Consider the following 230,686-nt stretch of genomic DNA (forward strand, 5'->3'; position numbering starts at 1 on the left):
GCACAGGCTTGGGCTTGGCGCTGGGGCAAGGTCAGGGTCGGCGTGGGCCGATTCCAGGCACTTTCCGGCTCCACATATTCCTGGGTTTGGGGGTCGTAGGCATAAATTCGCCCTGTTTCAATTTCATAAACCCAAGCATGGAGTCGCAAGCTGCCCTGGTTCAGCTTGGCTCGCACACAGGGATAGGTGCGCAGGTTGTCAATTTGGGTGAGCACGTTTTCGGCCACCGCAATTTCCAGCAAATCTTCACCACTACAGGGGCTGTAGTTTTGCAAAACCACCTGGCGCGTTGCTTCCGCATGTTCCAGCCAGCGGCTGACCAAGGGCATTTTGTCTTCCAGCTCTTTGATCTTCAGCAGGCCTTTCATGGCCCCGCAGTGGGAATGGCCGCAAACCACAATTTCACTCACCCCCAAGGCTTCGATCGCATACTCGATCGTCGCTCCTTCACCGCCATTAGCCGCGCCATAGGGGGGAATGATGTTACCGGCATTGCGGATCACGAAAATTTCGCCAGGATCCGATTGGGTAATCAGTTCCGGGTCAACGCGGGAGTCAGAACAAGAGATGAAGAGAACGCGCGGTTTTTGCCCATGGGCCAGCTCTTCAAACAGCTTTTGATGGGACGCGAAGTAATCTTGCTGAAACTGCCGCAAGCCTTTGATCAATTTGTGCATGGCGTTCTGTGCATGGCCTGGTTACCCGTGGCCTGGTCGTTGCCCGTCTGGCTGGTGAGTTGGTGAATATCTTACGGCCTTAGGGGCGCTGGTCGTCGGTGGTGGCGGGTGCTTCGCGCCGGTTGGTGCTGCGGGCCCGATCGGGCGACTCCGCCGGACGATTGGCGGGCGCAGCGCTACTGCTGGACGGTTTGCGATCGGCCGGTGAGGCCTTGGGCGTGGGGGAAGGGCGATCGCTTGGAGTTGCCACGCTCCGGTTGTCGGAATCGGTCAAGCGCTGGGCCCCGGCCCGGTTTTCTTCGGCGGGTCGCGGTGTGACGGTTAACCCCGCCGCGCCCGATCGCGACAGTTGCAAGAAAGAATCGAGGGCCGCACGCCAAACCAAATAGCCCCGATCGCTCAGGTGCAGGCCGTCAGTAGTGAGATCTGGGTGCAGATTGCCCTGTGGATCGGTGAACATCGGAAACAAATCCAAGAAGCCCACCCGTTCATCCCGGGCCACCTGGTTCAACCGGCGGTTAATGCGCTTGATTCGATCGAGTGTGGCCTGGCGCAAACGGGCCCGACCTTCCCAAGTGGAGCTAGCCCCGCGATGGGGAAACAGGCTTTGCAACACAATCCGCGAATTGGGGTGGGCTCGGCGCAATTCTTGGGTGATGGCCCGGTGATTTTCCACGATCGTGTCATCACTGACCCCTTGCATCAGGTCATTAATCCCGATCGCCACAAAAATCACCTCCGGTTGCAGACGTGCCAACCCATCCAAGCGCTGCAACAACAACCGGGTCGTATCCCCAGAGATGCCCTGATTTAGCCAAGTGGTTCCCGCCGGCAACAGACGGGACGGAAAGGCCAGAGTTAAGGAATCGCCCACCAACACCGCCAACCGGGCGGGCCGTCGCAGGGCCATCGCATTGGCTTCCTGCCGCCGCCGAGCCACCCATCCTTCATAACTGGTGGCCGCGACGGGCGATCGCTTCGGAGTGGTCACCGTGGCTGCCACGGCCCTAGTGGGCGATCGCTCCAAAGACTCTTGGGTTTGCTGAATCTGGTCAATCGCTTGGGCAATGGCCTTGGCCGCCGCACGGTCTAGGCCCGTGACGACCACCAAAAAGGCCACTGCTAATAATCCATTGCCCCATAGAGACCATTTGACCCACCAAGGAGCGCGGGGCTTAGACGGTGAGAAACCACTTGATCGGCGTGACCAGCCAATCGAGCGGCCAAAAATTCCTGTTCGTCGAGCACGCGATCGAGAAAACACGATTTGCCCTGAAACGTTGTGGTGACCCTGCCTCGGTGCAAGCCAACCGGCCCTAACTGGCTCCGTTGACCTTGCATCCATCGCCAAAAGACCAATTCACTAAGAACTCTAGCGAACTTTGGCCGCAAAAAAAACATCCCTAAACACAAAAGAGGGCGATCGCCCCCTCCTGTGTCATTGAACACCTGTGGTAATCAGTCGCATCCGAACTCGGCTAACAGCTAAGGTCGTCGAAACGATAGAAAAGCATCGTTACCCGACCTCGCCCCAGTACCGAGGCTTTTCCCTAGGATGCGGTTTGATCCGAAACACCCATTGCCGCCGTACCCGTGGGGCCGATCGAGGTGTTGTCCTTCACAAAGCCACTGTAGGCTTCCATCCCGTGCTCGCCGATATCGAGGCCAATGGCTTCTTCCTCGGGCGAAACCCGAATGCCACCAAAGGCATTCAGGGCATACCAGAAGATGGTGGACAGCAACACCGTCACCCCACCAGCAATGGCAACACCCAGGAATTGCACACCCAACTGGGTCAAACCACCACCATAGAACAGGCCCAAACCAGCCGCATCCGCACCCGTTGCATCCTTACCAATGCTGAACAGGCCGACCGCCAGCGTGCCCCAAACACCGCAAACCAAGTGCACCGAAGTAGCACCCACTGGGTCATCGACCTTCAGCACCGAGTCAAAGAAGCCCACCGACAGCACCACCAGAATCCCGGCAATGCCACCAATCAACACAGAACCGGTGTAGTCAACCACGTTGCAACCCGCCGTGATGCCCACCAAGCCAGCCAGGATGCCGTTGATCACCATCGACAGATCCGGCTTGCCCGACAGCCACCAGGATGTGAACGTGGCGGTTACGCCACCCGCTGCGGCGGCCAAGTTGGTGGTCACAGCGATGTAAGGCACTGCTGCATTCACCGCCAGGGTCGAAGCCCCGTTAAACCCAAACCAGCAAACCCACAGAATCAAGCAGCCCAACGTGGCAATGCTCATGTTGTGGCCAGGGATGGCGCGGGGTTGGCCGTTGTCATACTTACCCATCCGGGGCCCCAGAATCGAAGCACCCATCAGCGCTGCCCAACCACCGACGGAGTGTACCGCCGTTGAACCAGCGAAGTCGCGGAAGCCCATGTTGAACAACCAACCGCCCGTGCCGCTCCAAATCCAACGGCCTGTGATGGCGTAGGACACCCCAACCAGCAGCAAGCTAAAGATCAAGAAGTCCACGAACTTCACCCGCTCAGCCACCGCACCGGACACGATCGTGGCGGCGGTGCCCGCAAAGGCAACTTGGAAGAGGAAGTGCAGCGAGACCGGCAGCCCCGTTGCTTCAATGCCGTAAGTTTCGGGCGTTCCTGACAGGAAGAAGCCCGTCGTGCCAATTACGTTATTGCCTTGGGCAAACATGAAGCCATAGCCCAAAGCCCAGAATGCCAAGGTGGCCAGAGCAAATACAATCAGGTTCTTGGTCAGAACGTTAACGGCGTTCTTCTGACGACAGAAGCCCGTTTCCAACATGCAGAAGCCCGCGTTCATGAAGATCACGAGGATGGCTCCCACTAGAACCCAGGTCATGTTCAGCAGGCCCTGAACGTCTTCGGGCTTGATGGGTTCAGCGGCATGGGCAGCCAGGTTCCAGGTGGCCACAATCACGGCGGCCAAAGGAATGCAGGCTAACCAACCGAGGGAGGTGCGGCGACCGAATACGTCGTGAAAGAACGATCGCCCGGCACTCAGGATCTGGTCAATGGATCGATCGGTGCCCTCGTTAAGGGAGCGCGAATGCCCCTTACGGCGACCCGAGAACTTGAGCCTAGCCATAGACTAACGGTTCCTATAGGGGTTGATGTTGATATGGATGGTTCAGAGACAGGGCGGTTGCTGACTGGTTAAAACTAAGACCATCACTCCTTCACTAACAATTGCTGCGATTCGCTCACGAATGCGGCAATCAGGAAGCTTCCTGCTCCATCGCGGCGAAGTTGGCTTCATTTGCTCCACAGGCTGACACGATCGGACTGGCCGCCTTTTGTAGATGCATCGCCTTTGGGAGTGGTTTGCCCCAGGGTTTGACAGGGACTCAATGAGAGCTAGACTGCAATCCAAGACAGTCTCTTGACGCAGCAATTGTTGATCGACGTGGACTTGCTTTAAACACAGGCAATTGCATCAATTTTGTCGAGTATCGTTCTGTATCTAGCGATACTGATCGTTCTGGGCTGTGGGTAGATTCACCGGGACAAAAAGCTGAAGATGGGTGATGCGATCGGGCAGGACTGGCCATATCGTTGGCGGCCGTTGGGGGTGCAAGCCCCGTCCTGTCAGGAGCGACCCTGAGCCGAGGTGTAAAATCAGCATGGTTACGATCGCAGCCCAAACAAAATCCCGATCGCCTAGTCATTTCGCCATGTTGCTGGTTGGCCCTGTCCTTGATTGGCCAAGTGGCTGGGGCTGAAGTCCAAGGGTGTGAATGAGTTTTGAATGGCTCTGTGAAATTGCTAGAACTGCTGAATTGCTGAGCTGGTGTTGAAATCTCTGCCCCAGTCCTACGGGGGATTTTGAGGACGATTGAAATGTGGATTGTTCATATCCCCCAGACAGCAGCATTGAAGTCCGTGATGAGGCTCCCCCATGGAAGTTAGCGAATTGCTCGAACGCTACGCAGCCGGAGAGCGAGATTTTGACCGCGTTGATTTGTCATCGGCGGATCTCAGTGGGGCCCTGTTGCCCGGTATTTCGCTCCAGGGGGCGGATTTATCAGGGGCCAAGTTGTCCGGCTCCAACTTGGAAGAAGGAAACCTGCGGGAAGCGCGTTTACTGAGCGTGGAGGCGAATCATGTGCAATGGCGTGGGATTAATCTCCGCGAGGTGAAATTGCGGGATGCGTCGTTGCGGGGAGCCAATTTGGTGAATGCGAACTGCATTGGGGCGGACTTGAGCGGCGTGGATTTGGGCGATCAGGCGAATTTGTCCGGTTGCTCGATGCGGGCCACCAAGTTGGTCGGGGCGAATTTGCGGGAAGCGGTGTTGATCGAGTCCAATCTCAGTGAAGCGGATTTGCATCAGGCCAACTTGGAAGGGGCCAACATGCGAGAGGCCACGTTGCACCACGCCAAGCTCACGGAAGCCAATTTGACCAAGGCGAACCTCACGCGGGCCAATTTGACCAAGGCCAATTTTTCAGATTCGGTGTTGGTGGGGGCGATGTTGCTGGAGGTTTATGCCAGTAGCACGGTGTTTTTGGCGGCGGACTTGTCCAGTTGCGACCTGCGGCGAGCCAAGGCGATCGGGGCGGATTTCACGGCGGCCAAACTGCTGAAGGGAAATTTGCGGGAAACCAATCTCAGTTGGTCAACGTTGCGCCAAGCGGATTTGAGCGATGCCAATTTGTTTCAGGCTCGCTTGCAATGGACGAATTTCAGCAGTGCTGTGCTGCGGGGGGCGGTGTTGATTGATGCGGATTTGTCCCAGGCCAACACCCGGGCGGTGGTTTGGACGGGGGCGATCGGCCCGGATGGCCAAGCCCATTACTAACAAGCTGTGGATTACCCCATTCAGCCGATCGATCAGGGGAATTGGCCCGCCAGTGCTGGGCTGCGCCGGTTGTTTAGCCTCCCGTCCCTGAACTCCAGAGCCTAAAGGCCCGGGGTCTTTTGCTCATTTGCTCAGTGGGTGCTGCGTTTAACGATAGGGAGCCAACAGGGGGGCGAGCCGATCGAGCGTGGCGGTGGGCACTTTGTCGAGGGGGGTGAGCAGCGCACCGGCCAGGGCCTGATGGGCGATCGACTCGGGCGGTTGGGCCCCCAAGCGGCGGACTGTTTCTCGGATGATCGATCGGGCGTTGTCGGCATTGCGATGCAAGTTCCCAATCACCATCTCGGTGGTCACACTGTCGTGATCGGGGTGCCAACAGTCATAGTCGGTGACCAGGGCGATCGTGCAGTAGGCGATTTCCGCTTCTCGGGCCAGCTTGGCTTCCGGTAAGTTGGTCATGCCAATGACGGTGGCTCCCCAACTTTGATAGAGCTGGGATTCGGCCCGCGTGGAGAAAGCTGGCCCTTCCATGCAGAGATAGGTTCCGCCGCGATGCAACGTCACCTCCGACAGGGCCAGGGAGTCGATCGCCTCAGCCACCAAGCCCGACAAGGCTGCACAAATGGGATCACCAAAGGCAATATGGGCCACTAAGCCATCGCCAAAAAAGGTGGAAACCCGGTTACGGGTGCGATCGATGAACTGATCTGGCAACACAATATCCAGAGGCTTAGCCGCCATTTGCAACGATCCCACCGCCGACACGGACAGGAGATAGCGCACGCCCAAGGTTTTGAGGGCCCAGATGTTGGCACGGTAGGGCACTTCCGTGGGCAGCAGGTGATGGTGGCGGCCATGGCGGGCCAGAAAGGCCACGGGCACACCGTCCAAGGTTCCGGTGATGATTGCGTCGGAGGTGGGGCCGAAGGGGGTTTCAATCCGCTGTTCTTGGGGATTTTGCAGCGCCTCCATTCGATAGAGACCGCTGCCGCCCAGAATGCCAATGGTGATTGTGTCGCCCGTTGAGTCCGTCATTGTTGAGAGGTGCTCCATAAACCAGTAGGGTCGATCGCCCGAATTGGGCTGGTCATTTCAGCCTAAGCCGCCTGTCGCTGACTCATGCTCAAGATTCCGTAGTAATAGTCCTTTAGTTGGCGGGTAGCGGCGGCCCAGCCCCAGCGTTCGGCCTCGGCTCGGGCAGCCGATCGCAGGTTGGCCCGCTGACTCGGATCGGCGAACAGGCGTTGGGTGGCGGTGATTGCGCCCTGGTCATCGGTGGGGTCAAACAGGAAGCCGTTTACGCCGTCGGTGACGATATCGGGGATGCCGCCCGCGTTGGCCGCCACCACGGGACAGCCGGCCGCCATTGCTTCCAACAGCACCAGACCGAGGGTTTCCGTGCGCGAGGGGAAGATGAACGCATCGGCGCTGGCATAGGCGGCGGCTAGCTCCAGACCGCGCAGGTAGCCGACGAAATGGGTGGTGGTTCCCGCGAAAAATTCCTCTAGCTCGGCGCGGTAGGGGCCGTCACCGACGAGGGCGAGCCTTGCGCCGGGAATCGATTCGAGCACGGGCCGGATGCGATCGACCTCCTTTTCGGCGGACAGGCGACCGATGTAGATCAGCAGGGGCGCGTCCGGGTGGCCTTGGCTGAGGAAGTCGCGCATTTCGGTGGTGGCGCGATCGGGCGTGAAGCTGTCTGTATCTACGCCGCGCTGCCAAAGGGCGGTGCGCTCAATGCCATGGTCGCTCAGTTGCTGCACCATGGCGGTGGAGGTACAAAGGTTAATTTCTGCGAGATTGTGGGCGGTTTTTAGCAATTCCCAGAGCAAGCCTTCTAGCATTCCCAATCCGTAATGTTGTAGGTATTGGGGCAGGTGCGTGTGATAGGAAGCAACGAGGGGTAATTGACGAGTTTTGGCGTAATAGATGCCGCCTAAACCGACGACAGCCGGGTTAACCACATGAATTAAATCGGGGTGAAAATGATCCAATTCGCGACCAATTGCCGGGCGTGGTAGGGCAATTTTTAGCTCAGGATATTGCGGCAGTGGAAACCCCGAAACCCCAAAAACTTTTGAGCCGTTGTAGTCCTTTAACCCCAAATCGGGCGTGACAATCAGCACCTCATCGCCCATTTTTTGCAGGTGATCGATCGTGTGGCGCAGACGGGTCACGATCCCATCGATTTTGGGCAAAAAGGTTTCGGTAAACAGCGCAATTCGCATAGGTTCCGTGCGGGGCAACAGGGACAAAAGGAGCAAGAGGGCAGCGGCGCAAGACGGGCGATCGCCCGATGTAGATTAAGGCTCGGTTAATGCCAAGCCTAGACTAGGCGATGGTTTCAGCCTATTCCCGCCGATATTTGCCTCAGGATACCGCTTGGGGGGGATCGATCGGCCCCGGCGGCATTATTCGCGCCCCGCCAAGCGCGCCAACCGATGGCTATACCAAGTAGCCCCGATGATCAGCAGCCCGATCGCCCCCAGGGTCAAACTCAGGGGCAAAAACTGACCCCGACTAATGGCATCGGTGCCGGAACTGCCCAATTGCACAAATAAAAATACGCCGGGGCCCGTGCCCGCCACGGTGGCAATTAAATAATCCCGAAAGCGCACGGAGGTTAAACCCGCCGTGTAGTTGGCTAAACCGTAGGGCAAAATCGGCAACAGACGCACGGCAAACATATAGGCAAAGCCGTGGCGACGAATTTCTTGATCCATTTCTTGCCAGCGATCGGCGAGGCGGCGCTCAAAGGCAGGTCGAGCCAGCCAACGACTGAGATAAAAGGAGGCGATCGCGGCCAAAATGGCGGCTAAACTCGTCCAAATCGTGCCCCAAATTGAGCCGAATAATGCGCCACCCAAAAGGTTTAAAGCCGTTGAGGGTAACATCAGCATGGTGACAGCAAGATAGACCACCATATAAACCAATGGCGCGAGCCAACCCGTACCCCCAATTTGCGTGCGCAGCCGTTCCACGTCAATCATCCCCAAGCTGTAAAACATTGCCCCGATCGCCCCGAGGCAAAAGAACAGTAGCAGCACAATCCAACGTTTTTTAGGGGGCTTCATGGGGTGCTTGGGGGGAGCGGCTGGGTGATCTAGGAATTGGGGAGTTCGGCGCGATCGCGATCGGTCACCCGCCAACTGAGTTTGGTATTCAGCCAAAAGTTCCAGAAGGTGACTAAGCCGATCGCGATTAGGTTCGCTAAATAACGATATTGACCCGCAAAAATCACATTAAAAAAGAGATTCAAAATCAAGACATTCAGAATCAGCCCCATTAAGCAAATTAAATTGAATTTCAGGAACCGTTCGAGGCGGCGACGAAAGCCGGTTTGGCGTTGGGATAAGTCCCGAAATGTCCAGCGATCGTTCCACCAAAAATTATTCAAAATTGCCACTTCCGCTGCGATGATTTTGCTGCGGGTGAGACCCCAAGCCAAGGTACTGGGATCGCTAAGGGCGTAGAGCACCGCCATATCTACGATTACTCCACTCAAGCCGACAATACCAAACCGGATGAAGCGCTGCACCGGGAAGCGATCGAGCCGCAGCCGCAGCAAATGGGCGAAATAGTCGATCGCGTGATACCAAGTGACTTTGGTTTCGCCCGATTGCCGTTCGCGAAATTCGTAGGGGAGGGTTTTGACGCGCCCAAAATCACCTTTTGCTAATACTTCAATCAGGATTTTATAGCCCAAGGGATTGAGGATTTTTTGGGCGATCGCGCTACGTTTCAACACAAAATAACCGCTCAAGGGATCGGACAAACGCCCCACCACGTCGGGCAACAGAGTCAACCCCAAAATCTGCGCGCCCCGAGAGGTGAGCCGCCGCCACAGGCTCCAATCACTGATGCCGCCGCCGGGATCATTGCGACTGGCGGCCACCAAATCAGCCCCGGCCAAAATTTGCGCCACCATCTCCGGCAACAGTTGCTCATCGTGCTGGCCGTCGCCATCAATTACGCCCAAAATTTCGCCCTTGGCCACCTGCCAACCGCGAATTACAGCGGTGGCTAATCCCCGTTCATAGTGACGACAAAGCACCCGCAATTGGGGAAATTCGGTGGTTAATTCCTGGGCAATTTTCCAGGTGCGATCGGTACTGTTGTCATCCACCACAATAATTTCATAATCATGGGGCAGCACGGGATCTAAAACCGCCACGAGCGATCGCACCAAGGCTTCAATATTTTCGGCTTCTTCGTAGGTGGGAATTACTAAGGAAAACCGCAGCGATCGCGCCATCACCGTCAGCTTGCCACCCCGGGGCGAGAGGTCAGCAAACTGGGCGATCGCCTGATCTAAATTTAGGGGTTGCTGAAGATGATCCGCATGGCGAATTTCGATCTGAAACTCCGCCGTGGTTGGTTCCCCCCAGGTGGATTGATGTAACAGCAAATCCGGTAGCGGATCGATGCACAATTCACCCGTGGGAACTGCTTCCATGGATCGCAAAGTGGGTCGCACAGTCGGCGTAAACCCCATCATTAGGACTCAGCAACCTTGGCGACGAGCCGAGGCTGAAAATCGAGAGTTTTGACCAAGAATGCCAACTTATCGCTAGCTTCTTCCACGATTTTGGTGGTGGGTTTTCCAGCTCCATGACCCGCTTTCGTTTCAATCCGAATCAGGGTCGGTGCATCACCACCTTGGGTCGCTTGCAGGGCCGCCGTGAACTTGAAACTATGGGCTGGTACCACGCGATCGTCCCGATCGGCTGTGGTGATGAGGGTGGCGGGATAGGCTGTGCCCGATCGCAAATTATGTAGCGGTGAATAGGCATAGAGAGCCTGAAATTCCGCTTCGTCTTCCGGCGATCCATAGTCAGAACACCAGGCCCAACCGATCGTAAATTGGGGGAAGCGCAGCATATCCATCACCCCCACTGCTGGCAGGGCTGCCCCAAATAAATCCGGTCGCTGAATCAGGCAAGCGCCCACCAACAAACCGCCATTACTGCCACCGGAAATCGCTAGCCGTTGGGGCTTGGTGTATTGATTCGCAATCAACCACTCAGCGGCAGCAATAAAGTCATCAAAGACATTTTGCTTTTGCAGTTTTGTGCCCGCTTCATGCCAAGCTTCGCCATATTCGCCACCGCCCCGCAGATTAGCCACGGCGTAGATACCACCCATTTCCATCCACACCAAATTGGAAACGGAAAACACAGGAGTGAGGGACACATTGAACCCGCCATAACCATACAGAATCGTGGGGTGATCGCCGGTTAATTCCAGCCCTTTCTTATGGCTAATAAATAGCGGGATTTGTGTGCCATCTTTGCTGCGATAAAAAACTTGGCGCGTTTCGTAATCGTCCGGGTTAAATGCAACCGTTGGCTTGCGGAAAAGCTGACTGGTTTGGCTAGCAAAGTCGTAGCGATAAATGCGCGTGGGGGTGGTGTAGCTGGTGAAGCTATAGAAGGCTTCCCGATCGCCCCGTTTGCCTTGAAATCCCCCGATCGAACCGAGGCCCGGCAACTCGATCTCAAACTGGAATTGCCCTTGCAAATTAAAAAACTGCACCGCCGATCGCGCGTCCTGCAAATATTCCACCACAAACCCATCATTCAGGGTGGACACCGCATCTAGCTTGTGGGTTGCTTCGGGAATCACTTCTTGGATCGTCGATTGCCAATCGGTGCTGGTCGCGTCGAGGTCGATCGCCACCACCCGACCCATGGGCGCTTGCCAGTTGGTTTCAAACCAACCGATCGCCCCGTCATTATCAATAAAGCCAAAGCCGCCGACCCAATCGCCCACCAGTTCCCGCACGGGCGAATCCGGTTGCCGCAGATCTTTTACAAACAACAAATTTTTGGATTCAGTTCCCTTCCAAACGGAAATCAACAGATAGGAACCGTCATCGCTGACCGTGCCGCCAAAGCCCCATTCTGGCTGATCAGGTCGCTCATAGATTAGTCGATCGGCAGCTTGCTCAGTGCCCAGTTCGTGATAATAAAGCTTCTGGAAATAGTTGATTTCTTGGAACTGGTTTTCGGCGTTGGGTTCATCGTAGCGACTATAGAAAAAGCCGCGATTATCCGGTGTCCAAGAGGCTCCCGAAAACTTCACCCAATCTAGGCGATCGGGCAGATCTTCCCCGGTTGCCACCGATCGCACGCGCCAGGTTTGCCAATCGGAACCTGCCGCGGACAAGCCATAGGCCATCAGCGAGCCATCTTGGGTGAAAGCAATCCCCGACAGAGCCACCGTGCCATCATCCGACAGCCGATTTGGGTCGAGCAAAACGCGCGGTTCCCCATCGAGGCGATCGAGCGTATAGAGCACGCTTTGATTTTGCAGACCGTCGTTTTTGTAATAAAAATAGCGATCGCCCCGCTTCCAGGGCACGCTCAATTTTTCATAGTCCCAAAGTTGCAGCATCCGGTCATAAATGGGCGATCGCGCCGGAATTTGCGCCAAATAATCAAAGGTCAATTGATTTTGGGCGGCAATCCAATCGGCCGTTTCGGTCGCGTTGGCATCTTCTAACCAGCGGTAGGGATCTGGCACGGAAACGCCGTGGTAGATGTCCACTTGGTCAACGGTGCGGCTGGTGGGATAGGCAAAACGATCGGCCATGGGATGCTGCAAAAAATTCATGTCCGGGGTCTATTGTACGGGCGCGGGCCCGACTGTAGCGCTATTCTGAGGAAGCTTTGGGGCCCCCTTGCCAAACATCAACCGATTTTTTGCCCCTTTTAGACGCTGCATCCACGTTGATCGCCCCTATGAAAATCGCCACTTGGAACGTTAATTCTGTTCGATCACGCCTCGATCATGTCACCGGTTGGTTGCAGGAAAATCCCGTGGATTTTCTGTGTTTACAAGAAACTAAGGTGATTGATAGCGACTTTCCCCGATCGGCTTTTACGGATTTGGGCTATCACCTGGAAATTTCGGGACAAAAGAGCTACAACGGCGTGGCGATCGCCAGTCGGCAACCGGTGGATCACTGCGCGATCGGGTTTGGCGCAGTTTTGGATGCGGAATTGGTCGGCGATTTAGACGATCAAAAACGGGTGATTATGGTTCGATCGGGCGACTTGGTTTTAGTCGATCTCTACGTGCCCAATGGTTCCGAAATTGGCAGTGAAAAATATGTCTACAAACTGCGTTGGCTCGCGTTGCTAAAAACCTACCTAGCAGAATTGTTAAGCCAGTATCCTCAGGTTTGTGTTTGCGGTGATTTTAATATTGCCTATGAAGATCGCGATATTCATAATCCCAAGAATCGCGAAACCCACATCATGGCCTCCGATGATGAGCGGGCAGCCCTGAAAACTAGCGTTTTAGACTTGGGATTTCAGGATGCTTTTCGGTTGTTTTATGATGAAGGCGATCGCTTCAGTTGGTGGGACTATCGATCGGGTGGTTTCCAACGCAATCGCGGCTGGCGCATTGACCATCTTTATTTATCACCAGCCTTGATTCCCGCTGCCCGCAGTTGCGAGATTGATATTGAGCCGCGCAAACTCGAAAAGCCCAGCGACCATACCCCCGTGGTGTTGGATTTAGCGATCGATTAGACCTCTTGCGCGAATCGGCTAACAGCCCTCATCCCCCAACCCCTTCTCCCAAGGTGGGCGAAGGGGAGCCAGAAATCAGGAATAACGGCGATTTCGTTGTTGATTTTCAAGTCCCTCTCCCGACTTGGGAGAGGGATTTAGGGTGAGGGTTTTGATTGATGCAAGAGGTCTCTTAACCGATCCTTGGGTCGATCGCGCTGTGCGGTCATGCTAACCGATCGTCCAACCGTCCCCCATTGCCCAGAGAACCGCCAAGCCCGGACTCAACCGGCCGTCAGCGTTGCGCGTTAGTATTTTGGAAGTATGACTGCTGTTTGCGCAGCAGCGCCCTGAATTTTCTGAATCTGCCGATGACTCCCAAGATCGAGGCCGTTCAAGCGCCCTACTACGGCGATACCGCGTACCGGACTCCCCCGCCAGACCTTCCCTCCCTGTTGCTCAAGGAGCGGATCGTTTACTTGGGAATGCCCCTCGTACCTGCCGTCACCGAGCTGATTATTGCCGAGCTGTTGTATTTGCAATACGACGATCCCGAAAAGCCAATTCGGATCTATATCAACTCCTTCGGTAATCTCGGGTTCGAGACGGATGCCTTTGCCATCTGCGACACGATGCGCTACATCAAGCCGCCGGTTCATACGATTTGCCTGGGCTTGGCGGCGGGCACATCGGCCATGTTGTTGGCAGCAGGCACGAAGGGCTGTCGGGCCAGTTTGCCCAACTCCAAGATTGTGCTGCAACAACCCCAAGGCGGCGCACGCGGTCAGGCCACGGACATTCAAATCCAGGCGGAAGAGGTGCTGCGCAACAAGCGGGTGATGCTGGATATTTTGTCGGAATGCACCGGGCAAACCACTGACAAGCTCACCAAAGACATGAATCGCCGGTTCTATATGACTCCGGCCGAAGCGAAGGAATACGGGATCATTGACACGATCCTAGAATCATCGGAGGGGCTGCCTAAGCCGGTGGTGAATTCGGTGGGGTTGGGCTAGGTTGCCCGATCGCCCTGATGACGCTCCCAATCCATCCAACCACCCACTAGTCAGCCATTTGAAGAAGGAGTCTCGATCCTATGCCGATTGGCATTCCCCAAGTTCCCTATCGTCTGCCGGGTAGCCAATACACCCAGTGGATCAGCATCTATAACCGCCTGTACCAGGAGCGGATCATCTTCTTGGGCAAAGAGGTGGACGACGAAATCGCCAACGAAATTGTGGCGGTGATGCTCTACCTCGACTCGGAAGACAACAGCAAGGACATCGTGCTGTACATCAACTCGCCGGGTGGTTCGGTAACGGCGGGGATGGCGATTTATGACACGATGCAACACATCAAGTCCGACGTGGTGACGGTCTGTGTGGGCTTGGCGGCCTCGATGGGGGCCTTCCTGCTGGCGGCCGGGGCCAAGGGCAAGCGGTTGGCCCTGCCCCACGCCCGGATCATGATTCACCAGCCGAGTATGGGCGGGTTCCGCGGCCAAGCCACGGATATCGACATTGAGGCCAAGGAAATCCTGAAAACCCGCAGCCAGTTGGATGAAATCCTGGCGCTGCGGACGGGCCAAAGCCTGGAGAAGGTGAAGAAGGATACGGAGCGGGATTATTGGCTGTCGGCGGAGGAGTCGAAGGAGTACGGCCTGATCGATCGGGTGATTGAATCCCGCGATTAGGATTGGTCGTTGCTTCAATTGCAATACTTCAGTTGCGATAGATAACGGGCCGAAGACAAGGGGCTTCAGCCCCTTGCTCTATTCCTTGCCCTGACTCCATCACGTCAGGCTGAACCACGGGGCGATCGATTCTGAAAGGGGTCGATCGCCCTTAATCTTTGGGGGGTAGCATGGCGTGACAAGCAAGGGCGATCGGTTATTTTGAAAAGGGTTTGGGGCAATCTTGAGGATTTCGGGTGAGGAACTGAGGTGGCTATGGCCTTGACGGTGCGGGACTGCTATCGACTGCTGGAACTGCCGCCGGGTGCTCCGGTGGCAGACATCAAGCGGGCTTATCGGCGGCTGGCCCGGCGCTACCATCCCGATTCGGGCCATCGATCGGCCTCGGCAGAAACCTTTGCGGCTTTGGCCCAGGCCTACCGGGCCCTGATGGAGCGATCGGGGCGGCCCAGTGCGACGGTTCCTTGGTCTGGGTCGTCGGCTGCGGTTGCTGCACCGTCCCCGCCGCCGCCCGCTGCCCGATCGCCCCAGTCACCACCCCCACCGGCCGCGGCCGCGCCGCCGCCTCAGGAACCCGCCCCAGCGCCGAACTCAGCAACTCGCCCAGCAACGAATCAAGCGCCTGGCCCCGCGCCGAATCCAGCGACTAACCCAGGGCCCAGCCCAGCAGCGGCGCAGTCTAATCGCTACCAATCAACCGCGCGATCGACCGCGCGATCGACCGCGAAACCTCAGGTGCAGGTGAATCCCTCCCTGTCGCCCTTTGAGCAAGAGTTGAAGGAAAATGCGTTCCGTCGGCTCCAGGAGCTGTTCCAGGGGGGCCGATTCCCCAGCGCGATCGCCCTGGCGGAGGGGTTGGCCCAACGGCTCGATCGGGATGAAGAGGTGAAACAGTGGTTGGCGATCGCCTATCACCGTTGGGGCCGGGAACTCATTAATCGAGGCCAGGGCAGCCGCGCCGAAACCTATCTGAAAAAAGCCCTCAACACCGACCCCCGCAATCGTCAGTTGTGGCTATTGGTCGATCACGAGTTGCAGCGGCTGAGTTTGCGATCGGGCTGAGGGGCCAAAAAATCTTAATCAGGCTTCATCGTTGGGCGATCGGCCAGCTTTTATCATGGGTCAATCATAAAAGACCTGTTTTTTAGAGCCTTATGATTGCCGCAGTTCCCAACCCCACCGCCTCCGCGCCCACCGTTAGCGATCGCCACCGCCTGCAAACCAGCCAACTGAACGTGCCGCCGCGCCTGCTGTTGGGGCCCGGCCCCTCGAATGCTCACCCCCGAGTGCTCCAGGCGATCGGGATGCGGCAAGTGGGCCACCTCGACCCGTGCTTCATTGAGCTGATGAACGAGGTGCAAGAACTGCTGCGCTACGCTTGGCAAACGGATAACAGCCTGACGATTCCGGTCAGTGGCACGGGCAGCGCCGCCATGGAAGCCACCCTGGCCAACTTGGTTGAGCCGGGCAATGTGGTGTTGGTGGGGGTAAATGGCTATTTTGGCCATCGGATGAGCGACATGGCCAACCGCTACGGTGCGGAAGTGCGGCAAATTCACCGACCCTGGGGCGAGGCATTCTCGTTACCGGAGTTGCGCACTGCCTTGGAAGCCCACCGGCCGGCAATCCTTGGCTTAGTCCATGCGGAAACCTCCACCGGGGCCCGCCAACCCCTCGAAGGTGTGAGCGATCTCTGCCGGGAATTTGACTGCCTGCTGTTGGTGGATACGGTCACCAGCTTGGGCGGTGTGCCGCTATTTTTGGATGCTTGGGGTGTGGATGCGGCCTACAGCGGTAGCCAAAAGTGTCTGAGCTGCCCGCCGGGGATTTCGCCCTTTACCCTGGGCGATCGGGCCTTGGCCAAGCTGCGGGCCCGCAAAACCCCTGTGGCTAACTGGTATTTGGATATGGCGCTGGTGGGCAAATATTGGGGGAGCGATCGCACCTACCACCACACCGCCCCGATCAACATGAACTACGCCATCCGGGAAGCCCTGCGCCTGGTGGCCGAAGAGGGACTCGAAGCTCGCTGGCAACGCCATGCGGACAATGCGCGGTTGTTGTGGGATGGGCTGGCAACCATGGGCCTGAAATGCCAGGTAGCCGAAGAGATTCGCTTGCCGTCGCTCACCACCGTTTGCGTACCCGAGGGGGTGGATGCCAAGGCCGTGGCTCGCCGCCTGCTAGAGGACTACAACATCGAAATCGGTGGCGGCCTGGGTGAGTTGGCCGGCAAGGTTTGGCGAGTGGGGCTGATGGGCTTTAACAGTCGGCCCGAAACGGTGCTGACCCTGCTGAAGGCCCTAGAGCAAGTGCTGAATCGCTAGTTCCGCTTCAGCCCCCGTGGAAGCGGGCCAACATGAACCGCGCCACGGTGAAATAGGTCAAAACCCCCAACATGTCTACTGCTGTGGTGATGAAGGGCGCTGACATCAGGGCCGGGTCAAAACCCACGCTCTGGAACAAAAAGGGCAAGACCGATCCCGCCGTGGCCGCCAAGGTGGAAATGGCCATCAGGCTCACGCCCACGGAGATGGCGACGGCGGGCGGATATTGAAACAGCATGGCCCCCACGCAAACCATTGTTCCGAGCATCATCCCCAGCAGGGCCCCGGCTACGGCTTCCCGGCGAATGACCCGCAGGGGCCCCGATCGAATCTGGTCAATGTTCAGTCCCCGAATCACCACGGTGGAAGACTGGGCCCCCACGTTCCCGCCCGTCCCAATCAACAGCGGGATGAAGGAAGCCAAGGACACCACCTGTTTCAGGATGTCGTCCTGGCCGCGAATGATGGCCCCGGTGACCGCATTGGTGACCAACAACACCAACAACCAAACCACCCGCCGCTGGGCCACGGTTACCAGGTTGGTTTGGAAATAGTCATCATCACCGGCTTGCACACCGCCCAAGGCATAGATGTCTTTGGTGGCTTCTTCTTCCAAAATGTCGATCACGTCGTCCACGGTGACGATGCCCACCAAACGCTTTTCCCGATCGACCACGGGCACGGCCAAAAAGTCGTAGCGCTGGATAATGCGGGCCACTTCCTCTTGGTCTTCATCGGTTGTGACGCTGACCACATCCCGGGTCACCAGCTCGCTCACCAACTGTTGTGGATGGGAGGTGACGATATCCCGCAGGGAAACAATGCCCGTCAGGCAGCGGGTGTTATCGGTTACATAAAGGTAATAGATGGTTTCTGTGGTGTCCGCGAGGCGGCGAATCCGAGCCAGGGCATCATCAACGGTCATTTCCTCTTTCAGGGAAATGTATTTGGGGGTCATGATCCGGCCGGCGGTGCTGGCTTCATAACCCAACAGCAGGGCGGTGGCTTCCCGTTCCGCATGGCTCAGTTGGTCTACGATCCGCCGCGCCAGTTTGGCGGGCAACTCATCAAAGAGCTTGGCCCGATCGTCCGGCGACATTTTATCGACAATATCCAAGACTTCTTGGCGCTTGAAGTCTTCAATCAACAGTTGTTGAACGTTGGATTCTAGGTGTTCATAAACTTCCGCCGCATCGTCCTTGGGCAAGAGCCGAAAGGCTAGGGCCTGCATGGTTTCGGGTAACCCCTCGATCGCCTCGGCAATGTCAGGGGCCTTGACGGGAACCAACAGCGCCTTGGCACCGGTCAGGTTGTTTTGATCCAAGAGGACTCGCAATTGTTCACGCACGAGGTCGCGGAGTTCCCGCCGAGAAATCCCCTGAGCCGAATTCATGTCTAGCTCTTGCTCAGTGGCCATGCTCGATCCTCCTCATCGGTCGTCTTGCTTGGAATTAAGTTGCGTTACGGCATGGTGGGGCGATAACGATGATCGACGGCCCGGGCTGGGCCTGCCAAACTAGCCATTAGTTTAAGGGGTTTGGCAACGGAAGTTGCTGAAAGTCCCGTTTTGCAGATGATCGGTGAATTGGGGCGTGGCCCTCCGGATCTCGGGCATTGGTCAAGATCACCGCCTGCTGAATGGGCTGGCGGTTGTTGGACTGAGTTTGGCCTTGAGCTGGCCTTAGGTGGGTTGCCAAATTAGGTAGGTTGCCAAATTTGGATGGTGTGATCGCCACTGCCGCTGGCCAAGGTCAACCCATCGGGGGCGATCGCCACCGCATTGACCCACCAATCATGGCCCTTCATCACCTGTAATAGTTCCTGGTCGGCCAGGTTCCAGCAATAGACCTTGCGATCTTCCCCGCCCGCAATCAGCAGGCCCGTATGGGGCGCAACGGCCAGGGCAAAGACGGCTTCGGTGCTGTCGCGGAAAATGTGCTGGGGCTTGTCGTTGCTGGGTTGACCGGCTTGCAGGGGCCAGAGCTTGATGGTTTTGTCTTCGCCAGCGCTGATTAGCCATTGGCCGTCGGAGGTGGCTTGCAGGGCGCAAATGCGACCCAGGTGTTGTTGCAGGCTGTGGAGCCGATCGCCCGATCGGGCATCCCAAAAGCCAATTAGCCCATCGCTGCACCCGCCAATGAGCACCTGGCCATCGTGGCTCCAGGCCAGGGCGGGAATCGGTCGGCTGTGGGCACGCCAACTGTGGAGTAGTTCGCCACTGCGCCAGTTCCACAACACCAAGCGCCCATCGTCGCCACTGCTGGCCAGGGTTTGACCATCGGGTGAGAGGGCGATCGCGCTGACCCAATCCTGGTGATGTTTGAGGCAATGGCGTGCAGGGCCGCCGGTGATCGGCCAAACCCGCACGGTGCGATCGCTGCTGGCAGAAATTAGGCTGTCCCCATCGGGGCTAAAGAGCAGGGCCGTGATCCGCCCATCATGGCCATCCCAGGCGGCTTGCAAGCTGGCCGTGGCCCACTGCCAAAGGCGAATTTGGCGATCGCCCCCGGCGCTGGCCAGCCACTGCCCATTGGGACTAAAGGCCAGGGCACAGATCCGATCTCTGTGGGCCGCGATCGTGACGGTGGGTCGCCACTTGTAGTGCCCGAGATCCCGGGTGACCGGGGGGCTGGGTGCGGCCGCGGGGGCTGCGTCGCCTTCCGTCAGGGCGGTGATCACGGCTTCGGCGCTGGGGTAACGCTCGCTGACGCGATCGCTCAGCAGTCGATCGAGCACTTGCCCCAGGCGCGGATCAACCGATCGCCCCTGTTCCTGCAAGCGATCGCTCCATACCCACCGACCCGCCAAAGGATCAAACAACTCCTCCGGTGCATGGCCCGTGAGCGCAAACAAACTCGTCGCCGCCAAGCTGTAAAGATCGCTGGCCGGGTAGGCATGGCCACTCCGCAATTGTTCCAAGGGCGCATAGCCCTCCGTGCCCACCCGGGTTCCCCCCCGGGTCACCGTTTCGCCCGTCAGTTGCTTGGCCACGCCAAAGTCAATCAAGACCGGCTTTTCGCCCGCCTCCGGCAGCACAATGTTGTCTGGCTTAATGTCCCGGTGAATCACATTGCGTCCATGGACAAACTGCAACACCGGCAGCAAGTCCAACAGGAGCGATCGCACCGCCGCCTCGCTCCAGGGGCCCACGCGGGCCACCCGCTGGGCCAACGTGTCCCCCGCAATAAACTGCTGCACCAAGTAGAGCCGGCCCCCTTCCGCAAAATAGGCGTAGAGGGCGGGAATTTGGGGATGTTCGCCCAATTCCGCTAACCGTTGGGCCTCTTCGGCAAAGAGCTGCTCGTATTTGTCGTAGCTGCTGTCTTGGGCGATCGTGCCGGTGAGGGAGTCCGTCGCCAACAGACCGCGACTAATGGAACCCCCGGCGATCGAGTGAATTGGGTTGCCGCCTTGGGGCGAAAACTGTTTGATGATGCAAGGTTGCTGGAGTCGATCGAGGTCAATGGCCAAATAACTGCGGCCAAACCCTCCTTGCCCCACCGGCCGCACCGGTTGATAGCGATTGCGCAACTGTGCCACCAAGGCTGCCCCGCAGGATTGGCAAAATTGGGCATCATCCCGATTCATCGGTTGATGACAGTGCGGATTTAAGCAGCAAACCATACCGCACAGGGCAGCAATCACCCTTTGATTGAGTTGCTTCCATGTTAAGCCAAGGATCCAAGCCTAAACAGCCTAAATGGGGACAATTGGCGCAGTTGCGGCCCACGGCCACCGCCACTCCCTAGGCCAAAGGCAACCGAATCACCACTTCCAGACCCCCACTGGGGCGATCGAGCAAATCCAACTGCCCCCCATGGCGAGAAGTGATGATGTGATGGGTCGCCGTGAGGCCCGTTTCCTTGACCCGGTGGCGATCGAGCTGGAAATTTTCCAAAATTTGCTGGCGCTGAATGGCCGTCAAACCGGGGCCATTATCCGCGATCGACACCACCGCCCAGGAATGAGCCGCCGCATCCTGTTCCACCCAAGTGTTGATTTCGATGTAGGGCTGTTCCGCCGCGCTCAGGGTCACCGCCTTGAGTTGGGCCCGCGTTCCCCGCTCCAACAGCACATCCACCGCATTCACCAACACCGCCATCAATGCTCGATCGATCTGACTGCCATAGCAACAAACCGGCGGCAACGAACCGTAATTGCGCACAAACTCAATCTGTACCGACAACCGACTTTGCAGCAGCAGCACAATGCTATTCAGCCGTTGGTGCAAATCCGTTGGATGCGGATACACATCATCGAGATGGCAAAAATTTTGCAAACTGCTGACAATCGCCTTCAGCCGTTCCGCCCCATTGCGCAAACTACTAAGCAACAGCGGCAAATCATCCCGCAAAAAGTCAAAATCCACCGACTCTTCCAAGTTGGTAATCGTCCAGGGGATTGGTTGCTTAGACTGTTCTGCCCAATCTCGGTAGGCATCCACCAACTGCACCAACTGTTCCCCGTAAGATCCCAAATGGCTCAGGTTGCCCCAAATGAACCCCACCGGATCCAAAATTTGGTGTGCCACCCCATCCACCAACCGCCCCAGGCTGGCCAGCTTGTCGTTTTGAATCGCCTGAAGCTGCATTCGCTCATAGCGAGCCTGGGTTTCAATGCCGCGAATTTGCCAATCCGCCACAATCAAAGCGCGCGTGTCCAGCAGCCGAGGGCCTTCGGCACATTGCACCACGATCGGATCCGTCAACAGCCCGATCGTGCGGCTCACGGCCCGTTTCATGGCCTGGACGATCGGTAACTCCACCGGCAAAGTTAGGCAATCTCGCTCCAAATAGCCCCACAGGGCCTGTAGCGGCTGCTCCAAAATGGCTGCCCCCGAAGGCCGAATGGCAAATTCCAATAATTGCTGGCGGGTAATCACCCCCTCCAGCCGGCCGCGATCGATCACAATCGCCCCAGGAACCCGGGGATAACGGGCCAGCCAGCTCGCCAGCGCGAATCCCGAAACCGCCACATCCACCAGGCAGTCATAGCTTGGTAAATCCGCCAGGGTTGCCTCCAGCCCCAAGGACGAACTGGCCGGCTCATGCAACACCGGGGGGCATAGGCTCTTGTCACTCATCAGCAAAAACGGGTCTCAAGCTCCGTCCTGTGGGGCCGGCTGTTGTGGGGCCTGCGTTAATGGTTGTTCGGGCTAAGCCAGGATTCCCGTTGATGGTTGATGAACCCCACTGGGGGCGTTTCAACCGGGAATACCAGGTTTCAGCTTATCCCGAACTTTAGTTTCCAAACAGTCCCAGGCCGGTACAGTCCTCGTCTGGTGCTGTCCCAGTCCCGTCCCGTCCCAGCCCGGCACAACTCCAGCCCGGCCGAGCCTAAACGACCGTCAACTTAGCATTGGGGTGGCAACCACAGGGATCGTCGCTATCGACCCATTTCAAACCCAACTGCGCCATCGCCTGCATCACCGGTTCCACCTCCTGACCCTTGGCCGTCAAAGCATATTCCACGTGGGGCGGCACCTCGGGATAAACCCGCCGCACAATTAAGCCGTGGCGTTCCAGACCCCGCAGCCGTTGAGTGAGCGTTTTGCTGCTAATGCCGGGTAACAGCATCATCAGCTCACTGGGCCGCCGTGGTTGATCGCGCAGCAGCCGCAAAATCAAGATCGACCATTTATGACCGATCGCCTCCAAAACGACCTGGATTGGGCAAGCACTATCGGTGCAGGTTTGCTCAGCCGTCATCAACCCCTGTTGTTTACCCATGGTTGTGCCTCCTAAAACACACTGGGAATGATTGATTTCCCCCTCCCAGTTCCACCCTTTGTGGATCCTCAAACATGAGGAATTGAGAAATGAATGAGAGTTTTGAGATCGCCGGTCTAGACGTTGACTGGGTGCTGTGACTGCCCATTGATGGGCAGTGCCAGATGCGCAGGGCGATCGCCCCTTGGGCCTGTTCCAAGCCAGCCCTATAACCGGTCATTCCCACCGGTTGCAGCGCGCGGGCCTGAGCCAGCGGGGCAACTAGTGAGTCAGCGGCGTACTAGCCGTAACACCGCCCATGACCTGGCCGTAGACACATCATCGTTAACGCACGATCGTTCAAGGCACGATAGCCCATGCTTAATCCATCGTCGGCAGTGGTTGCTATTACCACCATGACGATTGGATAAGATAACCATCTACTCATCATACGCACTGAATTACGTCATCCCAAGCCAAAAATTGCGATAACACAGCTCCTGTGCATGGTTTTGGGAATTGGGGGCTGATGGTGTCCACAGTGAAGGCTGACCAGAAGCAGCAACCCAAGAACTGACTGACTGGATTGAAATCACCGCCGAGTTAAGGGATTTCAGCGGTTAAAAATTGATAGAAATCCAATCGACAGTCATGGAAACTTAAAGTCTCTGAACTAAAAGTCAGGAAACTTCAAACTTTCTCAGGGAGTTCTCAAGGACTCAAAGACGTTTCGGATATTTTTATTTTCCTTTAGATTGCCCTCAATCGTCAAATCAGATTGAATTCTTTACTTTCGGATTCCAAGAATCAACTTGGAAATGACCTTGCCTAAATCATGTCCTTTGAGGAACGATTGAAGTATCTCCTCCTATAAAGGTCAAGTTCAGCAAATTCCAAAATAGTCGGCAAATGATCGGACTATTTTGTCAATGGGTTCACAAACTCTCTTAACACGATCATTCGATCGAGTCATCCGGTGGATCCCTGTGGCGGCTCCTCAGATTTTGATCGATTCCCTCATTTCATTCAAGATTACGAACTGTTAAGGTCTGAGATCCCCATTATTGTTGCATGGGCTTGACCAAGATTGACTTCAAAAGATTGATTTCAACGGAGTGCCATCGTTTCGCATCATCTGACCGTTTCTGACCATGAATGTCGGGTTTTGATCGTTAACTTGCCTTAAACCGTGAATTTCGATAAGCGGTGATGCGGATTTTTTGCTGCAATGCTGCTGAAGGATGAGAGTCATTGGGCTGGCTCTGCGAGCGGTCAGAGGGCAAATTAACCGAATTTTAGCGAGGGTTGGATGGCAACCATCGCCTCTGGTCGTTGTTGGCTAAAGAGGGAATCAATCAAGGGATTCCTGACAATAATTGCCGATTGCAGATGCCGTTCTTGAAGGTTGTTCAAGAAGGTTGTTCAAGGTTGTTCTGAGGTCTTTGGTTATGACACATGCCACGTCAGTGCCTCATGCCCGCCCTGCGGCCGATCGCGATCAGGCGTTAGTGCTTTGGTTCGATCAAGTGGGCATTGCCGATTTGCCCTTGGTTGGCGGTAAGAATGCCTCTTTGGGGGAAATGATTCGTCAGTTGACCGCGAAGGGCGTGCGCGTTCCGAACGGATTTGCCACCACGGCGTTTGCCTACCGGTCGTTTATTCAAGAATCGGGGTTAGAAGCCAAGCTGCGGGACATTTTTGCCACCTTGGATGTGGATAATGGCGAAAGTTTGCGGCGGTGTGGTCAAAAGGCTCGGAATTTGATTTTGCACGCGGAATTTCCGATGAATTTGCAAGAGGAAATCACCCGGGCTTACCAGGCGCTCTGTTCGCAATACGGGGCGGATGTGGATGTGGCGGTGCGATCGAGCGCCACGGCGGAAGATTTGCCCGATGCCAGCTTTGCGGGGCAACAGGAAACCTATCTGAACGTCCATGGCATGGCGGCGGTGTTGGAAGCCTGTAAGCGCTGTTTTGCGTCGATTTTCACCGATCGCGCCATTTCCTACCGCCAAATTAAGGGCTTTGACCACTTTGAAGTGGCCCTGTCCGTGGGGGTGCAAAAGATGGTGCGCTCCGACATGGACAGTTCGGGCGTGATTTTCACCCTGGACACGGAAACCGGCTTCCGGGATGTGGTGCTGGTGACGGCGGCCTATGGTTTGGGCGAAAACGTGGTGCAAGGGGCGGTGAACCCCGATGAATACGTGGTCTTTAAGCCCACCTTGGCCCAGGGCAAGCGGCCCATTCTGAGTAAGCGGCTGGGCACGAAAGAGATCAAGATGATCTATGCGCCGGGCAGCACTAAACCCACCAAGAATGTGCCAGTGGCCGTGGCCGATCGCAACCGCTATGCGATCGGGGACGATGACATTGTGCAACTGGCCCGCTGGGCGGTGATCATTGAGGATCACTATTCCGAAGTGCGTGGCGTGCCGACTCCGATGGACATCGAGTGGGCCAAAGATGGGCAAACGGGCGATTTGTTTATTGTGCAAGCCCGCCCGGAAACGGTGCAGTCCCAACGCAGCGGGAATGTGCTGCAAAACTACGTGATTACGCTGCCGCCCGAACAACGGCCACCGGTGGTGATTACCGGTCGCAGCGTCGGTGAAAAGGTGGGCCGCGGTCGAGCAAGGGTAATTTTGGACGTGCATCGCATTGACGAGTTCGAGGCGGGTGAAGTGCTGGTGACCAACCGCACGGATCCGGACTGGGAACCGATCATGAAGAAGGCCAGCGCGATCGTCACCAACCAAGGCGGGCGCACCTGTCACGCGGCGATCATTGCCCGCGAAATGGGCATCCCGGCGATCGTGGGGGCCGGCAACGCCACCAGTGCCGTGGAAACGGGCCAAATGCTCACGGTGTCCTGTTGTGAAGGAGACGAAGGCAAGGTCTATGCCGGAGAAGTGCCCTTTGAGATTAAGGAAACTCGCCTGGATAATTTGCCCCGACCCAAGACCCAGATCTTGATGAATGTGGGCAACCCGGAAGAGGCGTTCAGTCTGGCCTCGTTGCCCTGTGATGGGGTGGGTTTGGCCCGGTTGGAGTTCATTATTGCCAACCACATCCAAGTACACCCGATGGCTCTGATCCAGTACGACAAGCTGGAGGATAAGTCGGTGCGTAAGCAGGTGGGCGAGTTGACGCACCTGTATAAGACCAATCGTCCGCAATACTATGTGGAGAAGCTGGCCCAAGGGGTGGGCACGATCGCGGCGGCCTTCTATCCCAAGCCGGTGATTGTGCGGATGTCGGATTTCAAGACCAATGAATATGCCAACCTGCTGGGTGGGCGGCAATTCGAGCCGATCGAAGAAAACCCGATGATTGGCTGGCGCGGCGCATCTCGCTACTACGATCCGAAATTCCGGGCCGCCTTCGCGTTGGAATGCCAGGCCCTGAAGCGGGTGCGGGACGACATGGGCTTAACCAATGTGATTCCGATGATTCCGTTCTGCCGCACACCGGAAGAGGGAATGCGGGTGTTGGAGGTGATGGCGGAAAACGGCCTGAAACGGGGCGAAAACGGCTTGCAGGTCTATGTGATGTGCGAGCTGCCGAGCAACGTGATCGCGGGCGATGCCTTCAGCGAGGTGTTTGATGGGTTCTCGATCGGCTCCAATGACCTGACGCAACTCACGTTGGGTCTCGATCGCGATTCCGCCTTGGTGGCGCACCTGTTCGATGAACGCTGCCCGGCGGTGAAACGGATGGTTAGCATGGCGATTAAGACCGCCAAGGCCAACGGCCGCAAAATTGGGATTTGTGGTCAAGCGCCCAGTGATTACCCCGAATTTGCCCAATTCCTGGTGCAGGAGGGGATTGACTCCATCAGCTTGAACCCGGATTCGGTCTTGAAGACGCTGCTGGCGATCGCGGACATTGAAACGGAGACCGTGCCATAGCCCCTGAGCGCTTACGGGGTCAGGAGTCGATCGCGCATGGCCGCTGGTTTGCCGGCGGCCACAACCTGCCCGTTTTCCAGCAAAAAGGCCCCATCGCAATAGTCCAGTTCTTCGAGGCGATGGGTCACCCAAAGGGCCGTGATTCCCCGATCGTCCACTAACTGACGCACGCAGCGCACCAAGTCCAATTGACTGTCGGGGTCGAGCAGGGCGGTGGGTTCATCGAGCAACAAGACTTCGCAACGGGTGGCGATCGCTCCGGCAATGGCCACCCGTTGCTTTTGGCCGCCACTGAGGGCGTAGATCGGGCGGCGCTCCAAGTCCAAAATATTGAGTTCAGCCAGGGCGCTGCGGATTCGATCGCGCGTTTCGATCGCCGACAAATTCTCTTCAGCTAACCCAAAGGCCACATCTGCCCCCACCGTAGGCATCACCAATTGGCGATCGGGATTTTGGAACACAAAGCCCACGGGCCGCCGCAACAACACCTGGCCGCTGCTCGGTTGGTTTAACCCCGCCAAGAGCTGCATCAGGGTTGATTTGCCGCTGCCATTGGTTCCCAGCAGCATCCAAAATTCCCCGGCGGGCACGCTCAGGGAACAGTTTTTCAGGACGGGTTTATCAGTTGCCCACTGGAACGAGACCTGCCGCACTGCGATCGCTGGTTCCGTCACCCGATCGTTTGGGAACAATCCCCGCTCATCCGGTTTGGGCTGGCCTTGCATGGGGGCGATCGTCCTTAACAGTGCGCGATAGAGATGTTGAACCGTCCGCAAGACCGATCCAATCACAGGGCAACCTCAACCCAACGAACCAGCATGATGGTGATCAAATCCGTTGAGGAGCAAGGGGCTTAAGTCCCTTGTCTGGTTGAGTGGTGATTGGATCGATCACGGCAGATTTAGTTGGTTGCGCCCGTGGCGGCGGCCAAGAAACCGGCCGTCCGGCCACCCGCTTGGGCTGCGCCAGACTTATCGCTGATTTGCACAGCCACCACTTCGCTGGTCAGGATAGAAATTTTCTTGCCCACCATTTTTTCACAGGTCAAATCAAGCCATTGGGCCTGACCCGATTGCACAAAACCCAAAATTTCCGCATAGAGCGCTTCCGCATCTTCCGCATTCTTGCGCTGCACCGAAAACGTGGCGGGCGAACTCTTGAGAGCAACTTCGATCGTGAACATAGCACTGGAAACCAGAAACAGCTTGGGAGTTGGCCGATTCAGCCTTCATCGAGTGGGGCGCAGCCGGGATCATCTTAGCGCGGTGGCCAAGGCGCGATCGCCCAGAAAACCGATCACACCCCCACCGCGATCGCACCGTGAGGGGGCAAGGGGCTGAAGCCCCTTGTCTGCACCTGACCGGCCCCTTGATTTACCTGTTGCTTTAACGGGCGGATTTGCGCTTCACCCAGCCTTTTTCCACCAGCAGTTCCGCGATTTGCACCGCATTCAGGGCCGCACCCTTGCGAATTTGGTCGCCACAGAGCCACAGGTCGATCGCATTGGGGTTGGAAATATCTTGGCGAATCCGACCCACCAACACGTCGTCTTTGCCGCTGGCATCGATCGGCATCGGGAAATAGTTGCGCTCCCAATCTTCCAGCAGCGTCACACCGGCCGCCGATTTCAGGATCTCGCGGGCGCGATCGACCGGGAACGGCTCCGCAAATTCCAAATTCAGCGCCTCCGAGTGGGCCCGCAACACCGGCACGCGCACGCAAGTGGCCGTCACCCGTAGGGCTTCGGTGCCAAAGATTTTGCGGGTTTCGTTCACCATTTTCATTTCTTCTTCGCAGTAGCCATTGGCTCCCAGGGGCGAATTGTGTGGGAACAGGTTAAAGGCCAAGGGATAGGGCAAAATTTCCGCCACCGGCTCCCCCCCATCCAAAATCGCCCGTGATTGCACCTTTACCTCTTCCATGGCCCGAGCGCCCGCGCCGCTGGCCGATTGGTAGGTGGCGGCCACAATCCGCTGGATCGGTTGCACCAAATGCAAGGGCCAAGTGGCCACCGCCATCAGGATCGTAGTGCAGTTGGGGTTGGCGATGATCCCTTCGTGGTCGGCCGCTGCGTCGGGGTTCACTTCGGGCACCACCAGGGGCACATCGGGCCGCATCCGAAAGGCGCTGGAATTATCGATCGTCACGGCTCCAGCAGCCACGATCGTGTCAATCCAAGCCTTGGAGGTGCTGCCGCCGGCCGAGGCCAGGACAATATCCACGTCCTTGAACGCCTCGGCGGTGGTGGCTTCTACGGTCAGGGTTTCGCCGCCAAAGGTACAGGTCTGGCCGGCCGATCGCGCCGAAGCCAGCAACTTCAGTTCTGCGATCGGGAACTGCCGTTCTTCCAGCAATTGCAGCAGCTCCGTACCCACAGCGCCCGTAGCGCCCAAAATGGCGACGCGATATCCAGCCAAGGTCTTCTCTCCCCAGGAACGCCAAAAACTAGCCAACTCGATCGCCCATGCAGAGGGGCGCATTTCAGCTAGGATAGTCTATTGCGGTTCATCTGGCGTAGCTTGCCCGTCAACGTCGCACCTCGCTTCAGCACGATGCCGCAGCACTATGCCAGCGCCGCACGTCGCTCGGTTATAGGTCTGGCTATGGCCAGCTTGTGTTGCAAGTTTCGTTGAGTCCGTTTCGTTTTGTCAGTTGTTGGATCATCCATGAAAGTCACCCAGGAAAAACTGTCCGCCAGTCAGGTTAGCCTCACGATCGAAGTGCCCGCTGAACTGTCGGCCAAGGTCTACGAAGACACCCTCAGTAAGTACGCCAAAGCCGTCAAACTTCCTGGGTTCCGCAAGGGCAAAGTGCCCCGCGCCGTGTTGATTCAGCAAATTGGCCCCGCCGCCCTCAAGGCCGCCAGTCTGGATGAGTTGGTGGAAGCGGGCGTGAAAGCCGCCATCAAGCAAGAAAAAATCGAACCCGCCGGCCAGGCCCAAATCACCTCCTCCGAAGAGGAATTGTTCTCGAAGTTTGAGCCGGGCCAAACCCTGACCTTTGCGGTCAAGCTGGATGTGGTTCCCGACATTGACCTGCCCCCCTACAGCGGCTTGACCGTTCAGGCCGAGCGCGTTGATCCCGATCCCAGCCGGGTCGATCGGATCCTGGAACAGCAACGGGAATCCTCCGCCGACTTGATTCCCGTGGAAGGTCGCCCGGCCCAGTTGGGCGATGCTGTGGTGATTGACTACAAAGGAACCCTTACCCCCGAAGAAGGCAAAACCGATCCGGAAGATCTCTCCGGTCTGGAAGCGACGGATTTCCAAGTGGATTTGGATCAGAAGAAATTCATCCCCGGCTTTGTGGATGGGATCGTGGGCATGAATGCCGGTGAGAGCAAGTCAATCACCGTGCGCTTCCCGGCGGATTACGGCCGCGAAGACCTGCAAGATCGCGAAGTCACCTTTGAGATCACCCTGCATGACATCAAAGAGCGCGAACTGCCCGAGCTGACCGACGAATTCATCAAGTCGATCAGCAAATACGAAACCCTGGCGGATCTGCGGGCTGAGTTTGAGTCCCAGTACCAACAGGAAGCCGACGAGCAAACCGAGCAGAACAAGGAAGCAGCCCTGATTGCCGCCTTGATTGACAATGTGGATGTGGATTTGCCCGAAAGCCTGGTGCAGCAAGAGGTGCGCGGGATTGTGAACCAGTCCATGTATCAACTGCAAAGCCAGGGCATTGATGTGCGCAAGTTCATGAACGATGAACTGATGGCCAACATGCAGCAAACGGCGCGCCCAGATGCCATTCGGCAAGTGAAGACGGATTTGGTGCTGCGGGCTGTGGGTCGCAAAGAGTCGATCGAGGTCAGCGATGAGGAAGTGCAAACCCGCGCGAAGGAGCTGAAGGCGGCCCTTTCTGGCCAAAAGGTCGATCGCGCTCGGTTGGAATCCGTGGTTTACGAAGACCTGTACCGGGGCAAGGTGCTGACTTGGTTGAAGGAAAACAACAGCTTTGAGCTGCTGGAACCCGGTTCCCTGAGCCAGGCGGAAGAGTCAGAAGCAACCGAAGCGGAGGAAACCCCCGCCGCTGAAGCCACGGTCGATGTGACCGCTGAGAGCGCCGCCGACACTGACACCGACGACACCGACGCAGCCGGTAAAAAGGGCGCGGCCAAGAAGGGCAAGGGCAAGAAGGCCGACTAACCCAAGGCCGGCTAGCGGTTGGTCTCGCTGTGGTGTCTCATGCAGGTAGCTAATGCAGGTGGCTGATATGGGCCATAGGCAAAACTAGTGAGCCAACAACAAGGCTGATCGCCCGATCGGGATCGGAGCAATCCCTAGGTTCTCCGACCCGATCGCGCCCTAACTGAGCCACCGCCAGCGATCGCCCCAGCGCAACCCCGAAACAGCCCGGATCCCCGGTGGTTTCGCTGTGATTTCCCTTGATCCGCCGCGATCTCGTACCCGATCTCGTAAAGTTTCTGAGCGATCGGTCAAATCGTCAGAGCTGGAGTTTTGCTTGTGGTAATCTGGATTTGCCTCGTATCAAGCATGGCGTGCCAAATCCCTCAAGGACTTGTCTAGGCAGGGGAACGGCGGTTCAGGAACTAACCTTGGCTTTGGGAAATTTTCCATGTTTTGGCCGAGGAAAGATGTCAAGATTGGTCTGAGTCAAAAGACTGATTTAGTAACGGTTTAGAGGATAGGTCAGCATGGCGGCAGCAACGGCAGTTACCGACGCAAACTTCGAGGCAGAAGTGCTCCAAAGCACAGTCCCAGTATTGGTAGATTTCTGGGCACCCTGGTGCGGGCCTTGTCGGATGGTAGCGCCGGTGGTTGATGAAATCGCCCAAGAATTTGACAAAAAAGTGAAGGTTGTGAAGCTGAACACCGATGAAAATCCTGGCATTGCAAGCCAGTACGGTATCCGCAGCATTCCTACCCTCATGATTTTCAAGGGTGGCGATCGCGTGGATATGGTTGTGGGCGCAGTGCCGAAGACCACGTTGGCCGGCACACTTGCCAAGTACGTTGATTAGAGCAAAGCCAAGGGGCGAGTTCTGGCTCAGGTCAGCAGACGTTTTTAAAGTCCCTGAAACTGAACTGAAATTCATCGGTTTGAAGAGCCTGGCCTTGCCAGGTTCTTTTGTTTTGGGCTGCTTTGTTCTGTTTTGCCTCGTTTTGCCCTGTTTTCGATTTCTTGGAGGCTGTTTGGGGCGATTGTGACTCCTGGGCGCGGAAGCAACGTTAACGGCAATTTAAGGGGGGATCGCTGGGGATCGTAAAGTGAGATATTGAAGAAAAGTACAGATTGCGCTGGCCCAAGCAAGCCAGGGAGGGACTGTGGCCTTTTCGTCATTATCCGTAGACCGTCGAAACAGTGGAGAACGGTTACGCCATCAGATGGTGGATTTGCTCGATCGCCTGGAAACCCTTCCCAACAGCGGCCTGGTGCAATTAGCCCTTGAAACTGTTTTGGAATTGGCCGACAGCCACGCCGATCGCCTGGATTGGAAAATTCTGAACGGTGCGCTGATCGACATGCAACGGGCGATCGAGGTGTTCTATCCCTATCGCCATGTGCGGAAGGTGGCCATCTTTGGCTCGGCCCGCACACCCGAACAAGAGCCGGAATATGAGGCGGCCTTGACTTTTGCCCGTTGCATCACGGCTCGGGGCTTCATGGCCATCACGGGAGCCGGCCCAGGCATTATGCAGGCGGCCAACGAGGGGGCCGGCCGGGAAAAATCCTTTGGCCTCAATATCCAATTGCCCTTTGAGCAAACCTCTAATCCCCACATTGACGGGGATCCCAAGCTGGTGAACTTCAAGTATTTCTTTACGCGCAAACTGTTCTTCTTGCGCGAAAGCGATGCGGTGGCGCTGTTTCCCGGGGGCTTTGGCACACAGGATGAGGCGTTTGAGTGCCTCACGCTGTCGCAAACGGGTAAGTTTGGCCCGGCTCCCATTGTGCTGCTCGATCGCCCCGGTGGAGACTATTGGCAAACCTGGGAAGCCTACCACCGTGACCACCTGCTGCACCGTGGCCTGATCAGCCCCGAAGATTTGAATTTGTATTTCATGACCGATCGCCCGGCCGCCGCCTGTGACTATATCGCCGACTTCTATCGGATTTATCATTCCAGTCGCTATGTGGGCGATCGGCTGGTGTTGCGATTGCGAACGGAACTGTCGGATGAATGGTTGGCAAAACTGAACGAAACCTTCAGTGACATTTTGGTCAGTGGGGCGATCGAAAAGTCCGCCGCTCTGCCCGCAGAACGCAACAGCCCTACGGTGGGGTTGCCGCGCTTGGTGATGACGTTTAACCAACGGGATTTGGGTCGGTTGCACCAGTTAATTCACCAAATCAATCAATTTCAGCCTGCCACGACGCTGTTTCCGCATCCGGAGGTGAAATAGTTGCCGACGGGTGCTCCCGGCTGTGAATTCGCCCTTGGCTTGAGCAAGGCCAACCCTCAATGCCAAGATGACGATCGCCCTTTGGATTGTGGTGGTGGTTCATGAAAATTGCTGGTGTTGCGACCCGAACCATTCGGTTTGATCCCGATCGCCCGGAAGCGGTGGCGGTGATTGACCAACGGCAATTGCCCCATCAACTGGTTTGGCAACCGCTGCCGGATTTGGAAACGGCGGCTTGGGCCATTGAGGAGATGGTGGTGCGCGGTGCGCCGCTGATTGGAGCCACGGCGGCGGTGGGGATGGCCCTGGCGGGCATGGCGGTGCGATCGACTGCGGACTTTCAGGGGGCGATCGCGGAGGCGGCCCAACGGCTACTGAAAACGCGGCCCACGGCCGTCAATCTCCATTGGGCGATCGCTCAGCAGTTGGCAGCAGTGGCCGATTGTCAGTCTGGGGCGGCCGCGTTCGATCGGCTGCGGCTGCGGGCCGCCGAAATCATCGAGGCCGATGTGCAGCAATGCGCCCAAATTGGTCACCACGGCCAACGCCTGATTGCAGACATCTATGCCCGCACCGGCCGCCCTGTGAATGTGCTGACGCACTGCAATGCGGGCTGGCTGGCCTGCGTGGACTGGGGAACCGCCACCGCTCCCATCTATCAAGCCTTTGATCAGGGAATTCCGCTCCATGTGTGGGTGGATGAAACTCGCCCACGCAACCAGGGTGCAAAGCTGACCGCTTGGGAGTTGGGCCAACATGGCGTGCCCCATACCCTGATTGCGGACAACACGGGCGGCCACCTGATGCAGCATGGTTTGGTGGATTTGGTGATTGTGGGGAGCGATCGCACCACACGCTGTGGCGATGTGGCCAACAAAATCGGCACTTACCTGAAGGCCTTGGCCGCCAAAGATAATGATCTGCCATTCTATGTGGCGCTGCCGTCTTCCACGATCGACTGGACATTGCGGGACGGGGTGCGGGAAATTCCGATCGAACAGCGGAGCGATCGGGAAGTGAAATATATGGATGGCCGCACGGAATCGGGAGCGATCGCCTCTGTGCTGATTTGCCCAGAAGCCTCTCCGGCTGCGAACTATGGGTTTGATGTGACCCCGGCCCGGCTGGTCACGGGGTTGATTACCGAGCGCGGCCTTTGCGCGGCCTCCGAAGCGGGCTTGCTGGGTCTGTTTCCCGAACAGGGGGCCCAAAACCATGGATGAGGGCGTAATTAAATTTGCCTGCGATTGGCAGCAGGCTCCCCCGATCGCCCTTGATCCGATGGCGTTGCAGGCACTGATCACCTGGCGTGATCGACTGTTTCAGTGTGGGGCGATCGGGGTGTATCCCAACGGCATTGGCTACGGCAACCTCAGCATTCGTCTGGGGATTGATCGATTTTTGATCTCCGGTACGCAGACGGGCCACCTCACCCGCACCGGCCCCGAGCATTACACCCTGGTCGATCGCTGGGAGATCGATCGCAACTGGCTTCACTGCTGGGGGCCGATCTGCGCCTCTTCGGAATCCCTGACCCATGCGGCCATTTACCAACTGGATCCAAACATTCGGGCGATTATTCACGGTCACTGTCCCGCCCTTTGGAATCAAGAGCGCGATCGCCTGCCCACCACTCGGGCAACGGTTCCCTACGGCACACCGGCCATGGCGCGGGAAATGGCGCGGCTGTTTACCGCAAGCCCCTTACCGGAATGCCGCATTTTGGTAATGGCGGGTCATGAGGATGGGGTGTTGTCCTTTGGTCAGGATCTGGAAACGGCGGCCCAACCGTTGCTCGATCGCCTCGCGGCCCTGGGGGCGATCTGAACAAAGCCGATCGGGCTGCGGCCCCAGCTCTCGATCCGGGTTAATCAACGGCGTTAATCAACAGCGTTAATCAACAGCGTTAATCAACAGCTCTATCGCAGGTAGGGGACTGGATCCACCGGGTCGCCATTTTCCCGCACTTCAAAATGCAAGTGGGGCCCCGTGGACAGCCCCGTGGAACCAACGGCGGCGATCGCCTCGCCCTTCTGCACCGTTTGCCCAACCCGCACATATAGTTCGCTGTTGTGACCATAGAGGGTGGATAGGCCATCGCCCCGATCGATCACCACCGTGTTGCCATAGCCCCCAAACGAGCCGGCCACCACCACGGTTCCGCCATGGGCCGATCGCACCGTGGTTCCATGGGCTGCCCCAAAATCAATCCCATTGTGCTGTCGGCCGTAGCCCAAAATGGGATGCACCCGCCAGCCAAACCCACTGGTGATCAGTGCGTCCACGGGCGTGGCCAAAATGCCGCCCGGTAACTTCAAAATTTTGGGTTCACCGGCATTCAGACTCCCAAACTGGCCCGGCACTCGAAAGGCGGCCATGCGATTTAAACGGGCGATCGCCTCGGCCTGTTGCTGTTCGGTAATGCGCTGCTGAATCAAGCGCGTGAGGTTGGCCGAGTCCCGATCGAGCTGGGCCTGTTCCGTTTGCAAACGGGCTTGGTCGGCCCGCAAGGCGGCCGCCCGGGCCTGCTCCGCTTGGGTGCGGCGGCGCAATTCCAACTCCTCCAGGCTCAGATCTTGGCTGAGGCTGGCTAATTCCCGGCGGCGTTCTTGCCACTGACTGCGCTGCAAACTGAGCTGATCCGCCGCCCGATCGAGTTCCTTCAGTTGTCGGCGATCGGCTCCATAGACCGCTTGCAGCCGGTGTTGATGATCAAAAAACTGCTCGATCGACTTGCTTTGCAACAGCGCTGCCAATCCCCACTGAGGCGATTGTTGTTGCAAAAACCGCAGCCGCGCCACGATCGCCAACCGCTTGCGCTGGTAGTTCTGTTCCGCAAGGGCTAAATCGCGCTCCAAAATCGCCAACTGATCCACCGCCCCGTCCAAACGGCTTTGGGTGCGATCCGACTTCGCCTCGGTGCGATCGAGCGACTGCTCCAGGGTTTTCATCTGTTCCTGGGTCGCCTGTTGCTGTTGCTGGACGGTTTGCCGCTGTTCCTTGACGGTTTGCCGTTGCTGCTCCAATTGCTGTTGCTGTTGGCGCAACTCCGGCAACGACTGCGATCGGGCTAGGTCAATTGACCCCAACAGCCAACCCAATCCCAACAGGCATCCCAACAACCAACTCAACCCGATCGCCACCCACCGAGGGCGCGATCGAGTGAACCATTGGATTATCCATCCCATTAACCGTTGGGTGGGCGATCGAAATGGATTGCCCAACAACGGCGCTGCATGAGTTGATCGGGGGGCGCGCTCAGGGGCGATCGCCATAACGGAGCCATCCTCGCCAAACCGAATGGAAAATTCGATTCAACGCCTGTTGCTCATGCTCCGTCAAGTCACTGTCCACCAGCGCCTCATGGAGCCGCTCGCATTGATCCTCTGTAATGACCCCTGAAGTCATCGCATCTGCGTAAATTTCCATCAGGGTTGCATCCGATAAATTCACAGCATTAGCCATGGTCTTTATGACTTTTTTTAAGAAAATTAACCATCCCAAATGCCCCATACACAACGATGGCTCAACCCCAAACTCGACATCTGCACAACCCAAAACCCATGGATTTCATCATGAACAAACCCATGATCTGGACTAGGAGTCACAGTGCTGCATCTGAGGCTGATCCTCAAGGGGCGATCGGTGCGGGAGCGCGGGGATCAAATCATAACCATTCGCTCAAGGATCTGAGGAACAGCCTTTGAAACCAGGCTCCTGATGCAACCGAGGCAAACGGTCATTAACCGTACCACCCGCCCTGATTACTGCAAAATTCAGCGAAGTTCAGGACTGATCTCGGGGATCAAGGAACTGTGGGCTTTTGAGGATACTCTAAATATCGCGATTAAAATGACCGATCCCACAGCGCGATCGGGAAATCTTAATAACTATTGAAAAAGCAGTTTTGGAGGTCAAAAAAATTACCCAGCTTCATCACCAGAAAATTAGTGCTCAACCAAGGTTTACTGAGTCCCTTTCACTGGTTAAAAAAAATACGCAACTGACAACGCTAGGCTCAGGAGAACGTAAACAACTGTGTTAATTCATACCTGGTCTTCCGTAAGCAAAATGGGAGCAAACCATCGTGGCGGCCACTTGGCTTGCTCCCATCTGCCGTGATTTTCAGTGGTGCGCTCGCTCTGGGGTCGCTAACCGTCCCCGAGCGATGGAACTGCTCAGCGTCGTCCGCTACCTAACTCGATCGTTGCGCCAACCAGGCGGCCACCGCTTGGACAATTCGTGCCGCCGCCTGACCGTCCCCAAAGGGATTAGCCGCGTGGGCCATGGCCTCGTAGGCAGCCCGATCGCTCAGTAAAAGGCTCGCTTCTCGCACAATGTCCGCCGTGGCCGTGCCGATCAGTTTGGCCGTGCCCGCCGCGATCGCCTCGGGCCGTTCCGTCGTGTCGCGCAACACCAGCACCGGCTTGCCCAAACTCGGGGCTTCCTCTTGCAACCCGCCGGAGTCCGTGAGGATCAGGGTCGATCGCTGCATGGCCCCAATCAGCGCCGAATAGTCCAGCGGTTCGGTCAAAAACACGCGATCGCGGGGCCCCAGCTTGCCGATCAGCGGTTCGCGCACGGTCGGGTTGCGGTGCAGCGGTAACACCAACGACAAATCCGGGAAGCGATCGAGCAGCCCCAGGAACCCATCGGCAATCTCAGTCAACGGATCACCCCAATTTTCCCGGCGATGCACCGTCGCCAAAATTACCGGCCCCGCCGACCAATCGAGCGATCGCTCGGCCGTCGCGGTTCCAGCCAACGGGGCGATCGGGCAAGGCGGATTTTTCGCCGCCACCGCCAACAGCGCATCAATCACCGTGTTGCCCGTTTGGTGAATTTCGCCCATCACCCCCGACTTTTGCAAATTCGCCACCGCCAAATCCGTCGGCGCAAAGTGCAACTGCGTCACCTGGGAAATCAGCCGCCGATTCGCCTCCTCAGGAAACGGACTGTAGAGATTGTCCGTCCGCAAACCCGCCTCCACATGCCCCACGGGAATTTGCTGATAAAACGCCGCCAGGGCCGCCGCAAAGGCCGTCGTCGTGTCGCCCTGCACCAACACCAAGTGGGGCTGAATTTCCGCGAACAGCTCCCCCAACCCGGTCAAGCTGCGACAGGTAATATCCGTCAGGGTCTGGCCGGGCTGCATAATCGCCAAGTCGCGATCGCCCTGCAACTCAAACAGCCGCATCACCTGCTCGACCATTTCCTTGTGTTGGCCCGTCAGCAGAATTTGGGTCTCGAAGCGATCGTCCTGCAAAAACGCCCGCGCCACCGGAGCCATCTTGATCGCTTCCGGTCGAGTCCCGATCGTCACACAAATCCGCATCCGGTCAGCCACAGCGCCAATCCATCCTGTGAATCAATTGGTTGAATCAATTTTGGGGTGCAAGCCCGCCCTACAGATTACCGGCTCATAAGTCGTAGAGTGTCTTTAGCCAGTCCACAAAGGCATGAACTTGGGGATGATCAAAATTAAAAACAGCCCGCTCTCCAGTTTTGAGCCATGCACCGGGTTTATGATGCCAAGCCAACCATGTGTAGATGTGTGCTTTATCTAGGTGCTTATCGTCGAATGTTGCACCTAATGGTTTTGCCTGACTAACAGAGTTTTGTAGATGAGTCCATAAATCTTCGCGATCATTAGGAATGAGCTGAGATAGCAAAGTTTCCAGCATTCCAGGCGATCGGTTGTCTGGCATCATCCAGATACCAAATTTTTGATCATCGCTAACTGAGCAAATAAATCCATTTTCAGGAATTTGGTTAGGGAATGAAATAGAACGCAATTGCTCAACAGATTGGCAAGTTTGACAAATTTCTTGCCACTGATCTGAAGCACTACTATCAGCATCAATTACAATTCCCAAAGCAGGCACATTAGGATCAGCTAGCTGGTTAAATATTTTGTCTGGCGTTATATTTTTAATTCCTTGAAGATCTTGAATATCAATTTGTGGCTGTGATGATCCTGATCGTTTTCTAGTGATTTTCCAGTGCGGTAAGTAAATATTGAGAATTTCCTTGATAATTGTTTTATCGCTACTGCCTTCAACGAACAGAACTCGCGATCGATGACTCGTTGAACTCATCTTTATCGAACCTCAACCTTATCTTCAGCAGCGATGACAATTTTATCTGTGTCGTAGCTGGTGCTATGATCGCGCTTCGCATCAATTCGATGAATCATGATTTCATCATCGTAAATTTCTTCAGCTTCGATCAGTTCTCCCAGAGCTTCCCAGCAATCGCGGCTATGGGTTGTTGCAAAAACTTGGATATCTAGCTTTTTGGCACTTTTCCAGATAAATTTCCAGAGATCAACCATGACACTGTAGTGAAAGCCAGTGTCAATTTCATCAATTAATAGAACTTGCCCTTTTGCATTAACCATCGTTAACGCAATGCCAAGTAGTCGCCAAATTCCGTCTCCCATACTTCCCATAGGATTTCTGTTGTTTTCATCACGAAACTGAATTAGAAATCCTTGCCTAGAACTCAGATTAACTCTTTCAAATTTACCGTGATCAGGTGCGATTCTTCTGATTCTTGGCTCAATAATCTGAATTGCCTCTATAACCAGATCTTCTTCTGGTGTTAGAACAATTTCATCAAAAAGTTTTGCAACTTTTTCAGAATTCAAATCAGTTGATACTAAAAATTCAAGATCCTGATCATATGGAGAAGAATCTTGAGAATAGAGAGATCGATCAAAAGGAATTTTGAAGTCTGGAGATATATCAACTGAATATGACAGCGAACCGAAGTTTTGATCTTGTTTTTCTAGAAGAAGTTTTGGCCAAGTTTCTTTGCGAATGTCGGAAAGACTATGAAGTTTTAAGCCTCCCTTTTGACTTGTATCAATTTGAATAGAAATGCTTTCTTTCGTTCCTTCTTGGTGTAAACCCAAAATTCTTACAACTTCTCCATTATTCACATTTCGATTATTGAATAGATGAGTGATCTCTGCAATGTATTCTCTAGAATTTACATATTCTCCAGAGTTACCAAGAGGAGAAACTTCGCCACGATTGATGTGTAAGTTAACGATGGACTGGGCGGGATGCTCCTGGGTCATGAGCAAGTAAATGGCTTCTAGGATTGAGGTTTTGCCGCTGTTGTTTTTGCCGGTGAGCAGGTTGATGCGGCCCAGTTTCGGGATGGTGAAGTGGGAAAACTGGCGGAAGTTTTCGATTTCGAGACTTTGGAGCATGGTGGGGATCTCCGGAGGGACAGAGAAGGGGCGATCGCCCTGGTGGGCCAAGGTGGATTAGTTCAAAACTAACGCGAAAAACCCTGATCCAGTGCTGGCAGGATCGGGGTTCTCGCGTGATGGTCGAGCGCCCTCAGCGCGATCGGGAGGGGCGAAAGGCTGAACCTATTGCAACAAACTCCGCAACATCCAAGCGTTCTTTTCGTGAATTTGCAAGCGCTGGGTCAACAGATCGGCCGTGGGTTCATCGTTCGCCGCATCGGCCAGGGGGAACACCGCCCGTGCCGTGCGCACGACGGCCTCTTGGCCTTCCACCAACTGGGCAATCATCACCTCGGCGCTGGGAACGCCCTCAGCCTCGGGAATGGAGGTTAGCTTGGCATATTCGCTGTAGCTGCCGGGAGCCGGGAAGCCGAGCGATCGAATCCGTTCCGCAATCAAATCCACCGCGAGAGCCAGTTCGGTGTACTGCGCCTCGAACATCAGGTGCAGCGTGTTGAACATGGGGCCCGTGACATTCCAGTGGAAGTTGTGGGTTTTCAGATAAAGGGTGTAGGTGTCGGCCAGGACGCGGGAGAGGCCGGCGGCGATGTTGGCGCGATCGGCTTCGGGAATGCCGATATTAATGATGGGAGCAGAAACAGCCATGGTGAATTACCCAACTTGATGAAACGACTTTAAGACAGGGGCTGGGGAAACGGAGGGGCGCGATCGGGTTGTCTTTATCATAGTCATATTGATTTCGAGTTGCAATACGTCAAATTATCCTGACTGCAGGGGGTGGGTACAGCCTGCTGATCCCTTGACCTGTGGCAAATGGAGATCAGTAAAATCACTTAGTATGGGTTCGTTTTTGAGGGGAACAATGCGGCAAGTTTTTTGGGTGGGAGCGCTGCTGTGGGTGATGGCTCCGGAAGCGATCGCGGCGACCAATCCGGTGCTGCAAATTGGGATTGTGCAGCGGTTTGGGGAACAGCCGGGAACCTTGGAGTTGAAGGCGCAGCCGGGCGATCGCCTAACAGTAAAGGTGGATTCGCTCGATCGCACCCAAACCTTGACGGGCGATCGCTTGGTGTTGCAGCCGATCGCCCAACCCTTGCCGGAACCCGTTGTGGATGAGCGGGTGGTGCTGGGTACTTACCGCAGCTTTGAAACGGCGGAGGCGGCCGCGAACCAATGGCGATCGCGCGGGATTCAGGTGGAGTTGGCCCAACCGTCGGAGCGCTGGCAGGTGTGGGCCAAGCGGGAAATTTATCACCAGCCCCTGTTGCGGCGGTTGTTGCTGGATAGTGTTCGCGCCAACCCGCCCGCCACAACCGGTGGCCAGCCCAGTTTGTTTAGTCAGCGGCGCGATCGCAACCTGTTGGTGAGCGGGGTGATCGGGGGGCAATCCTTTGCCAGTGAGCGTTTAGAGATTTCGGCGGGCAAAGGGGCGATCGAGGTGGGGCGCGATCGATTTGCCGGTTCCCTGAAGCTCCAGCGCAACGCCTATGGCAGCTACACAATCGTTAATGCCGTACCCACGGAAACCTATCTGCGCGGCGTGGTTCCCTACGAAATTGGGGCCGGCGCACCGGAATCCGCCCTGCAAGCCCAGGCGATTTTGGCGCGCACCTATGCCCTGCGGAATTTGCGGCGGTTTGCGATCGATGGCTACCAACTCTGTGCTGATACCCATTGCCAGGTCTATCGCGGCCTGAAAGCGGCCACGGCCCGGGTCGATCGGGCGATCGCCGCCACCAATGGTCAGGTGCTCACCTATCAAAACGAGCTGATCGACGCGCTCTACTTTTCTACCTCCGGCGGCGTAACAGCCCACTTCACGGATGTGTGGGACGGGCCCGATCGCCCCTACCTGCGGCCCGTAGTCGATGCCCATCAACCGATTTGGGACTTGGCGGCGCGGCCCCTGTCCGATGAGCGCAACCTGCGGCAATTCCTAGCGATCGCCCAGGGCTGGAACGAGCTGGGCTGGCGCGACTTCCGCTGGCGACGCAGCAGCACCCTGCCGGAAATTGCCCAAGGCTTGCAGCGCTATTGTCGGGCCCAAAACAGTGATTGCGCCAACCTGAAAACCGTCCAAAGCCTGACCGTCACAGAGCGATCGCCCGGCGGCCGAGTACGCAAGCTGACCGTCGCAACCGATCGCGGCTCCCTGGTGCTCGAAAAAGACGCGGTTCGCAGCGCCTTCATGGCTCCGCGCAGCACGTTGTTTTACCTGGAGCCGATCGGGGGTGGCACGCAACCGTTGCGGGGCTATGCCTTTGTGGGTGGCGGCTGGGGTCACGGTGCGGGCCTGAGCCAAGCGGGATCGCAAAAGCTGGCTCAGCTCGGGTGGAATGCCAGCCGAATTTTGCAGTTCTATTACCCCGGCACGCAGTTACAACCCATGAGCGATCGGCTAATTCTCTGGCGCGATCCGCAACCGCAATAGCGATCGTTCCCATCCCAGCCAGGGGGTCTCAACCCCTTGTTAACCCTCGATTTTGGGTATGAAGGGATCGTTAAGCGATCACCCCAGACCAAATTTCTAGAGTTAAAAATAATGACAGCAGGCCGTTTGTAGGACGCACCTGCTCCTAACTGCGGTCACAAAATCGCCTCAATTAAGGTTAGTCAACCGAGTTGCTCAGAAGCAGATTGAAAAACTGAACTGAGCACCTCTGAGGTGATTCCTTTCCATCAGCCGATCAAGGCGATCGTTGAGCGTGATGTTCAGTATTTTGTGGCGAGGAACGATAGCTAGAATCGCTGTAAGAAACCAGAAAAAGCAGCGAAGAAGATAGGGGCTATTTGGCACGATTGGCTAGGGGCGATCGGCTCCATCATGCTCATGCTTGAAATCCTTAAGAGGTGATCTATGTTCAAGTCAGTGTTGGGTAAGTTTGGGGGGAGCCGATCGCCTTGGGTACTGGGTTCCGTTGTGCTGGCTGGGGCGATCGCGGCTAGTGGTCTGCCGGATCTCGCTGTTGCCAAGACTCGCGATATTGGCCGCGCGATTGCTTCTGGCCAAGCCAAGCAAGCCAAGGCCTTGGAGCAAGAAATTCTGGCAGCCCACAACAAATATCGAAAGGAAGTTGGCGTGCCCGACCTCACTTGGTCGCCCACATTGGCGGCCCATGCCCAAGCCTGGGCTAACCAGTTAGCCAGCACTGGCCAATTCGATCACTCAACCGATCCCCACGGGGAAGGCGAGAACCTCGCCAAGGGCACGGTGGGAGCCGATAGCGCTGCGAAATTGGTTGATCTTTGGGGTAGCGAAAAGCAATATTTTCAGCCCGGAATTTTCCCGGATGTCAGTACCACGGGCAACTGGGCCGATGTGGGGCACTATACCCAAGTGGTTTGGCGGAACACGACGCAAGTGGGCTGTGGTGTCGCGATCGGGGGCGGTAGTGCAGTTTTGGTTTGTCGCTATAGTCCGCCGGGTAATTATGAGGAAGAACCCGTTTATTAGTGGGAGTGAGGCTTAGTTGATACGGGCTTGAAATCCTGTATTTGGGAGTGCTTAGGTTGCGATCGGTTGATGGTGTGTTAGGGCGATCGACAACCATAATAGTCACGATCAACACCTTGGAAAATCGGTGGCGGCTGGTGAATGAAATGATGAGTCATAATGAAGCATCATCAAAACGTCATCAGCCGCCATGAATTCAGCGATCAAAACCGAAATTTGTGAGTGTGAAGCGCGACTGCGTGCCGCGATGAGCACGTCTAATCTGTCTGAATTGGACGCGCTCATTGCTGATGATTTGCTCTTTTCTGGCCCAACTGGGGAGCTAGCGACTAAGGCGATGGATTTGGAGTTACATCGCACAGGAGGCACTCAGTTTCATGAGTTGGTGTCTAAGGCGCTAGAAATCCGAGTTTTGAGCGAAAATGTTGCGCTTGCATCGGCGCATATTTTCTTGAGTGGATCGTATTTAGGAAATGCTTTTGCGGGAGATTTCCGCTATATGCGGGTGTGGCGCAGGGGCGAAACAGGCTGGCAAGTGGCTGGGGGCAGTGTGACTCCTTATAATTTCTCTTAGGTAGGGTTTAAGGAACGCCATGTCAGTTATGGTGGCTAAAGCGTATACCGGGCTTCGAAATGATGTCTACTAATCGGTTCAGCCAACCAACAGCGGACAGAATGAGCTTTGTAGTTTGATCATCTGTTGCGTAATTTCAATCCTAGCAATCTAATAGACTGCTTTGTATAAAATCGATGTCTAGTATTTATGACAATATCGAGCAACCGATCCTACCTGAGTTGCAGCATTATCTGAAGCAAGCCTACCGTGCTGATTTTTGTGTGGGTTATTTCAACTTGCGGGGATGGCAACAAATTGATTCTGATATTGAGCAATTTGAGGGAGGGGAAGGGAAAACTTGTCGATTGCTGGTGGGGATGTACCGTTTGCCGAAAGAAGAGCTACGGCGAGCATTAGCGATCGGAGTAGAGCCAGAGCGAATTGACCAAGGGCAGACAATTCGACTACAAACCTTTATGGCGCAAGAGTTTCGGCAGCAGTTGACCTACGGTGCGCCCAGTGCGGCTGATGAGGAGGGTTTACAGCGATTACGGCGACAGTTATTAACTGGAAAACTACAGGTCAAGCTATTTTTACGAAATGCTCTCCATGCCAAACTGTATTTAATTTATCGCCACGATCGCGCCACGCCCATTATCAGCTACGTGGGCAGTAGCAACCTGACTTTATCGGGGCTGAGATCTCAGGGTGAGCTAAATGTGGAAGTGGTTGATCGCGATGATACGAGTAAGTTGGAGCGGTGGTTTGTTGATCGTTGGGATGATCGCTTTTGTGTCGATATTACGAAGCAGTTAGCGGAAATTATCGACGAAAGTTGGGCGGGACGATCGCTCAAACCCTATTTTGTCTATCTAAAAATGGCCTATCACCTGTCCCAAGAGGCGCGGGATGGGTTGAGTCAATACCGCGCTCCGGCCAGTTTTGGACTGCTGCCATTTCAAGAAGCGGCAGTCCAAATTGCGGCACACCATGTCAGCAAACGAAATGGGGTGATTATTGGCGATGTGGTCGGGTTGGGCAAAACCTTAGTAGGAACCGCGATCGCCCATCTTTGTGAAGAAGATTATGGTACGAGTACGCTGATTATCTGCCCGAAGAATCTAGAAAGAATGTGGCAGGGTTATATTGATCGTTATGGCTTGAGGGGCAAGGTAGTTCCAATTAGCCGTGCGATTCAAGAACTGCCCAATATTCCGGCGCGGTTTCGGTTGGTTTTGATTGATGAAAGCCACAACCTGCGAAATAAGGATGGCAGGCGGTATCAAGCCATTAAAGACTATATCGAACAGAGTGGTAGTCGCTGTATTTTGCTGACAGCAACGCCCTATAACAAAACCTATCTAGACTTGTCAGCGCAGTTACAGTTATTCCTACGACCCGATGCGGATTTAGGAATTAAGCCGGAAGCCTATATTCGCAGTATTGGCGGTGAGATGCAGTTTCGCCGCAAACATAGTGCTAGTCCAGTACGATCGCTGTTGGCCTTTGAGCAGAGTCCAGAACCCGAAGATTGGCAACAGTTGATGAGTCGCTACATGGTGCGGCGGACGCGCAGTTTCATCAAAAATACCTATGCCAAACAGGATGGCGAACGATTCTATCTGGAATTTGCCGATGGGCGGCGATCGTATTTACCAATCCGTCGTCCTCGGACAGTGCGATTTACGATCGACCAACCGCAGCGTGATCCCTACGCAAGGTTGTATAGCGATCGCGTGGTGGATGTGATTAATGACCTAAGTTTGCCTCGGTATGGGCTGGGTATTTATCAAGACCCTAAACCCAAACAACGAGCCACGGACGAAGAACAAAAACTATTGGCGAATCTTTCCCATGCGGGTCAGCGATTAATGGGATTCTGTCGCACGAATTTGTTTAAGCGATTGGAGAGTAGTGGGGCTGCTTTTATTCAGTCGTTAGAGCGGCATATTTTGCGAAATTATGTGTATCTCCATGCAATTAATCACGATCTTCCCCTACCCATTGGTGCTCAGGATGCTGCACTACTGGATGAAGTGGGTGATGATGAAGATTTGCCCTTGAGTCAGGACTGGGAAACCGCTGAGGATCTGTCTGACACTTTGGATGAAGAAGATATTGATCCACAGCAGAACTTTACTCAACGAGCCGCAGAGATTTATCGTTTATATCGAGAGCAATATTCCCGTCGATTTAAGTGGATTCGTGCTGATCTGTTTCGTCCCCAGTTGCGGCAAAACCTGCAGCAAGATGCCACCGCTTTGATCGGAATTTTGCAACTGGCGGGGAATTGGAACCCAGCGTTGGATGGCAAGCTAAAGGCGCTGGTGGCGTTATTACAGCAACAACATCCGACTGAAAAAGTGCTGATTTTCACGCAGTTTGCGGATACGGCACGATATTTGGCAAGGGCGCTCGCAGATTTGGGCATTCAGCAAGTGGGCTTGGCAACGGGACAATCGGCTGACCCGACGGCTCTGGCTTGGCGATTTAGTCCGATTAGTAATCAAAAAGAGATTCCAGAAACTGAGCAATTGCGGGTATTGGTAGCAACAGATGTGTTGAGTGAGGGGCAAAACCTACAAGATTGCGCCATCATTCTGAATTACGATTTGCCTTGGGCAATTATTCGGCTGATTCAGAGGGCGGGGCGGGTCGATCGGATTGGGCAACAGGCGGAAGAAATTCTTTGCTATTCGTTTTTGCCTGCGGAGGGCGTGGAGCGGCTGATTAACCTGCGGGGACGGCTGCGCGATCGCCTCAATCAAAACCAAGAAGTTGTGGGCACGGATGAGGCGTTTTTTGAGGATGAAAAAGCGCAGGAGATGCTGCTCAATCTCTACAATGAGCGATCGGGCGTGTTGGATGAAGTTGATGAAGGGGAGGTGGATTTAACCTCGGAGGCGTTGCAGATTTGGCAAAGTGCGATCGAGGCAAACCCGGCGCTCAAGGGCATGATTGAAAAACTGCCCGACGTGGCCTATGCCACCCGTGAGCATGAACCAACGGAAGCCGACCCAGAGGGCGTTTTGCTTTACCTCCGCACCGATAGCGGTACTGATGCGCTGGCGTGGGTGGACAAAGACGGCAACAGCGTCACGCAGTCGCAAATGCGAATTTTACGGATGGCTCGGTGCAGCATTGATACGCCGTCTTTGCCTCGTCATCCTCAGCACCATGATTTAGTAACACGCGGATCGGAGCTGATTGCTGAGCAGACCAAGACTGTGGCGGGAACGCTGGGCAATAAGCGCAGCGCGGCATCTCGGACTTACGATCGCCTGATGGCCTATACCCAGCATGTCCGCGAAACAGCACCCATCCTGGCAACGGGGACAGAATGGGAAAGTCTGGAACGAGCGATCGAGGAAATTAACCAATATCCCTTGAAGCAAAATGCGATCGCGCGTCTGAATCGAGAACTCAAGGCGGGAATTAGTGATGAGCAGTTGGCAAAACTGGTGATATTCCTGCGAGAGCATGACGCGCTCTGTGTGATCAACCTAGATGAACGTCGAGACGGGGCACGGATTATCTGCTCGATGGGATTATTTAGGGGTTAGCTGAGAGTAAGACCGGTAAGCTGAAGAGCATCAAATTGTTGGATATTCTCAAGGAGATTCACCAATGTTTCCAACTCAAAATCTCAACCTTCTCTACGACCAAGATATTTTGCTGTGGGCAGAAGATACGGTTGCCAAACTGAGGGCGAGGGACTTCGATCACCTCGATCTTGAACATTTGATTGAAGAGGTAGAAGCATTGGGAATTTCGCAAAAAAAGGAGCTGATTAGCCGCCTGATTGTTTTATTAGAACATCTGTTGAAGCGGTTATATGTCAACTTGCCCCATGACTATAACGGATGGGAGCGAACAATTCGGACGCAGCGAGGAGAGCTAGAAGTTTTGCTGGATGCTGTTCCTAGCCTCAGTGGTCGATGGGAACTCAGCTTTGATAAGGCTTGGCAAATTGCCCTGAAAAATACGCGGAAGGAATATCCAAAAACTTCTTTCCCAGCAGAATGGCCCTACGATCGCTCGATCGAGCCAATGTTAAATCATGATATGTGGCTAGAAGCACCCGAAGAATCTGAAGAATCCGAATAAAACAAAGATGCCCTCTAATCTTTTCTGGGTTAGACTTGGTGGTTAAGGAAACCCCTTTAGATTACGCAGATTTACCCGAAAATTGTCCCTACAGCCCCGAGCAATTGTTTGATCCTGACTTTCCAGTTGATTTAAACCCGATCTGAGTTACAAGGCCATGCCGCTCCATCGCCAACGCGCTCAAAAGTATCTCCAAACGTTTGATTTTGAGTCTCTGTTCATTGAAGAACTGGGCTGGGATACGGTCGATCGCGTCATGCTTCCCTTTGAGGTGGATGGCGAATATTTTGAGGTGGTTTCCCTTGCCCAAAAGCGCGGCTTTACGGTCTTTAAGTGCATTACGCCAGAAATTCCGGCGCGTCCAATTCGGGTCAAGCTCGATCGACAATTAACGGACTATAGTAAATCCCACCTGTTGGTGTTTGGGGATGAGAGCAAAACGCAGCAGGAATGGTTGTGGCTGAAGCCAGAAATTAAGCAAGGCAAAAGTAAAAAGGGAAAAGGTAAAAGTGCAGAGACGGTGACATCGACAAGGGCAGTGCGATCGCATTCCTATAAGGTGAGCCAAAACCCGGAAACCTTGCTGCAAAAGCTAGAGGCGCTGATTGTCGATTTCAAGGAAGAAGGCAATCTGACCCATGTGGATGTTGCCCAAAAGGTGAAGCAGGGGTTTGATGTTGAGCGGGTGACGAAGCAATTCTTTCAGGATTTTGAGGGGTTGCACCAGACGTTTTGTTTAGCGATCGAGGGAATCGATTCGGAGGGCGATCGCCGTTGGTATGCGTCGGTTTTGCTGAATCGGTTAATGTTCATCTATTTCTTGCAGCGGCGCTACTTCCTAGATAATCAAGATGCGCTGTATTTGCAACATAAACTGCAACTTTGCCAGCGGGAAGGGAGAAATTTTTATGAGTTTCTCAAGGAGTTGTTTTTTGTTGGGTTTGCGGAGCCAGAATATCTACGTGATCCAGAGATTCAGAAACGGTTAGGCAAGATTTGTTATCTGAATGGGGGCTTGTTTTTACGCCATACCATTGAGCAGAAATATGCTCAAATTCAGATTGATGATCGTGCCTTTTCGCAGGTTTTCGATCTGTTTTCTCGCTATTCTTGGCATTTGGACGATCGCCCTGAAAAAGACCCGCTGGAAATTAACCCGGATGTGTTGGGCTATATTTTCGAGAAATACATTAACCAAAAAGAATTTGGGGCGTACTACACCCGGCCGGAAATCACCGAGTATCTTTGCGATCGCACGATCAACAAATTGGTGCTCGATCGCCTTGCCCCAACAGAAAGCCCTCATCCCCTAGCCCCTTCTCCCAAAACGGGAGAAGGGGGACAAGAATCGATTGCCGTCGGCGCTCCGGCTCCCCTCTCCCACCCTGGGAGAGGGGTTGGGGGAGAGGGCCTTTCATCGCTCCTTGAAACATTAGATGCTACCCAATGCGATCGCCTACTAAATGAAATTTTGCCAACTCTGACGCTGCTCGATCCGGCCTGTGGATCGGGGGCCTTTTTGGTGGCGGCGATGAAAACGTTGATTGGGATTTATCAACGGGTCGTTACAAGGGCTAAGTCGTTGTTAGAAGACCCTCATCCCCTGGCCCCTTCTCCCAAGGGGGGAGAAGGGGGACAAGAGGTTCGTGCCGTCGGCGCTCCGGCTCCCCTCTCCCGTCCTGGGAGAGGGGCTGGGGGTGAGGGTCTCATGGCGGAAACTAACCCTCATCCCCTAGCCCCTTCTCCCAAGGAGGGAGAAGGGGGACAAGAGGCGGAAATGTACTGGGAAATTTCCTCAGTATTGAGACAACGGATGAGGGAAGTTGCTCGCCAATTTCGTAAAGAACCTACAGCCAGTGAAGCCATCTTATGGCAGGCATTACGCGGACGTAAATTAGATGGACGTAAGTTTAAACGTCAGCAACCAATAGGCGCTTTTATTGTTGATTTTTTCTGTGCTCAAGAGCGCTTAGTGGTAGAAGTTGACGGTGGTGTGCATCAAAATCAGCAAGAAGCGGATCAACAGCGTCAACAGTTACTTGAGTCCTTGGGATTACGATTTGTTCGTGTTAACAGCAACTCTGTAGAACGAGATTTGCCCACAGTTCTATCACAGATTCGCGCTGAATTCTTACCCCCCTTTCCCTCCCTGGGAGAGGGGCTGGGGGTGAGGGCAAGCATTACTCAATGGTTGCAGGAAGCTGCCAAGCATCCATCCCTTGACTACTACATCAAAAAACGGATCATTACGGACAATCTCTATGGTGTGGACATCATGGAGGAGGCGACGGAAATTGCGAAGTTGCGGCTATTTTTGGCGTTGGTTTCTTCGGCAAAAACGGTTAATGATTTGGAACCGTTGCCGAATATTGATTTCAATATTATGGCGGGCAATTCGCTGATTGGTTTGATTCGAGTCGATGGGGAAGGGTTTGATCGCTTAAGTCAAAAGGAAAAAGGTAAAGGGCAAAGGGGCAGCGGGTTTGACTCGACGCAAATTAATTTGTTGGGGCCAACGGCGGTGCAGGGCAATTTGCTGCAAGGGTTGGCGGCTTCGGAATATCAGCGAATTTTGGAGGACAAAAATCGCACCATTGCGCTCTACAAAAAACACGCTTTCCAGCAGGCGGACTCGGAATTGCCCCAGGAAACTCGCCTGTTGCAGTTGCGTGACCACATCGACAAGCTCAACCGGGAATCTCAAGCAAAGCTGAATCAATTGTTGTTGGATGAGTTTAGCCAGCGGTTGGGGATTAAGTATGAGCAAGCGCAATTGGTGGGCAAACCCCAAAAGCGGCTATTGACCATTGCGGATATCGATGCGCTGGAGCCGTTTCACTGGGGCTACCATTTTGATCGGGTGTTTGCGCGGGGTGGGTTTGATGCGATTATTGCCAATCCGCCGTGGGAAGTTTTCAAACCCAATGCTAAGGAATTTTTCGCTAATCACAGTGACCTTGTAGCTAAAAAGAAAATGGATATCAAGGCATTTGAAAAGGAGCAGAAGAGGCTTTTACAAGATCCAGATATTGCCCAGGCTTGGAATGAGTATCAGAGCCAATTCCCCCACGTTAGTGCCTATTTTCGATCATCGGAAGATTACATCAACCAAATCTCGATCGTGAATGGGAAAAAAGCTGGAACTGATATAAACCTTTACAAACTATTTTTAGAACGCTGTCATCATTTATTACGGGATGGTGGTGAGTGTGGCATTGTCATTCCTAGTGGTATCTATACCGATTTGGGAACAAAGCAACTCCGAGAAATGCTTTTTTCGCAAACAGAAGTAACAGGACTATTTTGCTTCGAGAACCGCAAGGCAATTTTTGAGGGCGTGGATAGTCGCTTTAAGTTTGTAATCTTGAGCTTCGGGAAAGGTGGAAAAACACAAGCTTTTCCCGTGCGGTTCATGCGTCACGATGTCGCTGAATTAACCAATTTTCCTGCACCTAATGATATCCGTTTAGATATCTCTCTCATCCGAAAGTTATCGCCAGATTATTTGTCAATCACGGAGTTCAAAAATGAGATTGACATTCAAATTGCCAAGAAAATGATGCAATTTCCTCTTATATATGATTCTGAACTTGGTTGGAATTTAGAGCTTTATGGCGAAGAATTACACATGAATCGTGGAGCTAAATTCTTTCAAACTCAGAAAACTGAATATCCTTTGTATGAAGGTGGAATGATTTTACATTTCTCTCATTGCTATGATGAGCCTAGATATTGGATTGAAGAATCTGATTTGAGAAGTGATTTTCTTGAGAAACGTCGAAAAAGAACTGGATTAAATGAGATTCCAAAAGATCTTAAAAATGATTATGAAGCATATAGAATTGCGATAAGAAAAATTGCTAGAAATACTGACTCTAGAACATTAATATCGTGTTTAATCCCTAAAAATTGTCTAGCAGGGAACTCTTTGTCTGTTCATTTCCCATTTGAAAACAATTCCCATAATTACAATAGGTTAAGATTTACAAGTGAAGAATTACTTGTATTAGTTTCGTTCTTGAGTAGTTTTCCTGCAGATTATATACTTCGATCTCGAATGACGGCAAATCTTAATACTTTTTATCTTTATCAAATCCCAGTCCCACGACTCCAAAAAGGAGACACATGGTTTGATGTCATAGTAACCTGTGCCGCCAAACTCATCTGCACCACCCCCGAATTTGACGACTTAGCCAAAGAAGTTGGCTTAGGCTCCCACAAAAACGGCATCACAAACGAAATAGAACGGGGTAAACTTCGCGCCGAACTCGATGGCATCATTGCCCACCTGTATGACTTAACCGAAGCAGAATTTACCCATATTCTCAGCACCTTCCCGATCGTCCCCGAGCCAGTCAAAGAAGCCGCCCTTAATGCTTACCGGGAGTTAAGTAAAAAGTAAAAAGGCAAAAGTAAAAAGTGAAGAGGAGAGAAACGAGAGGGAAACTATGCTTGATGATGTTTAGTTATTAAGACAAAGCGTCTACTATTACTTTCACCTTTTACTTTTTACCTTTTGCTATGAAAGATATTCGGGAGAGGGCATTTGAGTTTGCGGTGCGGATTGTGAAAGTCTGTCAGTTTCTGGATGAAAAGCCAGGAGTAAGTAGGACACTGAGCAAGCAACTGCTTCGCTCTGGAACTTCTATTGGTGCTAATTTGGAAGAAGCGCAGGCAGGACAGAGTAAGGCGGATTTCATTAGCAAAAACTCGATCGCTCTCAAAGAAGCTCGCGAAACCCACTACTGGCTGAAATTACTCAGCGCCACAGACATTCTTCCTGAAAATCGCATCATGACTCTTCAATCTGAAGCAGCAGAAATTATGAAAATCATCGGAGCAATTATTACTTCAAGTAAAAAGTAAAAAGTAAAAGGGCAAAAGTAAGCGATGACACAAGAGCAAATTCATTTTGTGCTCTTTTCCCTTTCGCCTTTTCCCCTTTCGCCTTTTGCCTTTTGCCTTTTGCCCTTTTTAAAGCAGGTCGATCGCCCATGGGTCGTGGTCTTATTCGTCGAGCACACAGCTACATTCAACGCGGCAATCGGCGGCGGCTGCGATTGTTGTTGGGCAAACATCCCGAGCTTTACCAGTCCAACGAAGCCAGGTTGCTGGACTACGCCATTTGGCACAACCGATCGATGGTGACTTGGCTGCTCGATCGGGGCGCGCCCGTGGATGGCCCGCCCGGTAACTTTGGCTGTACTCCCCTGCTAAACGTCGTTGTTGAAGGGGACTTGCCGATGATCGATTTGCTGTTGCGACGGGGAGCCGACCCCAACGCCGTCACGGATGATTCAGAAACGCCCCTTGGGTTTGCCGTGGCTTGGCGACAGGCCGGCGCGATCGGCCGCTTGTTGGCCGCCGGAGCCGACCCCAACCGAATCGGTGACTATGGCCCCGACTTCACCCATCTCGATCAGGCATTGCTGATGGATTGGCCCGAGGGGGCGGAACGCTTGCGGGCGGCTGGAGCAAAGCGGTTTTCGGAGTTGGCGGCCAGCGTGGAATCCTAGTGGCGCGGCTGCCTTAACGTGATAGGCCAAGTCAACTGACTGTTGTCGCCACCAAACCGTTAGGCAGCAAGGGGCTTAAGCCCCTTGTTACGACGACTGCCTTTGCCGCTTTGACCCAATACATTAAGCCTGTCGCGCGACTAGGGCGAAGCGACCCACACGGCTTTGATGGCTGCGGTGGGGTGATAACGTTGTGTGCTGTAAAAACTGTCGCTTTGGCCTTGGGTGGTGGGATAGTTGCCATCGAAGTCATTGGGCTGACCTTGGGTGCGAAAAATCAGACCCACCGGCTGGCTGGCAAATTTGACATATTCCCGCGCTTCATCGTCCCAATTGAAACTGAGGGTGGCTTTGCCATAGACCGCTTCGGCTTGGGCGATCGAGCTGCCGGGGCCAATTCCTTCAGCGGTTTTGTAGGCGGCGTTCTCCGTCATCAGCATGGAAATCGGGTCGCGATCTCGTGGTGCTCCGCCTGCTGCTTCGTAAATGACATAAAACAGCGTTTGAGATCCCGACTTGGCCGCAATGCCGCCAAAGTCCACCAGCAGATTCGGCACATTTTCCCAGCGCACATTGGGCCCCATCAGCCGCTTGGCTTCGGCAAGGGTCATGCCCAGCCGCACCCGCCCCAGGCGACCATTGGCAATTTCGCGATTGGCATCCACCGCTGCCACCCGATCTACGGTGGGTGACTGGCCTGCTCCCGGAGCCGATGGGGTCTCGCTGTTTAAGGCCACAGGCTGGGTCGCTGGGGCTGCCGGAGCTTCGGTGGTGACTGCTGCGTCGCTGCGGTTCCCATTGCCACAGCCGATCAGCAAGCAGGCCAAGCACCCCCAGCCCACCACCCCAGAACGAGCCAGGAGGGACGCGAAGATCCGAGGGCGACGGGAAGCGCGGGGCAGGGCGGGGAAGGGCATCATGATTAAAAGTTGGCGGTTTATTCAGTCGATTTATTCGATCGATAAATTGTGATTTCAGGGTCGATTTTGTCGAAGTTGGAATAAATTTTCATGTCATCCAACAGTCGATAGGTCACCGTGGGGCGATCGAACCAATACCACTTGGGCTTGGTTTGGTATTGCAGCGCCAGTTCGTAGCCCAACTTTCCCGATTGTAACTGCTCAAAAAATTGGTGACCTGGAGAATTTTGCAAAAAGCGGCGTTGGTCATAGCCACTGCTGACAATAATCCATTGGGGTTTGAGGGCGCTCACCTGGCCCAAGTCCGGTTCTTCGAGCAATTTGGCCTGAAATCCTGTGGTACGGGGCAAATATTTCTCAATGCCCACTTCCAGAATTAATTGATTGGCGGGAATTTGTGATCGCATCCATTCTTCAACAAAATAGCGCGAATCATGGGTCATTAAACTGTTGACTGTCCAGCTATAACCCAGGCTATAACTCAAGGCGAGGGTGGTGATGAAAGCACCGGGAAAAAACCAAGGTTTCAGGCGATCGCTCAACTGGGCCATGGCAGAACCCGCGAAGAAGGCAAAGAGGGGCATTAAGGGCATTAAATAGCGCACATCGTTATACAAAATAGGCGCGATATAAAACAGGTAATAGGAAATACCGGGAACCCAAAGATAGAGCGGCAACCATTGCCGATCGGTGGGATGAAGAGAGGTGCGGTTTGGTTGGGAATGGCCTCGGAGCGATCGAACCAATCGCCAGCCATAGAGCGCTATTCCGACCCAAGCCAGCCACCAAAGGGGCCAGCCAAAGGAAAATTGCAAATGACCAAAACTTTGCCCCAGCATTTCCCACTGCCCTTGCAAACTTTCTTCGTAGCGAGGTCGAATGCTGGCTCCTCCGTACAGAATTAAGTTGAATCGATCGATAAACCCTTGGAAGTTAAAGAGGGCATTTTGCAGAATTAAAAATGCTCCAACCCCTGCACCAAGGCCATAGCCCACCCGTCGATCGCGCACCGCTTGCCAAAGGGTGAATTGAGGATTGCTCAGCCGTTGTTTTTGCCAATAGTGCCAAATCACAAAGAACGGCGTGAGGATGCAAAATCCATAGAACTGATCTTTGGTACAAACGGCGATCGCGGCTAAAACTGCGCCGATGATGTAGTCGCGAAAGCGGTGATGGTTCAGAATTTCCACATAGACAATTAAAAAGGCGATCGACCAAAACAAAACGGGAATATCTAAGTTGGCGATTTTGGCGTAGTAGACATAAAGGGGCGTGAGGGCCATGGATAAGGCCGCTAGCCAGCCCGTTTTGCGATCAAAAATCATTTCTCCCAACCGCACCATCAAGACCATGGTTCCCATGCCCATGATCACGCAAAGCAGCCGATTGAGATAGAACAAAAGGCTATAGGTTTTCAGGTCTTCAAAGGAAACCCAGCCCAGTTGTTTCAGAACCAACAGGGGCGAATAGAGCAGGGTCAGTAAGTAATAGTGAAAGGGTGGATATTTATAGTGCCAACCGTTAGCAAATTTTTGATCGATCGCCTCTAAAACCCGTTCTGGCGTTAGCTCATCGGCGGCCCAACCTTTCCAGTCTGGCAATCCCCAGTTAATGCCATAGAGGGCGATCGCGCCACTTAACAAAATCAAACCCAAGAGGGGGAAGGAGATTGTCCAGCGGGGAGCTTGGCGAGGACTTTGGAACCCGGTTTGAAATCCCTTTTGCAAACTGGTCAGAATTTTTTGGCTAATTGTTTGGTTAATCATCTTGATGGAAGTTGATCTGCAATGGAATAAAGGGCGTGAATCAAATTAATGAATGAAATCCATCAGTAAGCCGTGATCAGACAGGCTGAATGCATGGGATTAAAGGGACGATCTTAAGCAATTGCCATTCAGAACAACCAACGATTGATCGGTGAATTGCTGACAACGATCGAGCAGCGTTTGCATCACGGGCACTTCGCCCCGCCGTAATTGTTCGATCGCTTGGCGATGGGCGATCGCTAGGGGTTCTTGGGGGCTGGCGCGGAACCAACGAACCCAGCCCATTTTTTGGAGCTGATTGGGGTCAAAATCTGCCCGATCGAGCAACCAAAAATCCACTGAATAGCGGTTCAAAATCTCCCGTAGGCGATCGGGGTTCGGGGTATATTGCCCCACAATTAAATCCGTTGCCCGCTGCAATAGCTCCGTGGCATAACGACGATGGTAGCGCATGGTGAACCCGGGGCCGACCACAATGGAGCGTTGGGCAAAACTGGGCAAGTTATCCGTTTCACGGGTGGTGGAAGCAATCCGAATGGTAACCGGTTGGTTCTGAAAAAATTCATAGAGTTGGGGATGGTTGCCAATTTCGTATTGCGTGGCGGGAAAACCAGGAAAGGTGAAGGGATAAATCAGCAAAAAACCGGTGATGAGCAACACTAAGCCTTTGGCTTTTGAATTGCTCAATTTTGCATTGGGCGGGCGTGATTTTGCCCATTGCCAAGCCTTTTGCACTAGCCAGCTCAGGGCGATCGCACCCAAAATGGCTACAATAATGCGCAGGGAATGTTCTGAGTAGCGGTTGGGCAAATGCAACCGAAAGAGCAAGAGATGGGCAACGGTAAACCAAGCCCCGGAGACGATTAATAATTGCGGCACAAAGACCAAGCTCGATCGCGTGGCCTGGGCCAGGGGAAACCGATCGCGCTGCCACCACAAAATCGGAAAGAGTAAGGTCAAAATAATTTGCGGGAAGGCGAAGTCAATTTCCCACCAATCGATCGGAATCAGTCCCGTGCGTCGATGCTTGAACCAATAGGCCCAAGCCGGTTCCACCTGAAAAAATTGGGCCCAAAAGGTTTTGGCTTCAGCGGCAGTTAGCACTGGGCCATATTGACTTGATTTGCCGAGGAAGGGCAATAGAACTAAGCCTGAAAATATCAACAAACTGAGTTCTAATCGGCGCTGATTCCATAGGGTTTTCAGTAGTGATCGCACCTGGAACGGTGATCGCTGAGCAATTAGCCAAGTTTGCCAAATTAAATCTAGACCAATCAGGGAAGATCCCAATAAAACGCCATGGGGATAGAAGCCGGCCAAAAGCCCAATAGCGCTGAAGAGTTGCCAGGGCGATCGCCCTAACCAACCCTTTAGAAACAGAAATAAAAGGGGATAAATAAAGGCAACGGGCACACCGGAAACGAGATCGTCAGCAATCCATAAATTTTGATTTAAAAATACGCAGGCGCTGAAGGCCGCCAAGGGCACGGGCAACAGTTGCCAAACCACTTGAAAACACAGAAATGTGGTCAGGGTTCCTAGGCCGATCGGCAGCAATTTATTGAAAACCATCGGATCTAAGCCGAGGATGCTGCCCAACCGATAGAGGCCTTGATATCCCCAGGGAGCCACGGATTGGAAATAGTCCGCCATCAGGTCATTGGGGAAGCGATCGGGATGGAGCCACCGTTGCATCCAAAACACATGTTGGCGAGCATCGTCTTGCACCACGTAGGGGCCGCTGAAGGCCTGAAAGAGGGCGGGCAGGGCACAACCGATCGCCACGGCCAAACTGAGCGCCAAGGCCCAGCGGCCCGCGCGATCGCCCCTAGGGCTGGTTGGGTCTAGGGCGCGGAGCCAGCCATTAAGCATTTCGCCTCCAACAGTGCCAAATCGCCCGCTTGCCACTGGGCGCAACGGTCGATCGCGCTAGGTAAAACCGGTTGTTCGCCCCGATCGAGCTGGGCTAATGGGGCTGCACCAATGTTGAATTGGCGAAACCGACGACTATCCAAAAAGTCTCGCTGAAAGCTCGATCGCTCCACTAACCAAAAATCCACGCCCGTTTCCGCCAAAAACCGGCGAATGGGGGCCCAACTGGGGGCAAATTGGGCGCTCACGAGTCGATCGAGCCGCCGCACCAGTTCTTGATAAAACCCCAGATGATAGGGCAGCAGATAGCCTTGGCCACCCACGTAGATTGATCGCCCCGCAAAGGCGGGCAAATTATCCCCCTCGCGGGCCAAGGAAGCGACCAAGGTATCACGCGGTTGTTGTTGCAAAAAAGCGTAAAGCCCCGGAGCATTGCCTGGCACGTAGTTGGTGACCGGAAAGGCGTAATTTTGAGCCGTCAGAGCCACTGGATAGGCCACAAACCACAGCACCAACAGGCCCGCCCCCAGCCCGGCCCCGATCGCCCGGGATCCACCCCGCCGCAGCCATTGCACCGCCCGCTCCAGCACCGCCGCGATCGCCAAACCCGCCACCAGCGCCGCCACCAGCCGCACCGAATGCTCCCCATACCGATTGGGCAGGTGCAATTTAAAGAGCAACCCATGGGCCGCCCCAAACCCGATCGCGGAGGACAGCAACAGATCGCCCAACAGGGGCAAGGCTTCTTGGGCCGATCGCACCAGGGGGAAGCGATCACGCTGCCACCACAGCAGGGGCCACAACAGGCCAAACCAAACGCCCAAAGGCAACACCAGCACCGAATGGAAGGCCATGATCCGACACCATTCGGTGGGCAAAAAGCCACTGCGTTGGCCACAGGCCCAATAGTTCCAAGGATCCCGCGTGAAAAAGGCAGACCAACCCTTATCAGCCAAGGTGGGCATCGATCGCGCCACGTCCACGGACAGCACCGGCCCAAAGGGAGAATCGCGCAGCAGGTAGGGAACCATGGTCACCACCAGCGCCCCCAAACCCGCCAAGGCCACCCGCACCTCCGGGCGTTCCCAGGCCGCCCGCCAGCGCCAAGCAACCGATCGCCCCGATCGCAGCAATTGCAGTCCTAACGCGCCGCCCAGCACCAGGGCCACTTGCGGATAAAACAAAGCCAGCAGTCCGATCGCCCCTACCGTCACCCCCAACCACCGACGGGCGATCGCCCACAACCCCCACAGCAACAGGGGCCCCGCAAAGGCCGCTGGTGTGCCGGAAACCAAATCATCCCGCAGCCACAGGGCCTGCACCGCCAGCAGCCCACTCAACCCCGCCGCCAATGGAATCGGCCAGAGGGTCACCGCCAAGCCATAGGCTCCCACCGCCGCCAGCAGACTTAACCCCAAGGGCACAAATTTGTTAAACAGCAAAGGATCTAGCCCCAGCTTGGCCACCAAGCCATAGAGCCATTGGTAACCCGCCGGGGCCACGGACTGGAAATAGTCGGCAATCAGATCTTGGGGAAAGGCTTCTGGATCCCAAAAGCGTCGCATCCAAAACACATGCTGTCGGGCATCATCTTGGATCACATAGGGGCCCGCCAGGGCCTGTTGCAGGGCCAACCCGCCATAGGCCAGGGCCACGGCTCCGCAGAGGCCGCCCCAAAACCAGAGCCGTCGATCGCGCCCATGGGCGATCGGCTGAAAAAGAACGCTCCAAACTTGTGCCCAAAATGCCTGAATGGCCTGAGGGGGGTGATGGCCCGGTTCCTGTTGCACGCGCTGTCCTGCCCTGAAAAACCGTTGCCAAACCGCCGGGGAACCGCTAGCTAGGGGACATTTCCCGATCGGCGGCCCGCAGTTTGCAACAAAGGCACTTTAGCGCAGGACGATCGCCCCGACAGCCCTAACGCAGGCCGCTAGCGCAGGAAGCTATAAATTTGCTGGCTTTCCACATCTTGGCAAATGGTGGATGGTCGATGCCCGCTTGACAGCTTGTAGGTCAGGCGATCGAGCTTCACCTGTAGCCCGGCCATGGGGTCGCCCCCTTCACTGACCAAAAATTCCAGCCGCTGCACCGCTTGCCAGTCTGCCAACTGATCCAGGAGTTGGGCGATCGCCTCCAGGTAAGGATGGCCCGGTTCGCGATACCAACCGGCCATGGCCAAATTGGATTGGTCAAAGCCCAAATGCACAATCAGCGCCGGATTGCCAAACAGGGCCACCGCCACCGGCCGCGCCTCTTCCCGCAATCGCAAATCCCGATCGCTCACCAATTGTCGCAACTGGGCTAACCGTTCGTAGGCTTCGCTAGTGGTGGGGTGATCCGTCCAATGGAGGGCGATCGTCACCAGATAGGTTTGCAGCAGCAGATGCCCCAGCTTGGCCGCCTTGGTGGTCAGATAGCGCGTGTTGAAGGAGTTGGCCTCAATCAACAAGGGCACGCGATCGACCACTTCCAACCCATAGCCACGAACACCGGCAATTTTGCGCGGGTTATTGGTAATCAGCCGCACTTGGTTAATGCCCAAATCGTTCAAAATTTGTGCGCCCACACCGTAATCGCGCAAATCCGCTGGAAAACCGAGCTTTTCGTTGGCTTCCACCGTGTCAAAGCCCAAATCTTGCAAGGAATAGGCCTTGAGCTTATTAATCAGGCCAATGCCGCGACCTTCCTGGCGCAGGTAAACCACCACCCCTTCATCGGCCTGCTCAATCATTTTCAGGGCCGCGATCAGTTGCGCTCGACAGTCACAGCGCAAGGATCCCAGCGCATCCCCTGTCAGACATTCCGAATGCACCCGCACCAACACCGGGCGATCGTGGAAGGTGGCCGGGTCGCCCTTGACGATCGCCACATGGTCGGAACCGTCAATTTCGTTGCGATAGCCATAGATCTCAAACAGGCCAAACTCCGTGGGCAGTTTGGTGACCGTTTCCCGGATCACAAACCGCTCATGTTGCAGCCGATAGCTAATTAAGTCCGCGATTGTGGCGATTTTCAGGTCGTAGTGCTGGGCATAGTCAATCAGTTGCGGTAACCGGGCCATGGAACCATCGGGATTTTGAATTTCGCAAATCACGCCCGCTGGATAAAGCCCCGCCAGGCGAGCCAAGTCCACGGCCGCCTCCGTGTGCCCTGCCCGCTTCAGCACCCCCCCTTCACGCGATCGCAGGGGGAAAATGTGCCCCGGTCGCCGCAGATCTTCCGGCCGGGTTCGTGGGTCGATCGCCACTTGGATTGTTTTGGCGCGGTCTTCCGCTGAAATGCCCGTGCTCACCCCCAAGGCCGGCGAGGCATCAATGCTGACGGTGAAGGCCGTTTGGTTGCTGTCCGTGTTGTTGGTCACCATCAAGGGCAACTCCAATGCATCGAGCCGATCGCCCGTCATGGCCAAACAAATTAGCCCCCGCGCTTCCGTGGCCATGAAGTTCACCGCGTCCGCCGTCACCTTTTCAGCGGCGTAGATGATGTCCCCTTCGTTTTCGCGGTTTTCGTCATCCACAATCACCACAGGCCGCCCGGCCTTCAGGTCTGCCAGGATGGCGGGAATCGTGTCAAACACAAACGCGGGAACAGACTGGGGGACAGTGTGGTGGGTCATTGCGGCAGCAACCAAAGGCGAACAGCGCGTCTGTCGGCTAGAGGCTAGGACGGACGCTAATAAACAGTTACAGTTCTTAACTTATGGTCTCCATTGTATCTCCTGTAGCAGTTTCACCCGGCGGTGAATTGCGGCTTTTCTGATCCTGTGCGATCGCCCTGTATCCCCTAGGGGTGAGACCCCCTGCAACCGAACGCAGGAACACCGGCAAACGGTACTAGAATGCATGGCAACAAGCCGCGCGCACCCGCCGGCTGGCCCGCACCCAGCAGCACCGCGCCCGTCCACAGACACAGGCACCCACACAAGCAAAGGGAATCAGAAGCCGGATTATGAGTAATACAGACAAGATTCCAGTTGGCATCGTTGGCGCATCGGGCTACGGCGGCGTGCAACTGGTCAGAATTCTGTTAGATCATCCCCATGTGGAACTGACCTATTTGGGCGGCGAAAGCAGTGCCGGCCAAAGCTATGGGCAAGTTTATCCTCACCTGGCCCACCGCATTTCCCTGAAGGTGGAGTCGATCGACCTGGATGAGATTGCCCGGCGCTGTCGGGTGGTGTTTTTGGGGCTGCCCAACGGGATTGCCTGTGACTTGGCCCCTCAACTGGTCGATCGGGGCTGCAAGGTGCTGGATCTGTCGGCGGATTACCGGTTCCGGGATCTGAACACCTATGAAGACTGGTATGGCAAGAGTCGCAGCGATCAGGAAGTGGCGGCCATGGCGGTCTATGGGCTGCCGGAACTGAATCGCGAGGCGATCGCGGAGGCGAACCTGATTGGTTGTCCCGGCTGCTATCCCACGGCCAGCCTGTTGGCCCTGCTGCCCCTGCTGAAACAGGGGATTATCATTCCGGAAACGGCGATCATTGATGCCAAGTCCGGCACGTCCGGCGGCGGCCGCCAGGCCAAAACCAACATGCTGTTGGCAGAAGCGGGCGGTTCCTTTTCTGCCTATGGGGTCGGTCGCCATCGCCACACGCCGGAAATTGAACAAATTTGCACGGATTTGGCGGGCCATGAAGTGCGGATTCAATTCACGCCCCACCTGATACCGATGCCGCGCGGCATTTTGTCCACCGTCTATGCCACCCTCCGCGATCCGGGCCTGGTGCGCGAAGACCTGCTGACCATCTACAACGCCTTCTATCGCAACAGTCCTTGGGTGAAGGTGTTGCCCAGTGGGGTCTATCCCCAAACCAAGTGGGCCCTAGGAACCAACCTTTGCTATTTGGGTGTGGAGGTGGATCCACGCACCGATCGGGTGATTGTGTTGTCGGCGATCGATAACCTGATGAAGGGCCAATCGGGTCAGGCGGTGCAGTGCATGAACCTGATGTTGGGCTTGGATGAAACGATCGGGTTGCCCCAGTTGGCGTTCTATCCCTAGGCTTGCTCCCGAAGCTTGCTCCCGAAATGGTCGATCAATCTTGGTTTTCCCAACCCCTTTCCCATGGCCGGAAAGGGGGCGGAAACCGCTGAGGATCAGGATCCAGGTGACAGCCAAAATCTGGTTAGGTTCGGGAATTGCACCAATCAGCGCGATCGCACCCGATCTCCAGCCAGCGCTAGACTTCGTTAGGCTAAATCCATCCCGATCGACCGCAGCAAAATAAGGTGATAGCGCATGGCCGCGACAGATTTTAAGGATTACTATGCGGTGCTGGGTCTGACCAAAACCGCCAGTGCCGAGGAAATCAAGAAAACCTATCGACGGTTGGCGCGCAAATACCACCCGGACTTGAACCCAGGCGACAAACAGGCGGAGGCGCGGTTCAAGGAAGTGAACGAGGCCTATGAAGTCCTGTCCGATGCGGACAAGCGCCAAAAGTACGATCGCTTTGGTCAATATTGGCAACAGGCCGATCGCGCCGGTCAAGCCTGGGGAGGAACCGGGGCCGGGGGAGCCGGGTTTGATGATTTTGAGTTTGGCCGCTACGGCAGCTTTGATGAATTTATTAATGAGCTGCTGGGACGGTTTGGCGGGCCAGGGGCCGCCGGGACGCGATCGAGCAGCTACAACTATCGCAGCGGCACAGGCAGCAACTACAGCGGCAATTACAACAGCAGCAATTTTGGGGGTGGCTTCTCCGGCTTTGGGGATGTGGGCGGCTTTGGCCCCCAATCGGCCGCGGGCGATCGGGAAGCCACTTTGGCCCTGTCCTTTGGGGAAGCGTTTAATGGCACGCAAAAGCGCCTGAGCCTGGGAGCCGAAACCATCACCGTGCGCATTCCTCCCGGGGCCAAACCGGGCAGCAAAATTCGCCTCAAGGGCAAGGGGCAATACGACCCCTACAGCCGTCAACGGGGAGATCTGTACCTGAAGGTCAGCCTCAATAGCCACAACTTTTTTCAATTTGAGGGCGACACCTTGGTTTGCGAAATCCCGATCGCCCCAGATGAGGCGGTGTTGGGAACCAAGGCTGATGTGCCCACCCCCGATGGGTTGGTGACCATGAATGTGCCAGCGGGCATCAAGTCGGGTCAAACCCTGCGGTTGCGGGGCAAGGGTTGGGTTGAACCCAGCGGCAAGCGAGGGGATTTGTTGGTGCGGGTGGCGGTGACTTTGCCCAGTTCACCCACGGCGGCCGAGCGGGCCGCCTATGAACAGGTGCGGGCGGCGCGATCGACCGATCCCCGATCGCACCTGCGCTCTGTTCAGCTTTAAGCGTTTTTAGGCATTTTTAAGCGTTGCCAAACCGGTCGATTAACCCTAGCAGGGAACCATCGATCGAACCGTGGTGGCAAAGTTCGCCAAAATCCGCAGGCCCGCCGCCGCTGACTTTTCCGGGTGAAACTGCACCGCCATCACATTGGGCCGACCGGAACCGAGCGCTTCGCAGTGAATGGCGGCCGTCACCGTTTGGCTGCCGTGGGTGGTCGTGGCGGCGATCGCCCCTGGATCCGCCGGATCCACATAGTAGGAATGGACAAAATAGGCCCAGGGCAACGGCTCCAGCCCTTGCCACAGAAGGGATGTGGGTTGGGTGAGGGTCAATTGATTCCAACCCATGTGGGGGATGGTGATTCCTGGTTCTGGCTGAAAAGCCCGCACGGAGCCGGGCACGATGCCCAGACCCGGTTCCCGGCCCTCGCTGCTGGTTTCAAACAGCATTTGCAAACCCAAACAAATGCCCAAGAAGGGCTTTCCTTGGGCGATCGCCTGGCGAATGGGCGCTTCCAATCCCCGATCGCGCAGTTGCTGCACCGCCGGATCAAAAGACCCGACTCCCGGCAGGACGATCGCATCGGCGCGATCGATCACCGTTGCCGAGTCAGTCACGATCGGCTCAACTCCCGCCTGGGTTAGCCCCTTGCAGGCGGAATGCAAGTTGCCCATATCGTAATCGACCACGGCAATCGTTGTCATAGGACACCAAACCCCTGCAATTGCTGCAATTGTATTGACTGAAACTGTGATTTGGATGACGGGCGATCGAAAGCGATCTCAATCATCACAAATCATTCAAAAGATCGAAACCACTGAAATTATAGGTTTGAAATGGCGCAATCTCCCTGGCTGATCACCTCCTTTCAAACTTGGTTACCCCATCAGAAATCCAACGCCTCCGATGATTTGCTGGCTTTGCTGATCGAACAACGGCAACTGCCCCCGCAGGTGATTTGCTTGCGGCAATTACCCGTTGATTTTGATCTGGCTCCTGAGCGGGTGATTGGGGCGATCGAGCAACATCGTCCTCGGAAAATCCTGTTGTGTGGCGTGGCTGAGGGGCGATCACACCTCTCCCTCGAAGCTCAAGCTAGCCAAGGGGGCAGTCGGTTAGCAACGGGTTTTCATTTGCCGCAACTGTTGGCGGGCACTGAGTGTTCTGAAATTAGCTTTGATGCGGGAAATTTTGTTTGTAATGCGCTCTATTACCGAGTCTTGCAATGGCTGTTGCTCCACCGCCAATTAGCCAAGGCTCTGTTTATCCATGTGCCAGTTGTGACCCTTGAAAACCAAGGAAAAATCGCAGCGGATTTCCGTCAAATTTTGCACAACCTAGAGCACGATCGCCAAGTTTGATCCCTTGCGAGTTTATTCAGTCTTATCCTTCACCAATCGCCCATCTTCCATATACAGCAGTCGATCGGCAATATCCAAAATTCGGTTATCGTGAGTGACCAACAAAATGGTGCAATCTCGCTCCTTGGCCAAGCGTTGCAAAATTTCCACCACATCCCGCCCCGACTTGCGATCGAGCGCAGCCGTTGGCTCATCGGCCAACACAATTTTGGGAGAACTCACCAGGGCCCGGGCGATCGCCACCCGCTGTTTTTGTCCCCCCGAAAGCTGCTCGGGATAATAGTCCAATCGCTCGCCTAAGCCCACCGCCGTCAACATTTCATCCACCAGCTGATCGCACTCCGCATCGGTGTAATGGTCATGTAATTCCAAGGACAAGCGGACATTTTGGCGAGCTGTTAGAAAGCTCAAAAGATTGTGGGCCTGGAAAATATAGCCAATGTTGCAGCGAGTTTTTAAGAGCTGTTCTTTGCTGGCTCCACACATTTCTTGGCCCAAAATTTTCAAGCTTCCTTCATGGGCCGATCGCAACCCTCCCAACAAGGTCAATAGGGTGGTTTTTCCAGAGCCAGATGGCCCCGTCAGCAGCACAATTTCACCCGCTTGAATGATCAGGTTAATGTCATGAAGCACCTGTTTTTTGAGATCACCATTGCCAAAATAGTGATTCAAATTCTGAATCGTAATGGCACCGGTTTGGCTAGATGGTTGCCCAAGGACTTGATTCGTAACCTGATCCATGACCTGATCCATAACCTAACCCTCTGCTAGATTGATCTCTCCAAACGTGGGCAAAAATCCTTAGAAAATATCCGCTGGATCCGCTTGATAAAGCTTTTGCATGGCAATCACGCTGGAGGCGCTACACATGGCAATGGTCAACACAAAAACGGTGATGGCGCGATCGAGCCGCATGAAAATTGGCAGGAGGGTGGCGGAATAGGTGATTTGATATAAACCCATTGCCAAAACCATGCTGGGCAAAAAGCCAATCACTGCCAAAATCAAGGCTTCAGTGATCAAAACGCGCACCAGGAAGGCGTTGCTGTAGCCCATGGCTTTCATGGTGGCAAATTCCGATAGGTGATCGGACACATCGGAATAGAGAATCTGATAAACAATCACGATGCCCACAATGAAGCCCATGATGGCCCCAAGACCAAAAATGAAACCAATGCCGGTTCCTTCAGCCCAATATTGTTTTTCAACGTTGGCAAATTCTTCAACGGTCAAAACTCGCACATCTTTGGGCAAAAAGGCAGACAGTTTCTGTTGCATCACCACCGGATCGCTACCCGGTTGCAGTTGAATTAACCCCACTTCAATGTTGCTGGCGGAGCGATCGGGAAACAAATGCAAAAAGGTGGAATCACTGACGATCGTGTTGCCATCTGCCGCAAAAGAGGCCCCCAGGGTGAAAGTACCGCTGACGTTCAAGAGCCGATCACTCAACTCCACTTCTAAACCATGGGGCGATCGGGCTAACCAATCGGCTACCGTGCCATATTCTGGTCGTCCCGCTTGGTCAAACAAAACTGTTTTCAGCAGGGTGATTTGATTGAGTTGCTGTTCCACTTCCGGCAGCTTGAAACTGGGCTTTCCCGGTTCCACACCCCAAACCAAAATGGCGCGACTTTCACGGGTTTCTGGATTGCGCCATTGGCCGGTGTTGATGTAAATAGAACTCACCTCTTTCACCTCGGGCAGTGCGCGAGCTTGATAGAGCCGTTCGCGTTGGAAACTCTTAACAGAAAAAAGCGTCCGAAACTGAGGATTAATCAGGATTAAATCCGCATCAAGGTTGAGGTGGGGTTTGATGGCTGCGTCGTATAGACCACTTTGGAACCCCAACTGCATGAACATCAAAATATCTGCAAAAGCAATGCCAGCGGTGGCCACAATTAGGCGGCTTTTCTGGCGCACCAATAATAGCCAAGAAAGGGGAGTTTTTTTGGGCATGGGGTCGGTTGCAACGCTAGCGAGCGTGCTGGCAAAAGAATTGATTCAATAACAATCAAATGACTGCTAATCAAGTGACTATTAATCAAATGACTATTAATCAAGTAACCGCCAATTAGCGAGTTAGCGAGCGTTGCCCGTGTCGGTTTCGATGCTCACTTCCACTTGCAAATTGGTGAGCGATCGCACGCGGGCCGTGCTGGCCGGATCGAGCAAAATGCGCACTTCCACCACCCGCCGATCGAGGTTTTCGCCCGGCTGATTGCTAAACACGTTTTGTTGCAACACTTGCAGTCCCACTTGGGTCACCGTGCCGCGCAAGCTGCCCTGAACAGCTTGGCCCACAATAGTTGCCGGTTGGCCAACGCGCACCAGCCCCACATCGGTTTGGTAAACCTCCGCCACGGCCACCATTCGATCGGTCTGGGCCAGGTCAAGCAGGCCGCTATCACCAATCTTTTCGCCTGCCCGGGCATGGATCTTCAAAATTTGCCCATCGCTGGGGGCCCGCAAATAAGCCCGTTCCAGGGCCGCCGCCGCCCGATCGCGCGCGGCCCGGGCCGCCGCCACTTCCGCCAAGGCCGTGCGCACATCCACCGTCCGCACTTCCGCCACGCTGCTGAGGGTGGACTTGGCCTCTTGCCATTGTTGTTGGCCCGCCCGCTCAACCCGACTCAGCACCGCCGTGGCCTCTTGCACTTCCTGGCGACCGGTGCGATCGAGCCGGTTCAGTTCCGCCCGGGCTTCCTGAAGCTGCCGAAACAAAGTTTCCACCGACAGCCGCTTGGAATCGTACCGGGAGGCAGATTCCGCCCCTTCCTGATAAAGCGCCTCATAGCGCCGATATTCTGATTGGGCATTGGCTAACTCCGCTTCCAGGCGACGGACGGCGGCCGACTGTTGGGCTAACTGCCCTTGCCACTGGGCCCGCAACCGGCTGAGCTGGGCCCGTTGAGCGTCGGTGTTCCCTTGCCATTCTGCTTGCACTCGGTTCACGGCGGCCCGCTGGCTGTTGATGTCACCGGTTTTGGCCCCGGCCCTCACTTGGGCTAGGCGCGCTTCGGCCACCTGCACTTGGCGGTTCGCTTCGTTATATTCGGCGGCCAACACGGTTTCCGAAGCCAACAAGGCCACCACTTGCCCCGCCCGCACCTGATCGCCTTCCCGCACGCGCAACTCACTGACCCGATCGCCATCCAGCGCCAAGGGAGCCGCCAACCGCACCACCTCCGACTCCGGCTCCAGTCGCCCCAGGGCCGTCACGCCCGATCGCACCACCGGGCCCGGGGTTGAGCTTTGGGCCTGTTGCTCTGCCGTTGCCCGGTTCCACTGCGACAGCCCGATCGCCCCCAGGGCAATGCTTGCCGCCGCCGCGCTAGCCGCCAGAGCCAGCGTGTTGAAATTCCTGAACTTTACAATCACGATTGGTTTGCTCCCAGTAGCCCGCTAGCATCTTGGACATCAAAACTGCCTGTTCCGCCAAGTCCAACTGCTCACCCAAAAGCATTCGGCGGTACAGCAAGCCACTCACCCAAGCCAAAAAACACTCCAAAACCGGACGATCGTGAATTCCCAAAAAGTCTGCCAGCGCCTGAACATAGCGATCGTGGGCCCCCTGAATCAAGGGATGTTTGCGCACCACTTCCCCCTGATGGCGGCAAAACTCCGCAATTAACAGATCCTGCTGGCGAAAATATTCCTCGTTGTCAATCACGCAATTCATCACCACCACAATTCGTTCGGTCAGGGTCAGCGGATGGCTCAACTGACTGAGCACTTGTTCTCCCGTATCCTCCAAGCTCAGGTAGTCCATGAGTTGGATGAAAAGGTCTTCTTTGCTCTCGAAATAGTGGTAAAGGGTTCCAGTGGAAACACCGAGTCCCTTGGCAATTTCCCGAATCGTGAGTGCGTGGTAGCCCCGTTCGGCAAACAAAGCAAAGCAACGACTCAGGAGTTCTTGGCGATAGCTCTCGTGATCAACAATTTTGGGCATTGGCTCAATACGCAAGTGTTTTTAATCGGTTTTTGTGCGGCCACACTACCTCACCTGCGCAGAATTGGCACTGAAATTGGCCTTGAAATCGACATTGTGTAATGCATGATCAGGGGTCGATCGATGCCTAATGAATGTCGTATTCATGCCGAATCGATGCCTGAGCAATGCTGAATCAAGGAGTTCATCAGTGAAATCACTAGCAACTTATTGAGGAAGACTCTCGATTAGTTCCCTAGAGCAATTCTCTTGGGGGTTGTTTTCAGAAACGGTGATCAAGAACGGTGATCAAGAATGGTTGGTCATTGTTTTCAGGCTTGGATGACTGAATTTTGTAACCGAAATGGTGGCAACTTGGGACGAATCCTCAGCCGAAAGATTCAAGACCAAAAGATTTGCATTTAATTTGCTAATTTGCATCTTCAGGACTCAAACCCTCTGCATGGGGTCTCAGGCTGCCGGTTGATGAGTTGAGGGTTGGGGTTCTGAACTCGGATTTATTTTAAATCGAACGTTCGTTATTTTTCTAGTCCCCAACTCAAATTTTTGTCAAAATTTCCGGATAGTAGATTTTCGGTTGATTTTCTGGGGCAGCGCCCCGATCGCCCTAACCCTTGCATTGCCGACCCGACACATTTCCCAGGGCGCTGGGTGGGAATGGATAGACTGGAGACGGAGATTGCAATCTATCCATTGCTACTCCTTGCAGCCATTGAGAATCAGTCGTCATGACCATCTGGGTAAACGAACAAATGGATCCCGCAGGCATTTCCCACGCTTGCATTGCTTCTACCAGCGAAGAACAGGCCCAGGCCTGCTATGAGTCTTTCCAAGAAAATCTGACCGATGAACAGCGCCAGGAGGGTTGGGTGGTGACTATGCGCACCGTGGATTCTTGGGATGATGTGCCCGTGGCGGCCCTGAAGCTGAGTGTTTAAGCCGGTTCAGTCGATCGCCCCTTGATTCGCCTTAGTGCTGTCTGAAGTGCTGTCTGAGCCTATGCAGCAGCCCAGATCAAATCCAGATCAAATCCGGATCAAATTTTGAACCGGTGGTTTTGAATCTGTGGTTCACGGATTCGAGGCCGACCCTAGGGGGCGATCGAGATACAATCAGGCCGTTCGGGGCTATTTCTGTGCCATTGCACCCTGTGCCATCACAGATCGGCTTTTGCAGCGCGCTCCTACCGAACCACACCCACCCTCTTTTTCTGACAAGCTCTGTCGTTTGTTTTTAGGTATCAGCAACAGCGAGGCAAGCCATGGATCGCCAAGACATTCGGGAACGGTTAGGCAACATTGATCAAATCCGCGACATCTTGGTCGGCTCCCAGCTTCGCGACTATGAAAATCGCTTTGCGCAAATGGAGTCGGAACTCAATCTGTTGCATCAGGATTTGCAGGATCGGATTGAGGAGGTGAAGGTTTCCCTCTCAACCCAATTGCAAGCGTCCCTGGAGGCGCTGGATAAGCGGTTGAAGGGGTTCACCACCAAGATGCAGGAGGAAACCACGGACTTGCAGCAACAGAACGATCGCCTGGGTCGGCGGGTTCAGGCCATCTTTGAGGAGTTGGATCGAGCCTTTGAGGAAAAAACCACGGCGATTGATGGCCGTTTGAACGAAAGCCGCGACAAGCTGCAAGAGGACATCCGCACCCTGCGTACTCAAATTTTTGAGGAGCTGGATACGCGGTTCTCGTCCTTGCGCGATAACAAAGTGGAGCGCGAGACTTTGGCGGAGTTGATGTTTGAGCTGGGAATGCGCCTGAAGGGTCAGGATGTGGTTCCGGCGTTGCAAGCGGCGATCGATCCGCCAAGTGCCCTGTCGGTGGAGTTGGTGTCGCCGGAGGGTTAATCAGAGGGTTAGTCAACGGTTAACCGGACTGGGGCGCAACAATCATGCGGGCCGGTTCGCCAATCCTGGCCGATCGGGCATTGGGCCAACGGTGGGTTTTTCTCAGGAAGATTTCCTAGACTGGATGGAACCCGTTGTCACTGTTGGATTGAGTTGGTTGGAGTGCTGGCCCTATGCCCGATCGCAATCATTCCGAGTCGGAGCCGGTGGAGGATTGGCTAGATCTGCTGAGTCAGTTGGGCCGATCGTCTCAGTCGCCCACGGAGCGGCCACCCAGTTCGATCGCCCCGCAACCCCAAGGTTCGGTGGCGAGCCGTCTCGCAGTTCCTGATGAAACACTGCAAGGCCGAGCGGGATCCGACTTAACAGGATCTCGCTCGACCTTGGTAGAAGCCGATTTGGCCGCCGACTTAACAGCCGATTTGGCAGAAAGCCTGGCAGGAAACCTGGCAGAAAACTCAGCAGATCGTGATGAGTTACCGATCAATCCATTTGGGGCCGATCCGGATTTGTTGACCCCGCCTTCGCCCGCAACGGGGCGATCGGGGCAAGATACAACCACCAAAGCAGGGAACGGGGCCAACGGCAACGGCGCACCCTCCGAAGGCAACGGTAGCTCAGGGGAAGATGCCTGGGAGCAGTTGCAATCGCTGCTGATTGGTGACAACTTTGTCCGCGTGGAAGATCGGGTGGAAGCCCTGCGCGGCAAAATGCAACGGGTTCAGCAGCAGGTGGATGCGATTGAGTCCCTGCTGCAAAATGCCGATCAACTGGTGGCGCACCTATCGCCCCTGATTGCGCGGTTGATTGAACGGCGGGTGCTGGATGCCCGCGAAGAAATTTGCCAAGCCCTGTTGCCCACGATCGATCGCCTGATTTACGAGCGATCGCTTCAGGATCGACAAGCCATGGCCGAGGCGATCGCCCCCGTGCTGGATGCGGCGATCGTCCAGCGAATGCAAGATGCTCCCGCTGATTTGGCCCTGGCGATCGCCCATGCCATTGCGCCCGAAACCGCCTCCGCCATGCGGGAGCAGTACCAGCTTGATGCGGACTCGATGATTCAAGCCCTTGGGCCCATGATGGGGGCTTCAATCAAAGAGCAAATTGCCCTAGAACGGGATGCCATGGTGGATGCGCTCTATCCCGTCATTGGCAACACGATCGCCAAGTACATGAAAGACGCGATCGACTCCATCAACGAAAAGGTGCATAACACCCTGAGTATGGAAGGGGTGGGCCGCAAGATGCGAGCCAAAATGCAAGGGGTCTCCGAAGCGGAGCTGATTTTGCGGGAAGCCATGCCCTATCGGGTACAGGCTGCTTTTTTGATCCACAAGGCCTCGGGTCTGGTGATGAGCGAATGTCAATCCGCTGACCAAGATCCCCTCGAAGGGGACATGCTGGCGGGAATGCTCACGGCCATTCGCAGCTTCGTGAATGATTGCATGGTGCAAGATGGCAACGTGTCCGAATTGCACGAAATTCAGTACAACGATTCGCAAATTGCCATGGAGGTGGCCGGTTACTGCTATTTGGCGGTGATTGTGAAAGGTCAACCGTCCAAGGGCTTCTACCGTCAGTTGCGATCGACCCTGGAGCGGTTGGTGGAACGGTACGATCGCCCCCTGCAATCCTTTGATGGCGACTCCCGCACCCTGCCGGCCCCCGTTCACACGGCCGTGACCGGCTTGGTGCGACCCATCCAACGGCGTTCGTACCTGAACCTAAATCGGCGGGGTGGGTTTCCTTGGGCCCTGACGGGGCTAATTTTGGTGCTGAGCGCGGCGATCGCGGCCCCTTGGATTTGGTGGAACTATCAAAACCAGCGCAACCGAGGCCTGTTGGCGGCCGTGCAAGGGGCCCTGAATACCTCTCCCCAATTGGCGGTGTATAATCTATCCGTTGATTTACAAGGCGATCAGTTGCGATTGCGGGGCAAGGTTCCCTATCCTTGGCTGCGATTCCAGGCGGAACGCACAGCCACCGACACCTATCGGGCGATCGACCCAAAACGGTTTCAGCAAGCCACACCCCCCAAAAATCAAATCATTGCCGTGCAGTTGCCCACGGATCCCATTCTGGCTGCTGCCGAGGTGCAGCGGATTGCCAAAACCTTGAACCGGGATGGCAACGTGGTCAACGCTAGCTACAGCATCGATGCGCAATCTGGCGGAACGGTCACCGTCACCGGCTCCGCCCGCAGCCGAGCCGAAGCCAGCGCGATCGCGGCGGCCTTTGAGCGGGTTCCCGGCACTAACCGTGTCGTCAATTCGTTGCAAATTGTGATTCCGAGTCTGACCGTTCGGTTGTACTTTGAGTTAGGAGCCGATCGATTCGTTGATGTCGATATTGCCGGCAAAATCGATCCCATTCGCCAATTCCTGCAAAGTTATCCGGATCTGAACCTGCGCGTGGTGGGCCACAGCGCCCCCACCGAACCGAATGCGTCGGCCCTGGCCTTGCAGCGAGCGCAATTGGTGCGATCGGCCCTCATTAGCCGAGGCATTTCGGCCCAGCGGCTAGTGCCCAGTGCCCAGGTTGGGCCCCCGCCGGATGTGACCCAAGGCGATGGGGAATGGATGAGTCGTTGCGTGCGCTTTGAAGCAATCCCAGCGCCTTAAATTCCTGATCCATTCCCCATCGATCGTGAAGCCAATCGATTCACGACTCGATTCACGATGTTCCTCCCTGGCTTGCCCATGAATGAGCCATCGCTTCGGTTTGCTGGATTTGCCTGCTATGTTCGACCAGCTTGATTTGCATCATTAACCCGCTGGAACCAGGCTCCTGAGCAATTCCCTTGCTTTGAATCATGTCCTGAATTGCCCATCCGCGATCGCCAGGGGGCCCGAAAATCGGGAGTTTTGCCGTTGAATTTCGGCCAGTTTCCATCCTGTCTTCTACAATCGGCCCAGTCGCCGGTGCGTTTGCCAACCCCCTAAAGCCATGCAAACCCTTTCAAAAAAAATTTGTTTGGTCGGTGATTATGCAGTTGGCAAAACCAGCCTGATTCGTCGATTTGTGGATCGGCAATTTAGCGATCGCTACTTGTCCACCATTGGGGTAAAAATCTCTCGGAAGATTGTGCCCGTGCCGCTGCCAGATCCGTCTCTCGATCGGGCCTCTGAGCGGCCGGAGCCGATGGAATTGCAGTTGCTGATTTGGGATGTGGAGGGCCAAACCAAGTTTCAGCGGATTGCCCCCAGCTATCTTCAAGGATCCTCTGGGGCGATCGTCGTGGCCGATGCCACCCGCCCCGACACGGTTAGTCATCTGCGCGACCATGCCAATTTAGTGCGATCGGTCTCGCCCACCAGTGTCGTGATTTTGGCCATCAACAAAGTCGATTTGATGGACGAGTCCCATAAGCACCATCTACAGCTTCAGGTGGAAACCCTTCTGGCCGGCGTGACCTACTCGCTCTATTGGACTTCCGCCAAAAGTGGCAGCAATGTGGATGAGATCTTTAGTGAATTAGCCCTGTCCATGGTGCAGCCAGCCATCAGCCGGGGCCGATAGCTGACTGGGCGTTGGTTTTGGCTTAGGTTTTGGCTCAGGTTTGGCTCACTCAGTGCGAATGATGCAAGTTGAGCAAGAACGCAGCAAGAACTCAGCACGAATTCAACGCCAAATTAAATGCCAATTAAGTGCAAACTAAGCGCGGGTCAACACTGCCGGGGCCGTTTGGATGGGCACCACATCTAGGCGATCCTGACTGGCGCAATATTCCAAATCCTCCAGCAAACCCAGCCGCAGCAAGCGTTGGCCGTGGCTTGCCTGGTGAAACAGTTGCAGCAGTCGATCGCGCCATTGGTCATAGAGCGCCAACGCCGCCACGGCCTCATCGTTGCCGAACCAATCTGAGTCCTGACCTAGTTTTTCCAACAGGGCAGAAATAATCGCACCAGCGCAGACCGTATCTTCCAGGGAAAAGCTGCCTTCCCAGCCGGAAGCGGTCATCCAGAGGGTGGCGGGTTGTTGGGCCAACACAAAGTCCACGATCGCCCGTCGATTCACCAGGGCCGCCGCCAAAACAACCGGGGCGTTTTGGATGGTTTGCAGGGCCCGAGTGCCGTTGGTGGTGCTCATGAACAGGCGTTTGCCCGCCACCCGATCGGGGGTACAGTCTAGGGGAGAGTTGCCCAAATCACAGCCTTCCACGGTTTTGCCGCCCCGCTCGCCAATCCGAATGCGACGATCGGCCGGCCAAGCCTCGCTGGTGGTCATCAATTCTTCAAGGGTGCAAAAGGCCTGAACCGATTCCGCTCCGGCGGCCAGCGCTGTGGCGATCGTGGTCGTGGCCCGCAACACATCAATGGCGATCGCACAGTCCGGCGCTGGGGTCGTCGGCGACTCGCTCCCCGAAAATTGGGGGGTTAACTCCGGGGTATGAAATACAGAAATCTTCACAGAACAGATTTCTTTACAGAACGCAACGACACCCTTTAGTGCATCACGATGGGGGCGATCGCGCAAGCATGGTCAGCCCCAAGATGTTCTGGAAATTGTGGATCGGTGCTGAGCCTAAAAGACCGGAATTTCGTTTGGTTTTGGGAGGATTGTCCCCATCAGCCGACGAAGATCCTAAGGAGGGGACGATTAACGGGAATTAACCATAAACAACTAGGGTTAATTCGGGCTGGCCGGAATGTTGCTTCAGAACGTCATCGAAGATGATTCAACCAGACCATTCAACCAGACCATTCAACCCGTGACCAGAAGATGGCCATGGGGCGCTAAATTCAGCTAAATTCAACCGATGGTTGACGGCGGCCCGTTGTGGCCAGCCACTGAGCGAAGTCATGGGGCCAGGCATTTAGAGTCACCATTAAGACCCGTAACTGAGCGTAGGAGAATGGGGCGATCGCCCCGTCCCGAACCGCCGAAACCCAACCGCAATTCGTCAAGACTCTGGGTGTTTCATCTGCCATCTAGGACAGAATCTTGCTAGGCTCAAAGAACCATGCCAACTAACTCTCCGGCAATGCAAACTGAAACCTTTACAGAGCTTTTTCCATTGTTCAATGCGGCCAGTCAAGAAACGCTCGATTGGCTGTTGGCGGCCGCAGTCGAGCATGATTACCCCGCAGGACGCGCCGTTTTAATGGAAGACTCTTGGGGAAATGCGGTCTATTTCATTGCCTCCGGATGGGTGAAAGTCCGTCGGCTCTCGGGGGACAAAGACATGACCTTGGCCATTTTGGGTCAGGGTGACTTTTTTGGAGAAATGGCCATCTTGGACGAATCGCCTCGATCGACCGATGTGTTGGCCCTGAGCGAAGTGGAACTATTTAGCATCTCCGCTCAACGATTTGTCCAAACCCTGTTTAAAGATTCCCAGCTACACCACCGACTGCTGCAACTCATGGTGCGCCGGGTTCGGAATGCCAACACCCGCTTGCAGTTGCGCCGAAAACCGAGCGCCGTCAAATTAGCAAACACCTTGGCTTCTTTGGCCGATGACTACGGACAACCGGCCGATCGGGGACGCGACATTCTGAATATCCCGATCAAGGATTTGGCAGAAGTCAGTGACATTACCCTCGAAGAAACCGCCAAAATTATGGCGAAACTGCAAGAAAAAGGTTGGGTGAAGATCGATCCGCACGAAAAAATTATGCACTTGCCCTTTTTGCCACAGTTACGACAACTGGCAAGCCAAGGTTAGTGAGAGGCTATGGAGCGGCATGGTCAGATGGCATGGTCAGTTTGTTGCTGACCATTTCCTCTGTTGTGATTGCATTCTGTTGATGACGTTTTCTCTTTCTCCGACCCATGACCCAAGCAATTGCTACCCCGCCCGATCGTCGAGCAGCCCAGTTGCCACGGTTAACTTATCAAGTGGCCATGCCCGAGCCACAAACCCACCTTTTTGAAATTGAACTGGTGTTGAAGGGTTGGCAAAGCACCACCTTAGATCTCAAGTTTCCCGTTTGGACTCCCGGTTCCTATCTGATTCGGGAGTATGAACGGCATCTGCAAGACTTCAGTGCTTGGGGGGCAAACCAACAGCAACTGCTGTGGCGAAAGCTGGCCAAAAATCACTGGCAAGTGGCGATCGGGCAGTTAGAAACGGTCACCATTCGCTATCGGCTGTTTGCTAACGAATTGACCGTGCGCACGAACCATCTCGATCGCACCCATGCCTACTTCAACGGGGCAGCCACGTTCCTCTATCCCGTTGGGGGGTTAGAAATTCCGTTGCAAGTGACCATTGCCCTGCCCCGATCAGACTGGCAAGTGGCCACTGCTCTGCCCTTGGTCAACGATCAAGGAACCCACAAAACCTTTCAAGCGGCCGATTTCGATCAACTGGTTGATAGTCCCTTTGAAATTGGAACCCATCAACTGCATCGCTTTGAAGTGCTGGGCAAATCCCATGAATTAGCAATTTGGGGTAATGGCAACCTGGAACCCCAATCGATCCTTGAGGACTTTGAAAAAATCATCAAAGTTGAAGCTAACCTATTTGGCGGCCTGCCCTACGATCGCTACCTATTTATTTTGCATCTCACCGGTCAGGGCTATGGCGGCCTAGAGCATAAAAACTCCTGCTCGCTGATTTATAACCGCTATGGATTCCAGCAAACGGAAAAACGCCATCAGTTCATGCAACTGGTGGCCCATGAGTTTTTCCATCTTTGGAACGTGAAGCGGATCCGGCCCAAAGAGCTAGAAACCTTTGATTATGATGCAGAAAACTACACGCCGTCCCTGTGGTTTTGCGAAGGAACCACCAGCTACTATGATTTGCAAATTCCCTGCCGTGCGGGTATTTATAGCCGAGCAGATTTCCTAACACAATTGAGCAAGGAAATTACTCGCTATCTGAATACACCGGGACGGTTAATTCAGCCTTTGGCCGAATCGAGCTTTGATGCTTGGATTAAGCTTTATCGGGCTGAAGCCCACAGTGGCAATAACCAAATCTCCTATTACCTGAAGGGAGAAATGGTTTCCTTGCTATTGGATTTAAAAATTCGGGCTAAGTTTGACAATGCTCGATCGCTCGATGATGTTTTGCAACGCCTGTGGCAAGCATTTGGCCAACCAGAAGTGGGCTTTACCGCTCAACAATTAGAGTCCATTATTGCTGAAGTGGCTGAAGAAAACCTGAGTGATTTCTTCCAGCGCTATTTGCACACCACTGAAGAATTGCCACTCCAAACCTATCTGCAACCCTTTGGCTTAGAGCTAAGGGGAATTGTCGATCGCGCAGTTCCCCACTTGGGCTTGCGTCTGGCTACCGAGCAGGGCCGCGAAATGGTGAAATTCACCGAAGCTCAATCACCCGCCTATCATGCGGGCATCGATCCTGGTGATGAAATCCTGGCTCTGGATGGCATTCGGTTAGCAGCGGGACAATTGCCCGATCGCCTCCGAGACTATCAACCGGGCGATCGACTCACCATCACCTATTTCCATCAAGATCAACTCCAATCCACCACCGTAGAACTGGCTGATCCCAAGCCCAGTCGCTACGAAGTTGCCCTTCTCAAAGACATCAGCCCGCTGCAAGAACAACTCCTCACCGGTTGGTTAGGAGCTGCCTAGGGAATGCGGTTCGTTATGCAAAAAGCGGGAGCCACTTCAGATCTTGAAGCTGGACTCCCGCTGGCGAGACGGATCTTAGTGATGGATCTTAGCGATTGAAAGGAATGCCGAAGAGGCACGAAACTGGCAAGCAAGTCACGGAGCCTGATCCTTGGGCTAATTCCCACCGGAACTAACCCCTACAGATTCGAGAATCGATCCAAGAACCTGGGGATGGAACCGTAACTATTCAGCCGCGCCTTCGTCGCCCACAACCACAGGAGTGATGTTGACGATTTTGCCGCCCAACCGCAGAATCCGTTGCATTTCTTGGTTCATGCGGCTATAGGGAACGTTAATGAAGATACTGCCGCTATTGCGCACAGAATAGGACTGGCGATCGGTTTGGTCATTTTGAGCCAAACCCGTCACTTCATAACGGAACACACGGGCCCCAGCAGTGGTGTTGGCCGACGAACCCGCAAGCGCTTGACCGAGCATAAACTCTCCCTCAAACTGTTAAAAAACTTCGCAGTTAAATGTCGCAGTTTAACTGTGGAATACTGTCTCTTTCAAGACGATAGAAAACGAGGTACAACGCATGAATGAATCATGATCATTGCACCTCGTCAATCGCAACCACTACAAGCAAACAGGAGCAAGCAAACAAGTCCCAGCCATTCATGGTTTGGCCCTGTTGCGGCGTGTCACCGCTGTGCTGCATCAGCCCAGTCAGCAGCCGTTGCCATCCGACAATCCAAGCCGATCGAGCTGGGTACAGGGCAGGGTGACCAAGCAACACAACCTTCCAATGGGGCTGAGTCATCATTCCATTTATTTCAAGCCAAGACCCTAAACAGGGGTAACGCTGGCGATTTTGCCGCCTTGACGTTGGATCTTTTGCATTTGATCCGACAACCGCGAGTAGGGAACCGTGAAGGTGCGGCTGCTACGACGCACGGCCGGATAGCCAGCGCCCAACAGGCCCGTTGCTTCCACGCGATACAGGCGATCGCTTTGGCTTTGGCCAAAAGAGGTGGGGGTGAGGCTGCCTTGGCCCAGGTCTTGCGAATTACGGAAGGCCCAGCCAATGTTGCTGCCCGAGGGACCCACAACGGCCGAAGCAGAATTGCGTCCCAACTCCGTGGCTAGACGCGGGCTGATTCCTTCAATCTGTGCCCGATCGCTATTGGCATAGCCCCGGTACAGGTGGAACATACGCGTAAAGCCCACGGTCTTCTGACCCGTTTGGGTCGCGAAACCGCGGTAGTAGGGAACAATATTTTCGCCAAAAGCGTTTTGATATTCTGCGGAATCGATGTAGGAATCGATGTCAGCATCAAAGCCTTCGTTTTGGTAGCGATCGAGGTGTTCAATCACTTCCGACTCATCGTAGGGCGCGCGACCCAACAGATGCTTCAGATTCAACTCGATCGTCCGAGTTTGGAAGTTGTTATACAAAAACTTCTCTTTGTATAGATCGGACTTCGCCACGGAGCGGACAAATTCCTGAACCGTGATCGAACGATTACGCAGCAGCGATTCAGAGCTAATCAAGCGCTGGGACTGCATCACATAATCGTTGCCCAGTACCTGACGGTAAACCGCCCGGATCACCAGTTCAACATCATCTGCCGAAGCATAGGCCCGCAGCTCAACGGGTGCAGCATCTGCATAGGCTGCCGTCCCCAGGCGCGAAGCAGCAACAGTAACGGCCATGAACAAATCTCCCAAAAATCACAGCAAGCACGGCTTACAAAAAAGCTCCCGGAAGAGGAGCCAACCAATTGAACCAGGTTACCGTTGCTGGGCAAACCAGCCACAACCGGCTCGGACACTCTTCCGGGATTGCATCAACTAGCTCAGGGCTTGGATAGCGTAGTCGATGTAGGTGTTTGCTTCGTTAGCAGCTTGACCGCTCAGACCGTGGTTAGCCTTGATGCTCTTGAGAGCTTCAACGTACCAGCTGGGGGACAGTTCGAAGGTGCTGTTGATTTCAGCCAAACCAGCGATGAGGTAGTCATCCATGGGGCCGGTGCCACCAGCAACCAAGCAGTAGGTGATCATGCGCAGGTAGTAGCCCACGTCACGAGCGCACTTGTCCTTGCCGGTTTGGGTCGAGGCGTAGTTAGCGCCGTTCATTTGGGTCGTGTAGGGGAACTTGCCGTACACAGCTTGCACAGCAGCGCTCACCAGGCTGTCAGCCTTGGTGGTCAGGGCGCGAGCAGCTTCCATGCTGGCTTGAGCGCGCTCGAAGCGACCGCGAGCCGATTGCAGTTCAGCGTTGCTCAGGAAACGACCTTGCGAATCAGCAGCTGCGATAGCTTCGGTGATCGGAGTCTTCATAGTCCCGTGTTAGGTGTCTCTAAAGTTAGCGTTGTTGACATCTTCCCTACCGCAAGCGGACAGGGATTCCCAAACTTCACAGTTTGGGTTTCTGCTTCACACCACCTGCCTCCACCTCGAAGGATGTTTGGTCTTACAGTTGTTCCGCAGACTGAAACCGCTAGCCTAGCGGCCATTCATCGACTAAAACGCCCTGAAGGGCGGGGCTTTAAACCCTGTTTTCCGATAAATCGAGACGAGATTGAAGTCAAAAGAAGATTGAAATCCTAAGTGACTTCACGGCAGCTTCGATTAGGCAACTGCACCAGCAGCGCGATCGAAGTAGCCAGCCACTTCAGCAATCAACGAAGAGCAATCGCCGGGGGTGATACCAGCAGGATCGTTAGCGATCGCGATCGCAGCATCCTTCATCTTGGCAACGCCAGCAGAAACCGAAGCGCCGGGCACGCCCAGAGCAACGTAGGTTTCGCGCAGACCGTTCAGGCAACGATCATCCAGAACGCTAGCATCGCCAGCCAAGGTTGCGTAGGTCACATAACGCAGGATGATTTCCATGTCGCGCAAGCAAGCAGCCATGCGACGGTTGGTGTAAGCGTTACCACCGGGAGCGATCAGTTGGGGTTGCTCAGCGAACAGAGCGCGAGCAGCGTTGGCGACGATAGTCGAAGCGTTGCTGGTCAAGCGGTTAACAACGTCGAGACGCTTGTTGCCGCTAGCAACGAGGGCGCTCAGAGCATCCAGTTGCTCGTTGCTCAGATAAGCACCACGAGCGTCGGCTTGAGAAACAACCTTCGCAAATGCGTCGAACATGGAATCGATCTCCTAAGGAATAGGTGTTTGTCGAGGTTGGTTGTGGTTTTGCGCTGTAGACAACTCAGTTCGCTGCCTTCACCTGCTAGCGCAGTGCGAGAAGGTTTTTCAGCTCCGTCTTAGTTCAGCAACGCTTTGCTTAAATTGGGGATCTCAATAGGTAGCCATGGCAAATCTGCCGGTTAAATTAACCGCAGTCATGGCTCAAAATCTGAGAGACTTTTCAAGTTTTATGAGAACCGAAAAAAATCCCTAGCAGTAGCGCGTTGACTAACGTTTGCTTGTTAAACACCTCTCGGCTATTTCTTTATACAACGCAGAAAGGGGTTTGGTCATTACAAGTTGTTAAGTTTCTTCAGGGATGTTCGGCATGAGCAACGAAGGATTAAAGAAACTCCCATGTTGCTAAAGGCTGAGGGCGATGGAGGTAGATTTCTGGGCTGTTGGGAACTCAAGGTTTTGTGGTGTGGGGATTTACTGAGTTTTGTGCTTTTTTGCAAAGGTTAGGTATAAAAACTTAGTCCGAAGAATCAGGAACTGAAATCGCCCCGATCAAAAACGGTAATTGTCTAGAATTTCGTCAGAAATCCTTAATGTTTCCTTTAGAAAAGGTCAAAACCTTTAACAAAAATCGATGTTGGCTGCTGGCTGTGAGATCCCTGAATAAAGGCTAGCAAATCGGTCAATGGGCGAGGTCAGTCCGCGAAAATGCCCGATGGATCTCGGTTTTGGCGGTTGGCATCCTCTGGCGATCGGATTCGCAAACTTTGCATGGCTCCTATGCGAGATTTGCTGAGTTGGTAACCCTTATTGGTAAATCCCTGTTGGTAAATCCCTGTTGGTAACCCCCCTGTTGATCAACCTCCTTGTGGGCGAGATGGCAAGGATGGGATGGCAAATGGGTTTGCGGAATCCCTGGCGAACCGAGAAAAGTTTATTGGTCGGAGCCGGCTGTGGGCTGCTGCCAGCGTTTGAGCTGAAGTAGGTATTGCCCCAAAAACGGTAGCCCTCCGATCGCGGGGAGCAGGTAGCGGGAGGTACACAACAGCCCAAGGGCGGCCCCGATCGGGGCGGCAAAGTAGGGTTGGTAAAACAAAATGAGGGCTGCGTCCCGAGTGCCCACGCCCGCGAAGGTTAAGGGCAACAGGCCGGCCAGAATGGCCAGCGGCGAGAGGGCTAAGTTAGCCAGGAAGGGCGCAAAGGCACGCAGGGCCAAGATGAAAAACCAGATTTGCAAAAGATGCAGAAACCAAATCACGATCGAGGTGAGGGTGACGATCGCGAGTTGGCGGCGATCGCTCCAAAAGTAGTCGTGCATCAGTTGCCAGGAGTCGCTGAGCCGATCGAGCTTGCGGCGCATCTTGCCGGGGGCGATTCGCTGACTGGCGGCAAAGACCGATCGCGCAAAGGCGGGCCAGCTCAACAGTGCCACCCCGGAAACTAACCCCCCGATCGTGGCCAACGTCATGATCCAAAACAGTGGATCCTTGCTGGGATAGAGCAGCAGGCCAAACCCGCACCACACCAGCAACGACAACATATCGCAAGCCTTTTCAAACACCACCAACGAAAAGGCCAGGGAACCATCCAAATGTCCCCGATCGCGCATGAAATAGGACTTGGCCAGGTCGCCCATTTTGGACGGCAACACCATATTCAGCACACTGGCCGCCAAAATCAGCCGATTGGCTTCTCCAAAGCTCAAGGTTGCAGCGGAAACCGCCGCCGACTCGATCGCCGGGGATGCTGCCCGGTCTGAATCCTCCGAGCTTGCTGGGTTGGGCAACGGAATCCCGCGCGGCATAGCCCCCTGGGGCCTGACCCGGGGCATTAACTGCTGCAACCGCCAGGCCGTCAGCAAGGTTAAGGGCACAACCATGCCCAAGCTGATGGCCATCCATACCGGATCGCATTGCTGAAACACTTGCACCAACCCGGCAAAGTCGATGCGGGTGTAAATCACAATCAAAATCAGCAAGCTAACGGCAATTGAAACCCAACGCTTCATAGAAAATCTCAGGCGGGAAGAATGATGGGGATAGGTTGGCGGCTTTAGGAAAACAGGCGATCGACCTTCAGGGGTTCACCGGGCTGGAGATGCTGAACCTGATTCGTCAAATCCCAGCTTTTTTGGAGCTGACCCGCTTGGTAAGTGCGGCTCATCACCACATAAATCGAAGTTTGATCAGTACCGATCTCCACTTCTTGCACGGGTTGCCAATCAGGAGCCAGCAACTCATCTTGCACCCGCCAGCCTTGCCCCACCCATTCCAAACGACGAATAAAACGATAGGGGGTCGATCGCTTGCCCACGATCAAAATCTGCTGCAAAATGCGCCGAATCAGGTTCGGAAAAAATCGCCCCACACTCAACATCACCAACCGCAAAATCATTAACTTGCTAGGGGTCATGAGGGTTTGTTTTGCCCAGCCCAGTTGCCCACAAATGCCAATGCGATCGGGTTCCACTTGCAGATCATATTGATCCACCAGATGACCCACAGCATTTTTCAGTTTTTTGCCCTGTTGCACTTGTAGTGAAAATTGCGTATCGGATGCCAAGAGATGTTGATTTCGGAAAATTTTGAAAGTGCCCCCTTTGTTGAGGGCTAACAGTAAGGTCAGCCAGTGACCTTCATGGTTTTGGCGACGATCGATCAAAATTCTGGCTTCTGGCAGCCAAACTCGTAGGGGCTTGGGATCTGGAATGGACGGGCGATCGGGCACAAAATCCCGCCAAGCTAACAAATAATTCCAAGTGTGATGACCCACAATATGGTCATCCGCATAACAGGCTCCCAATCCCCGTGCGAGTCCTTGCAAAACTTGGTCATTAATCGCCAGGGCCGACGGCATCCACCGCCCCACCAATTCAAAGCCATGGGGAAAGAAATTATAGGTATTTCGGCTTGTATATTCCCCTCCAAAAGAGCCATCGGGATGCACAAACCACTGCACCAACTCCACCGCTTGGGCTAAGGCGGGCTGCAATCTTGGATCCGCCTTGTCGCCCTGCAAAGTCAGCAACCGCGCCAAACAGGAAATGGTGAGGGTGTGGTAGCCCGGATCGCACCCTTCATATTCTTGAAACCAGCCTTCGGTGCTCTGCCAAGACAAAACCTGATTGAGGCGATCGACCTTGGCCCGTTGCCATCGATCGGTCTGGAGCCGTTGCCCCAGCAACTCCAAACACAGCACAATCAAGGCCTGGTGATTGGTGAGCCGGCCGCTTTCTTGGTGATGGGCCAACCAATCGGCCCGCCGACTCAAAAATTGCCAAATTTGCGGATCATCCAGCCCAATTAGCTCACAGGCATCAATGCAGGCCAGCAAAGAAAAGGCCGCCGCCCCTCCGGCCCGCTCAAAGGGAAAATAATCATCACAGGAGCCATCGGGATGAGAGCTTTGGGCCCCGTAGCGAATGCCGGCCTCAACCCAGCGCCGGAGGTTAGGCTGCTGATAAAAAGGATTGTTCGGCAAAGGCAGGGCCCAAACCAACGCCAGGGGCAGCACAAATTCCTGGCTCATGCCGCTGGGAAAGTCCACGATTTTGTATTGCCAGTAGTTGCGATCGAAGCAACCGTAGGTGGGGCTATGGGGGTTGCGATCGCACAGGGTCAAAATTTTGGGAATTTGGGCGATCGCCGCCTGGGCAAACTGATCCCGATCGGGCTGTGATGGGAAAGATGAAGGCTGATGAGGCATGGAGCTAGAAAACTCATCGATCGCCATAGGGAAGTGCAGTTGTGGTTGAGCGGATGTGTGAATTGAGGCGTGGGGCATGGGTCACCAACGATCGCGAGTTCGATCGCAGCAACAACCAAGATACGATCGCCCCGGGCCCCCGCCGTCATCACCACCCATCCCAGCCCCTGTCACCGTATCCCGCCGGCCACTCGCTAGGATAGAAACATCATGCAGGTTAATTTTGCGCCAGTTAACTTCGCACCAGTCGATTTCTCAGCAACTGCCTTGAACCCCTTGAGTGCCTTGCCCTCTCAACTCAGCCGACTCATGCGGAGGTAGCGATCGTGCTCAACCCCACAAAGTCGATCGTGGACGAACTCACCCGAGAACTAGCAGACGGTTACCGCCAAACCTACGGCGGTATGAAACCGGACTATGCGGAAATTCTCGGGTGGGTTGCCAACATGGCCCTAGAAAACATCGCCAACAGTGACGCGCTCTACCACAACGTTGAGCACACCATGTACGTCACCCTGGTGGGCCAAGAAATTTTGAAAGGCAAGCATATTCGCCAAGGCGGCGTGACCTGCGAAGATTGGCTGCTCTTTCACGTCTCGCTGCTGTGTCACGACATTGGCTATGTACGCGGCGTTTGTCACCGCGATCGCCCCCAGCAGCGGATCTACGCTACCGGCATTGACGACGAAACCATCGCCCTCCCCACCGGAGCCACCGATGCTAGCATGGCTCCCTACCACGTCGATCGGGGCAAACGTTTCATCAAAGACCGCTTCAAAAAGCACCGCCTCATCGACACCCAGGCCGTACAAGACAACATTGAACTCACCCGCTTCCCCGTTCCTCAAGACAACGACCACGCCGACACCGTAGGCTATCCCGGCCTGGTGCGAGCCGCCGACTTGATCGGCCAACTCTCCGACCCGCGCTACTTACAAAAAATTCCTGCCCTCTATTACGAATTCGAGGAAATTGGCACCAATCAACAATTGGGCTACCACAGCCCTGATGACTTGCGCGCCAAATATCCCAGCTTCTATTGGAATGTGGTTTACCGGTACATTGAGCCAGCCCTCGGCCTGTTGGAGCTAACCCAAACCGGCAAGCAAATTGCCGCCAACCTCTATGCCAACGTCTTCCGGGTCGAACACCAGCAATACACGCCCTTTTTTGCCCCCGAAGCCCACTCCTTAAGCTCAGCCACTTCCGCTAATTCCACTTCCGCTTCAGCATCCCCTTCAGTAAGCTCAGGGACTTCAGCCAACTCGGGAACCTCAAGCAGTGGAGCCATCTCCACCAAAAACAACGTGCAAAAACAAGGAAGCCACGCCGATTAGGCATGGCTCCCAAGCAAAGAGTTCTTAGGCAAAGAGTTTCTAGGCGAAGAGTTCTCAACCAAAAAGTTCTCAACCAAAGAACCTAGGGGGCATGATGTGAGGGCTGCCTTGTCATAGGGATTCGGTTTCCCCTGCCCAGCGCTGGCCCTGCATGTCCCCCTTGTCCCTTGTTTATGGCCTAGGCATCGCTGTCCACACGGGCATAGAAGCGACCGACAATCTTCATGTCGCTCGGCTTCTTGGAACCCATGTCGGTATCCGAGGGTTGGTAGCTAACGAAAGTGCCGGCAATTTCGTTGGTGTCAGCGTCCACCTTCGACACTTGCAGCGAGATGTTGCCCGTGCCGATGTCGTATTTCTTGACGTTTTCTTTCACCAGTTCGTCGCTGTCAGCATCAGCGGGCAGCGCCACGGCATTGTCATAGCCGCTGGCCAAACCACGACCCTTCGGATCCAAGAAGGTGGAACCACGATAGGAGGGAACGCGGAATTGGCCCTTCAGGTCGGTGGAAGAGGTGATGGCCGCTTGACCGGCTTGGCTGGTGGCCACCAGTTGCTTGATCGTGAACAGGAAGGGCACTTCTTCGCCACCGGGCAGCAGCACGGTTGAAGGTTGGAAGTCAAAGCCATCTTCTTCGGTGAAGGTCAGCGAGCCATCGCTGTTCACGGCCAGGGAGCCTTGAATTTGGTCGAGGGAGCTGGTTTTGCGGGTCAGCAAACGGCCTTCCACAAATTCCGCTTCTCTGCGCTTGTTAAGGCCTTCTTCTTTTACGTAGTAATTAAGGGGCTGTAAGCACAGGGCTTGAATGCTGTAATTTTTACCTGCTTCAAGGGCGATCGAACCGCGCGTGACGGTATCGACATCAGGGCAGTTATTCGCCAGACCGGTGTTCCGAATTTCTTCGTAGGTCAGGGGGCGATCGCTGGCCATTGAGGCATCGCCGCAGGCCGCCGTTAGCACACTCAGGCACAGGGCCAGAAGCGCGGCGATCAAAGCTTTGTATCGCATGGTGAACCTCAATCTCTAAAGTCTTGCTAAGGTCTCAAGGAATATTAGAAGAAGACTGGGACAAGTCTCGTGGCAGCGATCGGCGAGGGGTTACGACCGTAAGGGGCAAGCAGGCTACCCGATCGGGCAGTTACTAAACCCAAGCCCGCTGTCCAAGGTTTTCTAGATGGCCCGCGTGAAATCACCCGAAGAATCCGCTTGAGCAAGCGATCTACAGCGCAACACCACGCCACTAGGCATCCGAATTTTGGGGTTAATTGAGAAAACAATCAATCTCAATCAATCCCAACGATCGCTGGATATACCAAGCCAAGCGTCCCAATAGAGCATTCTACACGCCTCAGCGACCGCCCAATCGATTTCGCTGATTTGATCGATCGCTTTCGATCATCACCCAAGGACACCGTCCCCAAGCTGATTTCTGAGCCAAGCCCCCAAGCGCAGCGGGGCCAGATTTAAACATCCGGCCCCGCTGCTGATTTTGGGTTTGGTTTTGTGCTTGACCCGGTGGTTCCCTCAGTGGCCCCTGTTGTGGAGCAGGGGGCCGGTGGGTGGGGTCTGGATCAGGACTGGGCAATTAACTGGGTGATCAACTGGGCAATCAGGCGATCGACTGAATCGATTGCTCGATTGCTCGATTGCTTGATCAATCGAGCAATCGCCTGGCCCCGTGATGCTTGCCTAGCTCATGGTGGCTGGGCTGCGATCATAGCTATCGCTAACCAACTTGCCTTGAATGTGGGTCAGGCGGTTGGCCGCATCGGCGGTCAGACCCATGGTGACGCTAGCGCGGCCTAGCAGGGATTGATGACGGTGCTTAACGGAATGGTGACGTTGGGTCATCAGGGCACGAGCGCGGTCGAGACTAGACATGGGAGCAACCTCCGAGGAAAAACTGATTGAGGGTTATAGCGACAACAACCGTTGATTAACTCCCGGACTGTTGGAGGGCGATGCAGGCATTGCGCCGGGTGGGCGGCAATCCCTGGCCCGATCGGGCCTTGGTTACTGGCTCTACTGGGCCAGAAATCAAGGTCGGTTTCAGGCCGTTGTCCTATTCCTGAGAGTAGCGCAGATGAAAAATTTCTGCCAATTTCTGTATCAAGAGTTACGGAATACAAATCTTTAGAATTAGTCCCAAGGGGGTTGCACGCGATCGCGCGGGGTCTGAATAGGGGCCCAGTTGCATGACCAATCCATTGCCCCTTGCAAGAGCAGGCGCGAACTGAGATACAGTTAAGAGCAATTTGCGAGCGCAACAAATCGCAATACACCGAAACCATCGCAATCCCACACCCTGCCCAGTGACTGGGAAGGAGACTCGGATCATTACCCCCCGACTCCTAACCCCTCCTAAGCTGTTTTGGCGGGAAATCTGCGGCAGTGACTGCAACGACGCGATCGCACCCTGGGTCGGATAAGGATCGATCGCAACCAGCAATTTGAGGCGAGGAGAAACCTGTGGAAGTCGTCAAAGAGTACGTCCAGCGCTGGTATGAGAGCGATCTCGATCCAGATGAATATATTTGCCACCAGAAGCAGGGCAACTGGGTCGAAATTGAGGAGGCGACAACGGGGGAACGCTTCGAGGTGCTGACCTTTTGTACGAATGACGTACTGGGGTTAACGATGAACCCGGCCGTGCGCCAGGCTGCCATCGACTCAATTTTGCAATACGGCACCTCGAATAGTTCCTGCTCGGTGTTAAGTGGTCGGATTGATCTGCACCGCCAACTGGAAGATGAAATTTCCAGCTTCAAGCATTTGCCTCACACGCAACTGTTCATGAATGCCTGGATGGCCATGCAGGCCGTGATTGATGGGTTCTGCCATTTGGCCATTCAGGTGCCGGGCTTTACCCACGATCGCGAAACCCTGATCATGTCGGACGTGTTGAACCACGGCTGCATCATCTCGGCCTTGGCCCACGCTCGGACGCGATCGGGCAAAACCTTTAGCTATAGCCCCCATGTGCGGGTGAAGGCTTACCGCCACTGCGATGCGCAAGATTTGGCTCGCAAACTGGAACGCCATGCGCGGCCAGGCGATCGCATTTTTGTGGTGTCGGATGCGGTGTTTTCGATGGATGGGGATGTGGCTCCTCTGCCGGAAATGATCGAGGTGCTCAGTCGCTATCCCGGCTCCGTGCTGTTGATGGACGAAGCCCACGCCAGCGGCGCTCTGGGGCCCACGGGCCGCGGCATCTATGAGCATTTTGGGATTTTGCCCAGCGATGCGATCGCCAAAGGTGTTGTGCCCCTGATCATGACCACCTTCTCGAAGTTTGCGGCTTCGGCCGGTGCGGCCATCAGCACCCATGTGGCGGAATTCAAGCCGCTGATGAATGTGTCGCCCACCTCGATCGGAACCATTTCCCTGCCGCCGCCAATGACCGCCGCCGCCCTGGAGAGTATTCGCCAAGTGCGCCAACATCCAGAGCTGGTGAAGCGCCTGCAAGACAACACTCGCTACTTGCGATCGCGGTTGACGGCCGCCAACTTTGAAGTGATGGGCGAAACCAATGTGTTGCCCGTGTTGCTGCCACCGGACATGAACCCGAAATATTTTGCCCGCCAACTGATGGCTGAGCATGGCATTTGGGTTTCTCCGATTTGGTTCATTGCCAAGCCTCGGGTGCGGATCACGGCCAACGCGCTCCATACCCAAGACGAGATGGATCGGTTGGTGGATGCCATGGTGCAGGTGCGCGAGTCCATGTATGCCGCCAGCAAGTCAGCCTAGGTTGACCTCGGTTGATCTCAGTTGACCCAGGCGGGCCAAGAGCTGCCTAGGATAGATAGCAACTGCTGGGACTGCTGGCCAAGATTTTTGACCGAGATTGCTGGTCAAAATTCCTTGCGCCAATCAATCCAAGTCCCTCCTTCACATGCCCTAGGTGGCCGCCTTGGCCGCTGCTGATTCCTCATCAATTTGGATAATTCTATGACCACCCATTTCATTGAGTTTGAGATTGACTTGAACGAGTCGCCGATGGCGCTGCCCCAGGCGATCGAAACGGAATTGCATAAACGGGGTGAGCCGTTGCGGTGGGCAGTGACCCAGGTGGAGGATGATTTGGCCAATGTGGAGGCGATTGTGACCACGGGCCTGGTGACCAGCGAACCGATCGAGTCGAACGTTTAATGGCGCACCGCAGGCCTTAAACTCCAGGCCTTAAACTTCAGACCGGAAGCGCTTGTTTGGCTCCCGGCTTCATTCCGCAAATATCCGGATCAAACCCGGCCGATGCGCGAGACCGGGGGCCAAGCCGTTGTTGTTCCATGTCCTACGTCTGATGCAAGCTGTGCCCGATGCAATCTGCGATCGTTGACCGAACTCGCCCGTTTACGGCGGTCTTGCTGATTCCCACCGGCATTGGTGCAACGATCGGGGGTTACGCAGGCGATGGGCTACCGGTGGCGCGGGCCATGGCCTCGGCGGTGGATTGTTTAATCACCCATCCCAATGTGTTGAACGGGGCCATGCTCTATTGGCCGTTGCCCAACACCCTGTATGTGGAAGGCTATGCGCTCGATCGCCTCGCGGCTGGTGACTGGGGGCTGCGGCCGGTGCGCCAAAACCGGATCGCTCTGATTTTGGATCGGGCCATTGAGCCGGAATTGCAGCGACGACAACTGCAAGCGGCCGACGCGGCCCGAGCCACCTTGGGCATTGATGTGATGGCGGCAATTGTGACCGATCGCCCCCTGGGAGTGGCTCTCAAAATTTCCGCTTCCGGGGCCTCTTGGGGAACCATTGCCCAACCCGCCAGCCTGCTGAGGGCAGCGGAACGGGCGATCGAAGCCGGAGCCGAGGCGATCGCCGTGGTGGCCCGTTTTCCCGACGAAGACACCCCCCTAACCACCGCCTATCGTCAAGGCCGGGGCGTGGATCCGATCGCCGGAGCCGAAGCGGTGATCAGCCATTTGGTGGTGCGAGAATTTGCCGTGCCCTGTGCCCATGCGCCGGCCTTGGTCAGCGGCCCCCCAGTGGCAGACTTGGCCCCGCGATCGGCCGCTGAAGAATTGGGCCATACTTTCCTGCCCTGCGTGCTGGCTGGCCTGTGGCGATCACCCCAATTCCTGCGCGATTGGGCCCAATGGCAACCCCTAGACATCACCCGCAACTCGATCGATGTGGTGATTACGCCCACGAGTGCCTGTGGCGGCGCGGCCGTTTTGCATTGGGCCGCCGCCGGGGCCGATATCCTCGCGGTGGACGACAACGCCACGACGATGCAAGTCCCCCCCGAAGCGCTGAATTTGCGAGCCACACGGGTGCGATCATACTTAGAGGCGATCGGTTGGCTCACGGCCCGCCGGGCTGGCCTCTGGCCCGATGCCTTGCGATCGGATCCAATCATGCCGTTATTGCCAACGGTTGATTCGCCTGGGGATTAAGCACCACCCATCGCCACCCATCGCCACCCATCGCTGTTGATTCGCCCTTCAGAGCCATTTTTCATGCACCCCTGCCCTCGCTCCATCCCCGCTCCGCCCCGTCAAGCCCTGTGAATGATTTTGAGGATTTGGATCTAGAACCCCTAGAGCGATCGCAGCTTTTGATGACGATCGCCCTCACTGCCCTGGCCTTTTGGGGAGGGGCGCAACTGTGGCTCTGGTTGGGCCAAGTGCAGCGCTGGCCTGTGATTTGGTCTTGGACTGGGGTGGCGATCGGGCTGGGGCTGGGCCTCGCCATCACCGGCCTCAGCGGCGCGATCGCCCTAGTTTGGCCCGGATATCGTCGCAGCGCCCAAGCCTATCTCAACTGGTTGATGCCTTCCCTTTTGCCTTGGGATGCACTTTGGGTGGGCCTGTTGCCCGGAGCCAGCGAAGAACTGTTCTTTCGGGGGGTGATGTTTCCCGGCTTGGGCGCTGACTGGCTGGCCCTGTTGGGATCTAGCCTTTGCTTTGGTTGGCTGCATTTGGCAGGACGCAAGCACTGGCCCTACGCCGCTTGGGCCGGCATCACCGGGGCCATTCTCTGCGGCAGTGCTTGGTGGACGAGCAATTTGCTGGTTCCCACCATTGCCCACATCACCACCAATGCATTGGCTGTGTTGATCTGGCACTATCAACGAGCCAAGGCCTAGGGGCGAAACCGTCCAGTACCCGCCCAGTGCGATAGACTAGGGGCTGCCAGCATCCGCCCGCCATTGCGGTTTGCGGCGGCTTTGTTCACTCTCCCAGCTTTTTGCCGATGGGTTCTCCGTCCTCGATCGCCGTCCGTGAACTGCCGTTGTTCCCCCTTAACGACCTTGTGTTGTTTCCAGGACAACCTCTGCCGCTGCACATTTTTGAATATCGCTATCGGATCATGATGAACACCATCCTGGAAACCGATCGACGGTTTGGGGTGTTGATGTCCGATGAGCAAAGCGGCGAAATTGCCACCATTGGTTGTTGTGCGGAAGTCCTGCGCTATCAACGGTTACCCGATGGCCGGCTGAAGATGTTGACCCTCGGCCAACAGCGCTTTCGGCTGTTGGAATATGTGCGCGAAAAGCCCTACCGCGTTGGCTTGGTGGAATGGATCCAAGATGATCCACCCAGCGATGATCTGTATGGGTTAGCCGGGGAAGTGGAAACCCTGCTGAAGGACGTGGTGCGGTTGTCGGCCAAATTGTCCGATCGGGAAATTGAGCTACCGGACGAAATTCCCACCCTGCCCACGGAACTGTCCTACTGGGTTGCGGCCAAGCTCTATGGCGTGGCGGCGGAACAACAGGCCCTGTTGGAAATGCAAGATACGGCGGTGCGCCTGCAACGGGAAGCCGAAATTCTGAGTTCAACGCGCAACCACCTGGCGGCTCGCACGGCCCTGAAAGACGCACTCCCTTGAGGTTTTTTAGGGGTTTCTGGTTTTCAGCTTCTGGTTTTCATCCTGGGCGATCGCCCCATGATAACCATGGCCATGAGCCGATCGAGGGTGGTTGTTGGGCTAGTGCTATTGGGCCGATCGCAGCGCCGCCAAATCGCCACCACAGATGGCGGGCAAATTGCGGGTGATTTTGGCAATCTCCCAATCCCACCAGCGAATTTCTAGCAACGCGGCGATCGTCTCCTCATCAAACCGCTTCCGAATGGGTTGGGCCGGATTGCCACCCACGATCGTGTAAGGATCAACCGATCGGGTCACCACTGCCCCTGTCGCCACGATCGCCCCATCCCCAATTTGCACCCCCGGCATAATCGTCACCCCATAGCCCAACCATACGTCATTGCCGATCACCGTGTCGCCCTTGTGGGGCCAGTCGTCGGGCATGGCGGTTTCCCAACCGTTGCCAAACACGGGAAAGGGATAGTTCGTGAACCAATCGGTGCGGTGGTTGCCACCATTCATGATGAATTTGCACTCGGCGGCGATCGAACAAAATTTGCCGATCCGCAGTTTGTCGCCAATGAAGTCAAAGTGGTAGAGCACATTGGCTTCAAAGCGTTCCGGCCCAGCGGGGTCATCGTAGTAGGTGTAGTCGCCCACGATGATCTGAGGATTTTTAATTAAAGGCTTCAAATAAACCAAGCGCCCCTGACCTGGCATGGGATAGGGCTGGTCTGGATCGGGGCCACAGGAGCCAGGATTAGAGGATTCAGGGCTAAAAGGCTCAGAACTCACAGATTCAGGACGAGAAGATTCAGGACAAGAGGACATAGACCATTGCTGATAGTCGCCGGTTTCGTCGAACTCGCTTCAAGCAAGTTCTAGAGCAGGTCGATCGGGCGGCCCGTATTGGCCGATCGCGCCGCCGCATCTGCCACCCGCAGGGTGTATAAACTCTCTTCCGGGCGCACATACAGCGGCGTGCCATTCAGCAGGTAGGCCAACACCGCGTGGGTGTCGCGGGCAAACAACCCCCGCCGACCGCCCACCTCCAGCGGTGTCACCTGATCGCCTTGGATTAGTTGCCCCTGATCGCCCTCATAAATCAACGTGCCCTGACTGCCGCGCACTTCCAACAGCCGCTGGGAACCGTGAAATCGATCGCCCTTGCCATAGGTGACCGTGGCGATCGGGCCGCTGCTAAAGATCAGCCTTGCTTCGCACCAACAGGCGTGATAATCCTCCACCTCCGCTGGCCAGTAGCGAGCCACAGCTCCCACCTGGCGGACGTTTTCAAACACATCCACCAGACGATGGAGCCGAGATAGGGCCCCCACCAGCGGGAATCCAAACAGCGATCGGTTATAAGTCCATTTGCCTGGGGTGGGAATTTGCGGCGCGATGGTGCTGTAGCGAGCGGAGATCACCTCGCCCACTTTGGGCAGCCAAGTTCGCAGGGATTGATGCACGCCCCCCAACAGCTCAATGTGCTCCACATGCAACAGCCGATCGCGCGATCGGGCCAATTCCACCAATTCCGCCGCTTCGTTGGGATCCAGCGCCAGGGGATATTCCGTCACCACATGGCGATCGGCCTCTAGGGCTGCCCGCACGATCGCCCCCCGCTCGGCGTTGGTGTTGCAAACCATCACCAAGTCCACATCCGAGTGGCTGACCAGCTCCCGCCAAGAGTCCAGGGCAATCGCCCCGTAAGTTGCCGCAAAATCCGCCACCTTCTCCGGTGTGCGACCCGCCACCGCCACCAGCTTGGCCGCCAACCAATCTCCCTGTGCATCCGGCAACAGGGCCTCTGCCCGCAACTTTGCCACAAAGCCCGTGCCCACCAGGCCGACGCGCACCGGATTACCCAATAGCATGACTACAGATCACCAACATAGCCCCCCGATCTTAGCCTTTTGCCCCGGTCTCCTAGCGCTGATTTCGGGTGGCGGAAGGGCCGGAAAACCGACAATTCGGGGTGTTTTTATAAAAATTTCTTATTTTAAAACAAAGCTTTAGCTAGGGTTATAAATCGAAGCAGTCTCAGAACAATAAGCCTGGAAAGCCTTGAAAATATTGGTTTCAAGACTTTAGACTAAGCCAAGAACCCACAAAAACTCTGCCGATTCTCGCAAAAATATCCAATAAGTATAAGTAATTAGAATCGAATCTGGAAAAACGATTAAGAATAACGTTCTCGGATCTCTGTGCTCATCCGTAGTAGCAATAAAAATTTCTCGTAACATCAGAAGGCGAGGTTGGCTACGCCGGAAGTGAACCATGTCTTAACCCCATGGCTTCAGTTGTCGGTGGCCTCAAACGTAACTAAGGGTTCAGTGGGCATCCCGCCGATCGCGTTGACTGAGACTCCCGATCGCGACTGTTGTGTCAGCAGTCAAAATCCCATGGTCGCAAGTTGGCAACCCCGTGCAAGCTGCGCCATTGACCCGGTTAATCCGTTGCGTTAGCCCCATACCGCCCCTGTTTTTACGCGAGAGAGAGAGTCACAACCATGGCGACCTTCAAGGTAACGCTCATTACTCCCGACGGCGAAAAGGTCATCAACTGCGCCGACGATCAGTTCATTCTCGATGCGGCTGAAGAGGCAAACCTCGATCTGCCCTACTCCTGCCGTGCGGGCGCTTGTTCGACCTGTGCTGGTAAGGTAACTGCCGGTTCGGTGGATCAATCGGATCAGTCTTTCTTGGATGACGATCAAATCGAAGCGGGCTATGTGCTGACCTGTGCTGCTTACCCCACTTCAGACTGCACGATCGAAACCCACAAGGAAGAAGAGCTGTACTAAGCCTTTCTTCGGGTAGCAATGCCCAACTCATACGAAACGGGGCCGACGATGGTTGGCCCCGTTTTGTTTTCACTTCTGAGTTTTCACTTCTGAGTTTTCGCTTCTGAGTTTTTAGCCTTTGGCTTTTGGGGCCCGACTGGGCCCCATCCTTGGGCTGGGTTGGCTGATTTGCCTAGGCGAGCTGATTGGATTGGCAAGCTGATGGGCGAGCCTATTAGCCTATTGTTGTTGCAGTAGCCGTTGCACCCATTCCAGTTGGGTGGTGTCGCGCACAATTAACAAAATGCCCAAGCCCAACAGCAGCACCAAACCCGTTTGCATGACGTTTTCTTGAAATTCCTGGGGCAAGGGCCGACCGCCGCGCAGGGCCTCGATCGCCAGGAAAAAGAGCTGCCCACCATCCAAGGCCGGCAGGGGCAAGATGTTGATGACGGCGAGGTTAATGCTGATCAGCGCCATGAAGGGAAAGAGGTTCCCGGCATCGGATTGGGCGATGTTGGCTCCCCATTCAATGATTTTGACGGGGCCAGACACTTGGGGTGCAGTTTCTCGGAAGTTGGCCGCCAGGGTCAAGAAGCCGCCAGCGGTTTGGGTCACCATGTTTTGGAACCGATCGGCTGCCAGGGTCAACACTTCGATCGGGTTGTGGGCGGGGCGATAAACCGGTCGGCCGTTGGGGGCCAGTTGCACGCCGATGCGCCCTTGCCCCGCTTCATCCAGCTCGGGGGTGACCCGGAGGGTGAGGCGATCGGCTCCCCGTTGCACTTCCAAGATCAAGGGGCGATCGGGACTCGCCTTGATCTGCTCCATCAACACCTTCACGCTTGCTTGTTCGGCGCTGAGGGTTTGCCCATCGATCGCCTGCACAATGTCTCCCGCCTTCAGTCCGGCTCGCCCGGCCGGATTGTCAGGAGCCAGCACTTGGGGCACAATCACCCCTGCTTCATAGCGGAAGCCATCGGGCACGCCCATGAAGCCATATTGAGCCGCCAAAACTCCATAGGCGAAAATCAAATTAGCCACCACGCCGGCCGCAATCACAATGGCTCGATCAGCGATCGGGCGATTGCGCATCAAGTTGGGGTCATCGGCAGGAATGGAGCTGTCTTCGTCGTCATCCGGGAAGCCCACAAAGCCCCCGAGGGGAATGGCACGAATGGCGTATTCCGTTTGCGGCCCCTGATATTTCCAGAGGACGGGCCCAAACCCCAAGGAAAACTTGTTGGCGTAAATGCCCTGTAACCGAGCCGCTGCGAAGTGTCCTAATTCGTGAACGAACACCAGCAACGCCAATACACCGATCGCCACCAATACCGACATAGGCTTGCTGCTCAATAGAAATGCAAAAAATGCAAATGCGTGAAAGCTAACGCAATGGATGAGGGCTAATACCTGCGAAGAATGCGCAGTGATGCCATACAAAACCCAGCGCAGAAAATCCAGTAAAGATTCAGTTTAGGCGATTTGGCGGTCTTCCGATTGCCCAACTCAGGTAACCAACCGAGGGACGGCAGAAGACGCGATCGGGGCTAATCAGTAGTTATTCAGCGGTAATTCAGCAGCAATTCGACGGTAATTCAGCAGGGTCAAGCGATCGCCCAGGGATCGATCGAGCTTGGCAATTCCGGGGGCGACGGGGACTCAGGGGGGTGTTAGAATTTTTTTGAGAACCATTCTCAAACTAATCTCCGACATCTCCGTGAGCCACCACCATTGTGCGGCGCTGTTGAGGCGCGGTGGTGGCTGGCGGTTTTGTTGGCCTTCCTTAGGTTGGAACCCATCGCCTCCATGCTGCAAGTTCGATCGCTGTGTGTTCGCTATCGCGGACTCTCGGTTCTGGACGATGTTTCGCTTGACCTCGCGCCCGGTGAATTGGTGGGGCTGATTGGCCCCAACGGCGCGGGCAAAAGCACCCTGATCAAGGCCCTGTTGGGCCTCGTGCCGATCGAATCGGGCATGATTACCTTTCGGGGTGTGCCCTTGCGGCGACTGCGCCATCGTGTGGCCTACGTGCCCCAACGGTCACAAATCGACTGGGACTATCCGATCACGGTGCAACGGGTGGTGATGATGGCCTTTGCCAAGGCGGCGGGTTGGTGGCGATCGCCCGGCCCAGCAGCCCGGGCCGCAGCTCGATCGGCCATGGAGCAAGTGAATATTTGGGACTTGCGCGATCGCCCGATCGGCTCCCTTTCCGGCGGGCAACAGCAACGGGTTTTTTTGGCTCGGGCCCTGGCCCAAAAGGCAGAATTTTTTCTGTTGGATGAACCTTTTACCGGTGTGGACAAGCAAACGGAACTGGTGTTGTTGAATCTGTTTGCTGAACTCCGCGCCCAAGGCCATTTGGTGTTAGTTTGCTCTCACGAGTGGGGCAGCTCTCTGGAACGATACGATCGGCTGCTGTTGCTGAATCGATCGCTCCTGGCGAACGATCGGCCCCAGGCCGTGATGACCCTGGATAATATCCGGCGAGCCTATGGCGAAAATATGCAAACTGCCGATCGCCACAGTCCCTTTGAATCGGTTTTAGCCTGTTAGCAAATCCCGTGAGACTATCCTGATTGGAGGTCTAAATTTGATTCACCCGAATGCTGAGGGCTAATTTTGGACTGGTTGCTTGATCCTTTGCAGTATGAGTTTGTGCGCAATGCGATCGCGATCGGGATGATCGTGGGCGTAATTTGTCCCGTGGTGGGCAGTTATCTCATTGTGCTGCGGATGTCTCTGCTGGGTGATGTGATTGCCCATGCGGTGATGCCCGGTTTGGCGATCGCCAACGCGCTGCGCATTGATTTATCGATCGGGGCGTTCATTTCCGGCATGTGCAGCACCTTCGTCATTGCCTGGATTCGACAGCAATCGCGGGTGCGGGTTGATGCGGCCATGACCCTAACCTTCTCCACCTTTTTTGGCTTAGGAATCGCCCTGATTTCACTGCTCAAAACGCAGCTCGATTTGGAAGGATTTCTCTTTGGCGATATTTTGAATGTCACCCAAGGAGACTTGCTCCATGGGGTAATTGTGGCGGTGATTTTATTAGTTTTAATTAAGCTGCACTATAAAGAATTACTGTTTTATACCTTTGACCCCTTGGGGGCCGAAGCGGCCGGATTACCCACCACTTGGATTCACTACAGCCTGATGGCCGGAGTGACCCTAGCGATCGTGACGAGCTTGAAGGTGGTGGGGGTGATTATGGCGATCGCAATGTTGGTGGGCCCGGCCATCACGGCCTATTTGTTGGTCAAAGAGTTGCACATGATGATGTTGGTGGGTGCTGGCTTAGGGGTGTTGGCCGCGATCGGGGGCATGTACAGCAGTTTCTATTGGGATTTGCCCTCGGGCGCGGCGATCGCCCTGGTGATTTTTGGGTTGTTTTTGATGGCCCTGTTGTTTAGCCCGAGCCAGGGAATTTTGACCCGTCCCCGCCCCAAGGCGACCCGTCCGCGATCGGGTAAGGTTGCGGAATCGGCAGCTCCCAAACCGACCGCAGACCTGGACTAACAGCCAATCTGAGCCAGCGATCTCAGTGAATTTCGGTGAACTGTTGATTAACCTCAACTAGCGAATGGTTTGTGCGGGTGGCCCTTGGTTGGGAGAGGTGGGGAATTGGGGCGTTGCGGAAGGGGTGGGGGTGTTGCGTCTGGGGGCCCAAGCACCACATTCAGTTAGGAGGGCGCTGGGTTGGTCGCTGTAGGCACTCATGCAGTCGATCGTGATCCTCGATCGATTGGCGGAGTTGTAGCGGCTGGCTGGAACGCCGGTGCTGGTGGCGGCGGAGCCACTGCCACGATTGGGGTTGCTGCTGGGGCCGCTGGCGGAATTGGGTTGACTGGGCGGCGGCCCGCCGGAGTTGCCGCTGCCGGGCGAGGGCGTAATCGGTTCTTCAAGGTTGGGAGCCTGGGCGTTGGGGTTGCGGCAACGGGCCAGGGCATAGGGATCATTTCCCGCGCGGCGCATACAGTCCAACAGGCCGGGACTTTGGGCCTGGGCGGTAGGCGTGCCCAAGGTCACAAGGGCCAACAGCCCGATCGCCCCTACACCCCTGGTGATCACGGTGGTGATCGCGAGTTGCCACTGAGAAACCATCGGTCGATCGAACACCATTGGCTCAAACCTCCAGGTAGTCGCACAGCCGATCCAGGGTTAAGGATGTTTCCAAAAGGTCGGCCATTCGATCGTACAACTGTTGCCGATGTTGTTGCCAGGATTGGGGGTTGGGGCGATGGGTGGTGATGCCGGCCAAGCGGGTCAGGGTTTGGCGCACCGCCGCCGACTCAAACAGACCATGGACATAGGTTCCCCAAACGCAGCCTTGGGCCGATCGGGCCCCTTCCGGTTCCGGTGGTTGCTCGATCGGCTCCAGGGTCAACAATGGATCGCAAGGGGCGATCGGGCGGGTTTGGCCCATGTGAATTTCATAGGCTTGCCAGCGATCGAGTTGCGGAATGTCGTGCTGTGAGGTTGCACCGGCCTGGCTGGGCCAATGGGCCGTCACTTGGCGCACGGTTTTTTGTGGAAAATAATCCGTTTCCACCGGCAGCAGCCCCAACCCCGCCATCTCGCCCGCGGCCCCCGCAATGCCGGTGCGATCGACCAGCGATCGGCCCAACATTTGATAGCCCCCACAAATGCCCACCACCGGCACACCCTGGGCGGCGGCCCGTTGAATGGCCGCTGCCAGGCCCGTTTCCTGGAGCCAAGCCAAATCCCGCAGGGTGTTTTTGCTGCCCGGCAATACGATCGCCCGGGCGGTGGCCAACTCGGCCGGGCGCGTCACCCAGCGCACCGCCACCCCTTGATCGATCGACCAAGGTTGGCTGTCTTGGGAATTGGACAAAAACGGAAACCGAACCCAGGCAATCACAGGGTGATCGCATTCCATGGGGGCCTCTTCGGCCGATCGACAGAGGCTATCTTCGCTTTCCGGTTGCAACTCCGCCGCGTAGGGCAAGGTTCCCAAGTAGGGCAGGTGGGGCAAATGCTGCTGAAAATAGCGATCGGCATCGGCAAATAGCCGCAAATCGCCCCGAAACTTATTCACCACTAAGCCCAATCCCAAGGCCTGAGCCGATCGGGGCATCAGTTGGTAGGTTCCCACCGCTTGGGCGAAAATGCCGCCTCGTTCAATGTCGCCCACCAACAGCCAGCGCCCTTGGAGATGCTCGATCGGGCGCAAATTCACCAAATCCCGGTGCATCAAGTTCAATTCCACCGGGCTGCCCGCCCCTTCCAGAACCAACACATCACAGCGATCGCGCCAGTCCGCCAGGGTTTGCGCCACCACCTCCCACAGGCGATCGATATGTTGGTAATAGTCCGCCGCCGCAATATGTTCCCCGGCCTGACCCAACAGCACCAACTGCGATCGGCTATTGCCCGAAGGCTTCAACAAAATGGGATTCATCTCCGCCACGGGCCGCAACCCGCAAGCCTCCGCCTGGGCCGCCTGGGCCCGCCCAATTTCGCCTCCTTCCAGGGTCACGAAGGAATTATTGGACATGTTTTGGGCCTTGAACGGTGCAACCCGCAGACCTTGCCGCCGCAACCAAGCGCAGAGGGCCGTGGTTACCCAACTTTTGCCCGCGTTGGAGGAGGTTCCTAAAACTGCGATCGACTTCATGGGTTCTGATTCGGGTCGAAATGCTGAGGGAAAAGGTCAAAACCCTTGCCCCTCAGCACTCTAGCGCTGGATTGGCGATTAAACAAAATCCTTCGCCTTGGTGGAAAGGGCAGATCCCAAATTGCCCGCCAACACCACCTCGTAGTTGTAGCTGCTGTTGGCCGACAACGCGCCACCGCCTACCCGTTGGGTCATGGAGGTTTTGTCGGGCCGGCGAGGGGCATAGGTGGAATCGGCCTGAACAATCACAGTCCCACCCGAGAACCGCAACCCCTTGACCGTTAAGGAATTGGTCCGATCGTCCGCAACACTGACCGTGCGCCGATCGTTGCGAGCCGTCAGGTAGGTGGCGTTTTGGATGTTGCCCGTGGCCAGGTCAACCTTGGCCAGAATGCTGACCCGGCTGCCACCGCCACCGCCGGGACTGCCATCCGTGTAGCCGCGCAGCCAACCACTGCCCGTGAATCGGCTGTAGCCATTGCCCGGCTGAGTGCCCGTGGAGGTAAAGACGGCGTAGAGGTTGGAACCATCCCAAGCCAAGCCCGTGCCCGTGCCGTCATCATTGGTGGTTTCGTAGTCCGTGCGTACCCATCGTCTGACCCCGTTATTAAAGCTCACCAGGATCGGATCCTTGTTGGCGGAGGTCACTTGGCGATAGCCGATGTAGACGGTGGTGGTGCCGATCGTGACTTTGGGGCCGTTTTTCGCGGCGATTGCGGCTTCCGAGTCGTTGATTCCGAAGGTAACGGCGTTTTTCACCGAAGATTGCACACCGTTGCGAGGCACATTGACTGATCGGGGCAGATCTGGGGCGATTGCGGCGGCCTCCTCCTGAGGCGCTCCGGTCAGGGGATCCAGCGGGCGATCGGGGGCATCGGTTCCCGATCGGCGATCAAGACGACCAAAATGATCCAAATCCTGATTGAAATCGCCACCCGTTCCACCGCGCCTCAGGTTGCGATTTTGTCCCCAGGAATTCAACCAAAAATCATCACTGATCTGACCCAAATTAACCTGATCATTCACTCCAGCATCAACCGAAGAATGTTCAGGCCAATCAACTCCAGAAAGAAGCTGCTTTGTACTGAGAAATTCGGAAACGTGATCAATGTTTTTAATCTCAGAGTTTTTGATCTCAGAATCTTGGGTCTCGATCGCGTGATGGGTGCTGAAACCGCCTCCGGAATTGTGAGCATGGGTGGGCGGAAAGTAGGATGCAACCCAACTGGAACCCATCGTCCAACGTGGCTCAATGCCTTGGCCCAGAACAGCCGTTGCCGAATTGGCCAAGCTTCCTCCCTCAAAATCAGTAGATGCCATCAAGAACTCCAGACGATCGTGAGCGGGCCCTGGCATCCTAGGCCTCAAATGAAATCTTTGGCCCGCGTGGACAGGGCAGATCCCAAATTGGCTGAGAGTACCACTTCGTAGTTGTAGCCCGTGCTGGCGGGCAGCGCACCATTGCCAACACTTTGGGTCATGGCTGTTTTGTCGGGACGGCGCGGCGCATAGGCCGAATCCGCTTGCACCAGCACATTGCCGCCCGTGAAACTGAGACCCCGCACAAACAGGGAGTTGGTGGTGTCGTCACCGAGGGGGGCGGTTCCCTTGTCATTGCGAGCCGTCAGGTAAGTGGCGTTTTGGATGTTGCCCGTGGTGGGGTCAACCTTGGCCAAAATTCCCACTTTGCCGCCGCCGCCGCCGCTGGGGCTGCCGTCTGTGTAGCCCGTGAGCCAGCCACTGCCCGTGAAGCGACTGAGGTTATTCCCCGGTTGGTTGCCGGTGGAGGTGAAGACGGCATAGAGATTGGAGCCATCCCAAGCCAAGCCCGTGCCTGTTCCATCATCAACCGTGGTTTCGTAGTCGGTGCGTACCCAATTGCGCACGCCGTTGGTGAAGCTGACCAAGATCGGATCTTGATTGAGGGCCGACACCTGTTGATAGCCGATGTAGATGTTGGTGTTGCCGAGGGTGATTTTGGGGCCATTTTTAGCGGCGATCGCGGCTTCCGAATCACTGGGGCTGAAGGCAACGGCGCTGGCCACGGAGGATTGCACCGGGCCACTGGTGGGTGTTGTGGTCGCGCTGGAGCCGCTGGCGGCGCTGTCGATGATGCTGATAGTGGTGGCGTTGATGCTGCCCAGTTGTCCGCCCGTGGGATTGCTGAGGTTGAGTTGGAAAGTTTCCGTTGGCTCGGCCAGGCTGTCGTTCAGGATCGGGATCGTGAGGCTGGCGACGCTCTGGCCGGCGGCGAAGGTGAGCTGGCCGTTGATGGCGCTGTAGTCGAGGCCGGCCAGGGCGGTTCCGTTGCTGGTGGCGTAGGTCACCGACAGGGGTTGGGACAGGTCGCCAGTCCGTCGTACGGGGATGGCGAGGGAGCCGCCGGTTTCGTTGATGCTGTAGCTGTTGCCATCCAGGGAAACGGTGGGGCCGGTGGGGGTCGTGCTGCTGCCGCCGCCGCTGCCGTCGCGGATGATGAGGGTGGCGGTGGCTCGATCGAGCTGGGCCCCCACGGGATTCGACAACAGCAGGGCCACGGTTTCATCGGTTTCCGTGAGGCGATCGTCTGTTAGGGGAATTGAGATGGTTTTGCGGGTTTCGCCGGGAGCAAAGGCGATCGCGCTGTTCACGGGGGTGAAGTCTTGGTTGGGGGTGGCCGTGCCGCTACCGGTGCTGAAGGTGGCCTGGGCGGCGGTTTGCAGGTTGCCGGAACGCTCAATGGTAATCACGGCGCTGCGATCTTGCTCGTTGCCCACAAAGCCGCTGCCCAGGAAGCGCAGGATCGCGGTGTTGGCGTTCAGACTTTCTTGGGAAATCACGTTGCTGGCGCTAAAGCTATTGGGGTTGATGCCCTTGAGAACGGCCAGATAGCGGCCCGTCGCCCGATCGCGGACGATCGTGTCGCCGCTGTTAACGCCGATGCCGGCCGTGAAGTCCAAATCTTCAAACCGTTGACCGCTGGGCACGACCAGCCGATCGGCTCCTTCCTGCAAAAAATCCAAAATCACATCGGCCGAGGCGATCGAGCTGCCACCCGCCACCGCACTGATCAAAAACAGATCGGCCCCAGCGCCACCGGCCAGGGTGTCGGCTCCCAAATCCCCCGACAGCAGATCATCACCCAGGTCGCCCAGCAGTTGATCATCACCCGCACCGCCCCAGAGGGTATCGGCTTCCTTGCCGCCGCGCAGTCGATCGTTGCCCTCATTGCCAAAGATCAAATCGCGGCCACGGTTGCCAGCCAATTGGTCATCGCCCGCTAGCCCCTGGATTTGATCATCACCACTCCAACCCAACAGCAAGTCGCGACCAGCGCCCCCCGTGAGCGAATCGGCGGACTCGCTGCCAAAGTTGAAGCGGTTGAACCCGCCGCCCGGTTCGCGCCGTTCCCGAAATCCCGATCGCGCAAAATGTTCCAGACCCGAAGTGAGTTGACCCCGCCCGATCGCCCCTTGCACATCGGGATTTTGGGCTAAATAGTTTGCTTCGTTGTAAAGCGGCAACACCGCTTGCAAAATTTCATAATCGCCGCTGGGGCTGCGGCCTTCGCTGAAACCATGCTGTGAAAAATGCGCAAAGCCCGATCGCAGCAAATTACCGCTCACCGCAAGGTTCACATCGGGATTTCGGGCTAAATAATCCGCTTCACGATAGGCAAAACTCGCCACCTCAAAACCGGTGAAATCCATAGATCGGCTCCGTCTAGCAAAACTGATTCGCAGGGAAGGGTAGGAGCTGTCATCGCATTCACTGAATCCCTGATGCCGGTGCGATCGACCGTGGGCCCTGACCGCTGAAACCGGTTTTTCACTAAGGCTCCAGTTCCTGGCCTCCTGCCCTCGGATCAGGACAGGATCAGGATTGCGAGGATTTGATGACAGACCCTAACGTTTCTTTTCAAAAGTTTTCCTGAGAAACCGGAATTGCGCTCCGAAGCCAAACTAGGTGAGCCTTTTGGAAATCAAAAGAACTGCAAAAATGATTCCAAAGAGAATTTATCAAGAATGTCTAGAAAACTAAGATGGCTACTTGCAAATTTCATCATTAATTTCATCGATCAATAACGAAAATGGGTTGAGATTCTATCGCTTTTTCGAGATGTTTTTGAAGCATCGTTGACCCATTTCTGATCAATCAATTTTCTGATCAATCAATTTTTGACCAACCTTAATGGAGCAGGGGCACGCCGATCGACATGCCCGATCGCTCTAGATTCAAATGCGAAATTGACGATGGGCAACCACTCGGCCCACTTCAACGCTGCTCAAAGACCATGATCACTGATGGTGAGGGTAGCAGTTGCCAAATCCAGCTCAGCTCCAACGGGATTGGACAGCAGCAGCATCACGGTTTCGTTGGGTTCCGTGCGCCGATCGTCTGTTAATGGGATGGTGATTGTTTTGCGGGTTTCGTCGGCCCCAAAGGCGATCGAGCCGGTGATGGGAGTGAAGTCTTGGTTAGGGGTGGCCGTGCCGCCGCTGGTGCTGAAGCTCACGCTCACGTCCGTTGTCGTGTTCACCGATCGCTCTAGGGTAATGGTCGCCTTGCCGTCCAGCTCAACGCCCAGAAAATTACCCTTGCTGAACCGAATCACGGCCGGAGTTGGAGGCAAGCTGTCTTGGGACACCACATTGCTAGCGTTGAAGCTGCTGGGGCTGATTCCTTTCAGGATCACCCAGTTTCGGCCCGTCGCCCGATCGCGCACGATCGTATCGCCGCTGTTGTTTCCTGTTCCGGCGATGAAGTCCAAATCTTCAAACCGTTGACCGCTGGGCAGCACCAACTGATCTGCCTCGCTGGTTCGGAAATCCAAAATCAAATCCGCTTGGTCGATCGCGCCCCCATCCGTCGCCATCCCAATCAAAAAGCGATCGGCCCCCAAGCCGCCAGTCATCGTATCCAGACCCAATTCGCCCGCGAGCCAATCGTCTCCCAAATCCCCCAGTAACTGATCGTTGCCGCTGCCGCCCCACAGGCTATCTGCCCCTTGTCCCCCTTGGATCCAATCATGGCCATCATCGCCCCATAGCTGATCGCGGCCTTGGTTGCCCAGCAGGCGATCGTCCCCATCCAAGCCGTGTAATTCGTCATCACCACCCCAGCCTTGAATCCAGTCCCGGCCAATGCCCCCAAGAACCAAATCGGCGTTTTCGGTGGTTAGCTCCACACGATAAAAACCATCATTGGCGCTGCGGCGTTCCCGGGTTCCTGGGGCGATCGGGGGGATTAATTCACCGTTGGATGGGGAGACAGGCGTGGTGGCCAGAATTGCAGAATTGGCGACTAAATTGTTCGCTGTCGCATTGAGCAAGAAATCTGCTGTTGAAGCCGCTGCTGAAACCGTTTCGGAAACAGGGTTTTCGCTTCTAGAAACCGGGTTGACGGGGAAATTGTTGGATGCCAAGTGCCAGAAGCTGAATTTTGGGAAACTTGGGTTCGAGGAGCGGCTGATTTCAAACGTTTGCGCCCCAGAATTTGATTCTCGACAAGCAAAATTTGCCACACCAAACTCGTTAAAGTTCATGGGAAAACTCCGTCAGTCGTGGCTGATTTTTAGGGAATATAATTTTTTCTTCAGAAATTTAGAATTAAAACCGGATCTAAAAGATAGTTTTGTTTTGTAAAGAAAAAGTGCTAAATCGCACTCATAAAAACGCTTTTCAATTAAAGAAGCATATGTTTTGATGAGAATGGATTATGAAAAATAAAATACCTAATCAGAAAAAGTTCCGTGAATTCAATTCAATTCGATCAGTAACTTAGGTGGCTTTTGAGACCTTGAAGTCAGATCAGATTGTTGGCTTCAATTGGAAAAAATTGAAGTAATGGGCACTTTGGCGAAATACTCCCACCTAGCATTAACCTCGGGCAAAGTCAGGAGTCAAATTTTTTACCCACGGTGCGTCAAATCGGTTGCTTTGACCTACGGAAGGGGTATTGACAGCCGGATAGACAAACGCCAAGGAGCGATCAGCCTTTGGGGCGATCGAACCGATCGAGCTGGCAATGAATTGGCTCCTGAAAGCGGGGCACGAGGGTCAGGGCCAAGATTCGATCCTGGATGCGCTGTAGCCCTAGTTGCTCGATCGCCCTTTGCCCGATCGCCCCCGGTAGCCCCATCAGCCCCATCTTGAGCAAGATTTGCGCCACCAAGGGCCATTGCTTCAAGACCCCGCGATGACACTGCAACACTTGCCAGGCAAAGCGGGCGGCGGTTTTGGCGCGGCGCGGCTGGGCGGGGCCGTCCAACGCCTTAAAGAGCAGATATTTGTAGCGGTTGCCCCAAATGATTGCCCGATGGGGAGTGAGCTGGTTGGGCGATCGGGCGATCGCCGTTTGCAAAATTTGCCGACTGACGCGCTCCTGTCGCCACACGTTTTCCGATGAGGAGGTGGGCCGTTGGCGATAGAACACGTGGCATTCGGGCACTTGGGCCGCTGGAAACTGCCAAGCCAATCGCAGCCACAAATCCCAATCTTCTGAGGGAACCAAGTCTGGCTGAAAACCGCCCACTTGGTTCAAGGCCGATCGACTCACCAGCACATTAGACCCGCTGGAAACAAAATCCGTGACCAACAGGGGCCCATAGATCCAACCGCTGAAGGGGCTGGTGACCGGCTGCCCGATCGCCCGGCCCGAATCATCGGTGAGTTGGGTCCAACTGTAAACCCAACCGGCGGCGGGGTTAGCCGTCAGGGCCGCCAGTTGGGCCCGCAGCTTGTCGGGATGCCAGCGATCGTCCGCATCAATGAACCCAATCCAGTTCCCCCGCGCCCGATCGATCCCACGATTCCGGGCGATCGCCTGTCCCCCATTGGCAAAGGCATAAACCCGAATTCGGCCATCGGCGGCCGCCATCGACTCAGCCAAGGCCCGGGAGCGATCGTGGCTGCCGTCGTCAATAATCAACAGTTCCCAATCGGGTTCCGTTTGGGCCAAAATCGAGGCCACCGTATCCGCCAGGGTGTCTGCCCCATTGAACACCGGCAGCACGATCGACACCCGCGGCCGGTGGTTGTCCTCGGTGCTGTTGTCCTCGGTGCTGCTGGTTTCTGTGCTGCTGGTTTCGGGTTCGGTGGCTTCCGTGGCCATGATCTAGGTGCTACCTAAGCACTGCGAAGGGCCACGATCGGATCCAGCTTGGCCGCCTGTTGGGCTGGAATTACGCCAAAAAAGAGACCAATCCCGCCCGAGACACCCACAGCCACCCCGATCGCGGTGCTGGAGGGGGCCGCTTCCAAGTCCGTGGCCGCGCTCACCAAGGCCAAGCCGCCCACGCCAACGGCCGTGCCGATCGCCCCGCCCAAACTGGCCAAAATCGTCGCTTCAATCACAAACTGCATCAAAATATCCCGTTGGGAAGCCCCGATCGCCTTGCGCAGCCCAATTTCTTGGGTGCGTTCCGCCACCGACACCAGCATGATGTTTGTGATGCCAATGCCGCCCACCAGCAGGGAAATACTGGCGATCGCCACCAACATCACCTGCAACGTGCCGGTGATCGCCCCCAGGGTGTTTTGCAAATCCTGCTGGTTACGAACGGTGAAATCATCCTCGCCCACAATTTTGTGTCGTCGGCGCAGCAGGTTTTCAATCTGGAATTGGGCGGCCCGCATCACCGTTTCATCCCGCGCCGACAGGGAAATATAACTAACACTGGTTCCATAGGGCGATCGACGACCCACCAACCGGTTCGCCATGGTGCGTAGCGGCAAAAACACGGTCATGTCCATATCCATGCCGAAGCTGGATCCTTTGGGCTGCATCACCCCAATCACCTCTGCCCGCAGGTTGCGAACGCGCACAGACTGCCCGATCGGGTCTTGGCCGTTGAACAATTGCCGCGCCACCTCAGACCCCAACACCACCACCCGTTGCACCCGTTGACCATCGAGCTTGGAAATGAACCGGCCCCGATCGACCTGGAAATCTCGCACTTCGGTATAGTCCGGCGTGGTGCCAATGACGGTGACGCTGGCGTTGCGGCCCCGGTAGCTCACCACCTCGTTCCCGGTCAGCTCCGGAGCCACAGCCACCACGGTGGGCACTTCTGTAGAAATGGCCTCCGCATCTTCCAGCACCAGGGTTTGTGGGGGCCAAAGGGGCCGGCGATCGGCCTCCGGGCTGCCGGGGCGAATAAACAATGTATTGGGGCCCAAGGATTGCACCTCGGCGGTCACAAACCGTTGGGCCCCCTCGCCCACCCCGATCGTGGCAATCACCGAAGCATTACCAATCACAATCCCCAGCATGGTGAGGCTGCTGCGCAATTTGTTGGCGGCCAAGGTGGCGATCGCCATTTTGAGGCTTTCCCAGAGGTTCATCGGTAAGGGCGATCGTCCGGGCGATCAACGAGGGGACTGGAATTTGCTTTGGACTTTGCTTTCAGAGTTAATCCTAGCGAACTCCCAAAACCCTGCGGCGATCGCTGAGCCTAGTAGCGCGGCTGTTTTAGCTCGATCGGTCAGGTCAAATGACTGTTGCCGCTACCCGATCGGTAGGCAGCGAAGGTATTAATCTCCTGATCATCACGACTGACTCCGCAACGTTGACCCACGTCCTACGAGTTGCGGTCAAAGTTCCGTAAATGAGGGCATATTCCGCAGTGACAGGATAACGTCCGTAGTGTCGGAGTTAGTCCGCTAGACTCTGGGCTAGGAAATGAAGTATTTCAACTTAAATGATGGAAAGATTTCAGGACACAGGAGAGACAGTTCAATCATTTCAAGATCAGGTTCTTGTGCGCTGTCCTCATTGTGGTTCATGTGCTGTTGTGCGTTGCACCACTCCTGAAAATTTTCGGTTTTCTCCTCGCAGGTTTTCCTGCAAAGCCTGTGGCTCCTACAAGGATTGGGCTGAAAGCACAATTTCAAGAACTTGGAAAAATGAGCCACCAGTAGATGACTATTTTCATTACCCTTTATGGTTGCAAGCGCCTTGTTGTGGCCAAACACTTTGGGCTTACAATTTCGAACATTTAGATTTTATTGAAGTATTTGTCAGCGCAAGATTGCGAGAAAGCCAACGTGACGAAAATGGTCTTTGGTCGAATCGCAGCTTATTTTCACGCTTGCCGAGATGGATTCAATCAGCTAAAAACCGAGAAGCTATTTTAAAAGTTATCAACAAAATTCGTCAATCAAATGAGGGCGTTTTTCAGTAGTACCTCCTAATAAGATGATTGTTCTCAAGTTATTGACGAAGCGGCATGATCTAGGAATTCTAGTGCGGCGGGCTGTCGAAAACTGATTTATAAGAAACGTGACGAGGATTAAAGTCGCTGACCAGAAACGTTGGGTTTCGCAAAGTCAATGAATAAAAAATATGGCAAACTAAAGCTATCTTTGAGGAAAATTCATGAAAGCAATTGTATGTGTAAAGTATGGATCTCCTGATGCTATGCAGCTTAAAGAAGTAGAGAAACCAACTCCTAAAGCAAACGAGGTGCTAATTAAAATCTATGCAACAACAGTAACGTCAGCAGACATTCGCATCCGAAAGGCTGACCCATTCCCCGTAAGATTTTTCTATGGTTTCGCAAGACCTAAAAACAACACCATACTCGGGTCAGAACTGGCCGGAGAAATTGAAGCTGTTGGTGAAAATGTAAAACAATTCAAAGCAGGTGACCAAGTATTTGCTGGTGCAGGAACCAGTCTTGGTGCAAATGCTGAGTATATTTGTCTGCCTGAAGCAGGAGCGGTGGCGATCAAGCCTACCAATATGACCTATGAGGAAGCTGCTGCTATTCCTTTTGGGGCAACAACTGCATTGATCTTCCTGAGAGATAAGGGAAAGATTCAGAGCGGGCAGGAAGTTTTGATCTATGGCGCTTCTGGAGCAGTAGGGATGGCTGCCGTACAGCTTGCCAAATTCTTTGGCGCACAAGTGACCGGAGTGTGTAGTACAGCGAAGTTAGAATTGGTGAAATCTCTCGGATCTGACAGCGTTATTGACTATACGAAAGAGGATTTCACTCAAAACGGTAAAACCTACGATATTATTTTTGACACAAGCGGCAAAAGTTCATTTTCAGGCTGTCTCAGCTCGCTAAAAAATAATGGCATCTATCTTAGAGCTGTTCATATCAATCTATTGCCGGTACTCCGAGGGCTGTGGACTTCAATTACCAGCAGCAAGAAAGTCATAGGTGGGGTAGCGATCGAGCGTAAAGCAGATCTGATTTTTTTGAAAGAGTTAATTGAAATGGGCAGGATGAAATCAGTCATCGACAGGCGTTATTCACTGGAACAGACTGCCGAAGCGCACAGGTATGTTGAACAGGGATTGAAGAAAGGGAATGTTGTCATTACTGTGGTGCAAAGCAGCAAAATCTAGCAACTCGCTGTACCAGAATTTTCAATAGGGTCTATTAACTTCTAAAACTTGTCTGCGCTTGGTAAATGTAACCGCTAGACTACAAAGGGTTCTAGTAGCGCGACATCCTTGAAATATTGGGTCAAAATTGCGGAGCCAGTCGTGGTAACAAGGGGCTTAAGCCCCTTGCTGCTTAACGATCAGGTGACAGTAACAGCCATATCATTTAACCCAGTGAATTAAGGCAGCCGTGCTACTAGGTATTCTTGAGGAAGAATATAATTTTGGCTTGGGTGTTTTCCTGAAAAGCTGTAATCCTAGCGATCGCACCCGATCGACTGTGCTCGACTCACCGCGCTGACTGCCCGCCCTGTCTATCCCATGACCTTCTTTAATCTGCGCCCCGACTGGCAATTGCGCGATCGCGAAGCAACGGATCCAGCCCTGTTTCTCAATCGCCGCCGATTTTTGCAATCCCTCGCCGGGTTCAGCATTGCCGGTGGTGTTCTGTCGCTGACGGGTTGCCAAAATACACCGACTGGCGAGCTGGAAGCGGCCCCACCCCCCGGCCCCACCACTATGCGATCGCCCTTCGTTGGGGTGCAGCGCAATTCCCAATTTGCCGATCCGCAGCGAGCCGTCACGCCCCAAGACTTGGCCGGCCGCTACAACAACTTCTATGAATTTGGCGGCACAAAGGACATTGCCCAGCGGGCCCAACGGTTGCCCACCAATCCCTGGACCGTGGAAGTGTCTGGATTGGTCAAGCAGCCTAAAACTTGGGCGATCGAGGATTTAATCAAAGCCTTTGAGATTGAAGAACGCATCTATCGGTTTCGCTGCGTCGAAGCTTGGGCGATGGTTGTGCCTTGGCTCGGGTTTCCGATGCGCAAACTGATCGAAGCCGTCGATCCTTTGCCCGATGCCAAATTTGTCCGCTTCACCTCCTATTACAACAAAGACATCGCGATCGGGCCGGCCTGGGCCTATCGCGACCTCCCTTGGCCCTACACCGAAGGCCTCACGCTGGCGGAAATGGCTAACGACCTCGCCTTTTTTGCGGTGGGTAACTATGGGCAAATTTTGCCGAAGCAGCATGGCGCACCGATTCGGGCTGTCCTGCCTTGGAAATATGGCTTTAAAGGGGCTAAGTCGATCGTCAAAATTGAGTTTTTGCCCCGGCAGCCCCTGACCTTTTGGAACACTCTGGCTCCTGATGAATACGGTTTTGAGGCCAATGTGGATCCCCTGGTTCCCCATCCCCGCTGGTCGCAGGCCACGGAGCGGTTATTGGGATCGGGCCCGCCGCTCGCCTGGAAAACGGTTCCCACCCGTCCCTACAACGGCTATGGACAATGGGTTTCTGGTCTTTATGCGTAGGTTAATTATTGCAATGATCATCAAGCTGTAACGATCGCCTCGACCGCTGAATTCTCCACAAGCCACAATGGCCAAAGTTCAGGATTTACCGGCCAGCAGAGGAGGCGATCCAATGCCGATCGACTTTCAAAGAGCTTTGGTGATGCGGTTTTGGCAGTTGGCCCGCTGCCGACCCGTTGCGGGGTATGCCATGTATTTGGATGTGTTGGAGGGGCGATCGGTCTTGGCCATTGATTGCCGGGCCCAGAGTGCGGCCCACAAGCTTTGGGAACAGCGGGCCCAACTGAATCAAGCGGCCTGTCAGCTTGGCATTGAGCGCTTGGTGTTGCGGGTGCGGGGTGAAATTTGGCGATCGCCCTGGCAAGCCACGGCTACGGATTCCTAATCAATTGCCCTGATTAATTGCCCTTGATCCCATGGTGAATTTCTGACAATTGGTGAACCGTGCCGCATGAATCGCTGATTGCTGAAGAATTAGCTCAAAATTTCGATTTTGCCAGCTAATTCCGTCGGCTGAAAGGTCTCATAGAGCAACAGCAATTGACGCACTATCCGCCCGATCGGGAGGGCCAGCGGACTATAAACCACGCCCCCATGATCTTTTTGCGATCCGGCAAACTTCACCAGCGTCACTTCCGCTGTCACGAAAACCAATTGGTGGCGATAGGCAAACAAAAGCTGGGTAGCATCGCTCTGGTTCTGGAGCTTCACCTCTGTGGGCCGGGTGGCCCGCACCCCATAGCCGCGCAGGGCTGCGCTGACGGCGGGATCAAGGCTGTCGTCTAGGTAAAATCCCAAGCGTGGTTGGCTCACGGGTTGCGGGGGTGTCAAGAGCATCTCAGGATTGGATATAGCCTGAAGCGCGATCGATTGCAATTTCCTGAAACTTTCCGCACCCTTTCGCAGCCGCTCCGGAGCGATCGCCACAACGCTCAGGGATGAGGTGGGCTACCGGCTCGATCGGCGCTCAATCAATTGACCGAAAAACGCTCAGTTAAGGACGCACTCAGCCCTAATCTCCGCGTAGCTCACTGAGGCGCTCCTGAAGGACGGAGACTTGGCTTCGCTGAAATCCGGCAACGAAGGCCAGGTCTTCGTGAATGGCCAAGTCCATTTCACTGCGGTGGTCAAAGTAATAGGCCATGGCTGCATAGAGGGCCGCCAGGGGCAGTTGATAGCGCCCAGCGATTTCCTCGATCGATTGGCCAAGTCGTAGATGCATCAGGGCCACATCGGTCACGGTAATCCGGGTTCCGGCCAGCCGCGGACGACCGCCCCGAATCCCCGGTGTGGTTTCAATATGGCGTGACAAGCTTTTACTCATCGAACTGGGCTGTGCAAGAGTACCCATTTTGACGTGTATTTTCTGACATGTATGTTTTGACATGTACTGGCGGCGCATCGAGGTTGAACTTGGCTCAAATTTTGAGAGGCTGTTCCGATGCGGCCCCGTCGCGATTGTCACACTTTGGTCAGCTTTTGGGCCGCCAATGACATGGCCAGGAGTATGGCCAAAATCCGGGTGATTGGATTGCTGGTTCAAGCTTTGATTTTAAGAGAGCGCGGGGATCTTTGCCGGTCAGGGTCAAGCCCTTAATTCGGAGGGCAAACTAGCGAGACTAGCGGGGCAAATCACTGCCGTTCAGTGGCTCCGTAGGAGACTGTGCCAGTTGATTCAAGGCATCAGCTAAATCTTGGGTCAGGGTGGGGGCGGCCACCTTGGCCGGGCGATCGAGATATTGTGCCAACGGGAGCGATCGCCCAATCATCACCCGCACACCACAGCGCCAACCCACCTCCGGCGAACCATATTCCACATGAATCGGCACGATATGCACACCCGAATGGCTGCGTTCCGCCTGGATTGCCATCCGCGCCAAACCGGGCTTGAGGGGGTGCAGGTGGCCATCGCGGAAAATGTCGCCTTCCGGGAAAATCACCAGGGCCTTGCCCGTTTCCAGCACTTTGATGCCATGGCGAACGCTGGCAATGCTGGGGTTGGTGGTGTCTACGGGAAATCCACCCATGCGCTGAATAAACCAGCCTTGGAGGCCTCGGGAAGCTTCGTTGGCCGAAACCATGAAGTGCAAATCGGCGGGGCAGATGGGCCGGCCAATGGCGCAGGGAACCACCAAGGCATCCCAGCGCGATCGATGGGTGGGGGCAAATAAGAGCGATCGGGCGTTTTGGGGCAAATTTTCCAAGCCCTCGATCGTCACGGAACCAAAATAGGTTGGCAACACAACCCGTCGGGCCAGGGGATAGAGCACCCGCGCGAGCCAAGGCAACACACAGGAGCGAATCGACCCAGAATCAACCACATGATCCATGGCTTGATGAGTCGTGGCTTGATGGGTCGAGGTTGGGTGAGTTGAGGTTGGGTGAGTCGGGGTTTGGCAATCCTGGGTTGGGTGAGTCGGGGCTTGAGTTGTGGCTTGATGGGTTGGCCCCGGCGCTGCTGGGGGTGCGGACTGCTGTCCGCCGGGAGAATCTGCCCGATCGCCGTTGTTGGAGGAAAGATTGCGTTCCGTATTCAGCGGGTCGTCTAGCTGCATTACCGTCCCCCGCGCCGTCCCTGGCACCGAATCACTCACCATCGACATGGTGACGGTGCTGCTGGCCGGTCTGGATGGCCCTTGGACAGTCGGGGCGTTCGGCACAACCTCAGTAGAAGCAGAGTTTAGACGCATCATGGGCAGCTAGAGTTCCCCGACCGGTTGGATATTCTTCATGGTTTCTGAGGCTAACAATACCAGGTTGATTCTGCTGGCCAGTTCATGCACCGTCTGGACAAGAGCCGGGGCGGGGATCGGTGGCTGGGGGCCGGCGCTCTCGCCACCACAAGCCTTGGGCGAACTGGGGCAGACCCGCAGTGAGCGCAACTTTGTTGACCAGGTACGTTGATGGGTGGATTGCTTTTTGTAACAAATCCTTAATAATCATTCTATGGGATCTCACCCCTATGGAATTTCACCCCGATCGCGATTACCAGCTCATGGCCGCCAGGTTTCTACTCAATTTCTGCAAAATCTCTGCGAAATGCCTGCGAAATCTTGGCTCAATCCCGCGCTCCTGTTGGTTCAATCTTTCTGATGGTTCAATCTTTCTGAATTGAGTTTTTTGCGCGGGTCTGGACTGGTCTTGAGTTGATTCCCAAGCTGATCCCCAAGTTGATTCCCAGCCAAGCTTGCGCAAACCCTGAGCCTGTTGGGCTTTTTCTGAGCGCTGTCTGAATCTTTTGCTAAATCCTTTGCCAAAACCCTATGTACGAAGCTACTGCCCGATCGAACGATCGCCCTGTCATGACTCCCAAGGGCGATCGACCCCAGCCCGCCCTTTTCAAAACCTTTTGGGCCGATGCCCTATCCGTTTTTTGGGGCGACTGGCTGAAACTGCGGGTGCGGGTTGGGCAGGTGGCCGCTTCGGGGCTGGTGTCCCCGCTGATTTATATCCTGGCTTTCGGGTTGGGGTTGGGAACCTCCCTTGATGCCGTGGCCAAGCCTTCCGCAGGCGATAGCTATTTGGAATTTATCTTGCCGGGGATGGTGGCCCTGTCTTCCATGGCCATTAGCTTTGGGGGCACAACATTTTCAATTTGCGGCGATCGCCTGTTTACCAAGACCTTTGAGGAAATGCTGCTTGTGCCGGTGCATCCCTTGGCCATGCACCTGGGACGGATGATGGCGGGCATTGTGCGCGGCCTGCTGACGGCTGGCTCGGTGATTTTGGTGGCGGTGTTGTTTACGGGCAAGGTTTGGAGCTTTTTAAATCCGCTCTTTTTGCTGTTGCTGGTGCTCAACTGTGCTGTGTTTGCGGGCTTGGGGGTGATTGTGGGCCTTTCGGTGCAGTCCCTGGAAATGGTGGGGCTGTACAACAATTTTCTGATTGTGCCCATGTCCTTTTTGGGGGCCACGTTTTTTGACCCGGCCAAGTTGCCGCCGCTGCTGAAACCGATTGTCTATTGCCTGCCCTTGACCTACACCAGCATTGGCCTGCGATCGGCTGCTTACCTTCCCCTGAGCGAGTTTCCTTGGTACAGCATCCCAATTTTGCTGGCGGTGGCCACAGTGTTGGCGTTTTTGGGGGCCCAGCGGTTTTCTCAGCAGCAAGATTAGCGACTGTCCGCATGGTTAATGGGTTGCGATCGCTGGGAATCGGTTGCCATGGTTTCGCAGCAGTCGATCGCGCTTGGGTTTCGATCGATCTTGATTGGTAGCACCTCAGTGGCGATCGGTCGTAATTGGCTGAGCCGTTATGGGTTCGCCGGAACCGCCAGAAGCCATACCCGGTCAACGGGGATCAAGATCGCAACATCAGGCGATCGCGATCGCAGACTCTAGCGGGTTTGCGGCCGAAACTTAAGGCTAGAGCGCTTCATAGTCTCTAACCCTGTACTCTCGCAACTCTTGACCCAGTGCTTGGGTTGGGTGCGCCCGGTGCTTCCATTCCTCAACACAGGACAGCTCAGAAACTGGACAACGTGATCCTGAGCCTGAGCCAGGGCCCCGAAACAGAGAGTCAGAAAACCGCTGGATGGTGATTCAGCCCCGCCTCGATCGCAGTGTGAACCCTGTTAATTGCCGCCGAAACCAAGGCGCGATCGAGACCGGTCAGAGTCAGGCACTTGTTGCCAATCCAATCCAGCCGTTGACGACGGTGGCTAGGAGGTAAAAAGCTATGCAACGTCAGGGATTAGAAGGTCTGGTTCGGTTTTTGCAAGAAGATTTGCAGTTGAGTGCCGCAGATTTGGCGCTGGCCCTCAAGCACCCCGACAGTGGCAATAATCTGCCAACGATTTTGTGGCAATACGGAGCAATTACCACGCAACAGCTCGATCGGGTGTTCGATTGGCTGGAACGGTGGATGTCGCCCGAAGGCATTTAACGGCTGGCGGTGCGCGGTTGAGAACAGGTGGTTGGACAAATTTGGCCCAGCTCGGAGCCGTGCAAAGTAGCTCCGAGCGAAGCCAAAGCCGATGCAAAGCCGATGCAAAGCAAATTCAGGGCCCAAGGCTCAAAAGCGCGTTGGGCGATCGCGCCAAGGCGGTTCGGTTCTGACGACCCCCCAGTTGCTCATTTGCTTGTTAGATTGTGCTTGTTCATCGGAGACCATGCGCACCGTCCACCCGCGAGGTTTGAATCGTGGCCCCAGAACTGAACCCCATGTCTAACTTTTGGAAAAGCGAGCCAATCACCGATCGCGAACCGAGCGAATCGTTGATGCGATACATCCAATCCCTCAATCCGGAAACGATCGCCCATCTGTCGCGGCCGGCTTCCCCGGAAACGATTCGGATGATGGAGCACAACATCGTGGGTTTGCTGGGCGTGTTGCCCAGCGAGCAGTTTGATGTGTCCATCACCACCAACCGCGAACATTTGGGGCGGCTGTTGGCTTCGGCCATGATGAGTGGCTACTTTTTGCGGAATGCTGAGCAACGGATGAGTTTTGAAAAGTCCTTGCAAAACTGGTCGGGTGATTTGGCTGGTGACGCGCCGACGGCGGATTAGGCCCGATTCGGTTCAGTAGCCGGTTGTTTTATGAACCTTGGGTGATTTTGCGTTCCTCAATTGCTGAAATCTCAGAACCGCTGCCGGTTTCGGCGGCGGTTTTGCAGCGATCGCTCCTGAATTGGTACGATCGCCACGGCCGCGACTTGCCTTGGCGAAAACCCCCGGATGTGTTGGATCCTTACCGGGTTTGGGTTTCGGAAATTGCCCTCCAACAAACCCAAGTCAAAACCGTTTTGCCCTACTACCAACGGTGGTTCGATCGATTCCCCACGATCGCGGATTTGGCGCAGGCCGATTTGCAAGCGGTGCTGAAAGCCTGGGAAGGCCTGGGCTACTACAGCCGGGCCCGCAATCTGCACCGGGCTGCCCAGTTGGTGATGGAACGGCATGGGGGACAATTTCCCCGCACCCTGGCTGAGGCGATCGCCCTGCCCGGCATTGGCCGCACCACGGCCGGCGGCATCCTGAGTTCTGCCTTTAATTTGCCCTTGCCCATTTTGGACGGCAACGTGAAGCGGGTTTTGGCGCGGTTGATTGCCCTGCCCGTTGCGCCAGCCAAAGCGCTCGATCGCCTCTGGGCTGCCTCCGAAGCGGTGGTCTCGCTCGATCGCCCCCGAGACCTCAACCAAGCCCTCATGGATTTGGGGGCCACGGTTTGCACCGCCCGGAAGCCGGCCTGTTTGGTTTGTCCTTGGATGGCATACTGTCAGGCGTACCAAACCAACCAGCAGCAGCAAATTCCCGTGAGCGAACCGAAAGCACCGATTCCCCACAAAGTGATTGGCGTGGCCGTGATCCGCAATCCCCAGGGGCAAATCTTGATCGATCGCCGGCCCGCCGAAGGGCTATTGGGCGGCCTATGGGAATTTCCGGGCGGCAAAGTGGAACCCAATGAGTCGATCGCCGACTGCATCCGCCGGGAAATTCAAGAAGAATTAGGCATTGAAATTGCCGTCGGTGAAGAACTGATTGTGGTGGATCATGCCTACACCCACTTCAAAGTGTCGCTGCATGTGCATCTTTGCGAGCATCTCCAAGGGGAACCCCAGGCGATCGAGTGTGATGAAGTGCGTTGGGTCACCCTTGCTGAAATTGACCAATTTCCCTTCCCCAAGGCCAACACCACCATCATCGAAGCCCTGAAACAGCGCTTTCCTGATGCCTAGAGAAGATTGCTCCAAAAAAATCAGGCTCTAAAAATAAGGGCACACGATCGTGCGCCCTGCTTGATCTGAATTTATGAAAACCAGTTCACGAGATCTCTTGCATCAATCAGCCCCCCTTGGGAGAAGGGGTTGGGGGATGAGGGCTGTTAGCTGATTCGCGCAAGAGGTCTATTGAGTAGCTCTAGATTGAGTAACTTTCAGGGATTTTCATTGCCCGGGCCAACTCAGCCGCCACCAAAGGCCGCGAGAATTCCGGCGGCGGCAACTCGCCCCGACGCAGCATTTCGCGCACCTTCGTGCCCGACAGGTGAATCCGCTCGTCCGGTTCGCTGGGGCTGGTCTTGGTGGTGGCCATGCTTTGGGTGCGCTTGCAGTAGAACGCGTGTTCGAACTTCAGCGGCATGATTCCCAACTCACCCGGCGCAAACTCATCGAAAATGTACTGCGCATCGTAGGTTCCGTAATAGTCACCCACGCCCGCATGGTCACGACCCACGATGAAATGCGTGCAGCCATAGTTCTTGCGAATGAGGGCATGGAAAATGGCTTCCCGGGGGCCCGCATAGCGCATGGCGCAAGGGTTGATGGCCAAAATCACCCGGCCACGGGGGAAATAGTGCTCCAGCATGATTTCATAGCAACGCATCCGCACATCGGCGGCAATGTCATCGCTTTTGGTCACTCCCACCAGGGGATGCAGGAACAGGCCATCGGTGATTTCCAGGGCGCACTTGATGATGTATTCGTGGGCGCGGTGGATTGGGTTGCGGGTTTGGAAGGCTACGATCGACTTCCAACCCTTGTCGCGGAAAGCATGGCGCGAATCGATCGGGTCAATTTGATAGAGCGGGAAGCGAGAATCCGGCTCGCGCTCCAGCAACCACACGGGCCCAGCTAAATAAGTCGCCCCTTGGCCATAAACCACCGCCACACCGGGGTGTTTCTCTTCATTGGTGCGATAGACGTTGAGGGCTTCCCGGGTCTTGTCGTAGTGATATTTCTCCGTCAGCTCCAGCACGCCAATGAAGCGACCGGTGGGATCGTCTAGGCGCACCAATTGCCCTTCGCTGAGGGTGTTGGCCTGCTCATCGGTCACGGGCAGGGTCACAGGAATTGCCCAGGGCAGCCCGTTGGCCAAGCGCATGTCGTCAACCACGGTCTTGTAGTCCGCTTGGCCCATGAAGCCATCGATCGGGCTGAACGCACCAATGGCGATCGCGATCAGGTCACAGACGGCGCGATCGTCCAGGGAAATGCGCGGCAGGTGGTCGGCCTTGCTCAAGAATTCGGCCTTTTGCTCAGGGCTGGCAATGCGGTTAATCAGCGTGCCGCCGTGAGGGGCGATCGCGTCGGCTATACGGGTCATGGAACTCGGGGTGAGGTTGCTTCAAGACAATAATCAGTAAAAATTCAACACTAAAATGGTCGCCTTGTGGCCGGCTAGGGGATAGCCAGGGTTTTTCATCTCCAACCACGTTTTAGTTAAAAAATGCTCTTTAGTTAAAAAATGCCCTGGTTTGTAGATATAGCCCAATCACGAGGGGAATGACCACATAGGCATAGGATCGAAGATTTGCAATGGCAATGGATCGGCCAAGATGAACTGAAGGGTTGGGCAGCCACTTCGCTAGACAAGCTCCCTCGATCGCCCAACTCATTGCCCAGCCAATCATAAAATAGGCAAAGGCACAGAAAAGCTCAATCCAAAAGGGAAACTTGGCATTGATAATGCCAATAATGACCAATGCCAATACTAAATTAAAAGGCCAAAACAACAACCACAGCCATCGCCAGCCAACAGACCAGGGTGTTAGCTGCCGCAAAGCATCATAGGTTGTCAGTCCCATTAAACCTAAGCAGCCAATGAGTACGAAAGTAATTCTTCGGTTCCAGTCATCACCGTAGCTTAAAAACGGTATGCCAACCAACCCAAATGAAAAAACAAGACCTGTGATTGATGAAACCAAATTAGCGCCAGTTACTGCAATCCAAACTCGCTTAGAGGAATAAGTTTCGCGCTTAAGGATTGTGATTGCTTCAATAGCAATGATGGCCACCAAGCCCCACCCAAAGCTGATGAATGATGCGAAAAGAGGCAAGTTAAACAGGGGGACAGCCATGGGTGGCCAGCTATTGGCCCAAGCCGCTTGGGGCAGGGCGATCGTCACTAACAGGGCGATCGTGCCTGTAACCCAGATCATTAGGCGGGGATAGATTGTGGAAAACGGAAACCAACGAGACCAACAAGGGCGATTTGATTTTTGGGGTGTTGCCCTACGATGATGGGTAGGTGGATGATCCATGGGTTGGCGCATTGGGTTGGGACTGAATTTTCATTTGAGGTGGTGATTGTGCAGGGAGATATTAATCAAAATACTAATCAGGAAGTTAATCAGGAAGTTCATCAGGACACCAATCAGGAATCTGGTCAGGGAATTCATCAAGAAGCCATGAGTGAATTTCCGGAATTTTTACCTGAAGCAGTGGCAAATTTAACGGAACCAGAGTCGATCGACTTTGTGCGTCAAATTCAGCGCCAAACGATCCAAACTTCCTGGCCCTATCCCCATAGTGTATTGCCGATCGAAACCAGTTTTGTCACGGGTCAACCGCCGGAATTGCGCGATCGATTGACCGATGCGCCACCTATTTTGTTAGTTCATGGCTTTGACAGTTCACTGCTGGAATATCGTCGATTGTTCCCACGCCTAGTTCAGCAATCTGCCACTTGGGCCGTGGACTTGTTGGGGTTTGGGTTCACCGATCGCCCTGAGAAGTTGGAATTTACCGCTGAAGCAATTCGCACCCATTTATATTGCTTTTGGCAGCAAATCATTGGGCGGCCGATGGTGTTGGTGGGGGCTTCCATGGGAGGTGCAGCCGTGATGGATTTTGCCCTCACCTATCCGGATGCGGTGCAAAAAGTGGTGTTGCTGGATAGTGCTGGATTTGTGGGCAAACCGATCGCCAGCCGGTTTTTGATTCCGCCCTTGGGACAATGGGCCACGCAATTTTTGGCGAATAAAAAGGTGCGATCGGGCATTGGGCGCAAGGCCTACGCCGACCCCGATCGTTGTGCCACCGAAGAGGCCTATCGTTGCGGTGCGTTGCATTTGGGAATGCCCCGATGGAGTGAGGCGCTCATTTCCTTCACTCGCAACGGTGGTTACACCATTACGGGTGATCGCATTGCCCAATTGCCCCAAGAAACCCTGATTTTGTGGGGCGATCGCGATCAAATTTTGCCCAAAGCCACTGCCCAAAAATTCCAAGCAGCGCTGCCCAAAAGTCAATTTATTTGGGTGGAAAATTGCGGCCATGTGCCCCATTTGGAACAGCCCGATCGCACAGCCCAAGCAATTCAAAATTTCTTGAAAAAATAGGGTCTGTGAATCACTTCAATAATGGGATCAATCAGGGATCAGTTTCGGCTTTTCAGATGGTTCCCCATCGCAATTCTCAGTAGTCCGTAGTGTGGGCACTGCGCACCGAGTCGTTGCTTCATGGCATCTGCGATATGGCGTGCCAATCATTTGAGATAAAGGCCGTATCCTCGCGATTCAGATTGACGGGCCCAAAAAAGGGCGATCGCCCTCAGACGATCGCCCCATGCGAGATGAATTGAACCCAGCTTCCTAGCGGATATATTCCTTTAAGATGCTGTTGCGGTTCGGGTGGCGCAACTTCCGCAGGGCCTTCGCTTCAATTTGGCGAATTCGCTCGCGGGTCACGTTGAAAATTTGCCCAATTTCTTCCAGGGTTTTCATCCGACCGTCATCCAAGCCGTAGCGCAACCGCAGCACATCACGCTCGCGGGCGCTGAGCGTATCGAGCACGCTTTCTAGATCTTCCCGCAGCAGGTTTTTGGAAACGCGATCTTCCGGCGTTTCGCCGTCAGATTCAATGAAATCGCCCAGGCGCGAATCTTCTTCCTTGCCGATCGGGGTTTCCAGCGAAATCGGCAACTGAGCCGACTTGGCAATGAACCGCAACTTCTCGATCGTCATTTCCATCCGCGTTGCAATCTCTTCTTCCGTGGGTTTGCGACCCATTTCTTGAGACAGCAACTTGGTGGTTTTCTTAATCCGCGAAATGGTTTCGTACAAATGCACCGGTAGGCGAATTGTCCGAGATTGGTCAGCGATCGCCCGGGTGATTGCCTGCCGAATCCACCAAGTGGCATAGGTGGAGAATTTGTAGCCCTTTTCGTGGTCAAACTTTTCGGCGGCACGAATCAGACCCAAGCTACCTTCTTGGATCAAATCCTGGAACGACAGGCCGCGGTTCATGTATTTCTTGGCGATCGAAACCACCAAGCGCAGGTTCGACTGCACCATTTTGTCCTTGGCGCGCCGACCCACATACAGCCGCTTCCGGAATTCCGGCAAGCCCATATTCAACGCTTCGGCCCACTCCCGATCGTTCGGTGCGCGATCGAGTTGATCCAGCAGCTTTTCATGAACCCGTTCGATTTCTAGCAGGTCAGCAATTTTACGGGCCAGTTCAATTTCTTCGTCAGCTCGCAGCAAGCGGATCCGACCAATTTCTTGAAGATATAGCCGAATTGAATCTTCGGTGTAGTGCTTTTTCTTAGCAGCCGTACGGCGACGAGATGCGGCCGCTTTGCCAGGCTGCTCTTCGTCTTCCTCGTCGAGTTCGGCAGACGGGTCATCATACTCATCAATATCGACCTCATCTTCGTCCTCTGTGGTGAGTAGCTCTAGTTCGACCTCTACATCATCCACAGCATCAGTCAATACATTCATTTCTTCGAGTACGGTTTTGGCCTGGGTCATGCCGAGTCCTCTCGCTCCTTTCAACGAAGTAGGGTAGATATGCAGTGATCGGTGGGAAGTTGGAAACTGCGACGGCTGCGGAAACAGGCACTGAAGGGCTGGCAACGCCGCAGTCTGGGCTGGATTTTTTGCCGAGATCCAGATTAGCCCCAGATTTTTGAAATGTCCCAATAAACTGTAGCCTGTCTTACGAAATTTTGCCGGGACGATCGAAAATTTGCTGGCAATTAACTCCAAAAATCACAACAAACAGGCAAGAAACGGGCACGAAACAACCGATTTGACGCTGATTTGCCGCCCATGACCGATCTGGTGTCGGCTGAAGTGGGCAATTTGGCTAGGGTTTAAGTTATGAGTTATTGATATTTCCCTGGATAAGCGGCAAATGTTGTCAGCAGAGGAACGGTCTTTTTTCCTCGCGATCGCCCCGGTCATTGTCGCTGAAATACTTCCAGCGATTTTGTCTCCCTAGACAGGCTCGATTGGGGCTGATTTACAGACCTCCAAGGTGATGCTTCCACGTTCTCATGTGCCTTCCTCTGTTGTAACACGCTCTTTTCTAAATCACAGGGCTATTGATTTCATTTGGTTTTCATTTTTCGAGTTTTCATGTTTGGGATTTGAATTGGCTCATCCTTCAGGGCGTGAAGAACAGTTCTGTGGATTGGGTGATTGGCCAGTCGATCGCGCATTCATCAACCCAGGATTGACCAAGTATTCAACGATTATTTATTCATTGGGCATTTGATCGATCGCCCGATCGATCTCGTGAGCCGTTGGTTTTGGGGAAGCCGGGTTGAGAGTGTCTTGCTCGATCGAATCCCACAGCCGATCGACCGTCACAAACCGCCACCCCCGATCGCGCAGGGCCGGAATCAGTTGCGCCACGGTTTTGACCACATCCCGCCCGCCACAGGGCCCATCGTGCAACACAATCAGCGAACCGTTTTGCACCTGATCCAAAACCCGCCGCTGCACCACCGCCGGCCCAGGATGTGTCCAATCTTCCGGCACAACGCTCCACATGACCGGTCGATATCCCCAACTGCGCCACTGAGCCAAGGCCCCGGGCAAAAATAGCCCGTTGGGTGGCCGCACATCTCGCACATGGTGTTGCACCCAAGCCGGATCAAGCTGACAGGCCTGGGCGATCGCCCGTTGGGTGCGTTTTAAATCCCGTTGTAGTTCGTCTGCGCTGAGGCGGGGAAACGATCGGTGATGGTAGCCATGGAGGCCCAGCCAGTGGCCCGCATCCCAAACTTGTTTGGCAACGGCAGGGGCCCGATCGACCCAACAGCCCAACCAAAAAAAGCTAGCGGTCACCTGTTCTTGATCCAACAGGCGCAACAGGTCTGGCGTATATTCCGGGTGGGGCCCGTCGTCAAAGCTGAGAGCAATTTCCCGGCGATCGGGATTGCCGGCCCACAGACCCAAGGGAAAGCTGGCCACCAAGACTGGATAGAGGCGTGGATAGAGCCAAGCAAATTGCATTGCTAAATGGGCCAGCTAAATTAGCAAACTAGGTTGGCTAGCTCAATTGGCGATCGCGCCGGACGGGGGCGAGGGGTTGTGCCGCCTGAACGTTACGGGTTCGTAGGATTGGTGTTTGGAGGATTAGCGTTCGTAGGATTGGCATTGGGCAGCGCCTCGGCCGGTTGCAAAAGCCGCAGCGTGTTGAGGGCCCGTTCGTAGCCCTCGCGATCGCCCCGCCGGGCAAATAACCGGGCCGCCTGTTGCAAGTTATCCACGGCCTCTTGCAAATTGCCTACGGCCGCTTGGGCGATCGCCCGATTGTGAAAGGCTTCCGCATCGTCCGCCGCGATCGCCAGGGCGCGATCGTAGTCCTCAATGGCCCGGAAATAGGCCTGCTGTTGCACCAGCAAGTTAGCCCGATTGAAATAGGCGTTGGCGTATTGGGGATCCAGCTCGATCGCCCGGTTGTAGTCCGCCATGGCCGCCAAGGAATTGTCTAGGGCCGCGTAGGCCGTCGCTCGATCGTTATAGGCCTCTACCAAAGCCGGATTCAGCCGCAGGGATTCTGAAAAAGCCTCGATCGCCTGCTGAAGCTTGCCCGCCGCCGCCAAGGTGGTTCCCCTGGCATAGGCCGCTTGGGCCTGTTGGCTGCGGGCTGCATTGGGCTGGGCTGGTTTGGGTTGTGCCGGGCCCGGTGGCGCATTGCGGGCCGGTTGGGGCGATCGGGAGCGGGTCGGGTTGGTCGGTTGGGGACGGCGCGGCTGGGATGGCCCTTGGGCCTGAGCGGCCGGCGCGATCGGCCATCCAAGCAGCCCGATCGCCCCCAAAAGTACCCAAAATCGTCGCCCCTGTCCGTTGAATGGCTTCCAGCCGAACTGAGACCGCTCAAACCCAGACCGCTCAAACCCAGACCGAGCAAACCCAAACCGGTCAGACTGGGACTGATCGAACCCAGACCGCTCAACCCTAGGCCGATCTTTCCGATCGCCCGGAAATTGCCCGAGAACCGGTGGAGTCAATCGTTGTGGATCCTTAAGCCTCATCCGTCGGTTGAGAGTTAGAAGAAGGGTTAGACGAATCTCCCGGCGAAGCATCAAACAACGCATCCAGACGGCTGCGGGCATCTTCAACCGTGATTGACTTCATCACCAACAGGGGTTCACGAATCGGCTGCCCCCGATCGTCCAACATTTCCGGGTGCAACGAGATGGGCGGTTGGGCCGGAGCCGCCGCCCGCGCTGAATGATCCACTCGATCGGCCGTGCGGCCCGCCTCAGTTCCCAGTGTGAAGAGATTGCGGACTAAATTCCCGATCGCCAAGAATGCCAACACTGCAAAGGCCAGGATATACAACACCTGTAGCACGGCCGTCGTCTCCCTAACGGATGATCTCTAAATAAATAGTCTCTAACATGATCTGAGAAGGCGATTACCCCGCCGAACCCGAAGGATTCTGTTCAGCCCGGAACCGCATTGCCACATGCCAGCATTCCTGAACTAGGTTGTGCCAAGGCATGAGGGTTGACGTTTCAACACCCACCTGGGCCCCCATAGCCTCAAAGAGCAACTGAGTGCTGCTCACTTCCTGTTGGGCCTGCTTGACCCTTGCCAGCAAGCTTTCCTGTTGCTCATCGCTCAGAAACGACAAGCGCTCCGATTCCAGCAAGGTGCGCGATCGCCCAAACCAATATTGAAAATCTTCAAGCAGCGGCTGCAAGACGGTCTTCAGCAGATTGGGATCGGGAGGGGTAGGAGCCGACATAGGCAAAGTAGAAACTAACCAATCTACATACAAGCTTAACGCTATTCATCTTTCGTAACATTTTTTTGGAAGATTTCGCATCGTCTCTTTCAGCGATTTCCCTTTCATCTCTTTCAGCACCAAGGGCCAAGCCATGGTCAGGATGGGGCCAGTCGTCATGTCTTGGGATCACACAAAAACGGTTACTCTTCCATGCCCTAACCACCCCAGACAAGGGGCTTAAGCCCCTTGCCCCCACGACTCGTCACGGTGGAATCAGGGTTTCGGGCAATTGGACAACCAATCCTAAAGCCCCAAATCAAACAGGCGAGCAATCCGCTTGCGCACCCACTGCACCGGGTTGCTGTCATCTTCATCGGCCGCAATCAAACCCAAGGCCCGAAGCTGGGCCTGTCGATCGCGCAATTCCTCTTGGCGCACGGACAGTTCCCGCACAATCACCTCCGCGATCGGGGGATGCTTTCGCAACAACTCCGTGAACCCCCGCTGATTAATGGCAAACAGCAAGGTTTCCTCAGTGGCGCTCACCGTTGCCGTGCGCGGAATGCCCAGCATCAGTGCCAACTCCCCAAAAAAGCTCCCCGCCTCCAAATCCGTCAGGTGCTTATCCAACTCCGCCACAAACACCTTCACCGATCCCGACAGCACAATGTAAAAACTATTGCCCGGATCCCCTTCCCGAAACAGCAGCTCATCTGGCTTGAGGCGCTGACGATAACCGCACTCAATCACCCGCCGCAGATCCAAATCATTCAAATGCGAAAAGTAGTGAACCCGTTTCAGGGCTTCCGTCAGCAGGCTCGATCGCGTTTCGCTGGAAATTTGGCGTTGGGCCAAGGGCGCAGGGGATAGAGCAGCCGTTGGATCACTGCCGCGCCCGAGGGGATAGAGCACTTCCGGGTTCCGAAGCCACAAATCCCGTTGAGGGAAGGGAATTTCAATGCCCTGTTGATGAAATCGATACTCGATCGCGCAGTTGAGGGCATGGCGAGCATCAAACTCCCGTTCATAGCCCCGAATCCAAACCCGCAGATCAAAGTCCAGCCCATGATCGCCCAATCCCAGCAAAATCACGGTGGGAGCCGGATCATCCAGCACCATGGACTCGGAATAGGCCACATCCAACAGCAATTCCGTCACCACCAACGGGTCACTGCTGTAGGCCGCGCTGACTTTGATATGCAGCCTTGCGGCCAGGTCGTTGTAGTGCCAATTAATGACCCGTTTTTCCACTAAATCGCTGTTGGGAACGATCACATGGGCCCCATCCAGGGTGCGAATCACGGCCGATCGCAGGGCCACCTCCACCACATGACCCGCCAGCCCATCGAATTCAATGAAATCCCCCACCCTCAGCTTGCGCTCCAACAACAGGTTCAAGCCGCCCACAAAGTTTTTGGTGATGTTTTGCAGGCCCAAACCCACGCCCACCCCCAAAGCGCCGGCCGGCACAGCGAGGGAATTGAGATTAAATCCGGCACTTTGTAAGAGCGCAACGAAAATCAAAACGCCGATGCCGTAGCTAACAATGCCGGCGATCGGGCCGCGATTGCCCTCATCAATGCGGAGTTTGGCAAGCAGGCGGTTTTGCAGAAATCCCTTGATGATTTGCGCACCGCCATAAACCAGGGCGCTGTAGAGCACCAGTTGCAGTAAAAACCCGAGCGAAATAACCGTTTCGCCCAATTGAAACAGGGGCGTTTGCAGCAAATCCAGAAGGCCTTGCTGAAGGGGTTTGAACCAGTTCATGTTAGGGAGAGGTGAGCAACCTAGAGGCTGAAATCAAGCCAGACTAGCCGTTATTTGACCGCACTACTGTAGTTGAGTTGCTCGGGTGGGGAATTGATGCTGAAGCAAAAATAGTGTGATTTGTCAGCCGGGAACCGGTGATTTTTAAGCTTGAGGGGCAGTGGTGTTCGATTCTGAGGCTGTGGCCTGGGCCCGATCGCCCAGGGATTGCAGCCATTGACCCAGGGCCGGAGACTTGGATGTGAATTGCACCAGAACGTGATCCGGGCGATCGGGACTGGGGAGCACTTTGACGTAAACTTCGCGGTTTTCCGGGCCTGGGGGCAAGGTATCTGGGGCCGAGGCTTCCGCCAGGTTCAGCTTGAGATTCGTTAGGGGCTTGGTTAAGGCCTGGGGGTTCGGGGCCGGGGCATTGCTGGCCGGGTTGATTGCCCCTTGAATTTTCAGCCAACCGCCTTTGGTAGACAGTTCCACCAAGGCAACGGCCCAAGCCTGACTGCTGACATGTTTGCCATCCAGGGGCTGAGCGGTGAATTGGAGGGGGGCGATCGGGTAGTAGGTTTCCTGGGCCCGTTCCAGGGTGAGGTGATAGGGCGCACCCACGCCGCCCACGTCATAGATGGTGATTGGTTCAGGAACGCCCTTGGGCTGCACCTGTTGGGTGTCGGCGATTTTGACGTAATCGGAGCCGCCAGCTTCTTCAAGGGCCGATTCAGTAATCAGAATTTGGCCCCCGATCGTGTAGGACTCAATGCGATAGGTCAGGTTGACTTGGGCCCCCACCACGCCATATTTGGCTCGCTTGTAGGAACCAATGTTGCCGACCACCACTTCGCCCGTGTTGATGCCAATGCCCATTTCCAAGGGTTGGTAGCCCATTTCGCGCATTTTGGCGTTCACACCGCCCATGGCTTGCTGCATGGCGATCGCACAGGCGATCGCCCGTTTGCCATCGTCCGATCGGATGGTGGGGGCCCCAAACAGCACCAAAATCCCATCCCCCATGAACTCATCGATCGTGCCCTGAAAGTCCGTGATTGCATCGGCCATGGCTTCCAGGTAAAGGTTAATGATTTCGATCACCCTTTCCGGGGGCAACCGTTCGGCGGTGGCCGTGAACCCTCGCAAATCGGAGGTCAAGATGGTGATTTTGCGCCGCTCCCCGCCCATTTTCAGGCCCTCGGGATCTTCCAGCAGATTGGCGACGACTTCATTATTCAGGTATCGGCCAAAGGTGTTGCGGATCTGGCCGGCGGTGCGGGCCAGGTAAAGGGCCACCATGGTCGCTCCCACCAACCAAGACAACAGGGGCGGCACAAAGGGAACCCACAGGCCTTGGATCATGGCTCCTTGGCAAATTCCCCACAACAGCAACACCAGACCGCCGGAACCTCCAATGCCCCAAATGGCGATCCAGCGGCGCGAGTCTGGCAGTCGCAATAACCAGGCCAGGGTGGAACCAATGGCAGCCCAGCCCACAATCCACAACCACTCGATCGGCTCCTGCCAGGTGGTGAGGAGGGGGCGATTGTCGAGGGCGGCGGCAATCACTTCACTGGTGAAGTGGGCATGGATTTCAACCCCGGCCATTCTTTGGGGCAGTTCTAGGGGTTTGCCGCTGTAGGGCGTGAGGAATAGATCGCGGCCGCTTTCGCTGATGTTGCCAATGAGTACCACCCGATCGCGGGCCCAGTTGGTGGGGAGTTTGCCATCCACCAAATCCCGCAAGGAAACGGTTTCAAAGGAGCCACTCCCGCCGCGATAGTTCAGCAGCAGTTGATTGCCCGCATCGTTGGCCCGAATATAGCCGCCGTCATGGCTCCGAAACCGCCGAAAAATGGCGTTTTTGAGCTGAAAGGCTCCGGGTTCGGCGGCCACGGTTTCGGGCGCAATGTTTTCTGGATCCAGATAGAGCAGGGCCAAGTAAAGACCCAAACCGTAGATTTTGTTGTTTTCGGTGTCTTGGGTATCAATCAACACCCGCCGCACTTTGCCATCCGCATCCACCACAAAATCATTAGTGCCCACTTGCCCTTTGGCGGCCAGGGCGGGTGGCGCGGCAACCCGATCGGCGGCGGTTTCCCCCCGCACCTTGGCAATGCCCACCAGGTAATCCGTGTTGTTAAACAGGCGCACCAGGTTGGCGTGACCCGGTTCCTGGGGCAAGTCGCGGTAAATATCCAGCCCGATCGCCCGGGGGCCCATGGCCTTTAACCGTTCGATCGCCTGGGCATAGACCCCATCGGGCAGGGTTGTGGTGCCAAACCGTTGCAAGTCGGCATCGGTGATCCCCACAATTGCCACGCGCTGATCGGGAGCCTCGGCCGGCCGGGCCTGGAGCATTTGGTCATAGGCCAACCATTCCAGCCCTTGCAAGAGGCCAACCTCCCGCATTCCCAAAACAAAGCCGGTGGCCGTGGGAACCGCCAGCAGCACGCCCCGCCACTGCCAAACCCACCGTTTGAGCATTTTGGCCCAGGATTTCATGACTACCGATTAACCATAGAACCGGATGGGGGAAGCGGCATGGGCAACCTAATTCAGGCTAATTCAGGAGTCGAGCGCTGGCGAGGCTTTGCAGTCCCACCGATTCCAACAGGCTTTGCCATTGATCCGGTTGGGTGGTTTGGAGGGCAATGGCCGTGGCCAACGTGTCGTACCACAGGCGCGCTTCTGCCAGAACTTGGGCCCGTTGGAAGGGATCGCGGACTGCGCTGAGGCGGCGGTTAACGCTGTCCGGCAGGGCCACGAGTTTCACTTCCCCGATCGCGGCCACATCGCTGGCTCGATCGCTGGGGTCGCAAATAATCGAAAAAGCCCAGTTGTAGGTTTTGCCCGTTTGCAGCGCCTTGCCAGGGCTGAGGAGGGAAATTTTTAAGATCCCTGCCTGACCTGTGAGCGGCACGGCTTGGCGATCGATCAAATTGCCGTCTTGATCGGCCACCACCAACTCTGCGGTTTTGACCACCGTGGAGGGCACGTAAACAAAGACTGTTGGGTTGGCGCTGGTGGCTTGGCCTGACTGGTTTTGGGGCAACAACAGGGTCAAGTTGGGCCCCGTGGCCGCAATACATTCACCGCCTCGAGTGCCACCGCCAGTGGTGCGGTTGGGGCCGCCGCGATCTTCCGTTTGGGGAAACCGCAGCCCGGAGCGAGGTGCCCCAAAGCGAGTGCCACCCCCGATCGTGCGGTTGGGGCCGCCTCGGTTTTCGGTGTTGGGGAAAGCGGGCCCTGCGATCGAGGCGGCCTGGGCAGGGGCCAGGGAGAGGGCAATGCCACCGCATAGCAGCATGGCAACTGCGCTTCGGGTTGCCAATGGGTTCCGAGTGGGCGTTTTATTCTGAGGGTCGCTCATGACTGGTTCTCCAGCGTGTGTTGCACTGGCTTGCACCTGCATTGCCTGACGGGTTGATTACACCCTGCGATAGGAGTTTTGGACGAGAGAATGAGTGCCACAGGTTCCAAGGGCGAGGTTGGCAACGGTGAGATCGACGGGGAGCCAGCGCCCTGAAATGGGCTGACTGCCCTGGATCTCGCCGCTTCTGGGCAATGGAAATGGAATCTTAGTAATGGCTGGTAATGGCTGATTCCAATCTTAGCTGGCTGTTTTCAGTTTGCCCCTAGCCACCAATCTGGGACATGGTACGGGCGTAGCGTCCGGTGGTTCCTGATTCGCGATTTTTGAAGTTGATCTCTGGTTTGGCTTGGATCAGGTGGCTGACTTGGGCCCGCAAGTCCTGGAGGTCAACGCCCGATCGCAGTTGGCTTTTGAGGTCAATTTGCCCCGACTCATTCAGCAAACAGGGGCGCAACCAGCCATCGGCCGAAAGGCGCATTCGATTGCAGCGATCACAGAAGCATTCAGACATTTGGCTAATGAAACCGATCGTGCCCTTGGCCCCCGGAATTTGGAACACATCGGCGGGGCCATTACCGGTGACCCAACCCGTGGTCAGGCCCCAGCGCGATCGAATCCGTTGGCGCAACTGCTCTGAATCAATCCAACCCCGATCAGCAAACAGATCCTGATTCCCGATCGGCATGAACTCAATGAACCGCACATGCCACTGGCGATCGAGCGTCAGGGCGGCCAAGGCTTCCACCTCTTGGTCATTGATGCCCGGGATCACCACCACATTCAGCTTCAGCGGATCGAAGCCCACCCGGTGAGCCGCTTGGATTCCATCCCAAACCTGTTGCCAGCGCGATCGCCCCCGATTCCCAATAATGACATCGAAGGTTTCTGGAATCAGGGAATCCAAGCTGATATTAATCCGTCGTAATCCTGCGTCGTAGAGCGGTTGGGCCAAATCCTTCAGCAAAAAGGCATTGGTGGTGAGGGACAGGTCTAGGGTTTCTGGAAACTGCGCGATCGCCTGGGTAATTTCCACCACCCCCGGCCGCAACAGGGGTTCTCCCCCCGTGAGTCGAAAGCGCCGAAACCCCGCCGGCATCAGCACTTCCCGCAACAACAGCAGCAACTCCCCATCGGTCAGCAAATCCTGTTGCAACGCAAACTGCAAATCTGTTCCCTCGGGCATACAGTACTGGCAGCGGAAGTTGCAGCGGTCAATCAAACTGATGCGCAGATAATCAATCGTTTCAGCGGCCATAAGTGCCCAACCCAGTTCCTGACGAACTTGTTCGTGGCGATGTGGCCAATCATTATTCAGGATCTCGACCAAAATCCGTGCTTTTTCTTGACGGGTTCGTTCATACCTAATGGGTTATCCTTAACCGGTTTACTTGGTTCATTCATCCGCCCCATGGGTTATCATCGGGGCATTCAACGGCCATCTAGGTTGGTACACTTCTTTTGGCTCGTTAGCCCCTCAGGGCTGGCTGTGCCCGCGCTGTCCGCCGTGGACTGAGCCGCCGCCGATCGCCCGCCCGCTTCATTCGGTTTGGTCGATCGCGCTTGGTGTCTTCGTTGCCAGCCAACGATTCGCCAGCTCAGGGCCTTCCATTCAGCCGCCGCAATTTATAAATTTTTTAGTCCAATCCTGAGTCCAATCCTGAGTCCAATCTTTCGGACTTTGCGGATTTTTCGGATCAACCAGTTTTCATAACCTAGCGTCGGGCCGCAGCATCCTGCTTTGGCAGTCACGGTAACTGACTGGCCTAGCCCGATCGCCCCTATTGATTTCTTCATCAAAATGGCCGCTGGCAGCGAGGCTGTCCGATATGCTATTCCGTCTACCTTCTCGCTGACGACCCGTGACTACCGAAACCCTATCGCCCACCGTCGCTGCGCCTGACTCCCGAGTCAATCGCCAGTTCATCGCCATTTTGGACTTTGGCTCCCAATATTCCGAACTGATTGCCCGTCGGATTCGCGAAACCCAGGTTTATTCCGAAGTTCTGTCCTATCGCACCTCCGCAGAGCAACTGCGGCAACTTAGCCCCAAGGGCATCATTCTGTCTGGCGGCCCCAGTTCCGTCTATGCCGATGGTGCGCCCCTGTGTGACCCGGAACTCTGGAACCTGGGCGTTCCTGTGCTGGGCGTTTGCTACGGAATGCAGTTGATGGTGCAGCAGTTGGGCGGCCTCGTGGAAGCAGCCGATCGGGGCGAATATGGCAAAGCGGCCCTGTTTGTGGATGATCCCACCGACTTGCTCACCAATGTGGAAGACGGTTCCACCATGTGGATGAGCCACGGCGATTCTTGCACCCAGTTGCCCAGCGGGTTTGAGGTTTTGGCCCACACGGACAACACCCCCTGCGCCGCGATCGCCGATCACCAACGCAAACTCTACGGCGTGCAATTCCACCCGGAAGTGGTGCATTCCGTCGGAGGGGCGGCCCTAATTCGCAACTTTGTTTATCACATCTGCCATTGCCAACCCACCTGGACCACGGAAGCCTTTGTGGAAGAGTCCGTGCGCGAAGTGCGGGCCCGCGTGGGCGATAAGCGAGTGCTGTTGGCCCTGTCGGGCGGGGTTGACTCTTCCACCTTGGCCTTTTTGCTGCACAAGGCGATCGGGGACAACCTCACCTGCATGTTCATTGACCAGGGCTTCATGCGCAAAGGCGAGCCAGAGCGCCTGTTGAAGCTGTTCCAAGAGGAATTTCACATTCCCGTGGAATATGTCAACGCCCGTCGCCGCTTCATCAATGCCGTGGATGGAGTTTCCGATCCTGAGCAGAAGCGCAAAATCATTGGCCATGAATTCATTGCCGTCTTTGAAGAAGAATCCACCCGCTTGGGCCCCTTCGATTACCTGGCGCAGGGAACCCTGTACCCCGACGTGATTGAGTCGGCGGACACCAACATGGATCCCAAAACCGGCGAGCGCGTTGCCGTGAAAATCAAGAGCCACCACAACGTGGGCGGACTGCCAGACAACTTGCGCTTCAAGCTGGTGGAACCGCTGCGGAAGCTGTTCAAAGATGAAGTGCGCAAGGTGGGCCGGGCCCTCGGCTTGCCCGAAGAGATCGTGAAGCGGCAGCCCTTCCCCGGGCCGGGCTTGGCCATTCGGATCTTGGGCGAAATCACCGATGAGCGGCTGGATATTCTGCGGGATGCGGATTTGATTGTGCGGCAAGAAATTAACCGCGCTGGCCTTTACAACGACGTTTGGCAGGCGTTTGCGGTGTTGTTGCCCGTGCGTAGTGTGGGGGTAATGGGCGATAAGCGCACCTATGCCTACCCGATCGTGCTGCGGATGGTGACCAGCGAAGACGGCATGACCGCCGATTGGGCCAGGGTTCCCTACGATTTGCTGGAGACCATTTCCAACCGGATTGTGAATGAGGTGGAAGGGGTCAACCGGGTGGTCTATGATGTGACCTCCAAGCCGCCGGGAACGATCGAGTGGGAATAGGGCTGATTAGGGGTTAGCTCGATCGACCTTGATTAATCTTGATTGGTCTCGATTAACCTCGATTCACGGAGCTTGATCGAGATCCCTTGAGGTCGATCGAACCAGGTGCTCTCCAAAGCAAACCCTTCAGCTTAACGAAATTTCCCCAATTAAACCGATCGCTCCCCAATTTCCCCGCTCAATTCGTTGATGCGGGGACGGTTATCCTGTGGAAAACTAAACATTTTCTGTGGAAAACTCGGCCGCTCTTGTGGAAAACTCAGGATTTTTAACCAATTATTAAATCTTCTTTAAACTTCCTTATGGGTGAGTGAGTCCATGCTGTAGGTCAACTGATCACTCTGATAACCGTTGGGTTCCACATGGATGGTCATGCGCACGGGATGGTAGTGATCGCAAAGGGCTGACTCCACCGCTTCCGTGATGTCGTGGGCCCGGCGCACGTCCTCCGCCTCCACCACCAAATGCATTTCCATAAAGACTTGCCGCCCCAATACGCCCCGTGAGGCGATGTCGTGGCAATTGACCACACCCGGCACGCTCATCACCAGACTGTGAATTTCTTCGGGGGGAACAGCCATGGCATCAATCAACCAAGGCAGGTTCGATCGCAACACGTCCCAGCCACTCTTGAACACCAACAGGGCCACGGGGAACGCCAGGGCCACATCCAGCCAGCGCTGTCCCCACCAAACGCCCAATAACCCCCCAATCACGGTCATCGTGATCCATACGTCACCCATGGTGTGGCGAGCGTCGGCTAGCAGAATGTTGCTGTGGAGCTTTTGGCCCCAATGGCGTTCGTAGAGGGCCACCAAAATATTGATCCCCAACACCAGCACAGTCAGCCCGATCGCCGGGCCGGAGACGTTCACGGCCTCGCCCTGGCCGGTTAATCGCTCGATCGCCCCCTGCGTAATTTCAAAGCAAGCCACTCCCAAAAACGCAGCGATCCCCAAGGCTCCCAGGGCTTCGTATTTCTGGTGACCGTAGGGATGTTCCCGATCGGGGCGAGGATCGGCGAGCTGGCTGGTAACCAACCCCAGCACGTTGCTGGCGCTGTCTGTCACGCTGTGCAGGGCATCGGCCAACAGGCTCAGGGAACCGGTGGCCCAACCCACGAGGGCTTTGATCACCAACACCAAAAGATTCAGCAGCAGCGTCAGCCACAGGATATACCGAATCTTTCGCTGACGTTTATCGGGGCTAAGGAAACTGGCAGAGGCAGACATGGTGTTAGGCGGTGGTCAAGCCAAGGGACCGCAAGGGAGGTTGAAAAAGGATCGATGCTTTTGGGCATCACTTTTGCGTATTGCTTCTGGGCACTACTTCTGGGCATTGCTTCTGGGCATCAAGACTCATCAGAGTGACTGGATACATCGAGGGCGGGGCGATCGGGAGCAGATTCAACATCCAACTTTTTCGCCCGTTGTTCTTGGAATTGTTGCCAAATGCCAGCAGACCAAAACGACACCAGGGCGATCGCAAACCAGTTCACGCGATCGTTAGAAGCGCCTAGGGCCACCGCTGGCCAAACGTAGGGAGCAACGAATTGCAACAGGGCGATCGTGCCAAACAAACCCCAGCCCAATTGGCCATAGCGTTGCCAAATCCAGATGCCTGCCAGGGCCGCTAGGATGGGCATCCAACCATAAAGGAACTGCAAACCAGCATCGAGCGTTTCCATGAGCCTTGTCAGTGATTGGAAAGATGGGGTGTTTGGCAACTTGTTTGGTTGGCAACTTGTTAGTTAGTGACTAGTCTATTGTCAGCTAGTTCATCGGTAACTCATTCACAAGCGCAAACTCAGAATAAATCACCATCAATTCAGCACCAGTTCAGTGTGAATTAACTGATGTGAATTAACTGATTTGCCAACCAATTATCTTTCTGGTGAATGAACTTGTCTGATTAACTAGAAAATCAACCAGATAACCAAAAGCCAACCAGAAAATTAGCCCGAAAACTGGTAGGCAAACTGTGTTTTAGTAATAGCCTTCGGGTCATACCAATCGGTGAGGGCTTGGAGTCCATCAAACAGTTTTTTGGCCCGGAGAGCGCTGCGGGCGGAGAAGTTTTCCGCGTCTTCTCCGTAAGCAAAAGAAAACTCAACCACTGAAGGCTGCTTTTGGCGATCGGGATCTACATACCAGGCGGTGAGGGCCACTTCTGCGTCCTGTTTGCCAAAGTCAATGATTGCCCCGCGTTGCACAAACTCTTTGGCAACAAACTGATTCACAACGGTCAAGGGTTTGCTGGCCGATAGCTCCAGGGAATCAACTCCTGGGAAGTTGGTGGCCAAGTCCCCGATCGTTGTCCAATTTGCTGATTCCACAACGGCACTCGTGGAATGGGAAAACTGACTGCGGAAGGGGGGAACAATGTCCTCTTCAAATTTGGTTTCGCCTTTGAGCGTGGGGGTGGAAACATCTGCACCCCAGGCAATGTAGCGATCGGGCGATCGATACTTCAGCATCACCTTCGTGCGGGCGGGTTTGCCAGCCTTCAGTTCCACCCGACGGCGCACGATGTAGCCGGTGTCGAGCAGGTCATGTTCTGGTGTGTCCAAAAACACCACTTCCCGCTTCACCAATTCGCTGAGTTCGCCTGTCACCTTCAGGCCCAAACCTTCTGCAAGGTTGCGCACAACTAACCAAAATCGATCGACTCCAGCCGCTCGATCGGTAAATTGATTAGCCTGCAAAATTACTTTGTATTCACGAGATGCAACACAAGACATGGGCAAGCCTTCTAGAAAGTAGCGTTCTGGGGAGGGGAAGCATTGGGGCGATCGGGGCCATCAGGGAAATTACCTATGGATCGATCGCCCATCAGAATCGGTGCTGATCAATACCTGAGATGGCTGAAAATACCTCGGTGATCACTCAGACTACCGTTCCTTATCCTTCATAACCCAAATTCTTTGAAAAGAAAAACTCAAGTTCATGAACTGTCACTCAGAATTGCTCCATCCTGGCTGCATAACTGCTAATCATTGCCGTTTGCTGGTAACCATGATTGCGATTCATTCGTGACAGCAACATTGCAAGCATGAACCAGCGATCATCGACTCATGACTAGCGCCTTGATCGCCAGCCATTTGCTAGTGATTAACTTGCCAATGATTTGCCAATGATTTATTCATTATTTGCTATTGGCCAACCCGCTTGTTGGCTATTCATTGCTAATTGCTAAAAATAGACATGGCCTCGGCCTCATCCGTTTCGCTTTGAGATTGGGGTTTACGACCTAAGAGCCAATAGGTGGTCATCATGCCGCGTCCTTTGACTTCCAGTTCACCGCGCGGCTCTAAGAGGAATTCTTGGCGCAAAATTTCGTAAACCGCTTCGGTAACCTGAATTTTGCCGGGTTCCCCCTGGGTTTCCATGCGGCTGGCCACGTTCACCGTGTCGCCCCACAGGTCGTAGGCAAATTTCTTGATGCCAATCACCCCGGCCACCACGGAGCCGGTGTTGATCCCAATCCGAATTTGGAAAGGCTTGCCACTGGGGGTGGTGAATTTGGAGATGGCCGCTTGCATGTCCAAGGCCAGTTGGGCCACGGCTTGCACATGGTCGGGCTTGGGGACGGGCAAGCCGCCCACGGCCATGTATTCGTCCCCGACGGTTTTGATTTTTTCGAGGTCGTGGTTTTCGGCCAGTTGGTCAAAGGTGGAGAAGATTTGATTGAGGAGGTTCACTAGCTCGATCGGGCGCATTTGGGCAGAAACGGGCGTGAAACCAACCAAATCGGCAAACAGAATAGTTGCTTCGGCATATTGTTCCGCCAAGGATCCTTCGCCCTGTTTGAGGCGCTCGGCAATCGCCTTGGGCAAAATGTTCAACAACAGGCGATCGGACTTTTCTTGCTCCATCACCAGGGCTTCTTCCGCCTGTTTGCGCTCGGTGATGTTTTGGATCGTGCCTTCGTAATACAGCAGTCGCCCATCCCCATCGAACACTGTGCGGGCATTTTCGGAAACCCAAAAGGTATCGCCATCGCGATCGAACACTTGCGACTCAAAGTTATAGATCGTGCCTCGATCGGCAATGACCGTGAGGAAGCTGCCCCATCGTTCTGGATCCACATAGAATCGGCGGGTGCGGTTTAAGCCCAAGGGGCCGAGCATTTCCTCGATCGAGTCAAAGCCAAACATCTTGGCCAAGGATTGGTTACCCCCCAAAAACTGACCATGGGGGGCGCACTGAAAAATCCCTTCCACCGCGTTTTCCACAATGCTGCGGTAGTTTTCTTCGGCCCGTTGCAAGGCCTCTTCCATTTGCTTGCGATCGGTCACATCCCGGGCCATCGCCAGGAAAATTTTCTGGCCTTGGGATTCGCGCATTCCCACCCGGGTTTCCACGGGCAAAGTGCGGCCGCTCTTGCAGCGATACATGCCTTCTACGGTCACGGGTTGCCCCGGTTTCATCATGGCCCAGATTCGATCGTGCTGATCCAAGGAAGCCAGGGTGTCGATCGCCCGCACATTCATTTGCAACAACTCCGCCTTGGAGTAGCCCAACACGGTGCAAACCTGTTGGTTCGCATCCAAAATTTGCCCATGCACGTCATGCACCAACATCAGGTCGCCGCTGGCCTGTTCCGTCAGCATTCGGAATTGAGCTTGGCTTTCACTGAGGGCCTGTTCCGCCTGTTTGCGCTGGGTGATGTTGTCCGTAATGCAAAGCAAATAGGCCACGCCTCCGTTGGGATCAAACAGCGGCACTTTCACCGTGCGCAACACCAGGGATTCATTGGGCCCAGTCACCTGCTCTTCGGGAATTTCCAGCTCGCGCCGTTCTTCCACGGCCTGCACGTCCTGTTCCAGGATGGTGGTGGCTCGCTTAATGGGAAACAAATCATCGGCGTTTTTGCCCAATGCCCGATCGCGCGGAATGCCAAAGAGCTTTTCACTGGCTCGATTCCAGAGCACAAACCGGAAATTCTGCCGCACATCCTTGACATAAACCGCCAACGGAATATGTTCAATAATGCCGTCGATGAAGCGCTTGGCCCGCAGCACCTCGGCAATCAGCCGCTTGCGCTCGGTGATGTCTCGAATCGCCAGAACGGCACTGGTTTGGTTGTGGTTGGGTGCGCCGTCGGGATCCGGCAGCGTCACATTAGACCAAGCAATTTCCAGGGAATAGCGATCGCCCGCTGAGTTGTGAAATTCATAAGCCGTGTTGCCCGAGCCGATTTCCAACGCCCGGGTGACCGGATGCAGAGGTGCTGGCAGTTGTTTGCCACGATGGATCAGAGGCAAGCAGTCAATTAAATCTTGGCCAATGACTTGCTCATGGGACTGCTGGACTAACCGCTCAAAGGCAGGATTACACCATTGCACCTTGCCCGCTGGATCCGTCCAAACGAGGGCATCGCGTACGGAGCCAAGAACCGTTTCCAGCTTCTCTAGGGTCGATCGCAACTCATCGCGGGACACCTCCAACAGCGCCAAGGCCCGCCGCCGCTCCATTTCCTCCAGGCGCTGTTGAGAATAGCGCAGGTCTTCTTCTAGGCCTTTGTAGTCCGTGATGTCATGGACTACCAACAGGGCGCATTCCATCCCGTGGAGGTAGAGCAACTCCGCCGACAGCAGCACCGTGCGGATATCTCGGCCCTTGGTGCGGACTGGAATTTCCTGGTTGCGGATGCTGCTGCCCCGTTGCAGGGCCTGCATCACGGCCAGGCGATCTTCCGCCCGCAGCCAGATGTTGAATTCCATGCTGGCAAAGCCCATCATTTCCTCGAAGCTATAGCCAAAAATGTCGAGGAAACTGTCGTTGAAGTCCAAAACGCAACTGTTATCCAGTTGCATCAGACAAATGCCGCTGGGGCTGGCGTAAAAGATTTTGGAAAACTTGGTTTCGGAAAGGCTGAGGGCGCTGGTGCGTTCACGGATGCGTTCTTGGAGGGTGTCCCGATCGCGCTCAAAGGCCGCCATGGCCGCCCGCAACTCTCGCATCATCAGCCGCACTTGGCGGGCCGCTTCATCTAGTTCTCGCAGACCCGTGGGTTCAATGGGCCCCGTAATGTGACCGCTGGCCATAGTTTGGGCCGTTTGGGCAAACCGGGCTAAGGGCTGCTCAATCAGCCGCAGCAATAACCAGGCCACACCCAGGGCACAGCCCAGGGAAAGGAAAAGAACGGCGACGGTGAGGGCATTGCTGCCCGGATCGCTGAGGCTATCGATCGGGGCGGCCACCAACACCACCCAGTTAGGTAAATTCGGATTCTTCAGGGGTTGGGCCCAAAGGCGATAGGTTTGGTTGCCCAGGCGAATTGTGGTCGATCGCTCCCCATCCCACTGTTCTAAGGGGCCGCTGGCCTGCTGCCAACGCTCCAGCAACAGGGGCCAGCGATTGCGGGCTGGCGGCTGACCGGCCTGGGTCGATCGCTCACTCAGGGCCAACAGTTGCCCCGATCGATCCACCACCGCCACATCCACATCCCCCAACTGGGCCAGTTCCACCCCCAACGGTTGCAAAGACACCGCCGACACCGACACCCCCAAGCGCCGGCCATCGGCCCCCACCACTGGCTCCGCGATCGCCGCGATCGGGGTTGCCGTCTGTTCGCTCAGGGGCCACAAAAACCAAGTGGGCCGGCCCGCCAAGGTGGCTGCCCGAAACCAAGCCTCCCGCTCGATCGCAAAATCGCCCTGGCTGCGCAGCAGACCCGATCGATCTCCTTGGCTGTTGGTGTTGTAAATGGCTAGCCCCTGATTCGGCTTCGGCGGCGCAGCCCACAGCAGCAAAGATCCCGTTTCCGTGCGCTCCACCGCCGTCAGGGCCCCATTGTCTCGGCCAAAGGCCGCAAATCGTAGAGCCCGCGATCGCTGGGACTGTTGCCACAGCCAACGCTCCAGGTCTTGGGGACTTTGGGCCCACTGGCCCCAGCGGGCCCCATCGCCCAAGGATTGATTAAGCTGAATTGCACCTTGCAAGTGGCTCACCAGTCGATCGCTAGCCCGGGCCCCCAACACCTGCTGCCATCGTTGGGCCGTGCGATCGCTTAAATCGCGCACCTGCCAGCCATAAATCCCCTGGCTAATCACCAACGCCACCCCCACCGGCAGCACCACCCCCAGCCCCAGCAGCCAACGCAACGACAACCGCCTTGGGCTGCCGCCGATGCCATCGCCTGTCTGTCCTCCCACCAAACCCATTCGCTTCGTTCCTTTGTGGCCGTTGGGCAACCCGATCGCGCGGCCCCAACCCCTTTTATCAGGCTTTGGTCAGCCCATCAGCCTCGCTGCGTCCAGTTTGTCCTGCGCTCATGTCCTAGCTTAATCAACAAAATCATCAATCCAATATCACCACCTCGATCGCCACTTCGATCTCCACCCCGATCGACATTCCGATCGACAAAAAAGGAGGATGTCCCCATGGAACATCCCCACCATTATCTTCAAATTGTTTCAGATCCCCGGATTTCAACGAAAAGGATCCAGAAATTGAGTTTCCAAACCTGCTTCGAGGCGGGTTTCTATCTGTTTCCTCAGCCTAGTCTCGAACCAGCTTCGAGGCCAGAATTCAGAACGCTTACAGACCCACACCCACCAGCGTCTTTTGGGTCAAACGCTCATAGGCCGCCCGCATCTTCAGACCCGTCAGCACTTGGAACAGACCCGAACCATTGTTCGAGCCGGGGTAGTCGCGGTGCTTCAGCAACAGCTCCGTCATTTCGCCGTAGTACTTCGCAGAGGTGTTGCTCAGGTGGCTCTCTACGTAGATCATCTCTTCGAGATTCTCGAACTGGCCATCTACTTCCAGCACCGAAACTTGGTTGCCGTAGTAGGTGTCAGGCCCATAGAACAGCTTCATGCCGGGGTAAGAGCAGGTCAGCTTGCGGCCGCAGGGAGTCCAGTGAATCGTGGAGCCTTCATCAAACAGATACACCGGCTCGAATCCTTCAACACCCGTGCGTTGCATCATCCGCACCCGCAGGATCTTGCGCTCTTCGTCGTTGGCAATCAACTGCGTCGGCAGAATTTGCAGCACCACATCGGCATGGGTCTTCTGCGGGTCAATGTAAGCTTCAAAGTCCGGACGACGGGCCTCGATCGCGGTCAGCACATCCTCATAGGTGTGACCCCGTTCAGCCATGTCGCGTTGAATCTTCCAAGCGATTTTCACCTCATCGCTGATATCGAGGTAGACGCTAAAGTCCAACAGACTGCGAACGCGCTCGTCATAGAGCGGGTGCAAGCCCTCAATCACCACAATGTGGTTGGGGTGTACCACTTCCGGCGGATCGATCAGGCCGGTTTCGTGGTTGTAGATGGGCTTATTGATGGTTTCGCCATTCTTAAGGGCTTTGATCTGCTCATACATCAGATCAAAGTTATTGGCTCTCGGATCCAGAGCCGTCACACCCGCTTCCTTACGTTGCTTGCGGTCTAGACTGTGGTAATCGTCCAGACAGATCACGGTCATTAACTCTGCGCCGAACAAGTCTTCTAGGCGACGCAAAAAGGTCGATTTACCGCACCCGGAATCGCCGGCCACACCAATTAAGACGACGCGATCTGGCTTGCTGGTCATAAGTTTCCTCTATATCACTAGACACTTTGGCTGGGATGTGTGGCGTGCTCGGCAGCGAACAACGCCTAAGAAAATCCCTGCAATTATCGCAGTCAATTGATGCACGATCAAAGCGACTCGATCAAAATCATGCACGACATCGGGTCTGCGCTCTATTTGGCATGAACCCCAAGGGCATGAATTACACCGAGAACCGTTGCTTTGGGAAATGAATCGGCCATTGATGATCTCCAAAGGAGAGGGCAGCAAGTGCTGATTCGAGACCCCAATGAAGCGGCCATTGACCTGTCGCGATCGCTGCGACCAGCGATGTGCAGGGCCGGAGCCGATCGAACTGTTTCGTCAATTGCTGGGTGACCGTTGCGAAGTTACCGTTGCGAAATAACGAAACCGCGATCGGTCATCAACGCATTACCGGAAGCAGGGCATTGCCGAAAGGCATTACCGGAAGCCGGTTACCAGGGGATTGGTGACCAAAGGATTGCTGGAAACCAGTGCTCCCCAAGCAACTTCCGCAAGCGTTAACCGCAACGTTGCGATCGCACAAGTTGTTTAACGAGCACGTTGTCTAAAATTAATAGTTCGTTAAGTATTTTTACCAAGCGAACCGTCAGTAGCGTATCAGACTGATATCGTTCGTGCAAGTTTAGGTTAATGGGGGTCTTGCCTGGCCGATCGCCCCATTCTTTACCTGGCCAGCGAGCTGCCATTGCCCCCGCAAGCGCAACCGTTTCTCGAATCCCAGCGAAGGCCTTGCATCAGAGGGGCTAAAATCTTTGCAGATCGAAACCCACTCCTAAACGTTGATTAGAGTCATAGCAAGTCATGTATAGTCCCAGTGCAGCCGGGAGCGCCAGCAACACAACTGCCGGAAACCGCGTATTTCGTTACGAAGTAACCGGGTTACGTCAAAGCAGTGAATCCGATAAAAACGGTTACGCGATTCGCAAGAGTGGCAGCGTGTTCTTTAACGTGCCCTACAGCCGCATGAATGATTTCATGCGTCGCATCGCTCGGCTCGGGGGCAAAATCGTCAACATTGTGGCGGTGACCGTGGATTCGGGCCATGATGGCTTGACCCCAGCCGCTCCGGTGGCCGCCGCCGCCGCTCCGGAACCGACCCCGAGTGCTCCGGCCGAGCCGCCCGCCGCCGTCAGCCATGAGCATATTTTCCCCACTGATGTACCGGTCAACACCTACAAGCCCAAAAATCCCTTCACGGGCAAGGTGATTTCCAATGAAGGTCTGGTGCGCGAAGGTGGCGAAGGGGTGGTGCAACACATCACCTTTGACCTGAGCGGCGGCAACCTGCGCTATCTGGAAGGCCAAAGCATCGGCATTATCCCGCCCGGAACGGACAAGAACGGCAAACCCAACAAGCTGCGTTTGTACTCGATCGCCTCGACGCAGCATGGTGACTTGCTCGATGACAAAACGGTTTCCCTCTGTGTTCGCCAATTGGTTTACACCAACGATGCGGGCGAGCGGGTTGAAGGGGTTTGCTCCACCTTCCTTTGCAATGTGAAGCCCGGCGATGACGTGACCATCACGGGGCCCGTGGGCAAGGAAATGCTGTTGCCCGTGGATCCAAGTGCCAACATCATCATGATGGGGACTGGAACCGGGATTGCACCGTTCCGCGCCTTCCTGTGGCGGATGTTTAAGGAAAACAACCCGGATTATCAATTCAAGGGTCTTGCTTGGCTGTTCTTTGGTGTGGCTTATACCGGCAACGTCCTGTACAAGGACGATCTGGAAAAAATGCAGGCGGAAAACCCTGACCACTGCCGGATTACCTACGCCATTTCCCGGGAACAGAAGAACGCCCAAGGCGGCAAGATGTATATCCAAGACCGCATTAAGGAAAATGCGGATGAGCTGTGGGCGTTGGTGCAACAACCCAATACCCATGTTTACATCTGCGGTCTGCGCGGGATGGAGCCGGGCATTGATGAGGGGATGTCGGCGGCCGCGTCTAAGTTTGGTGTGAACTGGGCGGATTATCAGAAGCAGATGCGCAAGGAAGAGCGCTGGCACGTGGAAACCTACTAAACCTTGAGGATTCAGCTCCTACCCCGGTTTTGGGCTGGAATGGCTGAGTTGGTTTAGGGATTGCCACGAAATTGAGGGGGCCGTTGCGATCGCGACGGCCCCTTTGTATTGAGTATTGAGTTTGATTGGCTTTGGGTTGAATGGGCGTTGAATGGCGAGTGCAAGTTCTACCAATTCAAGTTCTATCAATTCAAGCTCTACCAATTCAAGCTCTACCAATTGTCGTCCCAGTCATCATCGGGGGCCGATCGATCCCAATCGTTGACCTGAGGGGCGGCGGATTGGGGGGCGGGGGGAGTCAGAACGCGATATTCCGCATCGGTGACGGAGCGCGATCGCTCGGCGGGCGGCGGCAATTCTGATTCTGGCTTTGAAGGTTCTGTGCCTTGGGCCGTTGCGGCGCGATCGGCCTTGGGTGGTGCTGCCGATCTTGCGGGTGCTTCTACTTTTGGTGCTTCTACTTTTTTGGGTGCTTCTGCTGCTGGTTCTGCTAAATCGTCCTCGTCCCGTTGATAGCGAATGGAGTAGCTGGTTCCTTCGCGGCGGGTGGCAGCGGGGCGAGCGGGCGCTTCAAGGGGCTTAGGTTCTGGTTTTGGGGGGGCGGCCTGAGGGGCTTGGGGGCGAGCCGGGGCCGGGTCGGGGTCAAAGGGGCGATCGATCCGATTGGTCGATCGGGGACGATCCTGAGGCGGCGATGGGTTCGATCGGGGCGGACTCGGCTGGGTTCGGTTGCTGTCGGGAGCCGCTTCTGACCATTCATCCCACTCCGGATCGTGATTCCAACCTTTCTGCGGGCGATCGGGCACAGTCCAATCGGCCAATTCCTGCTCCAGTTCGGCGGCAGTTGCAGAAGGGCGCGGTTCCGCTTGCAGGGAAAACAGATGCGATCGCCAAGAGGCGTTGCCCGGTTGACCTTTCGCTTGGCCCTCGTTGGCCGATTCCCCGCTGCCCCACTCGTCCTCCAACTCATCGCCTAAGGGCTGATTAATCAAACGCTGACGGGGCGATCGAGACTGCTCGGATTCGGGGGCTGGCCGTCGATCGATCACCGGACGGCGAGGCGGCCGGCCCAATTGAACCAACAGGCCAATCAGGCCCATCGTTGCGGCCCCCGCAGCCACCGCCCCAGCCAGCCACCACCCCAACGGCAAAACCACCATCGGCCGGCCAAACACCACCAAAGGCAGCAGGGGCAAGGGGTTTTGAGCTGCTAACAACAGCAACCCCACCACCAACAGTAGCAATCCCAACAGGCGCGCCATTACCCGCTCTCTCTCCTTCTCCGGACGACCTTAGCTGTTTCGTGACCTGGCCGTTCAACCAACCTAGCTTGGATTGGGGCCGATGGGAGTGCTTCCGCCGGAGGAGGGATGCGGAGCGGTCTGGCCTTGGGCTGGTAATTGGGAATACCTGAAAAATGAGAATGGCTGCAAAAAGTTCAACAAGGGGGGGTTAGCCCGGCAAGTCTTCAGGCGTTTCGTTGCCCCCTTGCCAGCGCCGGAGAGGCACACAGTCGATCGCCAGGCGATCGAGTGCCCTGGCCACCACAAAATCCACCAAGTCCTCAATCGATTGCGGTTGGTGATACCAAGCGGGGATGGCCGGCACGATCGCCGCGCCAGCCTCGGCCAACTGGGTCAGGTTCCGCAAATGAATCAAGCTCCAAGGGGTTTCCCGAGGGACTAACACCAGCGGTCGCCCCTCCTTTAGTTGCACATCGGCGGCCCGCTCCAGGAGATCGCTGCTTAAACCCGCTGCCAATTTGCCCACGGTGCTCATGCTGCAAGGCATCACCACCATGCCCAACGTGCGATAGGAACCGCTGGCAATGGTCGCCCCCACGTTGCCGAAACGATGGCAGATGAGCTGCCCTCCGGTGGGCACGCCGGCCTGCGATCGCCAAAAAGCTTCCTGGGTCAAGGGTTCAAGGGGCATCTGCACTTGGTTTTCTGACTGCCAAACCATGTGGGCCGCCTTGGAAGCCACCAGTTCGATCGCGTAGCCCGCTGTTAACAGCCACTTCAGGGCCCGCACCGCGTAGATCAAGCCCGAAGCTCCCGAAACTCCCAAAATCAACGGTCGCTGATCCGCTCGATCGCGCAATTGAGATTGATCAAGATTTGGGGAGATGTTGGGGCTAAGTTCTGTGTGCTCAACGCTGCCGGTCATCGGCCGGGCCGCCATTTCACAGAACAACCGATCGCCTCCGTGAAGGCGATCGCGATCGGCTGTTCATCCAAAAAACTGGTGATCGCATCCCGCAAATAAGCCTGCGTGACAACGGATGGATCCTGGGGGCTGTCATCCACCGCGCCGATATAGCGCATCACACTGTTGGCATCCACTAAAAAAGCCTGGGGCGTTTTCTTGGCCCCGAAGCAGTCCGCCACATCCTGGGTGGGATCCCACAGGTAGGGAAAATTCAGCCCCCGCTCCCGAGCAAAGACCTTCATTGCATCAAAGCTATCTTCGGGGAACTGATTGGCATCATTGGCATTGATCCCGATGAGCGTTACGCCCTGTGGCTCAAATTCCGCTTGCAGAGCCTTCAGCCGATCGAGATACATCCCCACGTAGGGGCAGTGATTGCACATGAAAACCACCACCGCCGCTTTGTATTGACCGAGATAGGTCGCAAAGTGGTGTACTTTGCCATCGGCCCCAGGAATTTCAAAATCGGGGGCGTATTTTCCGATACGTTCCATAAGCATGGGGGTAAGCCAGTTGCGCCGCGCTCAGACGGCTAGTTTGCTGGGGGTCTCAGCGAGGGGGTGCCACTTCGCCGAGAGCCGTCTATCCGGAAGCACACTTCCATTGATTCTACGAGGATTCGGCCAGATTCGTGCGCTGGAATCATTTAACCTCAAGAACCCTAAGCCGTTTGCGCCAGGATGGGAATTGATGAACTTGCGATCTTGGGTCGATCGCGGGGTGTGCAATGTTGAAGCGACCTTGAAGCAACGTGCGATCTGCTGTCGTCGTTGAGATTCCGGCTTGGCTCAGGATTGACTACGGATTTGCCCTAGATTCACCCTGCCATGCGGGCGCGATCGGTTGGTTTCTAGTTCCGAAATCAGCGGCTCAGCAAGGCTCAAGATGGGCAAGCCTTGGCAAGTCATGGATCGGCCATGCCATGCAAGCTCTCTGCAAGATCTCAATTTCGGATTGCGAGATTTCAGTAGGGGGTTGCAAGTCAGGATGGGATGGACAATTCGTCGGAATTTGTCAGGATTTGCCGGGAGATCGGGCGCTTTGTAAAATATCTGCGTGAAATTACGTAATTAATTCGCAAGTCTTGGCATTAAATCGCACTCCGCAAGAATTGGGCCAAGGGATGAGGAAAACAGAAACCGATCGCGAATGGCTCGAAAAATTGGGGCGATCGGGGTTTGGGCAGCACCTGAGGCCATGCTTGAGACCAAAATTTGGAAAAAGCAGTGGGGAAAGGCAGCGGCAAAAGGCCATTGGGAAACCCGTTGGGAAACTGGCACAATACCGAATTGGAGTTCTGAATCCCCAGCATGGCTTGCTCCCGGTTGGTTGGCTGGTTGTCGGCTGAGCCATGGATTCATGATCCAACGCACCCTATTGCACCTTTGCCACTGCCATGACCATTGCGATCGACTTTGGAACCAGCAACACGGTGGTGACCTATCTCAACCCCGTAACCGGCAATCCCGAAACCCTGGATCTCAGTGGACTTTCGGTGCGACAGTCTCCCAACCCGCCGCTCATTCCCAGCCTGTTGTACGTGGCCCAGGCGGCCGAAGGTCAGGTGGTGGCTGGTCAAGCAGTGCGCGATCGGGGGCTGGATCAATTGGCCGATGGGCGCTTATTTCGGGGATTCAAGCGGGGGATCGGAACCGCCGTCCAAGGATTTGTGCCCGAGTTAGACGGGCGATCGGTGGACTTTGAGCAGGCGGGGCAGTGGTTTTTAGATGCCATCGCCCGCGCCCTGACAGAGCAGCAGTTTTTGGGCGGTGCAGGGGCTGGGTCACAACTGATTTTGACCGTGCCGGTGGATAGTTTTGAGCAATACCGCAATTGGTTAACCCGGGCGATTGCCCAGTCGGCCTTGGGGCAAATTGAACAGGTGCGTTTGCTGGATGAGCCAACGGCGGCGGCTTTGGGCTATGGCGCAGGCGATCGGGACTTGGTGTTGGTGGTGGACTTTGGTGGCGGCACGTTGGATCTGTCCCTGGTGCGGCTCGATCGCCCCAGTGCCACCAGCGCCGGCCGGCCCTTGGGGTTTCTGTTGAAGTGGGGGAACCGCGCCATCGAGGATTCCCAACAAACCGTGAAAACCGCCAGGGTTTTGGCCAAAGCAGGCTTAAACCTGGGCGGATCCGATTTGGATAACTGGATTGTGGACTATTGGAGTCAACAGCAATCTGCGGTGGATTTGCCAAGCAATGCCTTGGGTAATTCCTCGGGCAATCTCGCGGGTCATTCCTTCCAGAAAACGCCAATTTTGCTGCGATTGGCGGAGCGGGTCAAAATTGCCCTTTCGCATCAGGAAACAGCCCAGGAAGTCTACTTTGATGACGCGACGTTTAATAGCTTGGAACTAAGCCTTTCACGCACGGAATTGGAAACCATTTTGCGCGATCGGGGTCTGTTTCAACAACTCGATCGCGCGTTAGATCAAATTTTTCAGCAAGCCATTCGCCAGGGACTAGAACCCCAGTCGATCGAAGCGGTGTTATTAGTAGGTGGCACTAGCCAAATTCCTGCCATTCAGTCCTGGATTCGCAACTATTTCCCTGCCGAAAAAGTCGCCACCGATCGCCCCTTTGAAGCGATCGCCCAAGGAGCCTTGAAACTGGCCAGCGGCTTAGAAGTGCGCGATTTTCTCTATCACGGCTACGGAATTCGCTATTGGAATCAACGGGAAAAACGCCACAGTTGGCATCCCATCATCCCCAAAGGTCAGCCTTATCCCACCGCCAAGCCCGTTGAATTGCTCTTGGGAGCCTCCATTGAAAATCAGCCCCAAATTGAACTAATCCTTGGAGAATTGGGCGACGAAGAACAGCGCACCGAAATCTTCTTTGATGGCGATCGATTGGTCACCAAAACCATCGGTGGCCAAGCCTCAGTGCAACCGCTAAATGATCGGGATGGCGCACGCAGTTTGGCTCAACTGGATCCGCCTGGAATGCCTGGCATTGACCGAATTCGGGTGGCCTTTGAAGTGGATGCCGATCGCACCTTGCGAGTCACCGTTGAAGACTTGCTGAGCGATCGCACCCTGCTTAACCAATGCCCGATCGCCCAACTGAGTTAAGTTCTGGTAAGTCCCGCCATCCCTGAACTTGCTGTTAATCCCTATTCATCCCTGAATCAGCGCTATGGGCTGCCCAAGGGGTGTTTCGCCAGCTTGCAGCTCCCCCAACCGACAGGCCACATTGGGGCACGATGTGCAAGGGTTGGCGAGTATTGACTCGTATTCGTTAGCATGAGCAAGATAAAACATTCAACTTCAGTCTTGGCTGCATTGGGCTTCATTGGGTGCTATTGGGTGCAATAGAACTCCGATGTGGTCTAAGCTCCTATGCTGAATTCACCTGAGTTCGGGATAGTTTGAAACCTCGCAACTTCTAATGGGTAAGCTAGATCCCAAAAGGCCGTTAGCAAACCATTAGGTACTTGGGGTGGGCAAGGGTAACTTCAGAAGTTCCAAACCCAACCCAAGATCAACAACAATTGACGGTTTCTGCCTATCCCTTGCTCACGTTGTAACTGTTGACTGGTCTCCCAATTTTGATCGCCCTGATCCCGATCATGCGTCCTCGATTTTGGGTTGGGGAACCGAAATTGCCATGGCTAAACCTAGGGTGTCTTTAGGACTTTCCCGGGGTCTGGTTGTGTCATTTTTTACAATCAATTTCCGACTATTGTTTCGATTGTTGTCGCCGCTTGATCCAGCCAACCTGACTTAGTTGAGGGAAATTTGACCTGAAAGTCGCTGAAGCAGGATGAAAGATTCAACAAACTCCACCTGCAACCCGACTGATATCAACCACTAGCGCTTTAGGTCTTAGGAATTTGGGGGGTTAGAAATTTTTCAGCATTGATCACCACTAGTCCTTGGCCCATGGATCCCAATCCCAGTGCGCTCATCACCCATCGGAGCTAGTTGTCTCTTGGTGCATATCATTCCTGTCCATTGACCGCGATCGCTTTCGAAACGCGATCGATTGCCAAAAATAGTGCTATTCAGGAGTTTGAGTTAGGGGGTAACCAACAGCGCTCTGGAGTGCTGAAGCGGGGTGAATCGCCCCCCCTAGTTGCATCACTCCAGTGCAGCAGAATCCAGTCGTGCTGAGTGAGGATCACCTGTCAGAATGCGCAATTCGATCACCGCCCGCACCGATGCCAATGTTGCGGCCAGTTACCCATCACTCTCATCCAGTCCTCTCTCCCACCCGATCGCATCGCCAGACATGGAGTCCAGCCGCAAACACTACTCACTGTTGATCGTTGACGACACTCCCGACAACGTGGATCTGTTGCGGCGCTACCTGATGCGCTTCAAGAAATTTCGCATTCAAAGTGTTGAAAACGGTCAACTGGCCCTTGAATATCTGCAAAATGTGCCACCTAAGGATCATCCTGACCTGATTTTGATGGATGTGGTGATGCCAAAGCTGAACGGGTTTGAGACCTATCGCGCTTTGCAAACCCTTTACCCTGACTGGGATGTGCCCGTGATCTTCATGACGGGCCTTTCGGACTTGTCCAGCAAGCTCGAAGGGTTGGAACTGGGCGCAGTGGACTACATCATCAAGCCCTTCCAAAAAGAAGAAGTCTTGGCCCGTATTGAGCTGCAATTGCGGCTTTTGGACTTGACCCGGCAGTTACGCGCCAAAAATGAAGAACTGGAGCGGGAGGTGGCGGAGCGGCAGCGGGTGGAAGCCACGCTGTTGACGGTGAATTTGGAACTGGAGCGCCTGGCCACCAGCGACGGCCTGACGCAGGTGGCAAACCGCCGCTGCTTTGACACCACGATTAATCGCGAATGGCAACGCCTGGCCCAGGATCATCGTCCAATGTCGTTGGTGCTCTGTGATGTGGACTATTTCAAGCGCTTCAACGACCATTACGGTCATCAAGCGGGCGACGATTGTTTGATTCAAGTGGCCCGCACCTTGCAGGATGGCACACGCCGGGCGACGGATTTGGTGGCTCGCTATGGGGGGGAAGAGTTCGCGATTCTGTTGCCAGACACGGACTTGACGATGGCAGTGGAGGTGATCGATCGACTGCGACGGGCGATCGAGAACTTAAAAATTCCCCACGAGCGATCGGAAGCTAGCCCCTGGGTCACGATCAGTTTGGGCTTAGCCTGTCAGTTTCCCAAAATGGGCAATACTCCCCAAAATCTGATCGCCGCCGCCGATGCGGCCCTCTATGAGGCCAAACAGCAAGGGCGCAATACCTACTGCAAGCGCTATCTCTTGGAGAGTTAGGGCCAGCTAACCAGTTGCCAAAGGCTGGGTGCTTCGATCCCTGGGCATTCATCTCCCAAAATCAACGACTTAAAATCAGCGGCTCAGAATTTGCTGCCCAGAATTAACCGCCCAAAATCAGCAGCTCAGAATTCGCTGCCCAGAATTAACCGCCCAGAGTTAATCGCTCGCAATTTGCGATCGGTTCTGTTGCCGGTCTGTTGCCGGTCTGTGGTAGTCTCAGGCCGGTTTTGAGCGATCCCCAGCGCCATGAACGTCACGCCGACCGAGATTCCCGATGTTTTGCTGATTGAGCCGAGGGTCTTTGGAGACGATCGCGGCTTTTTTTATGAGAGCTTCAACAGTCGCACCTTCGCTGAAAAAACCGGCCTTGATGTGACCTTCGTGCAGGACAACCATTCCAAGTCCGTGAAAAACGTGCTGCGCGGCCTGCACTACCAGGTGCAGCAGCCCCAAGGCAAATTGGTGCGGGCCGGAGCCGGGGCGCTGTTTGATGTGGCGGTGGATATTCGGCGCGGGTCGCCCACCTTTGGTCAATGGGTGGGCTATGAGCTGAGTGCCGAAAACAAGCGCCAACTCTGGATTCCGCCGGGATTCGCCCATGGGTTCCTCACCCTGACCGATACGGCGGAATTGCTCTATAAGGCGACGGATTTCTATTGCCCAGCGGGCGATCGCTCGATTTTGTGGAACGATCCGCAAATCAACATTGCCTGGAACCTGGATGGCGAACCGATCCTGTCGGGCAAAGACCAGGCGGCCAAACCCTTGGCGGAAGCAGATCTGTTTGAGTACGGGCAAATCTAGGATCGCGGAACCATGCGGATTTTATTGACGGGCGCACAGGGGCAGTTGGGCGAGGCCCTGCAACCGGTGTTGGGGGCGATCGGGGAGCTGACGGCGGCCGGGCGCGATCAGGTCAACCTGGCCAACACCGCCCAGCTCTACGACGCGGTGATGGCGCTCCAGCCGGATTTGATTGTGAATGCCGCCGCCTACACGGCCGTGGACAAGGCGGAAACCGAAGCCGACTTGGCGATGGCCGTCAACGGAACGGCCCCCGGAATTTTGGCCCAAGCAGCCAAGGATTTGGGCGGGCGACTGATCCATGTGTCCACCGATTACGTGTTCAACGGGCAGCAGGGGCGACCCTACCGGGAAACCGACCCCACCGATCCGCTGGGCAGCTACGGGCGATCGAAGTTGGCTGGGGAAACGGCGATCTTAGCCACGGCTCCAGGCCAGAGCGCGATCGTCCGCACCGCCTGGGTCTATGGCGCGGGCAAAACCGGCAACTTTGTGAAAACGATGATTCGGCTGGCGACCGATCGCCCGGAACTGCGGGTGGTGGCGGATCAAATTGGTTCACCCACTTGGACGCGGGACTTGGCCGGGGCGATCGGGCAGCTTGCCGGCTGCCTGGATGCCGACACCGCCGGGGTCTACCACTACACCAACAGCGGGGCCGTTAGCTGGTATGACTTTGCCGTGGCGATCATCGAAGAGACCCGCGCCCTGGGGCTGGAACTTGCGGTGGAGCGGATCGTCCCGATCGCCACGGAGGATTACCCAACCCCAGCCCAGCGCCCATCCTATTCAGTGCTGTGGGGCGGCAAGTTGGCGGCGTTGCTCGGCAGTCCGGCTCCCCATTGGCGGGCCAGCCTCCGCCAAATGCTGCCAGAACTGCTGAACCGCTAGATTGCTTCCCCAATCCCAGCCCCGTAGGTTGGGTTGAGGCACGAAACCCAACACCAGTGCCAAACTCGCGTTGGATTTCGCAAACCTCTACGCAACCTCCTGACTGACTAACTTTGCTACTTGTTATTCACTCAATCCAGGCCTATTTCGATGAACCCCCATGCAGTCAAAATCATAGTTACGGGGCTGACGGCATTGGCAGAAGATCCGCAACGGATCGGGCGATTGCTGGATCACCTGGGCTGTATGCCTAATATCGAAGCGCAAACGCTGGGTGGCACAGTATTTTGGGACGATGTGGCTAATGTTGGGGGCTGGCGAGTTCAGAGAAACCGTGTGTTTGGCAACTGCCGAATTCTTGACCCCAACGATGTAAGACGTGCATGGGGTGGAGAAACTGAAGTGCTGCAAGCATTTTCTAGTCTCTCCGGTGAGTAATAGCCCCGTAGATTCGGTTGAGGCACGAAACCCAACATCAGCAGACCTTGCCAAAATCACGTTGGGTTTCGCAAAGCTCTACCCAACCTACTGACTCTGTGATTGAATCCCCATTAATTCGATCAGTTATCCACAAATCAACCGCGATCGCAGCGAGTTAATAACATGAAAGCCTTGATTCTTTCGGGTGGCAAAGGAACCCGCCTGCGACCCCTGACCTATACGGGTGCAAAACAGCTCGTGCCGGTGGCCAATAAGCCGATTCTTTGGTATGGCATCGAGCGAATTGTGGCGGCAGGCATTACCGATATTGGGATTATTATCAGCCCGGAAACCGGCGACGAAGTGCGCGAAAAAACCGGCGATGGCAGTCGGTTTGGCGCAAACATTACCTATATTTTGCAAGAGCATCCATCGGGGCTAGCCCATGCGGTTTCCGTGGGGCAAGAATTCCTTGGTGACTCGCCATTCATCATGTATTTGGGCGATAACGTGATCCAAGCGGATTTGGGGCAGTTTATCGACCAATTTAAAAAGCCCGGTGTGGATTCGGTGATTATCCTGCGGGAAGTGCCCGATCCGCGTGCCTTTGGGGTGGCAGAAGTGGACGCGGCGGGGCGAGTGATTCGGTTGGTAGAAAAACCGAAAAATCCCCCCTCGAATTTGGCGATGGTCGGGATCTATTTCTTCCAGCCGGTGATTCACGAGGCGATCGCCCAAATTCAACCCTCAGCCCGGGGCGAATTGGAAATTGTGGACGCGATTCAAAAGCTGATTGATACGGGCAAAACCGTTGAGGCTTGCACCCTTGAAGGCTGGTGGTTGGACACCGGTAAAAAGGATGATTTGCTGGAAACCAACCGAATTATTCTCGATACCGATTTGCAGCCTTGGAACTATGGCGAAGTCGATGAATCGAGCAAAATTATCGGGCGGGTGGAAATTGGTAAAGGCTCAAAGGTCGTCAATTCCACGGTGCGCGGCCCGGCGGTAATTGGCGAGAATTGCACGATCGAGAATTGCTACATTGGCCCCTACAGCAGCATCAGCGATCGCGCCCATTTGGTGGATGTGGATTTGGATCACAGCGTGGTCTTGGAAGGGGCGGAAATTGTGGGCGTAACGGAGCGAATTATCGACAGCGTGATCGGTCAACGGGTGAAGCTCCACGTGGGGCCAAAACGCCCGAAAGCCCTCCGCTTCATGATCGGTGACGACTCCCATATCGAATTAACCTAACAACAAAAGTAGGTTGGGTTGAGGAACGAAACCCAACACCAGTAAGCCTCATTTGGATCGCGTTGGGTTTCGCAAGGCTCAACCCAACCTACAGGATTGGTTGGCAGGGTTATGGATTTGGGGTTGGATTTTGATGGGGCGAGATGCCGATTTTTTATTTCGTGATTGTGAATTATTGGTGTGGGGAATCGATCGCCCAATTATTACGATCGCTTGCCCAAGATAGCCCCGACCAGAATTACCAAATCCTGATCGTCAATAATTCACCGGAGGATCGATCGCTTGATTCCTTCAGCACTGAATTTGCCCATTGCACAATCCTGGAAGCCGGCGAGAATTTGGGATTTGGGCGGGCCTGCAATCGGGCGATCGCCTGGGTGGCCGATCGCGATCCAGGGGCGATCGTCTGGCTGATTAATCCCGATGCTTGGCTCCCGGTGGGAACCATGGCAGCGGCCCGATCGCTCCTGAGCCAGATCGATTGGGCAATTGTGGGCACGGCGATCGACCAGCCCGACGGCCGGCCAGAGTTTCGGGGCGGCCGGTTCGATCGGCGATCGGGCCTCATCGAGCCGATCGCCCAAGAAGCCCCCACCGATCCCAAAATTCAGCCCACGGATTGGGTCAGTGGATGCAGCTTGTTGATTAATTTGGCGGCGTTTCGGGTGTTGCCCCAGTTCGATCGCCGCTTCTTTTTGTATTACGAAGATTTCGAGTTTTGCCGCCGCTATGCCCGCCAAGGCTACCCGGTGGCGATCGCCCCAAGTCTGCGGGTGATTCATGCCACCTCCACCGTCACGGGTCGCCAGCCAGAGCGGAAACTGCGCTGGTCGATCGGGGGCTATCTGTTGGCCCTGGCGATTCACGGCAGCCGTTGGGCGCTGGTCTATCGGTTGGCGCGGATTTTGATCAGCGCGATCGCCCAGTGGCCGCAGCATCCCGCCCGATCGCGCGCCAAGCTCCAGGGCGTGGCCGATGCTTGGCAAAGTTGGCAATCCACACGCAACGGCTCCCCACGGCGCTAAAGTAAAGCTCGACTTGCTTGGCCCACTTTTTCGGAAACCTATGCTGGACTTGCGCTTAACTCGATCGCTGCCGGAGCCGTTGCGCTCTTGGATGGGGCGGCTGGCGGCTTTGGACGATCGGGGGCGGGGCTGGCTGGGCCTGGCTTGGGTGCTGCTGGTTTGGGCGATCGCCTTGTTTTGGCACTCGGGCAGCGTGGGGTTGGTGGACGAAACGGAGCCGATGTTTTCGGAAGCGGCCCGCCAAATGACCGTGACCGGCGATTGGATCACGCCCTATTTCAACGGAGCGACCCGCTTCGACAAGCCCCCGTTGATCTATTGGCTGACGGCGATCACCTACAAAATTTTGGGCGTGAATGAGTGGGCCGTGCGGTTGCCCTCGGGATTGGCGGCCCTGGCGACGATCGGCCTGGCCTTTGCCACCCTCTGGCGCTTTTCCGTCACTGGCGAGGCGCGTCAACAAGCCCCTTGGCGACCCTGGCTGGTGGGGGCGATCGGGGCTGGGACGATCGCCTTTTCACCCCACATGATCATCTGGGGCCGGGTTGGCGTATCCGATATGTTGCTCACCGGCTGCATCAGCACCGCCCTGCTGGCCTTCTTTTGGGGCTATGCCAGCGATCGCCCCCAGGTCAAAACCCTGGCCTATGGGGGCTGCTACCTGGCCATGGCCCTCGGCGTACTCACCAAAGGGCCGATCGGGGTGGTGCTGCCGGGGCTGATTATTCTGGCTTTTGGGCTATATCTCGGGGAATTCAAGCAGCTCTGGAAGGAAGCGAAGCCGCTCTGGGGTTTGCTGCTGGTGGCGTTGCTATCCGTGCCCTGGTTCGTGCTGGTGATTTTGGCCAATGGGGATGCCTATGTTGAATCCTTCTTTGGCTACCACAACATTGATCGCTTCACCCGCGTGGTCAACCAGCATTCGGCTCCCTGGTTTTTCTATTTCATTGTGGTGGCTTGGGGCTTTGCGCCTTGGTCGGTCTATCTACCGATCGCCCTGGGCCGGCTGGAAATTTGGCGGCGCAAGTGGTGGCTGCGGCGATCGCGGGCGGAACGGTTGCCCCTGTTCGCGGGTGCTTGGTTTTTGGGGGTGTTTGGCTTTTTCACGATCGCCGTGACCAAGTTGCCCAGCTACGTGGTGCCCTTGATGCCGGCCGGTGGATTGCTGGTGGCGTTGCTGTGGCGGGACTTGCTGAGTGGAGACTTGGCTCCCCGTCGATCGATGCCCCGGCCGGGGTTGAGCGAACCGCCGATCGCCACGGAAGATGTGGTGTCGCCGGGATTCCACCGCACGGCGATCGCTGCCGTCGTCGTGATGGGCATTTTGGCGATCGCCCTCAGTGCCCAAAACCTCTGGCTCCCGTTGATCAAGGATCCGACCATGCCCCGAATTCGGGAGGTGCTGATCGAATCCGGAGCCATTACGCGGGGGGCGATCGATTGGGCGATCGCTGCTGTCTTCGGTGCGGTGATGATTTACCGGCGGCGCTATCGCTGGCTGTGGCTGATCACGTGGGTGGGTGGCGTGCTGTTTTTCGTGGGCACGATCGTGCCGGTGACCTTTGCCCTCGATTCCCAACGTCAATTGCCCCTGCGGATCCTGTCGACGGACGTAATTCGGGTGCGGCAACCGGAGGAAGAGTTGATGATGGTGGGGTTTGCCAAACCGAGTGTGGTGTTCTACACCCAGCAAATCGTTAACTTCTCCCAACGGGCGACTCCGTTAATTGAAGGAGAGCGGGAAGCGCTCAAAATTAACCCCAACCCCAAACCGACCACGGTGTTGTTGTTGGGCGATCGCAAAAAATTGGCGGAAACCGGTTTAGACCAAGTGGGTCAACCGATCGCCGCCGCGGGTTCCTATCAATTATTCCGGGTCGATCGGCGTGCCTTCGCCAACCACCAACCGCCCACCGATCCAGACGATTAACCCGCAAGGTTCAACGAAGGTTCAGCGCTAGAAAGTGCTTGATGAGGCAAGGGGTTGAAACCCCTTGTCTGACTTGGTTTTGCCCCTTGTCTAGATTTGACCTGCCTAGCTGGGGGCTGTCTGGATTGGGATTGTTGCCTAATCACCCGACGGAATCGGCACTTGCTTGATGTCGAAGGGCAGGTTCAAATCATCCGGCAACTGCTGTTGAGTCTGTTTCAGCCACTTCAGAAATTGTTTGCGCAAGCCCTTGAGGGGGCGATCGGGCGTTGCCGTGGCCGATGGGGTTTCCGATGGCGTTGGCTCAACGATCGGCTCCGGGGTCACCGGCTCGATCGACTCAAGCACAATCGGCGGTTTTTCTTCTGTTGAAGGCGCTGACTTGGGTGTAGCCACCGCTGCCGGTTCCGGTTGGGCTGCCGGTTCGATCGGCTCCGTGGTGGGAACTTCCGTTGCTGACGCTTCCGGCTGTGTTGCCTCCGCTGGTGCAATCACATCCGGTGGAGCAGCTTCCGGCTCCGGTTCGCTCACCAATGCTGGCGAAGCAGACTCTTCGCGGTCTTCGCTCAGGGAACGGTCGATTCTCTGGGCCTCTGCTTGAGGCAGGGCTGCATCCGGTGGCTCTGGGCTAGCTGGCTCTGGGCTAGCTGGCTCGGCACTGGGTTCCGGCATTGGCTCCGGTTCCGGAGCCGCAGGCGGGTTAATGATCGCTGACTCCTCGGCCGTTTCCGGTTCTGGAGCCAGAGCGGTGGCCTCCGCCGGAGTCACAGCACTGGGCTGTGGAGCTAGGGTCTCACCCGGGTCGATCGTGTCGTTATTTGTTGCCTTCTCGTCGCCTGCGTCCTCTGGCTCGACCGCTTCCATCGACGGGGCCGCCGGTTCTGATTTTGGGGCGATCACCTCCGGTGCTTCGGTCTTTGGCGCTTCGGTCTTTGATTCTTCGGTCACGGCCGGCAGGTCTTGCGGCAACGGTGCGATCGGCGCGATCGGCTCAGGCGCGGTCACTGGTTTCGGTTCCGGGGCCGGTGGCTCATAGGTTGGGTCAATCAGCGCCCGAGCTTCCGACTCCGGCAACGCACCCTTCAGCAGTCGGTCGATCGCGCTCGTCTGGTTGGGGTCAAACTCCACCAGCGCCACCGACTCATTAAACGCATTCTCCAGCAGCTCTCCCCGATCGTCGATCAGCTCCAACTTCACCCAGTTTTTGCCCCGACGGAATCCCTTCAAATAAATAGACTGCCAATCATCCAGCAAAAAGCTGTCGCCATTGACCGTCACCCGCACCTTCCAATCCACAATCTCATCATCATCCCGCTCCCGAGCCAGCAGATGCAGCGGTGCATTGGTCAAGTAAAAGTCCAGCAACACCGGCTCCGTACCCACCGTCCCGATCGGTTGGTTATAGGTCAGCAGTGGCCGGCCCGAGTCGGGAACCTGGGTTTGGGTTTTTGCAAACACATGGAAAGAAACCTGAGCATAGGCCCCATCATTCTTAAAGCTTTCATGCCAGGGACGTTCCGCAAAGGCCCGGATTGTGTGAGTTCCCGGCGTTAAGTCGCTAATCGTAATCGGATCCGTGACATCAAAAATCTCCGCCACCGGGCGATCGTCCAACATCAGCTTTAAATGTGGCCCGGCGGCCAGCGCTTCATCCTTAAATAGCGGCAAATCCTGCACCCGCAACTGCACTGCCACCTGTGTTTGCGTCAGGGTTTCATCGGGCCTTGGCGCAATGATCTGCACCTGGGGTTGATAGCGATCCAACTCCCGATTCAATCGCTGCACGATCGATGGTGGTGCTACCTCATCAATGGCCCCCACCACCTTGCCTTGATTGGGTTTAGGCGGCGTGGCCGTCGCCAGCGGTGGTGGCTCCTTGGCGCATCCCCCGATCGGCAACAGGAGGCATCCCCAGACCAACACCACGCATCCCCAGGCCATTCGCCGCCCTAGCCCTCGACCCAGCGCCCCGAGCCACCTCATCTCGTTACCTCTTTGCAATCTTCAGTAATGGGTATAGGAACTGATATGACCTAGGCGATCCTAAGCAAACCTAGGCAATGCAGAATTTGGAAAACTTGCGAAATCTGCGAAATTTGCGATCTGAAGGCGATTTGAAATCGAGTCCAGTGTATCCGAGAACCATAGCCGGGCCGCGGTTTCCAGCCTTTACCACAAAGAACTACCCAACTCGACCTCAGATGCTTTGCAATTCTTAATCAAACTGTTTGTAAAGTTTATAAACCTAACTTTCTGGATCTTACTACTGAATAAAAAAGCTCCAATGCCTCATGGGATGAGGCTTTACGGATTTTGAAATATTGTTAACCCCCTCAAGTCCCTTGAAAACCCACGTCTATAATCTTCAAGAGAGAAGCCACCCCGGTCGTTCACTGCGAGCTAGATGCGACGGGAATTCCAGGCAATCTGGCTGTGATGCGTGTCTTGATCCCTGCTATCCAAGCCGTGATCAACACCATCGCTGACCCGCTGTACCCCCCTGTTTGGGGCGCTGCGAAGGCCAGCCGGGTGGATAGTCCTCGTTTCCTGTCTTGAGAGAGGAGAATCTCGATGACGATTAGCCCTCCAGAGCGAGAGGCAAAAGTCAAGGTCTCGGTTGATAAGAATCCGGTTCCGACTTCTTTCGAGAAGTGGGGCAAGCCGGGTCACTTTGATCGAACTTTGGCTCGGGGTCCCAAGACGACGACTTGGATCTGGAACCTCCACGCTGACGCTCACGATTTTGATAGCCATACCAGCGACTTAGAAGACGTTTCGCGCAAAATTTTTAGCGCTCACTTCGGCCACTTGGCCGTGGTTTTCGTTTGGTTGAGCGGCATGTACTTCCATGGTGCACGCTTCTCGAACTACGAAGCCTGGTTGAGCGACCCGACTCATATCAAACCCAGCGCCCAAGTGGTTTGGCCGATTGTGGGCCAAGAAATCCTCAATGGCGACGTGGGCGGTGGATTCCACGGTATTCAAATCACCTCCGGTCTCTTCCAAATGTGGCGGGCCGCCGGTTTCACCAATGGCGATCAACTCTATGTGACCGCGATCGGTGGGCTGGTGATGGCTGCCCTGATGCTGTTTGCTGGCTGGTTCCACTACCACAAAGCAGCACCCAAGCTGGAATGGTTCCAAAATGTCGAATCGGCAATGAACCACCACCTGGCAGGCTTGCTGGGCTTGGGCTGCTTGAGCTGGGCTGGTCACCAAATCCACGTTTCTCTGCCCATCAACCACCTGCTGGATTCGGGTGTGGCGCTGAAGGATATTCCGCTGCCCCATGAATTCATCCAAAACAAGGATCTGATGGCGGAGATCTACCCGAGCTTTGCTCAGGGTCTGACCCCCTTCTTCACGCTGAACTGGGGCGCTTACGCCGATTTCCTCACCTTCAAGGGCGGTTTGAACCCCGTCACTGGTGGTCTGTGGCTGTCGGATACGGCTCACCACCACTTGGCTTTGGCTGTGCTCTTCATCGTGGCTGGTCACATGTACCGCACGAACTGGGGCATTGGTCATTCCATGAAGGAAATCCTGGAAGCCCACAAGGGCCCTTACACCGGCCAAGGCCACAAGGGTCTCTACGAAATCTTCAATACCTCGTGGCATGCGCAACTGGCCGTTAACTTGGCTGTGTTGGGTTCGCTGACGATTGTGATCGCGCACCACATGTACGCGATGCCCCCTTACCCCTACATTGCGACGGATTACCCGACGCAGATCTCGCTGTTCACCCACCACATGTGGATTGGCGCGTTCTGCATCGTGGGTGCTGGCGCTCACGCGGCGATCTTCATGGTTCGTGACTACGATCCGGCGAAGAACGTTGATAACTTGCTCGATCGCGTGATTCGTCACCGCGATGCGATCATCTCGCACCTGAACTGGGTGTGCATTTTCCTGGGCTTCCACAGCTTCGGTCTGTACATCCATAACGACACGATGCGTGCTTTGGGTCGTCCCCAAGACATGTTCTCGGATACCGGTATTCAGTTGCAGCCGGTGTTTGCGCAATGGGTGCAAAACCTGCACGCCCTTGCGCCTGGTAACACGGCTCCTAATGCCTTGGAAATCGTCAGCCACGCTTTTGGCGGCGGCATCGTGGCGGTGGGTGGCAAGGTGGCAATGATGCCGATCACCCTGGGTACGGCGGACTTCATGGTTCACCATATCCATGCGTTCACGATTCACGTGACGGCGCTGATTCTCCTGAAGGGCGTGCTGTATGCGCGTTCGTCTCGCTTGATCCCCGATAAGGCGAACTTGGGCTTCCGGTTCCCTTGCGATGGTCCGGGTCGTGGCGGTACTTGCCAAGTGTCCGGTTGGGATCACGTGTTCCTCGGTCTGTTCTGGATGTATAACTCGCTGTCGATCGTGATCTTCCACTTCTCCTGGAAGATGCAATCGGATGTGTGGGGCACGGTGAACCCTGATGGGTCGGTGGCTCATATCACGGCGGGCAACTTCGCTCAAAGCGCCATTACCATCAATGGTTGGCTGCGTGACTTCCTGTGGGCGCAAGCTTCGCAGGTGATCACCTCCTATGGTTCGGCTCTGTCGGCCTATGGTCTGCTGTTCCTGGGTGCTCACTTTGTGTGGGCGTTCAGCCTGATGTTCCTGTTCAGCGGTCGCGGCTACTGGCAAGAACTGATTGAGTCGATCGTGTGGGCGCACAACAAGCTGAAGGTGGCTCCGGCGATCCAACCCCGTGCTCTGAGCATCACTCAGGGTCGTGCGGTGGGTGTTGCTCACTACCTGCTTGGCGGCATTGTGACCACTTGGTCGTTCTTCCTGGCTCGAATTATTTCGGTCAGCGGCTAATCCCTTTAGCCCCGGATTGCATCTGAGGTCGAGACGCGACTTCGGCAACGAGGATTAAGACAAAAACAGGACTTATGGCAACCAAATTCCCAAAATTTAGCCAGGATCTCGCCGCTGATCCCACGACGCGGCGGATCTGGTACGGGATTGCCACAGCCCACGACTTTGAAAGCCACGATGGCATGACGGAAGAAAATCTTTATCAAAAGATTTTCGCGTCGCACTTCGGTCACCTGGCAATCATCTTCCTGTGGACTTCGGGCAACCTGTTCCATGTGGCCTGGCAAGGCAACTTTGAGCAGTGGGTGAAAGATCCCCTGAACGTCCGTCCGATCGCCCACGCGATTTGGGACCCGCACTTCGGCCAAGCCGCCGTTGATGCGTTTACCCAAGCGGGTGCGTCGGGCCCTGTGAACATCGCCTTCTCGGGTGTGTACCACTGGTGGTACACGATCGGGATGCGCACTGTGGGCGACCTGTACCAAGGCGCTGTGTTCCTGCTGGTGTTGGCGGCTTTGATGCTGTTTGCCGGTTGGCTGCACTTGCAACCCAAGTTCCGCCCCAGCCTCTCCTGGTTCAAGAACGCAGAATCGCGTCTGAACCACCACTTGGCGGGTCTGTTCGGCGTGTCGTCGCTGGCTTGGACGGGTCACTTGGTGCACGTGGCGATTCCTGAATCGCGCGGTGTGCATGTGGGTTGGGATAACTTCCTGTCGGTGGCTCCTCACCCGGCTGGTTTGGCTCCTTTCTTCACCGGTAACTGGGGCGTGTATGCCGAGAACCCCGATACGGCTGGCCATGTGTTTGGCACGGCTCAAGGGGCTGGCTCCGCAATCTTGACCTTCCTGGGCGGTTTCCACCCCCAAACGGAAGCCCTGTGGCTGACGGATATTGCTCACCACCACCTGGCGATCGCGGTGATCTTCATCGTCGCCGGTCACATGTACCGTACCAACTTTGGTATTGGTCACAGCATCAAGGAAATCTTGGAAGCGCACAAGCCACCTTCGGGCAAGCTGGGCGACGCTCACAAGGGTCTGTTTGATACGCTGAACAACTCGCTGCACTTCCAACTGGCTCTGGCCCTAGCTTCGCTGGGTGTTGTGACCTCGTTGGTGGCTCAGCACATGTATTCGATGCCGTCGTATGCCTTCATTGCGAAGGACTTCACGACTCAGGCTGCCCTGTTTACTCACCACGAGTACATTGCTGGCTTCCTGATGGTGGGTGCGTTTGCCCACGGCGCAATCTTCCTGGTGCGTGATTACGATCCCGCCCAGAACAAGAACAACGTGCTCGATCGCGTGCTTCAGCACAAAGAAGCGATCATCTCGCACCTGAGCTGGGTCTCGCTGTTCCTCGGTTTCCACACCTTGGGTCTGTACGTTCACAACGATGTGGTTGTGGCGTTCGGTACGCCTGAGAAGCAAATCCTGATCGAACCCGTTTTCGCTCAATGGATTCAAGCGGCTCACGGCAAACTGCTCTACGGCTTCGATACGCTGCTGTCGAACCCCGATAGCTTGGCGGCGACGGCTTGGCCGAACCATGGCGATGTGTGGCTGCCTGGTTGGTTGGAAGCAATCAACAGCAACGCTAACTCGCTGTTCCTGACGATCGGTCCTGGCGACTTCCTGGTTCACCATGCGATCGCTCTGGGTCTGCACACCACCACCTTGATTCTGGTGAAGGGTGCTTTGGATGCCCGTGGCTCCAAGCTGATGCCCGACAAGAAGGACTTTGGTTACAGCTTCCCTTGCGACGGTCCCGGCCGTGGCGGTACTTGCGACATCTCGGCTTGGGATGCGTTCTACCTGGCCATGTTCTGGATGCTGAACACGATCGGCTGGATCACGTTCTACTGGCACTGGAAGCACCTGTGCGTGTGGCAAGGCAATGTGGCTCAATTCAATGAGTCCTCGACTTACCTGATGGGCTGGTTCCGCGATTACCTGTGGCTGAATTCGTCGCAGTTGATCAACGGCTACAACCCCTATGGCATGAATAACCTCGCTGTTTGGGCTTGGATGTTCCTGTTCGGTCACCTGATCTGGGCAACGGGCTTCATGTTCCTGATTAGCTGGCGCGGTTACTGGCAAGAATTGATCGAAACCCTGGTTTGGGCGCATGAGCGCACTCCGCTGGCGAACCTGGTTCGCTGGAAGGACAAGCCGGTGGCCCTGTCGATCGTGCAAGCTCGTTTGGTTGGTTTGGCCCACTTCACCGTTGGCTACTTCGTGACCTACGCAGCCTTCTTGATCGCCTCGACTTCGAGCAAGTTCGGCTAAATCTAATTGCCTCCTAGGTAACTAGCAAAAATCCCCCGGTCTCTTTGAGATTGGGGGATTTTGCTATTGCAGAATGGGGCGATCGATTCAATTCAATTCAATCGATTCAGATTCTAATGGCTTGTTCCAATGGCTCGCTTGGTAGGGCGCTGCAATCTCTGGAGACCTAGGGCGATCGATTCAGGATCGCTGGATCGCTTGAATGATGTAAGTCTCCACGGATTCAAGAAAAGACCCATGCAAAAGCGGGGCGCACAGGTTGCCCTGCCTTCGCCCCGCTTGCCATTGCAGTTCTGATTGTTTGAAAGAGGATGAAGCTTAGCGCACCGTCTCGAAGCTGTCAGCACGCGACTTGAATTGCCCCAGGAAGATATCCAAAACCGATCGCTTGCGGGTCTTGATCCGTGCCGAAACCGACATCCCAGCTTGAATCTTTAACTCCAAGCCCCGATTAGTTTTCAGGGTCTGCCGTTCCAGCTCAATCCGAATGGGAAACGTATAGGTGGGGCGCTCTTGGGTGGGTGCTAGGGCATCTGACCCGATCGAGACTAATTTCCCCTTGATGCTGCCAAATTCCAGCGAGGGGAACGTGTCCACACTCACCTCCACTGGCATTCCCACTTCCACGAACCCGATATCCTTGTTGGTTACATAAACCGATGCCACCAACTCGCCATCGGGCACAATGCTCAACATGGGTTCCGTGGGGCTGGCCACATAGCCCGGACCGCTAGCCTTAATATCAAAAACCGTGCCAGCAATGGGGGCGCGTAGTTCTTGATAGCGTACCGCTTGCTCTGCTTTCACCAATTGGCTTTGCACCTGGGCAAGCTGGCCGACCACGTTGGCATCCTGGCGGCGGTTATCCAGACGGGACTTCGCCAACTGGGTGTCAATATCGGCGATCGCCCGATCGTTGTCCGCAATGCGGTTTTCCAAATCCGCCGCCCAACTGGTTTGGGTGGTGCGAATTTCCGCCAACTGCGTCCCAATTTCCGCCTGCTTGGTTTGCATGGAAGCCATGAGGCGAGCTTCTTGCTCATTCAAACTGGCGATTTGCCCCTCCAGGGTTGCCACCGCATCAGCATTCGACAGCACAGCCTGCTGTTGGTTTTTGAATTGCAGTCGGGCAACGGCCCCTTCTTCAACGAGGGGCTGCAAATCAGCGATGATTCCCTCATTGATATTTAGGCGTTCTTGGGCCTGTCCCAATCGAATTTGGATGGCCCGTCGTTGGGCGCGAGTGTTGGCCACATCACTGCGCAATTCGTTGATTTGCGAGTTCAGTTCCGCCACGCGCGATTGCAGTTGCGACAGTCGAGAAGCTTGGGCCGCTCGGTTTTCTGCTAAACGACCGGCTTGGCCAGCCGGAGCCGCGCGATCGCCCCGCAGCAGCGCCCGCAGATAGATATTTTCCGCCACTCGCACAGCTCGGTTGCGTTGAAGGTCAATAATACTAGCCTGGCCCTCGCGGGTTAAGCCCAAGCCAGCGGCCTCCGCTCTAATCAGTTGCTTTTGGCGTTCGAGAGAGTCCTGGTTGGCCTTCAGGGATTGCACATCCGCCGCCTGCCCCGTGGGGTCAAAGGTGGCGAGCAATTGGCCCTTTTCGACCCGTTCGCCGTCTTTGACCACAATTTCCCGCACTACCCCGCCGGCCGGTGCTTTGATCGGTTTTGTGGAGTCCTTGGGCTGTAACTTACCGGCCGCCGGGACGGACTGGTCAATCTGGGCCACTGCGGCCCAAGTGATACCGCCGACCACAAAGGTCACAATCAACCAAATAAATCCACTGGCGAGCAATGCCGGCCGTTGTAGCAAGACCGGTTGCTCTTCCCGTTCGATAAAGGCCTTTAGCATTGAGTTTCACCAAATAGCAGACTGAAAGGACTGAAAGGATTGACGGGTTACAAACAAACGGGGTGAGGACGGGGGGAATCGCTAGCTAAACGACCCCTCCTGTTGTTGGAACAGGCAATAGTAGCGACCCTTCATAGCCATCAATTCCTCGTGGGTTCCCTGTTCAACCACGGCCCCCTTATCCATCAGGATGATGGAGTCTGCGTTCAGAACCGTGTTCAATCGGTGGGTGATGAAGAACACCGTGCGGTTTCGGAACTCAACGGCCAGGTTATTACAAACCTGACGTTCTGAGTTGTAGTCCAGGGCGCTGGTGGCTTCGTCCAAAATCAGGAGTTTGGGCTGTTGCAAAACGGTACGGGCGATCGCAATCCGCTGTCGTTGTCCCCCAGAAAGCCCGGTTCCCCGTTCCCCAACCACGGTGTTGTAGCCGTTGGGCAACTGCATGATGAAGTCGTGGGCGGCGGCCACCTTGGCGGCGTGAATCACTTCCTCGGTGGTGGCATCCGGGTTGGCTAGCATGATGTTTTCTTGCACCGTGCCCGTAAACAGAAGGGTGTCTTGCAGCACCATCCCAATTTGTCGGCGCAGGGAGTAGAGTTCTACCTTGCTGATGTCGTAGCCATCAATTTGGATGTAGCCAGCGGTGGGAGCGTACAGCCGCTGGAGGAGTTTCATGAGGGTGGATTTCCCGGAACCGGATTCCCCCACAATCCCTACAAAAGTGCCCGGGGCAAAGTCGAGATTAACGTTGGCTAGCTGCAAGGGCCCCGTTTCTGCAAAGCGGAAGGAGAGGTCGGAGAACTTGACGGAGCCGACCAATTCCGGCATGGGGATGTTGTCGCGATCAGCATCGCTGGACTCCGGTTGGCTGTCAACAATATCCGCCAGACGTTCCACAGAAATTGAAATCTCCTGCACCTGTTGCCAAGCACCCACCAGGCTGAGGAGGGAACCCGTGACGTTTCCGGCCAGGATTTTGAAGGCGATCAATTGCCCCAGGGTGATTTGGTTGCCAATCACCAAATAGGCCCCTGCCCAGAGCAGGGCTAGGGTAGACAGGCTGTTCAGGAAGGAGGTGGCCCCCCCGATCGTGGTGCCGGTCATGATCGTTTTGAAGTTTGCCTGGATCATGCGGGCGTAGCGCTCTTGCCACTGCCACAGCACCTTGGTTTCGATGTTTTGGGCCTTGACGGTTTGGGCCCCGGAAATCACTTCCACCATGTAGGAGTCCACGTCGGCGCGGCGTTCCGCTTGGCGACGAATGAGTTGGCGGATGATCGGGGCGGCAAAGACAATAATCCCGCCCAAGATGGGGACGACCGCCAGGGCTACCAAGGTGAGCAGCCAACTGTAAACCACCATCACCACGATGTAAATCACCGAGAAGATGGCGTTCAGGAAAACGGTGAGGGCTGTGCCGGTCAGGAAGTTCCGAATGCTGTCGCGCTCATTGACCCGACCCGCCAGCTCACCCACCCGGCGCACGTCAAAGTAGCCCAGGGGTAGACGCATCAGGTGACTGATGATGGCGGAACCGACGTTCATGTCGATTCGGTTCATGGCATCGACAAACAGGTAAGTCCGCAGGATGTTGAGGATCCCTTCAAAGACGGCCACACCCAACATGAAGAAGCCGAGGGCATCCATGGTTTCGATGCTGCCTTGGCCCAACACTTTGTCGATGATCACCTGGGTGATGATCGGCTGCACCAACCCGAAGGTTTGAACGAAGAAGGACGCGACGACCACTTCGATCAGGGCGCGTTTGTAAGGCAGGATCCAGGGAACGAACCAACTGAGACCGAATTTTTCTGGCAGTTCTTCTACGGGGGCTTCGAGAAGCAACACCATGCCGCTTTCGCCCCAGCTTTCTAGGAACTGCTGGGGGGTCTTGCGCATCACGCCTTCTTCGGGGGTGGCGAGGATGATGCGGGTTTCGGAAATGTCGTAGATGACGGCGAAGCTATCTTTCCAGGGGGTGAGGGCGGGTGCTTTCAGCCGATTGATGAGGACACCGGAAATTTGGATCAGTTGGGGCCGAAAGCCGATGGTTTGGGCGATCGCCCCGCAAACCTGCATGGAGATTTGCCCGGTGGCCCGCAGTTGATCTTCCAGGAGCCGCCGAATCCGGTCTTTGCGGAATTGCAACCCGGGCACGAATTCATTCAGCATCTGGAAGCAGGCCAGAGTGCCGTTGACGGGCCCCCGCCCCCGCACATGGGGATAGGTGGCGGGCTGGGTTAGCAGGGCTTCTCGGGGGAGTTCGGGCGGTTTTTCGGGGGCGAAGGGAATTTCGGGAACGGGAACCGGAGCTGCCGCAACGGGAGCCGGTTCGGTGACGGGGGCGGCGTTGCCGGTGACGATATCAACCGGGGGGGGAGGCGGGGCGATCGCGGCTTCGGTTTGGGGGGTGCGCTGCCGGAGCCAGTCTTGGGTGAACCCAACGACGCGGGCCGCATGGCCGCCGGTGATGGTAACGGAGCCGCTGCCGGCCCATTGCAGTCGATCGCCCGCGATCAGTTTGCCGCTGACGGTTTCCGCTTGGCCACCGCTCAGGAGCCAGACGAGTTGCGGATCAATCAGCCGTTCAAGGGTGGCCTCATCGACAATCCCTTCGGGAATGCCCATCACCTGCACTTCATCGAGCATCCGCAGGGTGATGTCTTTTAGGTTGCCGCGTCGATCGGCTTGGCGCTGAAGCTCCTGGCTGAGCAAACTGAAGAGTTCACAGAGGTTGCAGCGCGACTCCCAGGCCTGACGGAAGGTGGCCTCTTCGGCCATCACGGTCAGAAAGTCGGCGGCGGGAATGCTGATGCAGGTGGTTTCGGTGGAGGCGATCGCCGTTTCGCAGGCCACGCCTCGCAACAGCCCAGCCCAACCGAGAATTTCGCCGGGAGTGGCTAGTTTGAGGCTGACGGGCCGTTGCGATCGCTCGTCAAATCCCAAAACCCGCACTTGCCCTTGGAACAAAACCAAGACTTGGGCCGGTAGGGTTTGGCGATCGAGCAGTGGTTGCCCCACCCGGTAGCGCAGTAGCTGGGCCCCCTGGAGTAAGCGTTCCAAACTGGCGGAGCTGAGGCGGCTGAACGGATCGATCTCCGCCAGAAACACTTGAATGGGCTGATGGCTAGCAGCTTGAGTCATAACTCCAGGCACGGGCAAAAACGGGTCAAAGCAGTCAGGCGGGGCGATCGAGGCGGGCGGCGATCGGGATTGAGAGCCAAATCAGCGCATGGGTTCACGGCTGGCTAACGGTTTCGCAAATTATGGATCGTTTTTATGGATCATTTGCGGAGTCAGGAGCTGAATCAAGATGGGTCAAATTGGATGGGTCAAATTGCCTTTGATCAAACTAACCGTAGCGGGCGATCGCCCTGGCTCATCCCGATCGCCCTCAACTTCCCGAATCGGAAGCGGCCCAAAGTAACTGGGGCGAACCAAGGGCTTGAATTTGTTCGCGCATCCAGTTTTCAAACATTTCATCGATCATTTGTCGGCGCATGGCTTCATCAAGCTGCGACGGCAAAAACTGTTCCAGCCGCACAATAATAAACCATTCCACCAGGGCACGCGGGGGCCACAATTGACCCGGCTGGCTCACTTCCAACATGCGGGCAATGAAGGGGTGAGGCTGGTTCAGAGGCACGGGCCCCAAAAGACCATTGGTTTGAGCTTCTGGACCTTGGGAATAGGTGCGAGCCATTTCTGCGAAGGAAGACTCGCCCTCTTCAATGCGGTAATAAATTTCCTGGGCCAGCCCTTCATCCTGCACGCGAATCAAGGAGTAGACCACCTTATCGAGGCGGCTCTTTTGACTGACAAAATAGTTTTCTACTTTGCGCCCAAATTGGGACTCTTTGAACTTTTCCAGCCGCATGGGCCGAATGGCCAGCTCTTCAAGCCCTTCAATGGAGAGGTTGTTTTCCTGCATCCAACGGGTAATGTCTGCGTCCTCAATAATCCGATGTTGCTTCCGAAAGTTGATCACGGCCTGTTGCCGTTCTTCTTCGGTGAACTCCACATCGGCGATCGCCCGATCGATCACCAATCCGCGTAGGAATTGCGGCATCAGGTGATAGCGACTGAGCAGCGAGAGCATCTCATGCGCTTGGATAACATTCGGACCAATTTGGAAGAGACCTGCCATGGTGAATTGATTTGCAGCGATTGCAGGCAAAACGAACAAAAAGTGTAAACGAAACGTTAACGACTAACTGGTGATTGGCCAATTGATTCAGTCAGTCATCAACTAACCATTAAGCAGCGATCGGGTAACCATCACAGGGTTGGTGTGGCACTTTGGGGTGCGCATCAGTTTTGTGTTTGGGTTGCCCTGTCAGTTAAGCCGCTCATTCAATCGTGGCTGAACGGGGTGGAGCATGAATCTTCCAAAGAATACCATCGCGCCTGGAATCAAGCCGGATAGGTTGTTGCGTTGGGAAAACGGGTGCTCAATGCCTTGGGGACAGGACATAGGGAACAAAAGCCTTGGCCAGAATGCATTGGAACGCGGGGATAGATCTAGATCATGAATTTGATCACTTCAATCACAAGGGCGGATTAAGGTTGTGGACGCAGGGCCGCCGGGCGAGGTTCCGTTGATGGAAAGTGGCGGCTGTGGCTTGTGTCGGGCGATCGGGCGCGATAGCCTAGGGCGGTGATCTGTTCACCCAATCGCTCGCCATCTTCCTGTTCCGATGACTTCTGAACCCGCCGCATCCCTGGCCTACAGCGACATTCACAATGCCGATTTGTTGAAACTGCTGCCCGGAGATGCCCGATCGATTGTGGAAGTGGGCTGTTTCACAGGGGCCTTGGGACAGGCCTACAAACGAATTAACCCCTTTGCCCAATACATCGGCTTAGAGCAAGATCCAGCGGCGGCCCAAATCGCGGCGGGCCGGCTCGATCGCGTCTATGTGGGCAATGCGGAAGATCCCCAACTGGGGGCAGAAATTCCCCCGGAAAGCATGGATTGCCTGGTTTATGGGGATGTGCTGGAGCATTTCATTAATCCTTGGCAAACCCTGACCCACCATGCACGCTGGCTGGCTCCCGGTGGCCAAGTGATTGCCTGCATTCCCAATATTCAATATTGGGGAGCCATTGTGGATTTGCTGTCGGGCCGTTGGGAATATGCGGATTACGGCATTTTCGATCGGGGCCATTTGCGCTTCTTCACCAAGGATTCCATTACCCAGCTTTTTCAGCAGGCGGGGTTAGAAATTGAAGAAATTCGGGGTCGCAGTCGCCCCGACGAAATGCGCGACAAATTCCAAGAGGCGATCGGGCCGCTGCTGGATCGGTTGGGGGTCGATCGGCAGCGGTTTAATCAGCAAAGTGCTTCGGTGCAATACCTGGTGCGAGCCATGCGGCCGGGCGATCGGCCCCAGCGACACTTCTTTGCCCAAACCCTGGTGATGGAAGCCAAGGTTTGCAAACGAGTGCGAGTGACCGAACCGAATGAGTTTTTAAATCGAATTCCCGGAATGCGGGCGATCGCCCAGGATCGCACCGCCACCGCCGGAGCCGTGCAAGCCCACGAAGAGCCAATTTTTATTTGGCAACGGGCGATTTTGAACCGAGAACAGGACTTGGTGCAGCAGCGCAAACTCCTGGCCCGAGGTTATCTGATCATCTTGGAAGTGGACGACGACCCCTACCGCTGGGCCCGCACCGAAAAAACCGACTTTTTCGCCTATCGCAGCGTCCACGCCATCCAAACCTCCACGGAACCCCTGGCCGCCTTCCTGCGCCAAGTGAACCCCTACGTGGCCGTGTTTCCCAATCAGTTGGCGGAATTGCCGCCACCCGCCGCCATCGATCCACAACGACCGGTCACCCTCTTTTTTGGGGCCCTAAACCGGGAAAACGATTGGAAACCGCTGATTGACGGCATTAACCGCGTACTCAATCAACGGGGCGATCGAATTCTGGTGCATGTGATTCACGATCGCCGCTTTTTTGAAGCCCTGCAAACGCCCCACAAAACCTTCCGCCCCTTCTGTCCCTACGAGGAATATGCGGAACTGTTGCACCAAAGCGATGTGGCCCTGTTGCCCCTGGAACGCACCCGTTTCAACGGCATGAAATCAGACTTGAAGTTCATTGAGTGTGCCGCCCACAGCACCGCCGCCCTGGCCAGCCCCGTGGTCTATCAACAAACCCTGATCGATGGTCAAACGGGCCTGCTCTACTACAGCCCAGCGGACTTTGAGCAAAAACTAGCTGCCCTGGTTGACTACCCCCAATTACGCGAAACCCTGACCCAAAACGCCTATCAGTGGGTGTCCCAAAACCGGCTGATGTGCCAGCACTATCGCCAACGATATGAGTGGTATCAATCCCTGCTCGATCGCCTGCCGGAGTTGAACGCGGCCTTACAGCGCCGAATTCCCGATCTATTTGCAGGATGACCCCAGGGCTATTGACCTCTCGCTTGTCCTCGCCGTTTCAGTCAGCCTGGATCCTGCATTAGCGCAACTGATTCCAGGGTGAATGCTGGATTATTTGATTGGATTTTGTTAATTGAAAAGATAAATAATTCAAATTTTCTGAGATCATTTCGGCAACTAGCTAAAGAGCTGAATTGAGGAATTAAAGATTCGGATTTTGATGATCTTTAAATGAATCTGAATTTGATAAAAACTTAGTTAGGAATTTCTAAATTCTTGCCATCTGTATTGACTCATTGCAATAAATTTGAAATTCAATTCATGATCGATAAATGCTCTGTATGAAAAAATCAATCTCTAAAATACTAGATAGATCTTGATAAAGAATTGAAGATTTAAATCAAAAATATCTAATTCACTGAAAAAATAAAAATGCGTGAAAAAAATCAGGTTTATCTTGAAATTAAGATCAACGAAAAATGCCCGATCGGTAGCCAAAAGGTTTCTGATCGGACAATTTCGAGAGTTTTTGAAATGAAATAAGCCAAGATTGACTTAAGACAATTAGAGCATTAACCTGAAAATTCTTCGAGTTGATCCAAGCGGAGCCAAATATTGGGGGTTGGCACTTTGCACCACTTCACCAAGGCATAGTCACCGCGCAGATCTAGCACCTCTCCTTTGCTTTCAAATAGGTAGGAAGAAAAGCGCTGATCACTGGCGGTTGCTTCGACGCTGTTTTCTAGCTTTTCGCGAATGGCACGAACAAAGGAACCTTTTTTGACGGGCATAGGAGTTAATGGCGCGATCGCACGTAATTGTTAACTGAGAACAACCGTTTCCCGGTTGATGCAGATTGTCCCATTTTAAAGCTGAGATCAGACTTTCAGTTGGGCAAAACGTTGGGTTGCCGCCACCAATGCCTTCAGAATTCCCGGTTCCGCCATGGAGTGGCCCGCGTCGGGGATGATCTGCAACTCGGCTTCCGGCCAGGCTTGGTGTAATTCCCAGGCAGAAACCACCGGGCAAACCACGTCATAGCGGCCGTGGACAATGACGGCGGGCAAATGGCGGATCCGATCGACCCGTTGCAGCAGTTGATCGGCCGGGTCAAACCAGCCCCCATGGACAAAGTAGTGGCACTCAATTCGGGCGAAGGCCTCCGCAAAAAAGGGATCGGCAAAGGCCGCCTGCAAATCCGCATCGGGAATGAGCTTGCTGGTGCTGGCTTCCCACACGGCCCAGGCTTTGGCCGCTTGTCGTCGCACCGCTGGATTTTTATCTGTCAGGCGACGGTAGTAAGCCCCCATCAGATCATGTCGCTCGGCTGGGGGAATTGGCTCTAGGTATTGGGCCCAGGCTTCGGGAAACAAATAGCTGGCTCCCTCTTGATAAAACCAGCGCAGTTCCTGGGGCCGCAGCATGAAAATTCCCCGCAAAATCAACCCCAAACAGCGATCGGGATGGGTTTCTGCATAGGCCAGGGCGAGGGTGCTGCCCCAACTGCCCCCAAACACCACCCATTGCTCGATCGCCAAATGCTCCCGCAAACGCTCAATATCCGCCACCAAATCCCAAGTGGTGTTGTCGGTCAAGTCCGCATGGGGCTGGCTGCGGCCACAACCGCGCTGGTCAAATTGCACGATTCGCCACTGGGTCGGGTCGCAATATTGCCGATAGCTCGGTTGGCTGCCACCGCCGGGCCCGCCATGCAGAATCACGATCGGCTTGCCGGTGGGATTGCCACTTTCTTCAAAGTAGAGGGTGTGGCGATCGGAAACGGGCATTGTCCCTTGGCGATAGGGGTCGATCGGCGGAAATAAACTCATGGCAATCCGTCATGTCAAAATCGTAATGACTATGATATTCTCGTAACAGTTCGTAATTCGTCTAAAACAGCGCAACAGGAGACTCACTCCCATGACCGAAGGTTGCCTCCGTGTGGGCCAAGTTGCCCCTGACTTCACCGCTACGGCCGTTTCTGACCAAGAGTTCAAAGAAATTAAGCTGTCGAACTACCGTGGCAAGTATGTAGTCCTATTTTTCTATCCCCTGGACTTCACTTTTGTCTGCCCCACGGAAATCACGGCCTTCAGCGATCGCTACGCTGAGTTCTCGCAACTGAACGCCGAAGTATTGGGCGTTTCGGTGGACAGCGCCTTCTCGCACCTGGCTTGGATCCAAACCGATCGCAAGTCCGGCGGTGTGGGCGATCTGAGCTACCCGTTGGTTTCGGACATCAAGAAGGAAATCAGCACCGCTTACAACGTGCTGACTGAAGAAGGCATTGCCCTGCGCGGCCTGTTCATTATTGACAAGGAAGGTGTGATTCAACACGCCACCATCAACAACCTGGCCTTCGGCCGCAGCGTGGATGAGACCTTGCGCGTGCTGCAAGCGATTCAATACGTGCAAACTCACCCCGATGAAGTGTGCCCCGCTGGTTGGCAACCGGGCGAAAAGACGATGAATCCGGATCCTGTGAAGTCGAAGGACTATTTTGCCGCCCTGTAATTGACGCAAATTTCGGCGTTCTAGCCGGAATTGGTCGGCTGATGGCCACCGTTGCGATTGCCCTCAGGCTTGGGTAATGGTGGCTCAAGCTCCTCCTTCCTAGGAACCCAACCCGATCGACCGATGAGCCAAAACCTCTCGATCGAGCTGTAGGGTTGGAGATCATTTCTTGGACATCATTTCGAGGTTGGCTGAACTGACTCCTGAGAGAGGGTCGCTATCTTTTGGCAAGATGGCGACTTTTTTGTTAGTTGGGCGTTCGGGATTGGGGTTCGATCGATTCGGTAGACTTTGGGATGAATTGCCCTGCTGAATGGTCTCAAAGCTGTCCAATGAGTCGTCGCCCATCCCCATCATCTGCCGATCGCCCGGATCCTTTGCCTAAGGAGCCTTTGTCTGAGGAGGCGGAGTTTTCGGCTTTTTTAGCCCAGTTGAGCGATCGGTTAGCGGCGACGGAAACCGCCATGGGCCAGGTGCGATCGCGCTTGGAGCAGGTGCGGGCCGATCGGGAGCGGCGAGCCAGTTTGGGCCATCAGGTGGAAGTGGTGCGGGCGGATTTGGCCCGGGCGCGCGATCGAGAAATTCGCAGCGAATTAACGCAAACGATCCAGACCTTGCAGCGGGAGCTGGAAGAGTTGGACTTGGCCTTGGAAAGTCGCCTCTTTGCGGACAGCGGTTTAAAGGAAGTGTTTTGGCAAGCGGTGCGGTTTGGCAGTTTGGGAGTGGTGTTGGGTTGGTTGCTCAAGCTATGGGCCGGTTAATGGCGGGTGGGGCGCTGGTGTGGGCGGTTCTGTTAGGTTTGGGGATCGATCGAGCTGATGCCGATCGGCCGATCGAGCCGCCTCAACCCCCCGTGGATGCGCAAACCCTGGATGCGCAAACCCTGGATGCGCAAACCTTGCTCAAAAACTGGGAAGCGCCCTTGCCCCCGGAGCGTCGGCGGCCCCTGTGGCCCCTGACTCCGCGACCGCCGGTTTCGCTCGATCGCGCCCGGTGGGGGAGTCCTCGGTTGGAATCGCAGTTGCGGCTCTATCGGCAATATTTGGCGACCCATGGCCAGCCGCCGGATTTGTTGATTGTGGGTAGTTCCCGATCGCTCCAGGGCATTGACCCGACGGTTTTGGCCCGTTCGTTGTCAACAACCCTGCGGCGGCCCGTGCGGGTGTTTAACTTTGGCATTAACGGTGCAACGGCCCAGGTGGTGCGCTGGTTGCTGATGGATTTGTTTCCGCCGGACTGGTTGCCTCGGGTGGTGGTTTGGGGCGATGGCTCGCGGGCCTTTAACAGCGGTCGGATCGATCGCACCTTTGCCAGCATTGCGGCTTCCGAGGGCTTTCGACAACTGGCCATGGCCCGCGCCCGGGGCGGTCATCCCTGGTCTGTGGCGCGGTGGCGGGAATCTCCTTGGGGGCGATCGGTCAACGGGTTGCCATCCTTGACCCTCAACAGCAGCACTTATCCCAGCGCGGCCCTGATGCCCGGCCTGATGCCCGGTTGGTTTCAACGACAACCACCCTTGCCACTGCGCCCAGAGCCAGAACTCGATCGGCTGGGATTTTTGGCTGATTTGCGCCGTTTTGCGCCCGATCGCTACTACCAACAATTTCCGAAAGTGCCCGGTCGCTATGACGATATGTACAGCGGTTTTCAGTTGGCAGGCGGTGTTCAAGATCGAGCGGTGCGCCAGTTGATCACCTTTGCTCGATCGCGCGGCATTCGTCTGAGTTTTGTGAACTTGCCCCTCAGTCAGGATTATTTGGATCCGGCCCGGCTGACCTATGAACGGGAATTCCAGACCTATTTGGCACAACTGCGAGATCAGGGGTTAATCGTTCAAGATTGGTTGCTGCGCTGGCCCGATCGCCACGACTATTTCGCAGACCCCAGCCACATCAACCGCTACGGAGCCGCCGCGATCGCCCTGGATTTGGCCCAGGATGCCTGGCTGCGTTGGAATTTGACCCCGATCGCCGGTCGGCCTGCACCGGTTTTGAATGGAGCGCCGAATCGGGAGAACAGTGGGCGATCGGGGCCACTGCGGCCAGCCCCTTAAAAGATTGGCTTTCGCGTTAGAAATCCGAATGGTTGTGGACTCGGATCGTTGGCAATAATCGTTGGCAATGATCACTGGCAATTGCCCTTGGAATCAACCTTGCGATCGGGGGCGAGATCATGAACCGCGATCGGGTAGGTGAGTGGAACCCAAAGGGGGGCGATCGGCTGAATGAGCCACCGAAGCGATCGGGACTAAATCCTTATGGAGCCTTGTTTTACGTCGTTTTGTCGAGACAGTTGGCCGTGAATTAACAAACGGTCTAGTATCTAACAAACGGTGTTAGGATTGCCACAGTAATAGAAAGAATCTCCAAGGATCATCATCATTCATGCAAGAAATTGACAAGTCAATATCCTTTGATGGAAGGGATATTCGGCTGAAGATCGGTTTGCTCGCACCCCAAGCTGGTGGATCGGTACTGATTGGGTCGGGCGATACCGCAGTGTTAGTAACCGCCACCCGTTCCTCAGCGCGCGAGGGCATTGATTTTCTTCCCCTCACTGTTGATTACGAAGAACGGCTGTATGCCGCCGGCCGCATTCCGGGTAGCTTCCAACGCCGCGAAGGTCGCCCGCCGGAAAAGGCAATTTTGACTGGGCGCTTAATCGATCGCCCCCTGCGCCCGCTGTTCCCGAATTGGTTGCGCGACGATATCCAAGTGGTGGCCACCACCGTGTCCCTCGATCCCGACGTGCCGCCGGATGTGCTGGCCGTGACGGGTGCTTCGATCGCCACCTTGCTGGCCCAAATTCCCTTCCAGGGGCCGATGGCGGCGGTGCGCGTGGGTTTGGTGGGCGACGAGTTCATCATCAACCCCACCTATGCGGAAATTGAAAAGGGTGAATTGGATCTGGTGGTTGCCGGATCGCCCGATGGCGTGGTGATGGTGGAGGCGGGGGCCAATCAACTGCCCGAAGCGGACATCATCGAGGCGATCGACTTTGGCTATGAAGCCGTGCGCGACTTGATTCAAGCGCAACGGGACATCATCGCTGAATTGGGTCTGGAGCTGGTGACGGCGGAACCCCCCGCGATCGACACCACCCTCGAAGACTTCATTCGATCGCGCACCACGGGCGAAATCAAAGGCATCTTGTCGCAATTTGAGCTGGGCAAAACCCGGCGCGACGCGGCCTTGGATGCCCTGCAAGCCACTGTGGCCCAGGAAATTGCCGATCGGGCCGATGACGACGCGATCAAAGTGGCCGCCACCGCTGACCCCAAGGCCCTGCCCAAGGTCTTCAAGGCTGTCACCAAGTCCCTGATGCGTCGCCAAATCGTTGAAGATGGCGTGCGCGTTGATGGGCGCAAACTGGACGAAGTGCGGCAGGTCTCCTGCCGGGCCGGGGTGTTGCCCCCGCGCGTTCATGGCAGCGGCCTGTTTCAACGGGGCTTGACCCAGGTGATGTCCGTGGTGACGCTGGGGACTCCCGGCGATGCCCAAGAACTGGACGACCTGCACCCGGACGAACAGAAGCGCTACCTGCACCACTACAACTTCCCGCCCTACTCGGTGGGTGAAACCCGCCCGATGCGATCGCCCGGTCGCCGGGAAATCGGTCACGGGGCCTTGGCAGAACGGGCCCTGGTTCCCGTGTTGCCGCCGAAGGATGCCTTCCCCTACGTGTTGCGCGTGGTGTCGGAAGTATTGTCCTCCGATGGTTCCACCTCCATGGGGTCCGTTTGCGGCTCCACCCTGTCCCTGATGGATGCCGGTGTGCCGATCGCCAAGCCCGTCAGCGGCGCAGCGATGGGCCTAATTAAGGAAGGTGAAGAAATTCGCGTCCTCACCGACATCCAAGGTCTGGAAGACTTCCTGGGTGACATGGACTTCAAGGTGGCTGGCACCGACAGCGGCATCACCGCCTTGCAAATGGACATGAAGATCACCGGGTTGGACATGGGCACGATCGCCAAGGCGATCGAACAGGCCCGCCCGGCGCGTCTGCACATCCTGGAAAAGATGATGGCGGCGATCGATCAACCGCGTGGCGACCTGTCGAAGTTTGCCCCGCGCCTGCTGACCTTCCGGATCGACCCGAGCGACATCGGCATGGTGATCGGGCCCGGTGGCAAAACGATCAAGGGCATCGTCGAAGAAACCGGCGCGAAAATCGACATCGAAGACAGCGGCTTAGTCACCGTGTCCTCGAACGATGGCGAAAAGGCCAAGCGCGCGGCCCAAATTGTCCAAAACATGACCCGCAAGATCGAAGTGGGCAGCGTGTTTGTGGGCAAAGTCACCCGCACGATCCCGATCGGGGCCTTTGTGGAATTCTTGCCCGGCAAAGAAGGCATGATCCACATTTCCCAACTGGCCGATCGGCGTGTGGGCAAAGTCGAAGACGTGGTGGCCGTGGGTGATGAGGTGATCATCAAGGTGCGCGAAATTGACAATCGCGGCCGGATCAACCTGACTCGTTTGGGCATCCACCCCGACGAAGCGGCGGCGGCCCGCGATGCGGCCGAAGCAGCGGCCACCTAAGGAACTGGGGCCTAAAAGCCCCGCCCCGGCCTCCTCCAGCAGCCTATTGGCGAGAGGTATGGGGCCAATTCCATGGCTCTTGCATGAGGGCTACCCAACCTAAAACCGGAGATCGAACAGTCGATCTCCGGTTTTTTGTGGGCATTGTTCTGAATTGGTTCTGAATTGTTTGCAGAACGGCGCTCAACAATGGGAGGCGATCGAACAAAAACGCCGATCGCCCCATGCTGTCAGGCCTCTAGGCAAAAATCACTAGCGAGGTTAACCAGAATCACAGGGAATGATGATGGCGATCGCAGGACTCAGCTCCCGAAATCCTTGACCATAGCTCCTTAGCAGAACGGAGGGAATCTTCGTTGTGACGCTTCCCTCCGCTGTTACCAATCTCTCGATGCCTGACCTCATCCTTGTGGGAATGTTCCCCATGGGTGGGGTCAAGCCTCCATATTAACCAAAGAATTTGCTCAAGCCCGACTTTGCCAGCGCGTGGCCTTTTGATGGTTGGTATTCGGCTCAAATTGTGGTGAAATGCGGACATGAGCCGCCTTTTGTAGCCTTGAAATCAACTTAAAACAAAACCGAAGCCGGTTGAATCTTGGATCTTGAATCTTGAGTCTTGAATCAAGATGGAATTCGTATTGAACGCCTATGGAACGCCTATGGAACTCCTATGGAATTCGGATGGGATCCGCGGGTGACTTGGGTTTGGATCAGGGGTGTTTCCTTGCTGCTGGGGCGGCCCTGTTAAGCTAAGAGCATGAGAAACCCCTGGCCAAGTCGTTTATTCCCACCGGGCGATCGGGCGATCGTTGAAGACTTCTCAGATTGAGCTAACGGAGTCCTACCCTTGTCCCTGTCGGCAACGGGGCACCCTGCGGCCGATCGCACTCATGGACGCATTTGGCTGCGATCGCTGCCAGCAAATTTTTGTGGTGACCGAATCGGGCGATCAAATTGAGCAGGTGTCTTCTGGGGCAATCTACCGACGGCTGTGGCGATGGACAGGAACGCGCTGGCTCTCTGTGCGTCCACCCTTGCGTGAAAATTATTTGCCCATTACCCTTTGGGCTGGATTTGTCTTGGTGTTGGCTTGGTTGCCCCTGATTGTCAAAGGACTGGCAGGCACGGCGGCTTGGCTGTTGCCGGGATTGCTGGTGATTGGGCTACCGCTGTTGTTGTTATGGCTGGCATACCGGCGCTGAGATTATGGTTGGAAATCCCCTGGTTAATTCGGGAGCGCTGGATTTATTTGGGGCATTGGCGGCGGCGGCCCGAGGGCGATCGGCCCTGGTGGCCATGCGTGGTGGCGAGCGATCGCGGGCGCTGAAAGTGATGGCCAAGGCTTTGCGAGCCGCCCAAAACGAAATTTTGGAAGCCAACACACTGGACTTGGAAGCCAGCCGCGAAAAGGCCAACAGCGGCTTGCCGTCCCTGTGGATTAAGTTCACGCCCGATCGATTGCAACAGGTGGCCGATATGCTCGATCGGCTGGCGGATTTGCCCGACCCCACTCGGCAGGCCATTCGCGCCACCCACCAAACCCAATACCTACAAAGCTATTGCCAACTGATGCCCCTGGGGACGATCGCCCTGGTGCATGAAGGCCTGCCGGAACTGGGGGCGATCGCGGCGGGCATGGGCATCAAAACCGGCAACAGCATGATTTTGTATGGCAGCAGCGACACCAAGCACACCAACGCGGCAATCGCGGCGGCCCTCACCGATGGGCTGACGGCTGGAGAATTGCCGCCCGAATGTGTCACAGCCATTCCGCCCGATCGGGATATTTCCATGCGCGACCTGCTGGCCCAGGAGCGCTACTTGAACCTGATTGTGGCCTATGGCCGGCCAAAGCTGGTGCAACAGGCCAGTCAGTTTGCCACCGTGCCCATTCTGGGCGCAGCGATCGGCAATTGCTATCTCTACTGGGCCCTGTCCGGCGAGTTAGACGTGGTGCGTTGGGCCATTTCCGACAGCCACCAGGGCGATCCGGAAGCGGTGAACGCGATCGAAAAGGTGCTGGTTCACGAGCGCCACAACCGATCGATGTTGGGGGTGCTCTTTGGCTCCTTGCAAACGGACGGGTTTGAAGTGCGGGTCGATGCCCATTTGCAACAGGATTTTCCTGACTTGCCCTTGGCAGCCGATGATGAGTGGAATCGGCCCTATTTAACCAAAACCGTTGCGTTTCGCACCGTGGCCAGCGTGGAAGAGGCGATCGCGGTGATTCACACCCAAAGCAGCGGCCACGCGGACTGCATCGCCACCGAGTCCTATCGAGAAGCCCACCAATTTGCCTCCCGCCTCGACAGCGCCTCCACCTACATCAATGCCTCACCCCGATTCCAGCGCAATCCCCGGGGCAGTGCTTCGGTGTTTTTGGGCATGTCGAATCAAAAGGGCTATCGACGCGGGGCGATCGGCCTGGACATGTTGACCACCATCAAGCAAATTGTCCAAGGGGACGGCTAATTTGGCCCCTTGGTTTGATTCGTTCAGGCTCCTTTCAACTGATTCCCAACCATGCCGGTAAGCACTCGTAAGTGGGCCGCCAAACAACAGGTGGCGATCGAAATTCTTGATCGCCTGAAAGTGCTCTATCCCGATGCCACATGCAGCCTGAATTATGAAACACCCGTGCAATTGTTGGTGGCGACAATTCTGTCGGCCCAATGCACCGATGAGCGGGTGAACCTGGTCACACCAGCTCTGTTTGCAAGGTTTCCCGACGCGGTGGCCCTGGCCGGGGCCGATCGAGCCGAGTTGGAAGCCTTGGTGCGATCGACCGGCTTCTATCGCAACAAAGCCAAGAATATCCAGGGCGCTTGCCAAATGATCCTGGACAGATTTGGCGGCGAACTGCCCAAGCGGATGGAGGAACTGCTGTTGCTGCCGGGGGTGGCGCGTAAAACGGCGAATGTGGTGCTGGCCCACGCCTTTGGCATCAATGCGGGCGTGACGGTGGACACCCATGTGAAGCGCCTGGCCTATCGCTTGGGCATGACTGAGCATCAGGATCCGGTGCGGATTGAGCGCGATTTGATGCGGCTGTTGCCCCAACCGGACTGGGAAAATTGGTCGATTCGGCTGATTTATCACGGGCGGGCCGTTTGCGATGCCCGGAAACCGGCTTGCGATCGCTGCCAGTTGGCGGATCTATGTCCCCAAAAGGGACTGGGCGCAACGACAACCAAGGCCAAACCCCAATCCACTGCCCGATCGACCGGCAAAACCAGCAGCAAATCTAATAGCAAAGCCAGTTCCAGCACAGCTAAGGCCAAAACACCCCCCAAACCCTAGCCCCCGTTCAACGATCAAGTCCTTCGCTTCCGAGCTGGGGCCACAGAGCGTGTCAAATCGTTACCAGTTGCGCTCTCCAACCGATCGCCCGTCCTAGAATGAGGGCAGAAGCATTTAGGGATCGAGCGAATGGCTGCAACGGTTGCCGATGTAATGAGCCGCGATCCGATCGTCGTCCGTCGTGACACCTCCCTCATCGAGGTCATCAAACTCCTGGCGGAACAGCGCATTAGCGGCGTGCCCGTGGTGGATGAAGCGGGGCAGTTGATTGGGGTCGTGTCGGAAAGCGATCTGATGTGGCAAGAGACCGGCGTGGATGTGCCGCCGTTCATCACCATTTTGGACAGTGTGATTTATCTCAAAAATCCCCTGCAATTTGAAAAGGAATTGCACAAGGCCTTGGGCAGTACGGTGGCCGATGTGATGAGCGATCGGGTGAAAACCACCAAGCCCGATACATTGCTGCGCGATGCCACGCGGCATTTGCTGGAAGGCAATATTCACCGAATGCCCGTGGTAGATGATGCGGGAGCGATCGTGGGCATCCTGACTCGGGGCGACATCATTCGAGCCATGGCCAACGGGTTGCAATAGGCCAGCATTGCCTGGGCTGTTGAGTGATGGCTGAGGCATGATTTTGAACCGTTTGGGCCGATCGAGCCGGATTTGTGGCCGATCGCTCAGCATCAACAGTGGTTAGGGTTCGGCGGCTGTGGCATTTTGGAAGAGGCCGCTGGAATTTGCTGATCGCTGAGGTTGAAGTTCATGACTGCCGATCGCCCCGTTGCAAATCGTTCTGACTGGCTTGATCGGGCCCTGTTGCCAGCGGGGGCGGCCTGCTTGGCCCTGGCCTATGGGCCGCTGTTGGTGCATTGGGTGCGCGGTTGGCTCACCAAAGACATCAGCATTGAGCATGAATATTTCAGCTACGGCCTGATTGGGCTGCCCTTTGCGGCCTATTTGGCATGGGAAAAGCGATCGCGCTGGCAGCGATTGGCGGATCGATCGCACCCGGTGGGCTGGGGGCTGTTGGGGTTGAGCGTGGCGTTTTACCTGAGCGGCGTGGCCGATTGGGTGAACCTGTCGTTCCCGATCGCCCTCTGGGGGCTTTGTGGTGTTTGGAAAGGGGCGGCCGGTTGGCGGCTGATGGCGGCCCCCTTGGTCTTCACCACCCTGGCCACGCCTAACGAGGTTCCCTACCTCATTTCGCCCTATGTGGTGGGGTTGCAGCGGTTCATTGCCGCCATGGCTGGTTTTTTGCTGAACCAAGTGGGACTGGAAGCGCAGGTGGAGGGCATTTATCTCTACGTGCGCGATCGGGCGGTGGAAGTGGCTCCCCACTGCGCGGGCCTGAAAATGCTCCTGACCTGTTGGTATGTGGGACTGATGGCCATCTATTGGTGCGGCACGGTGCGGGGGCGATCGCCCATCGCTCTGTTTTTGGTGGGAACGACGGTCATCAGCGTGTTGATGAATGTCTTTCGGAACACGATTTTGGCCTACTTGCACGGTACGGGTCAGGACGGCCTGTTCGACTTCATGCATGAGGGAACCGGCGGCGACCTGTATTCAGCCGTGATGTTGCTGACTGTGGTGCTTTGGTTCCGAATCATTGAGCGGTTTGTGGGCGAAGGGCCGGATGCTGCCCTGGCCCCATCGCCCTCGAAGGTTGCGCCCCGACCTGACCCGATCGCGCCGGAGGATCAACCGGAAGTCGCAGAACGAGATCCCGATTTCTAGCGATCGGCTCCTGTGGCTGCAAAACCCTAGATAAACCCTAGAAAAAGGGATTCAGACCCTTGCCCCCCCGATCGGGACGTGGCGAGATCGGGAGTGGAGAGATTGGGTCTAGGACTTTGAGTTTAGGGCGTGTTAAAGGATTCGATGATCCGCAAAAACAACTCCACTCCCATGGCCAGCGCCGTTTCATCAAAATCAAAACGGGGGTGGTGATGGGGGAACGCTAAGCCCCGATCGGGATTGGCCGCCCCCACAAAGAAATAGCAACCGGGGACTTCCTTTAGGAAAAAGGACATATCCTCACCGCCCATGGTTTGGCAGTTGGGCACAACCCCGATCGGCGTTTCAATCACCGTTTCGGCCACCCGTCGCACCCGATCGGCTGCGGCCGGATCGTTGACCGTGGCCGGATAGATCGATCGATAGTCCAGTTCGTACCGGGCCCCGTGGGCGGCGCAAATGCCCGCAATAATCGACTCCACCCGCTCCCGAATCACCCCTTCTAGGGCCGGATTGAAATAGCGCACCGTGCCAGCCAAGCGGGCCTGATCTGCGATCACGTTTTTGGCCGTGCCCGCGTGAAATTCGCCCACGGTCACCACCGCCGAATCGATCGGGTCAATGTTGCGAGCCACAATCGTTTGCAGAGCCGTGACAATTTGCGCCCCCACCAACACCGAGTCGATCGTTTGGTGAGGCATGGCTCCATGGCCGCCTTTCCCAAACAGGGTGCAAGCAAACAGTTCCACCGCCGCCATTAACGGCCCCGGCCGCACGCCTACCGTACCCAGCGGCAAGTTATTCCACAAATGCAGCCCAAAGATGGCATCCACATCGGGATTGTGCAGCACCCCGGCTTCGATCATCGGTTTTGCGCCGCCGGGCCCCTCTTCGGCCGGCTGAAAAATCAGCTTGATGGTTCCGGCCAGTTGCGATCGATGGTGGGCCAAATAATAGGCCGTGCCCAGGGCGATCGCCGTGTGGCCGTCGTGGCCGCAGGCGTGCATTTTGCCCTCGTGGCGCGATCGATAGGGCACTTCGTTTTGCTCTTGCACGGGCAAGGCATCCATATCGGCCCGCAAGGCAATGGTTGGGCCCGGTTGGCTGCCTTTAATGACCGCCACAATGCCGGTTTTGGCGATGCCCGCTTGGTAATCAATACCCCACTCTCGCAGGCGATCGCACACAAAAGCGGCCGTCAGGGCCTCTTGAAATCCCAACTCTGGGTACTGATGAAACTGTCGCCGCCAAGACACCAATTGCGGCAACAAATTTCGCACATCTAACCGTAACTTCGATAGGTCAATTCCTGGAGCGGTGGGTAAGGTGGAAATCACGGAAGTTCAGATACTTTTCAGATTTTCCTTAGACCTTAGCTTAGAGTTTTTCTGTTGGGCCTTGTACGAATGGCGATCGGGAGAGCGATCGGGACAGGGGCAGAATCCAAAACAGCGCGATCGCCCTGAAAATGCGGAAAGCACTCGGTCTGGAAACCCTGAGATCTGCCATAAATCTTGATGCAATTACCCCAAGGTGACGGTCGGTGACGATCAATTGTGGACTTTCATCAACTTCCATCGCGAATTGATCCAGAACGCCCCGATCGCCCTGGCCATTGGCTAGATCGAAAAGAGAATTCAGCGCTAATCACCGGATCCCAAACCGGAGGGAGCCACCATGCTAAAACCGCCACCACCTCCCCCGATCGCCCCCAAGCAAATGAACCTGCTGCGGGTGGTTGCTGCCATGGCCTGGGCCGACGGACATTTGGCCGACGAAGAAATTGAAGTGATGCTCGATCGCTTCAGCCAACTGTTTGCCCGCGACGGCCAACAATCGATCGAACTGAAACAAGACTTGCGGGAATATTTGGTGCAAAATCTGCCCCTGGCAGAAATTGTGCCTAAGCTCACCAACGACGCTGACAAAGAATTGGCCCTGGAATTGGCCTATGAAACCATTGCCTCCAGCGCCCGCACGCCCGATGAAGCGGTGATTAATGCCGAAGAATCCGCCGCCTATGGTGAATTGGTGCGGCTGTTGGCCCTGTCGCCGGACGTGGTGAAACGGATTGAATCGAACAGCAATCAGGCCGGGGCTTCCAAGCAAGACCTAATTGAGTTCTTGGCTCAAAAGCTCGCAGAAACCGACCTGTCCTAAGGCTCGATCGGGAGCAGACCGGAAGCAACGATCCGCCGCCTGCTCCCAGAATCAACCCAGACAAGGGGCTTAAGCCCCTTGTCCCCGTGAGGGTTAGTGCTTGATCAGTCTCCCAAAATACTGATCAGGCATCTGCTAAGACCTTCGCCAAGATTTCGCCAAGACCTCGCCAAGATTTCGCCAAGATCTCAACAAAAACCTCCGCCAAGACCTCAGCTAAGACGATTGCGAAAGGCGCTTCACCGCCCCGCCCGCCAGTAACTGGTGCGCCTCCGTCAGAATATTCAAGACCCGATCGGGATAGGGACTGCGGGCTAAACAGGGGCGCAAGTCTAGCTCCGACAGGCGATCGCCCCGTTGCCCCGGAAACCAGTGGCCCCCATTGCCCAACAGGTTGTAGCGCATCTTGCCATAGGCCACCATGTCAAAGGCCTTCACCAAATTCCACAGCCACACGATCGTTCGCACACTGATTTCGCCCGGCACTTCTTCCGGCTTTGGCAACCCCTGTTCCCAAGTGCGCAGCCAGGCCTTCCCTTCCCCGGGGCCAAACTCGCGATCAAACGCCTCGATCGCCGCTTGCTCCAACCGTCGCGTAATCATCGGCAGTAACTGACCCGGTTGATCCAAAAAGGACAGGGTTTTCAGGTGCTCATCAAAATCGCTAGGCCGAGCGGCCCCCAGGCTCAGGGTATGCACCTGCGGATGGCTTAAACAAAACAAATTGTTAAACACCATCGGACTCAGGGGCTTGCAGAGTTCCACCAATTTGGGCGATGGCTCGTATAGCAGTCCCCCTTTATTGGCTGGACTGATAATAAACACGCCCATATCCAACTGGGTGGCCGCCTCGATCGCCCGCCAGTTGGTTTGGTTGATGTAATACCAATGCAAATTGACGTAATCAAATTGGTTGGACTGAATCGTCTCCATGATTACGTCCAGGGGCCCATGGGTGGAAAATCCAATGAACCGCACTCGCCCCTCCGCCTGCCAGCGTCTGGCGCGATCGAGGCAGCCCCCCGGCCGCAACGTCCAGTCCAAATGCTCACGGGTGTTAATTCCGTGAATGCCCAGCAAGTCCACATAGTCGAGCTTGAGGTAGCCCATGGACTGTTCAAAGTCCCGCTCAAAGTCGGCCACCTCGGCAGCAGGCCCCACCTTCGTTTGCACAATCAAATCCTGGCGGGGATATTGCGGCAGCACCCAACCGAGTTGCATCTCGGAGCTGCCATAGCCCCTCGCCGTCTCAATGTGGTTAATGCCCAAAGCAAGGGCCCGCTCGATCGTGGCGGCCAAATTGGCTTGGCCCGCCGCGTCAATTTGTGTGGGTGAGAGGTCTTGCCAGGCCTGTTGGTAGCGCATTCCACCACAGGAAAACACCGGCATTGATAGCTCTGTGCGCCCAAACCGTCGATAAAGCATGGGTTTTTGGGATCTGAGGAATTGTTTTAGAAACAAGGGAATGCGTGGCAAGGTTCAATAACCCAATGCTAGACAGCCATACCCCATGCTAGACAGCGATGCTGAATGCCGCGCCGGATCGCCAGTTCAGCCATGTTGGCTGGGGCGGACTGGATCCGTGGCCCATAACGCACCGTTGAAGGGAAGCGATAGGATTAAGTCATGTTTAAAATGGCCGCCCATTTCCTAATCCCCAACCCCTTGTGTTAGGAGTCTTCCCATGGATATCACAGAACTGAATGAACTCGAAAGTTCCGTCCAAGACCTGATTTCGGCGGCAAAGGTCGAGCTAGAAGCGAAACGCCTAGAAAAGCAGCGAGACGAATACTATCAACATGCCCTTGCGGAAATCGAAGCCCGGTTGAACGCGGTGTTAGCGCAAGTGCAAACCACCCTCAAAGAGTTGCCGGCCGATGAGTTTGGCGACAGCATAACCCGCCGCAAACTCCAAGAGAAGGAAGCGGATATTTTGCAGCAACTGGCCGATGCGCCGCGCTTGGCTTCAGAAGCGGCCGATCGGCAGTTGATTTTGCAAGAAGAACGACTGATTGAGGAACGCTTACTGGATCAAACAAACCGGTGGCGCTATGAGCTAAGGGAAGACCTGCTGGACATGATTCGCGACCAGCAGGATTTTTATAGCGCAACGGACGCGGCCGTGGCGATTCGGGGTTATATGCATGACCTGAAGGCGATCGATGCCCTCACGGAAGTGCTGGAAGCCTTGATGGATCAAATTAACCAACACAGTGAAGAAGGGCCGGTGGCCAAGCGTCGGGGCAATGATGAACAGACGCTGATGTTTATTTATGAAAAGGCGATGCAGAATCGGGCGCGGGTGGAGCGCAGTCCCGATGTGCGGCCCCAAACGCGGCATCGATCGTCTGAGCGCCGTCCCAATCCCTACTCGGAGTTGGCGGGTAAGGTGGTGGTTTTTGGGGGCCACGATCGCTTGGAGTCGGCGGTGCGCAATCGCTTGCGGGAATCGAAGGTGGAATTGGTTTGGTGTACGGCCCAGGCGGGCCTGAACATGGCTCAGCAGGGGGAAAGCCACATCTCCAGCGCGGACTTGGTGATTATCGTGACCGGTTATGCCAGCCATTCCTTGACGGAAAAGGCGATTCAGTCGGCTAAGAAAATGGGCATTTCACCGGAGATGGTGAACACCACGGGGATGACCAAGCTGCTGGAGACGATCGAGTTTGGGCTGAAGGCGAAGTTGCTGGCGAAGCGCTTGGGGGGTTAGGGGCGATCGTCTGAAACCCTAACTCCGCCCTTGGCAGAGATCGTAAGGAGCAAGGGGCTTAAGCCCCTTGTTACAGCGATTAGGGTATGGACAATGAACCGTTTTCGCTAGATTCCAGTAAGAAGCGACAGGCCCCTTGGGTTCAGCGTTGGTTGGCGGGCCGGCGGCCCCGGCCGTTGCCCAGCGGTTTAGAATGGATTGCGCATCAGTTTGAAGATTTGTTGAGGAATGGCGAGGGGGTGCGATCGCCGGGGTGGGGAGGATCTAGCCCCTGCCGATGATCCAAGGAATTTCCTGCGCAATCTCCCTGGAGAGCTTCTCCCTGGAGAATGGCCCCTGAGAAATCCTGCTCGTCTTGCCTTGCTCCGGTTTTCGGCTGCTGTTTTAGCTACCTGCCAGCCCCGGTCTCTGTTCTGGTTGCTATCCAACGGTGTCAGACCCTGGGGCCGGGCGATCGCCCCTGACTCTCGCGCGGCCTATGACCCCTGCAATTGCGATTCGGAACCTACAAAAACGCTATGGCGACGTTACCGCCGTTGATCACGTATCGCTGGAGGTGAAACCCGGCGAGATTTTTGGCCTGTTGGGGCCCAACGGCGCGGGCAAAACCACCACGATTCGCTGTCTTTGTACCTTGGCCCAGCCGGATGGGGGAGAAATTTTTGTGTCGGGGGTGTCGGTGTTGCGGGAACCCCGATCGGCCCGTAAGCGGTTGGGCTATGTGGCTCAGGATGCTGCGTTGGACAAGGTGTTGACCGGGCGGGAAATGCTGGAGTTGCATGGTGCGCTCTATCACTTGCGACGCGAGGCGATCGGGCAGCGGATTGCAGCCATGGCGGATCTGCTGGGGCTGGGTGACTGGCTCGATCGGAAAACGGGAACCTATTCCGGCGGCATTCGCAAGCGCTTGGACTTGGCCACGGGGCTGCTCCACGAGCCAGATGTGCTGGTGTTGGATGAACCCACGGCGGGGCTGGATATCGAAAGCCGGATGGCCGTGTGGGAGTTTTTGCGGAAGTTGCCCCAGTGGGGGACAACGGTTTTGATCACCAGCCATTACCTGGAAGAGATTGATGCGCTGGCCGATCGGGTGGCGATTTTGGATCAGGGCCAGGTGATTGCCCTGGGCACACCGTCGGAGTTGAAGGCTCGGTTGGGGGGCGATCGCATTTCCCTGCGCATTCGGGAATTTACCCCCGCTGCCGAGGCGGAAACGGCCCAAACCCTGCTGACGGCGCTGCCCTGTGTCAAGGATGCGATGATCAACCGGAGCCAGGGAAATACGCTGAATTTGGTGGTGGATGATCTCGATCGGGGGTTGACCCTGGTGCAGCAGGCCTTGGAACAGGCGGGGTTGCCGGTGTTTGGCATTGCCCAATCGCGCCCGAGTTTGGATGATGTTTATCTGGCTGCGACGGGCCGGACATTGCTCGATGCGGATTTGGCAGCGGGCGATCGGGATCCTAAGCTGGCCCGCAAGCAAAATATGCGCTAGGCCTCAGACCATTCCTTCCAGAGTTTCCAGTTCTCCATCTAGTTCTCTCTATTCACCCCTACCCTCCAGATTCCCCTAAGCCTCATGAGCACGACTTTGCCCACGGACAGTCCCACCCGATCGCCCGCCCTGGAACCCTCGCCCCTGGCGGAATTTTGGCAAGAAACGGCGGCCCTGCTGCGACGGTTGTTAATTCAACTGCAACGGCGGCCGGTGACCTTGGTGGCCGGCACTATTCAGCCCCTGATGTGGTTGGTTTTGTTTGGGGCCCTGTTCCAAAATGTCCCGGCCGATTTGTTTGGCGATCATGTGGGCTATGGGCAGTTTTTGGGGGCGGGGACGATCGCCTTTGCGGCCTTTAGCGGGGCGCTGAATGCGGGCTTGCCGGTGATGTTCGATCGGGAATTTGGCTTTCTGAATCGGCTGTTGGTGGCCCCCTTGGTGTCGCGCTTTTCGATCATCACCGCCTCGGCCCTGTATATTGGCTTGCTGGCCTTGATCCAAACCGTGGCGATCGTGATTGCGGCGGCTGTTTTGGGGGCTGGGCTGCCGGGGGTGGCGGGGTTGGCCGTGGTCGGGGCGATCGTGCTGCTGTTGGTGGCGGGGGTCACCTCCCTCAGCTTGGGTCTGGCCTTTGCGCTGCCGGGCCACGTGGAATTAATTGCCGCTATTTTTATCACCAACTTGCCCCTGCTCTTTGCCAGCACGGCCTTGGCTCCCTTGTCGTTCATGCCCGGTTGGTTGCAGTGGGTGGCGGTGTTGAATCCCTTGAGCTACGCGATCGAACCCATTCGCTATCTTTATCTGCATCCGGACTGGAGTTTTAGCAGCATTGTCATGCAAGCGCCCTTTGGATCGGTTAGTTTTGGTATGGCCCTCGGGGTTCTATTCATTTTTGATTTGGTGGCGATCGGGCTTGTGCGGCCATTGCTGCAACGGCGGATGGCATAGGACGCTGGATCGCAGGAGCAGGCTAGACGTGGCATGGAGCAGAATCTAAAAGACAAGCTGGATTGCTTTTTAGCATCCCCCTATGGACGCACGATGCTGGGGGAATACGCTTACCTCCATGCCTCGGAATGGTTGCAACAATATTGCGAAGCGGCCGGCGCAATGGCGAATTTGCCGGACTGGTTGCTCCTCCTGTTGGAGTTGGGGCAAGAGTCGGCGGAGATTTTTGCGAGTTTGACCGATGCCGGAACCCTGGAAACCGATCGCAAAACCATGTCCCTGTTGCTGGAGCGACGGGGGCTCCTGCTGGCCCAAACCAGCGGCCGGCTGCGACAGACCTTGGAACTCCATCGCCCGGGCCTTGACCTCAGCCAGGATGCAATCGAAGACGCTAGCCTATTGGCATCAACCCATCCACCGCGATCGGGGTTGGCGGGTTCCGGCCGTCGCGACAACATCGTGAATCGCAACCACTGGGAACCGAAGGCGGACTTTTTGCCTCACAGTGAAAGGCGGGTGATTGGCGATGTGGGGGGCACCCCTCTGCTGTTGGTGGGCTACGAAAAAAACCAGTCCCGATCGCCCATGGTTGCTCGCGCCACTTCCGGCAACCCTCAACAGGATTCGCTGTTTGCGGTTCCCCTGTCCGATTTGCTGGTGCATTCTAACGAACCCGTTAATATCCCTGAATTGGAGTTAGCTGAATCATGAGCCATCCCTCGATCGCTCCCTCGATCGCCTGGTTGTCGGGATCCTCGATCGTCACCGTCTTGAGCATTCTGGCCTTGGGCAGCAACCCCGCGATCGCCCAATCCTCGGCCCTGGGTGACCCAAATGCCAATGGATCGTCCGGTGATGTGCGCCCCAATGAAGTGTTTCAAGGCTCCGGCGTTTCTGCCCAAGATTTGATTCGCAACATCATGTTGGCCCCGGGGCAAACCCTGGATGATTTCAATCAACAACAGTCGGGACGGATTGACAACGCTGCCAATGAGTTTTTGCGCCAGCGCCAGCAGCGATTGGAACAAAACGGCCAAGGCGGTGCTAGCGTGACCCCCAGCAGCCCAACTCGCAATTAATTCGCGATGCGGTCTACAAAAACCCCGCTCGATCGAGTCGCGATCGGGCGGGGTTTTGCGGATCGAAATGCGGATCGAGATGCGGATCTGAATAACGATCGGAAATAACTGGGTGGATTGGGTCGCGCTGAATTGCTGGGCTGAATTACTGGGCTGAATTGCTGACCCAGCCCCAAACCCTACAGCAAGTTCAAATCCGTCACGGCTCCCAGGCTGCTGGAAGAGACCAACTTGGCATATTTTGCCAACGTGCCTCGTTTGTAGCGCGGTTCCGGCGGTTGCCAGTTAGCCCGGCGGGCCGCCAGCTCCTCATCGGACACATTCAGTTGCAGCTTGCGGTTCGGAGCATCGATCGTGATGCTGTCACCCTCCTGCACCAGGGCGATCGTGCCACCCACGGCCGCTTCGGGAGCCACGTGACCCACCACCATGCCATAGGTTCCACCCGAGAAGCGCCCATCGGTGATCAGCCCCACCGAGTCGCCCAGACCCGCACCGATGATCGCCGCCGTCGGAGCCAACATTTCCCGCATTCCGGGGCCGCCCTTGGGCCCTTCATAGCGAATCACCACCACATCACCGGGGTTGATTTGATTCGCCAAGATCGCCTTTAAGCAATTCTCTTCCGACTCAAACACCCTTGCCGGGCCGGTGATCACGGGATTTTTCACGCCGCTGATTTTGGCCACGGAACCTTCGCTGGCCAGGTTGCCCTTCAGAATGGCCAAGTGACCCTGTTGATAAAGGGGCTTGTCGAAGGGACGGATGACATCTTGGTCGGGGCGCGGTTCGTCGGGGATCTCCGCCAGGGTTTCCGCGATCGTCTTGCCGGTGATTGTCAAGCAATCCCCATGCAGCAGCCCCTGATTCAGCAAAATTTTCATCACTTGGGGGATGCCGCCGGCCTTGTGCAAGTCGGTGGCCACATAGCGACCGCTGGGCTTCAGGTCGCAGAAAACGGGCACGCGGGCGCGGATTTCTTCAAAGTCGTCCAGGGTGAGGGGCACCCCGATCGTGTTGGCGATCGCCAGCAGGTGCAACACCGAGTTGGTGGAACCGCCCACGGCCATGATCACGGAAATGGCGTTTTCAAAGGCCTTGCGGGTCAAAATTTGCTTCGGTGTGCGGCGTGCTCTGATCGCTTCGGCCAACACGCGGGCAGACTCGGCCGCGCTGGCGTTCTTCTCGTCATCCTCGGCGGCCATGGTTGAGGAGTAGGGCAGGCTCATGCCCATGGCCTCGTAGGCGCTGGACATGGTGTTGGCGGTGAACATGCCGCCGCAGGAACCCGCACCGGGACAGGCGTTGTGTTCCACGGCCATCAGCCGGGCTTCGTCAATTTTGCCAGCGCTGAATTGGCCCACGGCTTCAAAGGCGCTGACGACAGTGAGATCTTCTCCGTGCAGATGGCCGGGTTTGATCGTGCCGCCATAGACAAAGATGGCGGGAATATCCAATCGGGCCATGGCGATCATGGCTCCGGGCATGTTTTTATCGCAACCGCCGATCGCCAGGATGCCATCCAGACTTTGGCCGTTGCAGACGGTTTCGATCGAGTCGGCAATTACGTCCCGCGACACCAGGGAATATTTCATCCCTTCAGTGCCCATGGAGATCCCGTCACTGATCGTGATCGTGCCGAAAATTTGGGGCATTACGCCAGCTTCGCGGGCTGCGGCCATGGCGCTGTCGGCCAGGGTGGCAATGCCCATGTTGCAGGGGGTGATGGTGCTGTAGGCGCTGGCGATGCCGACGATCGGTTTGCTGAAGTCATTGTCACCAAAGCCCACTGCACGGAGCATGGCGCGGTTGGGCGATCGCTGCACACCGCTGGTGATCTGTTGGCTGCGGAAATTGTCGGACATGGGGTTTTGCTCTCTCTAGCCGATCCAGAAAAGCGATCTTTAATTGTCGCACTGGGTCTGTCGAATCAAGCTGAACAAATCTCGATCGCCTGGTTTCTTAATGGTTTGGATGGTTTGGGGGACTGGAATAGCTTGTTGGGGAGCTGTTTGGTTCCATAATTGACGCTCCCGCCGGTTGATTGCTGGTTTTGCTGCTGGCTGGGTTGTTGGCCTTGCCGCTGGCCTTGCTGTTGGTCTGGTTATCGGGTTGCTGGCTGGGTTGACGGCCCGGTTGAGAACTGGATTTGCCATTGGCCAGAACGCGATCGCCCGCGCTGGTCTCGGAGCCTGGGAGGGGGGCGGTGGTGAAGCGATCGACCGCCAATTGCAGGTAGGCCGCTTCTTTTTCAATGCCAATAAAGGCGCGATCGACTCGTAGGGCTGAAAGGCCCGTTGTGCCGCTGCCGCTGAAGGGATCGAGCACCAAATCTCCCGGATTGGTGCTGGCGGAAATGATTCGATCGAGTAAATCCAGAGGCTTTTGGGTGGGATGTTTGCCTTGCAATTTCTCCGAAGCCGGTGGGGTGGGAATTGACCAAACACTCCGCATTTGTCGGCCAGAAAGCTTGAGGGGATCGCGGGGAAAATCTCCCAGCTTCATGGCTTCATAGTTAAAGACATGTTTTCCTTTTTTGCTTTTGCGGGCCCAAATTAGGGTTTCATGGCTGGCCGTAAAAAAGCGACAGGATAAATTGGGACTAGCGTTGGGTTTATACCAACAAATTTCGTTCAAAACATGAAAATCCAAACATTGCAGTGCAAAGCCACAGGCATAGATATTGTGATAGGTTCCTGAAATCCAAATTGTGCCATTGGGTTTCAAGATCCGCCGACATTCCTGAATCCAAGCGCGGTGAAATTCAAAATCCTGTTCAATGCCATTGCTGCGATCCCAATCGCCTTTATTGACACTGACGGCCCGGCCGCCATGACAGGTAAACCCGTTATTAGACAGGTTATAGGGCGGATCAGCAAAGATCAGATCCACACTATTGGCCGGGAACAGGGGCAAAATTTCAAGGCAATCGCCCTGGTAAAGGGTGCATCGATCGCGCTGGTAGAACGGCTGGACTGCCACAGAAGGCTCGGACATGGTTCTAGGCCAAACGACACACCAAAAGGAAGGCTGGAACGGGACAAAACCACGCCCCGATCGACATAGAAAGATCAGCTTATCGAGAAAGCAAGATTGTGGCTAGCTAAATCCGCTGCTTAAACTTAGTCGCAAACCTAATCTAAACCGTTGGTTAACTCTACTATCAACCCTAATCTAATGCAGGGAACCGTAGCTAGGTTAGCCAGAAAATAACAATCTGGCTAGGTAATTTGCCAACTTTGTTTACGGATCAATGGGCTAATCTTGACGCTGGGCCAGCGCTTGAGGGCTTTTGGGAAACGACAAATTAAGACCGATGCCGCTGTTCACGGCCTGAAAATTTTGGAACGGGAGCCAAGTTGTGGTCGGAGGTCATCCATGGCCACCGGTTGATGGGCGATCGCCCGCCGAGTGAGTCGCGATCGCCGGTTAACAGGCCGGTTCAGTTGATTGGGCCGATCGATTCGATTGGGCTGATCGATCCGATCGAGCCGAGCCAACGGATCGCGCCAAAACTTCACGGGTAAATTGGGCCGCTGGGCCCGTCACGAAGGGGATGCTCGATGGTCTAACGGTTGATTAACCGATTAACCCCACCGATCGTCGCCTTTGCCCAAGGGTTCGTCCAGGGCCATTTGTTCGATCGCGCTGGCAATTTTTAGGGCCTTCAGGGCCTGTTCGCCGCCGATCGAGGGTTGCATCTCGCCCCGCACACAGTTCACAAAATGCTCCAATTCCGCATGGAGCGGCTCCGTGTTCCCGATCGCCACCGACTCGATCGACCCATCCAATCGATAGCAAGCCTGACTGGCGCGATCGCCTGCCGGATAGCTGGAGGTTTTGCGATGAACCAAAATTTGACGCGCCAGGAAATCCGCCTCCACCAGTGAATCCTGGCAATGGGCCGCAATCCGGCGAATTTTGCGGTGTGTCACCTTGCTGGCCGTCAGGGTAGCCACAATCCCATTGGCAAAGCCCAGGGTTGCCGTCACATAGTCCAACTGACCGGAAGCGGCCCGGCTGCCGCTGGCCGACAAACGCACCACCGAGGAGTTGGCAATTTCCAAAATCAGATCAATGTCATGGATCATCAAGTCCAACACCACCGACACATCATTGGCGCGATCGGCGTGGGGACTCATGCGATGGGCTTCGAGCGCTAATACCCGCTCCGTTTTCAGAACGTTGAAGCATTCTTGAAACGTGGGGTTAAATCGCTCAATATGTCCCACCAGCAAAATGCATTGACGTTCGGCCGCCGCATTCACCAGGGCCTCCGCTTCAATGATGCTGGCGGCGATCGGTTTTTCCATGAGCACATGCACCCCAGCCCGCAGGCAATCCATGCCCACGGTGTAGTGCAGCTTGGTGGGAACCGCGATGCAAACCGCATCCACCAAGGGCAGCATGTCTTTGTAGTCTTCAAAAAACCGAACGCGGTATTTGCTGGCCAATTCCAGCCCCCGTTCCACATTCAGATCTGAAATTCCCACCAATTCGGCATCCTTAAGCAAGCTCAGGATCCGGGCGTGGTGTTGTCCCATGTTGCCGACCCCGATCGCGCCAACGCGGATGGGATGGTGGCTCGGCCGGGCAAGGGCAGGCCGAATTTGAGCATCGAGCGATTCGCTACGGGATTGCACGCGCGTTTAACAGCAGCAGTGAAGGGGCAATGGGGCGAGGAGTGATGCCGCCAGCGTCGGCCGGCCACATCCTACCATAGGGTGGATTTTCGCAAGAATTCTTGACCCATGACCGTCGTACCGCCTGGAACTCCGGAAGCCGCCCCAACGCCCTCTGCTCGATCGCCCCAGTGCCAACCGCCCAAAGCCGTTGTGTTGCTCTCCGGTGGTTTAGACTCATCCACGGTGCTCTATCAAGCCAAGGCCGATGGGTGCGACTGCTACGCCCTGTCTTTTGATTATCAGCAGCGCCACCGTCGGGAACTGCAAGCGGCTGTGGCGATCGCCCAGGCGGCCGGCGTGGTGGCCCATCAAGTGGTGCGGTTTGACCTAACCCAATGGGGTGGCTCGGCGCTGACCGATAACCAGCTTGATTTGCCGAGCGATCGGCCCTTGGACGGCATGGCGACGGAAATTCCGATCACCTATGTGCCGGCCCGCAACACGATCTTTTTGAGCTTTGCTCTGGCCTACGCGGAGGCGATCGACGCGCAACGGGTTTATATCGGCGTGAATGCCCTGGACTATTCCGGCTATCCCGACTGCCGGCCCGACTACTTGGCGGCCATGCAGTCGGTGTTTCAGTTGGGCACGCGCCAGGGTCGGGAGGGCCAGCCGATCGAAATCGTTGCGCCCTTGGTGGAGCTACGCAAAACGGACATTATCGAGCTGGGCAATCGGTTGGGCGTGCCTTGGGCGGATACGTGGTCTTGCTATGCGGGGGGCGATCGCTCCTGTGGCCGCTGCGATTCCTGTCGGCTGCGGCTGGCGGCCTTCGCGGAATTGGGCCTAACCGATCCAGTCCCCTACGAAGTTCTTCCCTCACAATAGACTCAATTCTGATGTGTGCTATGGTTGGAGAATGAGACCTAGCCAACCACATCAGAGCTTTCGGTTTTGAGTCTGATCAGGTCAAAAGAAACTAGAGACTGCTGACCTAATCGTTGATCTCTAGTTTCAATATCTTTGGCTCGATCGTTATGATTCATGAAAACTTCCTAGAAAATCATAAAAACATCAGTCCTAAATCTTAACTGATTTCATAGGCTTAAATTTTAAAACCACTGAAAAGGCTAAATAAAAATGACTAAGAAAATTGCTCTTTTTAACCACAAAGGTGGAGTAGGCAAAACCACAACCACCTTTAATTTGGGTTGGATGTTAGCCAAAAAAGGTAAACGAGTAATCTTGGTTGATAGCGATCCTCAATGTAATTTGACGGGCATGGTGTTGGGTGATGCAACAGAAGAGGATGAAGAAAGAGTTCAAAAGATCTACAAGACAACATCAAATATAAAGACAGGCCTTGCCCCTGCGTTTGAATCCCAGCCACGGGCGATTGAAGCCATTGATTGTGTGCCTGTAGAAGGCTGTCAAAATCTATTCCTTTTGCCCGGTCATCTTAGCTTTGCTGAGTATGAAGTGGCACTTGGATTCGCTCAAGAGTTAAGCGGTTCAATTCAGGCTTTGAGAAATATACCAGGAGCAATCAATGACTTGTTAGATAAGACGGCAGAAAAATTTAATGCTGATTATATTTTGATTGATATGAGTTCAAGCTTGGGAGCAATCAACCAGAATTTACTAGCAATTAGTGACTTTTTTCTGATTCCTACAACTGCTGATTTCTTTTCGATAATGGCTATTGACTCTCTAGTCAAGGTCTTACCTAGATGGTACGCATGGGCAAAAGTCGCAAGCTCACTGCAAGTTCTTCGAGAAGCTCATTACCCTTTTCCAGCGACAAAATTGAAATTTTTGGGAGTTATTATACAAAATAATCGCATTATTCACGGTAAAGCAACAACAGCCTTTCAAAATTGGATTGAAAAGATTGAGAAGGCAGTTTCTGAACAGCTTATTCCGGCACTTCAAAAAAGTAATATGACGTTGCCTGATTATTTATATCGAGAGCAAGGAGTGCAAGACAATCTTTCCTTAGCTAAAATTCCCAACTTCAATAACTTAATTGCCTTGTCTCAAGAGCACCGAACGCCTGTCTATGATTTGACTCCTGAGCAACTTGGGCAAACAGGTATTGTTCTGAAAAGTAATCAAAAGAAGCAAGAAGAGTTTAGACAAATGTTTTCTGATTTGGCCGATAAGATTATTGCGCTTAGTTCTGAAAGTTCGGTGTATGCAGTCAGCCCTTGATCAATTTCGCATCAGTATTGGTCGAGTTAGAGACCTGATTGCACTACACAATTCTATGAAAGCTCAGGCAACCGGTGCATTGGATGTGTCGGATATGCTGCGTGCAGCTTTGGTGCTGACGGTGAGTGCTCTGGATTACTATATCCATGAGGTTGTGACGCTGGGAATGCTGGAAATCTATCGAGGCGATCGCCCTGAGCCAAGCCCTGCCGGAAACATAGCCCAATCAGCCTTTGCCCGCTTTCAGGTTTCCTTGGGTAATGCACGTCAAGATCGCCTGACTGCAATCAATCTCGCAGATTGGCTGGAGTTTGAAATTCAAAAACTTCAGGGTTATGAATTCCTGCAAAATACTTATACCATTTCCGAATTAATTCCAGTTTTGTCTAATAGTCTTTCCAATAAACTAGATGACACTTTGTGGTTAGAAACAGAAATTCGAGAGCGTTTGAGATATCAGAGCTTTCAGCAGGCTGAAAAAATTGCTGATGCAATTAGGCTAATTTCCGATCAAAAGCTATGGGATACAGTTGCTGATCGAATGAAAAGATCCGCAAAAGAGGTTAAGCAACAACTTAGCTTGATTGTGGATCGAAGAAATAAGATTGCTCATGAAGCCGATATTAATCCAATATTGGGAATTGGCGAACGTTGGGGAATTGATGAAATGCAAGTGAGCGAAGCTGTGGATTTCATTGTTGGTGTAGTCGAAGCTATTCATCAGGTTATTCAGGTTGGGTGACTCAGGGGCCAAGAGTTGCTGATCAGATAGATTAAATATCCACAAAATTGACTGAGTAATAAGTTTGTTACCCGATCGCCCAAGAAAGGGTAGGGGCAGTGGATCGATCAATCGCTCGGAATTCCGCTACCATATGGGTCGCTTGACCGCTGTTGCTGAAAGTTGACCCCCTTGCCGTGACCGTTTCCCGCCGCCCGATCGCCGTTGACCTGTTTGCCGGAGCCGGAGGGATGTCCTTAGGGTTCGAGATGGCGGGGTTTGATGTGGCGGTGGCGGTGGAAATTGACCCGATTCACTGTTTAACCCATCAGTACAACTTTCCGCAGGGGGCGGTGCTCTGTCGGAGCGCGGCGGAGGTGACGGGGGCGGAAATTCGGCAGCAATTGGCGGCGGTGTTGCGGGGCGATCGCCCGAGTGATTCCGAACGGGTTCGTGATTCAGCGTTGACCAGCCGCCTAGGGCTAGAAGAACCAGAGCTGGAAATTGATGTGCTGTTTGGGGGGCCGCCCTGCCAGGGATTTTCCATGATGGGAAAGCGGGCCTTTGATGATCCGCGAAATGCCTTGATGTTCCACTTTGCTCGGTTGGTGAATGAGCTGCGGCCCAAGTATTTTGTGATTGAAAATGTGCGGGGCATGACCCTGGGCAAACATCGGGCGTTTTTGAGCGAATTAATTGATTTATTTGCCGATTTTGGCTACCAAGTGGAAGCCAACTATCAGGTTTTGAATGCGGCCCATTACGGCGTACCGCAGGATCGCCAACGTTTGTTTCTGTTGGGGGCCCGATCGGGCTGGCCGCTGCCCAGCTATCCAGCGCCCCAAACCCGCCGCCCGCCGGTTTGCAAAAGCGCCAAGCGCGATCGAACTCTGGCCCATTTGCCCATTTGCCCCACCGTGGCCGGGGCGATCGGGGATTTGCCCGACGTGGATCAATATCCCGAACTGCGATCGAGCGATTGGTTGGACTTGGGCCAACTGGCCGATCCCCCTGGCGACTATGCCCGCTGGTTACGGGGCGCATTGCGGGATCCTGCTGATTTCAGCCATCCCCGTCGATCGCCTCGATCGGGCTTGTCCGGTTGTTTGCGTACCGACCACAGCGCCGCCTCAGTGGCCCGGTTCCAAACCACGCCCCCCGGCGAAGTCGATCGGATCAGTCGCTTTTTAAAACTGCATCCCGAAGGCATTTGCAACACCCTACGGGCCGGAACCCCCAGCAATCGCGGTGCGTTCACCTCGCCCCGGCCCATTCACCCCATCCAAGGGCGTTGCATCACCGTGCGCGAAGCGGCCCGCCTCCACTCCTACCCCGACTGGTTCTGTTTTCACGGCACGAAATGGCATGGAATGCGGCAAATTGGTAACTCAGTGCCGCCCCTGTTGGCGCGGGCTGTGGCTGCCCAGGTGCGATCGTGCCTGCCGGGCGAACCCACCCTGCCCGATCGCCCCATCCCGATCGGCGATCCTCAGTGGTTGAGCTACACCATGAGCCAAGCCGCCGATTTTTATGCGGTCAGCCGCCACGCGATCGCCCCGCGTCGTCGGCAAAGGGATCAGGCCCCTGCGGAAGCACTTTCCTGAGCTGCGTTTTGCGAATTTCCCGGCTATTTCCCAGCTATTTCCTAGTTAGGATCAACCAGCTCTCTCAATTCCTAATTCTCAATTCCTAATTCTCAATTCCTAATTCTCAATTCCTAATTCTCAATTCCTAATTCTCAATTCCTAATTCTCAATTCCTAATTCTCAATTCCTAATTCTCAATTCCTAATTCTCAATTCCTAATTCTCAATTCCTAATTCTCAATTCTTAATTCTCAATTCTTAATTTTGGGACTATTCCTAAACCGCGCTCTTGCCTTGCAGTTGGGCCGGCTCGATCGGCAGCTCAATCACAAATTCCGTGCCCTGGCAAGGTTCCGAGATGCAGCGCAACCGCCCCCCGTGGCGTTCCGTCACAATTTTGTAGCTAATTGACATGCCCAGACCCGTGCCTCGATGGGCGGACTTTGTTGTGAAAAACGGCTCAAACATCTTCGATTGAATATCTCTGGGCATTCCGCACCCATTGTCACGAATCGAAATGCGCAGCCATCCAGAATTAATCAAAGCTGTTTCAATCCAAATTTTGGGTGATTCTCGTTTTGTGCCCGATCGCGCCGGTAACTCACAAGCCTGATTATGGTCTTCCAGGGCATCGATCGCATTCGCTAAAATATTCATAAAAACCTGATTAATCTGTCCCCCATAACAAGAAATTGGTGGCACATTACCATAGTTTCTAATAATTTCAATGTTCGAGGAAACCTTAGCTTTGTTGAGTCGGCTCTTCAGAATCATTAATGTATTATCAATACCTTCATGAATATCAAACCAATCCAGCGCACTAGCATCCAAGCGTGAAAATTGACGTAACCCCTCCACAATTTCACGAATTCGCTGACTGCCAATCCGCATGGACTGAAGCACCTTTGGAAAATCATCCAAAGCAAAAGCAAGGTTTTCCAAGTCCAAACTAGCCAAAGCCACAGCACCATCCAAAGAATGCTCAGTATCAATGGCTTGATCTTCAGTATTTGAGCCTAACGTGGCTTCACTCAACCAACTCCTGGATGAATTGGCATGGGATATCTCGTGCCATTCCCTTGCTCGGGGAGAGGCTTTTAATAAAATCTGACAAGCCGCTAGCAAATCTTGAGCATAATTGAGGCAGTGATCTAAGTTGCCATAAATGAAATGTAAAGGGTTATTGATTTCATGAACAATGCCTGAAATCATTTGCCCCAAAGTGGACATTTTTTCGGCTTGTACAAGTTGAATTTGTGTTTCTTTTAGCTCCTTCAGTTGTTGTTCAAGCTGGCGAGCTTGTTTTTCCGCCTTAAATCGCAAATGTTCCTGAATGGATAAAGCGTCTTTTAACTGCTCTTGACTAGCAATCAACTGCTGATTGAGAGTCTCCACCTGCTTCACGGACATCTGAGTGGTTTGTTGCAAAAACACTAGATCCGGTGTTACGTCATGAAGCGGAAAATCTTTCAGTTGAATTCCTACATCTGTTAGTTTTTTAGCATCGATCGCGGATGGTGAGCACAGAAAAAGAAAGATTTCTGATTCCAGCAAATCCACCATCTGCCCCTTCAAAACCAAAGATAAATCTCGAGACTCCAGCAGAAAGAGGGATTGTCTTTTTTTAAGAAAGTCCTCAATGCTAATAGACATGCGAGGACGGTTGATCGAAAAATGATCTGCAAATGAGCGTCCCCTCAAGGGGTGGGGATAGATTCGATCGAGCGCTTGCCCCACCTGAACAATTTGCAGTTGATGATTGAGGGCCAAATGAAACGGAAAGAGCTGCACCAGCAACTCTGCTGAAAGGTGGAATGGGGGTAAGGGCAACTGATCCATAGCCCTAGTCAGTGGTGTAGTGGATGAGGAAGGTGTCGCATTCGTCACCCTGAGCGCGATCGGCAATTTGGGTAATTTCCACTTCCGTATCGAAGCGATCGCCCAGCCCTTCAATCAATCCTTCCACCATCGGCCCCAGACCTTGGCGAGTCGATCGATAGTGTAATTCCACCGTGTGATGGCCCACCTGATCACAGTCAAAGGACGGGGGACGAAACGCGGGAAACTGCACCCCTAGCCGCGTGTGCAAATCATCCAAATTGCCCAAAAAATCCACCAAGTTATCACCGCACATATTCATGATTTCTTGGTAGCCCGCTGTTTTGGTGTAACCCACCCAATAGTGGCCAAATTTGCGTAACAATTCCGTTGCAGAAATATCCAGAATAGTGGTCGCCGCTTGCACAATGTTGTGGGTGATGTCGTCAGGATAGGACTTCATCACAAAGAAATGCTCCTCCGAAAGCTGAGCATGGGCCATGATGTCGTCCCAAATCTCCTGGCCATATTGCTCGCACATCATCATCCGCAAGGCGCTGTTAATTAAGCCATACATAAAAATAAAGTGAAATCCTGATCTGACGGAGTAGGGAGTTTTGAGCACATGATCAGCAATTCTGCTTAATCACGTTCATTATATAAAGACGGCAGTTTTGAGCGTCAAGGGATCTTTCTGGTTATCCGAATGGTGCTCAGGAATTTATGAGATTAACTTGGTTAAAATTAATGCCTACGGTCAAAATCAGTTACGGAAACTGACTAGCCAATCATGGTTGTTTTTGAGGACTTTCGTAAGAAATCAAACATGAATTAAAAATAAAGCTTAATTATTTCCGTCAAAAAGTTTTGTGTCTGTGACATTGCGGCATTAGGTTGGCTTGGTACGGGAGGATTGGTAACGAAGTTTGGCGATCTGGATCCATTCCCAGTTGAGAAATCAATGATCTGGGCGATCGTGCGACACTGCATGACTCAATGATGAATTCTTTAATCGCTTCATGCTCTATTAGTGATTAAAGATGATGATGATTCACTCAGTGGCGGAGGAGTTAGCTCAAGGTTCTGCGGCAGGGTCAGCAGTTCAAGCATGGAGCGCCAGATTTCTATCTCCGTCATCTAATCTGCATCCCAAATAATTGCCTCTTGAATTTGATTCATTTCATCGATCGTTTGATCAAAGCTGCCCACTTCGATGCCCTGATCGGCATTAATATCGGCCGCAGAAAGCGTTTGGCGTTTGACTTTGCCTTTTCGCCCTGGAACAGCAATTAAATCTAGTTGAGCAATATAGACCCTCATTTGTTCAGGAGTTAGCAGCTCTTCCGGTTGATATCCCCATTGGTCTCGAATTTTTTGAAGATGGGGTTGGTTGCGATTGAGCATGATTAGATGATTAATTTCCTTAACCAAATAGAAAAAAACAGCTAATGGGCGAGTTCATTCGCAGTTTCGGCTTCCCAGGCGGCGCGGACAAGGCGGATGTCGGCATAGGTGTAGCGCTGTTGCAAGAACTCGTAGATTTCCGTGAGTCGTTGGGCCCCGCAATGGTCGATCGCCCGGACAATTTCTTGCTGGATGTCGGGAGCCACAAAATCATCGATGTCGATCGCGTAGCCTTTGCGGATCAGTTCTTCGATGTGGGTGACGATCGTGGTGGTACGCAGGTTGCGGGCTTCGGCGATGTCCGCCAGGCGTTGGCCCTGTTGGTAGAGTTCCCAGGTGCTGTAGATGGTGGTGCTGACGGCGCGGCTGGTGCGATCGCTGATCCGCTGGTCGATCGCCTTGGCCGGTGAATCCAGGTTGAATTCCTGGCAAAACGCCCCGATCGCCGCCGTGAAGGTTTGGCCGTATTGCTCCAGTTTGCGGCGACCGACTCCGGGCACATCGGCGAACTGCGCCAAATCCAGGGGCCGCAACTTGGCCATGGCCCGCAGGCTGGCATCGGTGAAAACCACGTAGGGCGGCACGTTTTGCTCGTCGGCCAGTTGTTTGCGGAGTTGCCGCAGCCGATCGAACAGGGGTTGTTCTTCGGGGGCCAGGTCTTCGGTGTTGCTGGTGGGGCGATCGCGCCGTTGGGGGGGCACGGCGACCCAAACTTCTCGCTGTTTCCGCAACACTTCCCAACTGAGGGCGTTTAACCGCAAAACCCGATAGCCATCGGTGGTTTCATCGACCAAGCCTTCGTGCCGGAGCGATCGCGCCAGCAATTGCCACTGTTCCGCCGTTCGATCCTTGCCAATGCCGTAGGTCGAGAGTTCCTGGTGGTTATTGCGCAAAATCTTTTCGCTTTTGGAGCCGCGCAACACGTCGATGATGTATTGCGTGCCGAACCGCTCCCGCACCCGCGCCACGCAGGAGAGGAATTTCTGAGCCGGAATCGTCCAATCTTCCAGGGGTTTGGGGTCGCGGCAGTTGTCGCAGCCGTTGCAGTTGCCGGGAAAGGCTTCGCCAAAATAGCCCAGTTGGATTGTGCGGCGGCAGACGGTGCTTTCGGCATAGTCGATCGTCTGGCGCAGTTGCTGTTGGGCGATCCGCTGTTCGTTGGGGTCGGGCTTTTGGCCGATCAAATATTCAATGCTGCGAATGTCGCCCGTGCCGAAGTAGAGGATGCAGCGGGCGGGGTCGCCATCGCGGCCGGCGCGGCCCGACTCTTGGTAATAGCCTTCCAGGTTGCGGGGCAGGTCGTAATGCACCACCAGCCGCACATCGGGTTTGTTGATGCCCATGCCAAAGGCGATCGTCGCCACCATCACCCGCACATCGTCGCGAATAAAGCGGGTTTGGTTGTCGGCGCGGCTCTCGTTGTCCATGCCCGCGTGGTAAGCGAGCGCTTCGATGCCGTCCATTTGTAGCTTGCGAGTCAGCTCGTCCACCCGTTTGCGACTGAAGCAATAGACGATCGCGGAGCCATCGGTGGTACGCAACAGCCGCAGCAGTTCGGGATAGGTGTTGCGATCCTTGGGCCGCACTTCGTAGTAGAGGTTGGGGCGGTTGAAGCTGGCGATGTGGATCCGTGGGTCGCGTAACTGCAACTGGTGCACGATGTCTTGACGGACGCGATCGGTGGCCGTGGCGGTCAGGGCCATGAACGGTACGTTGGGATAGCGATCGCGCAGGCTCCAGAGTTGCCGATATTCCGGGCGGAAGTCGTGGCCCCACTCGGAGACGCAATGGGCCTCATCGATCGCGAATTGGGCCAAGCCGATCGTCTGGTGGATTCGATCGATCAGGGGCAAAAATCCCTCGGTCATCAACCGTTCGGGCGCAACGTAGACCAATTTATAAACATTGTTCAGCAGTTCCAATTCGCGCGATCGCAACTCGGCCACGCCCAAACTGCTGTTCAGAAAGGTGGCGGAAATCCCGTTATCGCGCAGGGCGGCCACCTGGTCTTGCATCAGGGCAATTAGCGGCGACACCACCACGGTCAGGCCGGGTTGCAACAGGGCGGGCAGTTGAAAACACAGGGATTTGCCGCCGCCCGTGGGAATCACGACCAGTTGATCGCGCCCTGCCAGTGCCGCTTCCACAATGTCCCGCTGGCCGGGCCGAAAGCTGCGATAGCCAAAGTACTGCTTGAGGGCCTGATCAAGGTTGGGATCGGTGACCCGATCGGGCGTTGTGGTGGGTTGCCCCGCCGTTTGGTTTGTTGTCTGACCAACCCCGATCATGTTCCTTGCCGCCACTCGCCGTGCAATTCCTTGCTGAATTTAGCCCAAAACGGCAGTCCATACCGATCTCGCTGGGGATGGGCGATCGATCCGGAGCTGGGGTTCAAGTGCGACCTGCCATAAGCCAGAAAATATACCCAGCCAATGTCAAAATAATCACCGATGGGCTGATCTACATCCGGTCATGAACTCTTCCTTTGTGTGGCGGTGGCTTGTGCGACGATCCTGCACATCTGGGCTGCGGCCCGTTGATGATCCGGGTTCAGGATTGGCAACTGGCTCTGTGGTTGTGGGTACTATGGGTGAAGATTCGGGTTCTGGATCGGTTGCTGGCTCCGTGACTTTGGGTGATGGGCGATCGGGCTATCAAACCCAGAAGGCTTCTCACTCAATTTCAGGCTGTTTGATTTCAAATCGCTTGACGGCGGGTGACTCAGCGGTGGGGTTTACGCTGCTGGAATTGCTGATTGTGGCGGCGATGGTGGGCATCCTTAGCGCGATCGCCGCGCCCGTTTGGCTATCTTTTGCGGATAATCAACGCCTCAGCCAAGCCCAGGATGCGGCCTTTCGGACGTTGCGAATTGCCCAAGCCCGGGCCCGCCAAAATCGCCGGGTTTGGGAATTGTGTTTGCGGGACACGGGCCGATCGGTCGAGTTGGCGGTGCAGCCCGCTCGGACAGGTTTTTGTGACAATGCCCGGTGGGAACCTCTGCTGGCGGAGGCCACGGGCACGATCGGTGTGGCGATCGATGTGGATAACAGCACCCTGCGATCGCGCAGTGGCGTTTACCGAATGCAATTCCAAGGCAGCGGCTGGGTGAATGGGCAACTGGGCCGCATCACCTTTCAACTGCGCGATCGGGTGGATAGCCGCCGGAGTTGCGTGTTTGTGTCAACCCTCTTGGGCGCGTTGCGGGGCGATCGCGATCGGGCCTGCTTGCGCTAACTCGCGGGTGGTTGGCTCGCTGGTTTGCGGGCTTCTTTCTGACCAGTACTTTGACATGGAAATAGTGAGTTGGTGAAAATCTTGCAATGCAAGCGATCATTTGTCGCAAGCCATCATAATTACAGACATTGTTAACCTTGGCGGATAAGTGATTTTGGCACAAAAATTATCTCATAAGCACTGCCAATTTTCTATCTTAGTGATGGTGAACCAATCTCTGCACTATTACTAATAGTCGGGTCTCTCATCATGATTTGAAAAAACTCAATAGCTCTTTTTTGGCTCCTGAAAGAAGCAACCTGGATAGCCTGCCGATTAACTGACTTCCTGATCTTCAAATATGCATCTCTACAGTAATTATTTTTGAGATAGCTAAGGGTATTACTATCAGTTCGATTGACAAAAACTGGATAGAAGTTCTGAAGTCCGCGAGGATTGGAATCGCCACACTCTGATTTTGGAAAACTCCAACCTGGATAGTTTTGAGCGGTATTGTTCTGAGGCTGGGTAGATCTTTGGGGTTGGGTCGCCTCAGTTTTGGGCTGTTGATTAGACTGAGAAGCATATATACCGAAGGCGATCCCTATAAGAAGAAGAAGCAAGGCGAAACAGCCACAGCTAGACAAGGAAAAATTATCTGTAGAGGAGGAGCGTGGAGAACTGAAAGACTCTGGAGATCTAGTAGGTGGCGTGCCTCGAAAATTAGGTTCTGTAGTGCTAGGCAGTCTTGGAATATTAACATTACTAGAAGACCCTAGAGATCTAGTGGCGGAAGCACCTTGGGAAGCTGGAGATCTAGGTTGTGTGGGTCTTGGAATTTGGACTGGAGGTGATCTTCTCGCTACTGCTTCTACAAGAGAAGTGTCACCGCACCAGCATTTCCTATAATGTCGCCACGCACTAAGCGTAAGGATTTTTCCACAGCTAGGGCATTTCATGCCATGCTCGTTGACCCTGAAGGTATGGTTAGTGTAGGGGCAACGAATACCTGGTTCAAAACTTTCCATTATTTCTATTTCTACTAACAAGAAATCTCACGACTTTACTTTCTAGTTTCCCTGCTGCCTTTACGCTTTCTTTGAGTAGAGCGTGCCTGGGTACTACCAGATGAAGTTACATTGCTGGCATCATTTCTCCAAACTAGCTGCGATCGCGACTCCGTGCTTAACTCTGAATTGTCTCTCCATACCAGATTTTGGGTTAAGGATTGTTGGTATTGATTCACTAATCGATTCATTCTTTCGTCGCCGTTGGGATCGTAGCTGGAAACTCGTATACCGTGATTGTTACCAGCGTAACCAGAGCTGCCATATGCTTGATTCGCTCGATAGGCAGCTATGCTCTTGATTTGACTCTCTGTCAGGCAAGTATTTTCTTCATTGTTAGATATTCCTAGTGCACGACTTTCTTGATCCGTTAATCTCAGACTTCCATTTTGGTTACGGTCTCTTAAGTCTGCTAAGAAAGCATCACGTCCAATCGTATGATCACTGCCCACTCTTCCTTGAAAGTACCAACACCCGTCCTTTTGCCAATAGTGATCGTGGGAGATTACACTGCCTCTATCGAGGCTGTCTCTATCCCCAGAGCATAGAATTTCCCAGGCACCATCAGGCTGGCGTTTGAACTTGTACCATAGCCCCGTTGATTGATCTAGTTGAATTGCTTGTCCCCAATGACCATTATTAGACATCGTTATTCCCCCATAAATCAAGTCAATCACGCCAGTTTAGTCTCGATCGAGCATCCGCTTGTTCACCTGGACTATTGGCTTGATTACCTTCTCTCCAGATCAGCCTAGAACTGGGTGTTAGACGCATTTGGTTGGAATCTCTCCAATTAAGTCTACCTCTGGATGAAGGATTCCATGTCATACTTGACCTCATGCTTGACTCTAATTGTTCTGTATAGTCAACTAAAAAGGGTTTTCGGCAAGCTGTTTTAGAGTGTACTGTGGCAACAAATGGATCACCAACAGGATACTTAATTTCACGTGCTTCTAGGATGGGGACTAATTCTCGTGAAGTCTCATACCGCTCTCTTGAAGAGCGGGTGCGGAACCAAGGAAACTCATCTTGAGGGTTTGTTTCGTGATGTCTACGTCGCCTAATACTTCGAGGTCTATCCCCAATACGATTAACTAGCCAATTAGCAGTTCCATCGCCTACATTTCGACAAAGGATAACCGTATCAAAGTTTTCCATAACCTGATCGCGATAATCAGGATCAATAAGTTCCAAGCTCTGCGAGGCAATGATTATGCCACCTTTAGCTGAACGAGCTACACTACTAAATTCAGCTATATCAATTTGTTTTTGTATCCTTGGAAATTCATCAAGCCAAAAAGCTATACCCAATCCTCCCGCAGAGTTTGTCCATCTTTCATAGAAAATTGTCATTAAAATATCAATTAGCGCTACGGAGATTTTCTTAGAAATATCCCGTCCTGCAAGCTCAGCCCCAATTACAAACAGGGTTTGACGATTCTGAATATCGCGCAGCAAAATATCACTATGGTTTGTAACCTGCTCAAAATTTGGCCAAGAAAAAAAACTAAGGCTGTCCTGAATAACCCAAGTGAATGCTTGATCTGCATTTTCACTATTCTCTAAAAGCCTTAGTTGAGCTTGGATGGATCGATGTAATTCAGAATCCTGGCATCTTTGCAGTAGCAGGCTTAGCTTGTTTAGGGGATCTTGAGCTATTTCATATACATGCCTTAAAGTTGCGGAATTGCCCATTACCTGCTTAATGAGTATGATCCACTGAGCAATCCAGGTTATATCTCGCGTAGCAAACTGACGATTTTCACCTAAATCATCTGTATTGCCATAGAGAGCCTTCGCTAAAATTTGAGCATCTTGAATAGAAGAAATATTATCTAATAAGTTGATACTATGGCTACGCGAGACTTCTTGAGGAAGTGCGCTCCAGTAGATTACTTGAACACCCCTGCTTTCTGCATATCGTCCCAGCTTATCAATTAATTCTCCCCCCTTGACATCAATCACTATGTTAGATAAGCCAGCATCAATCGCCGACTTTATCCCTGGAATAATAAAACCACCCGTCTTACCAGAGCCTGGTGGCCCAATAATTGCAAGGTTTTTATAGATACTGTTCTCCTGTAGCCAAATATTCTCACCTGAGCGAGTACGACCACGAGATATGTCTAAAAATTTGCCAACATTAAATACAGGCTGTGTTGCCAACCTGTCATGATTCTTCAAAATTCTCGCGTTGTGGAAATTTGACCCTGGGTTTCTTAGGATATTTGTAATTTCATTGAGAGTGGCAGTTCCCGAATAATCTCTCAACTCATGAACATCTATATCCGTTGGAGGTAGAGAGTCAAGAGGCCCAATAATGGTCTCACCGCCCCCAACAAGAGAACGAAGTCCCCATCGCAAATTCTCGAGTGAGTCCTGCCATGTCATGATCTATCTTCCACCTCCAAGAATAAAACGGGAAAGCCGTTCGAGTAAATTATTAAGAACATCGAGTATAGAAAGAACGCTCCACCCAGAATTTTCAGGATCTTGCCTTGAATTAGTATCTTGAGTAAAGTTTGCTGTCTCTGGATTAGATGCATCCTCCTCAATATTTCTATTTACCTCAGGTTTAGGTACAGGTAGTCGAGGCAATTCCACTCTTCTGGTTACTAATGGCTCTGAGGTCTCTTCATTGATTGGGGATGCATTGGGCGGAGATTCATTGGGTAAAGATATTGAGCTACTGAGATAGACAGGGCTTAACCGCTTACCCTGTTCTCCATAGAAATATCCTATTTCGCGGCGAATTGGATCATATACAGCCGCAATTTGCCAAATCTTCCCAAAGGAAAGCCTCTGAGTATTTAGATCTGTTCCAGACAAAAATATTCCATGTCCTGGATGAGAATGATACCAACCAACAATTGTTGTTTGTGGATAATGCTCTTTTTGGGTTCTGAGGATTTCCTGCCAACATTCAGGTGTAAATCTGAAGTGAACTCTATTACCTATTGTATAAGGAGCAGGAATAGAGCCTACTATCTCTGTATAGTGTTTTTGCTCGGCAGAACAGTAATAAGCATTGCCAACTAGAGCACCGCCTGTTTCATTGTTTGGATCAACCGAAAGATGATTGATTAATTGGTTCTCTGCACTTTGATCAACGAAGATCAGCATTTCTGAGGGGTGATCTGTTTGCTGAGTCAGAGAGCTTCTTCTTTGTCGATTATCAATTAGTTGATCTCTGCTTTTTAGAAATGAACTAAGCGCATGATTACGCGGCTTATACACATCAGCATCATCTCGCCATTGCAGTTGAGACATGAGGATTACCTCCAATTTAACTGACGAGATGACTGGCTCGTGGAAGAGTTGGAACTGAAGGGGAAAAGATGGCGATTCAAATTCGCCCATTTCGCTGCTTCTCCATTAGCTGGAGTGCCAAATCGGAGATTTTCATACTGGAGCATCCCAATCACTCTTTTCACTAAAGCGTCTAGTGGATGACTCATGATCATCAACTCACTACCTTGGAAACAGAAGCGTCCACTAGAAAAAACATTGGGATGAAATATCGGTGTTGTGAGCTTTACGGTTGGAAGCTCTCCAGGATCTGGGTAAGCTGCAGGAAACGAGCTAATCTCCAGAATATGATTGGTTCGATACTTTGGCGCTCCGCTGCTTACGGATTCAACGCTCTTGCAGTTAGAAATCTGGAGTCGGTAATACTCTAGGGGGCAACTACCTTCAATCATTTGGATCTTGACCGGCTCACTGAATGCACAGAGAATTTGCAGGGCGCGATAATCATTTGATAAGCGCTCATTACGAATCGATGACATTTCTTCTCAGCCTCCTTCAGCTTCAGGTGTAAGAATGAAAACAGAGCCTGACTCGATGCCTGCACCTTGAAACGTATCAGAGTCTCTCATTACCTTGTTCGTCTTTTCAAGAACAAGAGAACAAGGAACAGTTGACAGCCCAGCTAATTCTTGAGCAGCTTGCCTAAAGTCTCCTAAAAGCATATCGGCTGGAACATCAGTTGTTTTACGGAAATCACCACTGAGGTTTCTCACGGTTACGGTAACTTGGTTCATTTTCATACTCCTCAAGTAGAGTTTAGTTCGTGCAAGGCTGACAGCCTACTAGAATAGCAACAACCCATTGATTGTACATAGGTTAAGTCACAAAGAGTAGTGTCTTCAGATTCAACAATTTTAAGCCTTTCTGTCTGATTTTCTAAAATAAAAATACGATCAGATAAAATGCCATTGTTTGAGCTGGAAATAGTACTTAAATCGAGAAGACTTTTTTGACTTCTCTTCAGATCATACCACTTGGAACACCAGTAATTCTAGTCCAATCTGAACGTGAAATCTTGATCTCAACGTCAAGCCAGTTCATGGATTGTCTCATTTTCAAGGTTTGTCAAGTAAATTTGATAAATCTCCTCATCATCATGAATGTTTTTATGAATAAATCGGACAATTTCATGAGCGCAAAGTTTAAAGAAAGAAAATGGCTTTTGAGCATCTTTATGATTGGATTCAACATAGCAATAATGATGCATCTCTCTACGATTGCCACATTTAATGCAAAAGCTTTTACTCTGTGTAACTTGGTCTCTAAGGTTGACTATTAGCTCAGTGCTACCACACTTTTCACAAGTAACGCTGGATATAAAATCAAACGGAAGTTCTAGTCTCCATCCGTCGCGCAAACTCAGCTTTTCGGCAACATAACCTGGACTATGAGATAGACTGAATTGACAAAGATTTTCATCTTTGTTCTTGGGAATTGAATAATGGTCAGGGCATTCCTTGTCTACAAAAAACTCAACAGTTCGGAATCCAAGTGGTTGACTCACTGGCAGAATCAATTGCGTTCCTGGCTGTAAGTTGCTGCTTCCTAATAGAAGCTGAATTACTACTTCAGCTTGGTAAGCAGCTACAACAGAAGCAGTCATAATCGTTGTTGCCAGCTTTGGTTCCCGATAATCATCTCTTAAAAGACCACATGAGTAGCTCTCGTTAAGGCGCTCCCATGCTGATGTGTCCATCTTGCAACGATAGCAAGCAGTCTCAGGTTCTCTAGGATCAAAAAGAGCCACATTTCCTGAGTAATGGTTGATTCCACCATCAACCCATGGAACTCCAACGGAGTAGCATCTTTTATTAAGTAATCGCCGTGCTCTTACACTGTCTAGGCAGCCTACTACTACATCCATTTCACGGAGTAAACCACGACCAAAATCTGTTTCTAATTTTCCGACTACAGGGTGAATGTGAATATCTGAATTCAGGTCTTTGAGTCGTTGAGTAACAACTTCAGCTTTATATTTACCAATGTCAGATTCTCTGAATAGTACAGATCGCGTCAGGTTATGAATTTCAATAGTGTCATAATCAATAACCCAAATATGCCCCACTCCAAGCAGGGCAAGGTTTTTAAGCACCTCGTTTCCAAGTGCTCCGCATCCCACGACAGCAACTCTTGCCGCTGCTAACCGTTCTTGCTTCCAGTTTGGGATGAGGCTATGTCGAGCATAGCGTTCTTCAGACATAGTGTGATCTTGTATTCGCCAGTATGTATATACTGGCTTTCCTTTACAAGTGTTGTCAAGTAACTGTGAAGTAACTGTGATTTGTACTCAACACATCACGGGGCTACCCTCGCTTTTTAATCCCAGCCTGTTTAATTCGTCGCTTTTTCGCTCACGCCCTGGCCCAGCTCAGGAGCCACGGGATACCAACGCCAACGCTGAAGCCGAAACCGCACTGTGGTGAACCGGGCCCGTTCCGCCACCGGGCGATCGAGCAATTGCTCCACGGGCAATACTGTGCCATCGGTCTGCACAGCCAAATTGTCCGCCTCTAACTCCAGCATCCAATTGCCGAACCGACAGGTGACCGGTGTGATCCGAAAGCCACTCAAGGACTCGATCGGGTGGCCAATGCGCGCCCCCACACAAAACACCTCCTCCGGGGCCCGGCTCACGACCCGCAGCGCGATCGCCACTTCCTCGCGTAATTTCTCAGACTGCTCAATTAACGATTGCCACTCAGCCAGGCTGGAGGAGCCACCCGCCAAAGCAGGCTGGACTTCCCAGCCAACGGTGGCCACTCGCACAACTCCCACCAGAATGGTGATCAGCCCCAAAGTCCAATGTATGTATTTACCCATTGATCGGGAAGCAACCGCCGAGCGCCCAGACGATTACGTAGCCTCTGTTACGGTTTTAGCCCGATCGATTCAATCTCAGCCCAGTTCTCAAGAAAACCACACAGCAATTTCAGTGCGTCTGGTCACCACGATCCGATCGCCTGCCTCGTATCATGCAACCGAAGCGGGCCCCTCATCGGATTGACCCACGGGCAGCGGCCAAAGGGTGAATGAAAAACAACATGGGCAACCCTCGCCCGGCCGCCACCAACCGGTCACTCCTAACCTCCCCCAACAAACCCTCAGAGCCACTGACTGACCATGGATCACGAAAGCGAATACATCAGTAAAGCCGAAGCCACCCGGGTGCGCGTTCTCAGCGAAGCCCTGCCCTACATTCAGCAGTTTGCCGGGCGCACGGTGGTGGTGAAATATGGCGGCGCAGCCATGAAAGACGATCGCCTCAAGGACAAGGTGATTCGTGATGTTGTGTTCATGTCCTGTGTGGGATTACGTCCAGTGGTGGTGCATGGGGGCGGGCCCGAAATTAACAATTGGCTGGGCAAACTCAACATCGAGCCACAATTCCGCGACGGGCTGCGGGTGACCGACTCCGACACCATGGATGTGGTGGAAATGGTGTTGGTGGGCCGTGTGAATAAGGAACTGGTCTCGCTGATTAACCAGGCCGGTGGCATGGCGATCGGGCTTTGTGGCAAAGACGGCAACTTGGTCACCGCTCGCCAAAAGGGCAACCGCCAGGAAATTGGCTTTGTGGGCGAAGTCAACAGCATCAACATCGATGTGTTGGAACCGATGTTGAACAATGGCTATATTCCCGTGATTTCCAGCGTGGCGGCCGATGCGGACGGCCAAGCCTACAACATCAATGCGGACACGGTGGCCGGGGAGTTGGCGGCAGCCCTGGGAGCCGAGAAGATGATTCTGCTGACGGATACGGCCGGGGTGCTGCGGGACTATAAAGATCCTTCGACCCTGATCCCCAAGGTGGATATTCAAGGGGCCCGGGAGCTAATTTCCCAAGGCATCGTCGGCGGCGGCATGATTCCCAAGGTGAACTGTTGTGTCCGATCGCTGGCTCAGGGGGTGCGGGCGGCTCACATTATTGATGGCCGCATTCCCCACGCCCTTTTGCTGGAAATTTTTACGGACGCGGGGATCGGAACCATGATTGTGGCCTCCGATCTGATGAAGTCTTGAACGCCTTAGGGGGCGGTTGCGGTTCTTCATAACCCTGATCCCGCGGCCATGAGATCGTGGGGGACAAGGGGCTGCGGCCCCTTGTCTAGTATGGGTATTGCGGAAGTTCCCTGAAGCAACCTGAACCGTTCTGAACTGTTTCGAGCAATCATGACCTATTCCACAAACACCCTGGGCGTGGCGATCGCCGGTACGGGGTTTGGCCAAAAAGTCCATCTGCCGGTGTTGCAGCAGCACCATCGCACTCGCCCGATCGCCCTGTACCATCGCCAAATTGAAACGGCTCAGGCGATCGCCCAACGGCATCAGCTCTCCTATGCCTTCGATAGCTTTGAGGAAATGGTGGCCCTGCCGGAGGTGCAGGCGGTGATGATTTCTACGCCGCCCTTTTTGCACTACACCATGGCCCAAACGGCCCTGGCGGCCGGGAAGCATGTGCTGCTGGAAAAGCCGGTGACCATGACGGTGCAAGAGGCGATCGCCCTGGAGCGTTTGGCTGCAAAAACGGGGGCGATCGTGGCGGTGGATTTTGAGTTTCGGATGGTTCCGGCTTGGCAATATTTGGCGGAACTGCTGGCGGACGATCGCGTGGGCCAAAAGCGACTGATCAAAATCGATTGGATGGCTTCCAGCCGGGCCGATGCCAGCCGGACTTGGAATTGGTATGCCCAGCGATCGAGCGGTGGCGGGGCCCTCGGGGCGATCGGGTCACATACCTTTGACTACATTCATTGGCTGTTTGGGCCCGTGCGGCGGTTGTTTGCCCATTTGGTCACCTCCGTGCCCGCCCGACCCGACCCCAGCAGCGGCCAACTGAAACCGGTGGATTCCGATGATATTTGCCAAATCTTGCTGGAGCTGACCGATGGCACGCCGGTTCAGGTCTGTTTAAGCTCCACAACCTACCAAGGGCGCGGCCATTGGGTGGAAGTCTATGGCGATCGGGGCACGCTGATTTTGGGCAGCGACAACCAAGCGGACTATATCCACGGGTTCAAGCTCTGGTATGCACCCGCAGGCGAGCCGTTGCAAGAATTGCCCGTGCCCGATCGCCTGGCGTTTCCCCAAACCTATTCCGATGGGCGGATGGCGGCCGTGTTGCGGGTGGTCGATCGCTGGGTGCAGGCGATCGATCAAGGCCAGGCGATCGCCCCATCCCTCCACGAGGGGATTGTGTCTCAGCAGCTAATGGACTTGGCCCACGAGTCCCACGATCGGGGGCAATGGGTGACGGTTCCCGATGCTTAATGGCCCCAAGCCCGCCAAAGTTGCCCCTTGCGAACCGGGGTGGTGATCGACCCCTGTTGAAATATCTTCGATCTGAACTATGCTCTTGGGATGAATCGGCCCAGCTCGATCGACGGCAGCCACAGCCAAACCATTTGGCATTCCGTAGCCAGCCGCTGGGCAACCAGCTCGTGATTCAACTGCGGTTCTGGTGGAGACCAGCCACCAGAGGTAACGGGGAAAGTCCGGTGCAAGTCCGGCGCTGTCCCGCAACTGTGATGGGCGATCGCCCTGAGTCAGGATGCCCGCCGCGCGATGTTTACCCCTTCCACTTCTGCGAGGTTCGGACTGTGGAGTCCTCACAACTTTTGTCACCGACGGGCGAAACGCTCGCGGCCCATTCCGCATCCCCATCCGTCGTTTTCAGCCAAGCTGGCTCCGGGAAAACCAGCCCAGCACCAACAAATGGGGTCACCTCGGCCGCCTTGACCCAATCAGCCGACCAACCCGCCACCGTTCCCATGGCCCTGTTGGTTTGCACTACCTGTGCCAGCACTTGGCAAAACGGCAAGCGCGTGGGCATCAGTGGCGGTGAGCAACTGCTCGATCGCCTGCAAAGCCGTTTCGCGGATGAGGCGCATGGGGCGATCGCCCTGACTCCCACCCAATGCATGAGCGCCTGTAGCCATGCCTGTGTGGTGGCCTTTGCGGCCCCCGGTAAACACAGCTATCTGTTTGGGGATTTGCCCCACGATCCGGCCCACCTGGATCAGACCGTGGAGGCGATCGCTGCCTGTGCCGATCTCTATGTCAATCGCCCCGATGGTCTTTTGGCCTGGGGTGAGCGGCCGGAACCCCTGAAAAGCGGCGTTTTGGCCCGCATTCCCCCCACCACGGTTCCGATTGCCTAGGGGCCGTTGCCCATTCCTCAGAATTCTGCATCCATCCCATATTCATCCCATCCGCCCACTAGGGCTTGGAGAAATTACCCATGCGACAAACCAAAACATTGGCATCGGTTCAAGGTTGTTTTGCTGGCGCTGTGACCGGTTTGGCCCTGCTGTTGGCTGCTCTGCCCGCATCGGCACACCACATGATGGGCGGTCAAGTGCCCAGCAACGGCTTTGAAGGATTCATGTCCGGTTTGGCTCACCCGGTGATCGGCTTGGATCACTTGGCCTTTGTGGCGGCTTCCGGCTTGGTGGCGATCGGGGCGGCCCGAGGGTGGATTGTGCCTGTGGTCTTTGCGGCGGCGGCCCTCGGCGGCACGGGGCTGCACCTGCAAAGTTGGGATTTACCCTTCCCGGAGCTGATGGTTTCCGGTTCGGTGGTGCTGTTTGGGTTGTTGCTGGCCATGGGTCGCCAACTGCCGACGGTGGCCTTGGGGGCGATCGCCCTGGTGGCTGGCTTGTTTCATGGTTATGCCTACGGTGAATCGATCGTGGGGGCAGGCATGGTTCCCCTCACGGCCTATCTGGTTGGGTTCACGGCCATTCAGCTCACGATCGCCCTCGGGGTGCGGGGGTTGGTGCAACAGTTGGCGGAAGGCTCGATCGCCCAAACCCTGCGCTACATCGGCTTTGCCATTGTGGGTGCGGGCGCGGCATTCTTAGCCTCGGCCTTGGGCGCATAGGGCCGTTCAGGACTGGAGTTCAAGGACTGAATTCAACACCAATAACCATGCACAAAATTCCCGTTACCGTTGTCACCGGCTTTTTGGGCGCGGGCAAAACTACGCTGCTGCGCCATTTGTTGCAAAATCCCCAAGGCCGCCGGATTGCCGTGCTGGTGAATGAGTTTGGCGAAGTGGGGATTGATGGGGACTTGCTGCGATCGTGCCAAGTCTGTGACGAAGAGGAGGCGACTGGCCCCAATAACGGCCCCAGCAACGTGATTGAGCTGACCAATGGTTGTCTCTGCTGCACGGTGCAAGAGGAATTTTTGCCGACGATGCAGCAACTGCTCGATCGCCGCCAGGATATTGACTGCATCGTGATCGAAACCTCCGGTCTGGCGCTGCCCAAGCCGTTGGTGCAGGCCTTTCGCTGGCCGGAAATCCGCACGGGGGCGACGGTCGATGGCGTGATTGCCACGGTGGACTGCGAAGCCCTGGCGGCTGGTCGTGTGGTGGGCGATGTGGCCGCGCTGTTGGAGCAACGGGCCGCCGATGACAGCCTGGAGCACGAAACCCCGATCGAGGAGTTGTTTGAAGACCAGCTTGCCTGTGCTGATTTGGTGTTGTTGACCAAGTGCGATCAAGTGGCCCCGGAGGATGTGGCCCGGGTGGAAGCCTGGCTGAAGCAGGAGTTGCGACCCGGTGTGAAAATTGTCCGTTGCCAGCGGGGGGCGATCGCGCCGGAACTGCTGTTGGGCTTCAATGCGGCCGTGGAAGACAACCTAGCCGATCGGCCCAGCCACCACGATCATCACCACCATGACCACGATCATGACGAGGATCATGACCACGATCACAATCATGACGACGACATCAGCGCGATTGCCCTCACCCTCGGAACCGTGGAGCCTCGCGCCCTGGTGCAACGCCTAGAGCGGCTGGTTCAGGAGTGGGAAATCTACCGCATCAAGGGATTTGCCGATGTGGCTGGCAAGCCAATGCGCCTGGTGGTGCAAGGGGTGGGGCCGCGGTTCGAGACCTTCTTCGATCGCCCCTGGCGGCCCGATGAAGCGCGATCGACCCAATTGGTGATCATTGGTCGCGATTTGGATCGATCGGCGATCGCGGCGGCCATTGGATAAGGCCAGGCTCGGGGAAAAGTTACATCGCCTGATTCCAGGTCGTGCCCACAAACACGATCGCGGCCATCAGGGCCAACAGTCCTTGAATCACGTTGCCAATGATGGATCCCAACAGGATGCCCAAAGCCGCCTTTAGGGAAACTTTGAAGCGGGGCACGAGTGGTATGGTGCGCCGGTAGAGCATTTCCCCCACCACGGCCCCCAACACCGGCCCCAACAAAATGCCTGCCAAAGGCCCTCCGATCGGGAGGGCCGGCAACAGGCCAAAGAACCCCAACAGCAACCCCACGATCGAGCCAATTTGCCCCCACTGGCTGGCTCCGGCCTTTTGTGCGCCAATGATGCCCGCCAGGTTGTCGATTAACAGGCTCAAGACCAACACGGCGATCGACACCCACAGGGCCGTGGTCACCAGGGCCCAGCCCTTGACGGCTCCCCAAATCACCACGGCCAACACCACCAAACTGGGCCCCGGAATGGCGGGGATGAAGGATCCCAAAACGCCCACCAAGGCCATGGCGATTAAGCCCAAATACAAAATTGTCTGACCTGTCTGCCCGTCCATGTTGAGTTGCGAATTGAGCTGCGAGTTGGTTGGTGAATTTGGGCGAGTTAATCGGGTTGGGATGACAACGGGCTAGCGATCGAGCCGCACCCTCGGATCCAAAACTCCGTAGAGGCCATCCGCAATTAGATTGAACAGCACAATCAAAATCGCATAGATAAACGCGATCGCCATCACCACGGGCGTATCGTTGCGCTGGATGGAGTCCACCAGCAAAGAGCCAATGCCCGGCACACGGAACACCTGCTCCGTCACGATCGCCCCCGTGAACACCGCTGGCACATCGAGCGCCACCAACGTCACCACGGGAATCAAGGCATTGCGCAAAATATGCCGCCCCACCACGATCCATTCCGGTAGTCCCTTCGCCCGAGCCGTGCGCACATAGCCCTGATAGACCTGTTCCAGCACCGAAGCACGGGTGAACCGCATCAGTCCGGCCGTTTGAAACAGGGCCAACACCCCGATCGGCATAATGGACTGCTTGATCTGCTCTCCCAGGCTAGCGAAATCCACCACTTGCAGGTTGCTGTCATAGATAAAGGGCAGCCAGCGCAGTTGCACACTGAACAGCAAAATCACCAGCAAGCCCGTGAAAAAGGGCGGCAGAGAAAAGCCAATGAAGGAAATGAGCGTGGCTGTGCGATCAACCCAGCCATGGCGCTTGAGGGCAGCAATTAGCCCCAACGGCAGGGCAATGAGGGCGCTGAATCCATAGGCCACCCCCACCACGGCCAGGGTGGTGGGTAACCGTTGGCTAATCAATTCCAAAACGGGCACTCGACTCACGAAGGAGTAGCCTAAGTCGCCCCGTAGCAGGGACAGCAGCCACTTGACATAGCGGATGTGAACGGGTTGATCCAACCCCAGGGAGGCGCGAATTTGCGATCGCACCTCGGGGGAGAGGGCCCCGTTGGCGGCAAATTCACCCAAGGGGTCGCCGGGGGCCAGGGCCAGGATGCCAAAAATAATCAAACTGATGGCGAGCAGCGTTGGAATTGCCACCCCAATTCGTCCGAGGAAGTAGCGCCCCATGGGTTTAGTCGCGATTGACCCGGCTGATGGATCGAGTGATTGAATCGAATGCCTGAATTGAATGACTGAATTGAACGATTGATCAGGGCATTGACCAACGTTCAAAGTTCAGAATTCAAAGTTCAGAATTCAGACCGATGATAGGCCTTTAGGGCCGATCGCCCCGTAGCCAGCGAGACCCGCCGTGCAGATCGCTTCGGGCGGGTGTCGCTTGGCCAGATCGGCCTTAACGGACAAATTGGGGCATGATTTCAGCGGCGGTGAACAGGCCAAACTGCCCGCGCCGTTGCAGGGAAACGCCGGCCTTCAGATAACCAAAGGCGGGGCCACAAACGTTGGCGGCCATGCTGGTTTCGTCGCCGAGGGTGAAGGTGTGGGTGGAGATTTTGCCCTCGAAGGTGCGGCCCGTCACTTGCACATTGGTGCTGAGGGGTTTCTTGGCGTTGCGCGTATCCACCACACCACCGACGGTGACCCGATCGCGGCTGCAAATGCCCGCCAGTTCCAGCATCAGATCATCGGCATGTTCCATGTTTTCCAAGGATAGGATGCCGTTGGTGGTGTCGAGCAGGGCTTCGACTTCCGCATCGGTCATCAGGCGGGCCCGCTCGGTGTCATAACCGGGCATGTGGGCGATGTCTTCGCGGATGGTGGCGCGGTAGGCTTCCCAGTTGGCGATGCCGACTCCGAAGGTGATTTTGACGCTGTGAACTTCGGCGTAGCTTTGGGCGGCGATCGTGGCGGCGGCGGTCAACAGGCCGGGGGTGGCTCCGCAACCGGTCAGGTAGGTGATGCCAGCGTTGGCGAGTCGATCGCCCAGGGCCAGGATCTGTTCCATGGCGCTGGTGCGTTTGAGGGCATCCACCAACACGCCGCGCCAACCGGAGGCGATGATTTGTTCGACAACCTCGGCCATGAAGGTGTTGGGCAGGTTGGGCAGGGCCAGGAAGAAGCCATCAACGTTACCCTTGGCGGCTTCGATCGCCTCGATGATGCTGGTGGGGCTGAGGGAGCCGCCGGGCAGATGGCCCACGGAACCCCGATCGCGGTAGGTGGCGATCGCCCGATCGGGATCTAGCCCTTCGGGGCTGTAGGCAAAGCCATCGCGATCGACCGCTGCCACCAACAGCATTTCGCGCTTGGGAGCCAGCACCCGCGCCGCCGCTTGGCCCAAACCGCCAAAGCCCATCACCCCAACCCGAATTGCGCCGGTCTTGTCCGAATTCACCATTTGCGCCGATGCCAAGTCCACAACCGAATGACTCATAACGGAATCCCCAAACTGAACGGGTCAATCAACTTCCAACAACTTCCCACAATACAGATTCCAACCAATTCCCAGTGCGGGAAAACGCTGGAAAAAGATAACCCCCAATCATTGCAGTGATCGGTAAATCTCAGCAATCGCGATCGCCGGGCCACCTGCTTGGACTCGGCGGGTTTCGATCGAGATTGCCTGGGCGGTGGGTTGCCCAAACCGGTAGCTGACAATACTTTCGAGCGATAAATGGTGGGCGCTCAATGGCCAATCGATTGCCCCAAACCCTTGCCAATGCGTCCCTTGACTGCGATCGGAAGTTACGCCACACTATCAAAAAGGCAAAGTCAGCGCTCCTATTCAATTTAAACAATTGTCAAGAAGCGTCTCGAAATGGATCGTTTTTTGGACGATCCGAATCGATCGACTCTCGATCGATATTTCAGACCCTCGGTAACTCGGTGAAATCCCGATTCTAAAAAGACCATGGTTTGCTCGGTTGGCGCTTTTCGCGGCCCGGAACTCCTCCGTTGGGTTCCCCGTTGCGAAGCGATCGCCCGAGTCAGTGCTCAAACACCGGTACGAGTTATCCCGCTTGGGAACTTGTGCAAAGGCCTTGAGACCGCCTGTTGGCCGCCTAGTCTGGAAACCCTGCATGGAAACCCTGGAATTCATCATTTACCCCGATGGTCGGGTACAGGAGAAAGTCACCGGTATCATCGGGGCCTCCTGTGCCGAAGTGACCGCCGCCATCGAAGCACAACTGGGGCGGGTCATCAGCCGCGAGGTAACTTCCGAAAACTTTGCTCGGGCCCAAGCGGATCGCGAGGCCTCGATCAAAGCCCAAACAACCTTCAGCGAGTGGTAGCACTCTGGGATTTCTAAGGCGCAGCTTTCGAGCCATTCGGGAGCGGCGCTTTAAAAATTTCAGCCGCGCTTGCTCCGGGGGGTCTGCATCGTTCAACCCGTTCAGATCGCTGTTAACGAAAACCACCATGTCGCACTTTAGCCAAATCAAAACGCAACTTCGCAACCTGACTTCCCTGAAAGCCGCCCTGACGGATCTGGGCATGGATTGGAAAGAAGGCCCCGCCACCGTGCGTGGTTACCAGGGGCAAACGGAAACCGCCGACGTGGCGATCGAACAGCCCAACGGCTATGACATCGGCTTTGCCTGGAACGGTCAGGAATATGCCCTGGTGACCGATATGCAATTTTGGCAACTGAACGGCTCGGTCGATCGGTTCCTGAAGCAAGTGACCCAGCGCTATGCCTTCCACACCGTGATCAACAGCGGTGCTGAACAGGGCTTCCAAGTGGCCGAGCAGGTCAAGAATGAGGACGGATCGATCCGTCTGGTGTTGCAACGCTGGAATGGTTAAGGTTCGTTAAGGGAGAGGCTTTGATCCTTTCTGCGCAACGACTCAACCGGCCGTGTCGTCTCCATTGTCTAGCGCTGGCTTTGCCCAAAGCAGTGGCGATCTCGCCAGGTTTTCTCGCTTGCGATCGGGGCAGGTTCTCAGAGTCCAAACTCGGAACTTGCCCCGATTTGTTTTTTCCGATTGTCGGCTTGCTATGCCACTAGAGGCAGGAAAAATCATGGATCAGGAACCACAAGCACCAATGGAATCCGCAATGGGATCCGCAATGGGATCCACCGACCTGGGGGTCAACAATGACGCAGGCCCCGGGTTTGCGCCAGAGCTGGGCGGTGCATTGCGTGGCCTGGGCGATCGCACCGGATTGGAGCCGG

At 55.2% G+C, this 230,686-nt stretch carries 192 protein-coding genes, 1 pseudogene and 1 riboswitch (2 of these 194 only partly in view); of the genes and pseudogenes, 91 read left to right on the top strand and 102 right to left on the bottom strand.

Translation table 11 applies throughout. From position 1 onward, the window contains the following. From H6G53_RS02155 to H6G53_RS02165, 3 genes are all read right to left on the bottom strand, one after another. Positions 1-677, bottom strand: partial view of a carbonic anhydrase gene (locus H6G53_RS02155; RefSeq protein ID WP_099533861.1) — the 5' portion only. The gene continues 49 nt to the left of window position 1, outside the view; the window shows 677 of its 726 coding nt (coding positions 1-677); it begins with the start codon at positions 675-677; the stop codon falls past the left edge of the window. A 79-nt stretch (positions 678-756) separates the two neighbouring features. Beyond that, positions 757-1,797, bottom strand: a complete 1,041-nt coding sequence (locus H6G53_RS02160; protein WP_158234466.1) for a GDSL-type esterase/lipase family protein — start codon at positions 1,795-1,797, stop codon at positions 757-759. Between the two features lie 430 nt (positions 1,798-2,227). Further along, entirely contained in the window at positions 2,228-3,772 is a 1,545-nt protein-coding gene (locus H6G53_RS02165) for an ammonium transporter (RefSeq protein WP_190353574.1), read from the bottom strand. 810 nt (positions 3,773-4,582) lie between these two features. On the opposite strand from H6G53_RS02165, the gene H6G53_RS02170 reads away from it, so the two are divergent. Next, positions 4,583-5,485, top strand: coding sequence for a pentapeptide repeat-containing protein (locus tag H6G53_RS02170; protein WP_099533857.1), 903 nt, complete (start codon positions 4,583-4,585; stop codon positions 5,483-5,485). 147 nt (positions 5,486-5,632) lie between these two features. On the opposite strand, the gene H6G53_RS02175 is transcribed toward H6G53_RS02170, so the two are convergent. From H6G53_RS02175 to H6G53_RS02195, 5 genes are all read right to left on the bottom strand, one after another. Beyond that, on the bottom strand, positions 5,633-6,520 hold the full coding sequence (locus H6G53_RS02175; protein WP_190530798.1) for an S-methyl-5'-thioadenosine phosphorylase: 888 nt from the start codon (positions 6,518-6,520) through the stop codon (positions 5,633-5,635). Between the two features lie 62 nt (positions 6,521-6,582). Continuing rightward, on the bottom strand, positions 6,583-7,713 hold the full coding sequence (locus tag H6G53_RS02180; RefSeq protein ID WP_190530946.1) for a glycosyltransferase: 1,131 nt from the start codon (positions 7,711-7,713) through the stop codon (positions 6,583-6,585). A gap of 183 nt (positions 7,714-7,896) precedes the next feature. Further along, positions 7,897-8,559, bottom strand: a complete 663-nt coding sequence (locus H6G53_RS02185; RefSeq protein ID WP_099533853.1) for a TVP38/TMEM64 family protein — start codon at positions 8,557-8,559, stop codon at positions 7,897-7,899. A 29-nt stretch (positions 8,560-8,588) separates the two neighbouring features. Then, positions 8,589-9,740, bottom strand: coding sequence for a glycosyltransferase (locus tag H6G53_RS02190; protein WP_190530947.1), 1,152 nt, complete (start codon positions 9,738-9,740; stop codon positions 8,589-8,591). A 242-nt stretch (positions 9,741-9,982) separates the two neighbouring features. After that, positions 9,983-12,079, bottom strand: a complete 2,097-nt coding sequence (locus tag H6G53_RS02195; RefSeq protein ID WP_190530799.1) for a prolyl oligopeptidase family protein — start codon at positions 12,077-12,079, stop codon at positions 9,983-9,985. Positions 12,080-12,228: 149 nt separating this feature from the next. Here H6G53_RS02195 and xth point away from each other — a divergent pair, with 149 nt between their 5' ends. The 5 genes from xth (at position 12,229) to H6G53_RS02220 (ending at position 17,025) form a co-directional block, all read left to right on the top strand. Next, positions 12,229-13,026: an exodeoxyribonuclease III gene (xth, locus tag H6G53_RS02200; protein ID WP_190530800.1), complete on the top strand. Its 798-nt coding sequence runs from the start codon at positions 12,229-12,231 to the stop codon at positions 13,024-13,026. A 350-nt stretch (positions 13,027-13,376) separates the two neighbouring features. Further along, positions 13,377-14,021 carry an ATP-dependent Clp protease proteolytic subunit gene (locus H6G53_RS02205; protein WP_199291366.1) on the top strand — a complete coding sequence of 215 codons (645 nt, stop codon included), beginning with the start codon at positions 13,377-13,379 and terminating at the stop codon, positions 14,019-14,021. An 80-nt stretch (positions 14,022-14,101) separates the two neighbouring features. Next, the gene (locus tag H6G53_RS02210) at positions 14,102-14,698 is read left to right on the top strand and encodes an ATP-dependent Clp protease proteolytic subunit (RefSeq protein ID WP_190353568.1); all 597 of its coding nucleotides are present in this window, start codon (positions 14,102-14,104) and stop codon (positions 14,696-14,698) included. A gap of 255 nt (positions 14,699-14,953) precedes the next feature. After that, positions 14,954-15,760 carry a J domain-containing protein gene (locus H6G53_RS02215; RefSeq protein ID WP_199309108.1) on the top strand — a complete coding sequence of 269 codons (807 nt, stop codon included), beginning with the start codon at positions 14,954-14,956 and terminating at the stop codon, positions 15,758-15,760. Positions 15,761-15,852: 92 nt separating this feature from the next. After that, positions 15,853-17,025: an alanine--glyoxylate aminotransferase family protein gene (locus H6G53_RS02220; RefSeq protein WP_190530802.1), complete on the top strand. Its 1,173-nt coding sequence runs from the start codon at positions 15,853-15,855 to the stop codon at positions 17,023-17,025. A gap of 7 nt (positions 17,026-17,032) precedes the next feature. Here the strand turns inward: H6G53_RS02220 and mgtE are convergent, their stop codons facing one another. The 4 genes from mgtE to H6G53_RS02240 all read right to left on the bottom strand — a co-directional run bounded on the left by mgtE (position 17,033) and on the right by H6G53_RS02240 (position 22,754). Then, positions 17,033-18,442, bottom strand: a complete 1,410-nt coding sequence (gene mgtE / locus H6G53_RS02225) for a magnesium transporter (RefSeq protein ID WP_242030677.1) — start codon at positions 18,440-18,442, stop codon at positions 17,033-17,035. A 281-nt stretch (positions 18,443-18,723) separates the two neighbouring features. Then, on the bottom strand, positions 18,724-20,649 hold the full coding sequence (locus H6G53_RS02230) for a WD40 repeat domain-containing serine/threonine-protein kinase (protein ID WP_347343078.1): 1,926 nt from the start codon (positions 20,647-20,649) through the stop codon (positions 18,724-18,726). A 121-nt stretch (positions 20,650-20,770) separates the two neighbouring features. Continuing rightward, a complete protein-coding gene (locus H6G53_RS02235; protein WP_099533111.1) occupies positions 20,771-22,108 on the bottom strand; it encodes a sensor histidine kinase in 1,338 nt (445 codons plus the stop codon). A gap of 253 nt (positions 22,109-22,361) precedes the next feature. Further along, on the bottom strand, positions 22,362-22,754 hold the full coding sequence (locus tag H6G53_RS02240; RefSeq protein ID WP_234406874.1) for a helix-turn-helix domain-containing protein: 393 nt from the start codon (positions 22,752-22,754) through the stop codon (positions 22,362-22,364). A 1,427-nt stretch (positions 22,755-24,181) separates the two neighbouring features. On the opposite strand from H6G53_RS02240, the gene ppsA reads away from it, so the two are divergent. After that, positions 24,182-26,644 carry a phosphoenolpyruvate synthase gene (gene ppsA, locus H6G53_RS02245; RefSeq protein ID WP_190530804.1) on the top strand — a complete coding sequence of 821 codons (2,463 nt, stop codon included), beginning with the start codon at positions 24,182-24,184 and terminating at the stop codon, positions 26,642-26,644. Between the two features lie 11 nt (positions 26,645-26,655). Here the strand turns inward: ppsA and H6G53_RS02250 are convergent, their stop codons facing one another. After that, on the bottom strand, positions 26,656-27,369 hold the full coding sequence (locus H6G53_RS02250; protein ID WP_190530949.1) for an energy-coupling factor ABC transporter ATP-binding protein: 714 nt from the start codon (positions 27,367-27,369) through the stop codon (positions 26,656-26,658). A gap of 176 nt (positions 27,370-27,545) precedes the next feature. Beyond that, positions 27,546-27,827: a hypothetical protein gene (locus tag H6G53_RS02255; RefSeq protein WP_099533114.1), complete on the bottom strand. Its 282-nt coding sequence runs from the start codon at positions 27,825-27,827 to the stop codon at positions 27,546-27,548. Between the two features lie 29 nt (positions 27,828-27,856). Between H6G53_RS02255 and H6G53_RS02260 the strand changes: the two genes are divergently transcribed. Further along, on the top strand, positions 27,857-28,033 hold the full coding sequence (locus H6G53_RS02260; protein ID WP_190530805.1) for a hypothetical protein: 177 nt from the start codon (positions 27,857-27,859) through the stop codon (positions 28,031-28,033). Here the strand turns inward: H6G53_RS02260 and H6G53_RS02265 are convergent. Next, a complete protein-coding gene (locus tag H6G53_RS02265) occupies positions 28,030-29,124 on the bottom strand; it encodes an aspartate-semialdehyde dehydrogenase (RefSeq protein ID WP_190530806.1) in 1,095 nt (364 codons plus the stop codon). The genes H6G53_RS02260 and H6G53_RS02265 overlap by 4 nt on opposite strands. A gap of 186 nt (positions 29,125-29,310) precedes the next feature. Here H6G53_RS02265 and tig point away from each other — a divergent pair, with 186 nt between their 5' ends. The 5 genes from tig (at position 29,311) to H6G53_RS02290 (ending at position 34,845) form a co-directional block, all read left to right on the top strand. Further along, positions 29,311-30,798, top strand: a complete 1,488-nt coding sequence (gene tig / locus H6G53_RS02270; RefSeq protein WP_190530807.1) for a trigger factor — start codon at positions 29,311-29,313, stop codon at positions 30,796-30,798. 509 nt (positions 30,799-31,307) lie between these two features. After that, positions 31,308-31,634, top strand: a complete 327-nt coding sequence (gene trxA, locus H6G53_RS02275; protein ID WP_099533117.1) for a thioredoxin — start codon at positions 31,308-31,310, stop codon at positions 31,632-31,634. 364 nt (positions 31,635-31,998) lie between these two features. Then, positions 31,999-33,018 carry an LOG family protein gene (locus tag H6G53_RS02280; RefSeq protein ID WP_190526616.1) on the top strand — a complete coding sequence of 340 codons (1,020 nt, stop codon included), beginning with the start codon at positions 31,999-32,001 and terminating at the stop codon, positions 33,016-33,018. A 101-nt stretch (positions 33,019-33,119) separates the two neighbouring features. Continuing rightward, on the top strand, positions 33,120-34,241 hold the full coding sequence (gene mtnA, locus H6G53_RS02285; protein WP_190530808.1) for an S-methyl-5-thioribose-1-phosphate isomerase: 1,122 nt from the start codon (positions 33,120-33,122) through the stop codon (positions 34,239-34,241). After that, positions 34,234-34,845 (top strand): class II aldolase/adducin family protein, encoded by a 612-nt coding sequence (locus H6G53_RS02290; RefSeq protein WP_190530809.1) that lies wholly within the window; start codon positions 34,234-34,236, stop codon positions 34,843-34,845. Before mtnA ends, H6G53_RS02290 begins: the two co-directional genes overlap by 8 nt. A gap of 92 nt (positions 34,846-34,937) precedes the next feature. Here the strand turns inward: H6G53_RS02290 and H6G53_RS02295 are convergent, their stop codons facing one another. The 6 genes from H6G53_RS02295 to H6G53_RS02320 form a co-directional block, all read right to left on the bottom strand. Further along, positions 34,938-36,293, bottom strand: a complete 1,356-nt coding sequence (locus tag H6G53_RS02295) for a murein hydrolase activator EnvC (RefSeq protein WP_190530810.1) — start codon at positions 36,291-36,293, stop codon at positions 34,938-34,940. Continuing rightward, positions 36,277-36,447, bottom strand: a complete 171-nt coding sequence (locus H6G53_RS02300) for a hypothetical protein (protein ID WP_190530811.1) — start codon at positions 36,445-36,447, stop codon at positions 36,277-36,279. Before H6G53_RS02300 ends, H6G53_RS02295 begins: the two co-directional genes overlap by 17 nt. A gap of 766 nt (positions 36,448-37,213) precedes the next feature. Next, the gene (wecB, locus tag H6G53_RS02305) at positions 37,214-38,353 is read right to left on the bottom strand and encodes a non-hydrolyzing UDP-N-acetylglucosamine 2-epimerase (protein ID WP_190530950.1); all 1,140 of its coding nucleotides are present in this window, start codon (positions 38,351-38,353) and stop codon (positions 37,214-37,216) included. A gap of 85 nt (positions 38,354-38,438) precedes the next feature. Further along, positions 38,439-39,116: a DUF3226 domain-containing protein gene (locus H6G53_RS02310; RefSeq protein WP_190530812.1), complete on the bottom strand. Its 678-nt coding sequence runs from the start codon at positions 39,114-39,116 to the stop codon at positions 38,439-38,441. Between the two features lie 2 nt (positions 39,117-39,118). Continuing rightward, positions 39,119-40,237 (bottom strand): ATP/GTP-binding protein, encoded by a 1,119-nt coding sequence (locus H6G53_RS02315; protein WP_190530813.1) that lies wholly within the window; start codon positions 40,235-40,237, stop codon positions 39,119-39,121. 165 nt (positions 40,238-40,402) lie between these two features. Beyond that, entirely contained in the window at positions 40,403-40,885 is a 483-nt protein-coding gene (locus tag H6G53_RS02320; RefSeq protein ID WP_190530814.1) for a Dps family protein, read from the bottom strand. 217 nt (positions 40,886-41,102) lie between these two features. On the opposite strand from H6G53_RS02320, the gene H6G53_RS02325 reads away from it, so the two are divergent. The 8 genes from H6G53_RS02325 (at position 41,103) to H6G53_RS02365 (ending at position 53,873) form a co-directional block, all read left to right on the top strand. After that, positions 41,103-42,671 carry a SpoIID/LytB domain-containing protein gene (locus tag H6G53_RS02325; protein ID WP_190530815.1) on the top strand — a complete coding sequence of 523 codons (1,569 nt, stop codon included), beginning with the start codon at positions 41,103-41,105 and terminating at the stop codon, positions 42,669-42,671. A gap of 426 nt (positions 42,672-43,097) precedes the next feature. Then, positions 43,098-43,694: a CAP family protein gene (locus H6G53_RS02330; protein WP_242030678.1), complete on the top strand. Its 597-nt coding sequence runs from the start codon at positions 43,098-43,100 to the stop codon at positions 43,692-43,694. Between the two features lie 190 nt (positions 43,695-43,884). After that, positions 43,885-44,268: a nuclear transport factor 2 family protein gene (locus H6G53_RS02335; RefSeq protein ID WP_190530816.1), complete on the top strand. Its 384-nt coding sequence runs from the start codon at positions 43,885-43,887 to the stop codon at positions 44,266-44,268. Between the two features lie 176 nt (positions 44,269-44,444). Further along, entirely contained in the window at positions 44,445-47,813 is a 3,369-nt protein-coding gene (locus tag H6G53_RS02340) for a helicase-related protein (protein ID WP_190530817.1), read from the top strand. A 64-nt stretch (positions 47,814-47,877) separates the two neighbouring features. Continuing rightward, positions 47,878-48,357 (top strand): DUF29 domain-containing protein, encoded by a 480-nt coding sequence (locus tag H6G53_RS02345; RefSeq protein WP_190530818.1) that lies wholly within the window; start codon positions 47,878-47,880, stop codon positions 48,355-48,357. A gap of 157 nt (positions 48,358-48,514) precedes the next feature. Further along, positions 48,515-52,759, top strand: a complete 4,245-nt coding sequence (locus H6G53_RS18640) for a DUF559 domain-containing protein (protein ID WP_242030679.1) — start codon at positions 48,515-48,517, stop codon at positions 52,757-52,759. A gap of 119 nt (positions 52,760-52,878) precedes the next feature. Then, positions 52,879-53,223 carry a four helix bundle protein gene (locus tag H6G53_RS02360; protein WP_190526334.1) on the top strand — a complete coding sequence of 115 codons (345 nt, stop codon included), beginning with the start codon at positions 52,879-52,881 and terminating at the stop codon, positions 53,221-53,223. Positions 53,224-53,351: 128 nt separating this feature from the next. Next, positions 53,352-53,873 (top strand): ankyrin repeat domain-containing protein, encoded by a 522-nt coding sequence (locus H6G53_RS02365; protein WP_190530820.1) that lies wholly within the window; start codon positions 53,352-53,354, stop codon positions 53,871-53,873. 140 nt (positions 53,874-54,013) lie between these two features. On the opposite strand, the gene H6G53_RS02370 is transcribed toward H6G53_RS02365, so the two are convergent. From H6G53_RS02370 to ribBA, 5 genes are all read right to left on the bottom strand, one after another. Continuing rightward, on the bottom strand, positions 54,014-54,793 hold the full coding sequence (locus H6G53_RS02370; RefSeq protein ID WP_099533132.1) for a hypothetical protein: 780 nt from the start codon (positions 54,791-54,793) through the stop codon (positions 54,014-54,016). A 17-nt stretch (positions 54,794-54,810) separates the two neighbouring features. Further along, entirely contained in the window at positions 54,811-56,559 is a 1,749-nt protein-coding gene (locus H6G53_RS02375; protein ID WP_190530821.1) for a glycosyltransferase family 39 protein, read from the bottom strand. A gap of 99 nt (positions 56,560-56,658) precedes the next feature. Then, on the bottom strand, positions 56,659-58,431 hold the full coding sequence (locus tag H6G53_RS02380) for a hypothetical protein (protein WP_190530822.1): 1,773 nt from the start codon (positions 58,429-58,431) through the stop codon (positions 56,659-56,661). Next, positions 58,404-60,221 (bottom strand): hypothetical protein, encoded by a 1,818-nt coding sequence (locus H6G53_RS02385; RefSeq protein WP_190530823.1) that lies wholly within the window; start codon positions 60,219-60,221, stop codon positions 58,404-58,406. Before H6G53_RS02385 ends, H6G53_RS02380 begins: the two co-directional genes overlap by 28 nt. 140 nt (positions 60,222-60,361) lie before the next feature. After that, on the bottom strand, positions 60,362-62,047 hold the full coding sequence (gene ribBA / locus H6G53_RS02390; RefSeq protein WP_099535431.1) for a bifunctional 3,4-dihydroxy-2-butanone-4-phosphate synthase/GTP cyclohydrolase II: 1,686 nt from the start codon (positions 62,045-62,047) through the stop codon (positions 60,362-60,364). A 332-nt stretch (positions 62,048-62,379) separates the two neighbouring features. Here ribBA and argC point away from each other — a divergent pair, with 332 nt between their 5' ends. Beyond that, positions 62,380-63,438 (top strand): N-acetyl-gamma-glutamyl-phosphate reductase, encoded by a 1,059-nt coding sequence (argC, locus tag H6G53_RS02395; RefSeq protein WP_099535433.1) that lies wholly within the window; start codon positions 62,380-62,382, stop codon positions 63,436-63,438. 237 nt (positions 63,439-63,675) lie between these two features. Then, positions 63,676-64,716, top strand: coding sequence for a DnaJ C-terminal domain-containing protein (locus H6G53_RS02400; protein WP_099535435.1), 1,041 nt, complete (start codon positions 63,676-63,678; stop codon positions 64,714-64,716). Positions 64,717-64,761: 45 nt separating this feature from the next. Here H6G53_RS02400 and hisH read toward each other — a convergent pair whose 3' ends face one another. Further along, positions 64,762-65,418, bottom strand: coding sequence for an imidazole glycerol phosphate synthase subunit HisH (gene hisH / locus H6G53_RS02405; protein WP_099535437.1), 657 nt, complete (start codon positions 65,416-65,418; stop codon positions 64,762-64,764). 132 nt (positions 65,419-65,550) lie between these two features. Between hisH and H6G53_RS02410 the strand changes: the two genes are divergently transcribed. After that, positions 65,551-66,075, top strand: coding sequence for a peptidase C15 (locus H6G53_RS02410; protein ID WP_190530824.1), 525 nt, complete (start codon positions 65,551-65,553; stop codon positions 66,073-66,075). Positions 66,076-66,087: 12 nt separating this feature from the next. Here H6G53_RS02410 and H6G53_RS02415 read toward each other — a convergent pair whose 3' ends face one another. From H6G53_RS02415 to H6G53_RS02430, 4 genes are all read right to left on the bottom strand, one after another. Continuing rightward, positions 66,088-66,816, bottom strand: a complete 729-nt coding sequence (locus H6G53_RS02415) for an ATP-binding cassette domain-containing protein (RefSeq protein ID WP_190530825.1) — start codon at positions 66,814-66,816, stop codon at positions 66,088-66,090. Between the two features lie 60 nt (positions 66,817-66,876). After that, complete coding sequence (gene devC / locus H6G53_RS02420; protein WP_190353541.1) at positions 66,877-68,034, bottom strand: ABC transporter permease DevC; 1,158 nt, start codon at positions 68,032-68,034, stop codon at positions 66,877-66,879. 123 nt (positions 68,035-68,157) lie between these two features. Further along, positions 68,158-69,456 (bottom strand): HlyD family efflux transporter periplasmic adaptor subunit, encoded by a 1,299-nt coding sequence (locus tag H6G53_RS02425; RefSeq protein ID WP_199309101.1) that lies wholly within the window; start codon positions 69,454-69,456, stop codon positions 68,158-68,160. After that, the gene (locus H6G53_RS02430) at positions 69,410-70,027 is read right to left on the bottom strand and encodes a TetR/AcrR family transcriptional regulator (protein ID WP_099535443.1); all 618 of its coding nucleotides are present in this window, start codon (positions 70,025-70,027) and stop codon (positions 69,410-69,412) included. The genes H6G53_RS02425 and H6G53_RS02430 overlap by 47 nt, the downstream gene beginning before the upstream one ends. A gap of 728 nt (positions 70,028-70,755) precedes the next feature. Here H6G53_RS02430 and H6G53_RS02435 point away from each other — a divergent pair. From H6G53_RS02435 to H6G53_RS02450, 4 genes are all read left to right on the top strand, one after another. Beyond that, complete coding sequence (locus H6G53_RS02435) at positions 70,756-70,965, top strand: glycogen debranching protein (RefSeq protein ID WP_099535445.1); 210 nt, start codon at positions 70,756-70,758, stop codon at positions 70,963-70,965. A gap of 323 nt (positions 70,966-71,288) precedes the next feature. Next, positions 71,289-71,882 carry a hypothetical protein gene (locus H6G53_RS02440; protein ID WP_190526315.1) on the top strand — a complete coding sequence of 198 codons (594 nt, stop codon included), beginning with the start codon at positions 71,289-71,291 and terminating at the stop codon, positions 71,880-71,882. Between the two features lie 173 nt (positions 71,883-72,055). Then, entirely contained in the window at positions 72,056-74,506 is a 2,451-nt protein-coding gene (locus tag H6G53_RS02445) for an OmpA family protein (protein WP_190530826.1), read from the top strand. 325 nt (positions 74,507-74,831) lie between these two features. Next, entirely contained in the window at positions 74,832-75,404 is a 573-nt protein-coding gene (locus H6G53_RS02450) for a Rab family GTPase (protein ID WP_099535453.1), read from the top strand. A gap of 135 nt (positions 75,405-75,539) precedes the next feature. On the opposite strand, the gene H6G53_RS02455 is transcribed toward H6G53_RS02450, so the two are convergent. After that, the gene (locus H6G53_RS02455) at positions 75,540-76,295 is read right to left on the bottom strand and encodes a 2-phosphosulfolactate phosphatase family protein (RefSeq protein ID WP_099535507.1); all 756 of its coding nucleotides are present in this window, start codon (positions 76,293-76,295) and stop codon (positions 75,540-75,542) included. Between the two features lie 574 nt (positions 76,296-76,869). Between H6G53_RS02455 and H6G53_RS02460 the strand changes: the two genes are divergently transcribed. Both H6G53_RS02460 and H6G53_RS02465 read left to right on the top strand, forming a co-directional pair. Continuing rightward, positions 76,870-77,553, top strand: coding sequence for a Crp/Fnr family transcriptional regulator (locus H6G53_RS02460; protein WP_099535455.1), 684 nt, complete (start codon positions 76,870-76,872; stop codon positions 77,551-77,553). 107 nt (positions 77,554-77,660) lie between these two features. Beyond that, positions 77,661-79,439, top strand: coding sequence for a M61 family metallopeptidase (locus H6G53_RS02465; RefSeq protein ID WP_190530827.1), 1,779 nt, complete (start codon positions 77,661-77,663; stop codon positions 79,437-79,439). A gap of 225 nt (positions 79,440-79,664) precedes the next feature. Here the strand turns inward: H6G53_RS02465 and H6G53_RS02470 are convergent, their stop codons facing one another. The 7 genes from H6G53_RS02470 to H6G53_RS02500 form a co-directional block, all read right to left on the bottom strand. Next, positions 79,665-79,919, bottom strand: coding sequence for a phycobilisome linker polypeptide (locus tag H6G53_RS02470; protein WP_099535459.1), 255 nt, complete (start codon positions 79,917-79,919; stop codon positions 79,665-79,667). A gap of 115 nt (positions 79,920-80,034) precedes the next feature. After that, positions 80,035-80,247, bottom strand: a complete 213-nt coding sequence (locus H6G53_RS02475) for a hypothetical protein (RefSeq protein WP_190404974.1) — start codon at positions 80,245-80,247, stop codon at positions 80,035-80,037. 23 nt (positions 80,248-80,270) lie between these two features. Further along, the gene (locus H6G53_RS02480; RefSeq protein WP_099535464.1) at positions 80,271-81,137 is read right to left on the bottom strand and encodes a phycobilisome linker polypeptide; all 867 of its coding nucleotides are present in this window, start codon (positions 81,135-81,137) and stop codon (positions 80,271-80,273) included. A gap of 138 nt (positions 81,138-81,275) precedes the next feature. Then, on the bottom strand, positions 81,276-81,764 hold the full coding sequence (gene cpcA / locus H6G53_RS02485) for a phycocyanin subunit alpha (RefSeq protein WP_099535466.1): 489 nt from the start codon (positions 81,762-81,764) through the stop codon (positions 81,276-81,278). A 291-nt stretch (positions 81,765-82,055) separates the two neighbouring features. Beyond that, entirely contained in the window at positions 82,056-82,574 is a 519-nt protein-coding gene (locus H6G53_RS02490) for a phycocyanin subunit beta (RefSeq protein ID WP_099535468.1), read from the bottom strand. A gap of 934 nt (positions 82,575-83,508) precedes the next feature. Further along, complete coding sequence (locus tag H6G53_RS02495) at positions 83,509-84,582, bottom strand: lysylphosphatidylglycerol synthase transmembrane domain-containing protein (protein ID WP_190530828.1); 1,074 nt, start codon at positions 84,580-84,582, stop codon at positions 83,509-83,511. Positions 84,583-84,626: 44 nt separating this feature from the next. Then, the gene (locus tag H6G53_RS02500; RefSeq protein WP_190530953.1) at positions 84,627-86,279 is read right to left on the bottom strand and encodes a hypothetical protein; all 1,653 of its coding nucleotides are present in this window, start codon (positions 86,277-86,279) and stop codon (positions 84,627-84,629) included. A 326-nt stretch (positions 86,280-86,605) separates the two neighbouring features. Here H6G53_RS02500 and H6G53_RS02505 point away from each other — a divergent pair, with 326 nt between their 5' ends. Beyond that, entirely contained in the window at positions 86,606-87,616 is a 1,011-nt protein-coding gene (locus H6G53_RS02505; protein ID WP_347343079.1) for an Npun_R2479 family HD domain-containing metalloprotein, read from the top strand. Between the two features lie 178 nt (positions 87,617-87,794). On the opposite strand, the gene H6G53_RS02510 is transcribed toward H6G53_RS02505, so the two are convergent. Together H6G53_RS02510 and H6G53_RS02515 are read right to left on the bottom strand one after the other, a co-directional pair. Next, positions 87,795-88,625, bottom strand: coding sequence for a photosystem II manganese-stabilizing polypeptide (locus H6G53_RS02510; protein WP_099535472.1), 831 nt, complete (start codon positions 88,623-88,625; stop codon positions 87,795-87,797). Positions 88,626-89,306: 681 nt separating this feature from the next. Beyond that, entirely contained in the window at positions 89,307-89,498 is a 192-nt protein-coding gene (locus H6G53_RS02515; RefSeq protein ID WP_099535476.1) for a hypothetical protein, read from the bottom strand. 588 nt (positions 89,499-90,086) lie between these two features. On the opposite strand from H6G53_RS02515, the gene H6G53_RS02520 reads away from it, so the two are divergent. From H6G53_RS02520 to H6G53_RS02540, 5 genes are all read left to right on the top strand, one after another. Next, entirely contained in the window at positions 90,087-91,367 is a 1,281-nt protein-coding gene (locus H6G53_RS02520) for a pyridoxal phosphate-dependent aminotransferase family protein (protein WP_099535478.1), read from the top strand. A 201-nt stretch (positions 91,368-91,568) separates the two neighbouring features. Then, positions 91,569-91,769, top strand: a complete 201-nt coding sequence (locus H6G53_RS02525) for a hypothetical protein (RefSeq protein WP_099535480.1) — start codon at positions 91,569-91,571, stop codon at positions 91,767-91,769. 167 nt (positions 91,770-91,936) lie between these two features. Beyond that, positions 91,937-93,025 (top strand): DUF3326 domain-containing protein, encoded by a 1,089-nt coding sequence (locus H6G53_RS02530; RefSeq protein ID WP_190530829.1) that lies wholly within the window; start codon positions 91,937-91,939, stop codon positions 93,023-93,025. A 110-nt stretch (positions 93,026-93,135) separates the two neighbouring features. Then, positions 93,136-93,717, top strand: a complete 582-nt coding sequence (locus H6G53_RS19125) for a CPBP family intramembrane glutamic endopeptidase (protein ID WP_199291363.1) — start codon at positions 93,136-93,138, stop codon at positions 93,715-93,717. Between the two features lie 107 nt (positions 93,718-93,824). After that, positions 93,825-94,466, top strand: coding sequence for an LON peptidase substrate-binding domain-containing protein (locus H6G53_RS02540; RefSeq protein ID WP_099535483.1), 642 nt, complete (start codon positions 93,825-93,827; stop codon positions 94,464-94,466). A 105-nt stretch (positions 94,467-94,571) separates the two neighbouring features. On the opposite strand, the gene H6G53_RS02545 is transcribed toward H6G53_RS02540, so the two are convergent. The 3 genes from H6G53_RS02545 to H6G53_RS02555 form a co-directional block, all read right to left on the bottom strand. Further along, positions 94,572-95,165 (bottom strand): CatB-related O-acetyltransferase, encoded by a 594-nt coding sequence (locus tag H6G53_RS02545; RefSeq protein WP_242026172.1) that lies wholly within the window; start codon positions 95,163-95,165, stop codon positions 94,572-94,574. A gap of 161 nt (positions 95,166-95,326) precedes the next feature. Further along, entirely contained in the window at positions 95,327-96,322 is a 996-nt protein-coding gene (locus tag H6G53_RS02550; RefSeq protein WP_190353528.1) for a Gfo/Idh/MocA family protein, read from the bottom strand. A gap of 456 nt (positions 96,323-96,778) precedes the next feature. Further along, entirely contained in the window at positions 96,779-96,919 is a 141-nt protein-coding gene (locus H6G53_RS02555; protein WP_190530831.1) for a hypothetical protein, read from the bottom strand. Between the two features lie 38 nt (positions 96,920-96,957). Between H6G53_RS02555 and H6G53_RS02560 the strand changes: the two genes are divergently transcribed. Beyond that, the gene (locus H6G53_RS02560) at positions 96,958-97,251 is read left to right on the top strand and encodes a 2Fe-2S iron-sulfur cluster-binding protein (protein WP_099535489.1); all 294 of its coding nucleotides are present in this window, start codon (positions 96,958-96,960) and stop codon (positions 97,249-97,251) included. A gap of 219 nt (positions 97,252-97,470) precedes the next feature. On the opposite strand, the gene rseP is transcribed toward H6G53_RS02560, so the two are convergent. Further along, the gene (gene rseP / locus H6G53_RS02565) at positions 97,471-98,571 is read right to left on the bottom strand and encodes an RIP metalloprotease RseP (RefSeq protein ID WP_099535491.1); all 1,101 of its coding nucleotides are present in this window, start codon (positions 98,569-98,571) and stop codon (positions 97,471-97,473) included. A 468-nt stretch (positions 98,572-99,039) separates the two neighbouring features. On the opposite strand from rseP, the gene H6G53_RS02570 reads away from it, so the two are divergent. Both H6G53_RS02570 and H6G53_RS02575 read left to right on the top strand, forming a co-directional pair. Next, positions 99,040-99,789, top strand: a complete 750-nt coding sequence (locus H6G53_RS02570) for a metal ABC transporter ATP-binding protein (RefSeq protein WP_190530954.1) — start codon at positions 99,040-99,042, stop codon at positions 99,787-99,789. Between the two features lie 63 nt (positions 99,790-99,852). Continuing rightward, a complete protein-coding gene (locus H6G53_RS02575) occupies positions 99,853-100,755 on the top strand; it encodes a metal ABC transporter permease (protein WP_190530955.1) in 903 nt (300 codons plus the stop codon). 57 nt (positions 100,756-100,812) lie between these two features. On the opposite strand, the gene H6G53_RS02580 is transcribed toward H6G53_RS02575, so the two are convergent. The 5 genes from H6G53_RS02580 to H6G53_RS02600 all read right to left on the bottom strand — a co-directional run bounded on the left by H6G53_RS02580 (position 100,813) and on the right by H6G53_RS02600 (position 108,185). Further along, positions 100,813-101,358: a hypothetical protein gene (locus H6G53_RS02580; protein ID WP_190530832.1), complete on the bottom strand. Its 546-nt coding sequence runs from the start codon at positions 101,356-101,358 to the stop codon at positions 100,813-100,815. 4 nt (positions 101,359-101,362) lie between these two features. Beyond that, the gene (locus H6G53_RS02585; protein WP_190530833.1) at positions 101,363-102,874 is read right to left on the bottom strand and encodes a cobyric acid synthase; all 1,512 of its coding nucleotides are present in this window, start codon (positions 102,872-102,874) and stop codon (positions 101,363-101,365) included. Positions 102,875-102,952: 78 nt separating this feature from the next. Continuing rightward, positions 102,953-104,194 carry a hypothetical protein gene (locus H6G53_RS02590; protein ID WP_190530834.1) on the bottom strand — a complete coding sequence of 414 codons (1,242 nt, stop codon included), beginning with the start codon at positions 104,192-104,194 and terminating at the stop codon, positions 102,953-102,955. Between the two features lie 44 nt (positions 104,195-104,238). After that, on the bottom strand, positions 104,239-106,563 hold the full coding sequence (locus H6G53_RS02595) for a Calx-beta domain-containing protein (protein ID WP_190530835.1): 2,325 nt from the start codon (positions 106,561-106,563) through the stop codon (positions 104,239-104,241). A 575-nt stretch (positions 106,564-107,138) separates the two neighbouring features. Then, positions 107,139-108,185 carry a Calx-beta domain-containing protein gene (locus tag H6G53_RS02600; RefSeq protein WP_190530836.1) on the bottom strand — a complete coding sequence of 349 codons (1,047 nt, stop codon included), beginning with the start codon at positions 108,183-108,185 and terminating at the stop codon, positions 107,139-107,141. Between H6G53_RS02600 and H6G53_RS02605 the strand changes: the two genes are divergently transcribed. Continuing rightward, positions 108,178-108,498 (top strand): hypothetical protein, encoded by a 321-nt coding sequence (locus H6G53_RS02605; protein WP_190530837.1) that lies wholly within the window; start codon positions 108,178-108,180, stop codon positions 108,496-108,498. The two genes, H6G53_RS02600 and H6G53_RS02605, sit on opposite strands and share 8 nt — an antisense overlap. A 346-nt stretch (positions 108,499-108,844) precedes the next feature. On the opposite strand, the gene H6G53_RS02610 is transcribed toward H6G53_RS02605, so the two are convergent. Together H6G53_RS02610 and H6G53_RS02615 are read right to left on the bottom strand one after the other, a co-directional pair. Continuing rightward, complete coding sequence (locus H6G53_RS02610; RefSeq protein ID WP_190530838.1) at positions 108,845-109,966, bottom strand: glycosyltransferase family A protein; 1,122 nt, start codon at positions 109,964-109,966, stop codon at positions 108,845-108,847. Positions 109,967-109,980: 14 nt separating this feature from the next. Further along, on the bottom strand, positions 109,981-111,198 hold the full coding sequence (locus H6G53_RS02615; RefSeq protein ID WP_190530839.1) for an ABC transporter permease: 1,218 nt from the start codon (positions 111,196-111,198) through the stop codon (positions 109,981-109,983). Between the two features lie 359 nt (positions 111,199-111,557). Here H6G53_RS02615 and H6G53_RS02620 point away from each other — a divergent pair, with 359 nt between their 5' ends. The 4 genes from H6G53_RS02620 to H6G53_RS02635 all read left to right on the top strand — a co-directional run bounded on the left by H6G53_RS02620 (position 111,558) and on the right by H6G53_RS02635 (position 114,956). Continuing rightward, positions 111,558-112,037, top strand: a complete 480-nt coding sequence (locus H6G53_RS02620) for a hypothetical protein (RefSeq protein ID WP_190530840.1) — start codon at positions 111,558-111,560, stop codon at positions 112,035-112,037. A 194-nt stretch (positions 112,038-112,231) separates the two neighbouring features. Next, positions 112,232-113,212, top strand: a complete 981-nt coding sequence (locus H6G53_RS02625) for an NAD(P)-dependent alcohol dehydrogenase (protein ID WP_190530841.1) — start codon at positions 112,232-112,234, stop codon at positions 113,210-113,212. Between the two features lie 360 nt (positions 113,213-113,572). Beyond that, positions 113,573-114,571 (top strand): protein-methionine-sulfoxide reductase catalytic subunit MsrP, encoded by a 999-nt coding sequence (msrP, locus tag H6G53_RS02630; protein ID WP_190353661.1) that lies wholly within the window; start codon positions 113,573-113,575, stop codon positions 114,569-114,571. Positions 114,572-114,683: 112 nt separating this feature from the next. Further along, complete coding sequence (locus tag H6G53_RS02635) at positions 114,684-114,956, top strand: hypothetical protein (RefSeq protein WP_143472931.1); 273 nt, start codon at positions 114,684-114,686, stop codon at positions 114,954-114,956. A gap of 89 nt (positions 114,957-115,045) precedes the next feature. Here the strand turns inward: H6G53_RS02635 and H6G53_RS02640 are convergent, their stop codons facing one another. From H6G53_RS02640 to H6G53_RS02650, 3 genes are all read right to left on the bottom strand, one after another. Continuing rightward, on the bottom strand, positions 115,046-115,384 hold the full coding sequence (locus H6G53_RS02640; RefSeq protein ID WP_143472930.1) for a DUF5615 family PIN-like protein: 339 nt from the start codon (positions 115,382-115,384) through the stop codon (positions 115,046-115,048). 199 nt (positions 115,385-115,583) lie between these two features. Further along, entirely contained in the window at positions 115,584-115,895 is a 312-nt protein-coding gene (locus tag H6G53_RS02645; RefSeq protein WP_099532259.1) for a DUF433 domain-containing protein, read from the bottom strand. A 295-nt stretch (positions 115,896-116,190) separates the two neighbouring features. Next, entirely contained in the window at positions 116,191-117,264 is a 1,074-nt protein-coding gene (locus tag H6G53_RS02650; protein ID WP_199309103.1) for a 1-acyl-sn-glycerol-3-phosphate acyltransferase, read from the bottom strand. Positions 117,265-117,873: 609 nt separating this feature from the next. Here H6G53_RS02650 and H6G53_RS02655 point away from each other — a divergent pair. Further along, a complete protein-coding gene (locus H6G53_RS02655; RefSeq protein WP_099532275.1) occupies positions 117,874-118,686 on the top strand; it encodes an ABC transporter permease in 813 nt (270 codons plus the stop codon). Positions 118,687-119,089: 403 nt separating this feature from the next. On the opposite strand, the gene H6G53_RS02660 is transcribed toward H6G53_RS02655, so the two are convergent. Then, on the bottom strand, positions 119,090-119,254 hold the full coding sequence (locus H6G53_RS02660) for a hypothetical protein (RefSeq protein WP_190530842.1): 165 nt from the start codon (positions 119,252-119,254) through the stop codon (positions 119,090-119,092). Here H6G53_RS02660 and H6G53_RS02665 point away from each other — a divergent pair. From H6G53_RS02665 to mutY, 3 genes are all read left to right on the top strand, one after another. Next, on the top strand, positions 119,249-119,455 hold the full coding sequence (locus H6G53_RS02665) for a DUF2949 domain-containing protein (RefSeq protein WP_099532257.1): 207 nt from the start codon (positions 119,249-119,251) through the stop codon (positions 119,453-119,455). The two genes, H6G53_RS02660 and H6G53_RS02665, sit on opposite strands and share 6 nt — an antisense overlap. A 278-nt stretch (positions 119,456-119,733) precedes the next feature. Beyond that, positions 119,734-120,081, top strand: a complete 348-nt coding sequence (locus H6G53_RS02670; RefSeq protein WP_190526275.1) for a DUF760 domain-containing protein — start codon at positions 119,734-119,736, stop codon at positions 120,079-120,081. 41 nt (positions 120,082-120,122) lie between these two features. Continuing rightward, entirely contained in the window at positions 120,123-121,250 is a 1,128-nt protein-coding gene (gene mutY / locus H6G53_RS02675) for an A/G-specific adenine glycosylase (RefSeq protein ID WP_190530843.1), read from the top strand. A 181-nt stretch (positions 121,251-121,431) separates the two neighbouring features. Here the strand turns inward: mutY and sat are convergent, their stop codons facing one another. Both sat and H6G53_RS02685 read right to left on the bottom strand, forming a co-directional pair. Beyond that, positions 121,432-122,616, bottom strand: coding sequence for a sulfate adenylyltransferase (gene sat, locus H6G53_RS02680; protein ID WP_099532255.1), 1,185 nt, complete (start codon positions 122,614-122,616; stop codon positions 121,432-121,434). 130 nt (positions 122,617-122,746) lie between these two features. Further along, complete coding sequence (locus H6G53_RS02685) at positions 122,747-123,451, bottom strand: hypothetical protein (RefSeq protein WP_190530844.1); 705 nt, start codon at positions 123,449-123,451, stop codon at positions 122,747-122,749. Between the two features lie 105 nt (positions 123,452-123,556). On the opposite strand from H6G53_RS02685, the gene H6G53_RS02690 reads away from it, so the two are divergent. Further along, a complete protein-coding gene (locus H6G53_RS02690; protein WP_242030681.1) occupies positions 123,557-124,633 on the top strand; it encodes an alpha/beta fold hydrolase in 1,077 nt (358 codons plus the stop codon). Positions 124,634-124,885: 252 nt separating this feature from the next. Here the strand turns inward: H6G53_RS02690 and rpoD are convergent, their stop codons facing one another. The 9 genes from rpoD to moaA all read right to left on the bottom strand — a co-directional run bounded on the left by rpoD (position 124,886) and on the right by moaA (position 135,643). Beyond that, on the bottom strand, positions 124,886-126,046 hold the full coding sequence (gene rpoD / locus H6G53_RS02695) for an RNA polymerase sigma factor RpoD (protein ID WP_099532253.1): 1,161 nt from the start codon (positions 126,044-126,046) through the stop codon (positions 124,886-124,888). Positions 126,047-126,775: 729 nt separating this feature from the next. Continuing rightward, a complete protein-coding gene (locus H6G53_RS02700; protein ID WP_190530845.1) occupies positions 126,776-127,537 on the bottom strand; it encodes a polysaccharide deacetylase family protein in 762 nt (253 codons plus the stop codon). A gap of 92 nt (positions 127,538-127,629) precedes the next feature. Then, the gene (locus tag H6G53_RS02705) at positions 127,630-128,538 is read right to left on the bottom strand and encodes a tetratricopeptide repeat protein (protein ID WP_190530846.1); all 909 of its coding nucleotides are present in this window, start codon (positions 128,536-128,538) and stop codon (positions 127,630-127,632) included. Positions 128,539-128,551: 13 nt separating this feature from the next. Further along, the gene (locus tag H6G53_RS02710) at positions 128,552-128,884 is read right to left on the bottom strand and encodes a DUF2973 domain-containing protein (RefSeq protein ID WP_190530847.1); all 333 of its coding nucleotides are present in this window, start codon (positions 128,882-128,884) and stop codon (positions 128,552-128,554) included. 64 nt (positions 128,885-128,948) lie between these two features. Beyond that, entirely contained in the window at positions 128,949-129,281 is a 333-nt protein-coding gene (locus tag H6G53_RS02715; protein ID WP_099532249.1) for a DUF2605 domain-containing protein, read from the bottom strand. 285 nt (positions 129,282-129,566) lie between these two features. Beyond that, entirely contained in the window at positions 129,567-131,030 is a 1,464-nt protein-coding gene (locus H6G53_RS02720; protein ID WP_190530848.1) for a cyclic nucleotide-binding domain-containing protein, read from the bottom strand. A gap of 144 nt (positions 131,031-131,174) precedes the next feature. Then, positions 131,175-133,517 (bottom strand): CHASE2 domain-containing protein, encoded by a 2,343-nt coding sequence (locus H6G53_RS02725; protein WP_190530849.1) that lies wholly within the window; start codon positions 133,515-133,517, stop codon positions 131,175-131,177. 58 nt (positions 133,518-133,575) lie between these two features. After that, positions 133,576-134,322 (bottom strand): DUF928 domain-containing protein, encoded by a 747-nt coding sequence (locus H6G53_RS02730; RefSeq protein WP_190530850.1) that lies wholly within the window; start codon positions 134,320-134,322, stop codon positions 133,576-133,578. A 328-nt stretch (positions 134,323-134,650) separates the two neighbouring features. After that, positions 134,651-135,643 (bottom strand): GTP 3',8-cyclase MoaA, encoded by a 993-nt coding sequence (moaA, locus tag H6G53_RS02735; protein ID WP_099532245.1) that lies wholly within the window; start codon positions 135,641-135,643, stop codon positions 134,651-134,653. Between the two features lie 604 nt (positions 135,644-136,247). Here moaA and guaA point away from each other — a divergent pair. Continuing rightward, complete coding sequence (gene guaA / locus H6G53_RS02740) at positions 136,248-137,855, top strand: glutamine-hydrolyzing GMP synthase (protein ID WP_099532244.1); 1,608 nt, start codon at positions 136,248-136,250, stop codon at positions 137,853-137,855. Between the two features lie 290 nt (positions 137,856-138,145). Here guaA and H6G53_RS02745 read toward each other — a convergent pair whose 3' ends face one another. From H6G53_RS02745 to H6G53_RS02765, 5 genes are all read right to left on the bottom strand, one after another. Beyond that, positions 138,146-139,087, bottom strand: coding sequence for a cation diffusion facilitator family transporter (locus H6G53_RS02745; RefSeq protein ID WP_099532243.1), 942 nt, complete (start codon positions 139,085-139,087; stop codon positions 138,146-138,148). A gap of 119 nt (positions 139,088-139,206) precedes the next feature. Then, positions 139,207-139,542, bottom strand: coding sequence for a hypothetical protein (locus tag H6G53_RS02750; protein ID WP_190530851.1), 336 nt, complete (start codon positions 139,540-139,542; stop codon positions 139,207-139,209). A gap of 267 nt (positions 139,543-139,809) precedes the next feature. Continuing rightward, positions 139,810-140,595 (bottom strand): hypothetical protein, encoded by a 786-nt coding sequence (locus tag H6G53_RS02755; protein ID WP_143472928.1) that lies wholly within the window; start codon positions 140,593-140,595, stop codon positions 139,810-139,812. Between the two features lie 444 nt (positions 140,596-141,039). Further along, entirely contained in the window at positions 141,040-145,023 is a 3,984-nt protein-coding gene (locus H6G53_RS02760; RefSeq protein WP_190526256.1) for a PAS domain S-box protein, read from the bottom strand. Positions 145,024-145,399: 376 nt separating this feature from the next. Beyond that, on the bottom strand, positions 145,400-146,401 hold the full coding sequence (locus H6G53_RS02765) for a phosphoribulokinase (protein ID WP_099532239.1): 1,002 nt from the start codon (positions 146,399-146,401) through the stop codon (positions 145,400-145,402). Between the two features lie 825 nt (positions 146,402-147,226). Between H6G53_RS02765 and petH the strand changes: the two genes are divergently transcribed. Continuing rightward, positions 147,227-148,453, top strand: a complete 1,227-nt coding sequence (petH, locus tag H6G53_RS02770) for a ferredoxin--NADP reductase (protein WP_190530852.1) — start codon at positions 147,227-147,229, stop codon at positions 148,451-148,453. Between the two features lie 212 nt (positions 148,454-148,665). On the opposite strand, the gene H6G53_RS02775 is transcribed toward petH, so the two are convergent. From H6G53_RS02775 to H6G53_RS02785, 3 genes are all read right to left on the bottom strand, one after another. After that, complete coding sequence (locus tag H6G53_RS02775; protein WP_190530853.1) at positions 148,666-149,715, bottom strand: hypothetical protein; 1,050 nt, start codon at positions 149,713-149,715, stop codon at positions 148,666-148,668. Positions 149,716-149,905: 190 nt separating this feature from the next. Continuing rightward, positions 149,906-150,622, bottom strand: coding sequence for a flavin prenyltransferase UbiX (locus H6G53_RS02780; protein ID WP_190530854.1), 717 nt, complete (start codon positions 150,620-150,622; stop codon positions 149,906-149,908). Further along, the gene (locus H6G53_RS02785; protein WP_190530855.1) at positions 150,619-151,158 is read right to left on the bottom strand and encodes a thioredoxin family protein; all 540 of its coding nucleotides are present in this window, start codon (positions 151,156-151,158) and stop codon (positions 150,619-150,621) included. The genes H6G53_RS02780 and H6G53_RS02785 overlap by 4 nt, the downstream gene beginning before the upstream one ends. A 902-nt stretch (positions 151,159-152,060) precedes the next feature. Between H6G53_RS02785 and H6G53_RS02790 the strand changes: the two genes are divergently transcribed. The 8 genes from H6G53_RS02790 (at position 152,061) to H6G53_RS02825 (ending at position 162,255) form a co-directional block, all read left to right on the top strand. Next, positions 152,061-153,740 carry an Hsp70 family protein gene (locus H6G53_RS02790; RefSeq protein ID WP_190530856.1) on the top strand — a complete coding sequence of 560 codons (1,680 nt, stop codon included), beginning with the start codon at positions 152,061-152,063 and terminating at the stop codon, positions 153,738-153,740. A gap of 1,060 nt (positions 153,741-154,800) precedes the next feature. Further along, positions 154,801-155,925 carry a diguanylate cyclase domain-containing protein gene (locus H6G53_RS02795; RefSeq protein WP_099532042.1) on the top strand — a complete coding sequence of 375 codons (1,125 nt, stop codon included), beginning with the start codon at positions 154,801-154,803 and terminating at the stop codon, positions 155,923-155,925. Between the two features lie 249 nt (positions 155,926-156,174). Further along, entirely contained in the window at positions 156,175-156,732 is a 558-nt protein-coding gene (gene rfbC / locus H6G53_RS02800) for a dTDP-4-dehydrorhamnose 3,5-epimerase (RefSeq protein ID WP_190526243.1), read from the top strand. 12 nt (positions 156,733-156,744) lie between these two features. Next, positions 156,745-157,623, top strand: coding sequence for a dTDP-4-dehydrorhamnose reductase (gene rfbD, locus H6G53_RS02805; protein ID WP_190530857.1), 879 nt, complete (start codon positions 156,745-156,747; stop codon positions 157,621-157,623). 150 nt (positions 157,624-157,773) lie between these two features. Beyond that, entirely contained in the window at positions 157,774-158,061 is a 288-nt protein-coding gene (locus H6G53_RS02810) for a hypothetical protein (protein WP_242030683.1), read from the top strand. A gap of 165 nt (positions 158,062-158,226) precedes the next feature. Beyond that, complete coding sequence (locus H6G53_RS02815; RefSeq protein WP_099532039.1) at positions 158,227-159,300, top strand: glucose-1-phosphate thymidylyltransferase; 1,074 nt, start codon at positions 158,227-158,229, stop codon at positions 159,298-159,300. A 143-nt stretch (positions 159,301-159,443) separates the two neighbouring features. Further along, a complete protein-coding gene (locus tag H6G53_RS02820) occupies positions 159,444-160,325 on the top strand; it encodes a glycosyltransferase (protein ID WP_190530858.1) in 882 nt (293 codons plus the stop codon). Between the two features lie 40 nt (positions 160,326-160,365). Continuing rightward, a complete protein-coding gene (locus H6G53_RS02825; protein ID WP_199309104.1) occupies positions 160,366-162,255 on the top strand; it encodes a glycosyltransferase family 39 protein in 1,890 nt (629 codons plus the stop codon). Between the two features lie 138 nt (positions 162,256-162,393). On the opposite strand, the gene H6G53_RS02830 is transcribed toward H6G53_RS02825, so the two are convergent. Beyond that, positions 162,394-164,196, bottom strand: a complete 1,803-nt coding sequence (locus tag H6G53_RS02830; RefSeq protein WP_190530859.1) for a hypothetical protein — start codon at positions 164,194-164,196, stop codon at positions 162,394-162,396. Between the two features lie 630 nt (positions 164,197-164,826). Here H6G53_RS02830 and psaA point away from each other — a divergent pair. Together psaA and psaB are read left to right on the top strand one after the other, a co-directional pair. Further along, complete coding sequence (gene psaA, locus H6G53_RS02835) at positions 164,827-167,085, top strand: photosystem I core protein PsaA (protein WP_099532036.1); 2,259 nt, start codon at positions 164,827-164,829, stop codon at positions 167,083-167,085. 74 nt (positions 167,086-167,159) lie between these two features. After that, positions 167,160-169,373 (top strand): photosystem I core protein PsaB, encoded by a 2,214-nt coding sequence (psaB, locus tag H6G53_RS02840; RefSeq protein WP_190529260.1) that lies wholly within the window; start codon positions 167,160-167,162, stop codon positions 169,371-169,373. Between the two features lie 318 nt (positions 169,374-169,691). Here the strand turns inward: psaB and H6G53_RS02845 are convergent, their stop codons facing one another. The 4 genes from H6G53_RS02845 to H6G53_RS02860 form a co-directional block, all read right to left on the bottom strand. Continuing rightward, positions 169,692-171,230, bottom strand: a complete 1,539-nt coding sequence (locus H6G53_RS02845; protein ID WP_099532034.1) for an HlyD family efflux transporter periplasmic adaptor subunit — start codon at positions 171,228-171,230, stop codon at positions 169,692-169,694. An 81-nt stretch (positions 171,231-171,311) separates the two neighbouring features. Further along, positions 171,312-174,377, bottom strand: coding sequence for an ABC transporter transmembrane domain-containing protein (locus H6G53_RS02850; RefSeq protein ID WP_190530860.1), 3,066 nt, complete (start codon positions 174,375-174,377; stop codon positions 171,312-171,314). 250 nt (positions 174,378-174,627) lie between these two features. Next, positions 174,628-175,380, bottom strand: a complete 753-nt coding sequence (locus H6G53_RS02855) for a peptidylprolyl isomerase (protein ID WP_099533061.1) — start codon at positions 175,378-175,380, stop codon at positions 174,628-174,630. 413 nt (positions 175,381-175,793) lie between these two features. Further along, positions 175,794-175,952 (bottom strand): hypothetical protein, encoded by a 159-nt coding sequence (locus H6G53_RS02860; protein ID WP_190530861.1) that lies wholly within the window; start codon positions 175,950-175,952, stop codon positions 175,794-175,796. On the opposite strand from H6G53_RS02860, the gene H6G53_RS02865 reads away from it, so the two are divergent. Beyond that, positions 175,931-177,649: a methyltransferase domain-containing protein gene (locus tag H6G53_RS02865; RefSeq protein ID WP_190530862.1), complete on the top strand. Its 1,719-nt coding sequence runs from the start codon at positions 175,931-175,933 to the stop codon at positions 177,647-177,649. The genes H6G53_RS02860 and H6G53_RS02865 overlap by 22 nt on opposite strands. A gap of 551 nt (positions 177,650-178,200) precedes the next feature. Here H6G53_RS02865 and H6G53_RS02870 read toward each other — a convergent pair. Then, positions 178,201-178,419, bottom strand: a complete 219-nt coding sequence (locus H6G53_RS02870) for an NAD(P)H-quinone oxidoreductase subunit O (RefSeq protein ID WP_099533059.1) — start codon at positions 178,417-178,419, stop codon at positions 178,201-178,203. Between the two features lie 87 nt (positions 178,420-178,506). Beyond that, the gene (gene pip, locus H6G53_RS02875) at positions 178,507-179,457 is read right to left on the bottom strand and encodes a prolyl aminopeptidase (RefSeq protein ID WP_190530863.1); all 951 of its coding nucleotides are present in this window, start codon (positions 179,455-179,457) and stop codon (positions 178,507-178,509) included. A 91-nt stretch (positions 179,458-179,548) separates the two neighbouring features. Here pip and H6G53_RS02880 point away from each other — a divergent pair, with 91 nt between their 5' ends. From H6G53_RS02880 to crtB, 10 genes are all read left to right on the top strand, one after another. Then, positions 179,549-180,142, top strand: coding sequence for a peroxiredoxin (locus H6G53_RS02880; protein ID WP_099533057.1), 594 nt, complete (start codon positions 179,549-179,551; stop codon positions 180,140-180,142). Between the two features lie 332 nt (positions 180,143-180,474). After that, positions 180,475-180,903 (top strand): DUF2203 domain-containing protein, encoded by a 429-nt coding sequence (locus H6G53_RS02885; protein ID WP_190353386.1) that lies wholly within the window; start codon positions 180,475-180,477, stop codon positions 180,901-180,903. Then, positions 180,876-182,195 carry a hypothetical protein gene (locus H6G53_RS02890; protein WP_190530864.1) on the top strand — a complete coding sequence of 440 codons (1,320 nt, stop codon included), beginning with the start codon at positions 180,876-180,878 and terminating at the stop codon, positions 182,193-182,195. The genes H6G53_RS02885 and H6G53_RS02890 overlap by 28 nt, the downstream gene beginning before the upstream one ends. A gap of 119 nt (positions 182,196-182,314) precedes the next feature. Further along, positions 182,315-182,449, top strand: a complete 135-nt coding sequence (locus H6G53_RS18885) for a hypothetical protein (RefSeq protein WP_255512330.1) — start codon at positions 182,315-182,317, stop codon at positions 182,447-182,449. 77 nt (positions 182,450-182,526) lie between these two features. After that, positions 182,527-184,683, top strand: a complete 2,157-nt coding sequence (locus H6G53_RS02895; protein WP_099533053.1) for a polyribonucleotide nucleotidyltransferase — start codon at positions 182,527-182,529, stop codon at positions 184,681-184,683. A gap of 809 nt (positions 184,684-185,492) precedes the next feature. Continuing rightward, complete coding sequence (locus tag H6G53_RS02900; protein ID WP_099533052.1) at positions 185,493-185,885, top strand: hypothetical protein; 393 nt, start codon at positions 185,493-185,495, stop codon at positions 185,883-185,885. 4 nt (positions 185,886-185,889) lie between these two features. Further along, positions 185,890-187,155: a gamma-glutamyl-phosphate reductase gene (locus tag H6G53_RS02905; RefSeq protein ID WP_199291350.1), complete on the top strand. Its 1,266-nt coding sequence runs from the start codon at positions 185,890-185,892 to the stop codon at positions 187,153-187,155. Positions 187,156-187,206: 51 nt separating this feature from the next. Beyond that, positions 187,207-187,983: an endonuclease III gene (nth, locus tag H6G53_RS02910; RefSeq protein WP_190530865.1), complete on the top strand. Its 777-nt coding sequence runs from the start codon at positions 187,207-187,209 to the stop codon at positions 187,981-187,983. A 129-nt stretch (positions 187,984-188,112) separates the two neighbouring features. Further along, positions 188,113-188,577, top strand: a complete 465-nt coding sequence (locus tag H6G53_RS02915; RefSeq protein ID WP_099533050.1) for a CBS domain-containing protein — start codon at positions 188,113-188,115, stop codon at positions 188,575-188,577. A gap of 171 nt (positions 188,578-188,748) precedes the next feature. Beyond that, positions 188,749-189,723, top strand: a complete 975-nt coding sequence (gene crtB, locus H6G53_RS02920) for a cyanoexosortase B (protein WP_190530866.1) — start codon at positions 188,749-188,751, stop codon at positions 189,721-189,723. A gap of 122 nt (positions 189,724-189,845) precedes the next feature. Here crtB and H6G53_RS02925 read toward each other — a convergent pair whose 3' ends face one another. Next, on the bottom strand, positions 189,846-191,060 hold the full coding sequence (locus tag H6G53_RS02925) for an amidohydrolase (protein WP_190530867.1): 1,215 nt from the start codon (positions 191,058-191,060) through the stop codon (positions 189,846-189,848). A 340-nt stretch (positions 191,061-191,400) separates the two neighbouring features. Between H6G53_RS02925 and H6G53_RS02930 the strand changes: the two genes are divergently transcribed. Next, entirely contained in the window at positions 191,401-191,883 is a 483-nt protein-coding gene (locus H6G53_RS02930; protein WP_099533047.1) for a TerB family tellurite resistance protein, read from the top strand. 216 nt (positions 191,884-192,099) lie between these two features. Here the strand turns inward: H6G53_RS02930 and H6G53_RS02935 are convergent, their stop codons facing one another. Then, on the bottom strand, positions 192,100-193,308 hold the full coding sequence (locus H6G53_RS02935; protein WP_099533046.1) for an aldo/keto reductase: 1,209 nt from the start codon (positions 193,306-193,308) through the stop codon (positions 192,100-192,102). Positions 193,309-193,567: 259 nt separating this feature from the next. Here H6G53_RS02935 and H6G53_RS02940 point away from each other — a divergent pair, with 259 nt between their 5' ends. The 5 genes from H6G53_RS02940 to H6G53_RS02960 all read left to right on the top strand — a co-directional run bounded on the left by H6G53_RS02940 (position 193,568) and on the right by H6G53_RS02960 (position 198,118). Next, positions 193,568-194,593: a DUF2325 domain-containing protein gene (locus H6G53_RS02940; RefSeq protein WP_099533045.1), complete on the top strand. Its 1,026-nt coding sequence runs from the start codon at positions 193,568-193,570 to the stop codon at positions 194,591-194,593. Between the two features lie 478 nt (positions 194,594-195,071). Then, the gene (locus tag H6G53_RS02945) at positions 195,072-196,088 is read left to right on the top strand and encodes an ABC transporter ATP-binding protein (protein ID WP_099533043.1); all 1,017 of its coding nucleotides are present in this window, start codon (positions 195,072-195,074) and stop codon (positions 196,086-196,088) included. A gap of 84 nt (positions 196,089-196,172) precedes the next feature. Beyond that, complete coding sequence (locus H6G53_RS02950) at positions 196,173-197,039, top strand: ABC transporter permease (RefSeq protein WP_190353379.1); 867 nt, start codon at positions 196,173-196,175, stop codon at positions 197,037-197,039. Positions 197,040-197,072: 33 nt separating this feature from the next. Then, positions 197,073-197,750 carry a hypothetical protein gene (locus H6G53_RS02955; RefSeq protein ID WP_190530868.1) on the top strand — a complete coding sequence of 226 codons (678 nt, stop codon included), beginning with the start codon at positions 197,073-197,075 and terminating at the stop codon, positions 197,748-197,750. Next, positions 197,747-198,118: a hypothetical protein gene (locus tag H6G53_RS02960; RefSeq protein WP_099532420.1), complete on the top strand. Its 372-nt coding sequence runs from the start codon at positions 197,747-197,749 to the stop codon at positions 198,116-198,118. The genes H6G53_RS02955 and H6G53_RS02960 overlap by 4 nt, the downstream gene beginning before the upstream one ends. Positions 198,119-198,297: 179 nt before the next feature. Here the strand turns inward: H6G53_RS02960 and ilvD are convergent, their stop codons facing one another. From ilvD to H6G53_RS02980, 4 genes and pseudogenes are all read right to left on the bottom strand, one after another. Then, positions 198,298-199,983 carry a dihydroxy-acid dehydratase gene (gene ilvD / locus H6G53_RS02965; protein WP_099532419.1) on the bottom strand — a complete coding sequence of 562 codons (1,686 nt, stop codon included), beginning with the start codon at positions 199,981-199,983 and terminating at the stop codon, positions 198,298-198,300. A gap of 349 nt (positions 199,984-200,332) precedes the next feature. Then, a pseudogene (locus H6G53_RS02970) lies at positions 200,333-201,115 on the bottom strand (site-specific DNA-methyltransferase); the annotation flags it as partial. A 329-nt stretch (positions 201,116-201,444) separates the two neighbouring features. After that, on the bottom strand, positions 201,445-201,639 hold the full coding sequence (locus H6G53_RS02975; protein WP_190530870.1) for a hypothetical protein: 195 nt from the start codon (positions 201,637-201,639) through the stop codon (positions 201,445-201,447). Positions 201,640-201,705: 66 nt separating this feature from the next. Continuing rightward, a complete protein-coding gene (locus H6G53_RS02980; protein ID WP_255407512.1) occupies positions 201,706-202,728 on the bottom strand; it encodes a Gfo/Idh/MocA family protein in 1,023 nt (340 codons plus the stop codon). Positions 202,729-202,869: 141 nt separating this feature from the next. Here H6G53_RS02980 and queC point away from each other — a divergent pair, with 141 nt between their 5' ends. The 4 genes from queC to H6G53_RS03000 all read left to right on the top strand — a co-directional run bounded on the left by queC (position 202,870) and on the right by H6G53_RS03000 (position 207,279). Then, positions 202,870-203,631 carry a 7-cyano-7-deazaguanine synthase QueC gene (gene queC / locus H6G53_RS02985; RefSeq protein WP_099532416.1) on the top strand — a complete coding sequence of 254 codons (762 nt, stop codon included), beginning with the start codon at positions 202,870-202,872 and terminating at the stop codon, positions 203,629-203,631. A gap of 252 nt (positions 203,632-203,883) precedes the next feature. After that, a complete protein-coding gene (locus H6G53_RS02990; protein WP_099532415.1) occupies positions 203,884-204,954 on the top strand; it encodes a ParA family protein in 1,071 nt (356 codons plus the stop codon). Next, on the top strand, positions 204,938-205,696 hold the full coding sequence (locus tag H6G53_RS02995) for a HEPN domain-containing protein (RefSeq protein ID WP_190530871.1): 759 nt from the start codon (positions 204,938-204,940) through the stop codon (positions 205,694-205,696). The genes H6G53_RS02990 and H6G53_RS02995 overlap by 17 nt, the downstream gene beginning before the upstream one ends. Positions 205,697-205,872: 176 nt before the next feature. Beyond that, entirely contained in the window at positions 205,873-207,279 is a 1,407-nt protein-coding gene (locus tag H6G53_RS03000) for a DNA (cytosine-5-)-methyltransferase (protein ID WP_190530872.1), read from the top strand. 257 nt (positions 207,280-207,536) lie between these two features. On the opposite strand, the gene H6G53_RS03005 is transcribed toward H6G53_RS03000, so the two are convergent. The 4 genes from H6G53_RS03005 to recQ all read right to left on the bottom strand — a co-directional run bounded on the left by H6G53_RS03005 (position 207,537) and on the right by recQ (position 212,770). Further along, entirely contained in the window at positions 207,537-209,099 is a 1,563-nt protein-coding gene (locus tag H6G53_RS03005) for a sensor histidine kinase (protein ID WP_190808196.1), read from the bottom strand. A gap of 4 nt (positions 209,100-209,103) precedes the next feature. After that, positions 209,104-209,655, bottom strand: coding sequence for a heme NO-binding domain-containing protein (locus H6G53_RS03010; RefSeq protein ID WP_099532412.1), 552 nt, complete (start codon positions 209,653-209,655; stop codon positions 209,104-209,106). 560 nt (positions 209,656-210,215) lie between these two features. Further along, positions 210,216-210,509 (bottom strand): hypothetical protein, encoded by a 294-nt coding sequence (locus H6G53_RS03015; RefSeq protein WP_190530874.1) that lies wholly within the window; start codon positions 210,507-210,509, stop codon positions 210,216-210,218. Positions 210,510-210,523: 14 nt separating this feature from the next. Beyond that, complete coding sequence (gene recQ / locus H6G53_RS03020) at positions 210,524-212,770, bottom strand: DNA helicase RecQ (RefSeq protein ID WP_190530875.1); 2,247 nt, start codon at positions 212,768-212,770, stop codon at positions 210,524-210,526. A gap of 298 nt (positions 212,771-213,068) precedes the next feature. On the opposite strand from recQ, the gene H6G53_RS03025 reads away from it, so the two are divergent. Further along, positions 213,069-213,716 carry a Tfp pilus assembly protein FimT/FimU gene (locus H6G53_RS03025; RefSeq protein WP_190530876.1) on the top strand — a complete coding sequence of 216 codons (648 nt, stop codon included), beginning with the start codon at positions 213,069-213,071 and terminating at the stop codon, positions 213,714-213,716. 1,042 nt (positions 213,717-214,758) lie between these two features. On the opposite strand, the gene H6G53_RS03030 is transcribed toward H6G53_RS03025, so the two are convergent. The 7 genes from H6G53_RS03030 to H6G53_RS03060 form a co-directional block, all read right to left on the bottom strand. After that, positions 214,759-215,439 (bottom strand): hypothetical protein, encoded by a 681-nt coding sequence (locus tag H6G53_RS03030; RefSeq protein WP_190530877.1) that lies wholly within the window; start codon positions 215,437-215,439, stop codon positions 214,759-214,761. Next, on the bottom strand, positions 215,432-217,153 hold the full coding sequence (locus H6G53_RS03035) for a type IV secretory system conjugative DNA transfer family protein (protein ID WP_190530878.1): 1,722 nt from the start codon (positions 217,151-217,153) through the stop codon (positions 215,432-215,434). The genes H6G53_RS03030 and H6G53_RS03035 overlap by 8 nt, the downstream gene beginning before the upstream one ends. Before the next feature lie 3 nt (positions 217,154-217,156). Next, a complete protein-coding gene (locus tag H6G53_RS03040) occupies positions 217,157-218,032 on the bottom strand; it encodes a Mov34/MPN/PAD-1 family protein (protein WP_190530879.1) in 876 nt (291 codons plus the stop codon). A gap of 5 nt (positions 218,033-218,037) precedes the next feature. Then, complete coding sequence (locus H6G53_RS03045; RefSeq protein WP_190530880.1) at positions 218,038-218,550, bottom strand: ubiquitin-conjugating enzyme E2; 513 nt, start codon at positions 218,548-218,550, stop codon at positions 218,038-218,040. Positions 218,551-218,556: 6 nt separating this feature from the next. Continuing rightward, positions 218,557-218,805: a hypothetical protein gene (locus H6G53_RS03050; RefSeq protein WP_190530881.1), complete on the bottom strand. Its 249-nt coding sequence runs from the start codon at positions 218,803-218,805 to the stop codon at positions 218,557-218,559. A 293-nt stretch (positions 218,806-219,098) separates the two neighbouring features. Next, a complete protein-coding gene (locus H6G53_RS03055) occupies positions 219,099-220,271 on the bottom strand; it encodes a ThiF family adenylyltransferase (RefSeq protein ID WP_190530882.1) in 1,173 nt (390 codons plus the stop codon). A gap of 131 nt (positions 220,272-220,402) precedes the next feature. Next, positions 220,403-220,891, bottom strand: coding sequence for a hypothetical protein (locus H6G53_RS03060; RefSeq protein WP_190530883.1), 489 nt, complete (start codon positions 220,889-220,891; stop codon positions 220,403-220,405). A gap of 300 nt (positions 220,892-221,191) precedes the next feature. Here H6G53_RS03060 and argB point away from each other — a divergent pair, with 300 nt between their 5' ends. The 5 genes from argB to cobW all read left to right on the top strand — a co-directional run bounded on the left by argB (position 221,192) and on the right by cobW (position 226,075). Continuing rightward, positions 221,192-222,091 (top strand): acetylglutamate kinase, encoded by a 900-nt coding sequence (gene argB, locus H6G53_RS03065; RefSeq protein WP_099532406.1) that lies wholly within the window; start codon positions 221,192-221,194, stop codon positions 222,089-222,091. A gap of 150 nt (positions 222,092-222,241) precedes the next feature. After that, positions 222,242-223,339: a Gfo/Idh/MocA family protein gene (locus H6G53_RS03070; protein WP_190530884.1), complete on the top strand. Its 1,098-nt coding sequence runs from the start codon at positions 222,242-222,244 to the stop codon at positions 223,337-223,339. 165 nt (positions 223,340-223,504) lie between these two features. Then, a riboswitch (cobalamin riboswitch) is annotated at positions 223,505-223,646 on the top strand. A 22-nt stretch (positions 223,647-223,668) separates the two neighbouring features. Further along, positions 223,669-224,229 (top strand): DUF1636 domain-containing protein, encoded by a 561-nt coding sequence (locus tag H6G53_RS03075; RefSeq protein WP_347343080.1) that lies wholly within the window; start codon positions 223,669-223,671, stop codon positions 224,227-224,229. An 80-nt stretch (positions 224,230-224,309) separates the two neighbouring features. Further along, a complete protein-coding gene (locus H6G53_RS03080) occupies positions 224,310-224,951 on the top strand; it encodes a HupE/UreJ family protein (protein WP_099532402.1) in 642 nt (213 codons plus the stop codon). A gap of 47 nt (positions 224,952-224,998) precedes the next feature. Then, complete coding sequence (cobW, locus tag H6G53_RS03085; RefSeq protein ID WP_190530885.1) at positions 224,999-226,075, top strand: cobalamin biosynthesis protein CobW; 1,077 nt, start codon at positions 224,999-225,001, stop codon at positions 226,073-226,075. Positions 226,076-226,094: 19 nt separating this feature from the next. On the opposite strand, the gene H6G53_RS03090 is transcribed toward cobW, so the two are convergent. The 3 genes from H6G53_RS03090 to H6G53_RS03100 all read right to left on the bottom strand — a co-directional run bounded on the left by H6G53_RS03090 (position 226,095) and on the right by H6G53_RS03100 (position 228,906). Further along, positions 226,095-226,640, bottom strand: coding sequence for a DUF456 domain-containing protein (locus H6G53_RS03090; protein ID WP_190356245.1), 546 nt, complete (start codon positions 226,638-226,640; stop codon positions 226,095-226,097). A gap of 72 nt (positions 226,641-226,712) precedes the next feature. Next, positions 226,713-227,675 carry an ABC transporter permease gene (locus H6G53_RS03095; protein ID WP_190530886.1) on the bottom strand — a complete coding sequence of 321 codons (963 nt, stop codon included), beginning with the start codon at positions 227,673-227,675 and terminating at the stop codon, positions 226,713-226,715. A 226-nt stretch (positions 227,676-227,901) separates the two neighbouring features. Then, on the bottom strand, positions 227,902-228,906 hold the full coding sequence (locus tag H6G53_RS03100; RefSeq protein ID WP_190356249.1) for a saccharopine dehydrogenase-like oxidoreductase: 1,005 nt from the start codon (positions 228,904-228,906) through the stop codon (positions 227,902-227,904). A 682-nt stretch (positions 228,907-229,588) separates the two neighbouring features. Between H6G53_RS03100 and H6G53_RS03105 the strand changes: the two genes are divergently transcribed. From H6G53_RS03105 to H6G53_RS03115, 3 genes are all read left to right on the top strand, one after another. Then, positions 229,589-229,801 (top strand): DUF2997 domain-containing protein, encoded by a 213-nt coding sequence (locus tag H6G53_RS03105; protein ID WP_190530887.1) that lies wholly within the window; start codon positions 229,589-229,591, stop codon positions 229,799-229,801. 127 nt (positions 229,802-229,928) lie between these two features. Beyond that, positions 229,929-230,315 carry a DUF1257 domain-containing protein gene (locus H6G53_RS03110; RefSeq protein ID WP_099532397.1) on the top strand — a complete coding sequence of 129 codons (387 nt, stop codon included), beginning with the start codon at positions 229,929-229,931 and terminating at the stop codon, positions 230,313-230,315. Between the two features lie 253 nt (positions 230,316-230,568). Next, positions 230,569-230,686 carry the 5' end (the start) of a 4Fe-4S domain-containing protein gene (locus tag H6G53_RS03115; RefSeq protein ID WP_370567200.1) on the top strand. It continues 353 nt past the right edge of the window, so the window shows 118 of its 471 coding nt (coding positions 1-118); it begins with the start codon at positions 230,569-230,571; the stop codon falls past the right edge of the window.

The sequence above is a fragment of the Limnothrix sp. FACHB-406 genome, assembly GCF_014698235.1.
In the GTDB taxonomy this organism is placed as follows: Bacteria; Cyanobacteriota; Cyanobacteriia; order CACIAM-69d; family CACIAM-69d; genus CACIAM-69d.

Coding starts and splice junctions, on each gene's coding strand:
- H6G53_RS02165 (WP_190353574.1), bottom strand. CDS start 3,772: ATGGCTAGGCTCAAGTTCTCGGGTCGCCGTAAGGGGCATTCGCGCTCC.
- H6G53_RS02170 (WP_099533857.1), top strand. CDS start 4,583: ATGGAAGTTAGCGAATTGCTCGAACGCTACGCAGCCGGAGAGCGAGAT.
- H6G53_RS02175 (WP_190530798.1), bottom strand. CDS start 6,520: ATGACGGACTCAACGGGCGACACAATCACCATTGGCATTCTGGGCGGC.
- H6G53_RS02180 (WP_190530946.1), bottom strand. CDS start 7,713: ATGCGAATTGCGCTGTTTACCGAAACCTTTTTGCCCAAAATCGATGGG.
- H6G53_RS02185 (WP_099533853.1), bottom strand. CDS start 8,559: ATGAAGCCCCCTAAAAAACGTTGGATTGTGCTGCTACTGTTCTTTTGC.
- H6G53_RS02190 (WP_190530947.1), bottom strand. CDS start 9,740: ATGGCGCGATCGCTGCGGTTTTCCTTAGTAATTCCCACCTACGAAGAA.
- H6G53_RS02195 (WP_190530799.1), bottom strand. CDS start 12,079: ATGGCCGATCGTTTTGCCTATCCCACCAGCCGCACCGTTGACCAAGTG.
- xth (WP_190530800.1), top strand. CDS start 12,229: ATGAAAATCGCCACTTGGAACGTTAATTCTGTTCGATCACGCCTCGAT.
- H6G53_RS02205 (WP_199291366.1), top strand. CDS start 13,377: ATGACTCCCAAGATCGAGGCCGTTCAAGCGCCCTACTACGGCGATACC.
- H6G53_RS02210 (WP_190353568.1), top strand. CDS start 14,102: ATGCCGATTGGCATTCCCCAAGTTCCCTATCGTCTGCCGGGTAGCCAA.
- H6G53_RS02215 (WP_199309108.1), top strand. CDS start 14,954: ATGGCCTTGACGGTGCGGGACTGCTATCGACTGCTGGAACTGCCGCCG.
- H6G53_RS02220 (WP_190530802.1), top strand. CDS start 15,853: ATGATTGCCGCAGTTCCCAACCCCACCGCCTCCGCGCCCACCGTTAGC.
- mgtE (WP_242030677.1), bottom strand. CDS start 18,442: ATGGCCACTGAGCAAGAGCTAGACATGAATTCGGCTCAGGGGATTTCT.
- H6G53_RS02230 (WP_347343078.1), bottom strand. CDS start 20,649: ATGGTTTGCTGCTTAAATCCGCACTGTCATCAACCGATGAATCGGGAT.
- H6G53_RS02235 (WP_099533111.1), bottom strand. CDS start 22,108: ATGAGTGACAAGAGCCTATGCCCCCCGGTGTTGCATGAGCCGGCCAGT.
- H6G53_RS02240 (WP_234406874.1), bottom strand. CDS start 22,754: ATGGGTAAACAACAGGGGTTGATGACGGCTGAGCAAACCTGCACCGAT.
- ppsA (WP_190530804.1), top strand. CDS start 24,182: ATGACACATGCCACGTCAGTGCCTCATGCCCGCCCTGCGGCCGATCGC.
- H6G53_RS02250 (WP_190530949.1), bottom strand. CDS start 27,369: ATGCAAGGCCAGCCCAAACCGGATGAGCGGGGATTGTTCCCAAACGAT.
- H6G53_RS02255 (WP_099533114.1), bottom strand. CDS start 27,827: ATGTTCACGATCGAAGTTGCTCTCAAGAGTTCGCCCGCCACGTTTTCG.
- H6G53_RS02265 (WP_190530806.1), bottom strand. CDS start 29,124: ATGCGCCCCTCTGCATGGGCGATCGAGTTGGCTAGTTTTTGGCGTTCC.
- tig (WP_190530807.1), top strand. CDS start 29,311: ATGAAAGTCACCCAGGAAAAACTGTCCGCCAGTCAGGTTAGCCTCACG.
- trxA (WP_099533117.1), top strand. CDS start 31,308: ATGGCGGCAGCAACGGCAGTTACCGACGCAAACTTCGAGGCAGAAGTG.
- H6G53_RS02280 (WP_190526616.1), top strand. CDS start 31,999: ATGGTGGATTTGCTCGATCGCCTGGAAACCCTTCCCAACAGCGGCCTG.
- mtnA (WP_190530808.1), top strand. CDS start 33,120: ATGAAAATTGCTGGTGTTGCGACCCGAACCATTCGGTTTGATCCCGAT.
- H6G53_RS02290 (WP_190530809.1), top strand. CDS start 34,234: ATGGATGAGGGCGTAATTAAATTTGCCTGCGATTGGCAGCAGGCTCCC.
- H6G53_RS02295 (WP_190530810.1), bottom strand. CDS start 36,293: ATGGCGATCGCCCCTGAGCGCGCCCCCCGATCAACTCATGCAGCGCCG.
- H6G53_RS02300 (WP_190530811.1), bottom strand. CDS start 36,447: ATGGAAATTTACGCAGATGCGATGACTTCAGGGGTCATTACAGAGGAT.
- wecB (WP_190530950.1), bottom strand. CDS start 38,353: ATGCGGATTTGTGTGACGATCGGGACTCGACCGGAAGCGATCAAGATG.
- H6G53_RS02310 (WP_190530812.1), bottom strand. CDS start 39,116: ATGAGTTCAACGAGTCATCGATCGCGAGTTCTGTTCGTTGAAGGCAGT.
- H6G53_RS02315 (WP_190530813.1), bottom strand. CDS start 40,237: ATGCTCCAAAGTCTCGAAATCGAAAACTTCCGCCAGTTTTCCCACTTC.
- H6G53_RS02320 (WP_190530814.1), bottom strand. CDS start 40,885: ATGGCTGTTTCTGCTCCCATCATTAATATCGGCATTCCCGAAGCCGAT.
- H6G53_RS02325 (WP_190530815.1), top strand. CDS start 41,103: ATGCGGCAAGTTTTTTGGGTGGGAGCGCTGCTGTGGGTGATGGCTCCG.
- H6G53_RS02330 (WP_242030678.1), top strand. CDS start 43,098: ATGTTCAAGTCAGTGTTGGGTAAGTTTGGGGGGAGCCGATCGCCTTGG.
- H6G53_RS02335 (WP_190530816.1), top strand. CDS start 43,885: ATGAATTCAGCGATCAAAACCGAAATTTGTGAGTGTGAAGCGCGACTG.
- H6G53_RS02340 (WP_190530817.1), top strand. CDS start 44,445: ATGTCTAGTATTTATGACAATATCGAGCAACCGATCCTACCTGAGTTG.
- H6G53_RS02345 (WP_190530818.1), top strand. CDS start 47,878: ATGTTTCCAACTCAAAATCTCAACCTTCTCTACGACCAAGATATTTTG.
- H6G53_RS18640 (WP_242030679.1), top strand. CDS start 48,515: ATGCCGCTCCATCGCCAACGCGCTCAAAAGTATCTCCAAACGTTTGAT.
- H6G53_RS02360 (WP_190526334.1), top strand. CDS start 52,879: ATGAAAGATATTCGGGAGAGGGCATTTGAGTTTGCGGTGCGGATTGTG.
- H6G53_RS02365 (WP_190530820.1), top strand. CDS start 53,352: ATGGGTCGTGGTCTTATTCGTCGAGCACACAGCTACATTCAACGCGGC.
- H6G53_RS02370 (WP_099533132.1), bottom strand. CDS start 54,793: ATGATGCCCTTCCCCGCCCTGCCCCGCGCTTCCCGTCGCCCTCGGATC.
- H6G53_RS02375 (WP_190530821.1), bottom strand. CDS start 56,559: ATGATTAACCAAACAATTAGCCAAAAAATTCTGACCAGTTTGCAAAAG.
- H6G53_RS02380 (WP_190530822.1), bottom strand. CDS start 58,431: ATGCTTAATGGCTGGCTCCGCGCCCTAGACCCAACCAGCCCTAGGGGC.
- ribBA (WP_099535431.1), bottom strand. CDS start 62,047: ATGACCCACCACACTGTCCCCCAGTCTGTTCCCGCGTTTGTGTTTGAC.
- argC (WP_099535433.1), top strand. CDS start 62,380: ATGAGTAATACAGACAAGATTCCAGTTGGCATCGTTGGCGCATCGGGC.
- H6G53_RS02400 (WP_099535435.1), top strand. CDS start 63,676: ATGGCCGCGACAGATTTTAAGGATTACTATGCGGTGCTGGGTCTGACC.
- hisH (WP_099535437.1), bottom strand. CDS start 65,418: ATGACAACGATTGCCGTGGTCGATTACGATATGGGCAACTTGCATTCC.
- H6G53_RS02410 (WP_190530824.1), top strand. CDS start 65,551: ATGGCGCAATCTCCCTGGCTGATCACCTCCTTTCAAACTTGGTTACCC.
- H6G53_RS02415 (WP_190530825.1), bottom strand. CDS start 66,816: ATGGATCAGGTTACGAATCAAGTCCTTGGGCAACCATCTAGCCAAACC.
- devC (WP_190353541.1), bottom strand. CDS start 68,034: ATGCCCAAAAAAACTCCCCTTTCTTGGCTATTATTGGTGCGCCAGAAA.
- H6G53_RS02430 (WP_099535443.1), bottom strand. CDS start 70,027: ATGCCCAAAATTGTTGATCACGAGAGCTATCGCCAAGAACTCCTGAGT.
- H6G53_RS02435 (WP_099535445.1), top strand. CDS start 70,756: ATGACCATCTGGGTAAACGAACAAATGGATCCCGCAGGCATTTCCCAC.
- H6G53_RS02440 (WP_190526315.1), top strand. CDS start 71,289: ATGGATCGCCAAGACATTCGGGAACGGTTAGGCAACATTGATCAAATC.
- H6G53_RS02445 (WP_190530826.1), top strand. CDS start 72,056: ATGCCCGATCGCAATCATTCCGAGTCGGAGCCGGTGGAGGATTGGCTA.
- H6G53_RS02450 (WP_099535453.1), top strand. CDS start 74,832: ATGCAAACCCTTTCAAAAAAAATTTGTTTGGTCGGTGATTATGCAGTT.
- H6G53_RS02460 (WP_099535455.1), top strand. CDS start 76,870: ATGCAAACTGAAACCTTTACAGAGCTTTTTCCATTGTTCAATGCGGCC.
- H6G53_RS02465 (WP_190530827.1), top strand. CDS start 77,661: ATGACCCAAGCAATTGCTACCCCGCCCGATCGTCGAGCAGCCCAGTTG.
- H6G53_RS02470 (WP_099535459.1), bottom strand. CDS start 79,919: ATGCTCGGTCAAGCGCTTGCGGGTTCGTCGGCCAACACCACTGCTGGG.
- H6G53_RS02475 (WP_190404974.1), bottom strand. CDS start 80,247: ATGATGACTCAGCCCCATTGGAAGGTTGTGTTGCTTGGTCACCCTGCC.
- H6G53_RS02480 (WP_099535464.1), bottom strand. CDS start 81,137: ATGGCCGTTACTGTTGCTGCTTCGCGCCTGGGGACGGCAGCCTATGCA.
- cpcA (WP_099535466.1), bottom strand. CDS start 81,764: ATGAAGACTCCGATCACCGAAGCTATCGCAGCTGCTGATTCGCAAGGT.
- H6G53_RS02490 (WP_099535468.1), bottom strand. CDS start 82,574: ATGTTCGACGCATTTGCGAAGGTTGTTTCTCAAGCCGACGCTCGTGGT.
- H6G53_RS02495 (WP_190530828.1), bottom strand. CDS start 84,582: ATGAAGCGTTGGGTTTCAATTGCCGTTAGCTTGCTGATTTTGATTGTG.
- H6G53_RS02500 (WP_190530953.1), bottom strand. CDS start 86,279: ATGCCTCATCAGCCTTCATCTTTCCCATCACAGCCCGATCGGGATCAG.
- H6G53_RS02510 (WP_099535472.1), bottom strand. CDS start 88,625: ATGCGATACAAAGCTTTGATCGCCGCGCTTCTGGCCCTGTGCCTGAGT.
- H6G53_RS02515 (WP_099535476.1), bottom strand. CDS start 89,498: ATGTCTAGTCTCGACCGCGCTCGTGCCCTGATGACCCAACGTCACCAT.
- H6G53_RS02525 (WP_099535480.1), top strand. CDS start 91,569: ATGACCACCCATTTCATTGAGTTTGAGATTGACTTGAACGAGTCGCCG.
- H6G53_RS02530 (WP_190530829.1), top strand. CDS start 91,937: ATGCAATCTGCGATCGTTGACCGAACTCGCCCGTTTACGGCGGTCTTG.
- H6G53_RS02540 (WP_099535483.1), top strand. CDS start 93,825: ATGGGTTCTCCGTCCTCGATCGCCGTCCGTGAACTGCCGTTGTTCCCC.
- H6G53_RS02545 (WP_242026172.1), bottom strand. CDS start 95,165: ATGCCAGGTCAGGGGCGCTTGGTTTATTTGAAGCCTTTAATTAAAAAT.
- H6G53_RS02550 (WP_190353528.1), bottom strand. CDS start 96,322: ATGCTATTGGGTAATCCGGTGCGCGTCGGCCTGGTGGGCACGGGCTTT.
- H6G53_RS02555 (WP_190530831.1), bottom strand. CDS start 96,919: ATGGGGCTAACGCAACGGATTAACCGGGTCAATGGCGCAGCTTGCACG.
- H6G53_RS02560 (WP_099535489.1), top strand. CDS start 96,958: ATGGCGACCTTCAAGGTAACGCTCATTACTCCCGACGGCGAAAAGGTC.
- rseP (WP_099535491.1), bottom strand. CDS start 98,571: ATGTCGGTATTGGTGGCGATCGGTGTATTGGCGTTGCTGGTGTTCGTT.
- H6G53_RS02570 (WP_190530954.1), top strand. CDS start 99,040: ATGCTGCAAGTTCGATCGCTGTGTGTTCGCTATCGCGGACTCTCGGTT.
- H6G53_RS02580 (WP_190530832.1), bottom strand. CDS start 101,358: ATGGTGTTCGATCGACCGATGGTTTCTCAGTGGCAACTCGCGATCACC.
- H6G53_RS02585 (WP_190530833.1), bottom strand. CDS start 102,874: ATGAAGTCGATCGCAGTTTTAGGAACCTCCTCCAACGCGGGCAAAAGT.
- H6G53_RS02590 (WP_190530834.1), bottom strand. CDS start 104,194: ATGGCATCTACTGATTTTGAGGGAGGAAGCTTGGCCAATTCGGCAACG.
- H6G53_RS02595 (WP_190530835.1), bottom strand. CDS start 106,563: ATGGATTTCACCGGTTTTGAGGTGGCGAGTTTTGCCTATCGTGAAGCG.
- H6G53_RS02610 (WP_190530838.1), bottom strand. CDS start 109,966: ATGGCCACGGAAGCCACCGAACCCGAAACCAGCAGCACAGAAACCAGC.
- H6G53_RS02615 (WP_190530839.1), bottom strand. CDS start 111,198: ATGAACCTCTGGGAAAGCCTCAAAATGGCGATCGCCACCTTGGCCGCC.
- H6G53_RS02620 (WP_190530840.1), top strand. CDS start 111,558: ATGGAAAGATTTCAGGACACAGGAGAGACAGTTCAATCATTTCAAGAT.
- H6G53_RS02625 (WP_190530841.1), top strand. CDS start 112,232: ATGAAAGCAATTGTATGTGTAAAGTATGGATCTCCTGATGCTATGCAG.
- msrP (WP_190353661.1), top strand. CDS start 113,573: ATGACCTTCTTTAATCTGCGCCCCGACTGGCAATTGCGCGATCGCGAA.
- H6G53_RS02635 (WP_143472931.1), top strand. CDS start 114,684: ATGCCGATCGACTTTCAAAGAGCTTTGGTGATGCGGTTTTGGCAGTTG.
- H6G53_RS02645 (WP_099532259.1), bottom strand. CDS start 115,895: ATGAGTAAAAGCTTGTCACGCCATATTGAAACCACACCGGGGATTCGG.
- H6G53_RS02650 (WP_199309103.1), bottom strand. CDS start 117,264: ATGATGCGTCTAAACTCTGCTTCTACTGAGGTTGTGCCGAACGCCCCG.
- H6G53_RS02655 (WP_099532275.1), top strand. CDS start 117,874: ATGACTCCCAAGGGCGATCGACCCCAGCCCGCCCTTTTCAAAACCTTT.
- H6G53_RS02665 (WP_099532257.1), top strand. CDS start 119,249: ATGCAACGTCAGGGATTAGAAGGTCTGGTTCGGTTTTTGCAAGAAGAT.
- H6G53_RS02670 (WP_190526275.1), top strand. CDS start 119,734: ATGTCTAACTTTTGGAAAAGCGAGCCAATCACCGATCGCGAACCGAGC.
- sat (WP_099532255.1), bottom strand. CDS start 122,616: ATGACCCGTATAGCCGACGCGATCGCCCCTCACGGCGGCACGCTGATT.
- H6G53_RS02685 (WP_190530844.1), bottom strand. CDS start 123,451: ATGATCTGGGTTACAGGCACGATCGCCCTGTTAGTGACGATCGCCCTG.
- rpoD (WP_099532253.1), bottom strand. CDS start 126,046: ATGACCCAGGCCAAAACCGTACTCGAAGAAATGAATGTATTGACTGAT.
- H6G53_RS02700 (WP_190530845.1), bottom strand. CDS start 127,537: ATGCAATTTGCTTGGCTCTATCCACGCCTCTATCCAGTCTTGGTGGCC.
- H6G53_RS02715 (WP_099532249.1), bottom strand. CDS start 129,281: ATGTCGGCTCCTACCCCTCCCGATCCCAATCTGCTGAAGACCGTCTTG.
- H6G53_RS02720 (WP_190530848.1), bottom strand. CDS start 131,030: ATGAACTGGTTCAAACCCCTTCAGCAAGGCCTTCTGGATTTGCTGCAA.
- H6G53_RS02725 (WP_190530849.1), bottom strand. CDS start 133,517: ATGAAATCCTGGGCCAAAATGCTCAAACGGTGGGTTTGGCAGTGGCGG.
- H6G53_RS02730 (WP_190530850.1), bottom strand. CDS start 134,322: ATGCTGCTATGCGGTGGCATTGCCCTCTCCCTGGCCCCTGCCCAGGCC.
- moaA (WP_099532245.1), bottom strand. CDS start 135,643: ATGGCCGCTGAAACGATTGATTATCTGCGCATCAGTTTGATTGACCGC.
- H6G53_RS02745 (WP_099532243.1), bottom strand. CDS start 139,087: ATGTCTGCCTCTGCCAGTTTCCTTAGCCCCGATAAACGTCAGCGAAAG.
- H6G53_RS02750 (WP_190530851.1), bottom strand. CDS start 139,542: ATGGAAACGCTCGATGCTGGTTTGCAGTTCCTTTATGGTTGGATGCCC.
- H6G53_RS02755 (WP_143472928.1), bottom strand. CDS start 140,595: ATGTCTTGTGTTGCATCTCGTGAATACAAAGTAATTTTGCAGGCTAAT.
- H6G53_RS02760 (WP_190526256.1), bottom strand. CDS start 145,023: ATGGGTTTGGTGGGAGGACAGACAGGCGATGGCATCGGCGGCAGCCCA.
- H6G53_RS02765 (WP_099532239.1), bottom strand. CDS start 146,401: ATGACCAGCAAGCCAGATCGCGTCGTCTTAATTGGTGTGGCCGGCGAT.
- petH (WP_190530852.1), top strand. CDS start 147,227: ATGTATAGTCCCAGTGCAGCCGGGAGCGCCAGCAACACAACTGCCGGA.
- H6G53_RS02775 (WP_190530853.1), bottom strand. CDS start 149,715: ATGGCGCGCCTGTTGGGATTGCTACTGTTGGTGGTGGGGTTGCTGTTG.
- H6G53_RS02780 (WP_190530854.1), bottom strand. CDS start 150,622: ATGACCGGCAGCGTTGAGCACACAGAACTTAGCCCCAACATCTCCCCA.
- H6G53_RS02785 (WP_190530855.1), bottom strand. CDS start 151,158: ATGGAACGTATCGGAAAATACGCCCCCGATTTTGAAATTCCTGGGGCC.
- H6G53_RS02790 (WP_190530856.1), top strand. CDS start 152,061: ATGACCATTGCGATCGACTTTGGAACCAGCAACACGGTGGTGACCTAT.
- H6G53_RS02795 (WP_099532042.1), top strand. CDS start 154,801: ATGCGCAATTCGATCACCGCCCGCACCGATGCCAATGTTGCGGCCAGT.
- rfbC (WP_190526243.1), top strand. CDS start 156,175: ATGAACGTCACGCCGACCGAGATTCCCGATGTTTTGCTGATTGAGCCG.
- rfbD (WP_190530857.1), top strand. CDS start 156,745: ATGCGGATTTTATTGACGGGCGCACAGGGGCAGTTGGGCGAGGCCCTG.
- H6G53_RS02810 (WP_242030683.1), top strand. CDS start 157,774: ATGAACCCCCATGCAGTCAAAATCATAGTTACGGGGCTGACGGCATTG.
- H6G53_RS02815 (WP_099532039.1), top strand. CDS start 158,227: ATGAAAGCCTTGATTCTTTCGGGTGGCAAAGGAACCCGCCTGCGACCC.
- H6G53_RS02820 (WP_190530858.1), top strand. CDS start 159,444: ATGCCGATTTTTTATTTCGTGATTGTGAATTATTGGTGTGGGGAATCG.
- H6G53_RS02825 (WP_199309104.1), top strand. CDS start 160,366: ATGCTGGACTTGCGCTTAACTCGATCGCTGCCGGAGCCGTTGCGCTCT.
- H6G53_RS02830 (WP_190530859.1), bottom strand. CDS start 164,196: ATGGCCTGGGGATGCGTGGTGTTGGTCTGGGGATGCCTCCTGTTGCCG.
- psaA (WP_099532036.1), top strand. CDS start 164,827: ATGACGATTAGCCCTCCAGAGCGAGAGGCAAAAGTCAAGGTCTCGGTT.
- psaB (WP_190529260.1), top strand. CDS start 167,160: ATGGCAACCAAATTCCCAAAATTTAGCCAGGATCTCGCCGCTGATCCC.
- H6G53_RS02845 (WP_099532034.1), bottom strand. CDS start 171,230: ATGCTAAAGGCCTTTATCGAACGGGAAGAGCAACCGGTCTTGCTACAA.
- H6G53_RS02850 (WP_190530860.1), bottom strand. CDS start 174,377: ATGACTCAAGCTGCTAGCCATCAGCCCATTCAAGTGTTTCTGGCGGAG.
- H6G53_RS02855 (WP_099533061.1), bottom strand. CDS start 175,380: ATGGCAGGTCTCTTCCAAATTGGTCCGAATGTTATCCAAGCGCATGAG.
- H6G53_RS02865 (WP_190530862.1), top strand. CDS start 175,931: ATGACTTCTGAACCCGCCGCATCCCTGGCCTACAGCGACATTCACAAT.
- H6G53_RS02860 (WP_190530861.1), bottom strand. CDS start 175,952: ATGCGGCGGGTTCAGAAGTCATCGGAACAGGAAGATGGCGAGCGATTG.
- H6G53_RS02870 (WP_099533059.1), bottom strand. CDS start 178,419: ATGCCCGTCAAAAAAGGTTCCTTTGTTCGTGCCATTCGCGAAAAGCTA.
- pip (WP_190530863.1), bottom strand. CDS start 179,457: ATGAGTTTATTTCCGCCGATCGACCCCTATCGCCAAGGGACAATGCCC.
- H6G53_RS02880 (WP_099533057.1), top strand. CDS start 179,549: ATGACCGAAGGTTGCCTCCGTGTGGGCCAAGTTGCCCCTGACTTCACC.
- H6G53_RS02885 (WP_190353386.1), top strand. CDS start 180,475: ATGAGTCGTCGCCCATCCCCATCATCTGCCGATCGCCCGGATCCTTTG.
- H6G53_RS18885 (WP_255512330.1), top strand. CDS start 182,315: ATGAACCGCGATCGGGTAGGTGAGTGGAACCCAAAGGGGGGCGATCGG.
- H6G53_RS02895 (WP_099533053.1), top strand. CDS start 182,527: ATGCAAGAAATTGACAAGTCAATATCCTTTGATGGAAGGGATATTCGG.
- H6G53_RS02905 (WP_199291350.1), top strand. CDS start 185,890: ATGGTTGGAAATCCCCTGGTTAATTCGGGAGCGCTGGATTTATTTGGG.
- nth (WP_190530865.1), top strand. CDS start 187,207: ATGCCGGTAAGCACTCGTAAGTGGGCCGCCAAACAACAGGTGGCGATC.
- H6G53_RS02915 (WP_099533050.1), top strand. CDS start 188,113: ATGGCTGCAACGGTTGCCGATGTAATGAGCCGCGATCCGATCGTCGTC.
- crtB (WP_190530866.1), top strand. CDS start 188,749: ATGACTGCCGATCGCCCCGTTGCAAATCGTTCTGACTGGCTTGATCGG.
- H6G53_RS02930 (WP_099533047.1), top strand. CDS start 191,401: ATGCTAAAACCGCCACCACCTCCCCCGATCGCCCCCAAGCAAATGAAC.
- H6G53_RS02935 (WP_099533046.1), bottom strand. CDS start 193,308: ATGCTTTATCGACGGTTTGGGCGCACAGAGCTATCAATGCCGGTGTTT.
- H6G53_RS02940 (WP_099533045.1), top strand. CDS start 193,568: ATGGATATCACAGAACTGAATGAACTCGAAAGTTCCGTCCAAGACCTG.
- H6G53_RS02945 (WP_099533043.1), top strand. CDS start 195,072: ATGACCCCTGCAATTGCGATTCGGAACCTACAAAAACGCTATGGCGAC.
- H6G53_RS02950 (WP_190353379.1), top strand. CDS start 196,173: ATGAGCACGACTTTGCCCACGGACAGTCCCACCCGATCGCCCGCCCTG.
- H6G53_RS02955 (WP_190530868.1), top strand. CDS start 197,073: ATGGAGCAGAATCTAAAAGACAAGCTGGATTGCTTTTTAGCATCCCCC.
- H6G53_RS02960 (WP_099532420.1), top strand. CDS start 197,747: ATGAGCCATCCCTCGATCGCTCCCTCGATCGCCTGGTTGTCGGGATCC.
- ilvD (WP_099532419.1), bottom strand. CDS start 199,983: ATGTCCGACAATTTCCGCAGCCAACAGATCACCAGCGGTGTGCAGCGA.
- queC (WP_099532416.1), top strand. CDS start 202,870: ATGACCGTCGTACCGCCTGGAACTCCGGAAGCCGCCCCAACGCCCTCT.
- H6G53_RS02990 (WP_099532415.1), top strand. CDS start 203,884: ATGACTAAGAAAATTGCTCTTTTTAACCACAAAGGTGGAGTAGGCAAA.
- H6G53_RS02995 (WP_190530871.1), top strand. CDS start 204,938: ATGCAGTCAGCCCTTGATCAATTTCGCATCAGTATTGGTCGAGTTAGA.
- H6G53_RS03005 (WP_190808196.1), bottom strand. CDS start 209,099: ATGGATCAGTTGCCCTTACCCCCATTCCACCTTTCAGCAGAGTTGCTG.
- H6G53_RS03010 (WP_099532412.1), bottom strand. CDS start 209,655: ATGTATGGCTTAATTAACAGCGCCTTGCGGATGATGATGTGCGAGCAA.
- recQ (WP_190530875.1), bottom strand. CDS start 212,770: ATGATCGGGGTTGGTCAGACAACAAACCAAACGGCGGGGCAACCCACC.
- H6G53_RS03025 (WP_190530876.1), top strand. CDS start 213,069: ATGGGTGAAGATTCGGGTTCTGGATCGGTTGCTGGCTCCGTGACTTTG.
- H6G53_RS03035 (WP_190530878.1), bottom strand. CDS start 217,153: ATGACATGGCAGGACTCACTCGAGAATTTGCGATGGGGACTTCGTTCT.
- H6G53_RS03040 (WP_190530879.1), bottom strand. CDS start 218,032: ATGTCTCAACTGCAATGGCGAGATGATGCTGATGTGTATAAGCCGCGT.
- H6G53_RS03045 (WP_190530880.1), bottom strand. CDS start 218,550: ATGTCATCGATTCGTAATGAGCGCTTATCAAATGATTATCGCGCCCTG.
- H6G53_RS03050 (WP_190530881.1), bottom strand. CDS start 218,805: ATGAACCAAGTTACCGTAACCGTGAGAAACCTCAGTGGTGATTTCCGT.
- H6G53_RS03055 (WP_190530882.1), bottom strand. CDS start 220,271: ATGTCTGAAGAACGCTATGCTCGACATAGCCTCATCCCAAACTGGAAG.
- H6G53_RS03060 (WP_190530883.1), bottom strand. CDS start 220,891: ATGGGTAAATACATACATTGGACTTTGGGGCTGATCACCATTCTGGTG.
- argB (WP_099532406.1), top strand. CDS start 221,192: ATGGATCACGAAAGCGAATACATCAGTAAAGCCGAAGCCACCCGGGTG.
- H6G53_RS03070 (WP_190530884.1), top strand. CDS start 222,242: ATGACCTATTCCACAAACACCCTGGGCGTGGCGATCGCCGGTACGGGG.
- H6G53_RS03080 (WP_099532402.1), top strand. CDS start 224,310: ATGCGACAAACCAAAACATTGGCATCGGTTCAAGGTTGTTTTGCTGGC.
- cobW (WP_190530885.1), top strand. CDS start 224,999: ATGCACAAAATTCCCGTTACCGTTGTCACCGGCTTTTTGGGCGCGGGC.
- H6G53_RS03090 (WP_190356245.1), bottom strand. CDS start 226,640: ATGGACGGGCAGACAGGTCAGACAATTTTGTATTTGGGCTTAATCGCC.
- H6G53_RS03095 (WP_190530886.1), bottom strand. CDS start 227,675: ATGGGGCGCTACTTCCTCGGACGAATTGGGGTGGCAATTCCAACGCTG.
- H6G53_RS03100 (WP_190356249.1), bottom strand. CDS start 228,906: ATGGTGAATTCGGACAAGACCGGCGCAATTCGGGTTGGGGTGATGGGC.
- H6G53_RS03105 (WP_190530887.1), top strand. CDS start 229,589: ATGGAAACCCTGGAATTCATCATTTACCCCGATGGTCGGGTACAGGAG.
- H6G53_RS03110 (WP_099532397.1), top strand. CDS start 229,929: ATGTCGCACTTTAGCCAAATCAAAACGCAACTTCGCAACCTGACTTCC.